Source organism: Flavobacterium algicola (assembly GCF_022399565.1).
In the GTDB taxonomy this organism is placed as follows: domain Bacteria; phylum Bacteroidota; class Bacteroidia; order Flavobacteriales; family Flavobacteriaceae; genus Flavobacterium; species Flavobacterium algicola.
Genome location: NZ_JAJTUT010000002.1, coordinates 1 through 230,686, shown reverse-complemented (window position 1 = coordinate 230,686; position 230,686 = coordinate 1). Strand labels below are relative to the sequence as shown.

The window sequence follows — 230,686 nt, the reverse complement described above, 5'->3', positions numbered from 1 at the left end:
AAAACGAGCTTCAAGTCCGGTATTTACAGCAGTAAAATCAGCTGAAATAGTTGAGGAGAAAGTGAATAGAAATGATTTGAGTGCAGTAAAAAAACCAAATGCTGTCGCTGAAGTAAAGAAAACATCTAAACCTTATTTTACTCCCGTGGGAAAAGTTGAACCAATAGTTGCTGAAATTGAACAATCAAATTATATTGAAGAAATTGAGAGTAATTCCGCAGCTGTGGAAATTGATGAAGCGGCAGAAAAAGCAGCATTGGCTGTTTTGATTTCGAATATTAAAAAAACTGAAGCTGCAAAAGCCGTAAAAACGGGTGAGAAAGTTACCTCTGTCTATGTCAACATTATCGACACATACGAAAGGATTGCGGATAAAGGATATAAGTCAGCTTATGTATTTAGAGTAATTGCGGATTCATTCTACTTTAGTGATAAATTTGATAAAGCAGCTCGCTGGTATACTGAACTATTTAATATGACTACCAAATTGGATCCTGTCTATTTTTATCGCTATGGAGCTTCACTAAAAAAGTCAGGAAACACAAAAAAAGGAGATGCTCTAATAGAAAAATTTAGTAGTCTTTCTGAAGAATAGTAATTTAAAATCACTTATTTATCTCAAACGTAATCCAATAAATATCAATATTTTACTCCATATTACAAAATAATTGTCAGTTGTCGTATTTTTTATACGTTCGTAGATAATTTTATGGCTAATTATTAAATTGAGTTACTTTAGCAAGAAATATTCTAATATATTTCATTGTAATACTAGTTCCTTTACTTATAAAATTACCTTTTTTGTAATGAAAACACCTACTGTACTTTTATTATTCTCATTACATTTTTTCGCAATCCACAGTTATAGTCAGGAAAAAAGAATAGATTTCTATAGAGTTCAAGAGATAATAAATGATCGCTTTGGTGGTTCTAAAACAATTTACTCTGTTTCTGATTTAAGTTTGGTTAGTAAAGTCGATTTAGGACCTAATAACCAAAGAATAATCACACCTGTATATGTAAAAGAACGAATTAAGCCTGACAGATTATATGCTTCTCGTACTAAGAGAACTGTGCCTCCTAAACTATCTGAGTATGATCAAGAGAAAGCGAGTCGAATTAAAAAGCAAATAAACACTAATTCGAACGAAAGAAATTTAACTGGCAATCAAGGAACTAATAGTACAACAGAAAAAGACAGATATGGTCGTACAATACTTAATGACGGTCTTCACACTGACGACAATAATTATAATTCACGAGGGAACAATAACGCACCGCAAGTTATAAATTCTACATTACGAGTATCAATGCCTGCTCAAAAACTTATTGTACCTATGTATAAAGAAGAAGTTAGTGAAAGAGAAATATCTCAATCACTCCTAATAAGTACAACTAATACTCTCGCTGTATCTGAAAATAATATAAACGTTGAGAGCGTAGACGATGCCATGCCGATTATACATTACACTTTCTTAAATCAGAAAAATGAAATTATCGAAGACACCAAAATGGATGAAGATTTGCTCGAAAAAGAAGTAGCCAATTTTAAAAAATATGCAGTATACGAGCAAGCAAGTAGCGACCCAAACAGAGTTAGGCCTCAATACGCTTATGTAAAAGTATATGAGACTTATGAAAGAGTTGCAGAGAAGGGATACAAATCAATTGTTTTATACACCAAATTGAGCGATTATTTCTATTTCGAAAATGAAATGAAAAAGGCTGTAAAGTGGTACGACAAACTTTTTGATGCAAATAAAAAGTTAGATACCGTCTATTATTATCGATATGCTGCTGCTTTAATTAAAACTGGTAAAACAAAAAAAGGCAATGAGATGATGGATAAATACAATAAAATGGTCAATTGATATACTTTCTAAATTTAAAAAACAGGCTCTAATTGTTAGAGGCCTGTTTTTTTTTCTATATATTTATTCAATGTAATCCGCTAAATAAGCAAATCGAGGCATCAGTTTTCCGTTTAAAGTGATTTGCGATCTTTGCAAAATTCCGTCATTATCATTATTAAAAAAAGCTGGTATAACATGCTCTACAAGCATTTCTCCAAAACCTATACTAGCATCTCTAGGTAATTCACTTGGTAAATTACTCACAGCCATTACAACAATTGCTGCAGGGTGAAAGAAATCGACCTCCTTATGTTCAGATGGCAAATAGCCGTAAAAAGGTTCTTCTATAGAGGAGGATCGAAGTGTACAGGCAATAGGACCGTCGATATCACAAGCGATATCTGCAACTACTTTAATATTACACTTTTCTGATTTTAAAATGTCGCGTGACAAAATTTCGGGTGATTCTGGAGCATGGTAATGACCTGAGATATAAATTTCTGAGATTGCTGCAAATTGTTCAAAATTAGACACATAAACTTGTGGATTAACCTTAAAATTCTCAAAATCAAATGGTAAATCGTCTTTTCTTTTATAATAATCAGAAACGCCGAGTTGTGTATAAACAGATTGAGAATATTTTTTGGTCAAATAATTCTCTTGCGTCACTTCTTTAATTTTAATAAGGTCTAAAATTTCTTTCGCTCCCTTACCCACTTTACCCTTTCCGGTAATCACAAATTTCAGAGGCGGTAAAACAATTCTTTTCAATTGACGAATCATCTCCTCTTTCCCGCTCAAAGTATTTACCTTGGGTAATTTAAACAACCCAAATTTCAACCCAAAAGCACGTATGCTATTATACACACCAACATAACCTGCAAAGCGACCAAAGCCAATCAATCTTCGATTATTTTCATCTGCTACCAACTCATAGTCATACAAATTTATATTTTTCTCAATGATTGCCTTTAAAAGAAGTCGATTGTGCGGTTGTTTCTTAATTGTATGAGAAAATAAAAAATAGGACTTATTAGGTATTAAGAACTCTACTGGAATTTCTTTTACACCCAACAAAATAGCACAATCACTAATATCATTAGCAACATCAATTCCAGCAAACTTATATTCTTCATCTTTAAATATTCTATGCTCAGAACTTTCAACAGTAACATCAAAATCAGCATATTGCAATTTTATTTGCGCTAATGCCTCTGGTGAAAATACAGCTCTTTGATCGGGTGGATTTTTTCTTTCTTTTAAAATTGCAAACTTCATATCTCTGTTGTGTCTTATTTTATTAATGTATTACATTTTATACTCGCAAAAAAGCAAAAATATTCTTGGAGCTGCTTTTGTTGCAGCTATAGTTTTTAATTCATAAAAGCCAAATGGAATATAGAAAACTTGTGAAACATTGAATCTCAAAAAGATAGCAAGGTCAACAATTGTTTTCAAAAAAAAATCTTAAATGTAACCCAAAATAACGCTTCAAAAGATATTGATTCTTTATATTTGTTTCTCTAGCACTATTATAATGACTCTTATAAAAAACACAAATATACCACAATTACTGTTGCTCTTATTCCTTTTTACATCTTGCAAAGGAAAGAATGATTCAGATTTAAGTTCGAATGATGATTCGGTTAAAAAAGAATACACTGCAAAAGAGGGCGCAAAGCTTACAACAGAATACATTAATAGCAAAAAAGCACCAATCGATGAATTTTACCTAAAAAACTGGCCTAATGGCAGTATGAATGGAGGTTTTTTGGTAGCTAAAAATGGGCAAATTATTTACGAAAAATATGCTGGTTTAGCTAATAAAAAAGATAAAACTCCTATGACGAGCACAAGTGCCCTTCATATCGCATCGGTATCAAAGGTTATGACCGCAACTGCCGTCTTAAAATTAGTTGATCAGAAAAAATTATTATTAGATCAAAAGGTAACTACTTTAATTAAAGGATTTCCTTATCCTGATGTGACAGTAGAAACATTGCTAAATCATCGTTCTGGAATTAGAAATTACTCTTATTTTACAGATAAAAAAATAATTTGGGATCGTCACAAAATTTTAAAAAATCAAGATATTATCACCTTACTGATAACAAAAAATATCAATTTAGAATTTAAAACGAATACGCGTTTCAGCTATTGCAATACAAACTATGCTATTTTAGCTTTAATTATCGAAAAAGTAACAGGGCAAAATTACAGAGATGCAATGAAAACTATTGTCTTCAAACCGCTTGGAATGAATGATACTTATGTTTTTGATTATGACAAAAACAGACAAACAGCAAACCCTTCTTATAGAGGTGATTTTTCACTTTACTATTGGGATTATTTGGATGCTATTTATGGTGATAAGAATATTTACTCTACTCCTAGAGATTTGTTAAAATTTGACATGGGTAGAAATGATGCTGGATTCTTTAAACCTGAATTACTTAAAAAAGCTTTTGTAGGTTATAGCAACGAGCACAAAGGTAAAAACAATTATGGTTTGGGGATGCGAATGATTAATTGGGAAACTGGCCAAAACTTTTATTTCCATAACGGTTGGTGGCACGGAAATACATCATCATATATTACTTTACCAAATGAGAAAGTAACGATAATAGCATTATCTAATAAATTTACGCGATTGACTTATAAAGTGCGCAATCTTTCTCCTTTATTTGGTGACTATCCTTTTAAACTAGATGATGAGTAAACTACTAAATATTTTTTTTGAGAAATAATAAGATGAAGTAAACTGTAATTCACACAAAAAGAATATCTTTGCACACGCATTTTTTTGCAATAAACATTGGGGTCGACTGGTTTTGACAGCAAGTCGAATTGAGATGTAAGCAGGCCGAGCATTGAGACCTTGCTCGTTAATATAAGATCTCACCATTTTAAACGGCGAAAATAACTACGCTTTAGCTGCATAATCCGAATTATAGTACGATTACGCCACGTTCCTATCAGATAGGAAAGCTGGATTCTCCTTGAAAGCCTTGGTTTGTGGCGTTCTATTCAGGAGAACCGTAAAAATAGACCTAGATTTCCATGAGCTTCGGGTGGATTTCAAAATTAAGAAGATAAGTAATAAGTGGCTGTTTCTGGCCTAGCTTGTTATCGAAAATCTAATCAGGAAATAAGCCTGTAGAAAGCCTTTTAATTGCTTGTTTGGACCCGAGTTCGATTCTCGGCGACTCCACAAAAAACCCTGTAAACCTATTGTTTACGGGGTTCTTTATTTTATTCTAATTTTTATTCCTTCTCCGTTGCTGAGAACTGTTATAATAAGAATTCTAATTTTTCATCCCGCTTATTTTATTATAGTCAAGAACTATAATGTAGCTTCCTTTTTTTTCGATCAAACCTTCGTTTCTAATAACTGTCGATTTCTATTCTTCTTCGATAATATAAACTTCAAAAGCCGATTGGATTTCGCGACTATTGGCAAACTGCATTAACCTTATAATATTATTTCGAACACTTTTATTGAGCATTGCAGACACTTAAAATATGATAAAAACAATAGCTACCTCAATTTTATAATAAATCATTAATATGAATATGTTGTGATAATAATTTGTCATTCACCTCCCCAACCTCTTCGAAATTATTATCGATTATATAATTACTATTTCCATGAGGAAGCGAGAGTTTTTTAGGATAGAAAAGAACACCTATTAAAAAATATACAAGGAAAATTATTCTTTTTTTTGTCTAAATAATTAGTGAATAAATATTTGGAATTTTTTATACCAGCAATTTTTGTAAGTGCTATAGGCAATTCCAAATCAGTTTTATCTATGATCACTAAAGGATAATTATCTGATATTTCTACTAATATCAATTTAAAAAGATTAATAATCTTTTAAATTAAATCAAAAACGAATATTTATCCTAATTTCTCCATTAATAAAAATTATTCATCTATTATTATAAACTTTGCAGGAGAAAAAAACTAAATATTTATATCAAATGACAGCAAACGTAAAAGAGAATTTTAAATTAAACGAAAAGGCAGCTATTGAAAATACGAAGAGTACAATCAAAAATGATTTTGCATTTAAATTAGAGAGTATCTATTTTAACGAAAGCTATATTCCATCAGACAGTACTCGTACAACAACCAACTTTGCCAATTTGGCAAGAGGAGCGAGTCGTCAAGAAAATTTACGCAACACCATTACAATGATTAATAATCGTTTTAATAGTTTGGCAAATTGGGATAATCCTCATAATGATCGTTATTCAGTTGAATTAGAAATTGTTTCTGTTCATTTGGATGTTGATGGTAATGGTAAAACATTCCCTTCAATTGAGATTTTAAAAACACATATTGTTGATCATAAAACTGGTAAACGTATTGAAGGTATTGTTGGAAATAATTTTTCTTCTTACATACGTGATTACGATTTTAGCATATTACTTTCGGAGCATAACAAGGATAAAAATAACTATAGCATTCCTAATAATTTTGGTGAATTACACGGTAACATATTTAAATCTTTTGTGAATTCGAAAACTTACAAAGAGAACTTTATTAAACTGCCTGTTATTTGTTTGAGTGTATCTGACAGCAAAACATACCATCGTACAGGAAACCACCACCCAATATTAGGCTTTGAATACCAAACCAACGAGTCTTCTTTAACGGAACAATACTTCAAAAAAATGGGCTTGCAGGTTCGTTGTTTTATGCCACCAAACACTGTTGCTCCATTGACATTTTATTTCTTTGGCGACTTAGTAAATGATTATTCAAACCTGGAACTAATCAGCACTATTAGTACAATGGAAACGTTCCAAAGGATTTATAGACCTGAAATTTATAATGCCAATTCTGTAGCTGGTCAGCATTATAAACCTAGTTTAAAAAACCAAGACCACTCTTTAACTAAAATAGTATACAACCGAGAAGAGCGTTCTCAGTTGGCAATTGAACAAGGTAAATTTGCAGAAGAACATTTCATTACCCCTCACAAAAGCGTATTAGAACAATGGTCTGCCAATTTCGCTCTTTAATTCCTACATCAACACCTTAAAAATATATTATTATGAAGAAATTAGTGTTACCCACCTCAATTGTTGGAAGTTTACCCAAACCTTCTTGGCTTGCACCACCTGAAAAACTTTGGTCACCTTGGAAATTAGAAGGAAATCAGTTATATGAAGGAAAACAAGATGCTTTGCGTATTTCTTTACAGGAACAACAATTGGCTGGAGTTGATATAATTAGTGATGGTGAGCAAACACGTCAGCATTTTGTTACGACTTTTATCGAACATCTGAGCGGTGTGGATTTTGTAAATCGTAAGGTTGTAAAAATTCGTGACCGTTATGATGCGAGTGTTCCCATTGTTGTAGGTGAGGTTGCACGTCAAAAATCAGTTTTTGTTGATGATGCAAAATTTTTACGAAAACAAACAAATAAGCCTATCAAATGGGCATTGCCTGGCCCCATGACAATGGTGGATACCTTATACGATGACCATTACAAAAGTCGGGAGAAACTGGCGTGGGAATTCGCAAAAGCGCTTAACGAGGAAGCAAGAGAACTTCAAGATGCAGGGGTGGATATTATACAGTTTGATGAACCTGCATTTAATGTGTTTTTTAATGAAGTAAACGATTGGGGAATGGAAGTACTAGAAAGAGCTATTGAAGGCTTAACTTGCGAAACGGCGATACATATTTGTTATGGATATGGAATAAAAGCAAATAATGATTGGAAAAACACATTGGGTTCTGAATGGCGTCAATACGAAGAAATTTTTCCTAAAATTCAAAATTCCGCTATTGATATTGTATCACTAGAATGCCACAATTCAAATGTGCCCTATAATTTAATGGAACTCGTTCGTGGTAAAAAAGTGATGGTAGGTGCAATTGATGTGGCAACCAATACGATTGAAACCCCCGAAGAAGTGGCCGCTACCCTACGTAAGGCGCTTGAGTTTGTAAATATCGAAAATCTTTACCCATCTACTAACTGTGGTATGGCTCCATTATCTCGGGACGTAGCTAGAGGCAAGTTAAATGCATTAAGCGCAGGAGCAAAAATTATACGTAAAGAATTTGGTGTTTAGTCCAATGCGTAATTAGGAAATGGGATCTTTTTTTAGAATCCTCTATCCGTAGCGTTTATGAAACAAGTCTACGAATTAAAAAATAAACCCAATCTATGAATTTAAAGTTCACAGATTGGGTTTTTATGCTAAAAATCTGGACGTGGGAACGCCATAATTAGCCACAGATCAAAAAGAGTAGCACAGATTTTAAGAAAGTGTTTTTGGGACTTTAACGATAGTGTTGCTAACTTGGTGAAGCGACTAGAATATACGATTAACTCAAAAGAGAAGTTAGTTAGAATTAATCCTTTTGAATTTTTATATCTGTGACTAAAATTTTTAGAATTAAAGAGAAATGCTTTAAAACACATTATTTTTGAAACTAATAAATTTAGAAACGCCTTCCTTCAAACTAGGGCATAAACAAAATTTATTCATCTTTTCGTCGAGCCATACGTTGTGCGATGATGCTCGCAGCAATCAATTGCAAAGCATGATAAAGCATGAGTGGTAACAAAAGGATGCCGGTGATGGAACTGTGCTGAAAGAGTACTTTTGACATAACCGTTCCGTGTACCAAAGACTTTTTAGACCCGCAAAATAAGACTGTGATACGATCTTCATCTGAAAAACCAAGCAAACGACTGATTAGTCCAACACAAAAGAATACTACAAAAAACAAGAACATCATTCCTGTGGCGAGTCCGGCAAGTTCCAAGGCAGTGAAACTATCGAAAAGATTTTCGGAGAATGACTTACAAAACGAGGTGTAAATGATGGTAAGGATGATTGCTTGATCAAAATATTTGAGCTGTTTCTTATATTTTTCAGCCATTGCGCCAAAACGAGAGTTTAAGCTGATGCCAATGATTACAGGTAGCAAAACTTGAAAAATTAATTTGATGACAATAGTAATGATATCAAAATTGCCTGTTGCAGAAGCGATAAACAGTCCAACCCAGAGTGGCGTAACAACAACGCCAATCAAACTAGAAATGCTAGCATTGAAAATGGCTGCGGGAATGTTACCCTTCGCAATAGAAACCATGACAACAGAAGAGGAAACTGTAGACGGTAAAGCGGCCAGAAAAAACACACCTAGCCAAAGCAACTCGAAGCCAGCGTTGACAAACAAGGGACGAAGTGCTAAAACAATGAGTGGAAAAAGCAAGAAAGTTGTCAATTGTACAACAATGTGCATTTTCCAGTTGGCAAGCCCAGTTTTTAATTTCTCAACACTCAGTCGTAAACCATAAAACAAAAAAATAAACGACACGCCTACACTGGCAATGTCTTCGAGCGAAACCGGTTCTTTGATCATGCCTGGCTGCGGAAAAAAATAGGCGAGCAGAATCATAGCACCTATCATTAATAGGAAGCCGTCGAATCCTACTTTACTTAAAATTTTTAATAACTTCTTCAATGTGCACTTTTTTTTAGACTTTTATACTGCAAAAGTAAGTTTTACAGGTTGCTAAATCTTAGTTGCGACTTAAATAAGGTTTCTGTATCGATTTTTGTTATATTTGAAGATTATTATTCTTTTTTTAATTTAATTAAACCTCTTTAAAGTAAAATATTCTATGGAGCAGATAGACAACGTTGATCTTCAGTTACTAAATATACTTCACGATAATTCTAAATACACGGTTAAAGAACTAGCTAAGATGGTAAATCTATCAGCATCGCCAGTTTTTGAAAGAATCAAAAGACTGGAAAACAATGGTTATATTAAGAAATATATAGCACTTCTTGATGCCGAAAAATTAAATAGAGGATTCATTGTTTTCTGTAATATCAAATTGAAACAACACGATCGAACTATTGGGAATCAGTTTGTCAGTGATATTATGAAAATAGAAGAAATTGTCGAATGTTACAATATATCAGGGGATTACGATTTTTTAATGAAAGTTTTTGCTAAAGACATGAAGCATTATCAGGATTTTGTGTTTAATAAATTGGGGGCCGTAAAAAGCATAGGGAGTACCCAAAGTACCTTTGTTATGTCGGAGATAAAAAATCTCTACGGATAGGTAACAGAAAGCTTATGGGGCATAAGAATCCTTTTTTACTAATCTTCGACCTCAACACTATTTTTATTGGTTTCGAACAAAATGATTTTCAGCTTCAGATCAGCAGATATTTTTGTTTTAATTATGGAATGAATGACCCAAGCAAAATTTTCGGTAGAAGCTATTTTGTCTTTAAATTCAGGACAGTCCAAGTTGAGGTTTTTATGATCAAAACGATCTTCTATTTCGTCTTTAATAATCGTTCCTAATACTTTCATATCCATTACATAACCCGTTTCTGGATTTATTTCGCCCGTGATTTTTACAATAAGTCTAAAGTTATGTCCGTGGTAATTGACATTATTACATACCCCAAATACGGCTTCATTTTTCTGGTCAGTCCAATTAGGATTGTGCATTCTATGGCAGGCATTAAAATGAGCCTCTCTACAAATGGTCGTTTTCATTTGATTTGGTTTTTAAATCATTTTTAAAAAATCATTTCGAATTTGAGTTTCACCAAATTGTCCGCCATATTCTATGGTAGTTGTTTTGCTTGATTTGTCATTCACGCCACGGGTAGAAACACACAAATGCTCGGCTTCGACTACCACAATCACATCATCAGTTTGAAGAGCCGTTTTCAATTCGTTAAAAATTTGCATCGTCATTCGTTCTTGTACCTGGGGTCTACGCCCATAATATTGCACAATACGATTCATTTTTGACAATCCAATCACTTTTCCTGACGAAATGTAACCAATATGCGCCTTGCCGATTATGGGTAAAAAATGATGTTCGCAAGAGGAATTAAACGTAATGTCGCTTTCAATCAGCATTTTATTATACTCGTATTTATTATCAAAAACTGATATTTTTGGTTTGTTTTTTGGGTCTAAGCCCGAAAAAAGTTCTTTGACGTACATTTTTGCTACGCGATAAGGCGTGCCGCTTAAGCTATCATCATTTAGATCCAATCCCAATTCTTCCATTATTTTTTGATAATGAAAAGCTATGGATTCCATTTTTTGTTCATCGGTTTTAGCGAAAGCATCGCTACGTAAGGGTGTTTCTGTAGATGTTCCTATATGGTTATCCCCTATTTCATCTGCTTTGTCTTGATTCTTACTTATCATCTTATTTCGAATGTGATTTATAGTTTAGTAAATGCCCGATAAACATCCCGATGCCGCCAATTAAAACCAGAGGAGTATCAATTTCAAAAATAGCCTCTAACAAAACGCCTATTAACAGAAAAAGCAGCGAGCTACTTAGTATCATTTTAATCCTTCTTGCTGCTCTACTACTTACTATTTTTGAAACCACAACTATCGATATGAGAACAAAAAACATGTCAATCCACTTATTGTTTAAAAAATATAGAGGTAACATGCTTATAACTGGGAAAAGTACGCAATGTAATAAGCATAACATGGCACTCGATGCCCCGATAATATCTAAATCTAATACTGACTGTTTTTTCATGTAGCAACTCTTAATGCAATTTTGTTGCAAATATAGATATAATTATTAAAATGCAATAATATTGCGTTAGTAAATTTATTATAACTGTAATAAAGACCATAAACTCATAGTTATTTAGAAATGCGATAGTAGTTTAAAATTTTAAAGCATTATTAACTAAGAACGTCATAGTGCTAAATCAACACGGAAGGGCAAAATATAACATTAAGGTTATAGTTTTAAAATAGCGCTGCCTATAGTAAATTGTAGCATTTTAGATTATGAACAGTACTTACTTAAATCAATCATTTACATTCCTGCAAACTCTAAGATACTTTGAGGCAGGCCATAAACAAAAGTAAATTAGCAAAAGCGAAATACAATTGCATCATTAGAAGTGAGTAATAACACGTTCTGAGCAATATTTTGGTCTATTAGAGGAAAGCTTTTTGTAATTGTTTCCATAATTTTGAAATTACCGCTTGTCAAAGAACATACACAAAACAGATCGATGACGCTTTAGAATTTCTATTAAGTTTAAATGTTATCATCTACTTTTTATCAAATAAATTACGGCCCAACTGATAACACATAATTGTCAGTTGAATAAACCCATAAAAACCAATAAATACAATGAAAATCAAAACCAAGATTTTAACTCTATTAATAATAAGCATTCCCTTAATTTCAAAAGCTCAAGTTTCTCAATTAAAAAATAGTCGACCAAATATCATTTTTGTAATGACAGACGACCAAGGGATGGGCGACTTTTCCTGCATGGGAAATCAAGTAGTAAAAACACCAAATATTGATAAATTCTACGAAAAAGCGACACGCTTTACAGAATATCATGTGAGTCCTACATGTGCTCCTACACGCGCGGCTATCATGAGCGGACGTCATGAATTTAGAGCGGGCGTTACACACACCATTTTAGAGCGTGAGAGAATGGCTTTGGATATCTTTACGCTGCCACAAGCTTTAAAAACTGCTGGTTATACGACAGGTATTTTCGGAAAATGGCATCTCGGTGATGCAGACGAATATTTACCTGGCAACCGAGGTTTTGACGAAGTATTAATTCACGGAGGAGGCGGAATTGGACAAACACGTTATGGCGATTTCCCACCCAATGAGGAAAATTTATACTTTGATAATGTATTACTCCACAATGAAACTATTGTTAAAACCAAAGGTTTTTGTACAGACTTATTCTTTGATGCGGCTTTGGCTTGGACCAAAAAGAAAATTGATGCAAAGGAACCTTATTTTACTTACATCGCTCTAAATGCACCACATGCTCCACTTGTCGCGCCAGAATCTTATAAAAAACGTTTCCTAGAAATGGGATACGATGATGGAACAGCAGGAAGGTATGGTATGATTGAAAATATTGATGACAATTTTGCTCTATTAATGAAAAAGTTGACCGAATGGAATTCATTAGATAATACGCTGGTGATCTTTACTACAGATAACGGTGCTACTCATTTATCGGGTACTTTAAATGGAAAAAAAGTATCTCACTTTAATGCCAATTTAAAAGGAGCTAAAAACTCACCACATGAAGGCGGAAACCACGTTCCGTTTTTTTGGTATTGGAAAGGAGTGCTTGCAGAAGGTAAAGATATTAATGAGCTAACAGCTCAAATTGACATTTACCAAACTTTTGCCGAACTGACGGGAGCTAAATTACCAAAAAAAATGCAATCCTTAGAAGGTCGTTCTTTACTTCCTTTATTAGAAAACAAAAAAGAAAATTGGACAGATCGTTTGCTTTTTACACATTGTGGACGCTGGGATACAGGAATGGTCAATGAATCAGAATATAAAACATTTGCGGTACGCAATCAAAAATGGCGATTTGTCAATAATAACGAACTATATGATATTGCTACTGACCCCGGAGAAACTCAAAATGTATTCGAAAAACATCCAGAGGTTGTTGCAACATTTAAAACGCCATACGACAATTGGTGGAAAGCTTCTGTACCATTAATGGTAAATGAAAACCGGGCTAAAGTAGAAGATCAACCATTGCACCTGCGCTACAACAAGCAGTTAAAAGAAAAAGGAATTCCGGAATGGGCTCCTGATACCTACTAAAAGACTTTTTACTTATTTAAATTTAATTGGTTGCAACCACAAACCTCATCATGAGAGCAACCTAACTATAACTAACCACAAATTATGATTGCTATTAAAGAACAAAAAATGAGAAAACCATTGTTACTGACTTTATCGCTATTAGTTTTAGCTATGATGCCAATGTGTATTCTCGCCCAGAAAACCAATGTTATAATTATTATGCCAGATGATTTGAGCTATAGTGATTACAGTTATTATAACCAAAGCGAAAGTTCACCTCAAACGCCACATATTGATCAATTGGTTGGCGAAAGTGTTCGATTGAACGACTTTCATGTTGCTCCAACCTGTTCGCCTAGTCGTTCACAATTAATGACGGGTCGCGATGATAATGAGGTCGGTGTATGGCATACCGTTATGGGACGTTATTTTATGAATAAAGATGAAGTAACCATGGCGGATGTTTTTAAAGCCAATGGCTATCGTACTGCATTATTTGGAAAATGGCATCTTGGGGAAAGCTATCCTTTCCGTCCTAAAGATCGTGGCTTTGAGAGGGTGGATATGATTCAAGGAGGTGGTATCGAACAACAACCAGCGCCATGGGGCATTCGAAACACAGCACCATCAATAGTTTTTAATGATGATAAACCCGTCATGCTTACAGATGAAAATGCGAACCTTCCCGGTGCTGCCAAACATTTTGGTATTCCAGAGGCATTCACCTCCAACTATTTTACAACTCAGGCTATAGATTATATGCAGGCCAAACAAAAAGACAAAGAGCCATTTTTTGTTTATTTACCTTATAATGATGCCCATGAACCAAACGATACTCCGCCAGACGCAAGGAAAGGCGTAAGCCCACATGTAGCAACTATCGAAAATATGGATAAGAACGTTGGGCGAATAATGAAATTTCTTGATGATTCTGGCATGGCTAGTAATACGATGGTGGTTTTCATTCTTGGAGATAATGGAATTGCAAATTTTAGATTGCGAGGGGATAAAGCAACCTCATATGAAGCGGGTCACCGCGTACCTTGTGTAGTCCGTTGGGCAGATGGTGGTTATGGTGGAACCAAAGCTACGTCCCGAGATATTGAGGGTATGATTACTGAAATGGACCTCTTACCTACATTCATGGATGTGTTGAACTTGCATGATGTAACCAATAGACCTGCAAGAGCGGTCTTAGCGGGCCGTAGCGTAAAAATGCTATTGGATACAAAAACTAAAAATAAAGATGTTGCTTTTGGAACAAGAGTATTGATAGTTGACAACCAACGGCTAGATAATTTGGTGAAATATAAGGAAGCTTGTATTATGAAGGACGAATTGGATGCTGCTGGATCGATCAAGCATAAATGGCGACTAATGAGAACATCGGCTACTGCTCCTTGGGAATTATATGACATTAAAGCAGATCTTCAACAAAAGAAAGATCTACTTGCTAACACAGCAACATCTGGTCAATACAGTACAATTATCAAATTACTCCAAAACGCTTACGAAAAATGGTGGACTAAAGTCAGTGCAAATGCATCCGACTACGCACGTCCTATTATAGGATCGCCAGAAGAACCTTCTATATGTCTATTTGGACATGATTGGCACATGGACGCTGGACTTCCACCATGGAATCAAACATTGATCGCAGGCGGATTGAAAGCTAATGGTTTTAATGCGGTAACATTTGCAAAAGCCAATGACTATACTTTTGACCTACGACGTTGGCCCAGTGATATTGCAAATGAAACTACAGTAACTTCTGGACTTCAGAATCCACTTCGTACGACAATTAGCAATGCCCTTACTTATGGAAAACCACTACCTATACGTTCGGCTAGAATTCGCGTTTGGAATGGTAATAAAACCTATAGTGACGAACGTAAGGATGTCGTTCCTGAATCTGATGGTGCTGTCTTTACTATAAAACTGCCGGCAGGACCAGCAATGGTACAAACTTGGTTTTATGATGCCGAAGGACAAGAATTGTGTGGAGCCTATTATAATTATGTTAGTCCAAAAAACACCACTGCTAAGCCATAAAAAATTTTAAAAGTAGCATCAGAATGAAATTTGTAAGCTGCAATTAATAAAATAGAAACTTCTCGATACGTCTTACCCAAACAGTGAAGTGTATCGAGATTTTTTTAATGCTGCTCCGCTGTTCTAACATGGCTAATAAAAATCCTGAAGTTTTCTCAAGGATATAGTATAATAGTACAGGCTTCATGCCATTAACCAAAATAAAATATTAAATAATGAAATCAGTTATAAAAGTGCCGTTTTTGAAACTGCAGTTAAAACTTACAATAATACTCTTTAGCGCTCTGACTATGTGTGGAGCGTATGCTCAGGAGTCAGTTAATAAAAAATCACCCAATATTGTTTATATCTTATGTGATGATCTAGGATATGGCGATGTACAATGCCTAAATCCCGATCGAGGTAAAATTGCAACCCCAAATATGGATCAATTGCGATCTGAAGGAATGTCTTTCACAGATGCGCATTCTTCCTCATCGGTATGCACACCTTCACGTTACAGTGTCCTCACAGGCAGGTATGCATGGCGTACACACCTACAAGCGCGTGTATTATCCGGTAATGGCAAACCGTTAATTGAGTCGGGTAGATTGACTGTAGGTGGCTTGCTTAAACAACATGGATATACCGCTGCAGCAATAGGAAAGTGGCACTTAGGTTTAAATTATGACTCAAATGATTATTCCAAAGTAATCACAGATGGTCCCTTGCAACATGGCTTTGATTATTTTTTCGGGATTGCTGGTTCAGCCGATATGCCGCCTTATGATTTTATCGAAAATGATCATTTTACTCAAATACCAAGCGTTCAGAAGCAGTTCCCATCACTAACTTACGGTTCTGTCAGCAAGCGTGGTCCCGCTCGATTAGGACCAGCCGCACCCGATTATGAAGCAGAAAACGTTTTACCTACGATCACTACAAAAGCTGTCGATTACCTCGATGAGAGAGGAAAAGATAAAAAACCATTCTTTTTGTATCTTGCTTTACCATCGCCACACACCCCGTTAGTACCGTCAAAAGAGTGGCAGAATAAAAGTGGCCTCGGACCTTATGGTGATTTTGTAATGCAAACCGACTGGGCGCTTGGCGAAGTCATGAAAGCTATAGAAAAAGCCGGACTAAATAAAAACACAATGGTAATTTTTACAAGTGACAACGGTGTTGCGCCTTATATCGGGGTACATGAGTTGGAGGCTCTTGGACATTATCCTAGTGCTGAATTTCGAGGGTATAAATTAGACATTTGGGAAGGTGGGCATCGAGTTCCGTTTTTTGTCCGTTGGCCGGGTAAGATTAAGGCTAATAGCCAAAGTAATGAAGTAATTTGTTTATCAAATCTGCTCGCCACTAGTGCAGAACTGGTGGGTGCAAAACTTCCCGACAATGCAGGTGAAGATTCTTTTAGTTTGTTACCAACAATTTTAGAAAAAACCAATAAACAGCAATCTCACGCCATCGTCAATCATTCTTGGACGGGACGCTTTGCCATTCGCCAAGGAAATTGGAAATTGGAATTATGCCCTGGTTCTGGTGGCACAGGAGGAGCAGGAGAACTTACAGGTCCTGATGCTATTGCAGCGGGCTTGCCCCCTATTCAACTTTATAACATACATGAAGATCTTGCTGAAAAAGTTAATTTACAGCATCAAGATCCAAAAATTGTTGCTAGCTTGACAAAATTGCTAGAGCAATACGTTGCCAATGGTCGAAGTACACCGGGAAAGCCGCAGAGGAATGATGTACCGATAGACATTTGGAAAAAGCAACTTAATGAACAGCCATTAACAAAAGCTAAAAATAAAAATGAGGGTGAATAATTGTAATCAACCTATCTAGGAAATTATTAAAGTTTCTAATTGTGAAGTGCTAAAAAAAATGAGGTTTAGTAAAATTTGATTAACCAAGTTATAAGCTCAGATTACTCATTAGAATTGTTTTTAATAATTGACCTTTGTCAAAGTTTTTACTGTAATTTAAAGCTTTGACAGCGGTTTAATTATAATCACCTTTTTGACTAGTATAACTCGTTGCGGAAAGCAATTGACAAATTTTTCTTTTTGTTCAATTCATTCCCAATAATTATTTCATCTCAAAACGAACCAGATAAGCTTGCCCTTTGCTGACGTTCATTGCTATTCCCCAGCCTGGAGTTATTGCATTTCTATTGTTATCTTCTAAATCAGGGCGATACAAACCGGGTGCTTTGGGAATGTTAGTTAAACTATCAACTAAAACAGAAAAATGTTCCCCATCCTCGGCATAATTGATGGATTTGCTTATAGATGCAAGTGCAGCCACTCCCTTGCCCTTTTTCCACACCAAAACTTCGTGGCTTTTATCTAAAAGTGAACCTTTATGTTTAATGAACGGCCCTTCAGGGCGATCTGCATAAGCTACACTCATTTCGGTTAATCCCGGACCTTTATCCCCGTGAATAATAGACCTTCCTTTGTAGTATAAGCCAATAATATTATCTTTAACCAATAGGCTAGCATCGTCTATTCTATAGCTATCAAAATCCGAGGGAGTTTGGCTAATTTCCAGAATAGGATTGTTACTAACTCTCTTGAATGGGCCATTAGGGCTATCCGAAACCGCAAGACCAAATGCTGTTATGTCGGTAGTATAGTTGCCTTCAAAATCTCCTTTTAGATTTCTGGAAGTGGGTTTTACCCCCGTATAGTAGAGATAATATTTGCCTTTATAAGCTAAGATATTAGGCGTAAAAACCGACTGACTGTCGAAAGTTCCCTTTTCACCCAAGTCCAACGCCATACCCTGCTCCTGCCATGTATGACCCTCATCTTTGGAGGTAGCATACCAAATGGTTGCCCAGTATCCAGAAGTTATAGGACTGTCCATTCGAGAATACCAAATGTAATAGGTGTCCCCTACTTTTATAATATCGCTATTATCGCGTCGGTTGTATTTAGTATCTATGCCAATACCCTTAATATCCTCATACGTAAAATGGACCGAGCTACTTTTATTTGCCGTTTCTGTTGTTTTTATTTCTATTTTAGCCTTACAACATACTAAAAATAAAGATGTTATAAAAAATAAAAGAGTTCTTAAATATTGATTTTTACGGATTGCTTTTTTCATAAATTTATATACAATTTTTAATTTTTGATAAATTTCCAATCCTTTTTAGGGATATAAGTGTTTAAAATGGTCTCCATTTTTTCAACAATTTTTGGGTACTTATTGTAAAGGTTGGTAGTCTGGTTTACATCTTTCTCTAAATCATAAAGTTGAGCGGGTGGTGCATCACTTTTTATCTTACCGTTTTCAATATCGCTGTTGGGATGATTGGTAAATGTGATGGCTGCTGGTCCAGCAAAAGTATGCGTTCCTGGTTGGGTGCCAGTCCAACCGCCACCTCCCTGTGCTGGAATATACATCCATTTTCCTTTTCGAATGGATAAATTCCTTTCCTTGTAGGGTGCCAAAAGCAGTTCATCACGAAGCGGAAGTTTGGGGTTACCCAACAAAGCAGGCAAAACATTAATAGCGTTTTTGCCCTGGAGTGTACTTGGATTTTGCCCCGTAAGTGCCATAAAACTGGCCATCATGTCAACGAGACAAATGAGTTGATCGGACTTCGTGTCTGCTTTGATTTTTCCAGGCCATTTTGCGATAAATGGAATTCGTTGTCCTCCTTCCCAAGCTTCAAACTTGAACCCGAGCAGGTCACCATTTTGACGATGCCCCGCTGTATATGCAGCCTGAGCACCCGTATTGAACATACCGCCATTATCGCTGGTAAAAATTACTAGTGTGTTTTCGCTCAATCCATTGTCTTTAAGACTTTTAATTACTTCTCCAACCATCCAATCGAGCTCTTGGATATAGTCTCCATAAGGTCCTATTTCGCTGCTTCCTTGGAAACGTTTTGCGGGCGTGAACGGATGGTGAATTAGCGGTGTGGCCAGATAGAGAAAAAATGGTTTCTGCTTGTTGGTCGTAATCCAGTCAACTGCCTTTTTTGTCAAAACGGCTCCCATGGAATAGGGATTAAACAGCTTGTGCGCTGCTACCGCTCCTTTAAACATGTTTTCTGTGCGTTGACTGGCAGAGTAAGGAATGGGTGTAATGGTTGTTACCTCATCTGGATGATTTTTTCCGATATAAACCAATGGATCTGCAGGATCTTCACCAACAATATGGTCATTCTCTACCCACACATAAGGAGGGGCGCTACTCACCACAGGTAGTCCATAGTAGTAATCAAAACCTAAATCCTGCGGTCCGGGGCGCAACGATCCCTGCCAATCATTGGTACCGGTTTTGAATCCCAGATGCCATTTGCCTATCGCTGCTGTTGCATAATCTTTGTTTTTGAACACGTCGGCAATGGTAAGGCTATTTGTATCGATAATAAGTCCCGAAGTAGTGGGAAGTGGTCCCCAGATTCCTTTTCCATTTTCCGCATACAATGGATATTGTCCTGTGAGCAAAGCATATCGCGATGGGGTGCAAACGGCTGATGCAGAATGTGCATCGGTAAACATTTTACCTTCACTCGCTAATTTATCGATGTTAGGTGTTTTCAGTTTTGTAGCTCCATAACAGCCCAGATCGCCGTAGCCTAAATCATCAACTAAAATAAAAACAACGTTAGGTTTGTCTTGGGCATTTAAGTTCAGACATTTACTGCAACAAATAAGAAGAAAAATAAGGGCCAATTTGAGATGTATTGTAGGTTTATTTTTCATTTTAATATTTTTCTTATTAGTTATAAATAATTCAGGTTTTTTACATTTATTTTCAATTCCATTGATAACTTTCTCCTTTTTTGAGTTTTATATTATCGCCTAATTGTCCATTTGCATAAATTCTAAAAACTGCATCTTTTGTTGAATTAATAGTTGCCTTTTTCAAAACTCCTTTTTCCCATTCTATATCCACTTCAAAACCACCACGCGATCTTAGTCCGTTTACTTTTCCGTTTTGCCAAGCAGATGGCAAAGCCGGTAGTAAATCCAGAATGTACGGTGCATTTGCCAATTTTTCATCAGGTACAACTGGAGAAAATTGTTTGGCGTTTTCCGTGTTCTTTTGGTAGGCTACAAAGGCAGCTTCTTCAACTGTTTTAGCATTGGCATGTAAACTTCGCAAATGGCTTTGCAACAACATCTCGCATACTCCAGCAGTTCCTCCAAAATTCCCATCAATCTGAAAGGGTGGATGAAAATCGAACAGGTTTGGATAAACACGCTTTGAAGTTAAAAACTCATAAAACTGGTGTGATTTGTCTCCATTGTGCAATCTGGCCCAAAAGTTGGTTTTCCAAGCCGTACTCCATCCCGTAGAATTATCTCCACGCTGTTTCATCGTAACCAAGGCTGCATCGCTAATTTCTCTGGTAGTCAGTGGCGAAAAATCTCGACCAGGGTATAAAGCAATCAAATGTGAAATATGACGGTGTTCGTCTGTTGGATTATCCCAATCCTCAGGCCATTCCTGCATTTGTCCGTATTGTCCAATTTTTTGTGGACAAAGTTTCGGAATGATTTCTTGTAGTTTTTTTCGAAAATCTTTATCCTTATCTAATACCGTAGCCGCTTCTATACAATCCGTAAACAAATTTAATACCAACTGCTGATCCCAAGAAGCACCGTAGGCTTGCTTGTTCAATTTACCTTGTTGTTTCTCTAAATACGTGTTTTCTGGCGACCAAGTGGGATAAACTACCAAGGTTCCATCTTTCCAAGGAGCGAGAAACTCCACGTAAAATTCGGCTGCCCCTTTTAAAATTGGGTAAATATCCTCAAGATAGACTTTGTCCTGACTAAAAGCATAATGTTCAAATAAGTTTTGGCATAACCAAGCTCCTGATTGTTGCATACGTCTACCATGCTCGTTGGGTGCTGTGAAACCAAAGGCATTTCCGTTAAGCCCTACACTCCAACCCTTTTCTATACCAAAAGCTTCTTTAGCTACTTGCTTTCCTGATTCTGCATTAATTTTCATCCACTGCAAATAGGGAGAAAAAGAATCGGGAAGGTTTGCTGTTTCTACCATCCAGTAATTCATAGCGACATTTATATCATTATGATAATCACAATTCCATGCTGGATCCAAATGGCCATTCCAAAGCCCCTGCAAATTGGAAGGTAATGGTGAGGTGCGCGAACAACTCAATTGTAGATAACGAGCGTAATTAAAATACAGGTTTTCCAACTCTAGACTAGGTCCCTTTTTTATCAATTGATCGGTGGTTAGTCCTGAAGGCGTGTAATCTAATTGTAATTGACAACGGTTCATTAAACTAGAGACGTCTTTTACATGATTCTGTTTCAGTTTTTCATATCCTAGTTTTACCGCCAATTCTATTGCTTTCTTTGCATCAGATTGAAAATCTCTTCCTTTAAATGAAGGATATACTGGAAGATAATCTGAATATCCCGTCAGATAAATTTTTACATCAGTAGCTCCAATAACTTTCATTGAACCATCGGGTTGGGCCACAAGCTTCCCTTTTCCAGGATCAATGTAGACCAATTCTTGGAAGGCAATATTATCTTCTACCATTGGAGATTCTCCGTTCAAAATTATATAACTCCCTTCTGCTTTAATGCTTTTTACATTTAGCAAGCTACTTACGTTAATAGAAAGGTTCATTGTAGCATTTTGTGCTGTATAACGCACCGCCAAAACATCGTGTGGATGGCTGCAAAAATATTCTCTTGTATAATGAGCATCTCCTATATCATACTTTACTGTGCCCAATCCTGTTTGAGCGTCTAGCGTTCTTGTATAATTGCCTATGGAAGCACTATCATGTCCTGTAATAATAAACAAATCGGACAAAGGAGCATAATTTCCCAGTGGTTGGGTACTGCTTAAATACTTAGTAGATAAGGCTTCCATACTGTTTTCTGAGGAACCGTATTTTCCATTTCGGTAAGCTTCCCTTACTTTTTCAAAATTATCGTGACCACCTATTTTTACACCGGATTGTAAAATTTTATCAAGCCCACGTTTAGCATTCATCCACAAAGTAATATCGTTTATCATCAAATGCTCTTGATCAATTCCACCCGAAAACATAGCACCCAAGCGACCGTTTCCAAGCGGCAGCGCTTCTTGCATGTAACCTAATTTATTGGGATTCTCCCGCTGCTCCACTGTGAATTTGCTGGCAGGCTTGTCATAGCGAAGCACAAACTGAGCATGAGATTGTGTATACATTAAAATCATCAATAAGTAGTAAATAAATTTATGCATCAAACTCTCCATTTTTAATTTCTACTTAATTACTTTGCTAATAGTTTATGCCTTTTCTAACTTCAGGTAAAACTCAATTTCATTTCTACGATACACCGTTAGAGTCCGGTTTTAGTGGATGTTTATCTAAAACAATGCAGTTGACCCTAAGCCATTTAACGCGATAGATTTTGGTATATTTTTATAGCTCTTAACTTCATGTGTAAACTGCGAAAGCCAACAAATAGCAAGGCAGAAAGAAATATAGCGCAACTTTTCATAGGTTTATGGTATATCATTACAACACTATCTTTAACAAAATTCAATGATTAATCCCTTAACTTTTTACTTTTGGTCTTATCCACATGCAATGTCCACCACCTGGTGCGATAACCGCTTTGATTACATCACCTTTTTTAATTATTCCTTTTCGAACCTGATAGGCTTCGGGATTGGTTTTGCAGTTGGTTTCTTTGGTATCTTCGTAATAGGTTACCTCATATTTTTGATTGGGATCTAAGAAATCCAAATTGATATCTAGAGTTCCTCCCTGCTGATTATAAACACTACCAATAAACCATTCTTCGCCATGTCGGCGGGCAGTGGTAATGTAATCTCCCATTTTAGAATTTAGAATGCGGCTTTCATCCCATTTTCCCACTGGTTGTTTTTGAATAAACTCGAATAAATCTGCTTTTGCAGCATACGCTTCGGGTGCGTCGGGAATACAAACTAAACCGCTAAAAATTATTAAGGTTCGGGCCGCTTCTGAAGTTACAGTAGAGAAATAAGAATTTAATTTTTTCGGTCCTTTTTCTCTAATGCCACTATTAATCCCAATCAAGTCAAAATTTCCATTATTCATATCCAAAGGGCCTGTTATGGCATTTATTAAAGCCATTTTGATAAATGCTTCGGGGGTAAAAGCTTTTCTAGAATCTTGCTGACCATGGCAATATTCCCGCGAAATGGCATTGGGATACGTACGATGAACACCTGTCATGGGCACAGGAGAATCATGAAAATCTATCAGTAATTTACTGGCAGCACTTTTACGTATGGCATCTTCAGTAAAAGGAACATTAGGTCCCATAAAGCCATATTTTATTCCCTTCATCCCTAATGATTTGTAATATGGAAATAGCTCATCATCACCATATTCACCCTGTCTCGTATCATAATAAAGTAGTAATTCTACCTTTTTGTCTTTGGCGTATTTGATTACTTTTTGTAAATCGAGTTTCTCTGACATTTCAAAATTACCTTTTGTAACCTTGGTATACCATGCATCATCAATTAAAAAATAGTCTATCCCTTTTTCGGCGGCAAAATCTATAAATCGCATATAACTTTCGGTATTAATCCCGTATTTAAAACCATCCGGAGCTACATATCCATGCACGCGCCAATCCCATAGAGATTTACCTGGTTTAATCCAATCGGTATTTTCAATTTTATTGGGACTGGCCAAATTTTGTGTCAGCGTATTTACGACAAGGTCTCCGGCTGTTTTACCAAATACAATCACACGCCAAGGAGAAATAAGTTCCTCATCTGTTGTGCTTATTTCATTATTAGATACAATTTTATTTTGAGCCATATCTACTCCCAAATTCATATTTTTAAATCCTTTAGCTACGAAAAGATCCGATTCTAGAAGTGCTATAAAAGAATGATTCGGGCTTTCTACAACCAATGGTACTGGAATTGATTTTTTACTTCCATCTTTATTTCCCGTAAGCAGAAAATCATTTAATTCTGAAAGTTGGAGCGGGCCTATGGGTTCGTTTTCTCCATTTGGAGCAAAATAAGTACTCTCTTTTGGTAAGTTATAAGAGCAATAAAAATTGGCTGTTTTAGGTTTATTCCCTTTTTTAAGCACAAAACGAAAAGCTACTCCTTCATCATAAGCTCTTGCGTACAGTTTCCCTTTTACATTATTACAAGCAATATCTAATTCTAATTGCTTATAATGGTCATTTATGCTACTAAATTGCTCCCAAACTGGTTTCCAAGTTTTGTTGACTTCTGTAACTTTTGAATCTGATATTACAATATCTGCCCCAGAGAAAATAGCCAATTCTGATGGATTAATCATCTGCTGACCAGCCCATTTTACTTGGTAATTTAGCTTTTTATTGAGTACGAATATTTTAAGATTCACCTTTCCATCAGGAGAATTTAGGTTAACATTATCCAATTTACTTTTAAAGGAAACCAGGGTTGCAAATAAAATAATTATTAAAAAAATCTTTTTTATCATCTCTAATTTTCGTGTGAATTAAATTTAAATATTAGGTTGTGGCATCTCTGCACCTACTTTATTCTGCCATTTATGAAGCTTCTCTAAGAGCATTTTAGCTTTTTCGGGATATGTTGCACTTAAATTATTTTGTTCGGCAACATCTTTTTTAAGATTAAACAGATATATATTTTTTGTTTCAAACTCCTCTATTAATTTCCAATCGCCAGATCTGATCGCAGCCGACATACATAAGGGTGTATTTTCGCGATGGTGTGGAAAATGCCAATATAAATCCCGCTCTGGGAAATTCTTTTTCTGTTCTAAAAGTGGAATTAAACTTTTCCCTTCTAATTGAGGGTAATTTTTAGAAGAAATATTTGCTAACTCCAATAGAGTAGGAAAAAAATCAACAGTAGAAACAGCAGTGTCGCAAGTTGATCCGGGTTGATAATATTCTGGCCAAGAAACTATTAAAGGTACTCGAATGCCTCCCTCATATAATGAACCTTTATCACCTCGTAAAGGAGGATTTCCCCATACCCCACCATTGTCGGAGTAAAAAATTACAATCGTATTCTTTATTAAATCCAATTCCTTTAATTTACTTATTACTTTTCCCACATTCTGATCTAATTTACTAATCAGGGCAAAGTATTTATTACCATTAATTTTTTTTAATTCCTCTTCTGGAACTTGCAAAGGAGTGTGAACGGCATAAGTCGAGAAATCGAGAAAAAACGGATGATCTTTATTATTTTCGATAAATTTTATGGCTTCTTCTCCAAGCCTGTCGGTCAGGTATTCTCCTATAGGACCGTCTTTAATTGTTCCGTTTCCATAGGGAGAAAAATAGCTTTTGGGTTGTCCGTAAGCGCAGCCTCCGATATTTACGTCAAAGCCTTGTTTGTCGGGATGATAAGCAGCATTAACAATTCCGTCTTTTGTATAAATAGATCCTTCACCAGCCAAATGCCACTTACCAATAAAACCAGTTGCATAGCCTTTTGTTTTTAAAGCTTCAGCAATAGTTACTTCTTCTGTTGGCAAATGATCTAAGAAAAACGCTTCCTTTAATTTTTGACCTTTATTTAATTTTGAAATATAGGTCTCCATGCCTGCACCTGGGATATGGCAGGTAATTTTTAGCGTAGCAGGATATTTGCCCGTTATTAAACTTGCTCTAGTTGGTGAGCAAACCGGACAAGAAGCATAAGCATTGGTAAAAACCATTCCCTGTTGGGCTAAAGCATCGATATTTGGTGTTAAAATATCTTTGCGCTGCTTCATATAACCCACATCAGAATAGCCTAAATCATCGGCCAAAATAAAAACGATGTTTGGTGGATTTTGGCTTTCATTTTGTTTTTGCGCATAAGCAGAAATACACAAAGAATAAATACTTAAACCCAAAATATAACCTAAGATCTTAATCCTCGACTTTTTAAAATGTGACATACTCTACCTATTATTTTGATTTTTTAACATTAAAACTGAAAATTTTCCCTTGTTCAAATAACTTTCCTTTTTTAAACTCCACTTTTCCAAAATCGTGTAAGCTAAATGAATTCAAATTAAAAGTACCGTTGATCACTTTAACCGAAACATTCTTTTCGTTCTCTGTACCACAAATGGTTACTGAGCCATATTGATAGCCATTAGACCAGAAATAATTTCCGTTTTTTGCGTTAAATTTCATGCTATGGTCTACTGCCGAATAATTAAAACCTGTAATTGCCAAAATACCACCCCAAGCCATCATACTACGAGCGTAGTGATTCCCAAATTCGGCTTCATTGTAAGGATTTCTCTTTTTTCCATCATACCTATCTCTCACATCTTGCATGGTATTAAAACCCATATCAAATTGATTTTCGTATAGCATACCTACTGCGGCAGTATATTCAAATCCCGTCATTACCTCTGTAAAATAAGGAAAAGGTTTTTTAGGTCGCTCACCTGGATAGCCTGCCATAACCAAAGCCGCTTCATCACCGAGTGCATAAGAACGCATAAAGTTGGGATGTTTCAACATACTGTCTAAATGGTTGTATTTGATGATGGCATTGTTGGTTTTTGTCATGTTTTCTTTATTAGCCAAATAGCCCAAATCAAGAATATGCGCCATCACCTGTCCTACCAACTGGTCTACTAACACTCCTTTTCCTAGTTGATAATCTGGACTTGTAAGGTCTTTGGCTCCCAAACCCTTTATTAATCCGTTGGCTACGTTTTCTGCTAGCATTGGAGGTACGATTTCCTGCTCATAATATTCTCCGTTGAAGAGTTTTTCATCCAGATAAGAAGATCCATTTTTATAAAGTGAACGGCAGGTTTTTGCAAAACTCTTTTCACCTAAATATTTTGCCATTTCCTCAGTGGCTCTTAAGGCTCCCAAATACCAAAAGCCCATTTGCGGGTTTGGTCCAAAATACTCTACATCCATGGTATTGTGTTGCGCTCCTTCCATTACACCATCTTTATTGGCATCCCAACCTCCTTTTATCCAAGCAAACTCTAATGCTTTTTTTACCTTTGGCCAATGTGATTTTAAAAATTCATCATCACCAGAAAGTTTCCATTCGCGGTAAAATTTCATGATCGATCCCATTTGACCATCGGCGGCGGCTGCTCCCCATTTTTGAGCATCTGTCTTCAGTGGTAAATCGATTCTAAAACTCATCAATCCATTTTCATCTGTAGCAAAACCAAATTCGGTATCACGCATAGTTTTGGCCAATTCTCCAAACAGAAATGGAGTGGTTTGATCGTAATTCCAAACATGGGTACAAGAGCCAATACCACGGCCTGCGTTCGAGCTTGTTCCTTCCCAACCCAACATATATCCTTCTTTAGTTCTAAATGCAAGTTGCGTACGCAAATGGGCAAGGTTGAATAAAGCAGCTTCTTTTACGATAGTAGGAAAATCACTTTTGATGACTGTATTTACAAATTCTACCGTTTTATTTTCTAAAACCGCGAGTTTTGGCACTGTTTGTTCTAATACGTCCCAAGAATCTATATATTTTGTAGCATAATAATTCCCAACATTCGCCTTTGTATTCCTCCATGCAGATCGGTTCGGAAAAGCCCAGGTTATTAAAAATTTTATGTCTTTTTGCTCACCAGATTTCAAGGTGGTTTTTACAGCAACTGATCCCATTGGAGCGTCTTCACCCAATGATTTTCTGTCTTCCAACAAACCATCATCTGTAAAATCATCCCAAAAGTCAAGGGTAGTATCTCCCCATTTTGTTTCTGTCCAGTTGGTACGATACGACATTTGACCTTCACTTATAGTTGCTAAACTAAAAGTTCCCCATTGTTCACTATCTTTATTAACCCCATTTGATGTATAGTTAATACCTCTGATGCCATTTATTTCTTTTATCGAATTGACGTTTTTTATCGCTTTACCTTTGCTACCATCAAAGCCAATAAAATTCTCAATAGTTCCAGCAATAGCTATTGTTATAGGTTTATTCGAAGTGTTTTTTACAGAGTAAATAAGTACTGCCATAGGAATGCTGCTATCATCTACATCTCCCGGAATAAGCGGATTAAAAGCGCCCATACTTACCTCTATAGGTAATGAGTTGTCTTTTAATTGCACTTGTCCGAACGGGTAAGCGGTTTTGAAAACTGCTTCCTCAAAACGAGGAAAACCATGGTTGGTGCCCTTTGCTCCCATGTCTCCTTCGTAATCTAAAGCTGTTGGAGGTCCTTCTAACAAAATGGCCTGGCCTCTTTTGTTCTCTTCTTTGATGTATATGGCAAAAAAGGGCGCTCTATTTACTGGTGGGCCTTTAAGCAACCAGGGGTTAAAGCCTTTTGCCGGACTGCTCATTATTTCCCAGTCTTGCAGTGCTCCATTTCCTTTAAGAGAAATTGTTCCAGTCCCTATTCCGCCAATTGGCATAGCTATTCGTTGTAAAAAATCTTTTTCATAAGTTTTAAGCGTGGGCCAATTACTTTGTTGACCGTAGCTGTTTGTCATACCCATAATCAAATAAGCTAAACTTATTATAATTACCTTAGATTTTATCCAATTTTCTTTCATTTCATTATTAGATTTTATTTCCAATAGCACCATTCTTCCTGTAATTTTTATAAGAATTCTGATTATTTAATTGATATTATACTTCACTTTTAACAATCAGCGAAATTTTTCTGCTTCTGCATCTTTAATTTTATAAGCCCTTAATTCGGCATAAGTGGCAAAAAATCAGCAGTACAAATGAAGGCAGTACGTTTTTATATCCTTTATTAGAATTAAACATCTGTTTCCCAACAATGCCCATTAATTTACAATCAAGCAAACCTCTACGCCGCATACCAGCACCCGTTCCTTCTTAATACATTGAAACATTACTGCATTATAATCCTTTTATATTTTTAAAAAGGTGCATCATTTAGTGCTCTTTTTTTTTCAAATAGATTTCCTATTTTACTTTTATTTAATAAAACTACCTATTAGTAAAGTTTTACTCTAAAAAAATCGACGAATAACTACCTTAGTTAGATATAAAATAGATAATTTATAAATGAAATATTAAATTGTTTATTGATTGATACTTTAGCAAGCGATTAATTTATCGTCAAAATGTATTCTTCTCCATTTGATTAACACTTTACCCTTTTTAAACGCCATAGAATTAGCTAGTATCAACTCCATTTTTTATAAATCCCAATTAGTACTCCTTTAACTTGATTTTATTATCTACAAAATAAGAACAATTAAAAAACCTATAATTATCGTTATCGTTATATAAATATTTCAGTTTAATAACTAAAAACTTTGACTACTATTTATTATTTAGTCAAAAATTGGATAGAAGGTTTAAAAGCATTTTTCACCTTATTTTCAATTGAAAACGAACTAATGAATTCAAGCACTAACTATTAAATTATTGTCAATAAAAACAGAGGAATTTTATATTCCCATAATATCTAAATACTACGATGAGGGCAATGGAAAATATAATTTGAAGTATTCACTTTTCTATTTTGATTGTAATGTTTGTCTCTCTTTAGAAAAAGTGTTAGCTGGCGGCACTTTTGGGTAAAGACTTTTGAAACGCTTCGATTTTTGCAACCAAGGACTTTACGATCTCAGGATGAGCCGCAGCAACGTCTTTTTGTTCCGCCCAATCGGTGCTAATATCAAATAACTCGGTACGATTCATTTTTTTATTGGTTATCAGTTTCCATTTACTTTCCTCAATAGCCGCACTTGGCCAAAAATAGAGGGTATCATTTGAAAAACGCCAATCCCAATAAATAGGTCTTTGTCGGGTGTAATCCCCTCCCTTTATAGCAGTCACAATACTTTCTCCGTCTGGCTCGTATCCCTTAGGGTATTTTGCCCCAGCTAATTCACAAAAAGTGGGCAGCAAATCGGTAGCCGCCAATTCGGTAGTTTTATTCACTACTCCTTTTGGTACAGAACTTGGCCATCGCACAATAAACGGAATGCGTACTCCACCAGCGAACAAAGAGCGTTTGCGCCCATGGAGCCCTTTTGTTTCACCAACAGAATAATATGTACCCAAGCCTGGCCCAGTTGAATTATCGTTTAATTTTTTAAGAGTCCCTGTTATTTCCGGTCCATTGTCTGATGAAAACACTACTAATGTATTTTCATCTAAACCCAGTTCCTTTAATGTTGCAAACAATAATCCTATTCGATCATCGTATTCGGCAACCACAGAAGCATAGACTTGTTGTTGCTCATTTAAATGATCAAATTGCTTCAAGTATTTATCTTTGGGATAAAACGGAGTATGTACGGCATGAATCCACGCATTTATAAAAAAAGGTTTGTTTTTATGACGTTTTATAAAATCTATCGATTTATAAATGGTAGAATCTGCTGACATTTGATGCAATCTACCGGCAATGTTAAAAGCAGCATATTCATCATAACCATATTCCAATGGAGAAGGCGCATCTTGTACATCTGTATTGGTAAGATGCCATTTGCCAAAATGTGCTGTAGCATATCCTGCCTCTTTTAGCATACGTGGCAACATAGGTGCTTTGGGATCCAACCAATCTGGCATGTTGCGATCAATATGAGATTCTACAGTTGCAAAATGGCCGTGTACACTTTGTCGAGATGGATATTGCCCTGTTATTACCCCAACCCTACTTGGGGAACAAACTGGATTAACCACCGAAAAATTTTGAAAATCAATACCTTCTGCAGCCATTTTATCTAAATTAGGAGTTTTGAGAAACGTACTTCCGTGAATTCCCAAATCCCCATATCCCCAATCATCAGCAAAAATAAATATGATGTTGGGTTGTTTATTTATAATGGCTTTTTTGCTGTTTTTTACTGCATTAGCTTGACTTTGACAAGCTTGCGAAGATGCTATTACAATTAAACAGAAGCTAATTAATTTTATAATTTTCATGATATTTTTCTTTTATTCAATTTATCTTTTTTAAGACAATAATATTATTGTCTTACTTTATCATTTATCAAAATTAAATTGAAACTTATCTAATGATATTTCCTTATTATAAAAAGAACTTTTTATTTAAGTTTCAAAGGTTCATCCTTTTTTTATTGACTTGAATAATCTCTTATTTACCTCGAATAGCTTTTCGAACCTCTTCCATAACAGCCGTACATTTGGGATTGAAAAGCGGGTGTTCGTCGGTGACATCTCCAGTCATAATGATATTAATTGTAACCGGAATTTTTGAAGCTTCCATATTATTGAAAAAATCTACATACTCTTGGGTGGAATGAACTGGACCTTCTCCAAAATGCCCATTCATCTGTTTGTTTGGTAGCCAGCCTTCCTTGTCCATAAGAAACCACCAAGCATTAGTTACATCACCCAATTGCTTACCCAGACCAATAAGTTGTGCATCGACTTGACCAATATCACTGGCACTGTCGGTTACTGCTAAATCGCTAAACGGTGAAACGCCAGTTCCTCGATTGGAACTGAATCCTACAACCGCTTTGGTGTTACCTGCTTTAATCGCCTTAGCCCAGCCTTCCCAAGAAGGATTAAGTGGATAATCCCATGACAATGCTCCGTCAATATAACCAAAGCCCATCAATTTCTTTCCGTAGCGCAAGCTACATTCACGTAAAATTCCCTCAATGTTATCACTAAAGCGTTTAGTATCTGGATCATTTGCTCCAACTGCTTCACGCCATTCTTTAGGATCGTATCCATTATAACCAGTATGCAAATAAAACATGGTACGAATACCTCGTTTATCTAGTTCATTAATTATTTCGCCTAATAAATCTCGTTTTGTGGTACGTCCCGGTGCTATTTTATCAATAGCAGCATTTGGCCCTGGCCAATAGAATCCCTGATGGGTCGCGGTGAATATCACCCAAGCAGCTCCAGTTTTTTCTACTTCATCGGCAAAGACTTTGACATTGAACATCGCTACCGACTTTTGAAACCATTCCGCTCTAGGCTTATCCCCTACAAATGCCTGACTCATAGCTGACCAATGCACAAATAGACCATATTTTCCATCAATCATCCAAGAGGTATCCCCTTTCATTGCCTGTGCACGTTCCAATTGTCCTTTACGTTTGGCAGCAGTTCCTAATTCTATGGAAAATAAATGAAATTTCTCCGTCACTCCGCTTCCAAATCGGGGGCCTTCCTTATCTGTAGCCTTGGCTGGTTTTGCATCTGGCAAACGAAGGGTAACTTTATTCTCCCCTTTTTTAAGATGCAAAACACCTGGCATTTCTTGACGCCAAAAATAAGGACGATGCTCCCATGTCGGAATCATGGATGGCGCTGTCAGAACCGAATTATTAGAACTTATTTCAATCGTAGTTTGTTCTCTCTTACTAAAAAGCACACCTACCACATAATCATCTTCCTTTGGAGCAATAACTGTCCAGGTTACTTTATCCTGAGGTGACTCAAAATCGTATACGATATTGGCACTTCTAGAATCTCGTTGCACATTTCCTGACAATGCGCCACTCGAAGCAATAAGTGCTGTTACATCGTTGTTTTCTAAATCGAAGACTTTTACCTTTTGATTAACCTTCCCTTTTACATTTAAATCTGATTTTTGAGAAAATGCAGATAACGTTGAAATTAAAGTCACTGCAGTAATCAAGAGCAGTCTAAAATAAAATTTTCTATTATTTATAAACATTGCTATAATTTTTAAACTAAAATTAAACATGGTGCTATCATCTTTTTTTATCGTAAAGAGTAATAACACCATATTTAGGGTTTTGTAATTAAATTAATTAACGAATAAAAGAATTATTAATTAATGGATCTCAATCCAACCTTTGAAAGGTCTAGAGGAACAATACCCATTTCTATTGCAGAAGAACCTGGTTTCAATCTAAAGTCACCTTTTTCAGGATCTACAAATAATGGGTCTACCGCTCTACTATTCTTATCAACTCCATCTTTTTGATTTTTCTCAAGAAGGTCTTTACCCATGTTTGGATTTACTTTTGAAAAATAGATATTATAATCGGTATCCGCATCCTTGGCACTAGCAATTACACGTCCTCTCCTATCTTCAGAAGAGCCCTCTTTACCTGCGGGTAATTCATCCATAAAATTTCCTACTTCAATTGTACTGTATAAAATATTTCGCTTTATAGTTCCACCTGTCAAAGGCCCTTCACGCAAGGACAAATAATAGCCACGTGGTGGTGCAATAATATTGGCTACGATATTATTTTCTACTCTATTATCCAATTTTGTCAAAATTCCTTGAGAAGTACAGTTGTAAATAAGATTTTCAGCAATTAATGTTCCTGTTTGTCCGCCATCTGTACGAATAGCGGCTTGCATTATCATATCGGAATCCATATCATGGATATAGTTACGACGAATAATATTATCTCTACCCGCTCCACGTATATAAACAGAATTTCCATCTCCTAGTCGTTGCATTGTATGGTGCATTTCATTGTATTCTACAATATTATCGTGGGTGTGCAAATACGGCATAACGTCTGCAAGTTCTACATCTTTCGTAAATGTTGGCACTTCATCACGACGAATAGTACGTGTCAATTCACGTCCGTTTGGTCCTTTTGCAAAGAAATCAGTCATACAACCTGACAGAATAATTGCAGTATAATCGGTGTGGTGGATTAAATTGTTTGCAATTTGATTTTCGCCACTTTGCCACACTAGGATCCCGGCAGAATGCCAATAAATTTCGCCAATATTATGAATGTTGTTATTATAAACGGTATTGTTTCTATTCACATCTTTAGTACCTGGACCGTAACCGCAAAGCACAATTCCAGCTCCACCTAAATGTTCAATATGATTGTTCGAGATCGTATTTTTCATTCCGTATAAGTCAACGCGAACAGCACCACTACCACTATCCAAAAAGTGACATTGGTCAATCACACAATTCTCAGCTCCACGAAAACGGACTAAGGCATTGTCTTTGTCCTGCATATCCCAGTCGTGTTGCAAACCAGCATCATCACTTTTTATCGTGTAACGTTCTCCGTGTTTGAAAGTAAGTCCTTTAAAATTAAGATTACGAACAGGAACATCTGTAGCACCTTCTTTGTCTATTTTTCCTTCTACACGTAACAGTTCAAACAAAGTGGGCGCTAGTACAGTTGACTCATTACGAGGCCAAAGATATACCTTGCCTTCTTTGGTATTTAAAACCCATTCTCCTTTTTTGTCTAATGCTTCTAGCACATTCTCTACCCAGCAATTCTCTGTTTCTGGTAAAAAGTGAAGCCTGTTCATCGCGTAAGTTGCCTCTATTGAAGTGGTTGCCGTGTTCGTTTTTTCATCTATAGAAGCTACCGGAAGTAGGTTTACAATCCAAGCATGATGAGGCCTCACTTTTATTTCGACATCGGTGACATTTGACCAGTTTTTCAACATTCCATCAGGTAAAACCACTCTGTTTTTTCCGTTTCCTTCTTCTTTCAATATTACTCCATTTGATTGTGCACGTGGCAACATTCCTTCGTCATCAAAAAGAGTCAAAAATTTATCCGCAACATCAGCCACATATACATTCCCTTTCGCTTCCTTTGGTAAACCTGGTAGATCTGTCGTTATTTTTTTCCAACCTGTAATTGCTTTCCCAGAGCTAAATATTGGCTTCTCATTAGGGTAAGCAGCGTACGTCACCGTGGATTTCCCTTCACCTGAATCTTCCAATCCAAAAACGACCGTTTTATTCAACTTGTAAACGCCATCACGAATCAGTACAACCACATCTTTCGATTTATTTTTTTTATAAATACGTACTGCATCTCTCGCTTTTTCTAAGGTAGCAAAAGGACCATCTGTACCCTTTGCATTAGGGCTGCTTAAGGTTCCAGTCCATTTGTCAGATCCTTTTATAGACACATAAAAGTCGGCTTTTGCACTCTTTATTGTTTGACCTGTGCTGATAAGACATCCAAAAATTAGTGTCATCAATATGATTAATCGTTTTTTCATCGTAGTTATCTATTTAATATTCAATTGCTTTTCGTTTCTTTTTATAATTTGCTGTTTTAGAACCCAATTTTATGTCTTGCCTATTTTCGGCCTGATTAAATAATTTGTCTAAATTTTTGGTTTATTTATTTTTTTTAATGATGGTGTCCATTCAAACCAATTTAAATTTAAAAGACTATCTCCTTTACCTCTATAACAGAGATAGAGAGTTTGACTTCCCAATATTCTATTCACTTTGGTCGAAAGTGTAGCATAGTTAGTAGCGCTTCCTGTCGCAGGAACTGGAATCGTACCAATTATAGTCCCTGTAGGACTGTTTACTCTTAACACAATTTCACCACCCTCATTTGGAGTTGCAATGCGAACGCGAAACGAAAAAGGTTCATCACCATTTCCAAACTTGATATCATTATAACTTGTCCAATCTCCATTTGAAAGTTGTACAATCTCTGTCCTTTGATCACCATCGTTCTGGTTTTCCAGCTTTATTCCTAGTTGGTTATCAAAAATTTCTGCCTCATAACGTATGACTCCGTCTTCAAGAAGTTTTGTTTCTTTTGCGTCCGAAACCATTTTGTCTTTGTTTTCCTTTGGCACGCGCTTAGCATACGTAGGTACCGTAATTGCTACCTCTTTATCCAAAGTATAGACAACTGGTTCTATTGTTCCATCGGGGCGAAATGTAATTTTATCAAAACAAACCGAACGTTTATAGCGGCTGCCATGATTGACATCTCCACGATGATAAAAGAGGTACCACTCGTTTTTAAATTCAATTACAGAAGTGTGATTTGGCGATTCTGGAGAATTTGGAGCTAGTTCACCTTTAAAAACTGCATATTGAGGCAAAGGTGAATCGGCCATCCAGTATTGAGTCACCGGACCTACTCGTGCACTGAAATAGTAAATTCCATTGCGTTTAAAAACATGAACCGCTTCATTCACAACTTCTTTACTTAATCGCACCCATGGACCGTCTAATTCGATCATATTTTCCTTAAGTTTTGCGCCCATTATATGCGAGCCTGGTTCCCCTATGTCTACCCAGTGATCATTTCCAAAAATGTAGGCCTGACCGTCATCATCCACAAATACTGTTGGATCAAAGATCGTAGTGAACTCATTGGAAACTGCAGATTCCCATGGTCCTACGGGAGTCTTGCTTTTCGCTACACCTACATGCGTTACATCACTAGGAAAATACCAATAATACCAACCCTTTTTATAAGCAGCATCAGGCGCATTCATATTGGACTGCGCATATTCAAACCCTTTATCCAATTGAGGATCTAAGGAAACACCATGATTTGTCCAAGTTTTCATATCAGAAGATTCTAAGATCACATAATCTTTCATCGATTCGTAATTAGTAGCATCAGGCTGATCGTGAGAGCAATACACATAGACTTTGTCCCCAAAAACCTCAGCTGAGGGATCAGCAGCAAACAAGAATCCAGCAGTATTTTCTCTGAGAATTGGATTTTGAGCGGAACTCATTTTTCCCATCAGTAAAAAAAAGACAATTACTATGATTTTGAATTTATTCATCGTTGTACAGGTATTCATAAATAAGATTAGTTTTTAGTCGAAAGGTTTAAGGCAAAAGCTGCTTGATCCCAAGTAAATGAAATGGTATCATTTTTCTGAATTTTGCCCGGTGTGCTTCTACCTTCAACAATTTGTTTTATCAATAATGTCCTTAACTCTTCTACAAGCTTCGGATTTTCAATTGCTACATTTTTAGTTTCCTTACTATCATTTTTCAGATTGTAAAGAATATTTTCGAAAGAAGTACTGTAGCTTTTAGATTTTTTCTTTTTATCTGAATCGGACTTATCCGCAACAGGTTCCACTACTAGTTTCCAATCTCCTTTTCGAATAGCAAACAGACCGGCTTTATCATGGTGAATGGTTTCTTCTCTTTTAAATCCATTTTTCTGATTAAATAATGGAATCAAACTATAACTATCTTCTGCTTCATTATCTTTCAATTTATAGTTTACTAAATCCGCGCAGGTAGCCATAAAATCTGCGGTACAAATTGTTTCGTTAGAAACCGTATTTGCTTTAATTCCTTTTGGCCATTTTACTAAAAAAGGTACACGGTGACCACCTTCCAAAATACTTCCTTTTATTCCGCTATAGATGTAACTTGGGTTGTGTCCTTTTTCTTTGAGTACGCCAATATTTGCATTGGCAGCGCAACCATTGTCGCTCGTAAAAATTATAATTGTATTTTCTGCAATACCACTGTCTTTGATAGTTTTAAATAAATCGCCCATTAAATCATCAATCATGACAACAAAATCTGCATACGGATTAATGTTGCTCCTGCCTGCCCAAGGTGCTATTGGTAAGATAGGATTGTGCGGTGCAGCCAAAGGAAGATAAAGGAAAAAGGGTTTTTCTTCTTTTGCTTTCTCTTGAATATAAGCTTGTGCTTTTTTTACAAAAACAGGCAAAACTTGCTCGTGGTCAAAATCATTTGAAATAGGCCCTTTTATCCAAGTACTGTATCCGTCTTTAGTTCGCTTCTTTTCTGAAACTCCATCGGGCTGCTCTACCACTTTATCATTTTCGATATATACAAATGGAGGCATATTTAAAGAAGCCGAAATCATATACGAATAATCAAAACCTACGTTCAAAGCACCTTTTTTCAAGGGTTTTGAGAAATCGATTTTATCTACATCCAGCCTATCATCCACATCAGAAAAATAATCAAATTCTTTGCTACCATCTTTCATTGACCAATTCAGTCCCAAATGCCATTTACCAATACAAGCTGTTTGGTAACCATTATTTTTTAATAATTGAGCGACAGTTAATCGATTGTCCTTTATCAACATTGGAGAATCTCCCCATAATACAAAACTCTTCAATGGTGTTCTCCAGTTGTAACGACCTGTCATAATACTGTATCGTGTAGGAGTACACACAGAAGAGGATGTATGTGCATCAGTAAATTTCATCCCTTCCGCACCCATTTTATCAATATTGGGCGTGCTGATTTTACTATTTTCATTGTAAAAACTCACATCTCCGATTCCTAAATCATCTGTCAGTATATAGATGATATTGGGTTTTTTATCTTGTAATTTCTTGGACTGCGCAAAAGTTCCTAATGCAACCAATGCCAAATAAACGTGCAAAATAAATTTCATTTCTAGGTCTTTTATAAATTACTTTAATTCTATTTTAAACCCGATAACAATTTGATTGGCAATATCCTTCGGTAATTTTATTGTTACGGCTTCATTACTTTGATTCCATTGCAATTTTTCTGTACTGCCCATCAATATGATATTTGCGATTTTTTTATCTAATATTCCGCCTTTCGCCAAGGTTTTAATCACAATATCTTTGGTTGGAGGTGCTAAAACATAAGCATATAGCACCCCATCTCTCATGGTAAATCGAATATCTTGCTGTGAATAATCTTCGTGGTTTTCTCCTTGACGTCCATCTTTTACCTCCAATGGTCCTTCACCAAAGGTTTTCCAAGCACGGCTTCCATAAATTCCCTCTCCATTTATTTTTAGAAAATCTCCAAACGCTGTTAAATAGGTAATTTGCTTTTCTGGGATAGTTCCGTCTCCTTTTAAGGCAATATTGAGCATTACCACTCCGTTTTTACTAATCGCATCAACCGCATTAGCCACCATTACTGGAACGCTCATTTTATTGACAGAATTTTTGCTATAGAACCAATTTCCCGAAAGATCGGTAGCCCACAACCAAGGTTCTGTCTTAATTTCATCGGCGGCACCTCTTTCTAAATTATAGGTAAAGGCAGCACGATTGACTGTCTTATCTTTTAACGAAAGTACAACGGTTTGCTTGCCATTATTTTCTTTTAAATCTCTGTTTATATAATCTGAGAAAAGTTTAACACCCAAGCCTTTACCTTGGTCTTCATTAGGAAATGGGGCATCATTATTGAACATATCCGGATCGTATTTTTCGATAATTTCCCAACAGCGACTGTACCAATGCTGGTTCCAGCTGTCTTGACTCGCATAATTTACTGGGTCGTAATCCATATTAAAAAGCTTTCACTCCAAAGTGCCTTCTTTTTGGTACTTACGGGCAGGGCGCCACCAACCTGGAGACCAATAGAGATGCGTTGAAATTCCAAATTTTAATCCATATTTCATTGCTGCTTTTTTCCATTCTCCTAAAACATCACGATGTGGCCCCATAGCCACCGAATTCCAAGGATTGGAAGAATCATACATATCAAAATTATCATGATGCGTAGCCACCGGCATAATGAAGCGAGCTCCATTTTCTTTTACAAAAGCAACCAAAGCTTCAGGATCCCATTTTTCACCTTTAAAATCAGGAATTAATTTCTCATAACCGTAAGTTTCAAGTGGACCGTAGCGTTTAATGTGCCATGCTGATAGTACTTCGGCCTGTTTCTTACCCCCGCCGTACATGTTACGACCGTACCAAGAGCCATCGTTCGGACGATCCTCATCAACAGACGATGGAATTCCCCAATGAAACCAAACCCCTAATTTTCCATCCACCAACCATTCAGGAACTTTATAATGGGCAGCCATCGACTCCCAATTGGCCTTAATTTTACCATTCGTCGGTGCTGGATTAATTACTTTTGCAGCCCCTATCTCTTGGCCGCTCGCATGAAGTTGACAAAGGATAACTATGATTGTTAAAGCTCGAGATATATACTTCATTTTTTTTTTGAATAATAGTTTATTGTACTTTTCTAACCAATGCCGCTTGAGCTTCATCATAGCCATGATTTTTTACCCCTTCTTTTTTCCAATGATCCAGCTGTTTATCATACAGTGCTCTCATTTTGATAAGTTGCGACTTAAATTCGGTACTACTGGCTAAGTTTTTCATTTCATAAGGATCATTTATAATATCAAATAATTCTTCGGTGGGATGAATTCCTTTTGCTTCATCTTTAAAGTTCCAATAAATGTATTTGTATTGTTTTTCCATAACGGTCAAGCAATATGTCGCTTTTGGTCCCCAAACTTGAACGATAGGAAGCGATGTTCTTGATTCCAATTGAGTATTGCTTAATATTGGTCTCAAGCTTTTACCGTCATAAACCGTTGGTGCTTTGATTCCAGCAAAGTCAAGAATCGTCGCTGTGATATCTACATTTGCCGATAAAGAACTGGTTTGTTTTCCTTTAAATTTTTTATCCATTCGAGGATCAACAATAATAAGTGGAGCACGAGCACTTTCTTCATAAGGAAGTTCTTTCGATCCTAGTCCATGCGACCCATTAAAATAACCATTGTCTGAGGCAAAAACAATGATGGTGTTGTCATCTATTTTTAGTTTTTTTAACTGGTCCATAATCATACCTATAGCATAATCTACTCCATAAATCAATTGGTTGTATTTGCGTAATTCTTCTTGGTAAGTATCTTCCTTATCATAGCCCCATTCTACAAAGCGGCCATATTGTCTTCCCATTCTAGATTGTTCTGCTAAATGTTTACCAGCTTCTCTACCAAAATTAGGAAGTTTTCTAAATACTGTATTTTTATAAACTGTGTCAAAAACAGGGTCTGGTTCTGCAGGTTTATGAGGGGCTTTAAAGAAAACACTCATGCAAAATGGTTGATCGCCTTTTACAGATTCATTTATAAAATCGATAGTTGCTGCTCCGTACGCTCGTGTCGAATGTGGATATTGTTCCGCATATTTTGCCATAGATTTATTCTCTTTGGTCATATACGAAGTTTGACCTGGACTGCCTACCCAAAAATCAAAGTCTTTTTCTGCTGCTTCGCCCTCTTTCCCAAAATCGTCGCTAGTATCTGAAATAGAAAAACCAAATTTCCCCCCAAAACCCACTCGGTAACCTGCTTCTTTCAATAATAATGGATAAGATGTTGACCATTGCCTCGTTCCCAAAGCGCCTCGATCAAAATTACAGCCCGTCTTGTATTCGTATAAGCCTGTCATTACTTGCGCTCTACTTGCCATACAAATAGCTGTTGTATTATAATGTCTCAAAAATGCGACCCCACTTTCCGCTAGTTTGTCTAGATTAGGTGTTTTGGTATTTGGATTTCCAAAATATTTCATTGAATCATAGGATTGATCATCTGTAAAAAAGAAAATTATATTCGGTTTCTTCTCCACTTTATTTTGCGCATCACAAGAATGAAATAGTAATGAAGTCATACTTACAACTAAACAGATCGTTTTTCTATAATTGGACATATTATTGTATTTAAAATAATTTATTTTTCGTATTCTTTAAATTCTTTTTCGATTACTGCAGCAGAAGGACATTCGACAGTTGGTACATCTAAAACCTTCGCAATTTGTTTTGCCACTTCTATACCAAGTAATCTATAACCCTCTGGCAGATAATGTACGCTTCCTAGTTTATCTTGATATTTCTTTATTATCGGAATCGAAAGATCATGCAAATTATTAACTCTAATCTCTGGATATTCCTTAAGCACTTTGAGAGCTACCTCATTGTATTTCAATTCACCATCTTTAAATCTTCCTGGTTCGCCATCAGGAACTACTGTTGTTGTTGCAAATATGAGTTTCGCATTGGGATAAGTAGTTTTTAAATACTTAATATTTTCACGAAGTTTATTCTCATAAACTGCAAGAGTAGATACCAATTTTCCGTTTACTTTGTCTAGATCAACCTTATTTGCCACATATTTTAAATCGTGTAGCCCAACGTTGAAATGAATAACATCCCATTCAAAATTCCATCCTCCTTTTAAATCAGGTTGGAACATAGCTTTCCTAAACGCTTCCATCTTCAAAAAAAGATCATGACTTGAACCTCCGTTAACATGCAAGCGCATCACATTTGCTTTTCCTTTTAATGATGCCCTTACATATTCTGTATATCCTATTGAGATGGAATCTCCATAAAGAAATACGTTTGGTAAACTTGAAGGTTCTATATATCTAAACTGATATCTCGTTTCATTCATTTTACTCAAGCCGTTCCATGCTTCTTTGCAAACATTGCAGGATCCTAGATTTGTAGCTCCTAATAAATCGATAGGAATGAAAGGGACAAGACCTAGTATGCTTATCGTTTTTATAAATTTTCTTCTATTTGAATGTTCCATAGTACAATACCTATTTTAATTTTTCTGCAAATTCAATTTTAAGGGCATATCCGTTTGAATTGTAATTATTTTGATCTAGAGTCACTTCCAGCCCATTTTCCGTTTGTTTCCACTTCAATTGCGTTTGGTTTTCTAGTTGACTTACCCTTTTTATCTTTCCAGCATTTTCTTTGGTTAAACTTTTAATTAGTATCGGCTCTTTGGCATATTCTAAGGCAATTACAAATAAATTATTGTCCTTTTTTGTAAACCAAAAATCTTCTGGAGTAAATTCAAATTTGATATCTTTTTTATTTACTCGATCATGAGTTCCATTCATTTCCAGATTTGTAGGTCCTTCATGAGTCACTTTCCATTTTCTCGTGTCGTAAATTGCGTCACCATTTATTTTTAACCAATTCCCTACTTCAAGAAGATTATTCACCGATTGTGTCGGAACGTGACCGGTTGCATCTGGTCCTATATTCAGCATATAATTTCCGCCCTTGCTTACAATTTCTGTCAACCAGAATAGTAATTCTTTTACAGATTTCCAGTTATCGTCATAGGAATTATAGCCCCAAGAATTGTTCGTTGTACCTACTGTTTGCCAAGGTTTTGTAATCGACAAATGATCTTGCGGGATCACATTATCTCCCGGAATATCAAAATCACCCAATTCATTACCTACTCTTGAATTTACTAGCATTTTAGGCTGAATATCATAAGCGATTTTATAAAATTTCAAACTCTCATCTGGTGTAACGTAATTCCCAAAGTCATACCATAAAGTGGTCAAGTGGGGGAATTTGGTCAAGATTTCTTTGACTTGTGGGTATGCTTTGTCATTCAAATATTCTGTAAAAGTATTTGGACTTGGATCCCATGTATTGACTCCTGCTTTGCGTTTGGCTTTTTCATTCATTTCAAGTCCAGATGCTACTAGCTCTGCATAACCACTATCGTTACCATCTGCCCAGTCAATGTTATGAGAATAGTACAAGCCAAAATCAATTTTTTGTTCCTCGCATGCGTTATACAATTGTTGTACTACATCTTTTTTATAAGGAGTAGCATCTACAATATCAAATTGGCTCACTTTTGAATCATACATCGCAAAGCCATCGTGATGTTTTGAAGTAACCACCAAGTATTTCATTCCAGCATCTTTTGCCAATTTGGCTATAGCTTCTGCATCAAACTGCGTTGGATTAAATTGCTTTGCTAATTCGGCATACTCTGCTCTTGGAATTTGAGCAGCAAATTGAATCCACTCCGCCACCTTAGGTCCTTTTAATTCTTCCATTTTTTTTCCTTTCCATATTCCACCAGGAATCGCATACAATCCCCAGTGAATAAACATTCCAAATTTAGCATCGTTAAATGCCTCTTCTGATTTTGTTTTCGAAGCATTCATTTGTTCATAAGTTTGCGACTTATTAGAGCTACAACTCAATAATACGGATAGAAAAGCTAGTGAAATTATTTTTTTCATCTTTATGTTATATTTTCATTTTAACCCAGATTTCATTTTAAAATGGGAGTAATTATAGATTGTCTTTATTATAGACAGTACTATTTTTTTTCAGTTGAAGAAAATTTAGAAAAAGATATTAATCCTCGTCATCAACCTTTTTATTTTTTACCTTATTAGCTTTAGCCTTTTTATCTGTAGACTTCACTTTGGTTCTTGCAGATGATAAACAGCTTTCTCTCGGTTTTTCTGGAAGAGTTTTTTTCCATTCCCCTACTAAGTTCAGAAGTTCCTTTGCTTTTTTAGGATCATTAATAGCAAGATTATTTTCTTCTTTCCAATCTTTTTTAACATTATACAGCTCGTATTTATTGCCTGTAACATCGACAACCAATTTATAATCACCGTCTCTAACTCCCAATGTTGGCCATGTATAAAATTGACTGTCGCCACCTCTCCATTCCCAGAAAATTGGCTTATTCCTTTTTAACCCTTTCCCTTTAAATGCCGACATCATACTTTCTCCGTCAGGTTTAAAATCTTTTGGCATTTTTATGCCAGCTGCCTCAAAAAATGTAGGCAATAAATCAACTGCCGTCACAGCAGAATTTTTATCAACAACCCCTTGCGGAATAACCTTTGGCCACTTGGCTACAAAGGGAACACGAATTCCACCTGCAAATAATGATCTTTTTTGACCTTTTAAACCTCCAGTTTCTCCAACAGAATAATATTTACCAAGACCTACTTGCCCATTTTCATCAACATCACCCTTATCCGCTTTGTGAATTTTATCCGCTTCAGTTCCTGCCCATTCTGGTCCATTATCAGTTGAAAAAACAACTAAGGTATTTTCGTCTAGGTTTAACTCTTTCAATAATTTCATTATTCTACCTACTGCTTCATCACCTTCGGCAATTACGGAGGCGTAAACTTGTTGCTTTTCATCTAAATTATGAAACTCATCCATAAACTTTTTTAAAGGATAATGAGCCGTATGTGCTTCATGCAACCACAAATTGATAAAGAAAGGTTTTTCTTTATTCTTTTTTATGAACTGCTCTGCATAATCTACGCCTACCGATCCCGCTTTAGGAATGTCAATGTTCTTTGATCCATTAAAAGTCGCGTACTCATCATAACCATAGGCACTTTCTTTTGGCATATCAGGAGCTGATCCTAAATGCCATTTCCCAAAATGGGCGGTAATGTAACCTGCTTTTTGAAATTCTTTTGGGAACGACATATCATTAGGATCCATCCAATCTGGCATACCTCTACTTTCATGTGCTTTCCATCCTTGAAAATGCTGGTGTACACTTTGCCTAGCTGGAAACTGTCCCGTCATCACCGCTACTCTACTTGGTGAACATACAGGACTATCTACCGTAAAATCGGCAAAATCCATTCCTTCATTAATCATTTGATCAATATTTGGTGTCTTAACCCATGTACTACCATGTGCACTTAAATCGCCATACCCCCAATCATCTGCAAAAATGAAGATGATATTTGGCCTCTTGTCTTTGGATTGCGCCTGTACTTTTGTCCCTATTGAAAAAACAAGGCAAAAAAGAACTAAAATTATATTTAATTTTTTCATTGTGATATTGAATTTTTATTTGCTAATACATTATTTTATTATTGTTTTATTTTTATGAATTTAGAAAAAAACAACTTCCCTTCTTCGTTTTGTACTTTAATTAAATACATGCCCTTGTTCAAACTAGAAATATCTATTGTTTTATTTCCAGAAATATCCGTAAGCAGTGTTTTACCTGTCAAATCAAAAATTTCAGTTTTTTGAGGTGTAATGATAAATGATATATGAGTTGTTACAGGGTTAGGAAATAGTATAAACTCTTGTCTATCAGTTACATTAAAATCTTTATTTGAAAGAGTATTTTCATTGTAAGTTATCGCTACAGAAATACCTTCGACAGCCCATTTATTTGTCGTTTCAGTATTTCCTGTACCAATAGAAAATGCACTTATTTCATCAACACCCGTTGCTTCCTTTAAATTTAATATTGTTATTTGATCTGCTAATTTTCCAGGATTTGAAATAACACCTTCTACCTTCAGAGATACATAATCTTTAGAAGATTGCGCATTTACAATAGTAACAGATTTAAAAAAAGCTGTCATACTTTCTTTAGTTAATGAACCTCCATTGGCATTAAAATCAATAATTTGAATATTATTTATATTCTCTACCCATTCATTATCGCTTCCTGTAAAAATATAATCTGTATTCACATTTGTTCCATCACCTAAACCCCAAGAATATTCCGTTGCCGAACCTCCCGATATACCAGAGATTACTGCTTTATCTGCTGGCGGAGTTACTTGGATAGCCACTTTGAAAGTTGCTTTTCCATCAACTGCTGTTTGAACATCAGACACCATTGTCGCTGTTGTACCAATCCCATAATTGGTTAGTGCTGTCGCTTTAATTTCAACTTCTCCTTCAATTTTTACTGTTGGTATAACCTTTATAATAATTTCAGCGTTTGATGATTTAATACCATCACTTAGATTGAAAGTGAAAGACTGTTCGCCCTCATCTGCAAGAGTTGGAGTTCCACTTAATTCCCAAGTACCTGTAGTAGTTTGCTGTATCGTAAGCCAATTCGCTCCTGCTGTTTTTGTAATCGTAAGCGCATCGCCCTCAAAATCATAAAAATCAATACCGAATTGCAAAATAGAGTTATAGGCAGTTGATACTTCTCCATCAGCTAGATTAAAAGTGGTTGAAGACCAAACCGGTGTACCATCACCCAAGTCTGTAAAATCACCAGCGTGATCGACTGTTATTTTAATTTCTGCCTCTGAGGAATGAACGCCATCGCTAACAGTAAAATTGAATGTGTTTACGCCTGCATCAGTTACAGATGGAATTCCTTTTAAACGCCAATTTCCCTCGGCAACCTCCGTTAAACTGAGCCAACTTGGTCCAGAAATCATATTAATTGTTAATGGATCATTTTCAAAATCATAAAAATGGACACCTAATTCTAATAGGCTACTATACTCTTTTAATGCCACTGCATTTGCAAGTACTGTAGGGTTCAATTTCCATATAGGGGTTCCATCTAAGGGGTTTATAAAATCTGCAGGATGTTCAATAACTTGCAATTTTACTGACCTTGTTGTCGATCCATCAGCATCCTCAATCTTTAATTCAAATGTGTAATCCTGAGGTACAGTTTCTGTTGGATTTCCACTTATAGTCCAAACTCCTTCAGCAGTTAGACTGACATTTAGCCAAGATGGTTTAATTCCTTCAAAAGAAATATTTGTTATACCCAATTCCTCTGAATCCCAAAAGTCGAAACCTTCAACCAAATTATGAGTATAACTTTGCCCAATATATACCGCTGGCAAAATCGTTTCTTGTCTGGCGAAAACCGGAGATCCAGTAAATTGAGATATTTTTAAATGTGCATCTAATAACTTTAATTGCGCTAATGCTAAAGGCTGAAGGGTGAGCACAGGAGAATTATTTAAATTATTTCTTAAAAGAGGTGCACCCCAAAGTATGGAGCCTGCGTCAATTATACCCACACTATTCCATTCTACAAATTGTTCATCTGTTAAACAAGGTGTTGCTCCTGCATTCCAAGAAGTAGTACTTAATTTTGGAAAAAAACGTCCAACAACATTGTCATTCCAATCTCTAGTATCATCTCTAAACGGAAATCCATTTGTAGTATTCATAAGTTGCGGTATTCCAAAATTTCTAGTATACAAACTCTCTGTTTCAACCATATTTCCAGCACCCCCAAAAGGATGTCCAAAGCAATAATCATCAAAATAAGTAGGAGTTGTAAATGGGGCTGCAGCCGTTCCTACACTATTGTTGAATGCAACAGCAGCATTTGAATTTCCAGTATGTAACGCATTGGCAAAAGCCTCATAGATACGCTGATCGTCTAAAAGATCCGATTTAGGCTCATCTCCGCATTCGTCTGCCATAACATTGTCAGCAGAATCGAATCCCCACGCATCAATTAAATCTCCATAACGTTGAGCATACACTTTTAGAACAAATTCAGCATAACAAAACATATAGCGACGTCTGTTGTCACCTTTAATATGATAAGATTGGCTATTGATAAAAGCTTGAGCCTCGGGATTAGTATCACACCACTCCATCCATCTAGTAGATACATCAGGAAAACCATCAGGTATGGATGTTGGGTCACGAGCTAATAAATTATAAGAATTAACATATACCATGGTTTTTAATCCTGCTCCTTTAATTGCTTTAAGCCAGCTTTCAAAAGGATCTACCCCCGAAGAAGCCCGTGGAACTATTAGATTTATTGGATTTCCGCTTTCATCTGTATCTTCTTGCCAAAAACTTTCTAAAAGCGGATGTGGTGCGCTATGTGACGGTGAATAAATATTTGATTCAGATAAATGAACTTGAATATAATCTAATGTTCGAACATCCTTTAATTCTTCAAGATAAGGTGCAATAGATACATCTTCTATGGTACCATTGTAAAAGTTTTCAGGCTTCCAATTTAGTCCCCAAGCTCCACGCAGCCAGCCGGCACGTAATCCTTGTTCGGAATCTGGAACTTGTGCATTTACAGTAGGTATGGATAAAAAAGCACAAGTAATAATTAGTATTAAATTCTTATCTAATTTATACGATATATTTTGTTTACTATTCATAATAACAATATTTGGTTTGGTTATAGTTTATTATGTAATTTATTTAATTCTTAATAAATCTCTTGATAACCGTTTTACCTTCTTCGTTACTACCCTTTAAGATATAGATTCCTGTTGGCAAATTAGAAACATCCAACTTTTTACTTTCAGCCGCATGTACTTTGACAATTTTACCCGTCATATTGATAATTTGTGCAGCATGAATAGCATAATTTAACAATAGGTAATCTGTTGCTGGATTTGGATACACAATTAATGATGTACTATTATCTAAAATAGGATTAGAAGTTGACAAATTGCCTTTAAAATCCACTGCAACAATTATACCCTCCACAGACCACTTATTAGTTTCTGATGTAGTACCAGTTCCTACAGAGAAGTCTGAAATTTTGCTAACGGAAGTAGCAGCTGCTAAATCAATTGTTTCGTACTGATTGGCTGATCTACCAGGATTTGAAATTACTTCTCCAATCTTAAGCGATACAAAATCATTTACAGATTGCGAATTACCGATAGAAATAGATTTAAAATACATAGTAACATCATCGGTAGTAAGAGCCCCTCCATTTTGATTAAAATCGACCATTTTAATGTTATTAATACTTTTGGTCCATTCGTTATCGCTACCCCTAAACAATGTATTTTGAGTGGTTTCTACTCCATCTCCTATTCCCCATGAATTTACAGTGGTAATTCCTCCTGAGGTACCTGAATAAATAGCCTTGTCGGTCGGTGGTGTCACGTCAATAGAAATTCTGTACGTTGCTAGCCCATCTGGTGCAGTTTGCACGGCAGAGTACATAGTTGCAACGGTATTAATTCCATAATTGGTATTAGAAGTTGCTTTAATTTCGACATTACCATCGCTTATTACCGTTTCAATTACGTTAATTCTAATTTCTGCAATTGATGAATTGCTACCATCACTTAACTCGAACTTAAAAGAATTTGTACCCGAATCTGAGTTTATTGGCGTACCACTTAATTTATAACTGCTTGCATTGGTTTGTTGTATACTTAACCAATCTGGTCCTGATAGTTTTGTAATAGTAAGTACATCCCCTTCAAAATCATAATAGTCTGAACCCAGTTGTAAAGTAGCGCTATAACCGAAAGATCCTTTTCCATCTGCAAGGTTTATGATAGCCGATGACCAAACTGGTGTTCCGTCACTTAGATCGGTAAAACCAGCGACATGATCTACGGTAATTTTAATTTCTGTATTTGAAGACAGAACACCATCACTAACTTTAAAAGTAAAAGAATTAAGACCTTCATCGGCAGCTGTTGGAGTTCCGCTTATCGTCCAAGTCCCATCAGCAGCCTTAGTTAAAGTTAGCCATTCAGGCCCTGTTATTTTCGAAAGTGTTAGTGCATCACCTTCAAAATCATAATAATCTACACCTAATTTTAACAGACTTGTAAAATCCTTTAATGCCGTCCCATTATTAAGAGTCATTGAATTTGATAACCACACGGGAGTACCGTCGCCTGAATCAGTAAAACCGTCAGGATGTGCAATAACTTCTAACGCTACCTCTCTACTAGTTGCGCCATCATTATCTGTAGCAACTAGTTTAAAAGTGTATTTAGCAGTTTCAGTAATAGGCGGCGTACCACTTAGTGTCCAATTACCCTCTGCTGTTTTACTGATTGTTAACCATGTTGGTAAAGTCCCAGTCGCAGTGATCGATGTGACTCCTACCTCTTCTGGATCCCAAAAATCGACTCCCTCTACTAAAGTATAGGAATATTCCTGACCTGGAATGACAGTTGGTAATGAAGTATATTGTCTAGACCAATTTGGTTTACCTGGTGATTGATTTTTTTTAAAATAAACATCTGTAAGCGCCCACTGATTAAGTGCGTAAGGCTGTAAGGTTAGTGTAGGCGAATTTTCCAAGTTTGTTCTCACTAATGGCGTTCCCCAAGTTATAGCACCGCCATTTATTACCCCTGTAGCGCACCATTCTGGAAATTGTTCATCTGTCAAGCAAGGCGTATTTCCTGCGTTCCATGAAGTGGCACTTTGTTTTGGGAAAAAATGCCCCACAACATTATCATTCCAACTTCTATCATCATCTCTAAAAGCGTATCCACTGTTGGTTTGCATAAATTCGACCACGTGATGGTTGTAACCATACAACGTTTCGTTTTCGACCATATTACCAGCTCCACCAAAGGGATGTCCAAAGGTATAATCATCAAAATATGTAGCAGTAGTGAATGGATTTGCTAATCTTTCTCCAACACTATTATTAAAAGCTACCGCTGCATTTGGATTACCAGCATGCACTGCATTTGCAAAAGCTTGATAAATTCGTTGGTCATCTATGTCTTCTGAAGCAGGATCATCCCCGCACTCCTCCTCCATAATATTATCTGCAGAATCAAAACACCAAGCATCAATTAAATCGCCATAACGTTCAGAATATTCTTTCAGAATAAAATGCGCATAGCAAAACATATATTTACGTCTCCCAGCACCTTCATGGTATGTTTGACTATTAATAAAGGCTTGTGCCTCAGCATTTGTGTCGCACCACTCCATCCATCTAGCAGATACATCAGGGTAATCTGCTTGTGTATCTTCTGGAATTCTGGCTAATAAATTATATGAATTTACATAAACTTCTGTTTTTAATCCTGCCGCCCTTAATGCTTTTAACCAACTAAGAAAAGGATCATCATTTGCTGCACGTGGGACAACCAAATTAATAGGGTCACCATTTGCATCAGTATCCCCACGCCACAAACTCTCGATTATGGAATGAGGTGCGACGTGCGTAGGAGAAAAAATATTAGGACTTGTTAACGGGATTTGAACGTAATCTACTGTTCGTATGTCTTTTATTTGAGTTAAAAAGTCGTTGATTCTTATTCCTTCAATATTACCATTAAAAGTTCGCTCTGGTAACCAAAGCATACCTAAAGCTCCTCGCATCCAGTCAGCTCTAAGTCCTTGATTTGGATCTGGAACTTGTGCATTTACAGTAGGTATGGATAAAAAAGCACAAGTAATAATTAGTATTAAAGTCTTATCTAGTTTATACGATATATTTTGTTTACTATTCATAATAACAATGTTTGGTTTGGTTATAGTTTATTATGTAATTTATTTAATTCTTAATAAATCTCTTGATAACCGTTTTACCTTCTTCGTTACTACCCTTTAAGATATAGATTCCAGTTGGCAAATTAGAAACATCCAACTTTTTACTTTCAGCCGCATGTACTTTCACAATTTTACCCGTCATGTTGATAATTTGTGCAGCATGAATAGCATAATTTAACAATAGGTAATCTGTTGCTGGATTTGGATACACAATTAATGATGTACTATTATCTAAAATAGGATTAAATGTACCTAGCGTCGCATCTTTAAAACTAACTGTCACAGTAATGCCTTCTACAGACCATTTATTTGTGGCTTCAAGATTTCCTGTTCCTATTGCAAAATTTGTTATATTCTCAACTCCTGTTGCATCCATCAAATTCAAAATAACATTTTGCGCTGCTAATTTTCCCTGAGAGAAGGTAAGTTCTCCTATCTTAAGTGATACATTGTCTCTTGTAGATTGTGCATTTACAATAGCAATGGATTTAAAATAGGTTGAGATATTGTCTGTAGTTAGAGATCCTCCATTAGCGTTAAAATCAATAATCTGAATATTAGTAATACTTTCTACCCATTCATCTTCACTTCCTGTAAAAATCACGTCATTAATCGATTTTGCATCGGCATCTGGTGTATTTCCTATTCCCCATGATGATGCAGTTGCAGTTCCTCCACCTAGGCCAGATCGAACACCTCGTCCTGCTGAAGGAGTAACTTCAATAGAGATTTTGAATGTTGCTAATCCATCAGGTGCCGTCTGAGTATCCGAAATCATTTTGGCAACTTTATCAATACCATAGTCGGTAGTCGGCGTCGCTATGATTTGTACATCTATTAAATGTGCTGTAGTTGGGTCTTGATCGACAGTTATCTTAATTGACGCATTAGAGGATTGGACACCATCACTAAGATTAAATGTAAAAATATTTTCACCAATATCTGATAGTGCTGGGGTACCGCTTAAATAATAAATCCCATCTGAAATTTCTGTTACTGTTAACCAATCTGCTCCCGTAGTTTTTGTGATTGTTAATTTATCACCTTCAAAATCATAAAAATCAACATTTGGCTGTAAATAAATTTCGTAATTATTATCAGCTATGGCGTTGGACAGAATCATTGGATCTGTTTTCCATACGGGAGTTCCATTTGTTGTATTTGTGAAACCCTCAGGATGTTCTAATACTTTTAAATTTACTGCTCTATTGGTTGCTCCATCAGCGTCCTCAGCCTTTAATTCAAAAGCATAATCTGTTGCGACAGTTTCTGTAGGTGTTCCGCTTAAGGTCCAAACTCCTGGTTCTGTTTGAGTAACCGTTAACCAAGAAGGAAAACTTCCTTCAGCAAAAATCTCTGTAACACCTACTGCTTCTGGATCCCAAAAATCTACACCTTCAACTAGCGTATGAGAGTAAGTTTGCCCTATATAAACAGATGGTAAAATAGTGTATTGTCTGGCCCAGTTTGGTGCTCCTGGAAATTGGAATTCACTAAGATTAGTATCCACTAATTGTAATTGGGCTAATGCGTAAGATTGCAATATTAAATTGGGAGAATTCTGTAAATTGGTGTTTATCAACGGAGTACCCCAAGTAATTGAACCAGCATTAATTAACCCAACATTGTTCCATTCTACAAATTCTTCATCAGTTAAACAAGGCGTTCCGCCATCATTCCAAGATGTTGTGCTTTGTTTTGGGAAAAAGTGAGCCACAACATTATCATTCCAGGCAATATCATCATTGGCGTATGGAAGCCCGTTGTTGTCTCTCATATATTCGCAGATACCAAAATTTACTGTATACAAAGGATCTCTAGGCTCCACCATATTTCCTGCTCCTCCAAAAGGGTGTCCAAATTTATAGTCCTCAAAAAGAGAAGGTGTTGCATAAGGTATGAACGGATCGCTATCTCTATCACCAATTCCGTTATTAAATGTTACGGCTGCATTAGGGTTTCCTGCATGAACTGCATCAGCGAAAGCTTGGAATATTCTTTGCGTATTGACATCACCAGAACTGTAATCATCTCCAGCCCCTCCCATATTAACATGCGCCGCATCAAAACACCAAGCGTCAATTAAATCTCCGTAACGAACAGCATAATCTTTAAGGATAAACTCGGCATAACAAAACATATAAGGACGACGGTCATCATGAACACCATCTTTATGATAAGACTTGCTGTTGATGAAGGCTTGCATTGTTGGGTCTGTATCGCAATATTCTTTCCAACGATCAGAAAAGTCAGGGAATGCGTCTGGAGCACTGCCAAAAGCTTCCCATTGTAACAAATTACAAGAGTTCACATAGACTTCAGTTTTTAAACCTGCCGCTTTAATGGCTTTTATCCAACTTAAAAAAGGATCTGGTGCTGAAGCGCGTGGCACAACTAAATTGATGGGATCGCCGTTACCATCAAGATCTCCTTGCCATAAACTTTCAAGAATTGGATGTGGTGCTGTATGTACTGGAGAATAAATATAAGGACTGGCAAGACCAACTTGTACAAAATCGACAGTTTTAAGCGGTTTAATTTGAGTTAAAAATTCATCAATAGATATTCTTTCTATGCTTCCGTTATAATTATTTTCGGGCAACCAGAGTAATCCTAAAGAACCTCGCATCCAGTCAGCTCTAAGTCCTTGATTTGGATCTGGAACTTGGCTTTGAGCATTTACTTTTGTAGTAATCAATAGCATACACACTACTATATAGGGTATGATATTTTTAAAATTTGACACAATAATTTGTACAGTTTTCATCATAATTTGGTTGATTGGTTAGTTATAGTTTATAGTTGGAGTAAAAAACTACTCCATAAAATTTTAAATAGAAAAGTGGTCAACTAATCTATGTCATTTCGGCATTATGAAAATAAGATAGAATGGTCAGTTTCTATTTAACTCTTTATTCTCAATAGTATCATTTCCTTTTTTCTATTTGTATTTAAGAAAAAAGTCGACTGTCTTTTGGGTTATTACTTCGAGAGTTGGTTCAATTTCTCCTCCCGCTTTTCTCCAATTATGTCCAGCATTTTTAACAATAAACATTTCTACATTTGCGCCAATTTCATCTGCTTTCTTCTTCATGTGATATGCATGAATTACCGGGATTGTAGTATCGTTATCAGCAGCCATCATAAACAATGGTGGACTCTTTTTTGTCAAATAAAACACGGGGCTCATCTCCTTGTACAACGTTGCTATTTTTTCTTTATTCGTTTCAGTTTTTGTAATTCTCGAACTAAAACGATCCGCTACTTTTGTCGTATCTGCCGTTTCAAAGAATTTTTTTTCAGTAAAATCTGAAGGACCGTACCATGAAACAGCCGCAATAACTTTATACTGATAGGCTGCTAGATCTTTATCCCCTGCAAATAATTTAGGATCTGCGAGTGTAATCATTTGAGCTAAGTGCCCTCCAGCAGAATCGCCTAAGACAAATACTCGATTAGCATCTAATCCTAAGGATTCACTATTTTTTGACAAATAACGTACTGCATCCATAGCATCTATTACACAATCCCTCATCAAAACCGACTTTTGTTTTGTAAGGCGGTAATTAATCGAAACTACTGCAAAACCTTGTTCCACCAGTTTGAGAAAAGGAGCCTCTACAGGTGCTTTGGTTATGTTTTCCTTACTTCCATTAAACCAACCACCTCCATGGGTGTAAAGCATAATAGGATATTTTTTGTTTGGCAATTTATCAGCTGGATAGTAAATATCTAAGTATAAATCCTCCTCTTTGGTTTTTTTGTACTTTACATTCATTTGAATTTCTCCTTTTGTATGCAGGTACGGAATTTCATATTTTGAAAATTCTTCAAGCGTTAGCTTTCCATTATTATCCGTATCGTAAGATTTAATTTGAGTCCATGTTTGTGACAATTCATCTCTATCTAAAGTTCCATCTCTATTGCTGTCTAATTTTACAAATTCATTTTTGGATACCACTATTTCAGGAGGTGTTTGCGCCTGCGAGAATGCTGCATAACCAATACATAAAAAACATCTTATATACTTCTTCATCGTGGTAATTTTTTATAATTCTTCAATGCTATCTTAAATTATTTCCTAACATTTTTTTGCTGGTAACAAACTCTTGTTAGCAAAACAGAAAATTGAAAATTGTAGGGTACACAAATATCCGACAGCAATACCTCAACAGACTTACTCACGTCGTTCTTTTTTATTGCTGAATTCAATCAGGTTGATTTGAGTAACTCATTTACCCGAATTTAAAGGCTTAACATTGAAGTGTTGCTCTAATTCATCATACGTTTTTTTCTTGCAGTAGTAAGAAAAATATGTAGTATTTAAATAAAATAGTTATAGAGTGAAATAATGATTTTTGTATTAAAAATTTTATTCAACAAGTAGTTATTTGATTATTAAAAACTATAACACAAAAAGGTTATTTTTTTAAATTAAAATTTATCATTATTCCTTGGCAGGGAACTACAATTTGATTACTTTTCTACTGGTCCTTTCAACATAATTTTTATTACAAGATCTACAACATTAGAATCATCCTTACTAACTATTAATTTTACCTTCTTTCCATCCTGCTTAAAAATTACAGTTTTATCACTAGCCAAATAATTTGCAGATTCTACTTCTACGGATAAATCGGGAAGGTTAACTATCCCTGATTTTGGAACTTCTAGAACATGCAAATACAATACATCTCCATTTTTATTTGTCGAAACATCTCCCCAAACTGGTCTACTAGCAAAGGGATTAGGAAGAGTAGCAATTATCGATTCTCCATTCATTTTCATCCAGTCACCAATAACGCCATACAGTCGAATCGCTTCTGGATCTAAGGCCCCGTTACCCATCGGACCATTATTCAAAAGATAATTTCCGCCTGTACAAACGGTGTGAACCATACGATTTATCATTTCTTTTTCGGTATGATAATAAACATTTCCCTTCGTTTTATATCCAAAAGACGAACTGACACAGTCGGGAGATTCTACATAAAGTGGTAATTTTTTTGTAGGTACCTCTTTATCACCAATTGAAACATAGTCAAACAGCGGTAGATTGGCAGCTTCTATTTTGCTTTTACCGTTATGAATGATTCTCGAATTGATTAGGCAATTCGGTCTGTATTTTTGTACCATATCAGAAAACAATTTGGCACGTTCATAAGTCATTTGTGCAGGTGTATCAAACCAAATCAGATCTATATCATAATTTTTAACCAGTTCTTCGACCTGTGGAAGACTTTTTTCTTTAATATATTTATCAAAATCGGCTTTAAAATTCGTCGGCAATTCTGGGTGCAAGTCAAAAATAGAGGCTTTGTTATTTAGCAATGGCGCATTTGGGTTATCCCAATCTTGTGCATGGGAATAGTAGACTCCAAATTTTAGACCATTGCGATGACAGGCCTCACTCAATTCCTTTACGACATCGCGTTTAAAAGGCGTAGCATCAACTATATTATAATTGCTTACATTGGACTTAAACATAGCAAAACCATCGTGATGTTTGGATGTCAGCACTACATAACGCATTCCTGCATTTTTAAACACTTTAACCCATTCTTCGGCATTAAACTCAGATGGATTAAATCGAGAAGCTACTTCATAGTATTCACTGGCAGGAATTTTGGCCGAAACCTGAATCCATTCGCTGTAGCGGTGCTCAGAACCACGGCCTTTGTACTCGCCTTCTAACGTCGAATAGACCCCAAAATGAATAAAAGCTCCAAACTTAGCGTCTTTATACCATTGATTCAATCGCGCTTCCGAATCTGGAGTTTGCTTTAAATCTTGGGCAAAACGATATTCAAAAGTTTGTTCAATTTTCACTTCTTTTGCCGTTTCTTTTTTTGCGTGATCTTGCGCATGCAATATGCTGATTGAAATAAGCAATAGGTTCACAATTATTTTGTTCATCTTTCTTTTTTAAGAGTTAATGCGCATAATATATTGTTACTTTTCAAAAACCAAAGCACATACACTTTGAGCAGGTATTTCTGCTGTGTAAAATTTCCCATCTAATTTAAGTTGTTGTTTTTTCACTAAAGTTTCTTTATTTTCGACAAAAACAACCAAACGATCTGAATTACGAACAGCAATTGCAAAAATACCTTCTGGTGTGTCCACTTTCATGGATTGATCTCCTGGTCGAATGTATTGACCTAATAATGCCACGGGTGCATAATCGGGATTATATGTTATTGATTTGGTATTTCGATCAATCGTTACAAGGCTGTTTTGTTTCCAGTTCCAAGCGCTACTACTAGTTTCATTCAGCACCATATTCCAATAACAATAATTCTCAGAACCACCATTAAACCAGTCTGCCATCTCTGAAAAACGCTTACGTGCTTGATCCATAGAGTTTTTCCCGTTAAAACAAGCGCCTTCGGTATGCATCATATTCAAGTTTGGATAATTTGTTCTAAGCTCTTTCAAAACTTCAGGTTTGCAATATTGTAGCCCTACTCCAACGACATCCTTAGCTCCTTCTAATTTCATAAAATTTTGAGCATCAGATCTTTTTCCTCTAAAAGTACCAGCCCAAATTTCTGTCTTAATGCCATCTTTTTGAAATTGAGGTAAAATATATTTCGAAACTAATTCAGCCATTTGTTTTGGAGACATATCGCATCCTGGATAGGGTGGATTCATATCGGTTTCATTTTGAATGTGCACCCTATTAATTACCACGCCCTGTTTTGCATATTCTTGAATGTATTTCGAAAAATACAAGGCGTAGGCTTTATATATTGCTGGGTTTACCTTCAACACATTTATAGAATCATTTCCTTTTCCACCATCCATTTTCCCTGATACCTTCATCCAAGCCGGAGGACTCCATGGAGATGCAAACATTTTCAAATCTGGATTTTCTACTTTGGCCGCTAGAATAAAAGGAATTACCGTTTTGGTATCTCGTTCGATTGAAAAATGCTTCATTTCAAAATCATCAGCCACTTCACTGTAACTGTAAGCACTTAATCCAAAATCTGAAGAACCTATGGCCGTGCGACAAAAAGTCAATCCAGCTCCATTTTTGGGGTTAAAAAGAGTTGTTGTAAATGCGTTACGATCTGCCTCTGACAATGCCATGAAAGCTTCACCACCTTGCTCATTGAATGCCCCACCAACTCCGCTTAAATTTGCATTGACAACACTTTTCAAATTGATTGTTATGGCAGCATCCACATTTTTAATTTTTTTCAACTTTACATTTTCTGTTTTTATAGGTTGTGCAGTTATTTGTGCACCATCTGATAAATCCACATAACTAAGTTTTGCTTTTTTAAATTTCCATGAAGTCTGCGCAAGGACGACTTGAACCCCTAAAAAAGAGGTTAAAAAGATCGCTAACAATTGTATTTTATTTATTTTCATTTTGTAATAATTTAATTTGTTTATTTCCACTGCCATGGTATATAGCGCAGTTTTTATTCTGTTTTTTTTAAATCTTTAAAAAATTGTTTTTGGAGACTTTACTAAGATCATTTCTTCCTCAATTGTCGGAACCTGGGTGACACAGATAACTTGTTTTAAGTAGATGCAAATCTGGATGTGTATCAGCGAAAATCTACCGAATCTCCATGCTAAATTTTTCACGCAGATTTTCATAGATGTAGCAGCTTAATATTGCTTGAATCGAATATGATATATTCAGATTAATAAAATGCTTCACTTATAAAATTATTATTTCACTTTTAAAACAACATCGTCCCAATAGCAAACTCCTTTAAAATCTGCAGAAGTCATACATCGCAACTGTACTTTGGAGGTATCCCCACTATTGAAAACTCCTTTAAATTCAACCCATTCTCCTGCTTTTGTCGTGGCATCCAATTCAAACGTACAGCTGGTAACAAAACTACCATTGGTATCAAAAACTGACGTACCCGTTGTGCCCGAATCTATTTTCATTTTGACATTAAGTTCGTAATTTGTATTTGGCTTTATTTCGACATTTTGAACCATTTCTTTTTCGCTTTTATTGCTTTCATATCGTAACGAATAATATCCTTGTGCGGAAGAATCTAAGAATTGCTCATACGATTTTGGAGATTTCGTTAACCAAAATTTCAGTTGCTTTTGAGTAGCTAGTTCGAATGATGGATTTTTAACGAGATTCTCCATTTTTAACTTAGAAATTTTCATCGAATGGATTGTGCCATTACAGCCAATCGCTTTCAAATCGATTCGATCTTCCTCAAAAATCCATGATTTCCCTCTAAAATTATCTTTTTCAAAACATTCGACAAGATATCCCTCTGGAATTTGAATTGAAGCAATTTCATCGGGTACGATACCGTATTTTTTTAAATCGGTCTCATTGTAATTTCCCGGTTCCACTGTTCCCATCATTTCATTAAAATTAATGGCTTTATGAAAAGTGGGCAATTGTACCCCTAAAGTTTGCTCGACCCCATTGATCGTTCCATCAGCATTAAACGAAATTGGATCAAAACAAATCGAACGATTAGGACCTATTCCTCCAGATAAATTTCCGTTATGGTAAAAAATGTACCATTGGTCTTTATACGCTACTACCGAACCATGAGTTGTAATTACATCGGTGCTCCCTAAAAAAACACCTTTTGGTTCCCAAGGTCCTAATGGATTATCACTCATAGCGTAACGCATTTTGTTAAACTTTGGAAAATCATCGGGATACATTAAATAATATTTCCCTTTGCGTTTAAAAACAAACGGCCCTTCTCGAAGACCTTCAAGACCAGTCTGCAATTTCATTTCGCCATCCACTTCCATCAAATTTTCTTTGAGCTTAGCCGCATACGTTTTGGCACCTTTAACTGCATATAAATAAGCTTCACCATTTTCGTCAATAAAAACACAGGGATCACAAAATGCATTTCCTCCTTTGATATATCCTTGGACTTTAAAGCCCGAAGCGGGATTTTTACTCGTCGCTACCCCTATCTCCCATACATCTTCTTTGTTTTTGTGTGGAAAAAAGAAGTAGTACATTCCATTTCTATACGCACAGTCAGGCGCCCACATAAAACCGCCCTCTTCACGTCCCCAGTCCACCTGTCTCGAATGTAAAATTTCACCATGATCTTTCCACGTAATCATATCATCTGTAGAAAACACATGATAGCCATCCATAGTAGAGTATCCCTTTGCAGGAGCGACGTCAGTGGATGGATACACATACAAACGGCCGTCTTGCCACACATGCGCTGATGGATCAGCAGTGAACATATGACTAACAATGGGATTCGAACGTCTATTCTGTGCTTTAATGAAAGTGAATGGTGCTACAATTAATACCAATATTATTTTAAGTATATGCATTTACTTTATTTTTAAAACTAATTATAAAGTCATCTTGATTTCCATTTCTTTTTGTTCCCGAACGACTTTGAACTTAACCACACCCGATTTTATTCCGTTCATCACCTTCATGAATAGTGCTTCATTTGCAACTTTAAGTCCATTTACACTTAAAATAAGATCTTCCTCTAAAAAGCCTGATTTTTCTAACTGAGAATCTTTAGTTATTTTTTTCAACACCACACCTCCATCTTCTTTAGCAACTCCATAGGCCGAAAATTCCATTCCTGAAAGACCGCTTATTGTAGCTCCCATCCAAGTTGTTGCCACAGCTTTTTTATTCCTTTTCGATTTACCTTTCTTTTGGAGTTCTTCAGAAACGCCTAATGCAGGGATAACTGGTGTTTTTGCAATGGCTTTAAGCGATGGCTTTTTCACTCCAAACTGATCCATTGGGAAGTTTTTAAAACCTATTTTAAAGGCAGGAGAACCTTCTTTCACTCGGAAATCTCCTTTAGCTGGATCAATAAACATAGGGTCTCCTACGATAGAATGTTCGTCCCAACCAAATTCTTGTGTTAGCTCTCCATCAAAAATAAGATTACTATCCACTCTTTTTCCGTTTTTCTCAGCAGTTGGCGTGTTAGCTCCTAGGTATTTAAACATAAAAATATTAGAGAACACTTCGTCATTACTATTCTCATACCAAACATGGGGATGGAAAGTATTATTCACCGTTATATTATTCCAAGCACGTCTTCTAAAACCTTCTCTTAATTTTAATCCACCTGAAAGCATTAAATTATTATAAATATCATAGTTTGTAGAACCATCATCCAAATCAATGTCCCAACCATGATTACAACGCCAACGGCTGTCACGAATAATGGTAGTTTTCATAGCATCAGCAAAAGGCAATTCAGGATATTTGTCTAAATCTAAACCTTTTACTTTCCAGTATCGATCACGTCCCCATGAATTGAACGAACCATGATCGTGTGTTTCTAATACGGTGTTAAATACATCGCAACGTTCAATCAAATGTCCTCCAAATGCGCCATCTCCAATATTTATTCCAGAACGAGCACAATCATAAATAGAACAATCTCTAACGGTTATTTCCATAGCCATCTCAATCTCAACTCCCGCTGGTTGACGTTCCACAGTTCCTACGTTATGAATCAAACAATCTTCAACAGTTCCATTGGCTGGATAATTTTCGGTTTTCGGTCCTGGAGTACGGTCTAATTTTGCAAATTGATTGGTCTCTCCATATTCAAACAAAGGGTCGCGCAGCGCATTAGGATCCCCAACAAAACAAATTCCACTCGCACCTGTGTGATGAATATAATTCCCTTTTACTAGCGTTCGACGATTATAATTATTTACAAAAATGGCATTTCCTCCCACTTGATCAAACTCACAATCCACAATCTGAACATCTTCAGTACCCGTTAACATAAAAGCACCTCCACGGAAGATCGTCCAATCGGAACGCACCATCGGTTCTTTAGTTTCCATAAAAGTTCGGGCAGCGTGGCGTACCACAAAACCTTGTAAGTTGATAAATTTAACAGGCTCTTTAATTGAACCTTGAAAATCAATCAATTGTTTTAGTCGCACCACCTCCACAGTAGCCTTATCTAAATTGGTTGTTGATTCTGGTTTATAGTACAATAGTTGTGCTTTTTCATCATGAAACCATTCTCCAGGTGCATCGAGTTCTTCAAAGATATTTTCGACCATACGAAAGGTTGTATGCATACCCATTTGGCGATTATTTTGCCATCCACCTTCATAAGTCAGTTCTCCATCTGCTTTTTTACCAGTAATCTTGTAATGGTAACCACCCCAAAGTTTGGCGTGCATAGCATGCATATAGCCTCCTTCAGGATGCTTCCATCCTGCTGCTCTTTCTTTTGAAAAAGCATCGGCAGCATACCCTTGATACGCATCCGTCTTTTTAGTAGCATCATAATTAGGATAACGAGCCATACGCTGATTTAAACCATCAATAAAAACTTGATCGATCACTACTCCTTTGGGCGTTTGCGCCTGAAATATTCCATCGCGATAGGTTTTCCAATTCAGTTTTAGTTTGGTACCTCCACTCAAAATAGCTTTACCTTCATTTTGGGCACGGTAGGTAATTGGATGTGCTTTAGTTCCTCCATCCTTTGGTGTGAAAACAATTGTTTCTGGCAAATAATAAACCCCATCAGCAAAATAAATAATTACAGTTTCCTTACCAGCATAAGTACGTGCTTTTATTTGAGCGGCTACTACTGATGCCAATGGTTGGCTCTTACTACCGCTATTGGAATCAGAACCCGTTGGGCTTACGTAAATATCCAAAGCATAGGATGTTGTTAAGAAACATCCTGTTAAAAGTAAAAATGAAGTTAAAAAGTGTTTTTTCATGCGCTATTTAATTTAATTTTTGGTTTTAGTTTACTATTTCAACGGTTTATTTATTCTTCAAACCGTAATTTTTTTATTCATAAGGTCAAAAATGAATACTATAATTTTTTAATACTTTGATATTTTTTTTCAGTTTCGACCCTAAGCTTTGTTAATACGGCAGCATAGTTTTTATCATTTGCTATATTATTCATCTCATAAGGATCTTTTTCTACCTCATATAATTCTTCAATTACGGGATTATGTTCATAGTAAATTATGTATTTATACTTGTCATCTCTCATTCCCCTAGATCGATACGATTTATTAGCCTTAATTATATCTTGATTTGCTTTCTCAAAATCAGGAATATTTGCTTTGGAATGTAAATTGGTAATAAAAACACTTTCTGAATAAACCGATTTTTGCCAAAGATCTCTGTTTTGCGTTTTATCTAATATTCCTTTAAAACTATTTCCTTGCATCTTGGCTGGAATGGCAATACCTGCAAAAGACAAAATGGTAGGCGCAATATCTACTGATGATACAAATGCATTTTCTCTATAACCCTGATCTTTTTTATTTTTACGACCATCATAAACTATTAATGGCTGTTTTACTGATTCATCATAGAGAATTGATTTATCATATAATCCGTGTGAACCATGAAAACGACCGTTATCACTCGTGTAAATAATTATCGTGTTGTTAAGAATCCCCATTTCTTTTAGTTTGGCAACTAATCTACCTACTTGCAGGTCAACTGTATAACCTTGAGTAGCAAACCGCCTTACTAATTTTTGATATAATTCAGGAGTAGATGTTCTTGCTTTGTGCAGTGGCACTCCTCTCCAATTGTCGAGTAATTCAGGTAGTTTCGTGTTTTTTCCTTGCACCCAATTTTCTGGTACACTAAAGTTATAATTCTCAAAAACCTTTACATGAGGAGGATACATATCTTCATCTTTATCATTTTTTACCGCATAAAAACTAACTGATAAACAAAATGGTTTGTCTTTAGGTTGCGTTTCCAAAAAATGAATCATAGCGTCTCCTGTTTTTAATGTTCTTTCATTGGGCGGTCTAAGCGTATCATAAATCTTTTCCAATGCTGCATCCTTTGGCCACATTTTAAAACCTCCGTTAAAATGCACGCCGTTACCAGCAAAATAATCAAAATATTCTCCGAGATTTTTTTGCATATCATAGCCCGAAACGCCACCTGTGGCACGGTAAGCTTCGTCAGTTACTGGAAAACCAAACTTACCAATAAACCCTGTACGATACCCTGATTGTTTTAATTGAGCGGGATAAGTGTCCTTAAAATCTGCCTTTGAGAAAGTAAGGTTGTTTGGATACGAAAAGTCCACATTGTGATTGGAATCATAACGACCAGACATTATCGTAGCTCGACTAGGCATACAAATTGCGATAGCATAATAGGCTCTGTCAAAAACAACTCCTTCTTTTGCTAGTTGGTCTATGTTATCCGTTTTAAACTCCGTTCTTCCATAGCAACCAAAATTATCCCAACGTTGGTCATCGGTCATTAAATAAACAATATTAGGTTGTTGAGCATGACCTATAAAATCAAACAGTAACCAAATCAACAATACGATTTTTATATTTTTCATCTATTTATTTTTATAAATACTTACCTCTAAAACCTCAACTTTATAATCTTCTAATCTAAAACGTAACATTTTGTTAAAGGTTTAACTAAATATTAAATTAAGTAATCTTTTCAGTTACTGAGTCTTTGTTATGAAACAAATACATAATGTCAATCGAATCCTTTATTCGGCTTATTTGTTGGAATCAGTTGTACATTCCAAATATTAGGCTTTTCATCTCCAAAATCTGTTAATGATTCTAGTGTCAGGGTGTGCATTCCTACTGTATTTATTTTTACCGTTCCCAAAATGGATCTTGAAGACATCACCTCCGTTGCCATTCTTGAATTTTGCCAACGTTCTTGTTCTTTCAATTCATTCTCTACCGATTGCCCAGCGACTGTAGCTCGCATACGTCCCTCAACTTTCCATTTTTCATCTTTAATCGCTTCCGAAATTAACGCTACTTTGTAAGTCCCAGGTTTTACCAATTTAAAATCCCAACTCAATCCTTCGCCTTTTTTATCTAGAGCAACGGTCATTCTGCGAGTTGGCATTATCCCTTTATCATTTTTGATAACTGTGAAGGTTTTTTGATCTACAGGACGAAGTGGTTTATTCGGGACAAATTCCGTATCATGAATAGAAGCCCAATACGCATCTAAAATAACTGTTCCATTAGTTTGTTGTAAAAAATTTTGTTCCATTATAGGGATTCCTTCTATTTTCAAAGCAATAACCGAAACGTAAGGATCTGGCGCTGTTTCAGGTACTTTGATACTAATGATGTTAATCGCTGCCGTTGAATTGTATACTGATTCAGAAGAAAGTGCGGTTCCATTTGCTAGAAGACTGGCTTCAACGATTTTGTTATTCAATCCATACAATTTAAAAACACCGTCTTTTGGCCAATCCACAACATTTAAGTATAAAGTTGTTGTATTACCTTCCGTACGTTGTGTGATGGAACCCCAATTTAAATCATACGGATAAGGGCCTGCTTGTGTACCATAAATCGCTTTTCCGTTTTTGTCCATCCACTCACCAATCACCTTTAAACGTGTTTGAGATTCTTCCGGGATTACACCTTTGCTATTCGGACCAACATTCAGTAAATAATTACCGCCTTTACCGGCTATATCAATAAGTTTTTCTAGCATCAACTTCGCAGATTTCCAATTGGTATCTTTTGGATCAAAATGCCAAGAATCATTCATTGTTTGAGCCGATTCAAAATCCATTCCTATATTGGCAGAAGGAGTCATATTATCTCCCATAGAAAGATAATTTACGTATTTTAGTGCATCATCATCTCCTAAACGACTATTTGAAATAGCGCCATACGAATTGAGCAAATCTACCATTTCTTGCTGCCCCAATAATCGTTTGCGGTTGGGATTTCGAAAACCAGATGATCCATCAAACCAAAATAATTTGGGTTGATAGTTTTCACATAATTCCTTAATTTGTCCGTACATGTATTCCATGTATTTCGTGATATCTGCCTTGGGATTTGGATCAAAGTGAAATCCGCTACGATTACTATAAGCCGCATCATATTCTGGATGATGCCAGTCACCAATGGAATAGTAAAAACCTAATTCAATCCCGGCTTCCTTACAAGCTGTAGCTAATTCTGCAATAATATCTCTTTTGAAAGGCGTTTGATCTACAACATCCCAATCGGTTAGTTTTGAATCCCATTTGCAAAATCCATCATGATGTTTCGAAGTAAATACAATGTATCTCATACCTGCATCTTTGGCGATACGCACCCATTCTTTGGCATCAAAATCAACAGGATTAAAGTTTTTTACAGATGCTTCGTAGATTTCTTTTTTACTTTCGGCGTTTCCTTCTTTTAAAAAATCTTCGGATGTAGAAGCTCCAAAATGAATGAACATGCCAAACCTTCCTTCACGAAACCAACTCATCAAATCCTCATTAGAGAGTTGTTTTGGTTTTGTATTTTGTGCGTATAACAATGACGTTGAAAATAGTACTACCGACAACAATAAATAAAATTTTTTACTTTTCATCACACCTTCTTTTACTAACTTAATTTTTTAGTCTCAACCTATATTTTCTTTAAAATAGGTTCGTATCTCTTATTCTACTTGTTGCATTAATTCGATACGAACCGGCTTAAAAAAGATAAATGCATTGGGTACGACACCCAACACATTTATCAACTAACTACTAAAAAAAACAAACTAAATTCAAATTTTATATTGGTTTACTCCCATAAAGGATTTTGTGTCAAAGCTCCTCCAATGTCCTGACTTTTTTGGATTTCAGCAAGTGGAATTGGATACACTCTAAATTTTCCTAGAGGTGCTGCAGAGATAATATCTGCTTCGTCTTGTGCACGAGTTAAGGCTGTAGTGGTAGCACCTGCAGCTTTTTCTAGAGCTGGTATCCCTATCACTGTAGATTCTAAGATTCCCCAACGAATTAAATCTTTTTTACGTCCCCAATAACCTTCTCCAACCAATTCCCAAGAGCGTTCATTTTGAATATCTTTTAAGGTCATCGTAGTTAAATTTGGTAAATTAGCTCTTGTACGAACTTTATTAATTGCTGCTAGTGCCGCTGTTGAAGAACCACCTATCATGAACTCCGCTTCTGAAAGTAATAAATAAGCATCAGACAACACAAATAAACGAGCAGGAGAACTGGATTGATTACTAGCTTCTGAAACTGACAATAAAGGATCACTTACTGGTACAGCCGCACGAACAAATTTTGGAATATAAATCCAATTAAATTTGGCAACCGTTCCGTTTGTTAAAGTATGTGACTCCCAAACATTATAAATTTTTCTAGTATCTGTGCTAGCAAAAGTGTTGGCAAAACTTTTTCTTAAGGTATAAGGTGCTGATCCATTAGTAATGTCTAATTGCGACATAGCTGTTCTGGTATTTGCATTTTCAGCTGCAGTATTAGCGCGAGCTGTAGAATTTATAATACTACCTTTTACATTGGCAAGGAATTGTTTTCCAAAAATGATTTCATTGTGGTATTCATTACCTCCTCTAAACATATCAGCGTAGGGTCCTAATACCGTTCCATGAGGAGATGTTGTAGTAATTGTTAGTAATTCTGTACGCGCTTTTGCCCACTCACTTGCATCGTACTGTGCAAGCCATACATGACAATACGCTTTTAACATTCTTGCCGCCCATACAGTTGGTCTTCCATCATTTTGATTCCATCTATCAGTAGACATATAACCAGATGAAATAGCTAGATCTAGATCATCAATCATTTCACTTATGATAACCCTACTATCTGTCTTTCCTAGGAGAGAAATTTTTTCGATATCCACCAATTCATCTCTCCAGTAAGGAATGTCACCATACTGAATAACTAATTGTAAATAAGTATTAGCTCTAAAAAAAAGTATTTGACCCAAAATATTACCTTTTACTTGATCCGTTAAAGGTGAATTCTCAATACTTGCCAAAAATAAATTGGCATCTCTAATTACAGTGTAATTAGTTCCCCAAGTATTTATCACCTGGTTCGTATTTGAATCGTATACGTAAGCACCAATATAATGTGCTGCTGCTAATACACTTCTACCCGATACTCCCACATCCGTACCTAAGTGATTGAGAAATCCGGCATCATATACACTCTCTTCATTAAGTTGATTCAAAGCCATAGTGGCCTCTTCTTCGTTTCTGAAAAAAGTTTCTGGTGTTAATAATCCCTTTGGATCTTCGTCTAAAAAATTCTCGCAGCTAATCGTAAAATTACATGCTATAGCAACTAACATTATAACTATATATTTATTTTTCATCTTTTTATTTTTAATAGTTAAACCTGAATTAAAATGTCATATCAACTCCAAAAACAACCGAAGTATTTTTTGGATAAGCAATGGCGTCATATCCTCTCGCTAGTGCCCCTCCTGTACTTACATCGGGATCAAAGCCCCAATAGTCTTTAGATTTTAAAATAAACAAATTGGTTCCTGTAACGTACGTTCTTAATTTACTAAATCCTTTGATTGTCCCTTTTGGCAGAGTGTATCCTAATTGCAACGTTCCAAGTCTTAAGTAACTCGCATCTTGTACGTAAAGACTACTCGATTTGTTATAATTATAAATATCAAAGCCAGGATAAAGCGCGTCTGTTTGATTGTTTACGGTCCACATGTTATTACGAATTGACGCATAACTATTGGTTGTCGTTTCTATCGCACGAAAAGCTTCCTCATTGTAATTCTCATTTCCTAAACTGTAAGTGAAAAATACTTGAAGATTAAAGTTTTTGTATTTAAAGTTAGATTGAAATCCACCGTAGATATCAGGGTTGGCGTTACCAATTATAGTATCGTCATATTCTGCAGAATACACACCATCAGGAACTCCATTCGGCCCGCTTATATCTTTAAATATTGCAGTTCCAGTCGCTGGGTCAAAACCTTCATAAAGAGCTCCTACAAAAATTCCGATTGGTTGTCCAACTCGTATTTCACCACTACGATCATTTGCTGGAGCAGTTAATCTTTTTGTTTCAATATAGGTATTACGTCCTAAGTCTAATACCTTATTTTCATAATGAGAAATATTTAAAGAGGCATCCCATTGAAAATCTTTTGTTCTTACAAGCACAGCATTTAATGTGAAATCAATACCTCTATTTTCAACCGAACCTACATTGGCTAATTGCGTATCATATCCCGTAAAGGACACTTGAGGTTCATTTAGCAATAAATCTTCTGTTTTTTTGTAATACACATCTATTTCTGCTGAAAGTCTAGATTTAAATAACGAAAATTCAAGTCCGGCATCGTATTGATTTGTAATTTCCCAACCCAAATCTGGTTTTGCTAAATTTCCTTGAGTTACCCCTGGAACACGTACACCATTTACAAGAATTGTATTATTGACAATACCTACGTTGGCTATTGTTACATAAGGATTAGCTCCTTGATTCCCCGTTTTACCATAGCTCAATCTTAATTTCAGATTATCAACGAAATTAACATTCTCCATAAAAGGTTCTTCGTTAATCTTCCAACCAATTGCCGCAGATGGAAAGTTTTCATATCTATTATTAAGTCCTAATCGAGAAGAACCATCTCTTCGCACAGATGCAGTAAACAAGTATCTATCTTTTAAAGTATAATTGATTCTTCCTAAGAAACCAACCAAACTGTTGTCTGTATAGGCAGAGGATACATTTACATATTCTGCCGGTGCTAGTTGAAGAGCATTAATACCCACACCATCACTTGGTATATTGCTTGCACTTACATTGGTAGTTTCTCTATTATGAGTTTGAAATGTTGCTGCTGCTAAGATGTTAAAGGAATGATCTCCAAACCTTCTACTATAATCTAATGTGTTCTCATTTAAAAAATCAGAATCATTAAATGTTATTACAGATCCAGACGCTAATTGATTGTTATTATTAATCTTTGATGGGTTTGTCGAAGGTGTAAACTGATTACGCTTACTAAAAAGGAAATCTCCGTTAAAAGTTGACTTGAGCACTAATCCATCAAACAAACTAGCTTGAATGTATGTATTTACAAAAATTTTATTAAGATGTGTATCGTCTTGATTTAATTCGGCATTAGCCAACAAATGATCTGTTCTTGTCCCTAAGATAGGACTATCACCTACATAATAACTGCCATCCTCGTTATAAATTGGCTTTGATGGATCTTCTCTTAATAACTGTTGAAAGGAGACATCATCGTTATCGTTATTAGTTCTTGACAATAAAACATTTGCTCCTACTTTAAAAGTTTTAGATAATTTTACATCAATATTTGTTCTAAAATTAAATCTTTCAAAACTTGAACCTTTTACGATACCGTCCTGATTTAAGTATCCTCCAGAAATATAATATTGAGCATTATCATTTCCACCAGATGCAGATAGTTGATAATCTGATATCACTGCAGGTCGAATCAATACGTCTTGCCAATTTACATCTCCTCCGGGAAGATTATCCAAATCGTATGGCAAATTCGCTTGATCAGTAGTGATATCATTTAGCCATGATGCCAGTTCACTACTATTTTGAACATCTATTCTTTTCGATAAAAATTGTATTCCACTCGAAGTTCTAAAGTTTACAACTGCCTTACCTTTTTTACCTTTTTTGGTAGTAATCAAGATAACACCATTTGTTCCTCTCGCACCATAAATTGCAGTAGAAGAAGCATCTTTTAAAACTTGCATTGATTCAATGTCATTGGGGTCAATCGACGAAAGATTTCCCGCACCGACAAACCCATCGATAACATATAAAGGGTCGTTACCACCTGTTATAGAGTTTCCACCACGAATAATAATTTCTGGGGCTGCTCCTGGACTACCATTGTTAGAGACCACTTGAACACCCGAAGCTCTACCTTGCATTGCATTTTGCACATTTGCTACAGGAGCTACAAAAGCTTCATCGGTATCAATTGTGGAAACCGAACCTGTTAAATCTTTTTTCTTAACCGTTCCGTATCCAATGACCACAACTTCATCTAGCGTCGCTGCATCCTCCTCCATACTTACATTAATAATGGCTTTATTCCCGACTGGTACTGATTTTGTTTTCATACCAATAAAAGTAAATATTAATGCATTCTTACTTTCTGCCATAATAGTATAGTTACCATCAAGGTCTGTTTGTGAACCTATATTGGTGCCTTTTACAATCAGTGAAACACCTGGTAAAGGCATACCAGCCGCATCTTTTACTGTTCCCGTTATTGCTCTTTTTTGAGCAAATACAGATAGCGATATCATTATAATAAATAATGTTAAAATTTTCTTCATAATTTGGTTAGTTTAGTGATTAGTTATCTTCCTTTTTACAGTAACTCTAAAATTTTCTCCTTTTATAATTATTCTTTTTTAGACTTTAATGTTTTATTTTCATTCATTATTGTTATTTAGTTTTATACGTATTAATTCAAATTTTAATATAAGCCTTGCTGCCGTTCAACAAGGTAGGCTATGCTTTTTGTTATTTCAAATTGCATGAGCTAAAAGTGAATTTTTAGTTTAGTAAATTGGTTCAATTATAACCGACTTTAAACTTGAAGTTTCTGAATTACCTTCCACCAATGATACCGTAATAGTATGTTTTCCAGCGGTTTTAAATTCTAATATCCCCATCGGATAGCTATCGTACTTTTCTGTGGCGGCTTGCTGATTTTGAACCATAATTCCCTCGTCGGTAATCGTTTTCCAAACTAGACGATCTTCACCTGAGTAATTTAAATGCAAATAATATTTTCCAGGTTGTAAAACATTTACAGTCCATGTAGCCGTACCATCCTTTTTCCACTGGCTTACCTGCGTTGTTTTCTTCCATTCTCCAAATTTTTCCATCCAACGAATTGACTTTTTCTCCGCTGACTTCACCGCTGCAAATTCAGTTAAAAGATCCGAAGTTATGTTTGGATAAATTGCTTGAGTAGTATCTACCTTGACCGTGCTTTTTAATTTGATTTCGATAACTGAAACAGGAGCATCTGGCACTTTATAAGGTACATTGAATACAGTCCAATTATTTTTTTTATCATATTTTAATTCTTTACTATCGCCTCCACCAATAATCTTAGCCGATGCAATTTCACTTTCTAGACCAGGTAAATATAATTTTCCATCTTGTGGCCAATTAAAAACCGAAAGGAATAAAGAATTTCCTTGCGTCGTGACATCACCCCATGCCTGTGCATGTCCCCATGGTGAACTACCCGCGCCATAGATAACTTGAGGGTACTTTTTTATCCATTTTCCTGCTTCTTCTAAAAATTGTACTCCTGTTTCAGGCACTTTTCCATTTCCATCAGGACCAATATTAAACAAATAGGTTCCGCCACGACCCACTGTAGATATCAATCGACTCAATATTTCTTTTGGACCTTTAAAATTATTGTCGTACCAAGCATAAGACCATGAATCATTGTTTGTATCACAGCTTTCCCATAAAACGTCTAAGTTTTTTAGAGGCACTTCCATATCCCCATGGCTTATATAATCGCCTAGGCCATATCCTACTCGGCTGCATAACATTGCATTGGGTTGCAGCTCTTTTACCAAATCTGCCAATTCTATTACTAAGTTTTTCTTCATTCCTCCTGGAGTGTCAAACCATATAAAGTCGATATCTCCGTAATTTGTGCAAATTTCTTTAATCTGAGGTTTGCATTTTTTATAGAAATAATCTTCAAAAGTTGCCGTACTGCCATTTTCATTCTTTGTAGGGCCACCGCTTCCTCCTGGTGTTGTCCAGTCTTGATTATGAGAATAGTAAAATCCAAATCCCAATCCCAAATCGTGGCAGGCCTTAGAAAGCTCTTTCATTGGATCGCGTTTAAAAGGAGTTGCTTTAACGATATTAAAATCATCAACTTTGGAGTCAAACATCGCAAAGCCTTCATGATGTTTACTTGTAATGATTATGTATTTCATTCCAGCATCCTTTGCCAACTTTGCTATCGCTTTTGCATCAAAATCGGTAGGATTAAAATCATTAGCTATTTCCATATATTCCTTTGCAGGAATGTCGGCTACTCTAGGATTCATAATCCATTCGCCAATACCGTAATACGTTTTTCCTTTCCATTGTCCTCCCAACTTTGAAAATAATCCCCAATGTATAAACATTCCAAAATTACTTTGATCAAATAGTTTTGCTTTACCGTTTTTTAAGGCATCGCCAGACACAGAAGCTTCTCCCCACATTTTATCCATGCTTTGTTGATTGTCTTTTTTCTCTTGAGAAAAGGAGGCAATCGTAAAAAACAGTACTGCGATTACGGATAAAAGTTCATTGCTTTTTTTAAACATATGATTTATTTTTTTTATTTAGAACTAGGAACCAACCACTTTTAAAAGGGTAACTATACTTGCACTAGTTTAATCTCTAGAGCAAATTCCAGTTTAAAAATCAATGTCTTTGTGAATTATAAAACTTATACGAACTATTAAGTCTTATTTACGATATTATAAGTTCTTCTTAGGTAAAGTCCTTTTACGACAACTGTCTTTCTAATATCATAGCAATTAACTGTTTGCGCTATCAGATTGATGAACGACAAACAATATTGCGAAGGGTCAGTTAATAGTTAAAAGTTTTTATAAGAATCACTCAACGTATCGATAATTTAGATACGAAATTGATTTTTAATGGTTAATGCAAATATGCACCCACATGAGCTAAAGAGGCTTCCTCGCGTCATGCTTTTTTATTGCTGAATTCAATCAGGTTGATTAGAGCAATGGCATTACCAGGTTTTAAAGGGCTTCAAAAGGTTATTTGCTCATTTCGTTTTTCGAATTTCTACCCTAAAAAAAAAGACTTTTAGACTTTTGCTTAACAAAAGACATCTTAAAAACTGCAAAAAACTATTTGCTGTAATTTTGATAACGTATAACTATTTTGGCAGCTGAACATAGCTTCAATTATAGCCGTTATTTAATTATAAATACCTCCCTTCAACTTTACAAATCAAAAAATAAGGTTGCTAGAAGTGACGGAGATTAATACTAATTAAATTCAGTTACTGTAAAGTTACAGATTGTACCCATTATGTAGTATGCATAGATTTAGCTAATGATTGCGACTTGAGCGTAAAAACTAATAATTTGAATACAAATCACCAGGTGCCTATTTATCGAATTCTATTCGAATTTTCGTCGATATTTCTTTCTTTATAAGTTGAATCTTTAATCTTTCCAAATTTATAACGTATAGAAAGTGCTATTTCTCTTGTATCAGTATAATATATTCCTTTAGAAGCTATTTCATTTATGATAAAATTTTCATTAAAATTCATATTTCTAAAAATATCATTAAGTCTTAAAGTACAGTCAAAATTTTTAAACAATGTTTTGGACAATGCTAAATCCATTATGAATAAAGAATTTCTTTTAAAAACTCCTTCTTCTCGTTCTGTAAAACCCCAACCTGTCACAGAAAAGTCTAGTTGTTTTGATAATTCAAAAATATGATTCGAATAATAATATAAATACGGCTTCGACCCATTAACAACAGCAGCATTATCCTCAACTTTATTTAAAACAAAATTAAAACTGTTTGAAGAACTCCAAAAATGATGTTTAAACGGAAGTGAAAATTCTAAATTCACTCCAGATTCTTTAGCATAGTTAATAGAATTAAATGAAATCAATTTAATAACTTTATCATACTCAAATGCAAAATACACTGGATTTTTACTTCGAGAAAAATTTAGTTTAACAGATTTGTTTTTAAACTGAAAAGTTCCTGAAATTTCATCTGTTATTGTTGGGTTTAAATTGATGTTTCTTGAAAAAATCAAAAAGGGATTAGTGTAAATTGAAATTTGACTTGTTGCTGAATAATTGGGTCTTGAAATACTTTTTGCGTAGTTAAAACTGATCGTTTTTGTGCTGTCTACTGTAAAATCAAGTTGAATTTTTGGAAAAAAATTGGTGTAGTTTCTATCTATCAATAAAAAATTATCTACTGCGTATTTTCCTTTAATTTCTGTGTTTTCAGCTCTTATACCAAATAAATATTCTATTTTTTTATTTTTACCAGACAACTGGGTATAACCTGCTATATTTTGTTCTTTAAGACGATAATTTGAATCTTCATTATTATTTGAAATAAAATCTAAAACCTCAAAATTAGTATTTGCATGTGCAGCTAAATATAAAGCACCAAATTCCCATTTTACCTCATTTTTTATTAATTTTTCCAAATCGGCTCTTCCTGAAAGTACATTCACATTAAATTTTTGATTTCTGTTTTGTGTTAGGTCAAACTGAGTGTCGTCATAATTGTTTAAGATCACACTCTTTGAGTTTTGATAAAAATTAGAAAATTGAAAACCAGTAAATAACGCTGCGTCCAAACTCTTTATTTTTTTATTGTAGTTGATAAATGAATTTATAAAATTTCTGTTTTCATCATTGTTATTTAATGTTTCTATAAAATTTGAAAGATTATTTTGGCTTATAAAAGAATTAGTTGTGTTTCTATCATAGTCTTTTTGAATTTTACCACTTAAATTAAATGATAAATAATCATCTTCATTGATCTGATAAAAAATGCCATTTCCAAAAATAATTTGACGTCTTTTAGTGTACGATTCAGCTATAAAATTTGAGTTAATAGTATTGTTTAATATTTCAAAATCATTTCCAATACTTTCCCACGGATTAAGTTGATTGATGCCAAAGTTTGCTTTTATTTCTGTATTATTCTTTTTAAAACTTGAATTTATTCCCCAATAATTATTAAACCTTTTTTTCAAAGATATTACTTCAGATATCTTAGTTTCAAACCCTTCGTTCTTGCTTAACTTTCTCAATATTAATACAACTGCTCTACCTTCAGCTTCGTATTTCGACGAAGGATTTTTAATTATTTCTATAGATTTTATATCCTCGACCGATAAAGCATTCAAATCATTCATTCCAACTTTTTGATTGTCAATGTATATCAACGGATTTCCCTTTCCAATAATTGACATACCTTCTTTGTCTCCACTTATTTGCACACCTGGAAGTTTTGATAGCAATTCTACTGTATTCGGTATCGCCTTAAAAATAGAATTAGCGATATCTACTTTTACATTTCCTTTTAAATAAGAGAACGTCTTATTTTTACTTTTTAAAACAATTTCATTCAATTTTGTAAAGCCAATTTTGGATAAAATTAATTTTAGATTTAAATTTTTATTCAGGCTAAACTTTTGATCAAGATTTTCATATTCTTCGCTATAAATTTGAATATTATAGTTTCCTTCCTTCAAAGAAGTAAAAAACAATTGTTCATTTGCAATAGATATTGTTTTAATAATTTGATTTGTTTCTGCATCTAGAAGATATACAATGCCCTCTTTGATGTTTTCATTTCTCAAATCTGTAAGCTCTATTTTTAAAGTGAAATTATTTTGTGAAAACCCAACCAAACAGAAGAAGAACAATGCGAACGAGTAATGTTTTTGTAGCATCTTATTTAAATAGCATTTTTGATTAATACTATTGCAAAGAAAAAAAAAACACTTATAAAAGTGTTTTTTCATCGTATGATTTAAGTACTAGTACTGGTACTATTTTTGAAATTTCGTAACTAATTCTCTTCTACTAGAAACATTCAACTTACTGTAAATGTTACTTATATGAGTTTTGACAGTATTTAAACTAATAAAGAGTTCTTCTGCAATTTCTTTATTGCTTTTACCGTCTATTATCTGTTGTTTGATCTTTAATTCTTGATTACTCAGCGCTTCACTTGCATTTAATCCTTTATGAGACTTGATTGTATAAATTATATAGGTAAGAACTACTATAATTATTCCAAATATGATATTTAGGACGATGCTTAACGTTTGTTTTTTCTTTAAATCAATTAGATAATAGCTATTCAATTCTTTTTCTAAAAAAATATATTCAAGATTATTGATTTCACTAGATTTCAGTTCTTCTAGTAAGCGGATATAGTACTCTGAGTTTAGAATAATATCTTTCCGAAGCAATTTTTTTTCATTTAATTCTTTTACGCTCAGCAGTTTTATCGCTAGCGTTTTTAATGAATCTTTTGAGTAAGCTCTAATCTTTTCTAAATAATCTTCTGTTGATACCGCTATTATTTGCTTTTTGAATTTTTTGAATTTCAATTTTTCTTCGCCAATAAATTTATATTCCTTATTATGAATACTGGAAGGCGATATTTGTTCTGTTGGTATAGATTTACTATTATTTTGCCCAAAAAGCGTATAGGTAAGAATCAATAATAAGAAAATATATTTTTTCATTTTTATCGTCAAATGGTTAATTTAAAAAAATGCTGCAACGTCAATGTTATATTGCATGTAGTCACAAATGTATTAAATTAAAAAATATATCTGTTTCAAGAAAATTAATTGCCAAAAGTACTTTACTGCAGAAAGTATCGTCATCAAACCAAATTGCAAGCAATAACTTTACAACATTTATTTGTATTCGCTTTGACAAAGTAATCACTGCTTCAATATTCGTTTTGTCTAGATGTTATTTATCTAGACAATATTCAATTTTATCATTTTGAACAAGCACACTACAAATTCGCTAAATTAGGTTGTAAAATACAATTCCGATATGAAAATAACTCTCTACAGTTTATTTTTTATTCTTGTTACTACCTCTTAATAAATTCTGAAGGAGAAACCCCGTGAATTTTTTTGAATGCAGATGAAAAATAAGATTTTGATTCAATACCAATTTCAAACATAATCTCAGATGCAGTTAATTTTTTATTTTCGGTTAAGAGTTCGGCTGCTTTTTGAATACGGAAATTTCTAAGGTACACATTGGGAGCCTGACCTGTGAGTTCCTTCAACCTTCGATAAAAATGAGAAGTACTCATACAAATGTCAGATGCCAGCTCTTCTACACCGAAAGAAGAATTAGACATGTTTTTTTCTATCGAAATATTAATTTTTTTCAAGAATTCTTGATCTTTCGTAGAAGCAATTAAAGACTCTTTTGGCATAAAACTGTTTCTAGAAAAATATTCTAGAACACGTTGTTTATTTTCTAATAATTTTTTAACTCGAAGTTCTAAGTATTTAATCGAAAAAGGTTTTATAATATAATCGTCTGCACCAAGTTCCAACCCCTCTAATTTTTTCATATCTTCCCCAATAGCCGTTAATAAAATAACCGGTATATGGCAGTATTCGAGATTAGATTTAATTTTTTCGCATAGTTCATACCCATCGACTTTGGGCATCATGACATCGCTTATCACTATCTGTGGCGTGTTCTCGGATAATTTTCTTAACCCGTCTTCACCATCTGTAGCCAAGATTACATTATAGCTATCTTTGAAAGCTTCGTACAAAAATGTTCGTACATCTTGCTCATCGTCTACGATTAATAATGTAGCACGTGCACTGTCTACCGTACATACGGTATTTTCCTGAACGTCATCAAATTCAACTGGCATCCAATCTGTTACAATTTTATGATATTTGTTTAATTCTTCTTTTTCAATGTATTCTCCTTTTTCAATAACTGGAAGTGTTACTCTAAAAATAGTTTTTTTATTCAAATCACTATCCACCGTTATTGTTCCGTCCATTAACTCTGTTAATGATTTACATAGCGCCAAACCAATCCCAGTACCATGCCAATCATTTTTATCATCTCCGGCGCGGTAAAAACGATCAAATATTTTTTCTATTTTTTCAGGTGGAATTCCAGAACTAGTATTGGTAACTTGAATAAAGAAAGATTCCTCATCATTCTGATTCGGGTTTTTAAAAAATCCTGCTTCAATACTTACTTCTCTGTTAGCATCTGAATATTTAACCGCATTAGAAAATAAATTTAAAATAATACGTTCTGCTTTATCGATATCAAGCGAAATAACCCTATTTGGATCTTCTATTTTATAATAAAAATTAAGTAGCGTTTTTTGTCCATACTCTTCGAAAGATTCAATTAAAGGATAAATAAAATCCCCTAATGTTGTTTTTGAATAATTTAATTCCAAATGCCCTGTTTCGGCTTTTCTGTAAGATATAAGCTGATCTATTAATCGTTGTAATCTTGAAATATTATTTTGAATAATCGAAAAATATTTCTGATTTTCTGCTCCTTTATCATGTTCCGCAATTTTTTCTAAAGGCCCAATAATCAATGAAAGAGGCGTTTTGAAATCATGTGAAATATTAGTAAAAAATCGCAACCTTGCTTGGTTCATTTCTTGAACTCTTTCCTTATCTAACTGTTCAAATTTGAGTTCTTGATTTAATTTTTCTAATTGAACCAAATATTTCAATACAGCATGAATAGTGCATGCGGCCAGTACAAGCCATATCACAATACTCCACCATCTTAAGTACCAAGGCGCTAAGACTTTTATAGTAAAATTTTCAATATTTGAGGTCCACACGCCATCACCATTCGTTCCTTTATATAGAAACTTATAGGTTCCAGAACTCAAATTTGTGTATGTTGCCGTTGTTTTCCCTCCTTCTACTTCGATCCAATCTTTGTTGACACCTTCTAACTTATACGCTATCTTATTTTTATTGGGAGTTGCACTGTGCTGTACAATAATGTCTAGTGATATATTTCTATTGTTGTGGCCTATTGTCAATTTTTTTGTATCTGAAATAGAGCGTTCTAGAATAAGCTCTCCATCAATTTTTTTACCTGCTAGAACCGACTGATTATTAATTTTTAATCTTGATATTAATATTTTGGGTGCAAATTCATTCTTTTTGATCTGTGCTGGATCAAAAATGGTTAAACCGTCCACACCACCCATCAGCATAGTACCCTTTTTAGTTTTTAAAAATGCAGACTGTCTAAAATTATTGCTTAAGATTCCATTGTTGACATCGTAAAAATGAAATGTTTCTTTTGAGGGGTCAAAACAGCATATTCCCATATCTGTACTCAACCATAATAGACCTTGATTGTCCTCCAGTATACCATAAACGGCTTCATCTCGCAGTCCATCTTCTTTATGGTAGCTTTTTATATTTTGCGGTTCTCCGAATGAGTTCATGTCAATTTTCATAAGTCCACCACCAAAAGTACCCAACCACACCTTTTTATTTGAACTCACATAAATTGAAAAAACATCATTGTGACTTAGCTTTAATTTACTGTTTTTTGACTTTGTAGTCAGATGATCTTTTAATATCCACTGCCCATTTCTATAAACAATTCTATAAACACCGTTGGTAGTAACAAACCAGTAATTCCCATAAGCATCTTTAACATAATCATTGATTTGACTGCCTTTGACCACATTGTACATAGCAGCGTCGACCTCGACTGGACTGTTATTTAAAATAGTACTCCAAGGGTTATCTAATAACAGGATATGAGATCCTCCCAAAATAATATGATTACTATCAATTTGTGAAATCACTCTGTTAAAAAGATTTTCAACCGTTTTCCCTTTAACTGTTAAACGTATTAAAACGAGCCTATCTGATGCTTCATCATACAAATAAAGGCTTTCATTAGTGCTTATCCACCAATATCCTTTTAAGTCTTGAAAAAGGCGTAAAACCCACTGATTTTGTAATTTACTCAACTGATTTTGTAGGCGATCAAAACGTATTTGGTTCCCAGAATTAAGATTTAATTTTTCTTGTGTTCTACAAATACCACTTTCAAAAAAAGAAAACCAAATTCTTCCTTTATTGTCCTCAGTTATATCTGTTATTAAATTGCTTGATAATGATTGATTATCATATGGATTATGAGCAAAATTTTGAAATGGTTTTTGATTCTTGTCAAATTTATTTAGTCCTCCCTGCGCGGTACCAATCCATATTACTCCAAAAGAATCTTCATAAAAGCAGTTGATTCGATTGCTTGTTAGTCCATTTTTATATTTTGAATCATGTCTAAAGGAAACAAAACTTGCTTTTTTGGTATCGTATTTGAAAACTCCATTTTGTTTTGTACCTATCCAGAGGTTTTTATCCTTATCAAAGTAAAGTGATAAAATTTCACATAACTTATTTGTATTGGATGTATCAGCATCCAAAAACTTTTTTAAAATAATTAGACTATTATTTTCATAAAAAGTTTGATATAATCCTGCTGTAGTTCCTATCCACAATGAATTATCAACTTTTTTTAAGTTTTTTATTGTACCCGAACTTAAATCAAATTTTAATTCTGAAACTTTCACAGCATACTTAGCCTTTTCGTCAAAAATTACTTTGTAAATTTTTGATGCAGTCGCCACGATTAATTCTGACTTTGAAAGAAATTCGATGTCTATTATTCGATTGCCCCTAAGAATTTTGTCCAAATTTATTTCTGCAAGTCGCTCAATATTCTCAATATCTTTTAATCCTGAATTATAAATTGTAAGCCTAGAATCATTTCCAACCCAAATACGCTTTTCACCATCTTCTTTTATAAAAGTTTCTTTTTTAATCGTATTTTTTATGGATACAAAATGCTCTTTATCTGTCAGATAAACACATAAACCTTCTCTGGTTCCTACCCATAAACGCCCGCTGGAATCGTTTAAAAGATGTGATATATAATTATTGGGTAAAGATTCTTTATCCTGATGATTGTGATAATAATAGTCAAAAGAATATCCGTCATATTTTACCAACCCATTTGGTGTTGCAATCCACAAATAGCCCTTGTTGTCAGATACTATACTGTTTACCGTATTTTGATAAAATCCTTGTAAGCTATTAAATGACTCAATACGCTGATTACTTTGATAGATACTTTTTTCCTGCGCATAAACAAGATTTAAAATTAAAAAAAGAAATAAATATGTTATTCTTAATTTCATACATTAATATGTTTTAAACTATTTAATTTTATAAAAATTATTACCATATATCGTAAATTTTAGGAAATTTTGGCAAATCAATTTACAAAATATTTTCTTCATTTTAGGCGAATCTAACTAATTATATTGAAATTGTTCTTATCTATAAAAAAAGCATGTGCGAAAATAAATTCTCGACACACGCTCAAAATAATATTATTTAGAAAACAAGTTCTACAATACTGCGATTTACCTATAATTTAAATACTTCTTCATAAGAATTGCTGCTCCTAAAGCACTTGCATTTTCACCTTTTGGAAACAGAATTTGTTGATTTGGCATCATTTGTCGCAGGTATTCTACAAACATATCATTTCGTTTAAATCCACCTGAAATATACACTTCTTTTAAGCTATTATTTTTGTCTAGAATGCGTAGAATACCTTGATATACACGTTCTGCAATTTCATAAATTAATTGATAATAAGCATGCTCATAATCATCAAAACAATCAAAGTTTTTTAATTCACTAATAAAATTTTCTGGAATGTCATCAGGAAAAAATTTGTGCTCTTTTTTTGCCAATATTGTAGTACAGCGGCCAGCATCAAGTGTAAAATCTAGAAAATGACTTTTGGTAACTCCATAATGGTTACTTAGTTCGATCGCATTAACTTCATGAACACATCCCAAAAACTGCATGGATGATTTAATTTGCTGCTTATCCGGAGTCATAAAACACAAACAGTCATTATTTAACTGTTCTTGTGTCAACGACTCTTTGCTATAGGGATTCATGCAGATAATCCAAGTCCCTGTAGACAATAATACAAATTCATTACCCGAATTTTCATTACTCTCTAAAAGTGGAATTATGGAAGAGGAACTATCATGTAACCCCATACCTATCGCAATTTCTTGACCATTGACCATGGATATGCGAGCTTGTTTCCCCTTCTTAGGTTCTGGTAACGAAATGTTTTCACTTTCCAACCACTTATGGTATTTCATTTTATCGAAATTCCAAATCGCAGTATGCGCTCCAAGAGAAGTATAATCGGCTCTAATAGTTTTTGAAAACAAATAACTTAGATATTGCGGGTAATGTAATATGTTTTCAACTTGCGCCCAGTATTGAGGTTTCTGGTTTTTTAACCAATACATTTGCAAACCGGAGTTTAACATCCCGTAAGCAGGCGAAGCGGTTTTTCTAGAAAATTCTTCGATACCTCCGTACTTCTGATAAAATTTTGAAAAATCCATATCCAAAGGTTTTAAATAGTTATAAAGAGGGGTGATGCGTTTCCCCTCTTTGTCTAAGTAAACCAATGAGGCGCCATGTGTCGAAAAGTTGATAGCCTTTATTGTGAATTTATTTTCTTGCTGAACCGTTTCTATTTCCTTCATGATCCATTTCTCAATAGACTCAATATCATCACAAGGATCGTTATCGTCATCCATTACTTCCTCAAAGCGAATGGAGTCCGTTTGTACAACTTTAAAGTCCTTATCAAATAAAAACATCTTCTTATTGGTTTTACCAATGTCAAATACAGCAATAACGTTTTTCACAATATATAATTTTAAATCAAAAATTAATTCTTGAACCCATAAATTGGTCCGTAATTAGTACAAGCTCTGTAATCTGCACCTTCTAAATCTTCTCCAAAAGCAGACCAAGCACTCGGACGGAAAACATCTTCATCAGCCACATTGTGCATGTTTACAGGAATTCTCAACATAGCAGCCAATGAAATTAGATCAGCTCCAATATGTCCGTGAGAAATAGCACCGTGATTGGCACCCCATTTTGCCATGACACTATACACATCTTTAAAAGATCCTTTTCCTGTCAATCTTGGTACAAACCAAGTTGTAGGCCATGTTGGATTCGTTCTTTCATCTAAAACGGAATGAACATCTTCTGGTAATTCAATACTCCACCCTTCAGCAATTTGCAATACTGGTCCAATTCCTTTTACAAGATTGATTCGACACATTGTCATTGGCATACTTCCTTTGGTTTTAAATTGAGAAGAGAATCCTCCACCTCTAAAATATTCCCAGATAGCTGCGGGCCATTTAGTATTGTCTAAACATTTTTGAACTTCTTCTTCGGTAATATCCCAGAAAGGCTTCATAGTAGGATTTCCATCAGCATCTGATTGTTGTGCTGTAGCATCCAATGTAGTAGAACCTGAATTGATTAAGTGAATGATTCCGTTTTCAGCAATTCCAGATAATTTTTTACCCGTTACTCTCTCTACTGATTCTGGACTCCAGTACGTACGTACATCAGAGAATAATTGTGCTTTGTTTGTCAATAAGTGACCAAACAACATCGATACTGCGTTTAAACAATCATTTTCTGTTGCAAAAGTATAGGCTTGACGTATACCGTTCCAGTCGAATGAAGAGTTCAAAATCGACTCTGTAAAATCAGCATTTGGTTGGTAATCTGTCCATTGACGTTGTCCTTGAAAACCTCCCATAATGGCATTTCTACCTTTTGCTTCTTCTCCAAACCCTAATTCTTTCAATTTAGGATTTCCGTTCATTAAATCTTTACAAATAAGGGTCATTTTAATCACCTTTTCCCATTCTTGATCTTTAACTTCAGCTGATTTTTGAGCTTCTTCGCTATTGTAATCTTTTCCTTCAACACAGTTTTTCTTAGTCCAAGCTAGTGCTTTCTTAAATTCGTCTTTATCATAAATTCCTTCGTCCATACGACGCAGCAATTCCACAGACTCCACAAATTCCGCTCTCAGTCCGAAATAATCTTGCAAGAAATTCACATCAACCATTGATCCTGCAATTCCCATAGAACTGTAACCAATAGACAAATATGATTTTCCTTTCATTTGAGCTACTGCCATTCCCGCTTTTGCAAAACGCAATAACTTCTCTTCAACGTCTTTAGGAATACTCATATCTCCAGAATCTTGTACTTCTTTACCGTAGATTCCAAAAGCAGGCAGTCCTTTTTGAGAATATCCAGCCAGAGCAGCTGCCAAATAAACAGCACCTGGTCTTTCCGTTCCGTTGAATCCCCAAACTGCTTTCGGCATCAAAGGATCTGTATCCATCACTTCTGTACCATAACACCAACATGGAGTTACTGTTATCGAAACTTCAACTCCTTCTCTGCTAAATTTGTCTGCACAAGCAGCAGCATCAGCTACACCTCCAATAGTAGTATCAGCAATAACACATTCAACTTGCTCTCCACTAGGGAAACGTAAGTTTTCTGAAATTAATTTTGCAGCAGCTTTTGCCATATCCATACATTGTACTTCTAATGACTCTCTTACACCACGCTCACGCCCGTCAATTACGGGACGAATTCCTATTTTGGGAAGTCTTCCTATTAATCTACTCATCTCTTTTATAATTAACTATTATGTAAATTGTTCTAATTCTGTCAATTGCTCGTTAGAAAGTCCTGCTGGCTTAAAGCCTGCTGCCCAACACATCATTAACATTTTTGCTCCTTTATTTGCTACATCCAAAAAGTCCCAAGCTTTCTCAACATCTGGCGCTGTTGCAGTTGCCCCATGCTTTTCCCAAAGAGAAACGTTTCTAGTTTTAAAGGCATCCATTGTAACCTTTGCTAAAGATGCAGTACTTGACAAGGCATAAGGTGTACAGTGAATTCCTTTAGGAACAAAAACTTTAACCTCAGGACACATCATCCAAATTTGTCTGTTCAGTTCCTCCTCATTATCAAATAACTCATGATGACTCATGCAAATCAACTCTAAAGGATGTGTGTGTACCACTGCTAAATTTTCTGGATGATGCTTAGAGTTAAACAAGTGAATACTAGCATGAGAAATTAATTCACAAGTTGGTCCAAAATTGGGTCTGTTTCCACCCCAAATTATCGTGTAGCCATTCGCCTCTTCATTAATATAAAGGATACATGAAACTTCTTCCAACATATCTACCAAGTCTCTTAAGTAACATCCTGTTCCTGTAATATAAATCACAAAACCAGCACAGTCTTTAGGAAAATCAAAAGCAACAAATTCATCACCTTTTGTTTTTTCAATAATTTCATTTTTATCAAAAAACGAACTAAGGTTCATAGAAATATTTCCTGCATTTCTCTCTGCCCATTCTCTCTGCCATAAATACCCAGCCACTTTAGATACTTTCTTCAATTCTATTTCTACCTCAACTGGAAGTTTTATATCGCTCATATTGATATGATTTTAAATTTAATTTGTTAGTTTCTTTCAATTATGTAAATTTAAGACAGCGGTGCCTTACATAAGATATTCAAAATGGGTATATTTGTGTACAATTTAAACATGACCTTGAAATATGGAATTTGTAAAAAACATAGAATTAGGAGATCCTTCTACAAACAAACAGAACTTTATAGATATCAAATTGAAGCTTTCGTGTTGTCGGTATTGGTATTTAGATTTATGGGATTGCCATGATATGGTTTTTCCATTTTGGAGAATATATTGGAATAAAAATGAAGGGGGAACTCTAAATTTTCAAGAGGAGAGCTACATAATGAATCCTAACTATCTCTACATTATTTCTCCTTTTACCTCTTTTTCGACCCGTTTTTCAAAAAACCATCAATATGACACAGGCATTCATGTATCGGGAAATAACCTATCCGAAAGAGACAATGAATCCTATTATGAAGAAAAATCATTAATCCACTTTTTCACCCATTTCAATCTGGGCACACCTTTTGACAATGTGGTTCCTGGTATTTTCAAAATAGAACTAACAGATCACCTCAAGGAACGATTGATCTATTTAACAGAACGATTAAAGTCTAATAATCATAATTTTAAACTTACATTTAATCTGAAACTACAATCCTTTATTAAAGAAGCCATTTCTAATATTGGTCCAAAATTGTGGAAAACAATCACTATTGACAGCAGGGTATTAACGGTTCACCGCTACATAGAAGCCAATATTGATAAAAAGTTAAGCAACTCAGAATTAGCCGATATTATAAATATGGCTCCTAACTCCTTTGCCCGATTATTCAAAGACGAAATGAAAATTACTTTACACAATTTCATTCAAAATCGAAAAATTGCTAAAGCTTGCGAGCTGTTCGAACATTCTAATGAAACGATTGAAAACGTATCAGATATCCTAGGATTTGCAGATCGCTATCATTTTTCTCGTGTTTTTAAATCCGTTACTGGAATTTCTCCTGCAGTCTATAAATCTGGAAAATACACTTAAAAATATAGCTTAAAACTACGCAATCGATACCTTAATTTTTTACTAGCTGTATATCAAACAATTAACTAACGCCAAACGATAAAAAGTCCTTAAATGTTTAAATTGTACATAAACTAGATTAATATGGATAAATATAAAAAGTAGCTCTAGCTGTAAATTTGTATCTCACTGTTATTTCATGAGCAACACTATTTGACTTCTTAAATAATGTTGTAGTTCGTGACACCAACCAAAACAGTTTTATCATAGCAGTACAATGACAATATTTGTCTATCTATTAATGAACTAAAAAATTAACCTATATATTATGAAAGAATTTAATCAATACATTAACGGGAAATTTGTCAAATCTACTTCAACAGAAGTTACAGAGGTGTTAAACCCATGTACTGAAGAAGTATTATCTACTATTCCACAAGGATCTATAGCAGACGCAAACAATGCTTTGGATGCAGCACAAGCAGCACAACATGGATGGAATGCTCTTACCGCTATTGAACGAGCGGGATATTTGCATAAAATGGCAAATATTATTCGTGAAAACAGAGTTTTTCTAGCAGAAACATTAGCAAGCGAACAAGCAAAAGTGATTGGATTGGCACAAGTTGAAATTGACGTAACAGCGGACTATTTTGATTATAATGCGGGCTGGGCGAGAAGAATTGAAGGAGAAATTATTCAAAGCGATCGCAGAAAAGAGCACATCTTCTTGCACAAAGCACCTATTGGTGTGGCGGTTGGAATCTGTCCATGGAACTTTCCATTTTTTGTAATGGCTCGTAAAGTAGCTCCATCATTGATAACGGGTAACACTTGTGTTATTAAGCCTAGTTGTATCGCCCCTAATACAATAATGGAATTTATTAAATTAATTGAAAAAGTTGACTTACCAGCTGGTGTACTGAATGTCGTATGCGGAACAGGACCTGTGGTAGGAAATGCACTGTGTAAAAGTCCGATTACAGGTATCATAAGTTTGACTGGAAGTGTTTATGCTGGTCAGCGAGTTATGGAAGCTGCAGCACCTAATATCACCAAAGTATCACTCGAATTAGGAGGGAAAGCCCCTGCCATTGTATGTGCAGATGCAAACTTAGAACTGGCGGTAAATGCAGTTGTTAATTCAAAAATAATCTTTAGTGGTCAGGTATGTAACTGTGCTGAAAGGCTTTATGTAGAAGATTCCATTTATGATCAATTCTTAGAAATGGTCACTAAAAAAATGCAGTCTATAAAAGTAGAAGATGCTTTTTCGACAAATAATCCAGACATGAGTAGTATGGTTTCTAAAGATCAAGTTGATAAAGTAGCTGCAATGGTAGAATTTGCAAAAAGTGAAGGTGCAGAAGTTATCGTAGGAGGAAATCGTTCAGATCAATTTGACCGTGGGTACTTCTACCAACCAACTTTATTGACTAATGTAACACAGAATATGCAAATCATCCAAGAAGAAGTTTTTGGACCAGTATTGCCTGTAATGAAATTCAGCACATTAGACGAAGCAATCACTTTAGCTAACGACTGTGAATATGGATTAACATCTTCTATCTTCTCTGAAAACTTCAATAAAGTAATGCACGCTTCAAACGAATTGCAATTTGGAGAAACATATATTAATAGAGAACATTTTGAAGCGATTCAAGGTTTTCACGCTGGTTGGAAAAAATCAGGTTTAGGTGGTGCAGACGGAAAACATGGGATGGAAGAGTATTTACAAACCAAAGTTGTATACGCCCAATTTAGATAGATAAATTATTGAGACAATTGTCGTAAATAAAAGTATGTTGTAATTTAAAGTATTCGTTTAGAATGTAATTATAGCATGCTTTTATTTTTTAATAATTTTATTACAAATGTTTTCCAATAAATGTTACAAACTGGCAAAACAGTATTCCTTAAATACGATTCTTTGTCTTTGTAACATTTAATATAATTACGGAAAACCACCTTTGTAGAGCACGATACTTTAACAATACCATAACCCTAAAAGCAAATGAATAACACGGAAAAAATTCCAGTAGTAACCAAGCAAAACCTAATTCCTTTTATTTTAATCACTTCTTTATTTGCCTTATGGGGATTTGCAAATGATATCACTAATCCCATGGTTGCAGCTTTTGGTACCGTAATGGAAATCTCTACGGCAAAAGCTGCTTTAGTTCAATTTGCCTTTTATGGCGGTTATGCTACTATGGCAATTCCTGCGGCATTATTTGTTCGTAAGTACAGCTATAAAAAAGGAATTATCTTAGGACTTGTCTTATATGCCATTGGTGCTTTATTATTTTTTCCAGCTGCCAAATATGAGATCTTTGAATTCTTTTTAGTTTCTCTTTATATCTTAACTTTTGGTTTGGCTTTTTTAGAAACTACTGCCAATCCTTATATCTTATCTATGGGTGACGAGCGTACGTCAACACAAAGGCTGAATCTAGCACAAGCTTTCAACCCGATTGGCTCGCTTATGGGAATGTTTGTTGCTTCAAAGTTTATCTTAGTTGCCTTAGATTCTGATAGAAGAAACGAAATGGGTGATTTGATATTCACTAATTTAGCCGAAGCACAAAAAGCAATTATTAGAACCCATGATCTAGAAATTATACGCAACCCCTATGTAATTTTAGGTGGTGTTGTTATATTTATGTTGGTGCTTATTTCACTAATGAAAATGCCCAAAAGAGTTCATGATCCAAATCAAGGTTCAGCAATGAATTCATTTAAACGCTTAGTTAAAAATGGAAAATACCGCGAAGGAGTTTTTGCGCAGTTGTTTTATGTGGCAGCTCAAATTATGGTATGGACTTTTATCATTCAATATGCGGATAACATTGGAATTGCAAAAGCAACAGCACAAAATTACAATATTGTAGCTATGGCAATCTTCTTAACCAGTCGCTTTATATGTACGTTCTTAATGAAATATATTAATGCTAAAACGCTATTAATGATTTTCGCTATAGGAGCTATGATTACTACCTCAGGAGCAATATTAATCGAAGGACAATTTGGTTTATATTCACTAGTAGCAGTCTCATTCTTCATGTCATTAATGTTCCCAACTATATATGGAATCGCGCTTAATGGTTTAAGTTCAGAAGACACAACTCTTGGAGCAGCTGGACTAGTAATGGCTATTGTAGGAGGAGCAATTATGCCTGTATTACAAGGATCTATTATTGATATGGGAACTATAGGTAGTTTTTCAGCAGTCAACTTTTCGTTTGTACTGCCACTAATTTGCTTCTTCTTTATCGCTGTGTACGCATACCGTACTCTCAAAATACACACCTCTTAATCAAAAAATAAAATGGAAATCAACGGCAAAAGAATTGAAGAACTGGGATTTGAAGCTTCAAAAATGGGGTTTTTTCAAGAATGGAGATCTTTAACTAATTTATTAATAAATGAAAATAGAATCTCTTTAAATGAAGCTTCAGAACAAGCATTTAAAAAACTCTTATCAAAATTAGACAAAAGTTTTCACAATGCAATATTGTAATATCAAACAAATGTAGCTTCAATACATTATAATATAGAGCTATAAAAGTTTAAATTGCAGGATTAGATTTGTATATTTTGATCCTGTAATTTAAACACAAACTCATAGTTAGAATAAAATTGATATTAAAAATTACATTCTTGATTGTGTGATCGACCCTTAAATTAAAAATATACTTAACTACAAGAAAGTCTATAGTACTGGTCAAAAAATTATTTGTTACAACATATTAAGGCCACAAAAAAACTATTTTCGTGAGCAAATCGATTCTACAGCTATGCACTTTGCGAATTTATTACTTTTCTTGTGTGATCGGTGAATTCAATATATTTTAGTAGTGTATAAGCAATTTTTAGGTTTATTTTGTCAAAATAATCATTTTACACAAAAATTCGGTTACTTTAATTATTTCATTAAGTGCTTTTTTAAATTTTATTAAATGGTAAATTAGTAATTCATTCCTCTAATTAAAATTCTCCTACTTTAATCCGCTAGTTTTATTAAGCATTTTTTTAGCCTGACCAAAAAACATAAGCGACGATTTCCAAAATAGTTGCCATCTCAATTATGAGTTTCTGCTTAAGGTTTAACGATCTTGGCACCCAAACCATTTTCCCAATTAGAATCACAGGCTTTAAACAGCAACTTTTTCAGTTCATCCATTTTATTCGAATTTTCAGTAGATAACTCATTTTCTTCTTTGTAATCATTGGGTAGATAATAAAGTTGAAACACATCCCTTTTAAGGAAATTGCATATTTTCCAACCTTCTTTAGTAACCAAAGCAGGTCCCATCGTAGAGGAACAAACCGTATACGCTCTTTTTTTGCTTTTTCGTCCAAACAGTGTTTTGGCATATGAAACGCGATCTTTCTTCTTCATTGCCTTACCACTTATAATTTCGGCAAGTGTATTTAGAAAATCATAATTACTAACCATTTGGTTCGAAATTGTTTCAGGTTTGATTTTTTCTTTCCAATGCCACAGCAAAGGTACTCGCACCCCACCTTCCCAATTAGAGCGTTTTAAACCCGCCATTCCATTGTTCCCATCAAAAACATCACCTCCCAATGGACTGTAAAATTTTGTATTGATATTATCGTAAGATTGTCCCGTTTCTAAATTATGTGTTTTATCAGTATGATCGGTTTCATGGTAGTACAGTTCGTGACCATGATCGCCTGAAAAAACTAAAATAGCATTCTCAAAAATCCCTAGTTCTTGTAACTTGGCATAAATCCGACCTACATCAGTATCGAGCATTTTGACCATTGAGGCATATTCTTTTTCAAGTTCCGTCAGGTTAGGATTGTTCTTAAATTCAGGAGCCACTTCAGGAATAGTAATTGGTCCGTGAGGCAGTTGCTAAGGGAAGAAAATAAAAAATGGTTGTTTGATTTCCTTGTGCTACTGTACTAATTGTTGATAGTACAGTCACTACTAGCAATAGTTTTTTAACTTGATTTTCATTGATTAAAATAAATTAAATTTTCATTCCATTAAAATAAACTTGCACAATTCCTCCAGATTGTATGACGGGACAATGTACTCTCATATAATTACATTTTCCTCTTGAAATTTAGAAACACCATATCATATATGCCTAAGGACTTTAATTGATGACATAGTTTTCTCATAGCACATAGGCACAATAAATTTAAAAGTTTATAGGTTATAAGTCTAACTTTTTCGCTTTTAGTATATTTTAATGGTTTCATATAACCTATAAGTACACATTAATGGATTAGAGTAACATTTCGATTTGGCATGATGACAAATTATGACCCTATCTGAAACTAAGTCATTTAATTATGTTCATCATTTATGTAGAGAAGTAAAATACAAGTTAAATTAACTTGAACAACCCGTCCATATTCTTTTAGTCGGGGCGCTTGCTAACCTGTATTTACTTTGCATAAAGAAATCCTACAGTATTTTAAAATATATACAAATAAATAGATCACATCCGCTTAAAACATTGAATATAAAGCCAATATGTAACAAATGAACCCCTAAACCGCTACAAAATCATACCAGATCTTACCTTAATTTAGATAATTTAGCTCATAACTATTTAATTAAACTTAATCAATAAAATTTTTTATTATGAAGAAAAAATTACTCTTAATTATGATGTTGCTGTCAGTGACATTAACAAGCGCACAGCTATCAGCAGGCACAACATTCAACGATGGTTTACTTAATTATTCGGTAACAACACTTGCAGATCCTGGTTCGCCAAATACAGTAACAGTTACGGGGTTTTTATCTGGAGCCACTATTCCTGCAGCTTTAATAATACCAGCTACAGTAACCGAAGGAGGAATAATTTATGATGTTACCTTAATAGGTATAAATGCTTTTAAAGGCAAAACAACAATCACATCCCTTGTTGTTGATGGAGATACTACAATTGATTCGCAATCTTTCGCAAACTGTTCTGGACTTACCACCGTAAACTTGCCAAATGTAACTAAAATTGGTCCATCCCCATCTGTGGGTCTTTCCTTTTGGAACTGCAGTAATCTTCAATCAATAAATATTCCTGTTATACAGTCAATTAGTACCGGTGCCTTTAATGGATGTTCAGCGCTTAGCTCAATAACCTTTCCTGCCTCTTTAACTTCCCTTTCAGAAATTAATTATAACATGTTTAAAGGATGTAGTAATTTGACAAATATTACGGTACAGTATGACACATTTATAGCTCTTGGATATAATCCTGTAACTTCTGTCAATACATCAATTTTTGCAGACGTCGTCTCAAACGCTAGTGTAGTGCTAACCGTTCCGTTTGGTAAAAAAACGCCTGATTACACAACAGGTGATGTGTGGAAAGATTTTTCTACGATTGTTGAAGCGCCTGCACTAAGTATTAAAACGCATGGAGCAAAAACTTTCGAAGCCTACCCTAATCCTGTTACTAATAATTTGTACTTCTCATCAAACGATGTTGATTCTGTAGAAATTTATAACATTTTAGGATCTAAAGTAAGTTCTCAAAAGGTCAATAATGGTGTTAATACCAGTTCTTTATCAAAAGGTGTTTACGTCGTTAAATGTCAAAACGATAAAGGAGTAGCTATTGGTATCCTAAAAATGGTGAAAGAATAAGTGCTTTTTAAGTTCTATCAAAAAATAAAGGAGTGATTCATTTAATTGAGTCACTCCTTTTTATATATCCAATTGTTTGAATTTTAAATATGGTTCAACCAAAGCAATAAAATAATGATTTATATAAAACTAGTCTTTTGAATTTATTGGTCACTTTAGGGTTTAACGATTTTAGCACCCAAACCATTTTCCCAATTAGAATCACAGGCTTTAAACAACAGCTTTTTCAACTCAGCCATTTTATTCGGATTTTCATGAGATATCTCATTTTCTTCTTTGTAATCATTGGGTAGATAATAAAGTTGAAACACATCCTTTTTAAGTAGATAGCGTATTTTCCAACCTTCTTTAGTAACCAAAGCAGGTCCCATCGTAGAGGAATAAACCGTATACGCTCTTTCTTTGCTTTTTCCTCCAAACAGCGTTTTGGCATACGAAACGCCATCCTTCTTTTTTATTGTCTTCGTACCTACAATTTCGGCAAGTGTATTTAGAAAATCATAATTACTAACCATTTGGTCCGAAATTGTTCCAGGTTTGATTTTTCCTTTCCAGTACCATAGCAAAGGTACTCGAACCCCGCCTTCCCAATTAGAGCGTTTTAATCCCGCCATTCCATTGTTCCCGTCAAAAACATCTCCTCCCAATGGACTATAAAATTTTGTACTGATATTATTATAAGATTGCCCCGTTTCTAAATTATGTGTTTTATCAGTATGATCGGTTTTATGGTAGTACAATTCGTGACCATTATCGCCTGAAAAAACTAAAATAGTATTCTCTAAAATCCCTAGTTCTTCTAACTTGGCATAAATCCGACCTACATCAGTATCGAGCATTTTGACCATTGAGGCATATTCTTTTTCAAGTTCCGTTAGGTTTGGATTGTTCTTAAATTCAGGGGCTACTTCAGGAATAGCTATTGGTCCGTGGGGCAGTTGCGAAGGGAAGAAAATAAAAAATGGCTGTTTGGTTTCCTTTTGGTTTTGTACATCCAAGTAATGCAACAGTTTATCCATAATGATATTTTCTGAATACACTTTCTTTCCTGTCATATCCCAACGCGCTTTATAGTTCTCTGGCGATTCTCCTTCTGGATTTTTGCCACAATCAACTAATGTGTTCCCAGGAATAGTGACTTTCAATCCGTTTTCGAACAAGAAAGGAGGATAAAAACCATGACATCTTTGATGATCATAATAGCCAAAATGATAGTCCCAACCATGACGAGCAAGACGTTCAGGAGTAGTGGCAAAACCCCATTCTAACTTACCAAACTCGGCGGTAGCATACCCAGCATTTTTAGCAACTTGCGCTAAAAAAACATCGTTCTTTTTGGCAGGCATCGCTACTGCATTCACTCTATCTTTTATCTGATCGAAAGTGAGTCCGTTATCCAATTTCTGATAAATACCTGCTTGCGTTATATTGAACTCATTGGTTCTACAATCATGCATCCCAGTTAATAAACTAGCTCTAGCAGGCGAACAATAATGCGAGCCGTAAGCATTGTCAAAACGCATTCCTTCGGCTGCTAACTTATCAATATTAGGCGTTGCAATTATCTTTTGACCATAAGTACCTAGCAATCCTCTACCTAAATCATCGGCATAAATAAAAATGACATTTGGCTGTTTTTGTTGTGCTGATAATAGGTTACTTAGCAACAAAATAAGCCCCAAAATGAATTGCAATCCTTTATTTTTCATCTGAAATAGTTTTTAGATTGATGCATTAGTATGCAGTATACGTTTTTTGATTAATCCCCCCTAGGTTGTAATTATTAAAAACGTTAGTTCGAGTGTTTTTTTGTGCAGTAAAACCAAACAAAAAATGTATCGAGAACCGTTTTTAATGAAATTTCACTTGTTCTCGATACGATTCGCAAGGGCGAATCACTACCATTGACATTTTTATTTAAAAGGGGCTTCGACAAGCTCAGCCTGACAAAGAAAACGTCATTTTATATTGCTTTTTTTTGAAAAAAAATTACACCATGAACTGACGAAAAATTATCATCAAAAACTAACTACAGGGAACGGCTTGATTAATTCATTCTTTTTAATTCACTATCAAAAATCATAACCTCTCCTTTTTTAGTTTCAATGCTTTTAACGGCATCATTATAACGCAGCTTTAAAGTATTCCCTAGTCTAGATTTAATGACTACCTTTTTTAGTTTTCCTTCTTTCCATTCTATATCCATTTCATATCCTTTTTTGGCAACAATTCCTTGAATGCTACCCGAAGCCCAAGCTGCAGGCAAAGCAGGAAGTAAATGAACTTCATCATTATGACTTTGCATCAACATTTCGGTAATTCCAGAGACTACTCCAAAATTCCCGTCAATTTGAAAAGGAGGATGTACATCCAAAAGGTTTGACAAGGTTGATTTACGCTGTAACGCCAAAATATTTTCATACGCTTTTTCACCTTCCAACAAACGAGCATAAAAGTTGATAATCCAAGCACGACTCCATCCTGTGTGACCGCCACCATGAGATAATCTTCCTTCGAGTGTTTTTTTGGCTGCTTCAAAAAGCTCTGGAGTTTTTGATTTCGAAATTTGATTGGATGGATGCAATGCGTACAAATGTGAAATATGTCGGTGTCCAGGCTCAGCTTCTTTTAACTCTTCTACCCATTCCAACAAACGGCCATCACTTCCTATTTGAAGTGGAGGCATTTGTTTTATTTTACTTTTTAAAGTATCACTAAAGTCTTTATCAATATTTAAAATTTCTGCTGCTTTTATGCAATTATTAAACAATTCAAAAATAATTTCGCGATCCATAGTAGGCCCCATATTTAGGGTTCCCTTTTTACCGTCTTCGGTCATAAAATTATTCTCTGGTGAAACAGAAGGCCCCGAAACTAAAAATCCAGTTTTAGGATCAATAACCATAAAATCAACAAAAAACAATGCAGCTTCTTTCATTATTGGATAGGCCTCGTTTTTAAGATATTCTTTATCCCCCGTATACTCGTAGTGAGTAAACAAATGCTCGCAACACCAAGCCGCACCCATAGGCCACATAGCATGTCTTGATTTCCCAAAAGCAGCCGTCGAGTGCCACGCATCACTGGTATGATGTGCCACAAAACCACGAGCGCCGTATACGCGTTGCGCTGTTAAACGTCCCATTTCTCTTAAATCACCTAAGTAATCCAAAAATGGGATATGACATTCCGAAAGGTTGGTCATCTCAGCCATCCAATAATTCATTTGAATGTTGATATTGATGTGGTAATCTGAATTCCAAGGCGGTGTAAATCCATCAGCCCAGATTCCTTGTAAATTAGCCGGCAAGTTACCCGGATGTGAGCTACTAATCAACAAATACCTACCGAAATTATATTGCAATTGTGTTAGGTAGTTGTCTGTTGCTCCTTTTTTTACTTTATCTAAACGAACGTCTGTTGGTAATTCGTCACCTTTATCATCTGATATTTTAAACGCCACTCGATTGAATAACGTTTGGTAATCAGCAACATGTCTTGCAGCGAGATTATCGAAAGATGCTTTTTGTATTTTATTTAAAGTCAAATCACAATCTTTCTTTGGATCTGTTCCTCGGTAATTACTAGCGGCAACAATCTTGATAACCACCTCATCGGCATTCGAAATCACTAACTTTCCATTCTCTACTTTGGAATTCCCACCTTTAGTTTCAAAAGAAACAACGGAATAAAACTGTACACCATGCCCTTTCCCAACGTGTTCAGAAAAAGTAATGCGGTCTTTGGTTACTACAATTTTAGTTTCCTCTGAACGCGCTACCCAAGTGGAGATATTAATTTTCCCTTTCTTATTAGCCTCAAATTTATAAACCATTGCTTTGTCTGGAAAGCTAGAGAAATACGTTCTTTTAAAACGGATTCCTTCATTTTCAAATGTAGTAGTGGCAATTGCTCTAGTGATATCCAATTCTCTTTTATAATTGGTTGCCGTATTCAATTCGGGACTTTCTATAAAGAGATTACCTAACATCTGGTAGGTATTCGTTCCTGATGCCGCGGCCTTGTTTAAGATCTTATCCTCTACTACCGTTTCTGCTTCAATATATTTTCCAGCAAATAGCATTTTTTGAATGGTATCCATATACTTTCCAGCATCTTTTTTATCGCGGTCGTAATCTTTCGCTCCAGTCCAAATAGTTTCTTCGTTTAGGCAAATAATTTCTTTTGTAGGTGTACCGTAAATCATGGCACCTAAATTTCCGTTACCAATAGGAAGCCCTTCGTGCCATTTGGTTGTTGGTTGGTTGAACCAAATTTTTAATGGTGTGGTTTCTTTGGAAATAACAGTTTGTGCGTTACACCAAAGACCAAATAACAGAATTACTATATATTTCATATCAAATTGTATTTTTATTTCATTTCAAATCGAACCAAATAAGCTTTTCCTTTTTCTACTTTCATAGAAATACCCCAAAATGCTGTTGCTGCACCTTTATAACCTTCTTCCAACTCTGGACGGTACAAGCCTGGTGCTTTTGGAATATTAACTAAATTTTCTTGAATGGGAGTAAAATGTTCTCCGTCCTTAGCAAAATTTATAGTGGCATTGATGGATGCCAATGCTGCAACACCACCATTTTGTTCCCAAATAAGCACTTCATGACTTTTGTCTAACAAAGGACCGTCATGCTTTTTAAAAGGTCCTTCTGGACGATCAGCATAGGCTACACTCATTTTTGTCTTCTTTGGACCTTCTTTTCCATCAATAATAGATCTTCCTTTATAGTACAAAGCGATTTTGTTGTCTTTTTTAAACAAACTAGCATCATCTATTCTAAAACTATCAAAGTCCGTAGCCACAGTACTAACTTCTAATACGGGATTATTTTTTACTCTTACAAATGGTCCATCAGGACTATTAGCAACCGCAAGGCCCAAAGCTGTTATATCTGTTGTCGAATTGGCTTCAAATTCGTTATTTACATTTCCAAGTGTAGGTTTCACTCCCGTATAGTACATATAATATTTACCATTGTGAACCAAAATATTAGGTGTAAAAACAGAATGGTTATCAAATTCGCCTGTTGCTCCCAAACCCAATGCCATACCTTGTTCTTTCCAAGTAAACCCTTCATCTTCTGATGTAGCGTACCAAATAGTTCCCCAGTATCCTGAAGTTTGCGGACTATCCATACGGGTGTACCAGACATAATATTTTTTGCCTACCTTGATAATATCGCTATTATCACGTCGGTTAAAAGAGGAATCAAGTCCAATACCCGAAATGTTTTGATAAGTAAATTGCGTAGCCTGCATTGTAACTGATTTGCTAGCCACTGTTTTACTTGAAGATACTGATTTACAAGACATAACCAATAAAGTAAGTCCCATTACAAATCCAAAATTCTTTATTATTTTCATTCTTAGCTTCTTAATTTTTTAATAGTATCTCTTTCATTTTTTTAGGATCTTTATACAAGACATCCTTATTTTCCATCAATCTTTGATGTATATGATAAGTCACATCCATCCAATCTCGATCTTCAACCCATAGTGGCTTCATTAATTGGCTTTCCCATGCTTCTAATTCATTTATAGTAGTAGTGAATTTTCGTTTTTCTTTCGATGACAAATCAATGGTTTCTCCTATATCATTTTCGAGATTATAAAAAGTATAGCCATATCTTTCTAATCGAATTAATTTATACTGTCCAATTCGTGCTGCTGACTCTTCTAGTTTCCTCCAAAATAATTTATCATGTGGATTCCCTTTTTTTTCCCCTTTTAAATAGGGTAATAAATTCACACCATCTAAAACTAAGCCATCTCCTTTATCAATATTAGCCGCAGCTATTGATGTGGTAAAAATATCTAATGAAGAACTTAGGCCCGAAAATGTTTGTCCCGATTTGATTACTGATGGCCAACTGAATACAAATGGTACTCGATGTCCACCTTCAAATTCATTTCCTTTCCAACCTTTTAAAACCCCGCCACTAGAATCGTTATTGGCTGCGCCGCCATTGTCGCTCAAAAAATAGATTAACGTGTTTTCCTCTAATTTTAATTCTTTTAATTTCGCTTGCAACTTCCCAATATTCTCATCCAAAGACCAAGTCATGGAGGCTAATTTTTGCCTAGGATGGTTTTTATATTTCTCCAAATGTACAAGCTTTGCTTCCATAGGTGTATGCACCGCATTATAAGCTAGATACATAAAAAACGGAGCCTCTTTGTTTTCTTCAATATATTTAACTGATTGATCTCCCAATACATCGGTCATATAGCCTTCAAAAACAACTTGCTCTCCATTGTGCTGTAACATTTGTTTTTTGTTTGGATTTTTTATTGGAAAATAAGATCGGCTTCCTGTTTCAAAACCATAAAACTCATCAAACCCTCTTTTATTAGGATGATCAGACACACTATATCCCAAATGCCATTTTCCTAAGGCGATAGTTTTGTATCCATTTTTTTTGAACACATCTGCCATAGTCACTACATCATCTGATAGTCCAATATCACCCACGCTTTCATCACCAGTGTCATTCGCTTCAAAACCAAAGCGTTGTTGGTATTTACCGGTTATTAATCCTGCTCTTGAGGGCGCACAAACTGTGGCACTTACATGTGCATCTGTCAATACAACTCCACTCTTAGCTAATTTGTCAATATTGGGAGTTTCAAGATCTTTGCACCCCATAAAGCCAAAATCGGCATAGCCCGCATCATCTATTAAAATGATTATAATGTTTGGTTTTGTTGCCTTTTTATTAATAGCCAAAGTGTCTTTTGATGCTGCTATACTATTTGGAACAAAAGCTATCATAAAAATTAACCATCCTATAAATCTGAATTTCATCTTAGTCTCTGTTTTAAAATCTTTCTAAAGGCACAACCCTACTTTATTATATACAAAAGCGCTATTTTTTGTTATTGGTTATAATTGATTGTGAAACCAAAAACGAATAGCTTTTTTCTAAAATTTCTTTAAACACAATGGTGTCTGCTTTTTTAGTATTATAGAAACTCCCTCTAAAAAAACCATGCCCTTTCTCTTTGTAAGTTTCTAATTCACAATAATTACCAGCATCATTCATTAATTTACAAAATCGTTCTGAATTTTCAATTGGCACGGTCTTATCAGCTGTACCATGAAAAACAATCGTTGGGAGAATTCCTTTTTTTATATTATGATTAGGCGAAATATCCGTTTGATGTTCTTTCTCAAAATTTTTCGCTCCATATCCCTTATCTGTCGTATCTAAAACAGGATAATAAAGAATTAAAGCATTCGGTTTTGAACTGATTGCACCATTTTCGTTTGTCTCATTATAACCGTCTATAATTGAAGTACAAGCCGCTACATGCCCACCCGCAGAACCTCCAGATGCCACTATTTTATTGGGATCAATTCCTAATTCAGTCGCATGCAGTCTCACCCATCTCACCGCTGATTTTCCATCATTAACACATTCAAAAGGAGTGGTTTTGTGAATAGATTTGATACGATATTCTGCAGCGATTGCTACTATTCCTTTTTCGGCAAAATAACGAGCATGTTCATAAAATAATTTAGGATTTCCAAATACCCAACCGCCTCCAAAGAAAAAAATAATAACGGGTGTTTTATCCGAAGATTTGTGCCCTAAAGGATTGAATACATGCAACTTTAAAGCAACCGCATCTATGGTTTTATAGACAAGTTTATGATCTGGAATGATTTCCTGATCTTCAGTGTTTGTAGCAGATTGTGAAAATACATTTGATGCTACCAAAAATAATAGCATCGTGTAGAATCCTATCCAATTGTATTTATGACGACTATAATTTACTGATATACTATTCAAAATATTTATTTTTCAAAACGAATCTTAAATACATGCGAACTACTACCAAAACCTGGTTTTACCTGAACACCTGTAGCCAGGTATAAATAAGCTGGTTTTCCATCAATAAAAAGCATTTGAGCACGCTCAAGGTGACCGTCTTTTTTTCCTCTGTAAGCAACAGCATCTTTTAAATACTCTTCGCCTACATAATGTTGTAGGTCTTCGTAAGCACGAACTGTTTTTTCCGCAGGAAAAGAAAAACCATCTCCCGATTTCCATAACAAACCACCGCCACTATTTCCTAATGAAGCTCTAAAATCACGACTTATCATGTATACGGAATCCTTCATTGTAAAGGCAAATGCATCCTCAAGTGGCATTGCTTCTTCGGTTACTCTTGTCGGTTGATGTATATACGGTCCTTCAACACTATCAGCAACTACAACTCCATAGGAATAAACATATCCCTTAGGTTCTTTTCGAACCACCGATTTATGATATAGAAGGTATTTTCCTTTGTATTTTATTAAGGATGGATTAGAAACTCCTAATCTGGCTGTGTAATTCCACACATTAGGATCTTGAGATTGACGTAAAATGGTTCCATCTGCTTCTCCACCTTTTGCGGGTCTCCAAGTATCATTAAGGTCATCAGCAACATACATTACAATACGTTGTGTTTTTAAATCGCTGTTTTCATTTACAATAAAACAAAGTTGGTATTGCCCATCTAAATTACTAATGGTAGGATTGTGTGGAGAGTTAAAAAGACCATCTTTGTCTGGTACTGCTACACCAACATATTCAAACGGACCTTCAGGTTTATCACTCACATAATGCCCTATTTCACAATCTTTATACCAACCGTTAAAATCAGGTTGCGTTGCTGTAGGCCATTGTGCTGCAAAAAGATGTGTCTTGCCATCCTTCCCAATAACTGGAGAAGAACCCCAAACATGCATTCCTTTTTGTTGCGCTGCATCACCTATGTATTCAAATTTCATTTTCTGAGCTTGGGTTTTACATCCTAGGCAAATAAACAGTAGCATCAATAATGTTAAATGTTGTAATCTCATTTGATTTTTATTAGTTCGTTTCTATAATTATTCAGTCACAGATTTTTTGATTTATCCTTACTGAATCAAATAGATTTTAAATACTATTTTAATTTATAAAATTACTTTTTCTTATCTCAAAACATGGGGTACTTTTGACTATAAATAGGGTTAATTATGTATATTCTATAAATAAAACATTTCTAATCAAGCTTTCTACAACAAAGAATGGATTTGGAATTATTTTGCAAGGAGAAACGGAACTAGTGTCATAAAACAGTCAAAGTCAAATACATTAAGTGATTTAAAATAAAAAAAGAGGCCCAAAAAAACTATCTCAGATTCCGTTATTTGCAATTTATAACGTTTTCAACTTCTTCTCCCCTTTTACTTATAATCAAACCATGCAGTGGCTTTACAAGATTTGCTAGATTTTAGTTGTGCCCAATGTGCACTAAATCCTTTTGGGAATTTATAAGTTAATTTTTCACCTGCTTTTATCTGAAAGGTTTTAAATAAAACAGGCTCGTCTGAATAATGATTTATATGAATGTATAACTGAAACTGTGTATCAACATCAGATTCAAAAACTACTGTTTTTTCGTCATAACCGGTCATCAAATACATATCAGACAATTGGTTTGCTTTTACTTGAGTGTTTTTCCAAGGGCCACCTTCTCCTACCGGCTTTCCAAAACTCCACAAATCATCAATACCTCCAAACCAAAGAGCCACGTTACCATCATCAGATTTATAAACGTGGTCTGACTCTTTTGCGTCTTTCTTTACTCCACTTAAAACCAACAAACCATTCCAAGTATTAAACTCAGTAATTTGTTTATTGTGTGTTGCAACAGGTCGCATCATTTTATATAAAGGCTCTTTACCTACTTTATATAGCGGTAGCTCATAAAATGTACCCGAAATATTTGCCAACTCTCTTTCGGATTCAACTTCTCTGGTTACTCGTGCTGTTTTTGCTGAAAATTGTTTTGAGTAATTGAAATGTCCTTTTGGCAACCTTAATTGATACTCTTTTGCATGTACTATGAAAGATGCATCATCCTCTGTCCAAATCTCTTTTTCATTTTCTTTATCTTTTGAAGTATCTGCTACATTTTTATTATAAAAATCAACTTCTTCTCCAACTTTTTTATTTTTTAATGTGTTTATTGATAAACTATCTTTTATACCCTCTACATACCTAAAATCATACTTTAAAAACTCATATGATTTTGTAGTTTTAAAGGTGTTATTATCTATTTCTCCTGCATAAATGCTTAAGTTATAATTGGTTTTATTACTAAATAGTTTTGCATGGGATACTTTGCTGGTTTCATCTATGTTGGCAAGACTTTTAAACAACTCTTTTCCATCAATACTACTTTTAAGTTTACGATCTGTAAAATGAAAAGCAGCAGTTAATTTACTGGTTTTATCAGCAACCAATCGTACCCATTCCGCTTTTAAATCCTCCTTAAAAATATAATAATTATAGCCTTCTTTTTCCAATGCGATTGTTTGTAATTCTCTCCAGTTTCCTGTTCCATTTTCATCAACTTGAATGCTAATTGTAACTGGCATTTTATCGAAATTATTTAAATGTAAAATTCTGTTATCAAAACCAGCAATTAAAAAAGGAAGTGAAGGTTGATTCGCAATAACCTCATCATCGATCCAAATTGCTCCATAAGCGGATTTTGGACCCCAGTTCGCCAATTCTTCACGTTTACCAAACCAAAGATTAGATTGTGGCTGACCTGCTAAAGGATTTCCTTGTATACTTGTTTCATCTGTGGCTAAAACTACCTTATTGTTCCAGCTTAAAAAATCGGGTATATAGCGTAAATGGGAGCCTATTGGTTTAATTCCAGCTGTATTCGTGTGAGAAAACGTTGAAGGAAAATCATAAAACATACCATGCATGTCCATCATCATTTTACCGTTACCAATTTCTCTAATTCTTGGCCATTCTGTAAACCAACCGTGAGAAGGATCATTATTATAAGTAGCTTTAGGTAATAAAAAAGTTTTCCACTCTCCTTTTTCCAGTACCTTTAATCGTACAGCTCTTTTATCCCAACCCATTGTCCATAGTGGAGCTTGTTCATTTGGCACTGCATTTATTCCATTTTTGGTGGTAACATCTGTAAACTGTCTTCTTTCTACAACTTTAAAATTCTCACCATCAAACTCAGCTAAAATTCCATTATCTTCTTTGTTGTTTTTATTTTCTAAAGTTACTTTCCACTCCGCTGCACCTTCGTTTCCATGTTCTCCATTATTTGCCAATATTAATTTATTTTGACTTGTATAGGCACCTTTTCCATGCCAACCTGGCAACGGATTATTGTATAGCTTTTTTACATTCAGAGTATGTACATTTACTTCATACAACATGCCTTCCATATCATAATAGTAAACCATATTTTCTGGGTCTTTTAAATGCCTTGCGATAGCAGTTAATCGTCCTTTCATATCTTTAATTGGAATAACTCTTATGTCTCCAGAACTACTAATAACATAAGGACCAATAAGTAATTGATTAGATTCTTGGTGAATCATTCTAGCAGCTGGCGTTCCACCAATACTACCTTGAAAAACCTTCATATTATTATCTTTATCGATAATATACAGTTTGTGCTCACTTCCTTTTGGCTCATGTGCTGCATAATTAATCATATACAGTTTTTCATTCCAAACAGCCAAGGCTCCAATTCCGCATTCATTTCCAAAACTATAGCTGCCGTTTGCTCTTGCATGTGCATACGTTGTTAAATGTGGGTAAACACCGCTTATATTTCTTGTTCCAGAAACTGAAGTTATTTCTCCTTTATCAGTCTTAACAGTCGTGTCTATATCAACCTTTTTTTCTATTAAAGATTTACAACTTAAACAAAATAAAACTAGTGACAATAAGCTGATTTGTGATAATCTGTTTTTCATTTAATTGTCTTTATTTAAGTTGTTTTATTTTTTAAGGTTGTAAATAATTAGTTTACAATAAGAAGCAAAGCGTATTGAAGTTGATTTCACAAAAAAACAATCATTCACTTTTTAACGCTTCTGTCCACTCACTCGCAAATCCCCATTGTTTAATAACTCTCATTTTATAATAAACAGGGATTCCTTTTTTAAGATTGGGAATATTAAGTACTCCTTGTACTTTGGAAGTTATTATATGATCTAATTTATTAGGAGTAAAACCATAAGCTACTTCATATAAATAATCGTAGGGAGATACACTATAGGCTATAAAAAGATTCGTTTCAAGACGTTTTGAGCCCCATACTACAGGTGGTAATTCGTCTTCGTCTTTGATCAATTTAACTGGTTCAGAAGGGGTACTCTCTCCTTTACTATTAATGGCTATTATTTGATACGTCCAGGTTTCTCCAAGCTTTACTTTTTTATCTTCGATTTCGATAAAGCTGTTAATTGTTTTATCAGACTTAAAAATGGAATCTCCTTTTTTATATTGAACATAGTACTCCTCTGCATCTTTACTTTTTTCGAAATAAAGACGCACTGCATCGTTCGCCGTATTGGTAAATTCAATAACTGGCTGTTCTGGCACATTAAAGTTGAGAACCTCTTCATACACCTTATAGCCTTGCGGATCTAGAAAAGCGATTTCCATCATACTCAGATTAGCATCTGCCTTCCAGTTTAAAGGTATTTCAAATGCAGCATCACCAGGGAAAATAGTTTTAACAGAGTGGTTTTTAGTTTCAACAGCTTTAAAATTATTATCAAAAAGAGTCCATTCTAATTGATAGCCCCTCAATACATTGGCAGGAATATCTAATTTATTTCTAGGTTGAATAGCAACTTTCGCATTTCCATTTTTAGCATCAATAGTTGAAATAGTTAAGTCTCTAATAGGCGAAAACTCATTTTGAACACTCTTAAATCCTCTTTTCTTTTCTCGAAAAGAAGTTACAATTCCCCATGCTCTATTTTGTGAGGGAGGTGTTGCCCATCCTGTCTTCCCATAATAGGTGCTTCTATAATCATTAAAAGTCCATAACGAGGCACCTAAAACATAGGGTTTGTTTCGTAATTGATTCAGTATTTTTTCGGCAGGAATATCGCCGAGGTTGGGGTCTTCAGAATTTAGTTCTTCGCCAAACTCCGACATGAAAATTGGTTTCTGATGATTTTTCCAAGTACCCTCGGCTTTTTTGCCCCAATTACCATAACCGTTAAGCATTGCTAAATCGGAATACATGGTCGCTTCTTTAGGTGAATTATTTGCCGAATTTGACACAGATACTGCTATTCTATTAGGATCTAATTCTTCTGCCAATTCAATTGCTCCTTTTATATATTCATTCACCTTAGGATTTTTAGACGACATTCCTAGCTCATTGCCTACGCTCCAACCTACAATTGAGGGATGGTTATAGCTATTTTCAATAATTCTTTGCAACCATTCTTTTGGTTTTGGATGGTCAGGATCAACTAATACATCTTTCCCCCATAAACCCACTTCTTCAAAAATCATAATCCCTTTTTCATCTAAATAGTCTAGGTATTCTGTGGGTAAGTTTACATGGCTAAGTCTTGCCATATTAGCGCCAAGACTCTTCATTAAATCTACATCTTCTTTAATACGTTCTATGGGAAGCGTGTTTCCTGTAAAGCGATCTTCGGGCACCACATTAAATCCAACAGGACGAATACTTTCGCCATTTAAAAGCAATTGCAACCCCACTATTTCTATCTTTCGAATACCAAATCGATCAGTATTTGAATGTAAAACAGCTATGCCATCAGACAGACTAATATGAGATTCGTATAAATTAGGAAAATCAAAATGCCATAAGTCTACTTTAGATTTTGGTAAGTTGTACGACCAGTTGATAATATGGTTGACGGTATTGGCTGGAATGGTAGTTTTTACTGTTCCTGAAGCAATAACACTTCCTTTTCTCTTAATGTCAATATTAAATCTTACCGCTTTTGGACTAGAACCAGAATTGCTACTTACGACTTTTACATTGAGTTGAGCCGTACCATTTTTCAAGTTAGGAACAGCGTCTATATGTTGCAATTCGATACGTGTTTCAGGTGTTATTTCTAACCAAACTGGTCTCCTAATACCTCCCCAATTCCACATAGCGCCACTTTTGAAAACGTTATTAACCAATACGGTTACTCTGTTTTCTCCACCTTTATTAATGTATTTGGTGATATCTAAATGAAAAGGTAAAAATCCAAAATGATTTTCTCCTATAGAATGCCCATTTACCCAAACTTTAGAGTCGTTATAAACGGATTGAAATACTAAGCGAAGTTGTGCCGTATTTGAGGTTTCATCAATACTAAAGGTTCTTGTGTACCAAGCATCGCCTACATATTCTGAGTACTCATTTACCAAATCCCAGTTTCCAGGAACTGCCATAGTATCCCAAGAAGCCGTATTTACATCCTTTGCAAACCAATTAGAGGATTCTCCTTTAGCGTAAGGATCGGTTTTAAAAGACCATTCGCCATTTAATGCTATTTTCTGACTATTTTGTGCGTAACAAAAGTTTACTACCACAAAACAGAAAAACAATTTAAAAAAATGGGTTCTAAAAAGCACTAAACTATTTCTCATCTTTCTATTTTTCTTCTTTTAAATCAAATCTTTCAAGGTATTCAATTCCTTTTTTACCCACGCGCTGAAGTCCCCATTCTATTATTTTTCCATTGCCATTATCTGTATAGGCATCGGGACGATACGCACCAGGAGCGCGAGGCACATTGGGATTGGTATAACTGTGGGTCTTTTTAAAATTAAATCCATCCTCGGCATACATAATCGATTTGATAATATCTTTAGGACCAACGGTGCCAATCATTGCTACCACGCCTTTTCCTTGTGGCCAAACCAACACTTCATGATTTCCTTCTACAACTGGATTATTTTCATATTTGATGTAAGGTCCTTCTGGATGATCCGCAATGGCAACTCCCATTTTAGTTTCAGAAGCTCCTTTGCCCCATTGACGGCCTTTGTAGTATAGCCAATATTTTCCATTACGAACGATAACACTAGCGTCATCTATACGATGACTGTCAAAAGCAGTGGTATCTTTACTAGGAAGCATGATGGGATTAGTCGTAAGTTTTGTCCATGGACCATCAGGCGAATCAGCAGTTGCAATTCCTATTCTGGTTTTTGATTTTTCTAAATCAGGTTCACGATACGGATTGTTTACTCCCGAATAAAAAAGATAATATTTATTTTTAGCTACTAAAATTCCAGGTGTAAAACATCCTTCGTCATCCCAACTTCCTTCTTTTCCTGGAGGTAGTACTTCTCCTTTTTCGCTCCAATTATACCCATCTGGCGAAGTGGCGTACCATGTTGCCCATCTTACATTAAGGCCTACTTTCCAATACCACACATAATATAACGAACCCACTTTTATAATATCACTGGGATCCCCTCGTTTGATATTTTCTTCAGGACCAAGACCCATTGCAGGAGTGTAGGTTGAAGTAACCCATTTTAAATTTTCTTGAGAGAACGAAATTCCCGTTCCCAAAAAGAGCATGCTTAAAATTAGAAGAATCGTTTTCATGGGTATAACTTATTACGTTTTTAATAATCAATAACATGTACACACATTATAAAGTTTTCATATAATGCAAATAAGAAATAGTAATTATTACAGTACTACTTTTTCTTAATTGGAATAGCAATATTGCCACTTACTCCTTTGTCTTTTATAGCTACAAATAACATGATGGGTTGCCCTTTTTTATCTGTTAAAACAAAGGGACGCTCCATACGTTCCGGTTTCCAAATCTCACCATTGTCAAGCAAAATTTCTTTTTTGGTAAACACAGAACTCTCTTCTGATTTCCATTGATAACTGTCTTTTGATGATAATAGCAGTAAATTGGGTTTTCCAATGACATGACAAACCATAAAATACTGTTTCAATTTTTGATCGTACCAAAGAGTTGCATCTTCAGTTTGCGCTTTATCATAAACTGGTTTTTTTTCAAATTCAAATGGGCCTTCTCCACTTTTAGAATGACCAGCCAACTGGATTCTAAAATCTTTTTCATGTCCGATATCATCACCTTTCATGATCATAGTGAACTTTCCTTTCGAAAATATAACCGCAGGATTAACCGCTATGTTCTTAAACACGCCTTCTTGCGGAACTACTATTGGTTTTAATGTTCTGGTAAAAGTATCATCAGGATTTGATGCCGTAGCAAGGCCTATGCGCTGGCGGTTTCTGGCAATGCTCCAATTACTGGCTATCCATTTTGAAACCGATTGCCCTTCTCTATCACCATCATAAACCCCTTCTAAGTCAGTTGAGATGTAATATAAATACAACTTTCCGTTAGCAACACAAACATTAGGGTTATGTGCTGTTGCAAATTCCCACCCTGCTTTATTTCTACTTTCGAGCACTACATTTTTAAAAACATAAGGCCCTTCTGGTGTATCAGAAACGGCATGGGCTATTTCACAATCAGTCAACCATGCATTAAATCCAAATTCATATTTCCAACGCGAGTAATAGGCGTGGTATTTCCCATCAGTCCATTGGACAACAGATAATCCCCAAGTCCAATATCCTGGATCAACAAGTGCATTTGATGACAATTTTTTGTTTAAAAAATTGGTTTGCACTTCTTTTGATAAAGGCATAAATTCAAATACTGGATGCTCGGATAAAAATTCTTCCTTTTGATTGGTTCTGCTTGATTTACAAGCATTCGAAATAAAAAAAAGCAACATCAGAGGGAAAACTACTAAATATTTTTTCATTTAAAATTTATTTAGAAATGTCACTTCCCCACCAATTTTTATTTGGTTCCCAACCTGGAGTCAAAATTTCTTTACGATCTTTCTCCAATCTCGGCATTAATTTGGTTTTGTTGTCTTCTAACTTTTTATTCCATGCTGCTTGATTCCACAAAGGATCAACTTCAGCGTAATGCGTATTCATACTTTTTAACCAAGTTAAAAGTTTGTTCTTCATTTGAAGCGTCAATTTGGGTTCAGTTTTCGAAATGTCTTTTGTTTCGCCTACATCCGTTTTAAGGTTATACAACTCTACTCTTTCATCTTCCCAGTAGTATATCAATTTGTGGTTTCCTTCTCTAATAATTGAACTTGGTTCTCCCCCTTGATTTCCATAATGAGGATAATGCCAGTACAAAGGTCTTTGAGCAATGCTGCCTTTTTCTAAAAGTGGTTTTAAACTTACACCATCTACTATATGTTTACTGTTTTGAGGAACATTTACTAGATCAAGTAACGTTGGGTATAAATCGACTCCTGATACTGCTTCTTCAATTTTATTTCCACCTTGTTGCATCCATGGTACATAAATGAAATACGGCACTTTAACTCCACCTTCCCATTGGTATCCTTTTCCTCCTCTTAAATCTAAAGCATTAGTCGAAAAATTATCTCCAGAAGTTACCCCACCATTATCCGATGTGAAAACAACAATGGTATTTTTATCCAGATTCAAAGTTTTCAAAGTTTTCATTACAACACCTATAGCATCATCCACTTGTTCTATCAAACCAGCATATACTGGATTATCTTGGTGTTTTCTAGCAGGCAAAACACGTTCCATGGCAAAACCATTTTCATGAATTCCCATTTTCTCGGCTTTGTTACGGTACTTTGTCCATTTTTCTTTAGTCGTTTGAATAGGAGCATGCACTTCGTAAAAAGACAAATAGGCAAAGAATCTACCGTCTTTATTATTGGTAATAAATTTTGACGTTTCCTTAGCTAACTTCATAGCCAACGGCATTCCTTTTTCATCTTCAAAATTAGTCAGATTTGGATTTTTGAAAGGAGAGAAATACCCCCCATTAGGACCTCCACTTTCATTACCTCCTATATTAATATCAAATCCATGATCGGTAGGCATTGAATGTTGTTCTTCGCCTCCTAAATGCCATTTTCCAGCAAAAAAAGTACTATATCCATTATCTTTTAAAATCTCTGGCAAGGTGATATCATCAGGATTTAAAAAATGTCTGTATTCAGGTGGTAAAAGTTTAGTGTGTCTGTTGAGATTTTTCCAAGTTTGACCTGTTTTCCCTCCTTCGTATTGTGTCATTCCATGTCTAGCCGTAAACTGACCATTCATCAAACTAGCTCTTGATGGGCTACATACTGTACACGCTGCATAGCCATTGACAAAAATTGTCCCTGACATGGCAATAACATCAATATTTGGTGTTTCATAATATTCGCTTCCCATCACACTTAAATCCGCATACCCTAAATCATCCACTAAGATGAAAAGAATGTTCGGTTTCTGGGTCGCTTGCTCTGTTAGTTTGTCCGTTTGAGCAACTGCTTTTTTTTCTCCACATGCCGTTGCTAAAGCAGCAACTAACATTATTGATAGTATTTTATTCATAGCTAATTTATTCTGGTTTAATCCACATACAATGTCCACCGCTAGGCGCCATTATGGCTTTTATAATCGTTCCTTTATTCACTTTCCCTTTTCTTATTTGATAAGTTTCAGGATTTTTAAGTCCGTGTGTGTCTTTTGCATCTTCATAGTAGGTTACATCATAGGTTTTTCCTTCTTCTAGAAAATCCAATTTGATATCTAATGTCTTTCCTTCTTGATTAGCTACTGAACCTACGAACCATTCTTTTCCATGTCTACGGGCAGTAGAAATGTATTGATCCATTTCCGCATGCAGAACCTTGCTTTCATCCCATTTTCCAACTGGTAGTTTTTCAATAAATTCAAAAAGATCTGCTTTTTTCTCATAAGCTTCAGGAGCATCTGGAATACAAACTAATCCACTGTAAATTATCAAAGTACGAGCCGACTCTGAAACTACTGTTGAGAAATACGAATTCAGTTGTTTAGGACCTCTTTGTCTCTCCCCTTTGTTGATTCCTACAATGTCAAAATTCCCATTGTTCATGTCCAAAGGTCCTTGAATCGCATTTATCAGTGCCATTCTAATGAAAGATTCTGGCGTAAAAGCTTTTCTAGAGTCTTGTTGCGCGTGACAATATTCTTTCGTAATCGCATTTGGCAAAGTGCGCTCTATACCTGTAAAAGGAACTGGGCTATCATGAAAATCGACTACCAAATGATTGTTGGCACTTTGAGAAATAGCATCCAATGTAAAGGAGACATTACTCCCCATGAAGCCATATTTTATACCACTCATTCCTAGTGATTCAAAGTAAGAGAATAATGTTTCATCTCCATAATCTCCTTTATGTCGGTCATAATATAGAATTAATTTCACTCCTTTGTCACTGGCGTATTTTGAAACTTTTTCAAGATCAAGACCTGATGTTACTTCAAAATGACCTTTGCTCACTTTATCATACCAATTGGCATCAATTAAAAAATATTCGATTCCTTTTTTAGCAGCGAAGTCAATAAAACGCTCGTAACTTTCGGTATTGTTTCCATACGTAAAACCATCAACCGTTTTGTAATCATGTACTCTCCAATCCCACAATGTTTTTCCTGGTTTGATCCACGAAGTATCTTTTATTTGGTTCTCTGTCGCTAAATTTAGCGGAACGGTATTGGTTACCAAATCTCCAACATTGTCATTGACTAAAATAACACGCCATGGAGTTGTTAATTTTTTATCGGTAAGCTTGATCGTAGTAATGGCAACGATTCGTTTTTTATCTTTATCGTAACTAAATTTAATCACACCAAAATCTGGAGCCACAAACAAATCCGACTCTAATAAGGATAAAAAGGATTTTTCAGAATGTTCTACCACCAACGGCATCATTAATTTAGGAAGTACTTTCTTTGTCTCAAAATCAGGGAAAGACAATGGTCCCAAAGGAACATTTTCTCCCGCCGGACAATACAAAACATCGTTAGTATTCAAATTGTATTCACAATAAAAACGAGCTTCGGTACCTTTTTGAATTCCTTCTAATTCATATCGAAAGCCAAATCCGTTATTATAAGCACGAACATATAATTTAGCTTTCCCTTCAGATAGTTTTATCGAAAGAACCAATTCGTTGTACTTGTTTTTTATCTCACTAAATTGTCCCCAAACCGGTTTCCAATCTTTGTTTTCTGAATTATTTTTACAGCCTGTTATTTTTGCCGTGACACCATTAGCCAAAATAGAAATCTCAGACGAACCTATTAATTCTTGTCCGTTTTTCAACAGCTTATAGCTTACAACATCATTCTCATTATTGATTACGACCGTTAGTTCCCCTTCTGGAGATTTTACGGTATAATTTTTCTTTTTAGTAGCAAAAGCAGTCGCCGCAACTAATAGCATCAGTAGCAAGAGAGTGAATTTTGAACTTAATAATTGGGTCTTTTTTTGGTTTGTCATCATTTTGGTTATAGGTAAAAAAGATTTGTAGTATGTTTTAATAGTAATTTTTAAAACTAAACCATTTAAATAAAAAACAATTACTCAAATCAATCATGGTCTTGCTGATTTTGATACAATTTATAAATGCAATAATATAAACTACTTGAGTATAATTATTAAAAAGGGCTTCGACAAGCTCAGCCTGACAAAGAAATCGTCATTATATATTTCTTTTTTTAAGCATAAAAATTAACCTTCGAACTGACGAAAATTATCATCAAAAACTAATTGCAGCCAACGGGTTACTATAAATTACATTCTACTCTGTCCTTGCGCTTTATATTTTTCTAAAAGTTGCGTCAATTCTTTCACTACTTCTGGATGTTGTTTATACAAATTATTTTCTTCTTGTGGATCCTTAGCCATATCATATAAAGTTCCAGGAGCTTCACCGTTTTTTGCTTCTAATGTTTTAGGTTTCGTAAAACCTCCAGAACCTAATTGAGGTGTGAATTTCCAGTTTCCTTTTCGAATTGAAAACATTCCATCATAAGAGTGATGAACAATCGCTTCTCTTATAGGTGTTTTAACGTTTGAAGTATAAGCCGACCAAAGGTTGTAACTATCCGGTCCTTCATTCTTTGTGATAGGTTTGTGCAATACTCCTGCTACGGTAGCATATAAATCTGTAGTACACATGATTTCATTAGATTGCGTTCCCGCTGGAATTACCCCTTTCCATTGTGCAATGTAAGGAACTCGGTGTCCTCCTTCATAGATATCTGCTTTTTGACCTTTGAAGATATAATTGGCACGATGTGCATAGGCTTTTTTATCTTCTGGTTTCCAGTTTGATCCGTTATCAGATGTAACAATAATTAAAGTATTCTCTAACTTTCCTGCTTTTTCTAAGGCTTCGACAACTGCACCTACTGCATCATCAACCATCGTTACAAAATCACCGTAGCGACCTGCTTTCGATTTACCATTGGCATTTCCTGTTGGCAACCAAGGTGTGTGAGGAGCTGTTAATGGGAAATAGATAAAGAAAGGCGTATCGTCTTTCTTTTGATCACCAATATAAGAAACTGTTTTCTGAGTAAAATTGTCTAATACTTTTTCGAAAACAAAACTCGGAGCTGCTTCTCCTGGTCTCCAAAAAACACCGCGACCATCTACATTTTCTTTTTTTCCATTTGTATAAGTCGAAGGAATTTCAACTGCCTTACCGTTTTCAATATACACATAAGGAGGCATATCTAATGATGCTGGAATGATATACGAATAATCAAATCCTAGTAAATTAGGAGATCCTATTGTTTTAGTAAAATCAACATTACTTAGTCCGTTCTCATCTTTTACAGGCGAATTGTCTTTCGATTGAAAACCTAATCCCATGTGCCATTTTCCAATACAAGCCGTTTTATATCCATTGACTTTTAGAAATGATGCAACTGTAGGTCTATCCTCTTCAATTAAAGCTTCGTCATATCCATGAAGTACGCCACTTTTCAAACGACTTCTCCAAGCATAACGTCCGGTAAGTATCCCATATCGTGTAGGTGTACAAACAGATGAATTGGTATGCGTATCTGAAAAATGTACTCCATTTTGAAGCATCTTATCCATGTTAGGCGTTTGAATTCCCGAAGCAGCATTCAAAGCAGAAACATCACCATATCCCATATCATCGGCTAGAATATAGACAATATTTGGCTTTTGAACTTTATCCCTTGCATTCTCTTGATTGACTATTTTTTTAGTCTGGCAAGAAGATACAACAATCAATGCTAGAAAAATTTTGAATGCATTCATGGTTATGCTATTTATTTTATTTTAATCTGTTTGGATACTTTTATTGGGCAACTTACTAAAAAGACTTTTCCCATTGGTATTAATAAAGGCTTTTATTGCATATTTAGACTTTTTGGCTAATTCGTCATTGGATACAAAAACCTCAAATGTTTTAGAATTTTGAGACAAGTTCGTTCCTTTTATCAATTGTTCTTCAACGGTTAAATAGGATATATTTTCTACTTTCAAGCCATAAGTAAATTCGCCATCTAACAAAATATTTTTAAAGGCAACTTTAAATAAAAATCCGTCTTCTTGCTTTTCAACGTTTTGTATTTCTATCGAATACTCTTGATCAGTACTTAATAAAGAGGCTGTGTTAGGATAAAAATTACTTTCTCCTGCAGACGTTTCCGCTTTTACTGTATAAAAATACATTTTATCTTTTTCAACCGAAGCATCTGTATAGGATACCGTTTTGACACCAGTCGCTATTTTTTGATACTGATGTAATTCTTCTCCTCTATATACATTATAAGTAGTTTCTGGAAGAATCGAATCTTGTGCAATCCATTTTACAGCTACGTTTCCATTCGCTTCTTTTATGGCAGAAACATTCAGCGGACTTAAAGGCACTTTTTTAGATAAAACAATTGTGGTAGGTTTGGAGAATGAACTTAAACCTACTCCATTATATGCCGCCACTGAAATTTGGTACGGTAGATCGTATTCTAAATCTTCTAATCTAAAACCAAAAACATTATTGGTTTCAACCAAAGTTTCTTTGCCCGTTTTACTGTTTGTATATTTTAATTTATATCCAGCGGCATTGGTTACACTTTTCCAAAAAATAGTGGCCGTGTTATCTCGTCTGGCTGTTTTAAAAATTTCAGGGGTATCAGGAACAGCATTTTTCAAACTGATTTGGTTCGAAAAATCACTTACACCTGAATTGTTTTCAGTATTGATTTTAAAATAATAAGTAGCCTTATTATCTAAATTCTTAACTTCTATAGAATGTACTGAATTTCCTTTAACCGTAATTTTTTCGTTTAAATTGTTTTCCTCTTTTCCGTAAAGAATCGTATAATTGGATACGTTTTCAATAGCACCCCAAGTTAACTTCATACTTTCAGCCAATACTTCTCCTTTATAAATCGTAGGAACAGCAGGTTTGGTTACTAATTTGGAAGGCCATTTAGCCACCGACACACTGAAAGGCGGAATGTTTATTTTTCCTGAATTGAAAGTCGTTTTCTGAATATCTGTGTTTTCAACCGTTAATGCATTGGCAGAAATAAAATTCACTTCTATTTTTTTATCCAAAGGAACGCCATCAATCACGATATCAAAATCTTTGGACTCCGCTGATCTATTGGTAAAAACCAAATAATCATAGCCATTAATTCCGCGATACGCTTGTGTATAAAAGGCCGTTTCAATTGCTTTCTTCAATCCCGGAGCTTTAAATCCTGAACTCACATTAGAATCAAAAATAAAATCACCATGATTGGTAACTTCATGATAAATTTCAAAAGCTTTTCCTTCCAAGGTTTTATCGATTCCTGTTAAGATGGCATCTGTGTCTAGTTTTGTTCCGTTTTTATACGCTTCTTCAATTTGTTTGTTGATGTTCTTCTTAGGACCGTATTTACTACTAACTTCATGAGCACCTACGTACCAAGTGTTTGTATGTTGCAACTGACGCATCACGTATTCAATATTATAAATACTCGAATAGATTCCGTTTAAAGGTGCATTCCAAACTCCAAATTCGGTTATTACCATCGGTACATCTTTCCAAGAATAGTCTTCGATTTCCTTCATGGCCGCTGGCGAAGTCGCTTCCAATAGTTTTGTATTGGCTCTTTTATAAGCGTCTTCAACAGATTCCTTTTTACCCGTATGTGGTGCGTAAGAGTGTTTTGAAAACACATTCCAATAAGCACCTTTCTCCTTTTGGTAACTATTGATTTCTTTCATGAATCCCCAAATTCCATCCCAAGTATTATTCAGCGCTAAGAATGCATCAGGAAAAACGGTTTTAATAGCATCCGCATGAGGCTTCATTTTTGCAGCATAATCATATCCGCTGTTCCACCAGTAGCGCTCTCTGTGAGGCACATAAAAGTACGGCTCATTACAAAATTGCCAAGTGGCTACTTGAATATTATTGTTTTTACAAAAGCGTGCTAGCTCAAGTGTCATTTCGGGTGTTTCAGTAAACCCATTGATTGTGATTACTAATTTTCCGTTTATTTCACTCAACAAATCATATAAGTCAATTACACGGTGTGGTCCTTTTACTTTTGTAAATCGGTATCCTTTTAGATATTGCTCAGGATGATCAAACATCATCGCATAATCAATATCATACTGACCTGTTGCGCTGTTAAAGGCATCTCCCATTGTTCCTGAGAAATAACGAAGCCAACCTGGTTTTAACTCATGTACAGCCTGTCTAAAATCGGGATGTAAATAACTCCAGCTTTTATCGGCTATACGAACGTTAAATCCGCTAGAACCTATTTTTATGGCATGCCCGTTTTGTGTATCAATATTGATGATTGCTTTTTCTTGGGAAAAAGAAAAATTACAAAAAGCATTTATAAAAGCTACTAAAACTAGTTTTTTTAAATTCATTATATTTCTATTAGTCTTCCGCTAAAAATGTTTTTTGACTAAAAGTAAATACTGAAGATTGTGTTCTTGCACTCTTCAAAAGACCTTCCATTTTCTTTACAATCTGAGGGTTTTGGGCAGCTACATTCTTTTTCTCACCAATATCATTTGATAGATTGTACAATTCAATTGGAGCATTTGGTTTTTTAAACACATTGTATTTAACCGCTTTCCAATCTCCCATTCTTACTGCTTGACGTCCTCCTTTTTCGTGGAATTCCCAGTATAGGTATTCGTGTTGTTTTTGGTTCTCCTTATTTCCTAATAATTCAGGTAAAATAGAAATACCATCCAATCCTTTAGGTGTTTTTAATCCTAACATTTCAGAAACAGTTGGAAATACATCCCATGCCGCACTTATCAATTCTGATTTACTACCTTCTTTAATTTTTCCAGGCCACTTTACTATCATTGGAACTCTGATTCCACCTTCGTATAAGTCACGTTTAAATCCTTTTAATGGACCGTTACTATTAAAATAATCAGGATCTGCACCACCTTCTGTATGAGGTCCATTATCTGATGTAAATACAATAATAGTATTATCAGCAATACCCAACTCATTTACTTTATTCATGATCTCCCCTACTTGCTTATCTAATAAGTCGACCATGGCAGCAAAAGCAGCATGTGATTCTTTTTGAGGCTCATACCCACCGTTTCTATATTCGTCATTGGTAAAGTTACCATCATATGCTTTTTCAGGTAAAAATTTATTTCTGTATTTTTCCATTTGCTCTTCTGGAGCAGCTAGTTCCGCATGAGGAATGATAGACGCAACATAAGCGAAGAAAGGTTTGTCTTTATTCTGCTCGATAAATTGCAATGTTTTCTCATGAATTAGAGTTGGCGCATATACTTTATTAGCAAAATTTCTATTTTCCGGTATTACAATAGAGTCCCTGTTCGACCACAAATGATCTGGATAATATTTATGACCTAAACGTTGGCAATTGTATCCATAAAAAACATCAAAACCTTGATTTACTGGATCACCTTCAGAACCTGGAAAACCTAGTCCCCATTTTCCAAAAGCGCCCGTCACATATCCAGCTTCCTTCAATAGTTCAGCTAAAGTATTTGTGTTATCTGGAATTGGAAACTGACCCTCTGGCTGAATTTCTTTATTTCCTCTAATAAAAGTATGACCTGTGTGCATTCCCGTTAAAAAAGCAGATCTCGATGGCGCACATACTGTACTACCTGAATAATATTGCGTAAATAACATTCCTTGAGAAGCTAGCTTATCAATATTAGGTGTACTAAATTTTTCTTGACCGTACGAACTTAAATCTCCATAACCTAAATCATCAGCAAGAATGTAAATAATGTTGGGTTTGTTCATATTCTCGGCATTACGGCCTGATGCTGTGACTTGATCCTGTTCATTCTTCATAAAAAAATTACAAGATGAAATGAATAGTGCAAAAAATAAAATCGAAAAATGCATTGAAATTTTGATCATGCTTATTTATATTAAATTATGGGGCGTTCCCTCAAAATGAGTTCTGCTCTACTGAATACATACAGCAGTTATTTATAAATTCAAATGTAGCATCAATGATAGTATTATAATTCTCAGATTTAGCCCGCAAATGTTGCAGGAACTCAAAGTTGTAGGTATTTTATATATTGCAACATTTTTACACCTACTTATTGACATATTTACCCCTTACTCTTTGTCTATAACAAAAAAAAAGTGGGAACTTGCTATAAGTTTCTTTACCAGTAAGATTAGATATGTCTATTGACTTTAAGTAAGTACACAGTAATTAAACAACTTTTCAAAACAAAATAAAAAAATAATGTCAGTATCAAAATCCAGTATTTTACTTCTATTTTTTCTAAATTTCTGTCTGTGTTTCTCACAATCAAATGAGGTGTTTTTCTACGAACTTAATGTTCAAGGGGCACCATTTAATAAGAAAGTAAATACCTTGTTCGAAGATAGTATAGGTTATTTGTGGATAGGAACTGATACTGGATTATATCGTTATGATGGAAATAATATTTTAGAATATCGAAATAATGTGTTCGATTCTAATTCTCTTCCTAATAATAGCATTAATTCAATTGTCGAAGACAATAATCAAAACTTATGGATTGGAAGCGAAAGTTTCCTTATATTCTTCGACCGAAAATTAAATAAATTTAAGGGGTATTATAAGAATGTGACCACGGTAGTATTAGAAAAAACGTCCAAAGGGGATATCTGGGCAAATCCGAGAAATACTGGATTGGTACTTATTAAACCTAATCAACAATCTGATAAGATAAATTTAGAATCCTACTTCAATTATAACAGTAAACAGAATTTAATTAAATTTGATAAAGTAATTGATGCCTTTATTGAAGATGATTTTAATCGTTACTGGGTCGGAACCAACAAGGGAATTTTTATTTTAAACAAGAAACACGAATATATTAGTACCAGCTTTACAAAGGAAATTATTGCACTAAAAAAAGTTGAAAATAACAAAATACTAGCGCTAACTAAACAAGGTTTATACCTTCTTGAATATAATAAATCAGACTATAACCTAGAAGCATTGGAATCTTACCCCAATATCGTCAAATCACAGGGAACCGGAGACCAACTCAGCTCTATAGCAATTAACCCAAGTAGTAATAGCGTATGGATAGGAACGACAAATGGACTAATTAAAGCTGTTAGAGGAAATAACAGTTATGAATTTATTTATGACTCGAATAACAGTTTAGCAAATACGCAAATTAATTCCTTGATATTTGATTCCTACAGTAACTTATGGGTAGGTTCTCATAATGGTATTGACAAACATATTAGTAGAACTTCTCTTTTTGATTTTCACAATATGAGTACATCTGCTAAACTAAAACATTCTAAGACGTTAAGTCTTCATTTTAGCTCAGAAAACAACTTACTTATAGGTACAAATAAAGGTTTATATAATTACAACGCAAAGAGTAAAGAATATTGGGAAATAGATATTGCTAATGTTGACAATGTCAATAGTATATCTAAAATAGTAGATGATTATGATAAAAATGAAATATTAATTAGTAGTGAAAATATTCTCTACAAATCAGTAAAATTCAGTAACAGTTCAAATACTCTTTCGCTTGAAAAAATTAAAACATTTAATAAACGAATAACAGATATCATTCCTATTAACAAAAATGAAATCTGGACAGGCTTATGGGATGGAGGGATTGACATTATCAATACTGCGATGCCGATCTCAAAGTTTAAAAGTCGGATAATTAGAAAAATGTCTAATACTCACACTTCCGTTTTTCTACTCACAAGCGATAATCAGTTATGGATTGGAACACGCGGTGAAGGACTTTTTAAAATAGATTTTAACAACGAAACTTTCAGTGAGTACTTACCTACTAAAGACGGTTTGTCATCTAATGCAATTTTAAGTTTAAAAGAGGATAGTAAAAAAAATATTTGGGTAGGAACTCGTGGAGGAGGTTTAAACTTATATTTAAAGAAAAAAAACAGCTTTAAAAATTTTAATAACTCCAAAGGTCTCACTCCTAATACAATAGTAGCTATTGAAGAGGATAATAACGGATACATCTGGATGAGTACGCAAGATGGTATTACGCGCTTTGATGTTAGCACCCAAAAATTCATTCCGTTTGGTATCGAAGATGGTATTAAAGAAAATCATTTTGTCTTCAATTGTGGAGCTACTAATAAAGCAAAAAACCACTTGTTTTTTGGTAATAGCGGCGGGTTCTACTCTGTTTATCCTAATAAATTTCTAAAAAAGGATAAAATTCCGTCGACTGTAATAACAAATTTTACCATTCTTGAAGAATCTAAAAACAGTAGTGCAATTTCAAATTTAAAAAATGTAAGTACAATAAATGTCAATTTAGCCACACCAATATCTTTAACGTATAATCAAAATAACATTGTGGTGAATTTTTCATCATTGGACTTAACCACGCCTCATAAAAACGAATATGCATATAAGCTTGAGGGATTAAGTGAATACTGGGTATTTACAACAGCATCAAATAGAAATGCAAATTACAATAACTTACCTCCTGGATCCTACACTTTTAAGGTAAAGAGTTCTAATAGCGACGGCGTGTGGAATGAGGAACCTACAGTATTAAAATTTACTATTTCGCCCCCGTTCTGGAAAAGTAATTTGGCATATCTGATTTACTGGATTTTTGCTGCAATTTTGATTTTCATTGGTTATCAACTTATAAAAAGATGGTATAAATTAAAAAAGACTTTAGTTACCGAAAGTATAAGTCGAGAAAAGGACAATGAGCATAACAGAATGAAAATGGTTTTCTTTACTGATATTTCCCACGAACTACGAACGCCCCTTTCTTTAATTCTTGGTACAATAGAAAAAGTGGTAAAAGAGAAAAATCTCCATCTGAGTCCAAATACAGCACAACGTATTTACAATAATACTTTGCGAATGCACCGACTCATTGACCAAATTATGGATATACGCAAACATGACGTAGGGAAATATAATTTAAGTATCTCCAAAAATAACATTGTCAACGATGTAAGTATCATAAAAGATAGCTTTAATGACTTTGCCCGAATTTACGAAATAAAGTATGAATTGTTTTGCGATGACGACAAGATAAAAGGTTGGTATGACGTCGATATTTTGGAAAAGACGTTATTCAATCTACTTTCAAATGCATTCAAATATACCAAGGAAAAAGGTACAATTAGTGTCTTTTTAGAAGTCGCCACTATTGATGATCCAAGAATAGATGCATTAGATTTAGATAAAAATACTTATATTAAATGTGTTGTCAGAGACAACGGAATGGGAATACCAAAGACCGATTTGGAATTTATTTTTGACCGCTATTATCAAGCAACAAAGTCGTATAGCAATCAGATTCCTGGTACAGGTATAGGGATGGAATTGGTGCACAAACTAATTGAGAGACATCATGGCTTTATTTTGGTCGAAAGTGAAGAAAATGTATTTACCGAATTTACATTTTATCTACCTATAAATAAAAATAGATATCACAAAAAAGAACGTATCAAAACAGGAATGCCTTTAAAAAAGAACTTTATACAAAACTCTGAATTTCAAATTATTGAAGAAGTTTCTTCTGAATTTGATGAAAAAAATAAATCTAATAACGGTACAAAACCTAAAATTTTACTTGTCGAAGATAATGATGATCTAAGGAGCATGGTACGTGATGAGTTGAAAAAGGATTTCTGTGTAGTAGAAGCCTCCAATGGTCAAATGGGATATGATATGGTTATAAAAGAAAATCCAAAATTAATTATAAGCGACATTCTTATGCCTATTGAAGATGGAATTTCAATGTTAGAACGTTTGAAGTCGAATAAGGAAACTAACAATATTCCAATATTTATGTTAACTGCTAAGAATTCTGAAGAAACTAAGATTCAGTGTCTAAGTCTTGGTGCGGATGATTACATTGAAAAGCCATTTAGTTTGGAATTTGTAAAGTGGAAAGTGAAAAATGCACTTGAATCTAGAAAAGAGTTAAAAGATCGCTATAGTAAAGTAATTACATCAGAGCCGTCAGAAATTGTAACAGATTCTAATGATGAAAAGTTTATAAAAAAATTAATTAAGATTATCGAAGATTCCATGAACGATAATTTGCTTAGCGTAGAATATTTAGCTTCAGAAGTAGGTATGAGTAGAGCTAATCTATATCGAAAATTACAAGCCATTGTTGATGATACACCTGTAAACTTTATTAAAACAATACGTCTAAAGCGGGCTGCACAACTGCTAAAGAAGAACGATTTATATATTTCTGAAATAGCTTATATGACAGGTTTTAGCAATCAAAAATACTTTGGGAAATGTTTTCAAAAAGAGTATAAAATGAGTCCAACAGAGTTCATTAAAACTTATGCTGAAAATTCAGCACCTCTAGATCTAGATAATTTATAGTAATTGTTAGGATGAGAAATTAAAATTGACCAGCAAAATTATTAAGTAGTTTAATTGTAAATAATACTCAAAGCACGCAACTCTGTCCCATCATACAGTTGTAATCGCTATTCGAATGTTAGCGTACCGTTTTGCAGTAAAAGATAAATGACAGGACAAAAAATTAACCTTGATACTATCAAAGTATGTCTGCTATTTATTAAACTCTAATGCTTTGAAAATATTATTTCTTCAACAAAATATATATCCGTTCCGTAATAATAATAGTTAGAGATAAAAAAGGGGCTACTTTCATTGAAAGCAACCCCTAATCAAACAAACAAGTAACCTAACTTAAATTATTATGTTTCTTTATTAATTAAAATTAATTCTTAATTACTTTAGTCGTTTTTACTCCATTAGAACCTTGTAACTTCAACATATATACTCCTTTTAAGAGTTTACTGAAATCAATTGTAAACTCTTGTGCCGAATTGGCTATTTTGCCTTTCAATACTTGTTGTCCACTTCCAAGACTATAAACTTTATATTCATTAAAATCTTCTACTGATGAAATTACTTTTAACTTATCGTTTACAGGATTTGGATACATGTTTACTTCAGCATTTTTATATTCTTTAACAGATAGAGTGCCGGTATAAGAGAAAATCTGAACTTCAGCCAATGTTAATGCACTCTCTACATTTAACTGAATCTTTACAATTTTTCCCTGTACACCTCCAGCATCAATTAGTACGTATGGATCTGGATAAGTAGTATATGATTTTGTAAAAACAGTTGTACCACTACTATTAATCACTGTCACTGTAAAGTCAGACATTCTCGCCTTGCAACAGCCATCCGTTCTATTATACACTTTAATTTCGCCTATTGCTTTATCAGTTCCTAAATCAACTTGCCACCAAGGATTAGTTTCGCTATTGGTAACAGTTACTGACCCACTTCCATAATTGCCATTCGTATTATCATCAATTGCTAATTCTGGGCCTTTATTAAAAGTTGGATTTGTTGATGACTGTGTAGCTGTACCATTCAGTGCATAGTTGACAGCAACAACAGCTTCTGGTTTTAAGTACAGATCCATCATTTCTTCTGCACCGGAATTTAAATATCCAGTAGCTAAGCTGATTGTATTCCAAGAATTATACAGAACTAGCCCATCCACTTTATTTGCTATTGCAGCTTCTAAACGAGTTCCGGTATCGTTTTTATCATTGTGATTAACTTCAGAATCCCAAACGGGTAGATTACTAGCCTTTGCTTTACTTATAAATGTTGACCATTGTCCATGATTAAAACCTAAATTATGACTAGCTGCAACAGTAATATAATTTTTTATTAATGTATTGTCTAGCATGTCTATACCCGCCGGAAGCCCCCATGTACAGGGTCCTATTAACTCAGCACCATTTACATTATTGTATAATGCAGCATAAATTGTATTTATCTGGCTGACGCTCCAAGTACTATTGGTAGCTCTTCCGTCTTCATTGAAAGGATTTAACCATTTGCAGTCTGGGTATTCTGCAGAAAATTCTAATACTCTAGCAATAAGTTCATCAGTAGCCGCTTGAACATCTTTTACAGAAGCAACTTCACCATTTAACATATTGTTTGCTACCCTTGCACCTCCTCCACCTTGCGCTGGATTGGCAAAAATTTCAAAACCCTGTAATAGTGCCTCTCTATAAAAATAATCAAACATTGGTTTATTAGGATTTAGATCTACTCCATAAATATCCCTACCAAAGAGCGGAATTCGAATTCCGTTCACCTTCATAGCCTTAAATCCTTTCAAGAGATTATCTGCCTCTTCTTCGGTTGTTATTGCATTTGTAATAAAAGCTTGTTTGGTATCTCCTAATATATAGGACATATCATTGGTATAAATAGTGGTTTGCCCCCATAAATTGGATACACCAAAATTCATTAATACTATTACAATGAATAACTTAATAACTTTAACGTAGTTTTTTCTCATCATTTTTTAAAGTTTAGTTGGTTAGTTTTTCAAAAGGATTTGAAAATGATAGCAAATTGTTTTTTTAATAATACTATCATGTTTCACCCCCTTTTGCTTGTTACAAAATAACTTACTTTTATACTTTTAAAATTCTCAATTAAGGGTTCAAATTGTTGCTCTTTACTTTTAATAGATACCTAAACAACTCTTAAGTAGTCACTTACACAGTATCGCAACAAATATTTCATTGACTTTTCTAATTTATGCTACATTAAGGCATCTCTGTTGCGACATTAGAACCCCATTTTATGATCAAACTTTGAATACTTTAGCTGATGAACTTGATTTTGCTAATTCTAGTATTGCGATTTATCTGGAATTGACATTTTCTATAAAACCAAAAAAAATCTCTTATGAAAATTATAAAGAATGTAATTCTAATAGTAACAGCCCTATATCTATTACCTATTAACTGTCAAGGAATTAAAACCAGAACAGTTGAAAGAATGAATATTAAAAACACAAATAAAGTCCCTACGAGCATGTCTGATCGCTGGAAATTTGTAGGCCAGGCAGTAAATGAACCGGGTTATGACATATGGGGTAGCTCCCCAATTAGAGACGAAGAAGGAAATATTCATCTCTTCTGTGCAAGATGGCCCTCAGATACACCCTTCAAAACAGCTTGGCGTTACAAGAGTGAAATTGCTCATTATACAGCCAATAATCCAGAAGGTCCATTTCAATTTAAAGATGTAATCGGAAAAGGAAAAAACAATCAAAAATGGAACGCTGCAGGATTTCATAATCCAAGTGTAAAAAAGATTGATAATCAATATGTGATTGTATACATTGCCAATGATGGCGATCAGAATCATGGACCTAGTCAGCGAATTGGAATGCTTATTAGCGATAACCTTAATGGTCCTTGGAGTGAAATACCAAATGAAAATACACCTCTACTTAGCCCACCAGCCGATGCTACAATATGGTGTTATGAGAGTGCTTTGGGTGTCAATAATCCAAGCTTAATTAAGCATCCAAATGGGAGCTATCTTTTATATTTCAAAGCAAAAGAAGGTGCAAAAGGGAAAGTAAGCATGGGAGTTGCGGTGTCTTCTAATTTAAAAGGTCCCTATATCATTCAGCCTAATCCTATTACGACAAACAATGTACGAATAGAAGATGGCAATGCTTTTTTATGGCGAAATAAAATTTGTCTCATGACAACTGATAATCATGGTATATTAGAAGAAGGTGGAGGATTACTTTGGGTATCTGAGGATGGTTTAACATTTAATTCCGAGCCACTTTCTGGATTTCACAATTTTCAAAATTATTACCTAAAGGGTAGCATTCCGAAAGTAGCAAATCCGCGTTATGGTGTGAAAGTTAAATTTGAAAGACCTCAACTTTTAATGGATGCCAATAATGAACCTGAATATCTTTATTGCCCTAGCGGAGTAGCTTTGGATGGTAGTGATGGTACAAACAGCTACGTGCTTAAATATCAAAAAAATTAATTATTTATGTAGAAGTGCAGTTAAAAAAAGTTGAAAAATAAAGCGCTAGTTATAAAAATTTTGTTTTTATAACTAGCGCTTTATTTTTGTTATATTTTAGACTTTATCTTATTCGAAAAGCAAAATCTTGCTTTAAATAAATTAAACGAAATAAATTAAATAGTTTTATCCTAATTCAAAATCACCTCAATTACTGGAATTGCAACATTTGGTTTAACGATTGGAATAGAAAGGTTCACATCATTTTCTTGTATCCCTTCTCCCGCACCTGCACCAAAACCTTGACGTTTGGTGATTTTTATCTCCGAATTGTCATGTAGAAACTGTACGTATTTAATTTTCCCTTTCATCCCTTTCAATGTGAAATTTTCTAAAGGATAATCAATCAAATGAATATAAAGTCTGTTAGTTGTTGGATTATAAGTTAATAAAGAATTTTCAGGCACTTCAAATTCTGCTGGAGCTTGTGTACAGCCATAAATTGATTTTCCGTTGTACTTCATCCAATCCCCTATTTTCCCTAAAGCAGATTGCGCTCTATAATCAATTTCGCCTCTTCCTGTAGGTCCTACATTCAATAAAACGTTCCCTCCTTTACTTACTGATTCTATCAATAAAACCAAGAGTTGCTTGTTGTCTTTCCACGTTAATTCATCTCTGTAATACCCCCATGAACCACTAAAAGTTTGACAAGTTTCCCAAGGGATTTTTTTGCCATTATCGGTAGGCCATTCTGTTACTTTAAATTGTTCTGGAGTAGTAAAATCCCATCCACCAGCATAGTCTTTAATATCCAACCGGTCATTGACAATAATACCCGGTTGTAATTTTCGAACCAACTTCATTAGCCCTACTGAATCCCAGTCTTCACTGCCTTTCCCATTTTTTCCCGGAAAAGAAAAATCCAGCCACAGCATGTCCACCTTACCGTATTTCGTTAAAAGTTCGGTCATTTGGTCTTTCATGAATTTCCGATACACATTCATGTCGCGACCTTTATTAAGTGCTTCATAGTCCGCATCATTTTTGGGTGCACGAGGATGCACTCTGTCAATCGTATAATCTGGATGATGCCAGTCTATAACCGAATAATAAAACCCGATTTTGAGACCTTCTGCACGAAAAGCCTCTACCCATTCCTTTAAAGCATCTTTACCATAAGGAGTTTTGGTTATTTTGTATTCCGTATGTTTAGAATCGAATAAAGAAAATCCTTCATGATGTTTGGTTGTGATAACCGCATACTTCATACCGGCCGCTTTAGCCATTTTTGCCCATTCTGATGGGTTGTACAAATCGGGATTGAAATTATCAAAATATCTTTTATAGTATTCATCAGACATTTTTTCGTTTTTAATCACTTTTTCATGTCTGGCAGCCATAGAATAAGTACCCCAGTGAATAAACATTCCAAAACGATCATTGGTCCACCAAGCTAATCGTTCTTGTTTTTCCTTCTCTGTTTCGTTCCAGATTTTTTTCTCCTGTGCATTCGAATAGAGGAACACAAGACAGAATGCTAAAAGAATACTATTTTTCTTCATTGACTTTAATTATTGAATGATAAATTTGACTGTTTGTATATTTTGATTTGAACCTATTTTTAAAATGTAATTTCCTTTTTCTAAAGCATTAGTGTTTACTAAAATAGTATTGGATTCTGGATAAAGTGCTTCACTAAATACAACCTGACCTAAATAATTGATTATTTGGACTTGTAGTTTTTCATTGTCTGAATTCAAGTTTAATTCCACTTTAAGAATCCCTCCTTTTTTAACTGGATTAGGGTAAGCTGTCAATCTATTTTCTTTTTTTTTATCGAAATTAGTAACGCTTAGATTTTCTCCTAGTACATCTTTCAAAAAAGTCACCATCTCATATAACACATCTTCATACGCAGGTTGACCTGGGTTAAAAAAAGCATGTACTTCTCCTGGATAAATCACCGCTCTTGCAGTTCCTCCCTTAGCATTAATAGCATCAGCAAACTTTGTGCTTTGCTTGTAAGATATCGTAGTATCGGCGTCACCATGCATCATTATAGTTGCTGCTGGATTGGTTCTCAATTGAAAAATAGCTGAATTTAAGGTTTCACTTGGAACATTTTGTTTGTACCAATTACTATTTCCAAAATCACCAGCATCATTTACAAAATCATAGATTCCATTAAATCCTATAAACCCTATAACAGCTGGATATCTTTGTGAGGCCAAGGCAGCTAAAGGCGTACCAGCTGATCCTCCACTAAAAAACACTTTGGTCATGTCAAAATTATAGGCATCTGCATTGGCCAAAGCCCACTGATAAGCAGTATCAACGTCATCCATTGCCAAAGAAAAAGTTCCACTAGAACCAGAACATCTATATGAAATAGACAAAGTAGCCACTCCTAAGTTTTCAGCAAGATAGTCTGCATGAGGAGAAATAGCGGCATTTGAAGTTGCTGCTGATCCTCCTGACCAACCACCACCATGAACCCAAATGTGTACTGGCATCTTTTTAGTACTAGTTGTAGGTAGCGTTAATTTTAATGGTAACGTATGACCTGCTTGCAGGAAATCTACTGTAGCGATTGCCGCTAACTCACTATTTTGGGCAGCTCCATAGGTACTTTCGGTTTCAACTATAAAATCATATTTAGATCTTTTACTAATATCAACAGCACCACCATCCGTAGACAGAAGTCCTTCTTGAATTTGTAAGGTTACCAAGGCACCAAGCGGCCAATTTTGACCAGGCGTAAAAGTTATTGTTTTAGGAGCGGTAAGATTCCAAGTTCCCGCCACTGCTGTAGTACCTTTATTAAGATAAATTTTAGGCAATACAGAGTTTATATCTATATTCTGATTGCACGTTAATGCAAGTGTACCCGTTTTTGAGATATTCAAACGTTGTGAAGGAGATACACTGTCAACTTTTAAATAAGGAGCAACAGAGGTTACTAGTTCAGAGTATTCACTTGTCAATCTATCAAATTGGGCTTGAAAATCAGCTGTATTTAGCTTACCATCATACATATTAAACTCAACTACTTCTGTATGGTTGTAGGTATGTGGCCCATCTTTTTCTTCAAAAAGATTAAATTTTAATTCCTCAGAGTTAGAAACCATCGTTGTTGTAATCTTACCTGTTTTAACTGCTGATGAATTACTATCAAAATAACTGTAATTTCCAGAAGCATCCATTGAAAATCCAAAAAAGAAATAACCTCCACCCGGTATCGTTCCTAAGGGGGTACGAACATAATTTGGTTTCGCATAATCAAAATTAATACTACCATCTTCGAGTATTACAAATCTAATTCCTGAGCAATTTGAAAAATTCCCTGGAATATCGTAGTTACCCAATAGTGATGCTGGTTTCCCCACTGGATTGGCTTTCCCAACATAAAAAAAGCTATACGCATTATCAGAAATTAATATACTTGATCCTTGAAGTTCCAAAAAGGAACCGTCTTTGCTAAATCCTATATTTACTTTTCCGGGATAGGTTTCTTGCAGTTGATTACCGCCTAGAGCAGAAATACTTTGAGTTGCATCACCATAGCTTGTAGTTTGATTTTCCCAACGAATTACCGACCCTAAATTGTCTTCTATAATTCCAGTGGCATTTTTTAATGACACCACTTTCGTCTGACTAAATCCAGCTGAGGTTAATAATAAATTTATGCAAATAAAATATAATTTTCTCTTTATGTTCTTCATCTTTTATTATTAATTATCCTTCTTTGTTCGTTTATTTTCGTTCCTTAACTGATCAAAAATCGTAGTCAACTCCTTTAATTTCTGAGGATTTTGGGTTGCTAAATTTTTCTTTTGGCCCATATCATTGCTTACATTATACAATTGATATTCTAATGAAATTCCTGTTTCTGTATTCACTTTTGTATTCATTGGATTTCCTTTATATGGCGGAATCATCATCCAATCACCGGAGCGCAAAGCGGTATGAGAATTGGCTTCAATAATCAAATGATCTCTACCTACTTTTGATTCTCCAAGAAAGCTCGATAATAAATTCTGGCTATCTGTTGTATTTTCGTCCACACCTACCAATTTACCTAGAGAAGCCATCAAATCCATCTGGCAAACAATAGCATCAGATACATTCGGTTGAATGCGTCCTTTCCAATAAGCAATAAAAGGCACACGAGTTCCAGCTTCAAAAAGACTGTACTTCCCTCCTCTTAAACCACCTTTAGGATCGTGTTTTCCTAGTTTTTCAACTGCATCATCATAATAACCATCGTTTAATACTGGTCCATTGTCACTGGAGAAAATTACAAGCGTATTTTCGAGAACGCCTTCTTCTTTTAATGTTTTCATAAATTCACCCACACACCAATCGGCTTCTAGAATAACATCACCCCTAGGTCCCATTCCAGATTTACCTGCAAATCTAGGATGTGGTGTTCTTGGTACATGAGGTTGTTGCATCGCATAGTACAGGAAAAATGGTTTTTCTTTATGTGTCCTTACATAGCTTTGGGCTTTTACCAAGAAATGATCGGCCATCTCGGTATCACTCCAAATTGCAGCTTTTCCACCTTTAACAAACCCAATTCTAGGAATCCCGTTGACAATACTATTGTTGTGACCATGATGCCATGTCATTGTTAGCATTTCGGGATTCGAAATTGCTGTAGGTTCTCCCGCAAAATTCTTTTTATAATTTACTTCAATAGGATCTTTTTTATCTAAATTGACCACATTCCCGTTTTCAATATAAACCGCAGGAACACGATCTTGTGTAGCAGCCATAATATAAGATTCGTCAAAACCAACTTCATTTGGCCCTGGTTTAATGGTTTCGTTCCAATTTACAAATCCATCGCCCAAACCTAAATGCCATTTTCCAATAATCGCTGTTTGATAGCCCGCTTGTAGAAGCATTTTAGGTAATGTTCGTTGATTGGTATCAATTAGCAAAGGGGCATCACCTGCTAAAATTCGAGCATCCTTGTTTCGCCATGGATACACTCCTGTCAGCAGACCATAACGACTTGGTGTACACGTAGCAGAAGTGGCGTAACCGCTAGTAAATTTAATTCCCCCGGATGCCAAAGCATCAATATTTGGTGTTTTAAGTTCGGTTGCTCCATAACAACTCAAATCGCCATATCCTAAATCATCTAGGTAAATGATGACAACATTTGTTTTTTTATTCTGATTTTTAGTATTTAGATCAATTAAATGATTTTGCGAGTAAGTATTTAAGCTCACACTAAAGGTTAATACTGCAAATACAAAAATGGGAATAGAAATTTTATTTTTTTTCATAATTAATCAAAAAGATTGTTCTTCTTTTCAGAAGAAGATTCGATAACCTAAAACAAATTTAGGTGGAATACTAGTATAAAATTTCTCAATTAAGGGTTCAATATGTAACTTTTTAGTATTTATATCCAAAAATTTTAATCCGTTTCAATGTTTCACAAACAGTAATTGCTACGAATTGCCAGATTGTTTCTATTATACTAAATGCAAATAATTTGACATAAAATATATAAAAACTTCTACTACAACTGTGATTAAAGCAATTCTAATATGAATTTGCAACATTTTTGTACTGTATTTGACAATTAAAGAAATGTTAAAGTTTATATATTTGAAATCTATTGGAGGTGGACCAGTGATTAATATTTAGCGTAGCTTCAATTATAGAAATGGCACTCGAACAATTGTGCCACTCAAATCTTTATACGAGTTATTAGTAGAAATAAAAAAAATAGTAAAATATAGTAAAATGAATAAATACTTAAACATGGAACTTGCAATAATTGCCTTTTTATGTTCTGTAAAAAGGACCTGCATGAACAACATTAAAATTGGACAAGCATCATTTTCAATGCTTCTTCTTAGCCTCGGTTTATTACTATCAGGACCTGAAGTACACAGTCAATCTTCAACCAAAAACGGTGAGCGTATTAGTTTTGATGCCAACTGGAAATTCATCCAAGAAGATGTTTCTGGTGCGCAACAAATTAATTTTAAAGATGCTTCTTGGAGAACTTTAAACCTTCCTCACGATTGGAGCATTGAAGGAGAATACAATGAGAACAATCCCATGGGTGCGCAATGTGGGTATTTGCCCGCAGGATTTGGATGGTACCGAAAAACAATTACAGTTCCACAAGACTGGAAAGGAAAGCATATCGAAATTGCCTTCGATGGCGTCTTTATGAATAGTACTGTTTGGGCTAATGGAAAAGAATTAGGTACAAGGCCGTACGGCTGGATTTCATTTGCTTATGACATTAGCGAAATCGTTCAAGAATCAAATACGATCACTTTTGCCGTTCGTATTGACAATGACAAACAACCCTCAGCGCGCTGGTACACCGGAAGCGGTATCTACGCACATACATGGATAGACATAAAAAACAAGGATCGCATTGCTAGAGATGGGATTTTTGTTAGAACTGAAGGAGATAAAGTTTTAGTGGCGACCGAATTTATCAAAGGTTCCAAAAACAAAAATGCAAAACTACTAACCTCAATCATTGATGAGAAAGGAAAAGTTGTCGCTTCTACTTTTAGTAAAATAAAAAAAGACAGTGAAGCTACTGTAAACTCCCAATTGAGTATCAATAATCCAAATCGTTGGTCTGTAGAAACACCTTATTTATATACATTAAAAACAGAATTGCTATTAAAGAATAAAGTAGTCGATGTGGTTGCAACCAAATTTGGTGTACGTGACGTAGCATGGAAAGCGGAAACAGGAATGTGGATCAACGGTAAAAATGTAAAACTTCAAGGTGTTTGTAATCATCAAGATGCTGGTGCCTTGGGAGCAGCTGTTCCTTATAAAATACTTCGTTTCAGAATTCAGCAATTGAAAGATATGGGTGTAAATGCCATCAGAACATCACACAACCCACAAACTCCTGAGTTTTATGACATCTGTAATGAATTAGGAATGTTAGTAATGGATGAAATATTTGACGGTTGGTCTAAGAAAGCGGCCAATGACTATGGTGCACATCATTTTGACCAATGGTGGAAACAAGATTTGACGGATTGGATTAAACGTGATAGAAACCACCCTTCGATTGTTATCTACAGTGTGGGTAATGAAACCAATGGCGCTATTGGGGAAGATTTAGTTGCCGCTTGTAACGCATTGGACCCTACCCGACCTGTGACTTCTGGACATTCAGGTTCAGAATACATGAATGTTTTAGGTGTAAATGGAAGCAGTGAAAAGAAAGGTTATTTAGAAAATCTAGAAGCCAACCAAAAAGGAAAAGCTTTTATTGGAACTGAAAATACACATACTTGGCAAGTAAGAGGTTATTACAGAACAAAAAGTTGGTTTAGAGATGGTTTCCCCAACAAAAACCAAAAACCGTATGCTATTGCCAACTTAACAGATGATGAAGTTTTTACACACGATTGGACAGAGGATTCTAACAGAAAAAACAGAAAACAAATTTTCAATTCCAGTTATGACAATGCTACTGTACGTGTATCTTCCCGTCTAAATATTGCACAATTGAGAGACATTCCAGCTTATGCAGGTTCGTTTCGTTGGACAGGTCATGACTATATTGGTGAAGCAGGTTATGTACATGGAGGTTGGCCTTTTAGAGCTTTTATGGGTGGAGCTATCGATTTGGCTAATTTTGAAAAAGACTTATTTTATTTATACCAAAGTCAATGGACAACCGCTCCTATGGTGCACATATTGCCACATTGGACACACCCAAAAGTAGCTTTGGGAACTGAAATTCCTGTTTGGGTATATTCTAACTGCGATGAAGTAGAGTTGTTTTACAACAATACTTCATTAGGGAAACAAAAACCGGGTAAAGATTGGGAATCCATGCAATGCCAGTGGTTGGTAAAATGGCAACCGGGAACTCTAAAAGCTATTGGATACAAAAACGGAAAACAAGTTTCAGAAGAAATCATACAATCAGCTACTGCTCCTGCAAAAATAAAATTATCAATAGACGGAGAACCACTTGAAAATAAAACAGATGACATTGTACAAGTGCGTGTAACTACAACTGATGATAAAGGAACATTTTATCCTTATGGAGAAAACAGAACCTACTTTAATCTTATAGGTGCTGGTAAAATAAAAGCTTTAGACAACGGAAGCCCAGTTGACGTAGAACAACATGTAGGCCCTAATCACCGTATAGCATTCTACGGATTGACAAGAGCTTATATTACTACTACTGCTCCTACTGGAGATATCAATTTAATTGCAAGCTGTATCTTAGGGGAAAAGAAGTCGATAACTTCAAACCTAGTGAGTATCGATACACAAATTATGAATTTGAGAGGTGCTCCAATCACTCCTGAAATAAAAGTTTACTATACAACTGACGGAGACACCCCTACTGAACAATCATTAAGATATAACGGTTCTTTTAAAATAAAACCTGAAACTACTGTAAAAGCATTAATAGTAGTTGATGGGAAACCACTTCAAGTTCTGGATGAAACCTTTGGACAAAGTGAAGGATTCACATGGAATAAACCATTAGCAGATAACGGACCAATAGGAGATCAAGCCGAAGACGCCACTATCAAAAATGCAAAAGTGCAATCTAACGGAGAAAACTTCAACGGTAATGGTTATGTGAGTATGGATGAAAAAGGAGCGACTATCTCTTGGTACCGAGAAAATGATGGTGCTGCTGGTAATGCCGATCTGAACATTCGATACAGTTCTAAAATAGCAGATGCAGCAGGTACACATATTCAAATTACAGTAAATGGAAAAGTGATTCAGAATGAACTGTTTTTACCCAACACCAATACCAAAGGAAACTCTTGGAACAATGTTAAAATTCCAATCAAAATAGATCGGGGAGCAAATACAATAAGTATAGAAACATTAAATAATAAAGGCCTGTTTATAGATGAAATTACAATCAATTAAGATAATAATAGCGTCAATTTTTATTATATTTTTTTTTCTGGTAAAATTAACAGTTCGCAATTCTCCAAAAACTAGAACAAGCTTTTAATAAGACATTAAATAATTGTATATCAAATATTTATATTTTTAACTTTTAAGTTCGATTGAAAGAGTAAAATATGCGTTTAACGTTTACCTAACAGAAAAAAGCGCTTTTAGCAACATTTGAACCCCCTATTTGAGAAAGCAAAAACGTTCAAACGATTTAAATTTGTAAAACAAGGAAGTCTTAAATGTGCATATTAAGATCGATATAACTAAACCTAAAAATAAAACTAAAAACTAATTAAATTATGAAATTATGAAGTTAAAAATAATTACAATTTTTCTATGTTGTTTTAGTCTCGCTTCAGCATGGTCACAAACCACTGTGTCAGGTACTGTCAAGGATGAGACATCATTGCCCATTATAGGTGCAAACGTTATCATCAAGGGCACCAATCAAGGAGTAGTGACTGATTTTGACGGAAACTATAGTATCACTGTTCAAAAGGGAGCCGTATTAAGCTTCTCATATATTGGATTTAAAGATCAAGACTTTACGATTAATTCTCAAAGTAAATTAAATGTAATATTACAGGAAAACTCTTCTGAACTTAATGAAATTATTGTTGTAGGGTATGGAAAACAAAAGAAGGAAAGCGTTTTGGGAGCTATTAACTCCATTAAAGGAACTGAAATTCTAGAATCTGGATCTCCTAATTTAACAAATGCATTGAGTGCTTTATCTCCGGGACTTAATATTGTACAATCTTCTGGTAGACCTGGTGCTGATGCTGGAGAAATTTTCATTCGTGGTAATGCAAATCCATTAATATTAGTAGATGGGGTTGAAATTGTTGGTGGTTTTTCGAACATTGATACTCGTGATGTAGAGAGTATAAGTACACTAAAAGATGGTGCTGCTACTGCCGTATATGGTATTAGAGGTGCAAATGGTGTTATTATAATTACAACTAAAAGAGGTAAAATAGGAAAACCAAAAATAAGTATTACGAGCGAATTTGCAATTAAATCGATGGCAAGTGAAGCAGATACTATGGATGCCTTTACTGCACAAAGCGCGCTAAATGTGGGTATTTTAAATGACCAAAATTATTTAGCTGGCTATTCTACTCCAACTGACTTAGCACATTGGAGAGATGGAGACTTACCTTATATTTATCCCAACACTAACTGGGTAGATGCCGCCACAAATAAATTTACGACAAGTACAAATCAAAATTTATCAGTACAAGGTGGTAACGAATTTGTAAAATATTTTGCATCAGCTGGTTATTTACATGAAGGTGACATTACTAAAACGGAACAACTCAATAATTATGACCCTACAAATAAATTTGATAGGTATTCCTTTAGAGCAAATTTAGATTTCACATTGACTAAAAGTACTCGATTAAAAACAAGTGTTAGTAGTCGATTAGAAAACACACAAGCATCAGGTAACAATGCTAATATTAATGGTAATGGTATCGACTTTATAGGATTGTATACAACAGCTCCTGGTAGTGTAGTTCCTTATTATCCAGCTGAAGTTATGGAGCAATATCCAGATGCGCTCTACCCTGGATTAGCTGAGGTAAGATTTGGAACAGGTCCCAACGTTTATTCGGCTTTAAATAATACTGGTAAATCAAATTTTACAAATACTGTTTTTTCAATTGACTTTGAATTAGAGCAAGATTTAGATTTTATTACAAAGGGTTTGGTATTTACAGGAAAATACAATTACATAAGTAATTATGAAACAGCAAAAAGAGTAAGTTTTGACACTACTATTCAAGCAAGATTAGACACTTATACTTTATTAAGAAATGGAACATGGTTTGCTGCAGAAGGGAGAGATTACGAGCGTCCTTTTGAATACATTTATGGAGATGAAAGTATTTTAAGTAACCAAGAAATTGCATATCAAAGAGCGCAGTTATTTTATGATCGCAGTTTCGGAAAGCATTCTGTAACAGGTTTGGCTCTTTTTAGTCGAAATAAAAAAATTACGAATGTTGCTTATCCATTTTATAATGAAGACTGGGTAGGTCGTGCAACCTATAATTATGATTCTCGTTACTTCCTAGAATTAAGTGGCGCCTATAATGGTGATGAAACTTTTGCTAAAGGATATCGTTTTAAATTTTTCCCTTCTTTTGCGGTAGGTGTCAATTTAGCACAGGAAAAATTTATTTCTGAAAATTTTCCAGCTGTAAATAACTTCAAAATTAGATACTCACTTGGGCAAACGGGTGACAAAACAGGTTTGGGTTCAAATCGTTGGCAATATCTAAGTTATTACGACTATTATACCACTACTGCAGATAAGAGACCTGGAACTAGATTCTGGTTTGGAGAAGATATTGACTCTCCAATCGTTGCACTTGCTGAATCTCAAATTGGGAACGAACAATTAACATGGGCTACGGTAACCAAACAGAATATTGGTATTGATTTTGGTTTTTTACAAAATAAATTTTCTGGTACAGTTGATTTCTTTAAGGACAACAGAGACGATTTAATTAGTAGACCTTCTGCAACTATTCCTGCCTACTTCGGTTCAAGTGTACAGTTACCTTATGCCAATTTAGGAGCATCAGAAAGTCATGGTTATGAGCTTTCGTTAACCTACAAAAACAGAACAGGGGGTGGTTTTAACTATTCTGCAACTGCCTTCTACGGGTTTAATGAAAACCGTATTACCAAAAGTGCTGCTGATGGACCTGGAACACCAGGATATACCACAGTAGCTGGTAAACCTAGTGGCTCAACTGCACTGCTTCAAACTGATGGCTATTTCCAAAATATTGATGAGGTAGTTAATTATCCAACATTTGCTGGTAACCCAGGTTTAGGTGATTACAGATACATTGATTATAATGCCAACGGTACAGTAATAGGTAATAGCCTAGAAGATCAAATACGATTTGACTTACCAGCATCTCCTAAACATAGTTATAGTTTAAGATTGAGTGGTTCATATAAAAGCTGGTCGATTAGTGCTTTATTGAGTGGAATTGAAGGGCATCAAGGTCTTATTGATTCAAGTATTGCATATGCCTTACCTAGCGGAACAGCATCTGGAATTGTAGACCAGTTAGATTACTGGACACCAACGAATACAAACGCCGCTTACCCAGCTTTGCATACCCTAAATAATCCTAATCTAGTTTCTGGCACAACTGCAAGAATAGTAGATCTGGATTACATTAAGCTTCGAAGTGCAAATATTGGTTATGACTTTAATATGGCTAACAATAAAAACATCAGTGGTTTCAAACTTTATTTGAGCGGAAATAACCTCCTTACATTTTCAAAAGTGAATTTTGGTGACCCTGAAGGAAATAATCCTGGTGCTTATCCAATTTTAAGAAGAATTAATTTAGGCCTAAACATGAGCTTCTAAAAACTAACAATTATGAAAACAATAAAATATACATTTATACTAATCTTAACGATGCTTTTATGTAGTTGTGAAGATTATTTAGAAAAAGTACAAGATTTTGAGGGACTAGATCAAGAAAATGTTTTTACTGATGTCCGTTTAGCCAAAGACTTTTTAGATGGTGCCTATACACATTTAATTTACGAAGTAAGTTCTGTTGATCAAGGTACAGACTGGCTTCCTGCGATGACTATGGCCGGAGAAGGACATCCCGGTAGACTAGCAAATGAGGTACCAGAAACTTACAATTTATATGCGCAAGGTGATTACTTGAGTTTGATGAATAAAAATGCTTACAATGGTACTACTCCTAATTTTGTAACACGTTATTACGCTGCTTGGAAAGGAATTAGAGTAGTAAATAGTTTTCTTGAAAATGCTACGAAAATAGCAAATGCTACCCCTGAAGAAATCAATTTATTAAAAGGACAAGCTTATTTTTTAAGAGCTAGCTTTTATGAATTGATGACCAAACGCCACGGAGGTTTAGTTTATCTAAAGAAAAATTTAGAATTGAACGAGCCATTAGATAAGGAAAGAGAAAGCTATCAAAGTAATTTGACAAATATGCTTGAAGATATTGATCTTTCTATTGAATTGTTGCCGATATCATGGCCAACAGAAAATGTTGGAAGGCCAACAAAAGGAGCTGCAATGGCTTTAAAATCAAGATTAACTTTATTTGCTGCAAGTCCGTTAATAAATACGTCAAATAGTTCTCAAGCTTGGGAAGACGCTGCAAAAGCAGCTACAGAATTAATAAGTTTTGCTAACTCTAATGGCTTGTACAGTTTAGTTGATGCTAGTGCAGCTAATTCGATTGATGTAGGGCACAATGGTACTGATTTATTTACTGCTGAACCGGCTGCGTTAAAACCATATAGAAATATTTTCGTAGGACCTGGGATAACAAAAGTTATTCCATCAGAAGTGATTTTTATGGAAGTAAATCAAAAGTTTTTTGGATACGGCGGAATTCTTAACCCAACTCCAAGACTTGCTTTAACAACAGGATTTGATATTATGAAAGGTAATAACTCTCCGATGAATATTGGAGCACTTGCTAACTTTGTAGAAAAATTTGAAACAAAAAATGGTTTAGCCATTAAAGATGATCCTACTTACAATTCTCAAGAACCCTTCATTAATAGAGATCCTAGATTTTATAATGCCATTTTATTTGACGGAGTTTCTTGGATTCATACTTCTTCTGGAGCAATCAATTCAACCGGTTTTGTTGATTTGGCTGTTGTAAATGAGCAAGGTATATATGGGAAAGATTTGAATAATCCTGCCACACCGGCTAATCTATTATGGAGAGTTCAAAACAGTACGGGTTATCGCATCAGAAAATGGATTCCAAACGGTGCTTACTGGATAAGTGGGAGTAATGGTTCTTGGGATTTTCATGTCAATAACAACCTATTTAGAATGTCGGAAGTTTATTTGAACTATGCTGAAGCCGCTAACGAAGCTTACGGTCCTACAGGTAGTGCACCGGGGTCAAGCTTGACCGCAATTGAGGCTATTAACATTATTCGAAATAGAGTTGGAATGCCAAATATTGATTCTAGATATACGAGTTCTAAAGATATTTTTAGAGAAAGAATTAGAAATGAGCGAGCTATTGAGTTGTGTTTTGAAGGTTTTAGATACGATGACTTGAGAAGATGGAAAGTGGCTCATTTAGAGGAAAATCAAAAAGTTGATTTCTTAGAGATGCGCTGGCAAGGTGCACCTTCTGCTACTTACCCTACTGGTTTCAACTATCAAGTTGTAGAGCAATCTAATTTAAAAAAGAATTTTACGGATAGAAATTACTGGTGGCCAGTTCCTAGTTCTGAAATTGAAGCCGTACCATCGTTTGGACAAACACCAGGTTGGTAATTCACCTTATAAATAGACAACACAATTATGAAGAACTTAAAAATATAAAAATAAACAGATGAAACTAACCATAACAAAATTCAATCTTTTTGTTTTCTGCTTACTAAATGCCATAGCTATAGATACGGGGATTGCACAAAATACTCTTACAAATGGACTGACTGTGTCAGACTCTATTACAGTAGGAAGCAACGATGAGATTCTAAGAACTCCATTTGGTGTATTCAATCTAAGTCAGACAACAGGTGCAATATTTAGAGTATCAGGTAATGAACTTCGTAAAACTGCAGGTGACAATTTATCTGAAGCTTTAAGAGGAAGAGTACCCGGCTTAAAAATAGTTAGAAGTACCAATACTCCTGGAACAGATGGTGATTACTCCTATATCTTAAATGGAGGAACTCCCTATATTTTAATAGATGGACAACCTAGAGGATTGCAAGTAGATTTACGAGAAGTAGAAGAAGTAATTATACTTAACGATGCTACTTTTAACTCACTACTAGGAAACCTAGGAAACAATGGACTTATTTACATTATCACTAAAAGTGGTAAAACTGCAAAACCAGTTGTAGAAGTTAATTACCAAAGAGGAATTAATGTCCCAACCATGTTACCAAAATTACTATCGGCAGCGGAATATGCGACCGTAATTAACCAGGCATCAAACAATGATGGCTTTGGAACAGTCTACAGTCCAGAAGCGATTGAGGCCTATAAAAATGGCTCAGACCCAATACGTTTTCCTAACGTAAATTCGCAAGATACTTTTTTAAAGAAGTCAGCACCTTCCAATTTTGCCTCAATCAATGTATATGGTGGTCAGGAAAATGTTAATTATAGTGCATTCATCGGTTACTCAGATTGGGAAGGTTTGGAGAAAATTGGAGATCCGATAGAAGGAAGAAATATCACTTTTAGAACTAAAATTGATACTCGTATTAATGATATGGTGAGAACTCATGCTAGTGTCTATGGTAAATTTGGAGAGAACAATCGACCTATTATTGGTGCAGATGAAATGTTCCTTTGGATGTCAGCAACACCTGCAAATGCTTTTCCTCTTAAAGTGGGAGATTCAGCTTATGTTGTAAGTAATCAATTTGACACTAATTTACTATCAGAATTAGAAGCTGGTGGAACTAGAACTGATTACACTGCTAATTTAGTTTTTGATTTAGGACTAGATTTCGATTTTAAAAAATATGTAAAAGGTCTTACGTATGATACCTATATAATGATGCGTACTTATAATGCCCAATCGCTTATTGCCAATAATACTCCAAAACTTTACACATTAGAAACGATAGAAGGACAAGATCCTACTTTAAAATTGTATAGAAACGAGGTGTTACAACTTAATGTGAGTAGAACTGGAGCAGGAATACAGCGCAATTTTACGTATGGTGGAAATGTGAATTATTCAAAATACATGAATGAATCTTCACTTAACTTAAATTTTAGCCATCTTTTATACTATCAACCTAATATTGATGCTTCATCGCCTGATCAACGCAACCTTACACTAAACTTGAATGGTTCTTTTGCTTTGAAAAATAAATATATAGTTTATGCAAATATAAATTCGAGTAGTAGTTCAAAATTTCTTGATAATAGAAAAACAAAATTCTTTCCTACGATTGGTGCTGCCTGGGTAGCATCAAATGAAAACTTTCTAAAAGATAGTAAATTTATTGATCATCTAAAATTTAGAACTTCTTACGGAGTCATAGGTACAGAATACACAGCATCTTCTTTTTTATATCTAGATACTTGGGCTGGTGGTAAAAATAATAATACAATGTATTTGGGTACTGGAACATCAACTCAAAATAATTACGGATACAGACTCAACACGACGGGTAACGAAGCCATTGATTGGGTAGTGTACAACCAAATGTTTGCTGGTGTTGAATTACAAATGTTTAAAAAATTCAATTTTGAAGTGAATTATTTTAATATAGAAATCAATAATCAAATCACTCAGGCAAGTGCTCTGTATGCAACTGCTTTGGGAAATAATGTTTATCTACCGCAATTAAATTTTACAGATCGAAGAAATAAAGGTTTTAATACTAACATAACTTTTAGTGATGAGATAGGCTCATTTAAATATTATGTGAGTGCAAATGCCGGTTACAATAAAATCACTGGAGAAAAAATTGCTGAAATTGCTTATCCAGATCAGTATAGATTACAACAAGGTCAAGCAGAAGATAATATAATGGGATATGTAAGTGACGGCCTTTTTACTGCCGAAAATATTGGTAGTGCACTACCCCAATTTGGAAACGTGCAAATTGGAGATATCAAGTATGTAGATCAAAATGGCGATAATGTTATTGACTCTAGAGATCAAAGAGCTATAGGTAACAGTACTCCTCGAGTTAATTATGGAATTAACGTTGGGGTAGCTTTCAAAGGATTCAACTTAGATGTTGTAGGAATGGGAGTTACAGGATACGATCTTAATCTTAATAGTTATGCTTACTATACTGCTACTGGCTTGAAAAATTACTATGGAAGTATTTTAAATGATCTTCCAAATGGAAATGCCAATCCTAGACTTAGTAGTTTAGGAAGCGTAAACAATTACAAAGATTCAGACTATTGGTTAGTAGATGGTAGCTACTTTAGAATATCTAATTTAGAATTGGGCTATACTCTTCCACAGTCTATAGTCACTGATGGACCATTTACAAATGTCAAACTATTTTTAAGAGGAAGTAACTTAGCTCTTTTTAGCAAAATGAAAGATTTGGATCCAGAAGATCCAAGATCAGGATTTTTTGAATATCCAATGATGAGGAGTTTTATTCTAGGTGCTTCTATAAGCTTTTAATAACTAAATGGTAAAAAAAAATAATATGAAATTAAATTATAAAATAATAACCGTTTTTACCGTAATGCTTAGCATTACAGGTTGCAGTGAATTCCTAGAAGACGAAATCCAATATACAAAAGAAGAGGTTGTTACTGAGTCTGGATTGCGTTCAAGAGGTATTATTGATGATATATACACAGACTACTCTTTTCAGTATTTTAATGATTTTTCAGCTGAATATTTGACAGATAATGCTGTTTTAAATTCAGGTGAAACAGAATTAGCAACTGGTTATTGGGGTCCTACTAGCAATCCTTATAATTATGTTTGGCAACAATCGTATAATAATATTAGACAGGTATACCAATACATAGAATTGGTTCATAATACTGGTCTTCCTTATTTGCCTTCTGAGGAGAATGCTTCACAAAGCGAAAGAATTGTTAGTCGCTATTATGGAGAAGCTCATTTCTTAAAAGCTTGGGCTGAATGGGAATTACTAAAAGTTTTTGGAGGTCAATCTAAAAGTGGGGAAATGCTTGGATTTCCTATTGTGAATGGCATATTAAAAAATGAAGAATATGCTAAACTGAGTAGAAATACGTATGCAGAATGTGTAACGCAAATCTTAAAAGATCTTGATGTTGCAATTGCTTACCTTCCTCTTAAATATACAGGTTCTGGTAATAGTAATCTTGGAATTAGTGAAGTCGAAACAGGAAGAGCTAGTGGATTGGCAGCTTATGCATTAAAAGCAAAAGTAGCTTTATATGCCGCAAGTCCCGCTTTTAATCTAACTAATGATTTAGATAAATGGAAACTTGCTGCAACTTTGGCTAAAGAACTAATTGATAAAAATGGTGGATTAAAATCACTACAAGCTTTTAACATTAGTAATGAAAACAACGCAGATCACTTATGGAGAATGCGTAATGCAAGAAGTGATAACTCATTAGAAAAAAGATTATACCCTCCAACTTTATATGGTCAAGGGGAAATCAATCCATCGCAAAATTTAATTGACGCATTCCCTGATTCAAAAGGCTATCCGATTTCATCTGCCACTAGCACCTATAATCCTGCAATGCCATATGAATTAAGAGATAGTAGATTTTATAAATTTATCTTTTATAATGGAGATAAAAGTTTTACATCTTCGAATGGTACTGATTTTAATGCACTACAAATTTATCAAGGCGGTTTGGATAATTTTGGTGGATTTATCGCTAATGAAGGAACAAGAACAGGTTATTATTTGAAAAAATTTCTGAATAAATTAAATTTTGATCCTGCTGCGATTGATGCTACTACTACCCTACCTAAGGTTTACGTACAACTTGACCTATCTGATATTTACTTGGGTTATGCTGAAGCTTTAAACGAAGCTTTTGGACAGCCAAGTGCTATTCCTGCTGGGTATACTTATTCGGCAAAAGATGTATTAGCAAAAGTAAGATTAAGAGCTGGTTACACTACTGATCCTTATCTAACTACAGCTGCTCTCAACCAAACTAACTTTAGAACGTTGCTCAAAAATGAAAGACGAATTGAGTTGTGTTTTTCTGGAGAACGTTTTCATGATTTAAGGAGATGGAAAGATATTGTAAATACGCCAACTGTAAAAGGTGTTAAAATCACAAAAAACACCGATAATAGTTTTACGTATCAAAATATCGATGTCGAAAGAAGAAACTATGAAGCTAAAAACTATTATTTACCTTTACCGTATAGTGAGGTACTATTGAACTCAAATTTACAACAAAACCAAGGTTGGTAATCAATCTAAATACTATGATTATGAAAAGAAATAAATTGAAATCTATAGCTATATTATTAGCCCTTGCCGTTGGAATAATGACAACATCTTGTTCTTATGATGATTTTGTAGAAAATGAATTTGAATATACTTCAGTATACTTACCCAAGGCAGATATTGATCGTACATTTATTATCGATGAAAGTTTGCAAATTGGGGTAGGTGTTGTACTAGGTGGAAGATTGACAAATAACGAAAATGTAGAAGTTACTTTCTCCTTAAATGATGCTCTAGTAACTGGTTCTGGTCAAACTGTATTGCCTGCAACCTACTATACACTTGTAGATAGTGAAGGGAATCCAGCAAACAATAAAATCACCATTCCTGCGGGCAAAGTACAAGGCTTTGTTTATGTTAAGGTAAATGCTAATTACCTTGCAGATCCTTTAGCACTTGGTAACAATTATGCTTTAGGATTTAAATTAGAAAATGTGGTGAAAGCTGATTCAATTTTGGCAGACTTTAGTACAACTGTAATCAGATTCTCTTACATCAATAGATTATTTGGAAATTATATTCAAAATGGAAAGTACACAAAAACTACTGGAGGTGTAACTGAAAATATTACTTATCCTGGTGGTATCACAGATGAATTGCAATTTGCTACCACTTCTGCAACTACAGCTACCTACAATGGCCTTGCAAATTTAAGAGGTGTAGATAAAAAATTGCAGGTGACTATTGGTGCCGATAATAAAATTACTATCCAAACTGCAACTGGAGGAGTAGCTGTTACCGATGATGGAGGATCTACTTACGACCCTGCTAAACGTGAGGTAACGTTAAACTATTCTTTTACATTCAATGGTACTTCATATAAATGTAATGATATTTTAAATTTTAGAAACAGAGTTGTTGATGGTGTCAACCAAATCAGCTACTAATTACTTATTCTAAAAAAGTAAAAGTCTCTCATCAGTTTTCTAAACCAGATGAGAGACTTTTTTTTATCTGTTACTTTATTATATTTACAATAGCTCTTCAATTTTCTACTTTCCACCCTATGACAAATTGTGAATCAATAATTTTTTCTGTTTCTAAGTTTAACAGCAAGAAAAAGTAGTAACTCAAGTAAATTACTTTTATACTTATTAATTAACCTGTAAAATAATTGCTAGCAAGATTCATAAATGCGCATTGCTAGTTTTAGATTAAACTAAGCTATTATTATTCTTTTATTACGTTGAAAAACTTTAGATCAGTCATTTTCTTTTTTATTCAACTTTTCATGAAACTTCAACGGGAAATTTAAATTCTCAGTTCTACCATTTTTCAATATATCTAACATTTCTTTTACGACTAATGGATTAGCATCGGCTACACTAGTCGTTTCTCTAATATCATTTAATAAATTATAAAGCTCTAATGGTTTATTTAGATATTTAACGGCTTTCCACTCCCCTTTTCTAATGGCTTGAATGGGGCCTTTGTTCTCATTAAATTCCCAATACAAGTATTCGTGCTTTTGTTGTTTTTTATCATTACTTAATAGAGTTGGTAAATATGAAATACCATCAATAGTCGCATCGGTGGGTTTGATTCCTGCTATCTCACAAACCGTTGGTAGAAAATCCCAGAATGCTGAAATATGTTCCGTTTTTGTACTAGGTTTAATATGTCCGGGCCATCTTGCGATAAAAGGAATACGAATACCTCCCTCGTACAAATCTCTTTTTCGTCCTTTCAAATCTCCATTACTGTTGAAAAAATTAGTATCATATTCTGGACCATTATCACTTGTAAAAATGATTATTGTGTTATCATCTAAATTTAGTGATTTCAATAATTTTAGTAAATCGCCTATATCTCTGTCCAATCTAGAGATCATTCCGGCATAAGTGGCGTTTCCATCAGCGTCATGTTGGTAACCTTCATTGGGTTTCACTTTCAAAGTCCTTTCATCCCAATTCAGATGCTTATACTGCTCTTTTGAATCTTCAGGTACTGTCAACTCATAGTGCGGAATTGTAAAGGCTAAATACAAGAAAAATGGTTTGGATTTATTGGTGTTAACAAACTCTTTGGCCTTACCGACAAAGGTATCGTGGGAATAAGTTCCTTTTTTCTCCATAGTACTATTACCCGTTTTAAACGAACGATTATTTTCCCAAAGTACTTCAGGATAATAGTGATGCGCGGTACCATGATCTCTATATCCATAAAAATAATCAAATCCTTGATTCAATGGCATACTTTCGTCGCTTGCCTCTGCTAATCCCCATTTACCAATTACACCGGTCCTGTATCCCGCTCTTTTTAGCTCCTCCGCAACGGTTATCTCCTCAGATTTGATATCAATTGGGTTTCCTGTAGCCGTCCATTTAGGATTGCCTCTTACCGAACTATGTCCCATGTGTTTTCCAGTCATTAAGGAAACTCTTGAAGGTCCGCATACTGTAGAACCTGCATAATGTTGGGTAAATTGAATTCCTTCGGATGCCATTTGATCTAAAATAGGTGTTTTAATTTTTTGTTGTCCATACACCCCTAAATCGCCATAGCCCATATCATCGGCTACGATATAAATAATATTGGGCTTCTCTTGTTCAATTTTCTGACCGTATGAACTTAGAATAAAAAAAATAGCGGGTACTAAACATTGTTTTTTCATAATTCTGTTTATTGTGAATATTTATAAAAACATTTTGGGCAATACATAATCAATTGCTATTGCGAAAAGACTGCGTATTGCCCAAAAAAATTGAAACCAATTGTAGTAAACAGAAAAATTACTTTTTCAAACTATCTATTTCTTTCTCTAGAAACTGAGTAATTAATTTCCCTAATGCAACATAACCTTTTACGGTATAATGAACATCATCATCACCTAGACCAAACTTTTCATGAATCGGAATTGACGCTGCATAAATATCATTCACCAACACATTATTCTCTTTCATAATACGCTTGGCTACGTCGTTATATCGAATAACATCTTCAGGAAAACGACCTGCTTCATTTCCAGGAACAACTGTTGTTGTTACAAAAATGATTTTGGCATTCGACTTTTTCTTTATCAATTGAATAAGCGCCTCTAGATTAGCAGCATAATCATCAATAGGCGTTCTTACTTTCCCATTTATTTTATCTCTATTCCCCTGTGATTTTGAATCCGGATTAATATAACACAAATCCCATAGTCCCCAATTCACCTGAATAATATCCCATTTTCCTTGACCAATCCATTCTTCTAGTTTTTCTAATCCATTCCCAGTAAATTGACCATTACCCGGATTGTGCCACACATTTGCTTTTTCTACTAAACTTTGCTCTACAGATGGCGTATATCCAATTGAAATAGAATCTCCTATAATTAAGATCCTTGTTTTTTTATGAACAGTACTTGTTAATGTAAAAAGTAAAATAATAGCAAATAAACAGCTGCCTTTAATTTTTTTCATACTAATATTTAATTTTCAAGATGCACGAGTCAAATATCTTGATATCATTTCTTTTTAAAATTACATTTTAATAGTCATAGAAAGAGTTCCTCTTTTAGGGAGGAACTCTTATTAAAGTGGTATTACTTCAAAGGACTAATTTTATATGAATATTTTAAATTTTTAGGTTGAATTCTAAATTCATCATGAGCCAATGCTTTTTCGCTCCAGCTATTGTCTCCTCCTACCCCTGTTTGTCCGTAGTCAACATTGATGTTTACAAAATCTCTCTTTTTAATATCTGTTGTATGGCGTTGTTGCTTTGTTTTACCTGCATCAAAATCATCGTTGTATTGGTGGTGTGCGCTAAAACCTAACAACTGTGAACCTTCTATCTTGATTCCTTTTCCTGAATTATCAGTAAAAGTGACCCAACGAACATCTGTTTTATATCCATTTTCTTGTGGACGAATATAAGGAAAGTACAAGTCTTCTACTTTTGCTTTATAATCACCAACTAAGGAAGCCGTATTTCTATCATTGTAGTTTTCGAATGGTCCTCTACCAAACCATTCTACATTTTGATATTGATTTTTAATAATGAAATTGTTTCCAAATCTTGGTAAGTGTGGTAATGTAGTTGCTACATCACTTAAAGTATTTGTAATTGTGATAGCACCAGATGGATCAATGTTGTACGAAACTGTTATTTTCCCGTTAACAGAAGCCAATCCAAAAACTGTTTGAATTTGAATATTCCCTTTTACTTTTTTAGATTTTGAAAGCGAAAGCTCTTTTGAATTATTTAAAATGGTAATACTAACTAATTCTTGTTCTTTAGTTGCCGTTTTCCAAGCTTCCAATTTTTCTGGAGACTTTGCACCAAAATCGTTATCCGTCACAGCACGCCAGAAATTTGGCGTTACACTTTCAATCATAATGTTTCCGTTACCATAATCTAAGCTTGTAATTTTTCCAGTTGTATCGTCTATTTTTAATTCAAAATTATCATTTGAAACAATTGTTGAATTCCCCGCTGCTGTAATATTTATTTTTTCCTTAGAATCAGATGAACTAGCAACTAGATTTTCTTTTGTTAACTGAAATTGTTCAAAAGCAACTTCGTGGTTAAGAGGCATTAAATCTGTGACATTTTGATTCAAAGCATACACATTTAGATGGTATTCAGCTGTAGAATTTTCGAATTTTGGTAAATCAAAAGTCACTATAGAAGATTGGTAAGGTGCTACATCTAGTTTTGGCAAATTTCCTTTTGCAATCTCTTTTCCATTCTCTAATAAAGTCCATGCAAATTTAAACTCACTTAAATTAGTAAAATCATAAATGTTCTTGATTTCAATTTTACCTTCTTTTAAATCTAAGGCTTTGAATTTAATATACTGATATACTTTTTTTACTTCATATAATGCCGGATGTGCAGTCCTGTCTGGATTTACAACTCCGTTCAAACAAAAGTTTACATCGTTTTGTAAATTCTCACCACCTAAATCTCCACCATAGGCCCAAAAAGACTCCCCTTTTTTATTCTTAGTCAACATTCCTTGGTCAACCCAATCCCAGATAAAACCACCTTGCATGATGTCGTATTTCTCAATAACATCCCAATACTTCTGGAAGTTCCCTGTACTATTCCCCATCGCATGTGCATATTCACACTGAATCAAAGGACGAGTAGGATTATTTTCAGCATATTGAATCATCTTTTCAATAGTCCAATACATTGGTGCTTGAATATCGGTGTTAGCATAATTTGTTGCCCCTTCATATTGTGTAGGTCTTGTATTGTCATTTTCTTTCATCCATTTATAAGTTGCAAAAAAGTTTTCACCGTTTCCTGCTTCATTCCCCAATGACCAAGTTACAATACATGGAAAGTTTTTGTCGCGTTCAAACATTCTTATCGTTCTATCCATGTGCATTTCTTTCCATTGTGGCAGGTAAGCAGGATGTTTTGCTTGGTCTTTTTTATTTTTATCCAAACCTTGATTAGTCGTTCCCATTCCGTGCGTTTCGATATTGGCTTCATCTACTACATAAAAACCATAATTATCACACAGTCTGTAGAAATGTGGGTCTTTAGGATAATGACTGCAGCGAATCGCATTCAGGTTGTTTTGCTTCATTACTTCTAAATCTTTCATAGTCAAAGCTTCTGAAATAGTATGTCCTTCTGTTTCGCTATGATCGTGAAGATTTGCTCCTTTTAATAAAACTGGCATTCCGTTTACTAAAAACTGATTGTTTACAATTTTTACATTTCTAAAACCAACTTTTATTGCCGTAGCTTCTAACGTTGCATTTTTTTCATCTTTAAAATCAATAAGCAAAGTGTACAAATTTGGGTGCTCTGCATTCCAGGTTTTTACATTTTTCAATTGCGTAGAAAAGTCAACGTTATTTCTCCCTTTATTAAGCTTAAGAGTTTTCGTATCTGAATATACTTCACTTGCTCCATCCAGTAATTTGACGGTAACTATTCTTGTTGCCATTTTACTGGTATTGTTATCCACTTTAATTGCCGTTTTTAATAGACCATCAGTATAGTTATTTTCTAAATCCGCAATAACTCTAAAGTCTCTAACTGTAACTGTGTTAGCAGCATAAATATATACATCACGCTCAATACCGCTCAATCTCCAGAAATCTTGATCTTCCATATAGCTAGCATCAGACCAACGCAATACTTGTACCGAAACCGTGTTTTTCCCTTTACGAGCAAAATTTGTAATATTGAATTCAGCTGGTGTCTTGCTTCCTTCGTTATATCCAACTTTCAGACCGTTTACCCATACATACATCGCACCACTTACCCCTGCAAAATGAAGGTAGATGTCTTTACCATTCCAGTTTTCAGGAACATCAAAATCTCTTTTGTAGCTTCCTACATTATTTATATCGTGAGGTATAAAAGGTGGATTTGCAGGAAACATATATGTTCTATTAGTATAAACTGGAATACCAAAACCTTTCATCTCCCAGTTTGAAGGAACAGAAATAGTACTCCACCCTTTCAAGCTAAAATCATCTTTATAAAAATTAGTTGGTCGCAATGAAACATTTTCAGCATAGTAAAAACTCCAATCTCCATTTAGAGATTGATACAAAGAGGAATTGTTCCAACTTTCATTTTTTAAAGCATCTTTTTCATTTGTGTATCTAAAAAATGAAGCTGTTGGATCTTCTCTATTAATTTGAAAAATCTCTGGATTTTCCCATTCTGGATTTTCCCATTTAGGAGCGCTATAAATAGGTTTTTCCTGGGCTGATCCACTAAATAAACCGAAACTAGAAACGATTAGTAAATAAAAATATTTAGTCATTTTATTAAATTTATTGATATTATTAAGATTTCATATTAATTGCAACATGATATAATGTTACATCTTACTAGTTGTAAATTATAGTGACAAAAATAGAGTTATTACAAGCGACATATTTATCAATTAGGGGGTGTAAATGTTGCAGCGTGCACCTTTGTTACTACTAAAAGAAAAGACTACTACATTTTACATAAAAAAAATATGAAATGCAGTAGTCTCATACAGATTACTTTAAAGCTACTTATGACTTAAGTCAGTAGTAAAACTATTGCTAATGCTACTTCATTCTATTAAAAATGCTGAAATTTTATTCTTTAAAAAGTTTTATCTTAGAAAGAAATTCGAACGATTTTTGCATCATTTCGTAAAAGATAACATCATCGCTACCGCTTCTAAAAAAAGAACCATTAAAGAAACCATGATCTTGTCCTTCATATGAAATAAGCTCGCACTTGTTACCGGCTTGTTGCATAAGTTTTGTAAAGCGTTCCGCATTTTCAAATGGCACTGTCTTGTCTGCAGTTCCATGAAAAATCAACGTAGGAGGAATTCCTTTCTCTATATGATGTACTGGCGATATTTCTGTTTCTCTGTCAACCACTTTTTTGGCGCCGTATCCTTTATCAGTTGTGTCTACTACAGGGTTAAAAAGAATCATCGCGTTGGGAACAGAACTGATTTTCAGGTTTTCATTTATCTCGTCAAATCCCTCAATAACTCCCGTACACACTGCTACGTGTCCTCCTGCCGAACCTCCAGAAGCTATTACCTGCTCAGGATCAATACCTAATTCCGCAGCATGTTCTCTCACATAACGAATCGCTGATTTACCATCAGTCACAGATTCAAAAGGAGATGTTTTATGTTTACCCGAAATTCTATATTCAGCAGAAATAGCTATCATACCTTTATCGGCAAAGAATCTCGCTTGCTGGTAAAACTGATTAGCACTTCCTCCTGTCCAACCTCCACCAAAAAAGAAAACAATAACTGGCAGTTCCTTGTTACACCCTGAAACTTGAGGCTTAAAAACATTCATTTTAAGTTCTCCTTGAGTTGTGTTTTTATACACAAATACAGAATCCGGTTCATACTTAGTTTGCGCTACACTAATTATTGAAAATAGCAATACCGCTGTCGTTATCATTAAACTTATACTTTTCATCTTTACTCTTTTATTTTATGATTAAAATTCAGTTCCACTTTGTTCTTTGGACTCTCCTAACCTCCTAAGGTTTAAACTCATCAGTTCTAAAAGGGTATGCAGGCAGGTTTTCTTCATTCACTAAATTTACATCTGGCTTACCCGTAAATGCATAACGTATATATACAGGTTTAGCTATTTCTGAAGAAGAAATCTCTATAGTCTTCCCCTTAATTATAGCTTGTCCCTGTACCCATTTATTGGATTCATCAGACAACCAAAATTCTCTCGGTGCTTTACCATCAATCGTTTTAAGCTGATTTACATGGTCAAAGTGCACGACTAGAGTGTTGCCCTCGTTTTTAACTTTTCTATAAACTGGACCGTAAGCTTCTATTTTTTCTTTTAGAACATTTGCTCGAGCAAGTAGCGCTAGGCGTTCGCCTATAGGTAATTTATCTGTGGGATGAATATTTTTCGCATCACCTAAGTCGATTGTATTAACGACAGATGTATGGGGTAAATCAAGTACTTCTAACTGTGATTCCCGCATCCATGCCCAAGAATGTGCATTTGGATTATTACTATTTTTACTAGGTCCCGAATCTAAAACTCCTTCATATCCAGGAAGCATTACAATTTGAAATTGCATATTCTCTCTATCCCACAAATTTCGATACATTTTTACCCATTCTTTTAGCGTATTCCCATAAGCCAAAATCCCAGAATTCCTTGAATACCAAGGTTCTTTAACCATACCATGCATTGATTGTGCATTCCGTTCTCCCTGATACCATGCAAGACCACTACATGCATACGGAATCAATGGATTCATCATCGCATTAAATAAAATATTAGTTTGCCTGCGCAAGAAAATATCATCCTCTTTTGTCCAAGGTTTAGAAGCTGCTAGTATCTTCTTAATTTTACTTTGTGTCACCTTATCATCATCAAATTCTTCCATCATCACTTTAAAATGAGGTACTGATGCAGTCAGCTCTCTTGGCATCCAAGCTTCTAAAGACGAACTTCCCCATGATGCCATTATAATCCCAATAGGAACATTAACTTCTTTTTCGAGAAAGTAAGCAAAAGCAAAGGCAACAGCACTATTAGGTTGTTCACTTATCCACTCACCATCGCAAGAGTCTTGAGGTTCAAAAGCAACCGTATTTTGAACAGTAAAACTTCTAATATTTTTGGCTGATGGAAACAAGGCTTTTACTTCAGGTGCACCATTAATACCAAACTGCATATTTGATTGACCCGAGCAGATCCAGACATCACCAATTACAATATCCGCGATCACAATTTCATTTTGATTTTTAGAAGAGGTTATTGTCATTACTTTAGGTTCGAAACTAGCCGAAAGCGAATTTAATTTTAAAGACCACTTTCCATCTGTGCCTACTACCTTTTTAAATTTCAAATCTGCAAAATCTATTGTAACAATCGCTCCAGCAGCCGCATTGCCCCATACAGGAACAGGCATACCTCTCTGCAAAACCATATGATCTTTGAAAAGTGATGCTACTCGAAAGTCTTCTTGACTATTTAAATTACCTTCCACTTTAGAAATACGATCTGCAGCAGAAATTATATTAAAACTAACAAAGCAGCAGGCAATAAGTATGCTTAATTTTCTCATGATGATTTTAGTTAAATACTGCACGAATTACTTCCATTTAAAAAATTTTACTATCTACTGAACTATTTAATCTGAATCAGTAGAGTTTCTTCTTTCTATCTCCTCTTAAATTTTGTGACTTCTCATTCAAAGCATTTGGAGTCCTAAGATAAAAACGATGAACCTACCATTTACAGTCTCAGCTATTAGAGAGTGTTAGAGCAAGTTCATCGTTTTATTTTAAAATATTCTAATTTAAAATCTAGTTACTTCTATAGTTTTAGTCCGATAGTTAGATTCTTTTACGCCCTACGCCAATACTTATGATTTTTAGCAATAAATCAAATATTTCATTTTTTCAATCTTTATTATTTCCAGAAAATCGCGTACACCACTACCAAAATAATCATTATCGCAAAAGAGCAGATATTAAAAAGTGGCGAAGTTTTAAAGAAATCGTTTGTTAATGTAATTCCCTTTTGATCATCTTTTCCTTTGTTTTGCATAAGACTCAATACTGCGATCACAATCATGGTTAATACAGTAGTGTACCCCATTTGATCCATCCATGGTAATGTTGGGAACATGTCTCCTTCAATCCAACCTTTTGGTCCAATTTTAAAGAATAAAGCGATAGGAATAGAAACTAAGGCTCCCCAAATAGCAGCTTTGTTTGTCGTTTTCTTCCAAAATAACCCTAATAAAAACACTCCCAATATACCTGGACTGACAATACCTGTATATTCTTGTATAAATTGGAATGCTTGATCTATTCCTCCTAAAAGTGGCGCCATAATTACAGCAATAAGCAATGCAGCAGCACCCGAAAGACGTCCGGCATTTACAGTCGCTTTATCATTTGCAGTTGGGTTAATATATTGTTTGTAGATATCCATTGTAAAAATCGTTGAAGTTGAATTCAACATCGATGCCAATGAAGATACGATGGCAGCCGCCAATGCAGCAAAGGCTAAACCTTTCATACCTGCAGGCAAGAAATGTAACAACCATGGATAAGCTCTGTCAGCAGTTCCTAAACCTGGCAAGTTTTCCATTGCTGATGCTCCCAATCTAGCCATAATTTCAGGGTCATTTACCATAACGTAAGCGGCAATTCCAGGTATAACAACAATAAATGGAATCAACAATTTTAAAAACGCAGCCAGTATGATTCCTTTCTGTGCTTCTTTTAAAGATTTAGCAGCTAGCGTTCTTTGTATGATATATTGGTTAAAACCCCAGTAATAAATATTGGCCACCCAAAGACCACCAATTAAAACTCCAATTCCTGGTAAGTTCATGTACTCAGGATTTGATTCGTCTAGTATCATAACAAAACGGTCTGGCGCAGCATCATAAACAGTTTTCAATCCTTCCCACATTCCTGCACCATCCGATACAGTATTCAATGCCAAATAAGTAGTTACCAATCCTCCTAGTACAAGAAATACAACCTGAATAACATCTGTCCATGCTACAGCTGAAAGTCCACCGTATAAAGAATAGGCGGCTGAAAAAAGTGCCAAACCTATTATGGCATACATCATATCAACCCCTAGAATGGTCTCGATAGCCAGTCCTCCCAAATAGAGTACAGTTGTTAAATTCACAAAAACATATAAAGCAATCCAAAAAATTGCTAAAATTGTCTTCAAGTTTGTCGAAAAGCGCTTTTCTACAAATTCAGGAATCGTATAGATACCTTTTTCTATAAAAATTGGTAAAAAATATTTACCTACAATTATCAAGGTAAATGCAGCCATCCACTCATAGGAAGCAATTGCCAATCCTAGTGCAAAACCAGATCCAGACATCCCTATAAATTGTTCAGCCGAAATATTGGCCGCAATCAATGAAGAACCAATAGCCCACCATGGCAATGACTTACTTGCGAGGAAATAATCCTCTGCATTTTTTTGTTGCCCGTCCTTTTCACGAGAAACCCATAATCCAACACCTAAAATAAGTACTGCATAGGCAGCAAATACGATATAGTCTATTAATCCAAATTCTGTTGTCATACTTCTATTATTTATCTTTTTATAAAATTCTTCTTTATTTTCGAAAATGAAAATGCTAACCAACAAAAAGTTCGTAAAACAATTTATAACGCTCTAACTTTCTGTTCCCATTTCCACGCACTATCAATCGCTTCCTCTAAATTTAATGCTGCTTTCCAACCTAGAATTGTGTTGGCCTTGTCAGTATTAGCATAAGCAGAAGTGATGTCTCCTTCTCTGCTAGCTACAATTTTATAGGGCAACTTTTTCCCACTCATTTTTTCAAATGCGTGAATTACTTCTAATACTGAGCTTCCTACTCCTGTACCTAAATTAAAAACTTCTACCTTTTCTACATTATTTTTATTTATCAATCTTTGTAAAGCTATTACATGTGCTTTTGCTAGATCAACAACGTGAATGTAATCTCGTATACATGTACCATCTGGCGTAGGATAATCGTCCCCGTAGACCATCAATTCCTGTCTTAGTCCAATTGCAGTTTGTGTAATAAAAGGCACTAAATTCTGTGGTACACCTGTTGGTAATTCTCCAATATTTATCGAATGATGAGCCCCTATCGGATTGAAGTAGCGTAACAATATCGCATTGATAGCACTTACTTTTGAGATATCTGTAATGATTTCTTCTCCAATTTGTTTTGTATTTCCATAAGGAGACATCGCCTCTTGTACAGCTGAATTTTCATTTATTGGCATTGTTTCGGCTTGACCGTAAACAGTGCAAGAAGAGCTAAAAATAAAGTTAGCCACCTCTTTCTTTTCTAGCTCTTGAAGTACGTAGATAAGTGTATTAAGGTTATTTTCATAATACGACAAAGGATTGCCTACACTTTCTCCTACGGCCTTTGAGGCAGCAAAATGAATAACTCCATGTACGTCATTATGCCTTTTAAAAAAATCTTGAACTGCAGATTTCTCTCTTAAATCTAATTTTTCAAAAATAGGTTTTACACCTGTAATGGCAACTATTCCGTCCAAGACTTCTGCTGTAGAATTAGATAAATTATCTATAATGACAACTTCAAAACCTTCATTTTGTAACTCCACTACAGTATGCGAACCTATAAACCCGAGACCACCTGTTACTACTACTTTCATAAGCTACTTGTTTTATAATGAACATCGGATAGATCTCGTAACATTTGAGCACTTTTTTCTGCTGTAATATCTCTTTGCGACTCTCCCATCATTTCATAACCAACCATGAACTTTTTCACAGTAGCAGATCGCAACAATGGAGGGTAAAAATGCATGTGAAATTGCCATTCTGGATGCTCTTCTCCGTCTGTTGGAGCTTGGTGTATTCCTGATGAATAGGGAAAAGAGGTCTCAAACAAATTATCATATTTAATCGTCAATTGCTTCAGAACTGTAGCAAATGCAGCTACTTCTTCATCAGTGAAGTCAGTGATTTTGGTGATGTGACGTTTACTGATTATCATGGTTTCAAAAGGCCAAACAGCCCAAAAAGGGACCAATGCAGCAAAATGGTCATTCTCAACAACAATACGCTCCTTTACTTTTAATTCTTCTTGCAGGTAATCATGCAATAAATTGGTACCGTGCGTATCAAAGTAAGCTTTCAAGTTCTCTTGTGTCTTCGCTACCTCGGTTGGTAAAGAGGACTGTGCCCAAATTTGTCCGTGCGGATGCGGATTACTACATCCCATAACGCTTCCTTTATTTTCGAAAATTTGAACATAATTGATATAATCAACACTTCCTAAAGTGGTAAATTCTTTTTGCCAAGTGTGAATAATATCTACAATGCCTTCTGTCTGCATTTCTGGCAAAGTCAAATTATGCTTTGGCGAAAAACAAACCACACGAGAAATACCTCTTTCTGGCTGGGCATTAAAAAAACTATTTTCATTAGGTTTTTCAAAATCGATTGGTTCTTGCTTTAATGCTGCAAAATCATTTTCAAAAACATAACTATTTTCATAATCAGGATTTACTTCGCCATTGGCACGCACATTTCCTGCACACAGATAGCAATTGGGATCGTACTCAGGAAGCACTGTCGTTGATACCGTTTCCTTTTGTCCTTGCCATGGTCGTTTGGCGCGATGTGGTGAAACCAAAACCCATTCATTAATTAAAGGATTATATCGTCTATGCGGATCTTCGTTTATATCAAACTTTTTCATAACTATCTATATTGATGTACAGATGTTCCGTTTCCTATCGTAACATCGTAAATTTTTAATTCGATTCCAAAGGTGTCAAAATACGATTTAGTAAATTTGCTTTTCACTTCTTCTTCAAAACCTTTCTTTACTAGATTGATTGTGCAGCCTCCAAAACCGCCACCCATTAATCTGGATCCAATTACTGATTCTTCTTTCTGAGCCAAATCAACTAGTTCATCCAACTCAGCACAACTCACTTCGTAATTTTGTGATAATCCCTCGTGTGTCGCAAACATCAAAGCACCCAAGGCTTCAATATTTCCGTTATCCAAAGCATCACAAGCTTGAATAACACGATTGATTTCCTTTACTACAAAAAGTGAACGTCTGTAGACGTCATGGCTCATTTTATCTTTGAGACTTATAATCGTTTCTTCGTTGCAGTCTCTAAAACTTTGTATTTCAGGATTATGTTGTTTCACTATCGCAATTCCTTCATCACATTGTTGCCTTCTTTCGTTATAAGCCGACGTCATTAAGGAATGCTTGACATTCGAATCAAATAAAATCAAAGAATAGTTACTAAAATTAGCATCATGATAAGTATACTCTAATGTCCTACAATCAATTTTAATTACTTTATCCTTTTTCCCCACTACACTAGAGAACTGGTCCATGATACCACAATTAATACCAACCCAATGTTCTGCTTTTTGGCCTAATAATGCAATGTCGATCGGCTTAATATTCAAATTAAATATCTCGTTCATTCCGAATAAAAAGCCACATTCTAATGCTGCAGACGATGACAAACCAGAACCTACTGGAATATCGCTACTAAAGACACAATTTACACCTTCTAATTCAAATCCTTTACTTTTTAATTGATGTATTACACCTCTAATATAATTTGTCCAAACTTTATCATCGTGTTCAACCTCAGCTGAAAGATCTATTTCAAACTCATCATCGAGATCGATAGCAATTATTCTCGATTTATTAGAGTTATTTTTTTCGAAAGCAAAGCAGATAATTTTATCAATTGCAGCTGGTAATACATAACCATCATTGTAATCAATGTGCTCACCTATAATATTAATTCTTCCTGGAGACAGTATTACTTTACTTGGTTCTGTTCCGAAAGTGTCTGTAAAATAGCTCGTTGTTTTATTTATTAAAATGTCATTCATCATCATTTTCGACTTAAATAGATTGAAATTTGTAAATTGTTTTATGTTGGTAAATAGCTTCCTTTTTCAAGATAGGGGTTGGAAAGTTTTTATGATTTGGAGCATCAGGAAAATTTTGGGTCTCAAAGCATATTCCGCTTAACGCATGATAGTTGACGTTGTCTTTACCCTTTAAATTATCTCCACAATTACCTCCAACATAAATATGAACTGCAGGCTGATCTGTATAAACAGTCATTTTTAAATTGTTTTTGTTGCTAGATAGGCACGCTGCAAATTCTTCATTTTGTTCTAGAACGAAAGTATTATCTATACTAGTAGGACACTTTTTAGGCATATTAAAATCAAACAAGCCTCCTTTTACATCTGTAATAGAACCTGTCGGAATATTGTCGGCTCTTGTCTCTAGCATCCTGCGTGAGTTTATCACCAATTCTTGATCAGTAGTTGACGATTTGTGACCGTCAAGATTAAAATAACTGTGATGTGTAAGGTTAATTATGGTATCTTCAGTAGTTGTTGCTTTGTATTCAATAATTAATTCATTTTCTTCAGATAATGTGTACTTCACTTCTACTGTTAAGGCACCTGGAAAGTTTTCGTCATTATCCGGACTTAACAATTTCAAAGTAACAGATGGGTTATCACCTTGCGTCGTAGCTATGATTTCCCATACTTTTTGGCTAAAGCCTTGTAAACCTCCATGCAGTGCATTCTCTCCATTGTTTTTTGCCAACTGTATTTTTTTTTCGTTTAAGGTAAAAACACCTTTAGCAATTCTACCAGCATACCTACCTACAGTTGCGCCAAAATAAGGTGCCCCATCTAAATCAAAAGAACTTAGGTAATCGGCCAGTGTATCAAAACCCAAAACAACATCCGCATTTCCTCCCTTTTCTAATGGTATTTTTAGCGACGCTAGAGCTGCTCCAAAAGTGATCACTTGCAATTCTATACCATTTTTATTTTGCAACTTACAACTCTGTACAACATCCCCGTCAGGCAGCAAACCAAAGAATTCTGTTGAATTATTTGATATAAAATGTGATATGTGTTTTGTTTCCATTCTTTTTTTATTAAATACTGAAATTCAAAAGTAAAAGAAAAGTATACAATTACACACCAGTACCTACCAGTTTTTGTATATTGCCGAAAACTTGAGCATTATGAAAACTATTTTAATTCAGAATAATCTTGGAATTCCAAAATACAAGCAAATTATTCAATCAATCGAAAAGACAATTGAAGAAGGCGGTTTAAAAAAAAATGAAAAGTTACCATCGATAAATAAGGTTTGTTTGGAGTTCACTTTATCTAGAGACACTGTCTTACAGGCATATGACGAATTAAAAAAAAGAGGAATCATCTACGCCATACCAGGCAAAGGCTATTACGTCAAGAGCACAGAAATAACCATTAAACAAAAGGTGTTCCTGCTGTTTGATGAACTAAATATCTTTAAAGAAGACATTTACAATTCATTCCTTAAACACATCGGTAAAGGAGTTCAGGTTGATATTTTTTTTCATCATTTTAATGCCCAAGTTTTTAAAAAGCTAATCGATGATGCAAACGGAAATTATACAACTTATATCATCATGCCAACAAATTTATCAGAAGCTCCAGAAATTATAAAAACCCTACCAGTTAATGAAGTTTATATTTTAGACCAGACCAACCCTGATCTTAAATCATATCCTGCTGTTTACCAAAATCACCGAAAAGATATTTATGACTCATTACTAAAGGGTAAGAGTCAATTAAAGAAATACAAGAAATTAATTATGATTTTCCCTGGCTTCAGGGAACCATTAGGAATGAGAGAAGGTTTTGAAAAGTTCTGCAATGATCATCAAATGGCATACGAAGTAATTACAAAATTATCAAATCGAGCTATCATTGCATCCGAGGCTTACATAATCCCCAATGATAGAGATTTAGTGCACGTTATTGAAACTGCAAAAATTCAGAAGTTGCAACTGGGCGTAGATTACGGAATCATATCCTACAACGACACTCCTTTGAAAAAAGTAGTCGAAAACGGAATCACCACCATTTCAACTAATTTTGAGGCTATGGGCAAATTACTAGCTCAAATGATTCTGAAAAATAAAGAGGAACAAATTGAAAATAAATGTGCACTCATCGTCCGCAATTCTTTGTAAAATGATCACTATGAGAATTGAACTTGCTATACCCCTTGCATCAAAAATAATTATCCACACGTTGCTTGCGTGCTTAGCACCAATAAGTAAAAGAAAAACACAAACTGAATCGCAATAAATTCAGTATTTTTGAAATGACATACAATTAACTGGTAGAAAACTAGAAGCTAAACCTGTCTATTTAAAATTAAAATATGAAAATCTTAGTTGTAGAAGATGAAATAGAAGTTCAAAATATGATTCAGCATTATTTTGAGCTTGAGAAAAACATTGTCGAAATCGCATCTGACTTTGATAACGCTTTTGAAAAAATTCATATGTACGAGTACGACTGTATATTGCTAGATATCACATTGCCTAAAGGCGACGGTTTGGACTTGATAAAATATATCAAAACAACTTCTCCCAAGACAGGAATCATCATTGTATCTGCTAAAAACTCCTTTGATGACAAAATTGATGCTTTGAACCTTGGTGCAGATGATTACTTACCCAAACCTTTTTATATGCCAGAACTTAATGCGAGGATAAAAGCACTTATTAGGCGGAATCATTTTGGCGGTATAGATCTCATCTCCCTTAACGAAATAACAATTAATACAGAGGAAAGACGAGTTACTATTGGTGACACTACTATCAATTTAACAACCAAGGAGTATAACTTATTAATCTACTTCATAGCCAATAAAAATAGAGTGTTACAAAAAAATGCCCTTATTGAACATTTATGGGGAGATAATGCAGACCAGTTTGATAATTATGACTTAATATACAGTCATGTAAAAAACCTTCGAAAAAAGATGCTGGCCGTCAATTGCACTGACTACATTCAATCGGTATACGGAATAGGATATACCTTTAAAACAGAATAATGAAACTACTATCAAAAACGAATCGCTACTATATTCTTAGCACAATTCCGATACTACTGATTTCGTCTGTGTTTATCTATTTTTTCCTTTTGCACGAAATAGGAGAAAGCAATGAATCGATTCTTTTAATGAGAGTCAAAGTAATCGAGAAGCACATTCAAAAAGAAAACAATTTACTCTTAAACGTTTTTGATGTCAATAATGAGGTTTACGTAAAGAAGATAAAAAATATCCAAACAAGACCGCAAATAATTAAAGATACACTGATCTACTCTGAGATTAATGACGAACTGATTGCACATAAAATGATCATCGTTAACTCTGAAATCAATGGGCAGCATTATGAGATTAAAGTACTTAAAAGCACGATTGAGAACGAAGAACTATTAGAAGTTGTATTTGTAGTATTTTCATCATTCTTAATTTTACTTCTTCTAGTTAACACCTTCATCAATATTAAAATTTCCCAATCTATTTGGAAACCATTTACTGAAACCCTTCATTATATCAAAAATTTCAATGTAAGTAACCCTAATCATGAAGTATTAGAATCGAATGATATTGAGGAGTTTAACGAGCTAAACAATTCTATAAACCTCATGACATCAAAGATGATAAGCGATTACAAAAATCAAAAAAGATTTTCTGAAAACGCTTCTCATGAATTCCAAACTCCTCTAGCTATCATAAAAGGAAAGATTGATTTATTACTCCAAGAAAATACGTTAAATAAGCAAACGATGGAGACCTTAATTTCGATAGAAGAGGCTAGTAATCGTTTGAGTCGAATTAACAAATCTTTACTCTTACTTTCAAAAATCGAAAACCAACAGTTTGATAAAAGGGAAGTTGTAGCGGTACGACCGCTAATTGAAAAAATAGTGTCGGTTAATGAAGACTTTGTTATAGATAAACAGTTACTATTCGAATCTAATATACATGAAAATCTTAGCTTTCTAATCAATTCAGAACTGGCTTTTATTCTTCTGAACAATTTGATTCAAAATGCTATACGCCACAATATTGTAGGTGGAGAGATTTCTATTTGGTCAACTAGTGATGCTATTACCATTAGCAATACAGGGGATTTACACCCCCTACATGAATCGCTAATTTTTGAGCGGTTTGAAAAGAAATCTTCGAACAGCAATTCGATCGGACTAGGCTTAGCAATAGTCAAAGAAATCGCCGAGGCCAATTCAATCAAAATTTCATATTTCTACACCAATAACCAACACCACTTTGTCTTGTCTCAGTTAAGAAAGCTTTGACAAATCTATCTTCACATCTTCTTAATTATCAAAACAACTAGTTCAAGTCGATATGTAAAGAGCTAGCCAGATATGATGTAGACTAACGAGCTTGTCTTAATCTAAAAATCAACCTGTTACATCAGCTGAAATGCAAAGCAAAATTTAGGATTGTAGGTAATTCTGTAATTTTATGATTTCGTTACCAGCCGCATCTTCGGTATTATCTACAATGGCCGAAGAGTGATAAAAGGAGGTACTTGTATGTGTATGTACCAATTTTATGTTTGACGATCTTAAACCGCCTCCTGGCATGATTACAATCTTATCATTTGCCTTTTTTACTAATTCAGTTATCACATCAAGCCCTTCGATTACATCACTCCCCTGTCCTGCTGTAAGCAAAGTTGTAAATCCGCAGTTTATAATATCATTCAAAGCTTGGTCGATGTCGTCTACAATATCAAAAGCCTTATGAAAAGTACACGGCAAAGGATGTGCGAGTTTTACTAACGCTGCATTTTGAAATGTATTGATACGGTTATTTTTATCTAAAATTCCGAACACAAAACCGTCAACATCTAGCCTTTTAAACTTAGTAATGGATTTTTTCATCTCTTCAAACTCCTCAGAACTATAAACGAAATCTCCCCCTCGGGGACGAATCATAACGTTCAATCTAATCGAAAGCTGCTTTCTAGCCTCCTCCACGATATCGTACTCAGGAGTTGTTCCGCCAGCTTTCATATTAGCACATAACTCAACTCGATCCGCTCCATACGCTTGTGCGGTACGTGCTGATTCTAAATTAAAGCAAGCAATTTCCAATTGAAATTTATTCATGAAATAGTTTCTAATTTATTTTTAAAAAGTAGCATTATCTGAATGGCAGAGACTGAAAATCTAAATAAATCTCACCTAATCAACCTCATCTATTTCATGAAATAATCAGCGTCAATTAACTGGTTACCTGTACCATCATATACAGCGTAATTAAATCCTCCTTGAACACAGTAAGATCCATATTCCCCTTGCTTATTCAAAGCAATAAAACCAACCTGTATGTCTTTTAAAATTTTATTTCTGTTTTTTGTCAGTTTCACAATCCGCTCAACGGCCTCTTCACAAGCTTGCTGTGGTGTTTTTCCTTGACGCATTAATTCGACTACTAAGTGACAACCCGAAATCCTTATTACTTCTTCTCCGTGACCCGTTGCGGTAGCTGCGCCGATTTCGTTATCAACATACAAACCTGCACCAATAATTGGAGAATCACCTACACGTCCATGCATTTTATACGCCATTCCGCTTGTGGTGCATGCACCCGATAGATTACCATGAGCATCCAAAGCGATCATACCAATTGTATCATGATTTTCAATATTAGCGATGGGTTTATATTGACTAGTTTTAAGCCAATTTTGCCAATCTTTTTTAGATTCTTCCAGTAATAAATTCTCTTTCTTGAAACCTTGCGACAAAGCAAACTGCAAGGCACCATCTCCCACTAGCATTACATGAGGCGTTTTTTCCATCACAGCACGAGCTACCATGATTGGGTGTTTAATGTATTCTAAACAAGCGACAGCACCAATATTAGACTGTTCATCCATTATGCAAGAGTCAAGAGTTACACGCCCGTCTCTATCCGGTCGTCCGCCATAGCCAACGCTTCTTTCTTTTGGATCTCCTTCAGGTACTTTTACACCAGCCTCAACAGCATCTAGTGCACGCCCATTGGCATTTAAAACTTCCCATGCCGCTTCATTGGCTTTTAAACCAAATCTCCAAGTAGACAGTACTATCGGTTTTTTACCTTTTTTTACTGCTTCTGGTTTCTTCTCTTCTGGTTTTACTCCAAAAGAATTTAATGCTACTGCAACTGAAGCCACTGCAGCCGTTCTTAAAAAATTCCTACGATTACTCATTTTATCTCTTTTAAACTCTATATTATTTTTAATAAATAGTTGAAATCTACGTTCTATTACTGTTTTGATCGAACTTAATTTCTACTTCTTAATTCTTTTGAGCTGAATATGAATACGGGTAAGCAGCACTAGAATTACCTCGTTCTTCATTGGGTTTTTCGACCATTTTAAAGTCTAAGATTGCTCCCTTTTGAATATCAAAATGGTTGATATAGTTCTTACTAAAAACTTCATTATTCCATTTCAACTCTTCTACATATTTATTTTCAACTGAATTATGCGGAGCATTAATAATTAATTGCTTGCCGTTTTCTAAATGTAAGGTAACTTTTTTGAATAAAGGCGCCCCTAATACATATTCATCTGTCGCAGGACAAACAGGATAGAATCCCATCGATGAGAAGACATACCATGCCGATGTTTGCCCATTGTCCTCATCTCCACAATAACCATCAGCCTCTGGTTTGTAAAGACGGTTCATCACCTCTCTTGCCCAATATTGAGTTTTCCAAGGTTGACCCGCGTAATTGTATAAGTAAATCATATGCTGAATTGGTTGATTTCCGTGTGCATATTGCCCCATATTCATTATTTGCATCTCTCGAATTTCATGAATTACAGAACCATAATAACTCTCATCAAAAACAGGCGGCAGGCTAAATACAGCATCTAATTTCTCTGTAAACTTATCTTCTCCACCCATTAGATCAATAAGCCCATTAATATCGTGAAAAACACTCCAACTGTAATGCCAGCTGTTACCCTCTGTAAATGCATCACCCCATTTAAAAGGGTTAAAATCAGCGGGGAAGCTTCCGTCTTTATTTCGACCACTCATTAATCCAAAAGATGGATTAAAAACATTTTTGTAATTCATCATCCTCTTTTCAAAAATCTTAATTTCTTTCTTAGGACGATCTAGTTTTTTGGCCAACTTCCAGATTGCAAAATCATCATAGGCATATTCCAACGTTCGAGCTGCGTTTTCATTAATTTTTACATCATAAGGAACATAACCTAAGCTATTGTAATAGGATACTCCTTTTCTACCTACTGCATCCATTGGTCCTTCGTTATTAGCACCATTTAATAATGCATCATAAAGAGTCTCAATATCATACCCACGAAGTCCTTTTATGTACGCATCTGAAACCACCGATGCAGAATTATTACCTACCATAACATTTCTAAATCCAGGACTTGACCACTCGGGCAGAAAACCGCCTTCTTTATAATCATTTATTAAGCCTTCCTGCATTTCTTTGTTGATCGAAGGATATACCAGATTTAGTAAAGGATATAAAGCGCGGAACGTATCCCAAAAACCCGTTCCGGCATACATGTACCCAGATACTACTTTTCCGTTGTATGGACTATAATGAATGGTGCTTCCATTCGCATCAATTTCATACTGCTTCTGCGGAAAACAAACGGTACGGTACAAACAGGAATAGAACGTCTTAAGTTGTTCGTCACTGCCTCCTTCAACTGCTATTTTACCCAAAACACTGTTCCAATCTTGTTTTGAAGCTTCGACTGATGCTTCAAAAGTAGTATCACCCAATTCGACTTTCAAATTCAATTCGGCCTGATCAAAACTGATAAATGACGATGCAATTCTCGCACTGATTTTCTCCCCTTTTTTAGTTTTAAAACTTATAACTGCTCCAACGTGATTGTCTTTTAATTCCAATTTACTTGGCTGTAAAATAGAATCTTTCCAGGTATGATTGCTTTCAAATTTTTTATCGAAAACAATGACAAAATAGTTTTTAAAATTAGATGGTACACCTCCACTATTACGAGTAGTATAACCAATTACTTTTTGTTGCTCTGGAATAATTTTAATATAGGAACCTTTATCGAATGCATCTACCACTATTGAAGATTGATCATTCTCTGGAAAGGTAAACTGAAAATGAGCTGCACGCTCCGTTGTTGTCATTTCCGTAACTATATCATAATCGGCAAGATAAACACTATAGTAGTAAGGTGTAACGGTTTCTGATTTGTGACTGAACCAGCTGGCTCTTTCATCTTCTGTAAAAGTTAACTTTCCCGTAATTGGCATAATTGAAAACTGACCATAATCATTCATCCACGGTGATGGTTGGTGTGTTTGTTTAAACCCCCTAATTTTTTCTGCGGTATAGGTGTATATCCAGCCGTCTCCCATCTTCCCGGTTTGAGGTGTCCAAAAATTCATCCCCCAAGGTCTCGCAATGGCAGGATAGGTATTACCATTTGATAGATTGTGCGCTGATTGTGTCCCCATTAGAGGATTCACATACCGCACCGGATCTGCAATTGTTTGAGAATTTGATTCGAAAATCAAAACTAACAATGCAACTATAACTAATATCCTTTTCATCTTTTTATTTTTTTTTAAAAAATTTGATAGACTAAAATCTGCATCTATTTATTCTCCTGTTAATTCTACTTTTAGATTAAACATAGTAAAAAAGGGAGGGTAAAACCACTCCCTTTTTAAGAAAAATAAAAAAACAAACCAAACTAACTTATAACTTATCCCACCACACTCTTGTGGTAAGAATATCTGGACCTTGAGCAGCAATAGCTGCAGCATAATTTATCGGATTCACAACTTGTTCACTTGTTGCGTATGTTAATCTTCTAGGAATAGTACCATTCGTCTCATTACCTGGATAATTTACCGGAACTAAAGCAGGGAAACCAGTTCTTCTCCAATTTGCAAATGTCTCATATTCATTAAGAAAAGTCGCAGCCCAATATTGGTTCCCAATCATTTGCAACGCATTTGCGGCAACAAAAGGCTTCGTTGTTAAATACAATTGAATCTGTGCATCAGAAATGGTAGCTGCAGTTCCATAGATCGAAAGATATTTCATAGCTGCAGTAACTCCTGCATTGTAATGTGCTTCTACATTTCCGCCTGCTAAACCCCATCTAAAAGCAGATTCTGCTAACATAAATTCAACTTCTGCATAGGTCTGAAAAAACATTGGTGCATCTTCTCCTGTAATGATGGCGCGATTTGGCTCTGCATAAGCATCTGTATTAAGTTCTCCTGTTGCGGCTTTAAGTAAATCTGAATCTAGCCCATTAGGCAATCCTTTTAAATTAGCTACTACAGTACTTTTATCACTTCTTCTAGCTCCGAGAATAGGCAATCTTGGATCATCGCTTAAAAAATCAACGAATGTTTTACTTAATCTGGGATTACTATCTGCCGAAAACGCTTCTCCATTTCCATTTTTATTAATTCCTTCTGGGCCAGCTGAATGTTGAATATAAGCAATATCGCTGTTTGAAGTCATAACTCCCCCCTCAATAGCTTTGGTAGCCCAAGCTTGTGATGCCGCCGCATCTACTTTTATCATTCGCAAAGCAAGTCGCAACATCATCGAATTTGCATATCTTTTCCATTTGGCTTGATCACCTTTAAAAAGTAAATCAGCATCTCCCCATTCTGATGTTCCAGTACTCAATACAGCTGCTGACTCTTCTAATTCTTTTAATAAATCAGCATATATATCACTTTGTAAATCATATTTAGGTGTAAGATTTCCATCCAAATATCCTTTACCTGCTTCACTATAAGGAATATCTCCATACACATCTGTCAATCTTTGAAACATTACAACTCTCTGAATTCTTGCAATAGCAATCATTTCTGTAGGTTGCTCTTCCTCTTCTAATTGTACCAAAATATCTTCAATTGCTTTTATCGGCCCCGTGTAATAACGATCCCACAAAGATGAAGCATAATCCTTGTTCCAAAAATACTTATCACCCGACCAGTAACTAGCAGTTGTTGCAATATGCTGCATCATTGTAGATTGATAAATCAAGTTTGCTCTCCAGGCTTCGTAGCGTTCACCAGACATCCTGAGTTGCGCCGCTGTAAACTTACTTTTTGCATCTATTTGAGAAGATTTTGTTGGATCAACATTCAATTCTTCGTAACCATTATCACATGACGTCAAGACTAGTAATAATAGCATTATTTTAAAAATTACTTTTTTCATAACTATATCTTCTAAAATTTAACATTTAAACTTACTCCATAACTTCTTGTAGATGGCAATCCATAATATTCAAGACCCTGAGCATTACCATTGCTATAAGCCGATTCTGGATCAATATTATCTACAGATCTGTTGATATAGAATAAGTTTCTACCTATTAATGATACGTTTGCACTTGTCAAAAAGGTTTTATTTAAAGCCTTTATCGGAATATCATAACCAATACTTATTTGTCTGAATTTAATATAGTCTGCATCTTCTACAAACTCTTCTGCAATACCTGAAATTCGTCCCCAGTAGGTTGCTAAATTTTGAGGTGCAACTGTAGCAGTAAACGGTAAACCAGTAGCATCGTCAATACCATTGACAACCAATCCATCTTCACGACCTTCCAAAGTTACCTTATGCTGACCTCGCCCTACAGCTCCGGCATTAGTCCCAGAATAAATTTGTCCACCAAATTTTGCATCAATAAGGAATGAAGCACTAAAGTTTTTATAGCTAAACGAATTTGTTAAACCCATAGAATAAGGAGGAACTCCCTGACCTAATTGTTTGTTCCCGCCGTCTTTTGCTCTAGGAACACCATCAGAATCAATCTCATAAATGATCTCCCCATCAGCAGTTCTAGCATAAGAGGTACCGTAGATAACACCATAAGGTTGACCAACAATATGGCTAATTTGTACATTTTGAGTACGAGCTTGACCCAAATTAATATCTGAATTGGTAGCATTTGTCGCTACTACTTTCCCGATGTTATACGCGAAGTTGAAACTTGGAGTCCATCTGAAATTTTGTGTTCGAACTAAATCTCCAGAAATAAGCATTTCGAAACCTTTATTTGTGATTTCCCCTAAATTTGCGATAGAGCTTGAATAACCTGATGCTTGTGAAGCACTCACTGACACAATATCTTTGGTCGTCTTTTTGGCATAGTAAGCTAAATCAAGTGATAATTTACCTCCAAATAATCTTGTATCTAGTCCAAATTCAACCTCATCAACGTTATAAGGTACAAGATTAGCATTAGGAATCGTTCCATTTGAAATTCCACTCAACGATTGCCCTAAATGTCCTTGCCCTACAATACCGTAGGATAAACTAAGGGAATAAGGATCTGGAGCTCCTCCTGCTAGTTCGGAATATCCTGCTCTCAATTTTGCAAAGTCAATCCACTCTGGTAATTTAAAAGCCTCATTAAGTATAATACTTGTGTTAATTGATGTATACAAATCATTATTAGGAGTTGTTTTATTTGCCGCAGACAAAGTAGAAAACCAATCATTTCTTGCTGTGAAGGTCAAATAAATAAATTGTTTATAGTCAAATTCGAATGAACCATAGATTGAACTCATTTTTTGTTTGCTATACTGATATCCTGTGCTCTGATTTTCTGTGTTTTTGACAGTTTGCAAATCTGGTACTATAAAGTTGGAGCCGCTTAATGTCAATGTTTCTCTTACCTGAGTATTATTTGATGCTCCAATAAGTGAATTTGTAGAGAAGTTATTTGAAATTTTTCTATTCACTCCTATCATGATGTCAGAATCAATTTGAGAATACTTTGTTTCTTGCTCATACATACTTCCGAGTAATTGGTACGCTGTACCCCATGGTGCAATAAATGTGGTGTTTATAGAATATTCATCGATACCCGATCTTGCTGAAACATACAACCAGTCAAGGATATCATATTTTAATGAAGCCGATCCTATAATTCTATTCTTTTGATCTTCGTTCTTAAAATTGTAAGCAGCCCAATACGGGTTTGTTGCGTAGATATTGGTAGATGTAGCTCTTTCAGACCCATCTTCATTTGCACCTGGGTCCATAGTTGTAACATCTATATTTGCAGGTAAGACTGCCACAGAATAATTAGCATTTCCTGGAGAATCTGATAGTCTTGGTCTGTTTTGAGTATTCTCTCTTATATACTTAATGTTTGTGCTCAATGTTAATTTATCTGCTAAAACAGATCCTAAATTTAAGGAGAACGTCTTTCTATTAAGACCCGAATTTGGCACAATGTCAGCATTAGACAAATCAGATATTGAGAATCTATAATTAGATTTCTCATTAGAATTTGAAATCGAAATTGTATTTATGTAAGTTGCTGCAGTATCGTAAAACTTATCTAAATTGTTTCCTACATAAGAGTATGGCCTAACTACACCATCCCAGTTTACAACGTCTGAGCCGTCTAACTTTGCACCCCATGACGAATTAGGATTATCAAAAGCCATCGCTTGTGTTGTAGGTGCAACCCCTAGAGTTCCTTGTCCATACTCAGTTTGAAAATCTTGCATTGATGAATTCACCTTATCAAATAAAAGTGAAGAACTAAATTCAACACCAAAACCTTTTTGATTTTTCCCTGATTTGGTTGTAATCATAATTACACCATTTGCAGCTCTAGAGCCATAAAGAGCAGCGGCAGCACCACCTTTTAATACACTAATAGATGCAATTTCATCTGGATTGATACTAGAAATACCGTCTCCACCATCGCTACCACCATATGTTCCTGCAGAACCATTGGTATCATTACCCATTGGCATACCATCAATAATATATAATGGCTGATTATTCCCTGTTAAGGAAGTATTTCCACGAATGATAACTCTACTTGAACCTGCAGCTCCTGTAGAATTCCCCGTGATATTAACACCGGCAATTTTACCTTGTAATCCATTAATAGCATTTGTCTGTTTTACTTGTGAAACAGCATCACCTTTAACTTCTGTAATCGAATAACCTAGCGATTTTGCATCTCTCTTTATTCCCAGTGCAGTAACGACTACCTCTGTCAATGATTCTGCACTTTGATTTAAGGAAATATTGATTACCGATTTTCCTTTAACTGCAATTTCACTAGATTCATATCCCATAAATGAAAATTGTAAAACCGCATTATCACTTTGCACCTGTATGTTGTATTTACCATCCATATCGGTCGATGCACCGATCTTGGTTCCTTTCACAAGAATAGTTGCACCTGGTAAAGTCATACCGGTTACACCATCTTTAATTGTCCCTGATACTGTTGCTTGTGCTTTTATATTCTGGAAACCCAGAATGCAAAAAATAAGCAGAACTTTTGCTAATTGTTTAATCATAATGTAAATTTTAGATTAATTTTAAAGTTGTAATACTTGGTTAATAGTAAGTTAAACTTATAGATTAATTTCGATACCGATACATTATTTCGACCAACAACAAAGTGCAATAGTTATTAGTAGCTTGTGCAACGACTTCAGTAAATAAAATTTAGACTTTTAATAAAAAATTATCAAAATAAAAATTTAAAATTTTGCTATTTTGTGATATTAATCTATCAATTATTCCGCTTTATAAACTATATCGAAGCGTCTTTCAAATTAGCTCTTATGTAAGTCATGCAATACTCTTTAAGTAGTATTAGCGATACATTTATAAAAGATACATTTAACTGCGGTGATACTAGAATAAAAAATACGATGTCTTGAATTACAGAATTACCATTATTAAGCAGATTTAATGATAATTCATCAACAGGAAATAATCAAAAGCTAAATACATATAGTTATATTCAATGCGTTTTAGTATAGCAGTATAATTCTCTAAAGAATTTTACCTTTTTGTGTATAAATAATCTACTTTTAATAAATCAAGAATCGAAGCAAAGGACCTTCGATGGAGAATAATCGGAATATATTATGCTGTAAATTAAGTATTGATTCTAGACAAAAAGATTTATATACTAAAAAATAGTAAAAGTTAAATATTGTAATATAAAAAGTTAACTAAAATCAGTTATCGTTTTTAATTAATCAGTTTAATATAGTAATAAAACCCATACTTGTAATCTTCACAATAGAAACTGCATTTGAAGAGAAATATTTAATTGAACTCTATTTATTGAAATATTATAATGGATATTTAATCGCTACTAAGTAGTCAGTAATTAGAAAACTAGATCAAACTGCTCATACATTAGAACTAATCACTTGTACTTTCTACAATTCGATTAATTAATTTCTAACAGCATCAAAAAGGGCATTAAGTAGCTTTTGATTATTATCTAGGCTGTATTCCCAAAACATTGCACCACCAAGTCCCTTGCTCTTAATAAAATCTGATTTTAATTCTATTTCTTGAGTTGTATCATATGAGATAAATATATGATCCTCTGCATTCCACAAATACGAAGCTTTAGCCTTATCATCATACAGTTTTAAGTACTTTCCAGACTGTAACTCTTCTTCTATTTTCCAGTAAGGAATAATATCATTTGCAGCTTTTGATGGTTGGTACAGTCCATTATTATTTGGTGTAACTTGAACCCATTTTCTACCATAAAAAGGTAAACCAAGAATCAACTTATTTGCAGGTATTCCTATATCTAACATTCTATTAATGGCGTCAAAGCCACTATTTCCTTTAAAGCTTTCATCATCTGAAGTATACAAGTTAGCATGATGTCCCGTTTGATAATTTGGACCACTATAAAAATCATAGCACATAACATTTATAAAATCCAGATATTGATGCGCTTTGTTTAGGTCAGTATGTGTTATGTACTTTTGATCGGCACCCGTTGCGATAGTAAGCAAATGATGCGTTTTATAGTTTATATCCTGCTTGTTCAATTGCTTGCGTATTTCTGCTAGCAGTAATGTGAAATTCTCTTTGTCGTCAGCTCTAAAGATATTATCTTCCCCTAGTTGTCCTGGATACTCCCAGTCAATGTCAATGCCATCAAAATCATAAGAATTCATCAACTCAACGGCACTTACGGCAAATTTTTCTCTCGACTCGGGATAAGCAGCGATATCCGAAAATTGATCAGACCACACCCAGCCACCAATTGAAAATAATATCTTCAAATTAGAATTATACTTTTTTAGCTTCATCAAGTTTAGAATCTTTAAACTATCTGTAGCTAGCTCAAATTGAACACCTCCATCTACAATATTTGCAAATGCATAATTAATATGCGTCAACTTTTTTGAATCTACTTTTGCGACATCAAATTCTTCATATCCTGCCACATAACCTATTATTTTTAAATCGCCACCTTTTGACTTTTGATTTTTATCTAATGATGAACAGCCATAAAAGTTGGTCATTATCAGAAATAGAAAACTCAACTTAATATATGATTTATATGATTTAAAAATATTTTTCATAATAGTTTCTTTAAAATAGGTTTCTTCATCAATTGCTGTTCGTACTAATTTAATGCAGTTGTGCTATGTTGTAAAAGTGATGATTTAAAGTTCGCAATCTGCAACTAATATCCTGCCACAAAAATGCAATTTTAAGAAATAATTTTATTCATCAACTTATCTATTTATTTTAATATCTTACTATTAATCTTCGATTTTTCGAACTTTATCCAGCCATGTATATTTTAAAATAGCCGAAGTTATTAAAAATACAACAAGCGATACTACCATTTTCGGATAGTCTCTTATTAATAAAAATATGGGTAGCACTATCATGCTCGACTGCCATACAATCCCTATCGCACAATTGATCATATCGAGCAAAAATTCTTTATTTTTTTCGAAAGATGTATCCTCGATCTGAAGTTCTTTGTACACAGGTTTCCACCAACCCCATGGCTTTACATTTTTATAAAAGGATTTTAAAACTTCTATGTCCGTAGGTCTTGTTAGAAAAGTCCCCAACAAACAACCTAAAGTAGAAAAGCTAAAGATTATAGGAAACATATAAATATCTTTTAGCTCAGATAATTCATAAAGTAACGTTCCATCAGTAAATTGTCCTTTGCTCTGTCCTAAAACAAACTGCAGTGAAGCTACAACAAGTCCAGCAAACATTCCCCAAAAATATCCCCAACCATTAAATCGCCACCAAACCCATTTTAAAAAATTGGCTGCTACATAACCACCAAATAAAGCACTAGTTATCCACAATGTCAGCGAATTGATAGAGTCTGCAAAGAAGCCCATAAAAACACCTAGTCCAACAATAACAAATGAAGCAACATGACTTACTTTAATATAATGCTCACTTGTCGCAGTAGGCTTAAAATATTTTTTATAAATATCATTAACAATATAAGCAGGTCCAGCATTCACAAATGCCGAAAAAGTAGACATAAAAGCGGCCAATAAACCTGCAAGTAATAATCCTTTAATACCAACTGGGACATGAAAATTGATAACAGTTGGCAATAGTATTTCTAAATCACTCCCACTTAGCGCAGGATTATTTATCATTTGCGGTGCTAGTGTCATTAGAGCAATAACAACAATACCACCAATCAATAAATACCTTGGAATAAATAAAATTAGGTTGGTAAATCCGCTCATATAAGCGGCTTCCTTTACTGACTTTGTAGATAAAATTCGTTGTAGATCATAACTAGGTGTCGGACCAGCAATGCTGGCAAAAAAACCTTTGAATAATGACATTCCTATTAGTGCTCCAAACATTTTATATCCTTCAGTATTGATCAAGTTATCAAAAGCTTGGTATTTATTTGACCAATGACTACCTAATTCCATATCAAAAAAGACATTTTTCCATTCTTCAGTTATAACTGCATTAACCTGTAGGTCACTATAATGTATCAACGTATAGCCAGCCACTAGTAATCCCGACAGAACCATAATTCCATATTGCAATACTTCAGTCGCTACGACCGAGAACATTCCACCCTTAATGGTGTATAATGTGGTCAAGATGATAATTATTAGAGCATAGGAGTGTTCGGAACTTAAAAATTCCGTTCCGTTAAAAATTACTGCCATATCCCATGGTAGAATTACGGTAAGAAACTTTCCTATACCTTCAAAAAAGTAGGCTATGAAACCAATTGTCGAAATTATTGCAAATACAGCGACAATAATATGCGAAGCTTTACCTGCTTTATCGTTACCAAATCGGGTCAGTATCCATTCAGAACCTGTCATTATATTAGACCTTCTTATCCAAACCGCTAAGAACATCATTACAAAAATCTGGTTCCATATTGGCCATAGCCACATTAACATAAAACTTTTTACACCATACAAAAACAAGATTCCAACCATCCATGCGGTACCCGAAACATCAAACATTCCTGATCCATTACTCAAACCTAAATAATACCACTTGATTGATCGTCCTCCGAGAAAATAGTCGTCAAGACCGTTTGAAGATTTTCTAGAAATCCAGATACCTATACCAATAGTTATAAGGACGTAAATTACAATTATACTTAAATCGATTATATCCATTATTTTTTATTATTAGTTATTGCTACTCCCCATGCTTTATTTGGTTTTGACCCCATCTTAAAATGCAATACTCCACCATCAAGTATTTGTTTGTGCGATAAAGTTGTTTGATTAAATGCATCACCATTTAAAGTGGCAGATTGAATATAAAAATTGGTGCTCGATACATTTTCTGCTTCAATTACAAAAGTTTTACCGCCCGTTAATGTTATAGTTGATTTTTCGAAAATCGGACTTCCAATCTCATAATTTCCAGAAGCTGGATTCATAGGATAGATACCAATAGAACTAAAAATATACCAAGCCGACATTTGGCCACAATCTTCATTACCGCTCAAGCCGTTGGGAGTAGTGTTGTATTGTGTTTCCATAATATGATGGGCCCAATATTGCGTTCTCCATGGTTGTCCTGCACTATTAAATAAATAAGAAATATGATGACTTGGTTCGTTACCATGTGCATACTGCCCTATTAAACCAGATATATCTGCAGATACATTGCTTCCTGTGATTTCTGAACTTTCTGTAAATAATTTTTCCAATCGGCTAGCAAAAATTTCATTGCTTCCGTGCAGCGAAATAAAGTCAGGGACATCTTGCGGCACAAACCAGCTATGTTGCCATGCATTTCCCTCTGTATAATCTGTCTGTTCTCTGTGGTTAGAATGTTTAGGATCAAAAGGTTCGTTCCAAGATATACCATCTTTGGATTTACCTCTCATAAAGCCTGTTTGAGGATCCATTAAATGATGATACGCTTTCGATCTTTCTAAAAAGTACTTATAATCTGCTTCTTTACCCATGGACTTAGCCATTTGTGCAACACACCAATCATCGTATGCATACTCTAATGTAATAGTTACAGATTCATCAAGTAAATCATAGGGTATAAAACCATATTGCTTGTACAAATCAAGACCACGTTGGTTCTGCATCATGGTAGTTTTCACAGCTTCGTAAGCTTTATCAGCATCAAAACCAGTTATCCCTTTTTGATAAGCATCCACGATTACAGGAATTGAATGATAACCTGTCATAGTATTTGTTTCATTGGCATAGAGTGTCCAAACAGGTAGTATTTTTTTGGTATCATAATAGGATAACATCGAATTGATAATATCCGATACTTTATCAGGAGCTATTAATGTTAATAATGGATTCTCTGCTCTAAAAGTATCCCAAAGTGATAAAGTGGAATAAGCAGTAAAATCTTTTGCAATAATAATACTATCGTTCTCCAAACGATACTCACCATTTTTGTCACTATACGTCACGGGCGCAATTTGGGCATGATACATTGCAGTGTAGAAAATGGTTTTTAGCGAATCTACAGATGATTCAACTTTTATTTTAGACAGAGATGTATTCCAAACATTTTCTGCAGCAATTTTTGCTTCACTAAAAGTTTCTGCATCTAAATTTTCTTTTGCGTTTTTGATGCTTACAGATGAAACTGCGACCTTGACTAGTAATTCAGTACTACTTTGAGTCTCAAAAAACAATTGAGCCGATGTTTTTTCTCCCTCGCTCTTAGTCCCTTTAATAATTTTACTGTTGGCTGTAAGTAAATGGTTTTTTAATGGTTTAGAAAATTTCGCAACAAAAAATACTTTTTGATTTTTCGCCCATCCAGTACTGTAACGATATCCTGTAATGGTATTTTTATCTTCGACATTTATACTTGTTTCCAAAGCTTTGTCCCAATTAATAGCATATCCTAGGTCAATAACCACTGCTTGCTCATCACCGTTGGCAAAAGTATACTTCTGGTATGCTGTACGTTGTGTAGCTGTAAGCTCTACATTGATTTTGGGATCTTGTAAAAATACTTGGTAGTAACCAGGGCTAGCATGTTCATTAGCATGAGAATAAAAGGACTTAAAAGGTAATTCATCTCTATTGGTAGTTTCTTTGGTCAAATCTACCTTTTTATTAATTGGCATAAGTAAGATATCAGCTAGGTCACCGATACCTGTACCACTTAAATGTAGATTACTAAAACCGACAATTATATTATCTGAATAATGGTAACCCGAACACCAATCCCAATCAGATTTTCCGTTATCGGGACTCACTTGCACCATACCAAAAGGTACCGTTGCACCAGGGTAAGTGTGACCGTGACCACCTGTTCCTATAAAGGGATCTACATAAGTAGATACGTTTTCTTGAAGCTCTTTTGTTGCTGAATTATCTTTACAACTAGAAATAACAACCGACACTAAAATAAGTAAAATCTTGCTCTTCATTTGTTAAATATCTTAATTTTACTTTAAATTTTCATTAATTATTCGACTCTGAAAATAATTTTAGACGGATAACATCTAAACGATGCTAAACATCAAAAAAGAAGTAAAATTCTCTATTTGAATCACCCAAATTTGCAGAAGTCGAAGTTTTTACTGTAGGGTTATAATTTGAAGTATTTATAGCGTCTATTTTACACTTAATAGCAGATTGGAAGAATTCATTCTTAAATCGTATTTATTATTCCTGTCAGTACCATAACCCTTTTCGTTGATTTGAATTTTAGCAGGTTGACTTCAGTTACTTCGTAAGGAGAAGGAACTCATCACCATATTCTACATCCCTGCTAAAAAAATTTAAATTTTTTGGTCTATAATACTATTTTGATTCGAAAATGAACAAGTTATTAGTATTAAATTTATCAGACTTAATAGGAAAAAGATTTGTTAAAGTAGTAAAGCATATAGGGTGATTTCGATCGAAATGGATAGCTTCGTTATGATACTATAATGCATAAAAAAAGGGATGACACATTAGTCACCCCAGATCACAGATAAAATATTTAATGAAAAACATCCGACCTAAATCAATTAAGTATTACTTTATTTTTTGTTCGAAATTTCATGAATAGTACTAATCCTGAAAAGGCAATGGTTAAGATAATAGGAATGATCATCGTCACTTTTAATACTTGTGGACCAGCAGCATTTTTGGCTAATTCCATCAGGTTTGATATATCAACAGAAGCATTTATTTCTAAAGTTGATTCTTGTGGCAAATAATTCATGATTAATTGGTCATAAAAGTTCCCCATAAAAATAGTGTAGATTGACACTGCAAACATACCTGCTCCTCCCATTAAATTTAGTCCTAATGCACCAGAATTTGGAATATTCTCTGACACGAATCCTAACATGGTTGGCCAAAAATAACAAACTCCCAAGCCAAAAACAAAAGCCCCTATAAAAATAGCATTTCCACTCAAGGTAGCTAATAAGTACAACCCGATTGCTGCAAAAATAGAAGATAAAAGTAATACCCCTTGCGGAGAAAAGCGATGTACAACAGGCTCTGCTACTCCTCTACCAATAATCATCACACCTGTAGTTAATGTCAAAATTAAAATAGAATTATCTGTTACATTTTTAAGTAACATCTCTATCCACTGACCCGTAAATAGTTCTGTGATAGCAGTACCAAACATACAGACAAACATAAAAATGAATAGCGGTGAGGTAACCGACTTATACATTGTACCTACAGATACGCCTGATGAAACTCTTTCTGTAACAGGAAATTTAAGTTTGGAGAAAAGAAATCCGTATGCAAAAGTTGGTAGCAACATTATCGCCACCTGAACTTGCCAATTGAGATTTAAGTAGTTGAATAAAAGAACGATTAAAGTTCCTATAAAAATACCACTTGGAAACCACAGATGAAAATGGTTTAATTTTGTTGTTTTATTATCTGGATAAAGTGATGCTACTAAGGGATTGCATGCTGCTTCTACAGTTCCGTTTGCAATACCAATTAAAAGTGTCGAAACAAAAAGTGTCCAGTATCCTTGTGCAAATATTGTCAAAATGATGCCTAGTAAATGAAAGATAAATGCCGTGACGAGCAATTTTTTCATTCCAACGAGATCGACAATAAAACCACCAATAACAATGGCCAAAGGAAATCCCCAAAATGCAGTAGCAATTATAGTTCCTAACTCACCTGCAGTAAGCTGGAAATCGGCTCCAAGTTTGCTCATTATTCCTGCCCTAATCCCAAAAGAAAGTGAGGTTACTAATAGTGCTAGACAGCTAGCCCAAAAGAGTTTATTCTTTTCGATTGATTCCATATTTTTGTATAGGTTTTGGTTGGTTAATAGTGCAAATTACTACAATGGTTAGTGTAGTATTAGTAATTTTATTTTATATTCACTTTTAATTTGCTTAGTGTCGAAAGTCAATTATATTCTAGAATTTCACAATCTATAATCCTAAAATTTTTCTATTAAGCTCCTTATTGATTCCGGTTGCTGCAAAATCATCAAAAGCTTTATCAGTTACTTTTATTATGTGTTCACTGATAAATTTCGCTCCCTCTTTGGCACCGCATTCAGGATGCTTAATGGCACATTCCCACTCCATCACAGCCCAGCCGTCAAAACCGTAGGTAGCTAGTTTACTAAATATTTGTTTAAAATCAACTTGTCCATCTCCCAAGGATCTGAACCTTCCTGCACGATCAACCCAATTTTCATAGCCGCCGTAAACACCTTGCTTACCCGTTGGGTTAAATTCGGCATCTTTTACATGAAACATTTTTATACGTTCGTGATAATGATCGATATAACTTATATAATCTAAACATTGCAGTAAAAAATGAGACGGATCATAAAGCAGACAAGCTCTTGGATGTTGATCTACTTTGTCCAAAAAACGTTCATAAGAAACACCGTCATGCAAGTCTTCTCCTGGATGAATTTCATAGCATACATCGACACCTGCCTCATCAAAAGCATTTAAAATAGGTAGCCAACGGTTTGCTAGTTCGGTAAATCCATCATCAACCAATCCAGGAGGTCGTTGTGGCCATGGATAAATAGTGTGCCATAGTAAAGAACCACTAAAAGTTGCGTGTGCAGTAATTCCTAAATTTTGAGATGCTTTTGCAGCATACTTTAATTGCTGCACTGCCCATTTTGTTCGTTCTTTAGGATTGTTATGGTATTCTTTGGGAGCAAATCCATCAAATAATTGATCGTATGCTGGGTTTACAGCAACAAGTTGTCCTTGCAAATGGGTCGAAAGCTCGGTTATTTCTAATCCTGCCTCATTGACTTTCCCCTTAATCTCATCTGCATATGTTTTGCTTTCAGCCGCTTTTTGTAAATCAAAATAATTACTGTCCCATGTTGGAATTTGCACTCCCTTGAAACCTAAACTTTTTGCCCATTGGCAAATAGATTCTAAATTGTTAAATGGAGCCTCTGAACCTAAAAATTGTGCTAGAAATATAGCTGGACCTTTAATATTTGTCATACTACTTTGTTTTTATTTAATAATTTATGAAGAATCATTTATCTTTTAGACTACAAAGTTCATCCACTTCTCAGTAGAATTACCTGAAGCTATTGATTGTTCTATAAAAGCCATTCCTCTTACTCCATCATCGATCCCTGTAAAATCAAGCATCTCTTCAGTTGGTGCTTCATGGTTCAATTCCGCTTTTATAGTGAGAGCAAAATTGCGGTACAAATTAGCAAAAGCTTCTAAATAACCTTCGGGATGTCCTCCTGGAGTACGGGTATTGTGCTTTGCAAATTTACCGAGATAGGCACCTCCCGTTTTCAAAATTTGGCACGGTTGATCTGCCCATTTAAGAAGGAGTACATTTGCATTTTCTTGCTGCCACTCTAGACCTCCTTTCTCACCGTACACTCTAATTTTAATATTGTTTTCTTCACCTGCTGCCACTTGGGTAGCAAATAAAATACCCGAAGCACCATTATTAAATTTCAATAAAACGGTTGCATCATCATCTAACTTCCGACCTGCTACTACTGTATTAATATCGGCGTTTATTTGAGTTACTTTTAAGCCCGTAATATATTCTGCAAGGTTAAAGGCATGAGTTCCAATATCGCCAAGAGCACCACCCATTCCGCTTTTACTAGGATCAGTGCGCCAAGCAGCTTGTTTGTTATCACCACTCTCTTCATATTTACTCAACCACCCCTGCGGATATTCGACATAAATCTTTTTGATAATTCCTAGTTTATTTTGTGCAATTTGTTGCCTGGCCTCCTTTACCATGGGATAGCCTGTATATGTATGTGTCAAGCAAAAACGCTGTTTTGTTGCTTCTGCAAAGGCTTTTAATTCTTTCGCTTCTGCCAAGGAGAAAGCCATTGGTTTATCTAGAATAACGTGAAAACCATTTTGCAGTGCTAATTTTGCAGGGGCAAAGTGTACATGGTTTGGAGTTACAATACTTACCACTTGCATGCGCTCATTTTTTGATAAGAGCTGTTCCTTCTCAAAAAGTTCTGCATAAGATCCATAGCACCTTGCTGGATCTAGACCCAAATCTTCTCCACTTTCAATTGATAAATCCGGATTAGAACTAAATGCACCGCAAACCAATTCGTATTCGCTATCAATTTGGGCTGCTATACGGTGAACTGCACCTATAAAGGCTCCTTTACCGCCACCTATCATTCCGAGTCTAAGTTTGTTGGACATAATAGTTTTTGTTTGGTTGTTAAAATGCAACGACACCAATATTATTAATTACTATCGTTGCTATTATTTACTACTTATTTCTTTTTTTCTAGCTCTTCCATGGTGTAAGGCATAGTTCTATTGGCAGTCGCTTTTCTAATTTTCGCCACTTCTTCAGGAGTTACAACTCTAGCTTTGTTTCCAAAATCACTTCGAACATAACTCAAAACAGCAGCTATATACGCATCATCATTATCAACAAGTGAGGGCATCAAATTGGCAGTATAACTTTTACCGTCGATCGGACCTGTAAGTCCTCGCAGCAAAATTTTGATTGCTTTTTGAGGATCTTTTTCATTAATAGTTTTATTATTTGCTAAAATTGGAGCCAAAAATTCTTTCTCTCCCAAAGCGATACCTTTAGCATCCATACCGTGACAAGCAGCGCAAAAAGTTTTATAAATAGACGATCCTTCACTTATAATTTTTTGCTCAGTTATACTCATTAGCTTCTCTGCAGCCAAACGTTTTTCTGCAGCTATCTTAGCATTCTCAAAAGTTTTTACTGAAGTAGTCAACACTTCGTTATCTGGATATTTTTCTAACATAAAGTCAATGATCCCTTTTGCTTTTTCACTTTCGTTAAAACGTAGCGACAATCCAAGTTGTAACCTTACATCTGCACTACTATCTATTTTTAATGCATCAAGTTTTTCTAAGATGTAAGCATTACTTTTGTTGTCCATAAAATTTTCACTTGCCCAAACGGCAGTTTTTCGAACTTGAGCATTATCATCTTTAAATGTTGCTGCCAATAATTCTTTTGACAAAGAATGCATACCATTTAAAGCCCACAAGGCATGAATTCTACTTAAGTGATTGTTTGATGTTTTCAGCATCATTTCTAGCTCTGGAACTACTGATTTATCATTACGAAGTACTAATAATTTTTGAGCATTCTCTCTCCACCACCCGTTTGGATGATTTAAATAGGTTACTATTTTTGAACTGCTAGCATCAAGTAAATCTGGTTTTGTTTTATTAGGTTTTATTTTATCATGTACTACTCGATAAATACGACCGCGTCCTACATTTTTCTCCAATCCCTTTTTTAAAATTTCTGGTCTTAGAAAACTTCCCTCTTTTGTCCAGTTACTTTCTTGAATTATTCCGTGGTACATATCAACAATATACAAACAACCGTCTGGTCCCGTTGCCATGTTTACAGGTCTAAAGTTCATATCGGCAGAAGCAATAAATTCTTGTTGCTGGTACGCATTTTCTAATGTGATTTTACCATCTGTGTTTTTTACAATAGCTCTTCTTATCAAACGTCCCACAGGTTCACAAACCATATAATTACCTTTTAAGTCTTCTGGTAAAGCATCCCCTCTATAAATCGTTTGCCCAGTAGATGCTGTAAAGTGATTTAAAGTTCCGTCTTCCCTTAACCTTTTCAAACCCCCTTGCACATCTGGTGTCGCTATAATTGGCCAGGGTTCTATGAAGTCACCAACTAACTGGTTCTTAAATTCCAAATTTCCGTAAAAGTTATTTTGCTGAAATCCTAGGGCTGGATTTTCTCCTCCGGCAGATGAAAAGAACAAACGACCATAATCATCTAAACCAAGTCCCCATTGCCCTATCGGGTTACCGTGTAACTCCTCTGGTATTAATTTTCCGTTTTCAAAAGAATAACGAATTTTGTTTACAGTAACATAAATTTTATTATCTAGATTCCACATCAAACCGCTTTTTTGGTGTTCAAGATTTTTACTATCACCATCATTGTTTTCATATACAATTACCTTCTCATCGGCATGTCCGTCATTATTAGTGTCTCTGTAGCTGTATATGTTATTTGTAAATGTTTCATTAACTAATAGGCGATCATCTAAACATAACATCATACGCGGCAGTACCAAACTGTCAAGATAGACAGTTGCTTTGTCCATTGCGCCATCTCCATTGGTATCTTCCAACAGTTTAATTTTGCAAGTATTCATTTTCTGACCAGTACCATCGATATCTTGCATGTAGGTATTCATTTCAGCTACAAACATTCTACCGTTTCCATCCCAAACAATTGCTACAGGTTCGCTTACCATAGGCTCACTAGCTACCAATTCCAAATGATATCCCTTTTGCATAGCCATCAATTTCATACTTTCTTCTGCCGAGACTGGTTCTGGTGATGGGTTTGGATTAACTACAATTTTACCTGTACTGTCTCGCTCAAAACTGTCTTTGTAAGCCTTACAAGTAACTATTAAGGTTAATAAGATGAAGAAACCGAAAATATAATTGATTCTTTTTTTCATGATTTGCTTTTATAATTATTTCTTTTTCCCCATAGCATATTTAATGCCTCCTAATAAATGCTGTAAGAACAAAGGTTCTTGATATGATTCGTCTGTATGCCCCAAAGCAGTATAAAACGATCTACCTCCGTCATAGTCGTGGTACCAAGCCATCGGATGATTTGCTCCCATCTTTCCTTTTCCAGCGTCATAAGAATTTTCATCTATCGTTATCAACACTTTTAAATCTGCTGCCATCCATTTGTAATTATACCATTCATCTTTTCTTTTCCATTCAGCAGGTAAATGTTTTGTAGCGATATGTTTTTTATTCGAAACTTTTAAAATAGCATCTTGCTGTTTAGGATGACTGCTAAAATAAGCCCCTACCAAATTACCATACCAAGCCCAATCGTATTCGCAATCTGTCGCAGCATGTACGCCAACAAAACCACCTCCCGATTGAATATAATTTTCGAATGCTAATTGTTGCTCTTCATTTAAAACGTCACCTGTTGTACTCAAAAAAATTACAGCAGTATATTGTTTTAAATTTTCTTTCGTAAAACTCTTGCTATTGGTCGTTGTATCGGCCACAAATCCGTTAGCTTCTCCTAGCTTTATAATAGCAGCTATTCCTGCTGGTATCGATTGGTGATGAAACTTTGCCGTTTTACTAAAGATCAAAATTTTATTCGTTTTCATGGCAAAAGAACTTTCGACACTAAACAAAAGAAATAGAACCATCAAAATAGAAATTGATTGGCCTTGCTTTATTTTTTTAAAATTCATAATAGTATTTTTTAAAAGTTAGTTCTAAAAAGTATTCCGTAGGTACGAGGCGTGCCCAAATGTGCAGCACCAAAACTGTATGCATAATCTACATAATTTTTATCGGTCAAATTCTCTGCCCATAGAACGAATTCTACATTTTTATAAGTAATACCTGCTCTCACATTTAATAAATGATAAGAACTTTGGGTAAATTGATTCGGCAAATCAAAATATTGCTTACCAAGGTAACGCCACTCTAACCTTGCAAAACCTTTGGTGTTTGTTGTAATCGATTTTCCGTATTGTGCAGCCAGCATGGAAGTTACATTAGGTGTAAACAACTGCTTGTTATAATCGAAAATTTCTGAAGCACCGTTATTTGCTATAATTAACTCCTTATACTTGGCATCTGTAAATCCTAAATTATAATTCAGTTCGAAATTTTTAAACGGAATAAATTCTGTTTGCAATTCTACTCCCTTACTATGAAGTTTTCCAGCATTTTGTGTCACGGTAATAGCATCGGGCAAAAGTAAGGTAGGTATCTGAGCGTTATTAACGCTTGTGTAAAAAGCAGTCAAGTTGACTCTTAAATGATTGTCTAAAAATGTATTCTTTGTCCCTATCTCAAAATTATCACTTAGCTCTGGCTCATAAGTCAATAAAGCTTCTCTAGGATCACCTGATAATTGACTTATTCCTCCTGTTCTAAAACCTCTATTATAGGTCACAAACAAATTTGAGTTTTGATTTATTTTGTACTGCAAACCTGCTTTTGGGCTAAAGGAATTAAAACTGGCAGATGCCGAAGTTTCAGGAAATATCGTTCCAATTTGTTCTCCATCAGCCTGACGCTCTCCTTGGGCAGATAGCTTTTTACTCTCTAAATCATATCGTAAACCAAAAATAAAATCCAGTTTATCAGATATGGAAAAGGTACCTTGACCAAACAAAGCCAAACCATTACCTTGACCAGTATTAGTATTGATATAAGTAACATTACTTTCGGGAGCACCCAGCAAATCACCATCATCACCAATGTGAGTACCTTGTTTTACTGGATTGTATTGATGAAATAAATAGGTTCCCGCAAGCCACTGTAATTTGGAGTCCGAATTGGCTTTTGAGCTGAATCGCAGTTCTTGACTTACCACATTGATGTTATTCCAATCTTTACCATAATTATTTACAATCGAATAACCATCTAATGGAGAAAAATCGCCGTCTATAGGTGTTTTGTAATATCTGTAATTACTTTGGTAGGCTGTTTGCGAAACGAAATCAAATGTTCTTGCATTATAATTAATTGACAAACTTGTATTAAAAGTTTTGTCTACCATTTCGGCTATATTGTTTTGATTTAAAACAAAAGGATTGCTCAATGCTTCCGCTATACTTGACGCCAGAGGAAAAGCACCATCATTTGAATTTTGAATGTGTTTTGCATTTAGCGTAATAGCTAACTTAGAAATTGGTTTGTATTTTAAGTAATAATTACCCATCACACTATTTTGCTTGTCGAAATTAGAGCCGTCAAAATCGTTTGTATAATACCCATCTCTTTTAGAGTAAAATCCGCTAGCTCCAAAAAATAACTTATCTTTTACAATTGGTAATCTGATACCTGCACTAATACGCATCTGATTATAATTACCAAATCCTAGCTCTGCAAAACCACTTGTGGCATTAGTAGGTTGTTTAGTGATAATATTTACTACTCCCCCCATTGCATTTCTACCATACAATGTTCCTTGAGGACCACGCAATACTTCAATTCGCTCGATATCTTGTAATTGAGATATGTAGGTATCTAAGCCAAATTGATTTACACCATCTATATATGTAGCGACTGCGGGATCATATGATGTAGACGTGATACCACGTATTGATGTAATATTACGATTGTCACCCGGGTTGGCAGCATTGAAGTTGGAAACAATAGCAGTAACATCTTTGATATCCCAAATTTTATACTCTCTCACTTCCTTGTCCGTAAGAGTCGAAATGCTAATAGGCAGGTTCTGCTGATTCTCATCTCTCTTTTGAGCACTTACAATTACCTCATCAAGTTCATTACCAGATAAGTTCAATGTAAATACCAAAGCTCTATTTGCTCCACTTTCTATTTTTATAGCTTGACTAAAGACCGAATACCCTTCTGCTTTTACTTTTGCGAAATAATTTCCCTCGGCCAAACCTTCAATAGTAAAACTTCCGTCTTTTCTTGATATTGCATATATATTAGTATTTAAAATCGCTATCCTAGCATTTGCAATTTCCTGCGATCCGCTATTAATTACCTTACCCTCTATTACTTGTGATTGCTGTGCCATAATAGGCAAACTGCATATCAGCATGAAACATAATAATATGATTTTTTTCATTTTTCGAAAGAAATTCTATTTTATCGATAATATATACTTGATCATTTTTTTTGCTTCTTCAGGTTTAAGGCTAGCATGAGGAGCCATTGGAATGCTTCCCCAAACTCCCGATCCACCTTTTATCACTTTTTGGCTTAATAAATTGTAGTTTGCCTCGATCGCTGCATATTTTTTGGCAACATCTTTATAACTTGGTCCTAATAATTTGGCATCCGTTTTATGGCAAGCCAAACAATCCGACTTAGATATAAGAACTTTACCCTCTGCTATTTCAGCTGCAGTTGCTTTTTTAGCAGTTTGAGCAGTTATAGAAGTTGACGAAAGAGTCAAGTAAAAAATAGCTCCCGCTACTGATAGAAAAAATTTGTAAATGGAATTCATATTAATTTATAGTTTTTTGATTGGTTTTGGTTAATAGTATTTTTTGAAAATATACTTCTTAAATTAGAAGCTAATTTTCAACTTGTCTTTTACAATTTTTTCACGCTCTTCACTTAAGTGTGCAAACCATTGCTCACTATTTGTAATTTCACCAGCTTTGTCCCATGCAGCACCAGAGTAATAGGTAAATGATTCTCCTTTTGGTATAGTTACGGTTGCTAAATATTGTCCGTTTCGAATTTGCATATTGTCTACCTTTGTCGGAATTATAACTCCTACTCCTGTAGTACCATCTTCTCCATGTTGTGGCTCCCAGTACCCTAGAATTCCTTTCTTCCTGTTAAGTAAATCAGCACCAGCTTCAGGTCTTTTAATAATACCAATAACAACAGGTAGTTGCTTCATGTCATCATTGTATTTATAATGAACGTCAATTTTACTAAGTTGTGATCCAGCATCCAAACTTATCGTTTTTACTAAAGTTAGTTTTACTCCCGCAGCATCCCAAGAGTCATATTCTAATTCAAATTTTGTTCGTAACGGTCCGTTTTCTAACATTTTCCATTTTGAATAATTTTTAGAATAGTAAATGCTATCATTTATAAAAGGAGCAATTCCACCAGCTCCTAGAGTATAGCCAACATGGTAGTAATCCATACCATCCCCGTGATCCTTGTGGTATTCATTTCTGCCATAACGTTCATTTAATATCATTCGATCTGTACGCTTTACCCAAACATCTGTACCAAAGGCATTATCTTTTGGCGTACTTTCTAATGCTTTTCCATACATTCTAAAAGCAATTTTATCATTTTCCCATGCAAAATCGTCTAATCTTTCTGGTACATACCTACCAAAAGTTTTCACGACAAAATCACCATGTTTAGCTGCCATAAAAACTAATTTTAATTTTTGTCCAGACATTAAACTTACTTGTACCAAAAGATTTTGAATTTGCTTACTAGTAGTATATTCAAACTGATAAGTAATTTCGTTTTGAGACTGTGCATCTACAATTTTTAAATTTTCACTATCGATCGAAGGATTTTTTTCTTTTATCTTCTCCCACGAAATAGACACAACTTTGTCTACATAATTGAATTTACTTTTATTCTGAATAGAAACAGTTTGCTCCTTAATCGAAGTATTTGCTTGTAAAACGCAAATCATGCTGAAGAAACAGCAGAGCGAGGTGAAAAATTTTAATTTCGCAATTTTTAACATAATAAATTGAAATAAAGATTATTTATATAATTGTAAATATAAAGGATAGTAATATATCTGAAGTTAAATTATCGACCAATGGCTATAAAATATGATTCGTTTGTGCTAATTATAATTGATTACAGTGTAAAAAACCTACAGAATATCTAATAGTTCACCTTTACCACCACTTTTGTGTTTTTAAACCGTTATCAAGCAAATGATTTAATTTAGTACTCATATCCACTGACAAACTAAATCTATATTTATCAAAATTACTTGCGGCTTCAGAAAAAAAGCAAAAAAAAAGGGGATGGCTTCATAACCATCCCCTTTTTTCAAGTTGAATATTTTTGTCTAAAATAATTTTTAATGTGAAACTACCAGTTCCATAAAGTACCATCTTCCAATCTGCTCACAGGTAAATATGATCTTTTATAAGGATACTTTTTAGCTGCCTCTTCGTCGAAGTCTACTCCCAAACCTGGCTTATCTTGCATGTACAAAAGTCCCTCTTTTAATTCTACATCATATTTAAATACATCATTAAGTTCAGGAGTTCCAAAACCAATAAATTCCTGAATACCAAAATTAGGTGCCCAAAGATTAAAATGCATATGTGCCATAAAACAAATCGGAGAAAGATCTGGTGCCCCATGAGGTGCAGTGCGTATATGATACATAGCAGCAAAGTCTGCCAATTTCTTTAAAGGCGTAATTCCACCACCGTGCGTTATTGCAGTACGTATGTAGTCAATCCACTGTTTTTCGATCAAGACTTTAGCATCCCAAACAGTTGTAAAGATTTCACCTACAGCCAAAGGCACTACTGTATGCTCTCGAACAATTTGATAGCCTTCTGGGTTTTCAGAAGTTACTGCATCTTCTAGAAAAAGAAGATTATAAGGTTCTAGAAGTTTCCCTAGCCTTGCCGCTTCTATAGGCGTAAGGCGGCTGTGCACATCATGGCACAAACCTATATCAAATCCAAATCGTTCCCTTGCTTGCTTAAACAGCTCGGGTACAAAGTTCATATATTTTGAAGTAGACCATTCTTGCTCTGGTGGAAGTGGCCTGTTGCCTTGAAGTTCATAATAATTTTTCTTCCCCTCCATCGTGCCATAAGTACCTTTTACATTCGGAATAGAGCATTGTAGCCTTACAGCTTTGTATCCCTCGTCAATCATTGTACCCAAATTAGTAAGTACCTCCTCTATTGTTTCTCCATTTGCATGACCGTAAACGGTAACTCCGGACCTGCTCCTACCGCCAAGAAGTTGATAAACTGGTAAATTGGCTTGCTTCCCTTTTATATCCCAAAGCGCTGTATCAATAGCTCCAATTGCAGCCATAGTTACAGGTCCTTTTCGCCAATAAGCACCTTTATAGAGATACTGCCAAATATCTTCAATTTGTTGTGCATCTTTCCCTATCAGACAAGGAGCAATATGTTCCTGCAAGTAAGCAACTACAGCCATTTCTCGTCCATTTAGAGTCGCATCACCAATTCCGTACGTACCATTTTCTGTAATAATTTTGACAGTAACAAAATTACGTCCAGGGCTACAAATAAAAACTTTGATATCTTTAATTTTCATAGGTACTATATAGTATTAAGTTTAGTTTTTTATTATTTTTAAGCACATACTGCTATCATTCGGCACAATTAGTTATTTCAAAAATTAAAAATAAGTTATAGTTTTAATTTTAAAAAATTTCACTCTAAAAGTAAATGCTAAAGTCCTTCGATGCAATCGTATAAAGAAAGTAGTAGCAGTAAAAATTTAATTTTTCTAATTCCTGTACAACGCCGAATATAATTGGCGCGCCAAATTGATGCGCCAAATGTATTCATATTATTTGATTTAACAAAATAATTAGAAAAATAACTAAAAGTGATACAGTAGCCTATTACTTTATAGAGAAAGGACAATAATTTGATTTTGGTAGCAATTGCAAACAATAAAATTAAGCAATGATAATCAGTGATTTAAAAACGATCTGGAAATGTTACTCTTAAAAATAGTAATGTAATAGCAGTAAGATTTTTAGATCTACAAATCACTGCATAGTTTAACAAACGATCTTTATTTGAAGGAGTCTGACCTACTGTAGAAAAAGATTTAATTATTTAAAGTCGTTACAAAATTCAATAAGTAAATTGAAGTGAAATTCCATTCTTTTAACTGCTTCCTCAGGGTTTTTATCTCTAATAGCATTGAGAATTGCTTCGTGTTTAGCCACTTCAAAATTAAAACCTTCCTCATTGGACACTCTTGTTTTTCGAAAAACTGAAATTATCTTAGGAGTTATTTGCAGCATTAGATCATTTATAGAACTGTTCTTACTCGCTTTGACAATTGCTAGGTGAAATAACAAATCTTCTTGTAATGCATCTTCACCACTTAAAATTTTAGTTTTATAACGATTGAAGGCAGCTTCTATTTTCTTTAAATCTTCGTCCGTTCTTCTTGTTGCAGCCAAATAAACAGATTTAGCTTCAAGCATTAATCGCGTTTCTACAAGCGAAAGAAAATCTTTTTTCTCCAAGGTGATAATATCTTCTATTATACCTATTAGTGCTATATGACCAATTTCGGCAAGAAATGTTCCCGATTGAGGCATCGAGTTTACCAATCCGTAAAATTCTAATTTCTCGATTGCTTCTACTACAAATCGTCTACTTACATCAAAATTATCAGACAATTCACGTTCTGAGGGAAGCTTATCCCCTGGACCTAAATTCTTCGATATAATATAATCTCTAATTTTAGAGAAAATCATATTTTGGACCTCGATATTGTCTTTTATTCGTACTGTTTTTGATTTCATCTAGTAATTGTTATTAAATAGACTTGTTTACTGACCGCTATTAAAAGTGCTAAATTAATTAAAAAAAGACAGTAATTCAATTTAAAACTAAAACTGCCGGCTTACATGATCCTAAATACCGTAATTTTAGATTAGTCTCGAAGTCAATTAGTAGATGCTTTGATAAATTTAAAATTAGATTAAAGCTATAATTTCGAATAAAATTTTTACTTCGTTTAGCGTTGTTCATTTTACGATCAGGAAAGTTCAATTCGATAAAAATAAAAATATAGATTAATCAAAATAGTAACATTTCGTACTCTGATGTAATTTTACATCCTGCTATCAACCATCACATAATCAGTACATAAAAATAGCTTTATGATAAAAAAATAAAATTTAAAGCCCTTGGTAATGGAATCTCATAAAAATTTCTATCTTTGGCGCGCCAGTTTGACGCACCAGTTATAGGGCCCTATTAACCAAATAGAGAAATTATCTAACTAAAATATAAAACGATGAATACGAAATTAAAAGTACTGATATCTGGAACCGGATTTGCTGGTCAAGGTCATGCAGATGCCTTTCGAGCTGCAGGAGCTGATGTTGTAGGTATTGTGGGGAGAACGGCCAGCCTTGTAAGTGAGGTTGCAAAAAAAATGGGCATACCCTACTCTGGAACTGATTGGCAACAAGCGTTGATTGATTGTCAGCCTGATATTGTTTCTATAGCAACTCCAGGTGGTGCACATTATGATACTATCACACAAGCTATCGAATTTGGATGCCACGTATTTAGCGACAAACCGCTCACGCACAGTGGAGAATCGGCAATTACTTTATACAAACTTGCTGAAGAAAAGAAAGTTAAAACAGCGTTTGCCTCAAGCTTTAGATACATGCCCTACATTCTACAGGCAAAGCAGCTCATCGCAAGTGGTGCTATTGGTGAGCCACTAGAAGTGGAATGCATTTCACACTTTAATCTAGAACGCGACATTCCTTTTGGTTGGTCGCACCGCAAGGAAGATGGTGGTGGTCGACTTAACAATAACTTCACCCATATGATCTCTATAGTAACTTCTGTTATTGGAGAAAAAATTCTATCAATAATCGGCGAAGTTAGAGACGATTTGGTCAGAGCTCCTATTGTTGAAGGTGTTCATAATTTTAAAACAAGAAGAGATTTTATTCCCAAAGATATAAATGACCCCTCACTTAAATGGGGAGAAAGTAATGTTGAATGGTCTTACACGGTTTTGGCAAGATTAGAAAGCCCGATTGCAACCAAACCAGTATCAGTACTTTTTAAACATGGTTCACTTAACCCTGCTTTTGATGATAATCACATCGTTTTCTATGGTTCGACCGGAGCAATCTATATAAAAGGTCATTATGGTATGGGACCATTATACATTTATGATGAAAACAAAGAGTGGAAAGAACTTCCATTACCTCAAGACATAGCCGATAATCTTCCTAAAATTGATGGCGACACAGAGCGAAACTGGCATTATTTAGCATCGGAATTTGTTAAAGACATCAATGGCGAAAAAGTGGCTCCCTATCAATCTTTTAAAGATGGTAGTTTATACCAACAACTCATTGACCTTATTAGAAAAAATGATAACTGGACAGATGTAAGTCATCTGCAATAAAAAGGAAAAGCTATGTTTTATGATTATCTCGTAATTGGATTTTACTTTGTATTGATGCTTCTTATTGGTTTTGCGTTTTCACGAATGGCCAGTAAATCTACAAGTGATTATTTTCGTGGTGGCGGAAGAATGTTATGGTGGATGGTTGGTTCCACGGCTTTCATGTCCCAATTTTCGGCCATTACTTTTACTGGTGCAGCTGGTAAAGCTTACATGGACGGTTTTGCTATAGTAGGCGTTTACATTGGTAATACTTTTGCCTTTTTATGTGGATGGGCCTATTTTGCCCATCGCTTTAGACAAATGAGAGTAGATACACCTACAGAAGCGATAAAAGGCCGTTTTGGACCGAAAAACGAAATGTTTTTTTCATGGGCTTTAATTGTTTTCTCTTTTGCAAATGCAGGAGTTTGGTTAAATGCTCTGGGAGTTTTTACCAGTGCTGTATTTGATGCCGATATTGACTATACCATTATCGCAATTGGTTTAACGGTACTTTTTGTATCTGCTTTATCTGGCGCATGGGGTGTAGCTGCCTCCGATTTTGTTCAAACATTAGTTGTAGCAGTCGTTTCTATTGCCTGTGCAGTGGTAGCGTTGGTAAAAGTAGGAGGACCAGTCAATATGGTAGACAATTTCCCTGGTGGTTTTTTAATCGGCCCTAATATGAATTTCCCATTAATATTATTCGGAACTTTCATTTGCTTCTTACCCAAACAAATAATTACCGTAATGAATCTTCACGATTCTTTTCGATTTCTAAATGCTAAAGATTCGTTTAACGCGCGTAAAGCATCGCTTTTGGCAATGATTTTAATGGGATTTGGAACAATTATTTGGTTTATTCCACCGTGGGTAGCCGCATCTTTATATCCAGACGCGACCGCAGGCTATACACAGTTAGGTAGTAAAGCAGTTGACGCCATCTATCTAGAATTTGTTCGTAACGCTATGCCTATCGGAACTGTAGGATTGCTCATCGCTGCTTTATTTGCAGCATCTATGTCATCTATGGACTCGGCGCTAAATAAAAATGCTGGAATCTTTGTTCGTAGTATCTACCAACCCTTTCTTGCTAAAAAACAAATACAAAAAAGTGATAAGCAATTATTGCGTGTTAGTAAAATTGTTAGTGTCCTAAGTGGTTTATTAATAATTGCCACAGCTTTGTATTTCTCTTCTCTAAAAAAGCTCAGCTTATTTGAACTTATGATGTCTGTTTCAACAATAATACAAGTCCCTATGATGGTACCATTAGCTGTTGGGATTTTTGTTAAAAAGACACCCAATTGGGCACCTTGGGCAACTATTGCAGTTGGTTTCTTTGTTTCTTGGTTCGTTACAAATATATTTACTGCAGATGTCTTTGCAGAGATGCTCGGTATTGCGCAATTGACCAAAAGAGAGTCTATTGATATGGACATCATTTTGACGGTTGCTGGACACGTATTTATTACATCTGGTTTTTTCTGGGCTACTTCTCTGTTTTACAAAGAAGCTAACGAAGAAAACAAGGTAGAAAGAGAACAATTTTTCAAAAACCTCGAAACTCCTTACTATGCCGATGACCAACAAAGTGAATTTGACCGTCAACAACGAGATAAATTAGGTAAAATGGTTCTTATTATGGGGCTGGCTGTCCTACTTATGGTATTGATTCCCAACCCGCTTTGGGGTAAAATCACATTTGTATGTTGCTCTATAATTATTCTAATAATTGGTTTTCTATTAAAGAAAAGTGCCAAGACCAATAGCACAAAAGTATAATTACCACATTCTATTAAAAATTTGAATAAAATTAGTTCATTTGAATTTTATATGAAAAGCCTTGTAATTCGGTTACAAGGCTTTCTTATTTTATATAAGTAAACAAATTGATCTACTCTACTTCTTCACTACTACAGTTAGGATTATGAGCAATAGGGAAATTGCAAGAATTAGCGATAAAACATAATTCATTCGCTTTTACATGTAACTCATTGGCTAGCTTAATTTTTTCTTTCTGTCGAATGATAACTTGCGGAAACAAGCGGATCTCTATAAAACGGCCCGATCCATTTTCATGTACTTCCAATGTAGCTTCCGCATCATCGGAATAGGATACAACATCAATGTTATTTTGTGCACATACGTATAAGTACGACATCATGTGACAAGAAGCGACGCTACTCAGCAACAAATCTTCTGGATTGTACAAATTTGCATCTCCCTTAAATGCTTTTGCAGCAGAAACGGCCAAAGCAGTTTTCCCATCAATTGAAATTGTATGATTTTTGACAAATCGGGTACTTTCTTTCTTATTCGAAAACCAATTTAATCGAACTTTAAACAAATGTTTGAATGTCATAATAGATACATTTTTTATTTTATTCAAATTTAGTATTTTACAATTGTTATATGTGTAGAAATTTAAAATACAAATCGACGCAATTATTCAATTTATTGATAAAATAACTAAATAGTACAGAGTCACTTTCTGTAAAATAACACTAATTTAAAATCAAAATTTATTGGAAAACAGTTTAATAAATAATAATAAAAACGGGTATTTATTTACTAAATTGCTATCATCAAGTCAGGTTTTCATTTTTTTTTCGTCAATTACTACTATAAATCAACTTACTATGCGTTTACTTTTTTATTACATACTCTTAAGCATTGGTGTCACAACTATGGCACAAAAAAAAGTGGGTCCGATTTTAAACCTATTAAATTCAGAATCCGTGCCTTATATAACGACAGAAGATTTGAAAAAATCTAAGTTCGTATTGCTTGATAGTCGGGAACCTGAAGAATATAAGGTCAGTCATATTCCAAATGCTGTTTTTGTAGGATATGGCGATTTCAAATCTGAGACGGTTACACAATTAATTAAAAACCGAAACACCCCTATTGTCGTATATTGTTCTATAGGGGTTCGATCAGAGAATATTGGAGAGAAATTATTGAAATTAGGTTATACGAATGTTCAGAATCTCTATGGCGGTATTTTTGAATATAAAAACAAAGGTGGTATCGTTGTAAACAAATACAATAAAAAGACAGATAGTGTGCATACTTATAATAAAAAGTGGGGTGCTTATTTAAACAATGGAATCAAAATATATGAAAACTAACGCCTTACTAATTTTTACCAGAAATCCTCAACTAGGGAAAGTAAAAACCAGATTAGCAAAGTCAATTGGTGATGAAAAAGCCCTTCAAGTTTATAAAGACTTATTAAAGCATACAATGGAACAAACGCAATTTTTAGATTGTGATAAATATGTGTTTTACGATACAACAATTATAGAAAATGATATTTGGAACAATATAAATTATCATAAAAAGATACAAGCTCAAGGTGATTTAGGGCAACGCATGCAAGCCGCATTTGAGGAATTATTTGCAATGGGTCACAAAAAATGCATAATAGTAGGTAGCGATTTATTTGATTTGAATAGCATGGATATTAAGCATGCCTTTCATGCTATGGACTATAATGAAGTAGTGATTGGACCAGCAGTAGATGGAGGGTATTATTTGATGGGACTCAAGAAAATAAATCCTCTTCTTTTTGCAAATAAAGAATGGGGAACGGAAACCGTTTTGGCAGCTACTTTAAACGATATTCCTATGCATCATGTTTACCTATTAAAAACTTTGAATGACATTGACACAATTGAAGATTTAGAAAAAAGCAATTACATTTTACAATAAATGGAGAAATACTTCAATATATTATTTGAATCGTATCAAGGGTATTTCAATTATCTTATGAATGAGATTCGTGTGCCTAATTGGGATAATTATTTTTATGGATTGATTGTAATTTCGTTAACGGTCTGGATTCTAGAATTAATGTTTCCGTGGCGTAAGGATCAGCCCATACTTCGTAAAGATTTCTGGCTAGATTTATTCTATCTTTTTTTTAACTTTTTCCTACTCAATTTAATCTTATTGATTGCTTTATCCAATTTCACGGCGCAACTCGTTAATGATATCCTCCATGTATTTGGATTAGAGTTGGCTTCGATTCAATTGTTTTCGATTTCGGAAATGCCAAAGGGATGGTCACTATTGATATTCTTTTTGATAACCGATTTTATACAGTGGAATGTGCATCGTCTTTTACACTCAGTACCCTTTCTTTGGAAAATTCATCAAACGCATCATAGTATTAAAGAGATGGGGTTTGCTGCCCATTTCAGATACAACTGGATGGAGCCTATAGTTTACAAATCTATTTTATACATACCTATTATCATCGTTGGTGGTGTAGCAATTCAAGATGTATTTATTGTGCATTTTATCAGTATTGCGATCGGTCATTTAAACCATGCCAACATCGGCTGGGATTACGGATATCTCAAATACATATTCAACAACCCAAAAATGCACATTTGGCACCATAGTAAAAAAATGCCTAATAAGTATGGGGTTAATTTTGGAATCTCATTAAGCCTTTGGGACTATTTATTTGGAACTAATTATATTCCTCGCGATGGAAAAAATATAGAATTGGGGTTTGTAAATGACAATGATTTTCCAGATAATTTCTTGAAGCAAGAACTTTATCCATTAAAAAAATAAAAATAATGTCAGGAATTATAAAGCCTGTCGACTGTTCAATTATAAATATTAAATTACATTTCTTATGAAAAAAATACTTTTATCCCTATTCTTTATGCCGCTAGTTATTTTGGGAAATACTTCTTGCCAAAATAAGCATGCAGAACAACCAGCTCAAGAAGCGGTTAAACAAGAATCGTCAAGCGCAGCTGTAGCAAATAATGTTGATCATTCAAAATGGGATGCATTATTGAAAAAAAATGTATCAAGTACAGGAAAGGTAAATTACAAAGGCTTTGTCAAAGATAAAGCAGCCTTAGAATCCTATTTAAAAACACTTGATGCTGGTGTTCCAGCTTCGGCATGGAGTCGCAACGCTACTCTATCTTACTGGATTAATGCTTATAATGCCTACACTGTGAAGTTAATCGTAGATAATTACCCAGTAAAAAGTATCAAAGAAATAAGCGATCCTTGGGGAAAAAAGTTTTTTACTCTTGGAGGAAAAAAATATAGCTTAGAGCAAATAGAGCATCAAATTTTAAGAAAAATGGGAGAACCTAGAATCCATTTTGCAATCAACTGCGCATCTTATTCTTGCCCAGATTTATTGAATGAAGCCTATACTGAAGAAAAATTAAGCAAACAACTGGCTGCTGTAGCAAAAGATTTTATCAACGATAAAACTAAAAATACAATTACAGCATCAAGCGTCGAAATTTCAGAGATATTCAATTGGTTTGGTGCTGATTTTAAAACAAAAGGATCTATCATTGATTATTTAAATCAATACAGTACTGTAAAAATCAATTCAAAAGCTAAAATCTCTTTTAAATATTATAACTGGAGTTTGAATGAATAAGATTTCTATCATCATACCAATATACAATGAAGTTGAAAATATCAAAAAAACTTTGTTGTATATTGAAAGTGTGATTTCGAAAAGTATGGCTTACGAAATTATCGTTGTAGATGGTGGAAGTACTGATGGCTCTGCAAATCAAGTACAATCTACAAAAACAGTTCGATTGATAAGTTCTCCAAAAGGAAGAGCTAAACAGCTGAATTGTGGAGCAAAAAATGCAACAGGAACTATTTTTTATTTCTTGCATTGTGATAGCTTACCACCAAAGAATTTTGATATTGCAATTGTGCAACAAATGGAAAAGGGCAGAGATGCAGGATGTTTCCGAATGAAATTTGATTTGAAACACCCAATATTAGTCGTTTCACAGTGGTTTACACGTTTTAATCACATAAGCTGTAGAGGTGGCGATCAATCACTATTTGTTAGCAAACTATTATTTGAAGATATTGGAGGATTTAACGAAGCGTATTCCATATATGAAGACAACGAAATTATTGAAAGATTATATGCTAAAAAGCAATTTGTAGTTGTACCAAAATATGTAATTACATCTGCTAGAAAATATAAACAAAATGGAGTTTGGAGATTGCAATTTCATTTCAGCATGATCCATCTCAAAAGAAAAATGGGGTTTCCCATAAATGATTTACAAACATATTACCAAAAGAACATTATTTAAAATACAAAAAAAATGAATTTACTAAGAAAAACAAGTCTGTCTGTAACCGCTCTAACATTTGCTTTCATGGGATGTAAATCTCCTCAAAAAGCAGAATCATTTGTAGAAAAGGCAGAGATAGCACACCAAAAAGAAGCTTTTAAAAACCAAGAAGCAATCCAATTTGATATTGCAATCCAATTTGGCGGTAAAGATATTATGGATGGTACGATGACCTTGTTGACCAATTCTAGTAAAGGTGCTATCGCACTAAAAGATGGTACAAAAATTATATATGACAATGAAAAAGTATATTACTCACCAGATATAGCATCAGAAAAATCAGTTCGATTTAATGCTTACACTTGGTCTTACTTTTTTATGTTTCCTTACAAGATGAGTGATGAAGGTACTATCTGGTCTCCTTATGATAACAACGTAACAAATAAAGAGCAATTCGAAACGCAAAAGCTTACATTTAAATCCGGTACAGGAGATGCCCCAGATGACTGGTATGTTGTTTACAGCAATAAAGAGACTAATTTAATTGAGCAACTAGCGTATATCGTTACTATTAAATCAAAAAAGGAAGAAGCAGAAAAAGAACCACACGGAATTCAATATAAGAAATTCGAAACTGTAAACGGAGTTCCGATTGCAACAGAATGGCAATTTGGAAGTTGGAATGAAAAAGAGGAATTTGGTGCTACTATAGGAAACGCTAGTTTGTCAAATATTAAATTCATAACCGTAGAAGAGGGGATTTTTACTCCAGGAAAAGATTTTAAAACTATATAAATTGTATTTCAGTCGGTAGCAACTTCTACGAAGTTGGTACCGCTGAATAACTTTTAGACTTACTGAGACTAGAAAGGACTTGAACTGAATACTAAAAACTAAAAAAATGGAACATATTGTCATCATCGGAAATGGAATTTCCGGAGTTACATTAGCCAGACACATTCGAAAAAGATCTGATGCTAAAATCTCCATAATATCCGCAGAAACAAATTATTTTTTTTCGAGAACTGCATTGATGTATGTATTCATGGGGCACATGAAGTTTGAGCATACGCAACCTTACGAAAATGACTTTTGGAAAAAAAACAACATTAACCTGATTCATAAAAAGGTTTCTGAAGTTTTTCCAAAAGAAAAATCACTTCTGTTAGATGGCAATACTGTTATCACTTTTGATAAATTAGTAATAGCTACAGGCTCAAAACCTAACAAATTTGGCTGGCCAGGTCAAGATCTAGAAGGTGTTACTGGTCTGTACTTTAAGCAAGATCTCGAAAATCTTGAAAAATGGGCACCAACTACCAAAAGAGCTGTTATAGTAGGAGGAGGTTTAATCGGAATTGAACTTGCCGAAATGATGCGCGCTCGCAATATTGAAGTGACCTTTTTAGTTCGTGAAGATAGCTTCTGGAATGGTGTTTTACCAAAAGGAGAAAGCCAAATGATTAATCGTCATATAAAAGAGCATCATATTGATTTACGTTTGAGCACAGGTCTTAAAGAAATAATTGCTGATGAAAACGGACGTACTAAGGCAATCATTACAGACAAAGACGAAACTATTGAATGCCAAATTGTAGGCTTAACAGCAGGGGTTTCACCAAATATTGATTTTTTGAAAACCTCTGGAATAGAGCTCGGACGCGGTGTCAAAGTCAATCGCTTTCTCGAAACTAATTTTAAGGATATATATGCTATTGGTGACTGTGCAGAGCAACATGAAGGAATTGGCGAACGCCGACCTATTGAAGCTGTCTGGTATACCGGAAGAATGATGGGAGAATCCCTAGCGCAAACTTTAACTGGTAACCCAATGGAATATAAACCGGGACACTGGTTTAATTCAGCTAAATTTTTGGATATCGAATACCAAACTTATGGTTGGGTTTGGGCGAAGGAAAAGGAAAATGAAACCCATTTCTACTGGGAACATAAAGGAGGTAAGAAAGCAATCCGTATTGCGTTTGATACTGAAAGCAGACGTTTCTTAGGAATTAATACTTTTGGTATTCGCATGCGTCATGAATTTTTTGATAAAGTTTTGACAGACCAACAATCTGTAGATTATGTTATTGAAAATTTGGCAGCAGCCAATTTTGATCCAGAATTTTATACATCACACAAAAAAGAGATACAAATTGAATTCACAAAGCAATGTGTGGGTCTTAAAAATGAATCATTATGAGCAAAACAGTAAAAAATATATCAATAGCTTCTCAGGAGCATAATGATTTAAATGGGACACAGAGAGCAGGAATTGCTCTCGGTCTTATCGGACTATTTATAATGACATTGGCTTTATTGAACGTAGAATTTCCGAATAAAGGGTATTGGTTAGCGGGTTCTATTACTGCAATCTTTTCTGGTATTGTACTCTACTCTAATAGTTTCTATTTGAACCGAGTTGAAGGAATTAGTAATAATCATGTTTGGACTTCTAGCTTGACAAGTAGAGGAACTGTTGCATACGCAATTGGTCTAATTCTAACTTCATTTTATGTTGTACTCTACTGGTTTCCTCAGTATCTCGGTCTTAGTAGCGAAGAAGGTGCTGCAAATACAGGTATAGTTAGCTTTTTTGATCCATTAAGTTTGCTCTTAAATGGCAAACCAGCTTCTCAATGGTTCGTTTATGGTACGCTTTATACTATTGCCATAGTTGGACTTGGATATAAATTTATTTTAAAATACCGTCACAACAAATACCAACTGGTACGTACAATTTCAATAATGTTTTTTCAGTTGGGTTTTGCTTTTTTAATCCCCGAGATTCTAGAAAAATTAAATCCTGAAAAAGCTTATTTTGCGAAGGATATCAAAAATATGTGGCCATTGAATTATTATTTCTTTGACGAATGGCATTTGAAAAATATGATTAATGGCGGGAACTTAGGACTCTTCATGCTAATTTTTGGAGTTGCTTTAATTTTTATAATCTCACCAATATTGACTTATTTCTACGGGAAACGTTGGTATTGCTCATGGGTATGCGGTTGCGGTGGTTTGGCCGAAACAGCAGGGGATTCTTTCCGTCAGTTAAGTGATAAGTCAGAGAAAGCATGGAAAATTGAGCGTTGGATGATTCATACTGTTCTAGTACTTGCATTCGTTAGTACCATCGCCGTTATTTTTACATTTTTAACCAACAATCCCGACATGAGCTTTATCACAAAAGATCAATTTGTTTGGGGTATCGTCATATTTCTTGGCGTTTTTACAACTGCTTTGTATGTTTTTAAAAGAAAAGATATGGATGCAGATGCTATTTACACAATGTTATCGTTGGTAGCTATTATGGTTATCGCTATTTTGATGAATTACTTTTCGGGTAATCAGAATATTTTCTTCGTAGATAGTTATAAACTTAGAGAATGGTACGGGTTTGCAATTGGGGCTGCCTTCAGTGGTGTAATTGGTGTTGGCTTCTACCCTATTCTAGGAAATCGTGTTTGGTGTCGTTTTGGTTGTCCTATGGCTGCCATATTGGGACTACAACAACGATTGTTTTCAAAATTTAGAATTACTACCAATGGAGGTCAATGTATCTCATGTGGAAACTGCTCTACTTACTGCGAAATGGGAATTGATGTACGTAGCTATGCGCAAAAAGGAGAGAATATTGTAAGATCTTCTTGTGTAGGTTGCGGTATTTGTTCTGCAGTTTGTCCTCGTGGTGTATTGAAGTTAGAGAATGATACACCTGCTGGTCGTATTAATTCTAATGAAATCCTACTTGGAAACGATGTAGATTTAATGGACTTGATCAACCAAAAATAAATCATATTCATTCATTAATTAGCACTAGGTTAAAGTGTTTTATCAAAATATTATTAATGATCGAATACCTTTTTGTGTGAAGGATAGTAGTGAAAATCCTTGTGGGGGCTGGCCTAATGCCCCCACAAGATTGTAACGAATAGCCTGACCCGCTCCCGAAGCTTCGGGATTTGGCGGGGTACACCCAAATTACTATAAGATCTATTATTACAATCGAAAATTCAACCGCTTCACAATTTATAAAATGGCAAAAGGATTATTATTTCTTGTTTTTATGACTATTTTCGCCACTTCTGCCCAAAAGAAGTATGCAAAGAGCTATTATCCGACTGGAACTATTCAGGCGGAAGGGTGGATGTCACATAATGATAAAGTTGACTACTGGTACTTTTATTATGATAATGGTAATAAAAAGCAGGAAGGGCATTTTGAAGATAACAAAAAGTGTAAATGGTGGTTGTTCTATGATTCAAATGAAGTAATTACTAGAAAGACAGAATATCAAAATGATTTGCAAAACGGTATTTCAATTCTTTATAAAGATGGAAACATTGTAAAAGCAGAAAAATATAAAATGGGTGTTAAAACGAACGAATGGACTAGCCTATCGGCTTACCGAAACGATAAAAATAAATGAAAACTATTGTTGTAATTATACCCGCCTATAATGAAGAGAATGCGATAGCACACGTAATTAACGAAATTCCCAAAATAGTAAGTGAGGTAATTGTCGTGAGCAACAACTCTACTGACAACACTATAGCGGTAGCTAGTAAAGCAGGTGCAACAGTCTTGACAGAAAATAAAAAGGGATATGGTAATGCTTGTTTGAAAGGATTGGAATATCTGTCGCAAAGAGAAATAAAGCCTGATATTGTTGTTTTCTTGGATGGTGATTTCTCAGATTATCCTGAGGAGTTGATAAAACTTATAGCACCTATTGAGGAGAATGACATTGACTTTGTTATTGGAGCGCGTGTAGCACAATTGCGAGAAAAACATTCGATGACCCCTCAACAAGTCTTTGGGAATTGGCTGGCAACCTTTTTAATGAAACTATTTTTTAAAGCTTCATTTACAGATTTAGGTCCGTTTCGCGCTATAAAATACCAGAAATTGCTAGATTTGAAAATGGAAGACAAAACCTACGGCTGGACGGTTGAAATGCAACTGAAAATCTTAAAGCAAAATATGACATATGTTGAGATTCCCGTACGCTATAAAAATCGCATTGGCGTTTCAAAGGTTTCTGGAACTGTTAAAGGGACCATTATGGCTGGAGTCAAAATCATAGGTTGGATTTTTAAATATACCTTCAAATAATTCTATGTTATCACTTTCTTATATCATTCTATTTTTTTATTGTCTGTCTATACTATTGATATTTTTCTATGGTTTAGCACAATTTAATTTGTTATTAAATTATTTAAAGAGTAAAAAACAAGTAGACAACAGTCCTCAATATAATTTTGAAAAAGGAGACCCTTTTCCCTTTGTTACAATTCAATTGCCATTATACAATGAAAAGTATGTAGTCGAACGATTATTACATACCGTAGCAGCATTGGAGTATCCAAAACATCTATTAGAAATTCAGGTCCTCGACGATAGCACTGATGATAGTATCCCAATGACCAAAAATTTAATTGCAGAAATAGCTCAAACTGGGCTTGACATTAAGCATATCTTTAGATCTAATAGAACCGGATTTAAGGCTGGAGCTTTGAAAGAAGGACTTGCGATTGCTAAAGGAGAATTTATTGTGATTTTTGATGCTGATTTCGTTCCTCAGAAGAATTGGTTACTACAAACAATGCCTTATTTTAAAGATCCAAAAATTGGAGTGGTGCAAACACGTTGGGGACATTTGAATCGTAATTATTCTACTTTGACCAAAATTCAGGCCTTTGCTCTTGATGCACATTTTACACTAGAACAAGTAGGACGCAACTCTCAATCGCATTTTATTAATTTTAATGGGACAGCGGGAGTTTGGCGTAAGGAATGTATTCTAGATGCTGGAAATTGGGAAAGCGATACGTTGACGGAAGATTTGGATTTAAGCTACCGCGCCCAATTGAAAAACTGGAAGTTTAAATACCTTGAAAAAGTTGAAACGCCTGCAGAATTGCCTGCCATAATTAGTGCAGCGCGCTCACAACAATTTCGTTGGAACAAAGGAGGTGCAGAAAATTTTAGTAAAAATGCTAAACGAGTTTTGAAGTCGGATACTATAAGTTTTAAAACTAAAGCTCACGGAATATTACATCTATTAAATAGCTCTATGTTTTTAGCCCTATTTGTTATGGCTATCTTAAGTATTCCTGTGTTGTATATAAAACATTCGCTTCCTGAAATTCATAGATTATTTGACATCTTAATGTTCTTCATCATTACCTCCCTCCTATTTTTTATTAGTTATTGGGTCACTTATAAAAGTATTCATGGCGGAGGATTCAAATCATTTTTAAGTTACACGAGACTCTTCTTTGTTTTTTACACTATTGCAATGGGATTCTCTTTTCACAATACAATTGCGGTACTAGAAGGTTTATGGGGAAAGAAAAGTGAATTTGTACGTACGCCCAAATTGAACATTGAAAGTTTGAAAGAACAGTGGAAGCAAAATATCTACTTAAATAAGAAAATATCCAAAAATGTTATTTTTGAAGGTCTTTTGATGAGCTATTTTGTATTTGGAATTTATAGTTCTTTTTACCTTCATGATTTTAGTATTCTATTCTTACATCTTATGTTAAGCATAGGATTTGCTTACGTTTTTATTCAATCAATTGTTGCTCCCAAATGAAATCGATAGCTGCCAATAACATTAAAACATTTGTTTATCTAATTATAAGCATTTTCTGTTATGGATATATGGGTTACGAATTGGAACGACAAGAATTTATAGCCTTAATAATCAATTTTGGAATTCTTTTTTTCTGTAGCTATCACATTATCAATTTACAAAAGGATAATTTTAATTTTTTAGTTGGTATTGCTATTGTCTTTCGATTGATCTTGTGGAGTGTAATTCCCAATTTATCACAAGATTATTTCCGATTCATTTGGGATGGTAGATTACTGTTACAAGGAATGAACCCTTATTTGTATCTGCCTAACAATTTAATTACACAAGCTGAATTCTCGATTGCTAATGCTCAAGCCTTATATGATGGCATGGGTAGTTTAAGTGCAAGTCACTACTCTAATTATCCACCGGTTAACCAAGTCTTATTTGCTATTGGAGCTTATATAAGTGGCAATACAATTTACGGTGCCGTTATTGGGATGAGGATTATTATTATACTCGCCGATTTGGGTACCTTATATTTTGGGACGAAATTGTTAAAACGATTGGAATTAGATAAATACCGTATTTTTTGGTATCTCTTAAATCCTCTTGTTATTATAGAATTGACCGCAAATTTACATTATGAAGGGGTGATGCTTTTCTTCTTTGTTTGGAGTATGTATTTACTATCAAAACGGAATTGGAAAACTGCTGCTGTCATTTTGGCTTTGTCTATTTCAACAAAATTACTACCACTACTACTATTACCTTTGTATTTACAGCGATTGGGATGGAAAAAAATTATACCATTTTATGGCATTGTGATAGGAGTTAATATTATTTTATTTCTTCCGTTTTTGTCTGCAGAATTAATTGAAAATTATACTAAAACAATTGGGCTTTGGTTTACAAATTTTGAGTTTAATGCCAGTATTTATTACCTCATTAGGGAAATTGGGTTTTATGTAAAAGGGTATAATATCATTCAGTCTACAGGTAAAATAATTCCTGTATTAATTGTTTTATTTATTATCTACCGTAGTTTTATGGGAGAAAATAAAAACAGCAAACAGCTTTTTATAAGTTTTTTATTGGTATTGACCGTTTACTTATTTTCATCTACCACAGTACATCCATGGTACATTATTAATCTAGTTTTAATTGGTGTTTTTACTCGCTTTAAATTCCCTATAATTTGGAGTTTTACAGCAGTACTAAGTTATAGTGCATATAGTAATGTGGTGTTTAAAGAAAATTTCTGGTTGATAGGGATTGAATATAGTATTGTTTTTTTATACATCATTTATGAACTACAGAATAAATTTGACATTAAAAAATATGTATATTTGAAAAAATCAACTTTTAGGATATAAAATATATGAGTGCTTCCGTAGAAAATTCAAAATTAACTTTAGAGAATTGGGTCAATCAATTTAGTGATGAACTCTACTCATGGGCTTTATATAAAACTTCATCCAAAGAGACTGCTGAAGATTTGGTTCAAGAGACATTCTTAGCTGCATTTAATAAAATACAGAGTTTTCAAGGAAAGAGTCAACCTAAAACTTGGTTGTTTGCTATATTAAACAATAAGGTTGTTGATTACTACCGCCTTTCAGCACGTACCACAAAAAATAACTTTAGCCTAACTGAAGAGAGTGGTTACGAACTATCTGACGGATTATTTAATACTACTGAAAATTGGGTCGAAAATAAACTTAATTCTATTTGGGAGCAGGAAGGTGAATTATTTGATAATGCAGATTTTAATATGATTTTTCAATATTGTATTGATGATTTACCAAAAAAATGGAAACTAGCAATAACCTCTAAGTATTTAACTGATAATAAAGCAGATATAATATGTAAGGAACTCGAAATAACATCGTCTAATTATTGGCAGATCATTCATAGATCAAAGTTACTATTGAAAAAATGCCTTGAAACTAAATGGAAATAATACATTTTAACCAATAATGAACAAGACCATGCAAATATTAGTAAAATCCTGTAAAATCACAAGTGAATTAATTGATAAACAACAATTGACCACTTTAACTCTAAAAGAGAAATTGCAATTGCAAGCCCATAAGGCCATGTGTAAAACTTGTAGTGCTTATGAAAATCAATCGAAGATGATTGATAGCTTCATCACCAAATGGTTTGGAAATGCCGATGCGGCCCCTGCAGAAAAGTTAAGTAAAGAGAAAAAGACTGCTATTATTGACAAAATCAATAACAATCACTTATAAAAGCATAAAAAATGAGAGCATTAATTATTTCAGGAGGAGGTAGCAAAGGAGCATTCGCTGGTGGTATCGCCGAATATTTAATTAATGATTGCTGCAACCAATATGAATTATACGTAGGTTGCTCAACAGGTTGCTTGCTTTTACCCCATTTGGCGCTTGGAAAAATTGATAAAATAAAAAATATTTATACATCTGTTACACAAGAAGATATTTTCAGCATATCGCCTTTTATTATCACTAAAAACGATGAGGGATATGAGACCAAAATCAATCACTTCAATTCTGTATTATCTTTTATCAAAGGCTCTCCTACTTTTGGCGAAAGCCTAAATCTGAAAAAGCTCATTAAAAAAAACATTACTGTAGATGAATACGACCGTCTACAAGAAGAAAATAAACAGGTAATTGTCACCGTTTCGAATTTAACTTTAAATCAAGTAGAATACCATAATTCTAAAGACTGCACACGAGAGGATTTTTGTGAATGGGCTTGGGCATCTTGCAATTATGTCCCGTTTATGAGTTTGGTCAATAAAAATGGACATCAATATGCAGATGGTGGCTTTGGAAATTTTGTACCAATTTCTTGTGCTATAGAAAATGGAGCTACCGAAATTGATGTTATTATATTGGAAAATGAAGATCAAAGTTTGCATCTACCCGAAATTACAAACGCTTTTTCTTTATTATTCCGCACTTTTGAATATATGAAAAACACCAATAATTCTAAAGATATCATCATTGGAAAATTAATTGGTATGAATAAAAATGTAAAAATCAATTTTTACTTCACGCCTGATCACCTTACAGATAACCCTTTGATTTTTGATGCAGCAGAGATGACGCAATGGTGGAAAGATGGATACGAGTACGCGAAGTCTAGACAACCAGATAGCTTTTGTCATGTTTCAAAGCCAGAAGAAAAAGAGTTAAAGGTAGATAAAAATTTTATTGAAGACTGATAAGTAGTCTCTGCTTTATCATTACCTAATTACCTCATTTTGCAACACTTAAAAAATTAATTTGTTTTCCCCTGAGAATTAAATCATGATCTAATTGTCAATAAATTATAATTGTAGTAATCTACAAATTACGATTAAAACGTTAAAAATCATTTAATTATAATCAATTTAAGGTTGTAGTTATTGTATATACTTAAATTTGCATTCATGAATAAAAAAATGTTAATACTACTCATAGCTGTGGTCTCAATCCTTGGTGTTGTTGGCTATTGCTCAGCCAATAAAAATACAGCCGTAGAATTCAAAAGTGCAATTGAATATAAAGGAATGAACTTGGTTGCCCCTAAAAAGGGTATCACTGCAAACACCTTCGAAGCATTGGTGAAAAATAATGTAAATTCAATTTCATTAATTCCATATGCATTTGTTAATATTGATGAAGCTACTGTTTCCTATAACCACAAAAGACAATGGTGGGGAGAAAGCAGTAATGGAATTAAAGAATGCATACGTCAAGCCCATAAATACAATATGAAAGTTATGATTAAACCTCATTTGTGGGTAAATCACGATTTTTATACGGGTGATCTTAATTTTGAAACTGTTACTGAATGGGAAAGCTGGGAAAGCGAATATGAAAAATACATACTTGACTACGCTCAGATTGCACAAGATGGAAAAGTGGATCTTTTTTGCTTTGGTACCGAATTACGTAATCCTATCGCCAAACGCCCACAATACTGGTTGCAACTTGTAAGTAAAATAAAGAAAATTTACACTGGAAAATTAACGTATGCATCTAATTGGGATGACTTTGACAGCGTACCTTTTTGGAACCAAATGGACTACATTGGTATTGATGGTTACTTCCCTATTTCGGATAAAGTAAATCCCTCGGTAGCTGAAATGGAAAAAGGATGGAAACAACACCTTGCAAAAATGGAATTGACTCATAAAAAGTGGAAAAAAAATATTCTTTTTACCGAATTTGGTTATCGAAATTCTGATTACACAGGACTCGAACCATGGAAAGAAAATCAAAACACTATTAATAATACTGCACAAGCAAATGCTTATGAAGCTTTATTTAAAAGTTTAAATAAACAAAAGTGGTATCTTGGTGGCTTTGCCTGGAAATGGTATGCTGATGATTATCATAAAAACAAAGCAATAGATTTTACGCCTCAAGATAAACCAGCACTATCTGTAATTTCAAAATGGTACGAATAAGTACATAATCTTTAATGAATCATAGAGGGTAAAATATAGTCCACAAAAAATGAGCTTGTATATTCCTTTATTAAAAGGTTTTCACAAGCTCATTTTTTTTGCAATTATTTAATATTGAGAAGCCAAATACTATTTGCTTTCTTGAAACAACATTGCACCAGAATTCATGCAGTAACGTAATCCTGTTGGACTTGGACCATCGTCAAATAAATGTCCAAGATGTCCTTCACAACGTGCGCAAACAATTTCTCCTCTTACCATTCCTAAACTTTTATCTACTACTTCTTCGACACGATTTTTGTTTAGAACATCATAGAAGCTAGGCCATCCTGTACCAGACTCAAATTTAGTTTCAGAAGAAAATAGAGGTAATTTACAAGCTACGCAAAAATAATGACCTTTTTTGTGGTTATCGTAAAGCGCATTGTTAAAGGGGCGTTCTGTTCCTTTTTCTCGTAGAATATAATACTGATCAGCAGTGAGGACTTTCTTCCATTCTGCATTTGATTTTACTACCTTTTTTAATGATGTGTCAGTTAAAGAAAGTTTCTCCTGCGGTGGGGTAGCAACATTTTGCATTTTTGATGCTCCACTTTTTGCTTGCATACAAGCCATAAAAGTCAAAGCCAAAACTGGGATTGATAATAGATATAGATAACGTTTCATAATTTTATTTTTTAAATATTTAGATAACTCAATCTGGAAAATTTATTTCCTTTTAATTATTTCAATTTTCCTTTAAAGGTCTTTTTAAATTTGTTGAACCTAGGCAGTGAAACACCCTGTACGTATCCTTGGTTAGGATTGTGCTTCACATAATCTTGATGGTAGTCCTCTGCCTCATAAAAAGCGGTTACGGGTTTCACCTCTGTAACAATTGGATTGGCATAGATCTTAGCAGCTGTTAAAGAAGCAATTTTATCTTGGATAATTTTCTTCTCATTCTGATTACTGTAAAAAGCAATAGAGCGATAAGACGATCCTATGTCGGGACCTTGTTGATTTGGTGTTGTAGGGTCTTGTGAAGCAAAAAATGCGTCTACTAATTGAGAATAAGAAACTTTTTTAGGATCATAGAAAACAGCTACAGCTTCGGCATGACCTGTTGTATTGGTTCCAACTTGATGGTAACTAGGGTTTTTAGCCGCTCCTCCACTATATCCAGACACAGCTTCATCAACTCCGTAAACAGCTTCAAAAACATGCTCACTGCACCAGAAACATCCTTCTGCAAATACAGCTACAGCTTTTCCTGGTTTTGGTTTCAATGATAATTCCTTTGTCTGAGATTGACAACTAAAAACTGAAAGTAATAGTATTAAAAATGGGATTGTTTTCATTTTATTTTCTTTTAAAGTATATAAACTAATATACGGTTGTTAATTGGCTTTGGATTTACAACGATTGCTAAAGTTATGTTAGAAATTTGGTTCAATCTAAATTGAAAATAATAAAGTGACCATATATGATCTTAAAAATCGGTTAAGGTAAAAATAGTATAGAGTTAAAATCAATTTCTGTATACCCAAATAATTTATCGTTCCGCAATTCTTTCTGCTTATTTAGTTAAGACGAAGAGTATTGGGATACCTGACAAAACAATTTAATTTATAACTGATATATCAAAATTCCAATAAAAAATTAATTAATCAAATAAAGTTACACCCCTACTTTAATTAGGGGTAAAGAAATTAATTGCGCAAAATACATGCAAATGATGCCGAAAAACATATAATAAAACAATTTGAGTTAAAAATTAAAGGGTAAGAGTTAAAAATAATGATTATTAATATGTTATTAAATCCAACTAATAATAATAATTAACAATAATAAGGGACTTGATTTTACAATATTAATAATTCGACCATTTTATTGTCAAAAATTCAGCGTTTCCCTATTTGTCTTTGAAAAAAGTTAATAAATTCGCTTCAATCATAAGAGAAAATTACAATAAGGCAAGCCTAAAAAAATTGCATTATTACTAAAATCAAAATAGCATTAACCTTTATTTCAAAACAAATTAAACATGAAAAAAATTGAAGCAACGATTAGAAAATCCAAATTTTCTGATGTAAAAAAAGCATTACATGAAGTAGGCGTAAGTTTCTTTACTTATTGGGATGTAACTGGATTAGGAAATGAAAAACAAGGTCACGTTTATCGTGGAGTTACATATAGTACTTCTGACATCCAAAGAAGACAGCTTTCAATCGTGGTGAACGATGATTTTGAAGAAGTAACAATAAAAGCCATTCTAGACGCAGCATCAACAGGTCATGTTGGAGATGGTAAAATATTCGTTTCTGATGTTTTAGAAGCATACAGAATTCGTACAGGAGCAAAAGGTGGAGAAACATTAAAATAATAAAATTATACACATGGATACAGGATTATTAACAACAAACAACGTATGGATGATGCTATGTACAGCATTAGTATTCTTCATGCACTTAGGATTTTCATTTTTAGAAATCGGACTAACAAGACAAAAAAATACCATAAATATCTTGTTTAAAAATTTATTTATCATTTGTATTGGACTATTACTTTACTGCCTAGTTGGTTTCAATTTAATGTACCCTGGAGATTTTAATGGATTTTTAGGATTTGCAGGTTTTGGAATTGAAGCACCAATGAAAGACGGTGTTTTAGACTTAGCTTACAACGAAGGATATACATATTGGACAGACTTCTTGTTTCAAGGTATGTTTGCCGCTACCGCTGCTACTATTGTTTCTGGAGCTGTTGCTGAGAGAATCAAAATTAATTCATTCATGATTTTTGCTATTATATATGTAGGATTGATTTATCCTATCGCAGGTTCATGGAAATGGGGTGGTGGATTCCTTGACGAAATGGGATTCTATGACTTCGCTGGTTCTACTCTAGTTCACTCTGTAGGTGGATGGGCAGCTTTAGTTGCTATCTGGTTATTAGGAGCACGTATCGGGAAATTTGACGAAAACGGAAAACCAAAAGTTATTCCAGGTCACAATTTACCTTTGGCTACAGGTGGTGTACTGATATTATGGTTGGGATGGTTCGGATTTAATGGAGGTTCAGTTCTTTCTGCTGATCCAGGATTAACTTCTCTAACATTAGTTACAACATGTTTGGCTGCAGCAGCAGGTGGTATTGCCGCTGTAATGTTCACTCAATTTCTATATAAAAATTTAGATTTATCTATGTTCCTGAATGGTGTACTTGCTGGATTAGTTGGTATTACAGCAGGAGCTGATCAAATGGGACCAACAGATGCTATTTTAATCGGTCTTATTGCAGGTATCCTTGTTGTTGCAGCAGTTGCATTAATTGATAAATTAAAATTAGATGATCCAGTTGGAGCAGTTGCAGTGCACTTAGTATGCGGAATCTGGGGAACTCTTGCAGTTGGTATCTTTGGAGCAATGGCAAGTGTAGATCAATTCTTAATACAATTAACGGGTGTTGCCGTAATCGGTGCATTCTGCGTAATATCTTCATTTATTATCTTAATTGTAATCAAGAAAACAATTGGATTAAGAGTTTCAAAAGAAGAAGAGATTGAAGGATTAGATGAGCATGAACACGGAATGAGCGCTTATCCAGATTATAGAATGAACGATAACTAATTATAGAGTTCATATTTAAATTTTTTTAAAGACCTGTTCAATAGAACAGGTCTTTTTTTTTACTATTATTTATTAAATAATACAACTGCAGCGCGCATCTCCAGTCTAAATGGCGGAAGTTTAATAATTAACAAAATAGTAAGATTTAATTTAGAATAGAATAACTAAAAATTTAATTTAACTTAACCATTAATTGATTAATTTTAAAATAGTAATAAATTTTGACTAATCATTAAAAAAAATTAACCTATGTGTCTACTCTCAAACAACGTAATTCCTGGTACACGCGGCACGGCTTTTGGCACAGATGCCAAAGAGGAAATGGACTTAAAAAAAGTTCAAAATAGCATTTTAAGTATCGAAGGAATTATTGAAGTTCTAATCAACTTCAGCGTGTTCCCTCGAGAATTCACTGTGTTTTCAAACAAAATGATTCCTGTACATGTTATAGAATCAAAAGCTAAATCAGTTGGCTTTCATGCTATCACAAAAGATCCTTTTCATATTTAAACAAATTCCGAATTAAAAATTCAAAAAACATTCTTTATCTCATAGCAGACAAAGAATGTTTTTTTATTGCATACATAAAACAAATGCTGTACTCAAGTTGTAAATACAATTAGTTATATTTAAGAGTACTAAATAAAGACAGAATTATTAAAATAAAAACAAAATCATTATGAGCTTAATATCAAACAATATAATCCCGGGAAGCCATGGCCGAATTTTCGGAACAAACGCAAAAGAAACTAGCGATCTAAATACTATAAAAAAAAGTATCTTAACTATAGAGGGAATTCAGGAAGTGACTATAAACGAAGCCATCTTTCCAAGAGAAATTACAGTCTATTCTTCAAAATTGATTACAGTCGCAGAAGTAGAAGACAAAGTTAAGACAACAGGCTTTCATGCTATACCCAAGGAAAACTTAGAACTGTAAATAGTAATCAATTTTATATAAAAAAGCTTCAAAAACTTTTTTTACGCTTTATTATATCGTAATATTGCAATATAGAAATAAAACAATGGGCACAACAAAAACAGAACATTTTACAGCAGAACAAAACGAACTAGCGACTTTGACTAAGGCAATTGCACATCCTGCTCGAATTGCCATAATTCAGCATCTTATTAAAGTAAATAGCTGTATTTGTGGAGATATCGTAAATGAATTACCACTCTCCCAACCTACTGTTTCTCAGCATTTGAAAGAATTAAAAAATGCAGGTCTAATAAAGGGCAGTTTAGAAGGTAACACCATTTGCTATTGTCTTGACGAACTTGGTTTTTCTAAAATAAAGGAATTTTTTACCACCGTAGATTCATATCTAGCAAACAAAAACAATCAGTGTTGTTAAAAGTTGAATTAAAATTATGCCGCAAAAGTTGAAAAGTCAATTTTTCTTAAAATAGCTAAAGCAATAATTAATTAAAAATACATATTATGAAATTATCAGAAATTAAACCAATCTTAAGCACGCTAGAAAATGTTGCTTTTATTTTACCAAATGGATCTTTCGTTCCAGAACACTTTCATGTAACGGAAGTTGGACTTATTACCAAAAACTTTATCGATTGTGGTGGAATAATACGCAACGAGAGTGTCGTTAATTTTCAATTATGGAATGCTAATGATTTTGATCACCGACTTAAACCAGCAAAATTACTTAACATAATTGCATTATCTGAAAGACTACTAGGTATAAAAGATTTTGAAATCGAAGTAGAATACCAATCAGAAACAATTGGTAAATATGATTTGGGATTCAATGGATCGGTATTTACATTACTTAACAAAAAAACAGCTTGTCTAGCCGAAGATGCTTGTGGTATACCTCCTTCGAAACAAAAAGTAGAAGCAGCAAAGGACAAAGAGGAGTCTTGCTGTTCTCCTGACGGTAATTGTTGTTAAGTTGCAATTTTTCTTTTTTATGCCTGCATCAAAATAATTTAAATAAATTATATAAAAGTAGAATATATGTTATTCGAAACCATACAAAAATTAGCTGCAACTTTCGATTTTAATACAATATCGTCAGATCGAAAAGTAATTTTACAACCATTGATTGACTTTATTCAAATCAGTAAACATGAAAAGAATGATATCCGTCTCAATTTTATTTGTACACACAATTCACGTCGTAGCCATTTAAGTCAGATATGGGCGCAAGCTGCCGCAACACACTACAAAGTCAAAAATGTATACTGTTATTCTGGAGGTACAGAGGCAACGGCCCTGTTCCCAAAAGTGGCCGAGACTTTACAAAATTCTGGATTTGAGATTGAACTTTTGTCTGAAGGTATTAATCCGGTCTATGCTATAAAATATAGCGCTAATGATTGCCCCATAATAGGCTTTTCAAAAACTTTCGATAATAATTTTAACCCGCAATCGCAATTTGCAGCAATTTTAACGTGTTCAAGTGCAGATCAGGGTTGTCCCTTTATCGTAGGAGCTTCAAAAAGAATTCCGATCACTTTTGAAGATCCTAAAGCTTTTGATAATACTCCATTACAATCTGAAAAATACCACGAAAGAAGTTTGCAAATAGCAACCGAGATGTTTTATGTTTTCTCGACAATTGTGTAAATATTTAAGTACGACCAATTATTAATAAACTCCAATCTAATAAATTGGAATAACGGACACAAAGTAAAAATTATGTCAGCAAATGTATGCGCTCCTGCAGCCAACCGAAAAAAATTAGGTTTCCTTGATCGTTTTCTTACCCTATGGATATTTCTTGCGATGGCAATCGGAATTTCGATCGGTTATTTTATTCCCTCAAGTAGTGGGTTTATTAATTCCTTTTCCTCAGGAACAACAAATATTCCACTTGCGATTGGTCTAATTTTAATGATGTATCCACCCCTTGCCAAAGTCAATTATGCACAGATGGGTGCTGTCTTTAAAAACACCAAAATACTTGGGGCCTCCCTATTACTTAATTGGCTAATTGGACCAGTTTTAATGTTTATCTTAGCTCTTATTTTCCTAAATGGATATCCAGAATACATGATTGGCGTTATTCTTATAGGTCTTGCCCGTTGCATTGCTATGGTAGTGGTATGGAATGACCTTGCAGAAGGTAATCGAGAATATGCAGCAGGATTAATTGCTCTTAACTCTATTTTTCAAGTACTTTTATACAGTATTTATGCCTACGTATTCATCACCATTTTACCACCTTATTTTGGTTATACAGGCTTTGAAGTCAACATCAGTATTGCACAAATTGCAGAAAGTGTGGGTATATATCTTGGACTTCCTTTCGCATTGGGTATTATCAGCCGCTATGGTTTAATTGCTCTAAAAGGGGAAGATTGGTTCCAAAATAAATACATTCCGTTTATATCTCCAATTACATTAATTGCTTTACTATTCACAATAGTAATTATGTTTAGCCTCAAAGGAGAATTAATTGTACAAATCCCCATGGATGTTGTCCGTATCGCAATACCGTTAGTAATCTATTTTACATTAATGTTCATTTGTAGTTTCTTCGCCGGAAAATATTTTGGCGCCGATTATTCCAAAGCCACTGCAATCGCATTCACTGCTACTGGAAATAATTTTGAGCTTGCAATCGCAGTAGCTATAGGCGTTTTTGGTATCAATAGTGGTCAAGCATTTGCCGGTGTCATTGGTCCCCTTGTTGAAGTTCCGGCTTTAATAGCATTGGTTAATTTAGCCTTTTGGTTTCAGAAAAAATATTACGCCAAAACGTAATCTATTATAAAGTTTATGGGCGTGACCCTATTATTAAAAATGGGCCTACTCTTGATGGTGAATAGGCCCATTTTCAATAATACGGTCGAGCTTTCGGCTATATCTCTCCGTTTCACTTCGAGGATACCGCCTCTATCTCTCACGCAGACACACACTATCAAATATTTGCATCTTATCAAACATAAATAGACAGTTTTTGCTATTAGATTATTTTTTTTTTACGTCGACAGTTGTTATTAAAGATCAATAATGAATGATGGCTTTAAATTAGATTCGAACTAATTCTAATTTTAAGTTTTATATTTGCTCGATATATTTTTGAATAAATAGCATTTACTTTACAACACAGTATTTTTATTTAGAAACTGTCATTAAAGTTAAATAGGGTCCTGAACTCTTTCGAAATCCATTCCACAAGGTCAAACGAGTTCATTTTCAAGGAAAATCATATAGAAGAATCAGCAATATAAAAAAGGTGAAAGAGGTAGCAGATAAAATTAATGATTGGACGATCTGTACAGAATGTCAAGGTCAAGGTAAAAAGAGTCGAAGGATCAATAAAAAGGTCCGACTACAGTACCAGAAAGACATGCAGTTATTTGAATTGTCCGATAGTGAAGTAGTAGAACCCATTCGCCCAAAAGCGCATTTAGATAGTTGTTCCTATTGTTCAGGATCAGGTTTGCTTACGTCTAGCGCTCCCACTCTCATAGATGTCGTAAATTTTCCACACATTTCAATAATTGGTGGTGGTATTGGTGGTACTGCATTAGCAGTTGCTTTACTTCATCGCGGAATACCATTTACTCTTTACGAACGCGACAGCGGTTTTGAAGCACGTTCGCAAGGCTACGGCCTTACCTTACAACAAGCCAGTAAAGCGATAGAAGGTTTTGGTATATTCAAACTCAAGCAAGGTGTAGTATCTACCAAACATTTGGTACATACAACCGATGGAAAAGTAATTGGGGAATGGGGAATGAGAAAATGGTTGCAATCAGCAGATAAAAAAACAGTAAAACGTACAAATATTCACATTGCAAGACAGTCTCTACGTTTAGCACTATTCGAGCAATTGCCAGATTCTAATAACGTCCAATGGAATCATCAATTTATCGATTTTAAACAGATCGAAAATGGTAAAGTTGAAATAAATTTTAAAGTTGAAGGAAAATTAAAAACTGCGACAACAGATTTAATCGTCGGCGCGGACGGAATTCGTAGTTCCGTTCGCAATAAGCTGATTGATCCTAAAAGCACTCCCTTACGGTACCTAGATTGTATTGTTATCCTGGGTATTTGTCCTTTGTCAAATCTTGATATTGGAGAACATGAATTACTAGATTCAGCTACCGTTTTTCAAACAGCAAACGGTAATGAACGAATTTATGTAATGCCATACGATTCAAAATCAGTTATGTGGCAGCTGAGTTTTCCAATGAGTGAAGAAGATGCTATAACATTAAGCAAAGAAGGTCCAAAAGCTTTAAAACAAGAAGCCTGCAGAAGAACGCAGTGGCACAAACCTATTCCACAAATCTTAGAAGCAACATTAGAATCGCAAATCTCTGGATATCCCGTTTATGACAGAGAATTATTAACGCCTAATCTTCTAAGCAAAAATGAAAATGCAACACTTATTGGCGATGCCGCACACCCTATGAGTCCTTTTAAAGGCCAGGGAGCTAATCAAGCGTTATTAGACGCATTAACCCTTGCAAGATTGATAACAAAAGAATGCAGACCCAAGTCAAATTGGAGAGAGCGTGGCATAAGAGCAACTTTCCTTTCCAGTTTTGAATCAGATATGCTGGAAAGAACTGCAGTGAAAGTCAAACATTCTGCAGAAGCTGCTCAATTTTTACATTCCCAAATCGTTTTACACGAAGGCGATGAACCTAGGGGAAGAAGTGTAACCAGAAATAAAGAGTAATACACCAATACTTCTAATTGAGCCACAGTATTACATGCCACTTGTTTTTAGTTACAGCTATTAAGTTATTTTACTCTCAGGCATCAACTATAAATTTGCAATTCTGAGTAATATAAAATAATAAATGTACCAACATCTGTTACTGTCACAATTATGCATTTAGAAAATAATGATTACTCATTAAGTTGTGAAACAACGAATCATTTGTTATATTAGACTTTTAAAAATTAAATCACAATAGATACTACTAAATATGAACATGGATATCAATAAAATAACACTACTAATAACAGAAAAATTATCAGACTGGGCAGAAGCATTAGTCAAGTTACTTCCCAATATAGTAATGGCAGCGATAGTTTTAGTTATTGGCCTTTACATTGCAAAATTTGTTCGCAGGATAACTATAAAACTAACAGGGAAAATATCGCGCAATATTACTCTCAATAACCTATTTAGTTCCGTAGTTTACTTTGTATTTATTGGTATTATTATATTCACAGTTTTAACTATTTTAAAATTAGACAAAGCAGTAACTTCAATATTAGCTGGTGCTGGTATCTTAGGACTTGCTCTAGCCTTTGCTTTTCAAGATATTGCCTCCAATTTTATGTCTGGTATATTTATCTCGTTTAGAAAACCTCTAAAAGTTGGTGATATTGTACAAATCAAAGATTACATGGGAAAAGTCAAATCTGTAAATCTTAGAGATACTGTAGTGGAGACTTTTCAAGGTAAAACAGTTATTATTCCGAATAAGGAAGTATTCCAAAATCCAATTGAAAACTACACAATCCTTCAAAAAAGAAGATTTGATCTAAGTGTTGGAGTATCATATGGAGATGATTTAGAGAAGGTAAGAGAGATTACTTTAAATGCAGTAAGCGATATTGCCGAACTATCAAAAGAGGATAAAATAAATGTATTTTTTAATGAGTTTGGAGATAGCTCTATAAATTTATCGGTTCGTATGTGGATCAATACCCCTGAGCAATCAGTTTACAATAAAGTTGGTAGTGAAGCAATTATTAAAATTAAGAAAGCATATGACGCCAATGATATTATGATCCCATTCCCTATAAGAACGTTAGATTTCGGCATCAAAGGCGGAACTACATTAAACGAAATGCCGATAAATATTGCAAAGGAAGTAGAATAAAGCTACAAAGCACACAGTCATAAATTTTCGATAAATCTCAAGAATTATGATCATATGGAAATAAGTAATTAAATTTTATAAAATGAAATCCGCATTATCTACACTGATTATGCGGATTTTTTTATAACACTTAGTTAAAATAATTTGATACAGAGAAATTCAAAAATTACGATTCTTTGAAAAATATTTCTGTATAAAACTCTAAAACTACAGTCTAAAATCAGAAGGAGTAACACCTACATTCTTTTTAAAAAATCTTGAAAAACTACTATTTGAATCAAAACCCAATTTAAAGGCTAACTCCTTAGTTGAAATCTCGCTTTTAACTAATTGACGTTTGGCTTCCGTAATTTGACGCTGTTGTATAATTTGCTTGGCAGTTAGTTTTAATTTTTCTTGTAAAATTTGATTTAAACGTTTTACACTAATTCCTATAATAGAGGCATAGAAATTAGCACTAGTTTCGTTTATAAAATTAGTTTCCATTAATTCTAAAAATTGAAAAATTCGTTTTTGATTTAAATCTTGTTTTAAAAACACCTCATTCTGTACTCTGATTAAATGCAACAACAATACTTTTAAAAGTGTTTTAATCATTATATAAGAAGCGTTGCTACTACTAAACTCAGTCTTTAGTAAATGTAAAACCTGCATGATTTGGATTATTTCAGTAAAATCACCGATGGTGATTTTGGAATTCTTATTGAATAAGGACATTATATCAAGCGCATATTCAATATCATCCTCATCAATTAAATCTCTTCTAAAATTAATTAAATCTCCTTCATGGTTATCATTTGCTATAGCACCAAAATTCTCATTTAATGGTTTTAAATGAAAAACGATTTTTGTATCAGCATTATATAGTATAAAGATTCCAATTGAATCGTCAGAGAGAATCGGTGATGTAATAGAGACATTTTCTAGTAACTGAAATTTATCATTCCATGACTTACACACTTCCATAATATTCTTTTACTCAAATATAAGAAGATTTAAATATATTTTTTTTATACAACTTTATTAAATAAATAAAAGAGGATACCGCCAAAAAGTACCGATAATAAAGCTACAACCTTATAAACTAAGGTATAATCATGCGAAATATATTCTATAAAAGTGGACAAAAATTGTCCTCCAAATACTCCCATGGAAAATAGACCTAGATTCGTTCCCTGATTTTCTATTGTACTAGCCTCAATCATCATATGATTTAGGAGCGGAATTGTAAAACCAAACCCAATTCCTATGAAAATAGCTGCAATTATCAATAATAGAATACTATTAGCATAAGCCAAAAACAAATACCCTAACATAAAAAAGATAAATCCAAGAACGACTGTCTTTCCATCCCCTATATTTTTGACCATTTTTGGCATCTGACTTGCAGTTACTATCGCGACTAGAGAAATAAAGGCCATATAATATCCAGTATCAGATTCACTAAAACTAAAAGTTTCAGGCAGATAAAATGGCATCGTTACGTAACCTAAAAAGAATATTATCATTGAGAATAAAGATGAATAAAAAATCACTTTTACCTTTAACTTATTCCCAACAGATGATTTATCTGTAGATTGTTGGTCAGTATTTATAGGTAGATGTTTAGGTAAAAACTTTATTACAAGTCCCAAACAAATAATTCCTAAAAGATAAATATAGAATGGAAATTGCCAACTCATTTCGCCTAAAAATCCTCCTATAGCCAAAAATACAACTCCACCAAATTCGACTGCCATTCCTTGCCAAGCAATCATCTTCATTCTATTTTCACCTGTAAACATCGCAGCTATATAGGCAGTAATTGAGACCTGAACTATTACTGTAGCACCTCCAAGCAAAAACCGATCTGCAATTAATATAAAATCATTGGTAATATAAGCACCTGCGACACCAAGTAGTGCATAAGGAATTAGTCCATAACAAAGAAGTTTAAACTTGCCAAATCGTTTAAGTAGTGGTCCTACAAAAGAAGCAAAAACTACCACTCCTAGCGATGGCAATGTAATCAACCAACTTGCAGAGTACTTAAAATTTAAATTGCTGACAATGGCGGAAAGGGAAGGCGCGATAACTGCACCAACCATTATAGTAAGGCTACTGACAAAAAGCAAAGTAAATATGCTAAAATTAGATATGTTTTTCATACAGCAAATATCGCCTATACTTAGGAGAATGACTTGACGCTATATCTAAAAATGTATACCAAAATGGAAACTAATAGCTAAGTATAAAATGCAAATTCACAACAATAACAAACTACTTTATTTAGAAATATCCTTAAAAATAGCAGTTAAATGTAATAACAATAATAGACCAAAACCTATAAATACAACTATCGCATTGATCAGTAAATTCAAATTTTAAATTTAAAGAAATTTTGCAATACCATTATAAAATTCAGCAGGTACAAATGGTTTTGTAATAACATCATTCATACCATAAGACATTAAATCTTCTTTATTTTCATTAAGTGAAATGGCTGTAAGAGCAATTATGGGTGTTAACAAGTCGAATTCCCTAATTCGTTGAGTAGCAATAGTTCCATTTATTCCTGGTAAGTGGACATCCATCAATACCATATCAAATTTGTTGTTTTTTAAACTAAGTATTGCATCTTCACCATTGTCAATAATTTGACAAATTACACCTTTACTTTCAAGCATCTTTCTCGATACCAACTGATTGATTTTATTATCTTCAACAATCAATATTCTTTTATCCTTAAGTATGGAATCATCGTAAATTCTTGAATTTTCTGAAGATTCAATGGGGTCGGTATCAACATCAAATTGTAACTGAAAAAGGAATGTTGTCCCCTTTCCAATTACGCTATTAACTTTGATCTTACTACCTAGAAGGTTAACTAACTTTTTGACAATTGTCAATCCTAATCCTGTTCCACCAAATTTTCTATTGATTTCAACGGAGCCTTGCGCAAAACTATCAAAAACAGTCTCCAATTTATCTTCGTTAATACCTATTCCTGTATCAGTAATCTCAAAATACAACGTAACTTTGTCATCTATCGATTCTATCAACTTCGCAATAATTATAACCTCTCCATTCTGAGTAAATTTCAGAGCGTTATTAATTAAGTTTAAAAAGATCTGCGATAGTTTGGTGGGATCACCTATTAAATCTTCCGGAATAGTAGAATCTATTTCGAAAATAAATTTATTATTGTTCTTCTTAGCTAATTCTATCAAAGAATTTTGAATGTTTTTTAATAGCTGCTTTAAGTTAAAGCTAATTCTCTCTATTTCAATTTTTTTAGATTCGATCTTATTAATTTCTAGGATGTCATTAATGAACGTAGTTAAGTATTCACCAGAGAACTTTAATGATTCCAAATAATGAAGTTGAGCACGTTTCGGATCCTCTTGCAACAAGAGATGGGCAATTCCATTAATAGCATTCAAAGGAGTCCGGAGTTCATGGCTTACAGTAGACAAAAATTCACTTCTTGCTCTAGATGCCTTTTCCGCTTTATCTTTTGCTTTTATTAATTCTTTATTTTTTTCCTCCAATAATTCATTTGAGCGCGTTCTTATAATATTATTTTTATACAACGATATACTTAATAGTGAAAGAATTAAAATCAATGCGACAGCCAAAATATTTATAAGCTTAGTAAATCTAGCAGTTTTCTCTTGCGATAATTTCTCTTTATTTAATTGCGCGATTTCCTTTAAACGTTCATTCTCCTTAAAATTCTCATAATCATCTACACCCAACTTTTCGTTATCTGAGATTGAAATACTTTCCTTTAAATTTGTATGCTGCTTTAGATAATTATAAGCATTATTTTTATCCAACATTTTCTCATAAACCTTACTAAGAGCAAGCAAAATTTTTGATTTTTGTTCTAAATTTTTATTTTTCTCATTTAAATTAAGTGACTTGATAAAATAGGTCAATGCTAAATTATTTCGATCCTGTAGCATTTCAATAATCCCTATTTGATAAAGTGATCCAGCTTTTGTAGTATCAAGTAAATCGTTGCTGTCAGCTTTGACAATAATTGTGTTAAAAATCGTAGAAGCTAGATCAAACTTACCTTCTAGCTTGTAAATAACCGCTTTTTGAAAATTTAATAAATCATTATTTTCAGTAATTTTCAATATATTATAAAGTGACTGCGATTTACTAAAACTTACTTTAGCATTTGTTAACTTTTTCTTTCGCATGTAGCAAAGGCCCTGATAGTAATAAGCAGAAGCTAATGTTTCGGATAACTTTTGAGATTGAAATAATGAAATACTATTATTGAAGGATTTTAAGGCATCTTCGTATTTTTTAACATCATAATAAATTGTCCCTAGCTTATAATGCTGTACTGCTTCATCATATGTACTTCCGCTTTTCTTACTGTAGTTAATTGCCTTTTGAGTATAGCTTAATGCTTCTTTATAATTATCCTTTTCAAAATTAATATTCCCTAAATTGCTATAGTAACTTATACTATCTTTCTTTCCATCTGAATTATTATTTTGAGAATAAATATAAGGACTAAGTAAAATAAAGAATATAAGTAATTGCTTCATTAAATTTTATATTACTTGTTATTAATTTTTAAAGATAGAAAATATAACGGTGCTATAATAATGAAATTTAGGATTTCAGAATATTAACAATTAATTTGCAAAACAATTAACACAATTTAAAGATTTCGTAACAATCTATGAATGAACTTATTGGTATTACTTTTCTAATTATAAAATTTTAATTTAGATATACAACAATTTAGGTAATCTGATCCAAATATTGTCATTTTATAGAGATCCAATTAAGATATAGTGATCAAATCAAAGGCACTAGAATACACTTGACTTAGCAAAATACTTTAAAGCAGAAAAGTACTAATAAGATCGCAATTTAGAGGTGTCAGAAAATTAAGTTATCTCTGTTAAAACTAACAGATATTTATGCCTAAAAATTTTCACGCTATAGGTGTCGGGATTAATCCCTAATACATCGGAAAAATATTTCAATTCTAAAATAAAAGTTTTTAGAAGTCAATTTAGAGGCGTTAGAAATGTCGAGTTTTTCATTTTTAGGCTTAACTAATATTTATTCTTAAATTTTGTCTACTCACAGGTTTTAGGATTGATCCAAAGCTTTTATGATCCGGTTTCTCGATAAAAATACTTTTGTGTATCGTCATTTCAGACCGGGACAATTAAACAAAAAAAATTCCTCATCAAATAAATGATGAGGAATTGAAAGAAAGGCGACGAACCGACCCGCGGTGGTGGGAACACGGCATTTCTGTAAAACAAAAAACCCTTATCCGATTAGGATAAGGGTTTTTAAAAGAAAGGCGACGACATACTCTCCCACATAACTGCAGTACCATCTGCGCAGGCGGGCTTAACTACTCTGTTCGGGATGGGAAGAGGTGAGCCCCGCCGCAATAACCACCTTAAGGTCGTTTTGCAATGGGTAAATTAGCTTGTGCTAATCAACATTACATAATATCTTAACATACTGAGATAAAGAAAAAAGTATTCATTAGAAAGTTTCCCCAGTGCGCCTTAGCGCACTGGAAAGGGTGTACATAAGCTTACGGATTATTAGTACTACTCGACTATGACATTACTGCCTTTACATCTATAGCCTATCAACGTGGTCATCTCCCACGATCCTTAAAAGAAATCTCATCTTATGGTGGGTTTCGCGCT

At 34.6% G+C, this 230,686-nt stretch carries 147 protein-coding genes, 2 rRNA genes, 1 other RNA gene and 1 pseudogene (1 of these 151 cut by a window edge); 54 read left to right on the top strand and 97 right to left on the bottom strand.

Going from position 1 to position 230,686, the window contains the following annotated elements; translation table 11 throughout:
• Both LXH21_RS07795 and LXH21_RS07790 read left to right on the top strand, forming a co-directional pair.
• Positions 1 to 595: the 3' portion of a hypothetical protein gene (locus LXH21_RS07795; RefSeq protein WP_239864287.1), read on the top strand. It extends 545 nt beyond the left edge of the window; the window shows 595 of its 1,140 coding nt (coding positions 546–1,140); its start codon lies beyond the left edge, outside the window; it ends in the stop codon at positions 593 to 595.
• A gap of 211 nt (positions 596 to 806) precedes the next feature.
• On the top strand, positions 807 to 1,871 hold the full coding sequence (locus tag LXH21_RS07790; RefSeq protein ID WP_239864285.1) for a tetratricopeptide repeat protein: 1,065 nt from the start codon (positions 807 to 809) through the stop codon (positions 1,869 to 1,871).
• Positions 1,872 to 1,934: 63 nt separating this feature from the next.
• Here LXH21_RS07790 and LXH21_RS07785 read toward each other — a convergent pair whose 3' ends face one another.
• Positions 1,935 to 3,131 (bottom strand): NAD(P)-dependent oxidoreductase, encoded by a 1,197-nt coding sequence (locus LXH21_RS07785; protein ID WP_239864283.1) that lies wholly within the window; start codon positions 3,129 to 3,131, stop codon positions 1,935 to 1,937.
• A 259-nt stretch (positions 3,132 to 3,390) separates the two neighbouring features.
• Between LXH21_RS07785 and LXH21_RS07780 the strand changes: the two genes are divergently transcribed.
• The 4 genes from LXH21_RS07780 to LXH21_RS07765 all read left to right on the top strand — a co-directional run bounded on the left by LXH21_RS07780 (position 3,391) and on the right by LXH21_RS07765 (position 7,948).
• Positions 3,391 to 4,572 (top strand): serine hydrolase domain-containing protein, encoded by a 1,182-nt coding sequence (locus LXH21_RS07780; protein ID WP_239864281.1) that lies wholly within the window; start codon positions 3,391 to 3,393, stop codon positions 4,570 to 4,572.
• 98 nt (positions 4,573 to 4,670) lie between these two features.
• Positions 4,671 to 5,067, top strand: a transfer-messenger RNA (tmRNA) gene (gene ssrA / locus LXH21_RS07775).
• Between the two features lie 770 nt (positions 5,068 to 5,837).
• Positions 5,838 to 6,884, top strand: coding sequence for a DUF1852 domain-containing protein (locus LXH21_RS07770; RefSeq protein WP_239864279.1), 1,047 nt, complete (start codon positions 5,838 to 5,840; stop codon positions 6,882 to 6,884).
• A gap of 32 nt (positions 6,885 to 6,916) precedes the next feature.
• A complete protein-coding gene (locus tag LXH21_RS07765; RefSeq protein ID WP_239864277.1) occupies positions 6,917 to 7,948 on the top strand; it encodes a methionine synthase in 1,032 nt (343 codons plus the stop codon).
• A gap of 412 nt (positions 7,949 to 8,360) precedes the next feature.
• Here the strand turns inward: LXH21_RS07765 and LXH21_RS07760 are convergent, their stop codons facing one another.
• Complete coding sequence (locus tag LXH21_RS07760; protein ID WP_239864266.1) at positions 8,361 to 9,353, bottom strand: bile acid:sodium symporter family protein; 993 nt, start codon at positions 9,351 to 9,353, stop codon at positions 8,361 to 8,363.
• A gap of 160 nt (positions 9,354 to 9,513) precedes the next feature.
• Here LXH21_RS07760 and LXH21_RS07755 point away from each other — a divergent pair, with 160 nt between their 5' ends.
• Positions 9,514 to 9,966 (top strand): Lrp/AsnC family transcriptional regulator, encoded by a 453-nt coding sequence (locus LXH21_RS07755; protein ID WP_239864264.1) that lies wholly within the window; start codon positions 9,514 to 9,516, stop codon positions 9,964 to 9,966.
• A 38-nt stretch (positions 9,967 to 10,004) separates the two neighbouring features.
• Here the strand turns inward: LXH21_RS07755 and LXH21_RS07750 are convergent, their stop codons facing one another.
• The 3 genes from LXH21_RS07750 to LXH21_RS07740 are packed head-to-tail and all read right to left on the bottom strand — an operon-like array spanning position 10,005 to position 11,430.
• Complete coding sequence (locus LXH21_RS07750; RefSeq protein ID WP_239864262.1) at positions 10,005 to 10,412, bottom strand: 6-pyruvoyl trahydropterin synthase family protein; 408 nt, start codon at positions 10,410 to 10,412, stop codon at positions 10,005 to 10,007.
• Positions 10,413 to 10,424: 12 nt separating this feature from the next.
• Entirely contained in the window at positions 10,425 to 11,081 is a 657-nt protein-coding gene (folE, locus tag LXH21_RS07745; RefSeq protein WP_239864260.1) for a GTP cyclohydrolase I FolE, read from the bottom strand.
• Between the two features lies 1 nt (position 11,082).
• Entirely contained in the window at positions 11,083 to 11,430 is a 348-nt protein-coding gene (locus LXH21_RS07740) for a MerC domain-containing protein (RefSeq protein WP_239864258.1), read from the bottom strand.
• A 612-nt stretch (positions 11,431 to 12,042) separates the two neighbouring features.
• On the opposite strand from LXH21_RS07740, the gene LXH21_RS07735 reads away from it, so the two are divergent.
• From LXH21_RS07735 to LXH21_RS07725, 3 genes are all read left to right on the top strand, one after another.
• A complete protein-coding gene (locus tag LXH21_RS07735; RefSeq protein ID WP_239864256.1) occupies positions 12,043 to 13,515 on the top strand; it encodes an arylsulfatase in 1,473 nt (490 codons plus the stop codon).
• Positions 13,516 to 13,623: 108 nt separating this feature from the next.
• Positions 13,624 to 15,549, top strand: coding sequence for a sulfatase-like hydrolase/transferase (locus tag LXH21_RS07730; protein ID WP_239864254.1), 1,926 nt, complete (start codon positions 13,624 to 13,626; stop codon positions 15,547 to 15,549).
• Between the two features lie 215 nt (positions 15,550 to 15,764).
• Positions 15,765 to 17,369, top strand: a complete 1,605-nt coding sequence (locus tag LXH21_RS07725; protein ID WP_239864251.1) for a sulfatase family protein — start codon at positions 15,765 to 15,767, stop codon at positions 17,367 to 17,369.
• Positions 17,370 to 17,631: 262 nt separating this feature from the next.
• Here the strand turns inward: LXH21_RS07725 and LXH21_RS07720 are convergent, their stop codons facing one another.
• The 36 genes and pseudogenes from LXH21_RS07720 to rhaD all read right to left on the bottom strand — a co-directional run bounded on the left by LXH21_RS07720 (position 17,632) and on the right by rhaD (position 86,594).
• Positions 17,632 to 18,657 carry a family 43 glycosylhydrolase gene (locus tag LXH21_RS07720; RefSeq protein WP_239864249.1) on the bottom strand — a complete coding sequence of 342 codons (1,026 nt, stop codon included), beginning with the start codon at positions 18,655 to 18,657 and terminating at the stop codon, positions 17,632 to 17,634.
• A 17-nt stretch (positions 18,658 to 18,674) separates the two neighbouring features.
• Positions 18,675 to 20,270, bottom strand: coding sequence for a sulfatase family protein (locus LXH21_RS07715; RefSeq protein WP_239864247.1), 1,596 nt, complete (start codon positions 20,268 to 20,270; stop codon positions 18,675 to 18,677).
• A 52-nt stretch (positions 20,271 to 20,322) separates the two neighbouring features.
• On the bottom strand, positions 20,323 to 22,785 hold the full coding sequence (locus LXH21_RS07710) for a glycoside hydrolase family 95 protein (protein ID WP_239864245.1): 2,463 nt from the start codon (positions 22,783 to 22,785) through the stop codon (positions 20,323 to 20,325).
• 316 nt (positions 22,786 to 23,101) lie between these two features.
• Positions 23,102 to 25,027 carry a glycoside hydrolase family 97 protein gene (locus tag LXH21_RS07705; protein ID WP_239864243.1) on the bottom strand — a complete coding sequence of 642 codons (1,926 nt, stop codon included), beginning with the start codon at positions 25,025 to 25,027 and terminating at the stop codon, positions 23,102 to 23,104.
• A gap of 24 nt (positions 25,028 to 25,051) precedes the next feature.
• Positions 25,052 to 26,464, bottom strand: coding sequence for a sulfatase (locus LXH21_RS07700; RefSeq protein WP_239864240.1), 1,413 nt, complete (start codon positions 26,462 to 26,464; stop codon positions 25,052 to 25,054).
• A gap of 10 nt (positions 26,465 to 26,474) precedes the next feature.
• Positions 26,475 to 29,066, bottom strand: a complete 2,592-nt coding sequence (locus LXH21_RS07695; protein WP_239864239.1) for a GH116 family glycosyl-hydrolase — start codon at positions 29,064 to 29,066, stop codon at positions 26,475 to 26,477.
• A 982-nt stretch (positions 29,067 to 30,048) separates the two neighbouring features.
• The gene (locus tag LXH21_RS07690) at positions 30,049 to 31,425 is read right to left on the bottom strand and encodes a sulfatase family protein (RefSeq protein WP_239864237.1); all 1,377 of its coding nucleotides are present in this window, start codon (positions 31,423 to 31,425) and stop codon (positions 30,049 to 30,051) included.
• A 172-nt stretch (positions 31,426 to 31,597) separates the two neighbouring features.
• A complete protein-coding gene (locus tag LXH21_RS07685) occupies positions 31,598 to 33,163 on the bottom strand; it encodes an alpha-L-fucosidase (protein ID WP_239864235.1) in 1,566 nt (521 codons plus the stop codon).
• Positions 33,164 to 33,279: 116 nt separating this feature from the next.
• Positions 33,280 to 35,460 carry a right-handed parallel beta-helix repeat-containing protein gene (locus tag LXH21_RS07680; RefSeq protein WP_239864233.1) on the bottom strand — a complete coding sequence of 727 codons (2,181 nt, stop codon included), beginning with the start codon at positions 35,458 to 35,460 and terminating at the stop codon, positions 33,280 to 33,282.
• A 108-nt stretch (positions 35,461 to 35,568) separates the two neighbouring features.
• Positions 35,569 to 37,026 carry a family 43 glycosylhydrolase gene (locus tag LXH21_RS07675; RefSeq protein ID WP_239864231.1) on the bottom strand — a complete coding sequence of 486 codons (1,458 nt, stop codon included), beginning with the start codon at positions 37,024 to 37,026 and terminating at the stop codon, positions 35,569 to 35,571.
• Between the two features lie 8 nt (positions 37,027 to 37,034).
• Complete coding sequence (locus LXH21_RS07670; protein ID WP_239864229.1) at positions 37,035 to 38,624, bottom strand: sulfatase family protein; 1,590 nt, start codon at positions 38,622 to 38,624, stop codon at positions 37,035 to 37,037.
• Positions 38,625 to 38,642: 18 nt separating this feature from the next.
• A complete protein-coding gene (locus tag LXH21_RS07665) occupies positions 38,643 to 38,939 on the bottom strand; it encodes an alpha-L-fucosidase C-terminal domain-containing protein (RefSeq protein ID WP_262916202.1) in 297 nt (98 codons plus the stop codon).
• Positions 38,940 to 38,996: 57 nt separating this feature from the next.
• Positions 38,997 to 40,163 (bottom strand): annotated as a pseudogene (locus LXH21_RS07660) (alpha-L-fucosidase); the annotation flags it as partial.
• Positions 40,164 to 40,182: 19 nt separating this feature from the next.
• Complete coding sequence (locus LXH21_RS07655) at positions 40,183 to 41,679, bottom strand: sulfatase family protein (protein WP_239864221.1); 1,497 nt, start codon at positions 41,677 to 41,679, stop codon at positions 40,183 to 40,185.
• Positions 41,680 to 41,699: 20 nt separating this feature from the next.
• Positions 41,700 to 42,563 (bottom strand): SGNH/GDSL hydrolase family protein, encoded by an 864-nt coding sequence (locus LXH21_RS07650; protein ID WP_239864220.1) that lies wholly within the window; start codon positions 42,561 to 42,563, stop codon positions 41,700 to 41,702.
• A 10-nt stretch (positions 42,564 to 42,573) separates the two neighbouring features.
• A complete protein-coding gene (locus LXH21_RS07645) occupies positions 42,574 to 44,037 on the bottom strand; it encodes an alpha-L-fucosidase (protein ID WP_239864218.1) in 1,464 nt (487 codons plus the stop codon).
• Between the two features lie 118 nt (positions 44,038 to 44,155).
• Positions 44,156 to 45,619: a sulfatase family protein gene (locus LXH21_RS07640; protein ID WP_239864216.1), complete on the bottom strand. Its 1,464-nt coding sequence runs from the start codon at positions 45,617 to 45,619 to the stop codon at positions 44,156 to 44,158.
• Positions 45,620 to 45,657: 38 nt separating this feature from the next.
• Positions 45,658 to 48,702: a T9SS type A sorting domain-containing protein gene (locus tag LXH21_RS07635; protein WP_239864207.1), complete on the bottom strand. Its 3,045-nt coding sequence runs from the start codon at positions 48,700 to 48,702 to the stop codon at positions 45,658 to 45,660.
• Between the two features lie 43 nt (positions 48,703 to 48,745).
• Complete coding sequence (locus tag LXH21_RS07630) at positions 48,746 to 51,778, bottom strand: putative Ig domain-containing protein (protein ID WP_239864205.1); 3,033 nt, start codon at positions 51,776 to 51,778, stop codon at positions 48,746 to 48,748.
• A gap of 43 nt (positions 51,779 to 51,821) precedes the next feature.
• Positions 51,822 to 54,587, bottom strand: a complete 2,766-nt coding sequence (locus tag LXH21_RS07625; protein ID WP_239864203.1) for a T9SS type A sorting domain-containing protein — start codon at positions 54,585 to 54,587, stop codon at positions 51,822 to 51,824.
• 171 nt (positions 54,588 to 54,758) lie between these two features.
• On the bottom strand, positions 54,759 to 55,853 hold the full coding sequence (locus LXH21_RS07620) for an alpha/beta hydrolase fold domain-containing protein (protein WP_239864201.1): 1,095 nt from the start codon (positions 55,851 to 55,853) through the stop codon (positions 54,759 to 54,761).
• 440 nt (positions 55,854 to 56,293) lie between these two features.
• A complete protein-coding gene (locus LXH21_RS07615; protein ID WP_239864199.1) occupies positions 56,294 to 57,733 on the bottom strand; it encodes an alpha-L-fucosidase in 1,440 nt (479 codons plus the stop codon).
• 36 nt (positions 57,734 to 57,769) lie between these two features.
• Positions 57,770 to 59,197 (bottom strand): glycoside hydrolase family 30 protein, encoded by a 1,428-nt coding sequence (locus LXH21_RS07610; RefSeq protein WP_239864197.1) that lies wholly within the window; start codon positions 59,195 to 59,197, stop codon positions 57,770 to 57,772.
• Between the two features lie 309 nt (positions 59,198 to 59,506).
• A complete protein-coding gene (locus LXH21_RS07605) occupies positions 59,507 to 61,129 on the bottom strand; it encodes a family 43 glycosylhydrolase (RefSeq protein WP_239864195.1) in 1,623 nt (540 codons plus the stop codon).
• 21 nt (positions 61,130 to 61,150) lie between these two features.
• Positions 61,151 to 63,529: a PDZ domain-containing protein gene (locus LXH21_RS07600; RefSeq protein WP_239864193.1), complete on the bottom strand. Its 2,379-nt coding sequence runs from the start codon at positions 63,527 to 63,529 to the stop codon at positions 61,151 to 61,153.
• A gap of 98 nt (positions 63,530 to 63,627) precedes the next feature.
• A complete protein-coding gene (locus LXH21_RS07595) occupies positions 63,628 to 65,142 on the bottom strand; it encodes a sulfatase-like hydrolase/transferase (protein WP_239864191.1) in 1,515 nt (504 codons plus the stop codon).
• A gap of 149 nt (positions 65,143 to 65,291) precedes the next feature.
• On the bottom strand, positions 65,292 to 67,160 hold the full coding sequence (locus LXH21_RS07590) for an alpha-L-fucosidase (protein WP_239864189.1): 1,869 nt from the start codon (positions 67,158 to 67,160) through the stop codon (positions 65,292 to 65,294).
• Positions 67,161 to 67,357: 197 nt separating this feature from the next.
• Complete coding sequence (locus tag LXH21_RS07585; protein ID WP_239864187.1) at positions 67,358 to 68,926, bottom strand: RagB/SusD family nutrient uptake outer membrane protein; 1,569 nt, start codon at positions 68,924 to 68,926, stop codon at positions 67,358 to 67,360.
• Positions 68,927 to 68,954: 28 nt separating this feature from the next.
• Positions 68,955 to 71,915, bottom strand: a complete 2,961-nt coding sequence (locus LXH21_RS07580; RefSeq protein WP_239864178.1) for a SusC/RagA family TonB-linked outer membrane protein — start codon at positions 71,913 to 71,915, stop codon at positions 68,955 to 68,957.
• Between the two features lie 228 nt (positions 71,916 to 72,143).
• Positions 72,144 to 73,937 (bottom strand): alpha-L-fucosidase, encoded by a 1,794-nt coding sequence (locus tag LXH21_RS07575; RefSeq protein WP_239864177.1) that lies wholly within the window; start codon positions 73,935 to 73,937, stop codon positions 72,144 to 72,146.
• Positions 73,938 to 74,761: 824 nt separating this feature from the next.
• Positions 74,762 to 77,092 (bottom strand): outer membrane beta-barrel family protein, encoded by a 2,331-nt coding sequence (locus LXH21_RS07570; protein ID WP_239864175.1) that lies wholly within the window; start codon positions 77,090 to 77,092, stop codon positions 74,762 to 74,764.
• Between the two features lie 99 nt (positions 77,093 to 77,191).
• On the bottom strand, positions 77,192 to 77,896 hold the full coding sequence (locus tag LXH21_RS07565) for a response regulator transcription factor (protein WP_239864173.1): 705 nt from the start codon (positions 77,894 to 77,896) through the stop codon (positions 77,192 to 77,194).
• Positions 77,897 to 78,258: 362 nt separating this feature from the next.
• Complete coding sequence (locus LXH21_RS07560) at positions 78,259 to 82,410, bottom strand: hybrid sensor histidine kinase/response regulator transcription factor (protein WP_239864170.1); 4,152 nt, start codon at positions 82,408 to 82,410, stop codon at positions 78,259 to 78,261.
• A 228-nt stretch (positions 82,411 to 82,638) separates the two neighbouring features.
• Positions 82,639 to 83,961, bottom strand: coding sequence for an FGGY family carbohydrate kinase (locus LXH21_RS07555; RefSeq protein ID WP_239864168.1), 1,323 nt, complete (start codon positions 83,959 to 83,961; stop codon positions 82,639 to 82,641).
• A 23-nt stretch (positions 83,962 to 83,984) separates the two neighbouring features.
• Complete coding sequence (locus LXH21_RS07550) at positions 83,985 to 85,772, bottom strand: L-fucose isomerase (protein WP_239864165.1); 1,788 nt, start codon at positions 85,770 to 85,772, stop codon at positions 83,985 to 83,987.
• Between the two features lie 18 nt (positions 85,773 to 85,790).
• Positions 85,791 to 86,594 carry a rhamnulose-1-phosphate aldolase gene (gene rhaD, locus LXH21_RS07545; RefSeq protein WP_239864163.1) on the bottom strand — a complete coding sequence of 268 codons (804 nt, stop codon included), beginning with the start codon at positions 86,592 to 86,594 and terminating at the stop codon, positions 85,791 to 85,793.
• A 124-nt stretch (positions 86,595 to 86,718) separates the two neighbouring features.
• Here rhaD and LXH21_RS07540 point away from each other — a divergent pair, with 124 nt between their 5' ends.
• From LXH21_RS07540 to LXH21_RS07525, 4 genes are all read left to right on the top strand, one after another.
• The gene (locus tag LXH21_RS07540) at positions 86,719 to 87,618 is read left to right on the top strand and encodes an AraC family transcriptional regulator (protein ID WP_239864161.1); all 900 of its coding nucleotides are present in this window, start codon (positions 86,719 to 86,721) and stop codon (positions 87,616 to 87,618) included.
• 307 nt (positions 87,619 to 87,925) lie between these two features.
• Positions 87,926 to 89,365 carry an aldehyde dehydrogenase gene (gene aldA, locus LXH21_RS07535; protein WP_239864159.1) on the top strand — a complete coding sequence of 480 codons (1,440 nt, stop codon included), beginning with the start codon at positions 87,926 to 87,928 and terminating at the stop codon, positions 89,363 to 89,365.
• Positions 89,366 to 89,611: 246 nt separating this feature from the next.
• Positions 89,612 to 90,913, top strand: coding sequence for an L-fucose:H+ symporter permease (fucP, locus tag LXH21_RS07530; RefSeq protein ID WP_239864143.1), 1,302 nt, complete (start codon positions 89,612 to 89,614; stop codon positions 90,911 to 90,913).
• 12 nt (positions 90,914 to 90,925) lie between these two features.
• Positions 90,926 to 91,117, top strand: coding sequence for a Fe(2+)-trafficking protein (locus tag LXH21_RS07525; RefSeq protein ID WP_239864141.1), 192 nt, complete (start codon positions 90,926 to 90,928; stop codon positions 91,115 to 91,117).
• Between the two features lie 579 nt (positions 91,118 to 91,696).
• On the opposite strand, the gene LXH21_RS07520 is transcribed toward LXH21_RS07525, so the two are convergent.
• Complete coding sequence (locus LXH21_RS07520) at positions 91,697 to 92,449, bottom strand: sulfatase-like hydrolase/transferase (protein ID WP_239864132.1); 753 nt, start codon at positions 92,447 to 92,449, stop codon at positions 91,697 to 91,699.
• A gap of 774 nt (positions 92,450 to 93,223) precedes the next feature.
• On the opposite strand from LXH21_RS07520, the gene LXH21_RS07515 reads away from it, so the two are divergent.
• On the top strand, positions 93,224 to 94,231 hold the full coding sequence (locus LXH21_RS07515; RefSeq protein ID WP_239864130.1) for a leucine-rich repeat protein: 1,008 nt from the start codon (positions 93,224 to 93,226) through the stop codon (positions 94,229 to 94,231).
• Between the two features lie 155 nt (positions 94,232 to 94,386).
• Here LXH21_RS07515 and LXH21_RS07510 read toward each other — a convergent pair whose 3' ends face one another.
• The 15 genes from LXH21_RS07510 to LXH21_RS07440 all read right to left on the bottom strand — a co-directional run bounded on the left by LXH21_RS07510 (position 94,387) and on the right by LXH21_RS07440 (position 120,276).
• Positions 94,387 to 95,940 carry a sulfatase-like hydrolase/transferase gene (locus tag LXH21_RS07510; protein ID WP_239864128.1) on the bottom strand — a complete coding sequence of 518 codons (1,554 nt, stop codon included), beginning with the start codon at positions 95,938 to 95,940 and terminating at the stop codon, positions 94,387 to 94,389.
• Positions 95,941 to 96,278: 338 nt separating this feature from the next.
• Positions 96,279 to 98,588: a glycoside hydrolase family 95 protein gene (locus LXH21_RS07505; RefSeq protein WP_239864126.1), complete on the bottom strand. Its 2,310-nt coding sequence runs from the start codon at positions 98,586 to 98,588 to the stop codon at positions 96,279 to 96,281.
• 14 nt (positions 98,589 to 98,602) lie between these two features.
• The gene (locus LXH21_RS07500; RefSeq protein WP_239864124.1) at positions 98,603 to 99,613 is read right to left on the bottom strand and encodes a family 43 glycosylhydrolase; all 1,011 of its coding nucleotides are present in this window, start codon (positions 99,611 to 99,613) and stop codon (positions 98,603 to 98,605) included.
• A 10-nt stretch (positions 99,614 to 99,623) separates the two neighbouring features.
• Positions 99,624 to 101,054 carry a sulfatase-like hydrolase/transferase gene (locus LXH21_RS07495; protein ID WP_239864121.1) on the bottom strand — a complete coding sequence of 477 codons (1,431 nt, stop codon included), beginning with the start codon at positions 101,052 to 101,054 and terminating at the stop codon, positions 99,624 to 99,626.
• 61 nt (positions 101,055 to 101,115) lie between these two features.
• Complete coding sequence (locus LXH21_RS07490) at positions 101,116 to 102,042, bottom strand: alpha/beta hydrolase (RefSeq protein ID WP_239864119.1); 927 nt, start codon at positions 102,040 to 102,042, stop codon at positions 101,116 to 101,118.
• Between the two features lie 5 nt (positions 102,043 to 102,047).
• Positions 102,048 to 103,100 carry a glycoside hydrolase family protein gene (locus LXH21_RS07485; protein WP_239864115.1) on the bottom strand — a complete coding sequence of 351 codons (1,053 nt, stop codon included), beginning with the start codon at positions 103,098 to 103,100 and terminating at the stop codon, positions 102,048 to 102,050.
• A 366-nt stretch (positions 103,101 to 103,466) separates the two neighbouring features.
• A complete protein-coding gene (locus tag LXH21_RS07480; RefSeq protein ID WP_239864113.1) occupies positions 103,467 to 106,025 on the bottom strand; it encodes a hypothetical protein in 2,559 nt (852 codons plus the stop codon).
• Between the two features lie 100 nt (positions 106,026 to 106,125).
• Entirely contained in the window at positions 106,126 to 108,684 is a 2,559-nt protein-coding gene (locus tag LXH21_RS07475) for a glycoside hydrolase family 2 protein (protein ID WP_239864111.1), read from the bottom strand.
• Positions 108,685 to 108,688: 4 nt separating this feature from the next.
• Positions 108,689 to 109,654 carry a family 43 glycosylhydrolase gene (locus LXH21_RS07470; protein WP_239864109.1) on the bottom strand — a complete coding sequence of 322 codons (966 nt, stop codon included), beginning with the start codon at positions 109,652 to 109,654 and terminating at the stop codon, positions 108,689 to 108,691.
• 95 nt (positions 109,655 to 109,749) lie between these two features.
• A complete protein-coding gene (locus LXH21_RS07465) occupies positions 109,750 to 110,865 on the bottom strand; it encodes a glycoside hydrolase family protein (protein ID WP_239864107.1) in 1,116 nt (371 codons plus the stop codon).
• A gap of 7 nt (positions 110,866 to 110,872) precedes the next feature.
• Positions 110,873 to 112,486 carry a sulfatase gene (locus tag LXH21_RS07460; protein ID WP_239864105.1) on the bottom strand — a complete coding sequence of 538 codons (1,614 nt, stop codon included), beginning with the start codon at positions 112,484 to 112,486 and terminating at the stop codon, positions 110,873 to 110,875.
• A gap of 7 nt (positions 112,487 to 112,493) precedes the next feature.
• Complete coding sequence (locus LXH21_RS07455; RefSeq protein WP_239864103.1) at positions 112,494 to 114,425, bottom strand: glycoside hydrolase family 97 protein; 1,932 nt, start codon at positions 114,423 to 114,425, stop codon at positions 112,494 to 112,496.
• Between the two features lie 291 nt (positions 114,426 to 114,716).
• Positions 114,717 to 116,219, bottom strand: a complete 1,503-nt coding sequence (locus LXH21_RS07450; RefSeq protein ID WP_239864101.1) for a sulfatase-like hydrolase/transferase — start codon at positions 116,217 to 116,219, stop codon at positions 114,717 to 114,719.
• A 21-nt stretch (positions 116,220 to 116,240) separates the two neighbouring features.
• The gene (locus LXH21_RS07445) at positions 116,241 to 118,841 is read right to left on the bottom strand and encodes a fibronectin type III domain-containing protein (RefSeq protein ID WP_239864099.1); all 2,601 of its coding nucleotides are present in this window, start codon (positions 118,839 to 118,841) and stop codon (positions 116,241 to 116,243) included.
• Between the two features lie 10 nt (positions 118,842 to 118,851).
• Positions 118,852 to 120,276: an arylsulfatase gene (locus tag LXH21_RS07440; RefSeq protein WP_239864084.1), complete on the bottom strand. Its 1,425-nt coding sequence runs from the start codon at positions 120,274 to 120,276 to the stop codon at positions 118,852 to 118,854.
• A gap of 409 nt (positions 120,277 to 120,685) precedes the next feature.
• On the opposite strand from LXH21_RS07440, the gene LXH21_RS07435 reads away from it, so the two are divergent.
• Entirely contained in the window at positions 120,686 to 124,807 is a 4,122-nt protein-coding gene (locus LXH21_RS07435) for a hybrid sensor histidine kinase/response regulator transcription factor (protein WP_239864082.1), read from the top strand.
• 364 nt (positions 124,808 to 125,171) lie between these two features.
• Here LXH21_RS07435 and LXH21_RS07430 read toward each other — a convergent pair whose 3' ends face one another.
• The gene (locus LXH21_RS07430) at positions 125,172 to 126,791 is read right to left on the bottom strand and encodes a galactose-binding domain-containing protein (RefSeq protein WP_239864074.1); all 1,620 of its coding nucleotides are present in this window, start codon (positions 126,789 to 126,791) and stop codon (positions 125,172 to 125,174) included.
• A 392-nt stretch (positions 126,792 to 127,183) separates the two neighbouring features.
• Between LXH21_RS07430 and LXH21_RS07425 the strand changes: the two genes are divergently transcribed.
• Positions 127,184 to 128,293, top strand: a complete 1,110-nt coding sequence (locus LXH21_RS07425; protein ID WP_239864072.1) for a glycoside hydrolase family protein — start codon at positions 127,184 to 127,186, stop codon at positions 128,291 to 128,293.
• A 170-nt stretch (positions 128,294 to 128,463) separates the two neighbouring features.
• Here the strand turns inward: LXH21_RS07425 and LXH21_RS07420 are convergent, their stop codons facing one another.
• The 3 genes from LXH21_RS07420 to LXH21_RS07410 are packed head-to-tail and all read right to left on the bottom strand — an operon-like array spanning position 128,464 to position 133,572.
• Positions 128,464 to 129,837 carry an alpha-L-fucosidase gene (locus LXH21_RS07420; protein ID WP_239864070.1) on the bottom strand — a complete coding sequence of 458 codons (1,374 nt, stop codon included), beginning with the start codon at positions 129,835 to 129,837 and terminating at the stop codon, positions 128,464 to 128,466.
• 9 nt (positions 129,838 to 129,846) lie between these two features.
• Positions 129,847 to 131,997 carry an alpha/beta hydrolase fold domain-containing protein gene (locus LXH21_RS07415; protein WP_239864068.1) on the bottom strand — a complete coding sequence of 717 codons (2,151 nt, stop codon included), beginning with the start codon at positions 131,995 to 131,997 and terminating at the stop codon, positions 129,847 to 129,849.
• Between the two features lie 9 nt (positions 131,998 to 132,006).
• The gene (locus tag LXH21_RS07410) at positions 132,007 to 133,572 is read right to left on the bottom strand and encodes a sulfatase family protein (protein WP_239864065.1); all 1,566 of its coding nucleotides are present in this window, start codon (positions 133,570 to 133,572) and stop codon (positions 132,007 to 132,009) included.
• A gap of 466 nt (positions 133,573 to 134,038) precedes the next feature.
• On the opposite strand from LXH21_RS07410, the gene LXH21_RS07405 reads away from it, so the two are divergent.
• From LXH21_RS07405 to LXH21_RS07380, 6 genes are all read left to right on the top strand, one after another.
• Positions 134,039 to 137,191 carry a glycoside hydrolase family 2 TIM barrel-domain containing protein gene (locus LXH21_RS07405; protein WP_239864063.1) on the top strand — a complete coding sequence of 1,051 codons (3,153 nt, stop codon included), beginning with the start codon at positions 134,039 to 134,041 and terminating at the stop codon, positions 137,189 to 137,191.
• A gap of 340 nt (positions 137,192 to 137,531) precedes the next feature.
• Entirely contained in the window at positions 137,532 to 140,624 is a 3,093-nt protein-coding gene (locus LXH21_RS07400) for a SusC/RagA family TonB-linked outer membrane protein (protein WP_239864061.1), read from the top strand.
• Between the two features lie 12 nt (positions 140,625 to 140,636).
• Entirely contained in the window at positions 140,637 to 142,550 is a 1,914-nt protein-coding gene (locus tag LXH21_RS07395; RefSeq protein WP_239864059.1) for a RagB/SusD family nutrient uptake outer membrane protein, read from the top strand.
• Positions 142,551 to 142,608: 58 nt separating this feature from the next.
• Entirely contained in the window at positions 142,609 to 145,392 is a 2,784-nt protein-coding gene (locus LXH21_RS07390; protein WP_239864057.1) for a SusC/RagA family TonB-linked outer membrane protein, read from the top strand.
• 25 nt (positions 145,393 to 145,417) lie between these two features.
• Positions 145,418 to 147,151, top strand: coding sequence for a RagB/SusD family nutrient uptake outer membrane protein (locus tag LXH21_RS07385; RefSeq protein WP_239864055.1), 1,734 nt, complete (start codon positions 145,418 to 145,420; stop codon positions 147,149 to 147,151).
• Between the two features lie 20 nt (positions 147,152 to 147,171).
• Entirely contained in the window at positions 147,172 to 148,074 is a 903-nt protein-coding gene (locus tag LXH21_RS07380; RefSeq protein ID WP_239864053.1) for a BT_3987 domain-containing protein, read from the top strand.
• Between the two features lie 314 nt (positions 148,075 to 148,388).
• Here LXH21_RS07380 and LXH21_RS07375 read toward each other — a convergent pair whose 3' ends face one another.
• The 10 genes from LXH21_RS07375 to LXH21_RS07330 form a co-directional block, all read right to left on the bottom strand.
• Entirely contained in the window at positions 148,389 to 149,801 is a 1,413-nt protein-coding gene (locus tag LXH21_RS07375) for an arylsulfatase (RefSeq protein WP_239864044.1), read from the bottom strand.
• Between the two features lie 118 nt (positions 149,802 to 149,919).
• Positions 149,920 to 150,591 (bottom strand): SGNH/GDSL hydrolase family protein, encoded by a 672-nt coding sequence (locus LXH21_RS07370; protein ID WP_239864042.1) that lies wholly within the window; start codon positions 150,589 to 150,591, stop codon positions 149,920 to 149,922.
• Positions 150,592 to 150,713: 122 nt separating this feature from the next.
• Positions 150,714 to 153,911: a glycoside hydrolase family 2 TIM barrel-domain containing protein gene (locus LXH21_RS07365; RefSeq protein WP_239864040.1), complete on the bottom strand. Its 3,198-nt coding sequence runs from the start codon at positions 153,909 to 153,911 to the stop codon at positions 150,714 to 150,716.
• Between the two features lie 307 nt (positions 153,912 to 154,218).
• Positions 154,219 to 155,076, bottom strand: a complete 858-nt coding sequence (locus LXH21_RS07360; protein ID WP_239864031.1) for an alpha/beta hydrolase — start codon at positions 155,074 to 155,076, stop codon at positions 154,219 to 154,221.
• Between the two features lie 64 nt (positions 155,077 to 155,140).
• Complete coding sequence (locus LXH21_RS07355) at positions 155,141 to 156,703, bottom strand: sialate O-acetylesterase (RefSeq protein WP_239864029.1); 1,563 nt, start codon at positions 156,701 to 156,703, stop codon at positions 155,141 to 155,143.
• A gap of 347 nt (positions 156,704 to 157,050) precedes the next feature.
• On the bottom strand, positions 157,051 to 158,703 hold the full coding sequence (locus LXH21_RS07350; RefSeq protein ID WP_239864027.1) for a sodium/sugar symporter: 1,653 nt from the start codon (positions 158,701 to 158,703) through the stop codon (positions 157,051 to 157,053).
• Between the two features lie 83 nt (positions 158,704 to 158,786).
• Complete coding sequence (gene galE, locus LXH21_RS07345; protein ID WP_239864025.1) at positions 158,787 to 159,803, bottom strand: UDP-glucose 4-epimerase GalE; 1,017 nt, start codon at positions 159,801 to 159,803, stop codon at positions 158,787 to 158,789.
• Positions 159,800 to 160,855 carry a galactose-1-phosphate uridylyltransferase gene (gene galT, locus LXH21_RS07340; protein ID WP_239864022.1) on the bottom strand — a complete coding sequence of 352 codons (1,056 nt, stop codon included), beginning with the start codon at positions 160,853 to 160,855 and terminating at the stop codon, positions 159,800 to 159,802. The genes galE and galT overlap by 4 nt, the downstream gene beginning before the upstream one ends.
• Positions 160,856 to 160,857: 2 nt before the next feature.
• On the bottom strand, positions 160,858 to 162,027 hold the full coding sequence (galK, locus tag LXH21_RS07335; RefSeq protein ID WP_239865753.1) for a galactokinase: 1,170 nt from the start codon (positions 162,025 to 162,027) through the stop codon (positions 160,858 to 160,860).
• 13 nt (positions 162,028 to 162,040) lie between these two features.
• Positions 162,041 to 163,093: an aldose epimerase family protein gene (locus LXH21_RS07330; protein ID WP_239864020.1), complete on the bottom strand. Its 1,053-nt coding sequence runs from the start codon at positions 163,091 to 163,093 to the stop codon at positions 162,041 to 162,043.
• A 100-nt stretch (positions 163,094 to 163,193) separates the two neighbouring features.
• Here LXH21_RS07330 and LXH21_RS07325 point away from each other — a divergent pair, with 100 nt between their 5' ends.
• From LXH21_RS07325 to LXH21_RS07315, 3 genes are all read left to right on the top strand, one after another.
• Complete coding sequence (locus tag LXH21_RS07325; RefSeq protein WP_239864017.1) at positions 163,194 to 164,192, top strand: GntR family transcriptional regulator; 999 nt, start codon at positions 163,194 to 163,196, stop codon at positions 164,190 to 164,192.
• A 194-nt stretch (positions 164,193 to 164,386) separates the two neighbouring features.
• Entirely contained in the window at positions 164,387 to 165,064 is a 678-nt protein-coding gene (locus LXH21_RS07320) for a response regulator transcription factor (protein ID WP_239864009.1), read from the top strand.
• Positions 165,064 to 166,335 (top strand): sensor histidine kinase, encoded by a 1,272-nt coding sequence (locus tag LXH21_RS07315; RefSeq protein ID WP_239864000.1) that lies wholly within the window; start codon positions 165,064 to 165,066, stop codon positions 166,333 to 166,335. Before LXH21_RS07320 ends, LXH21_RS07315 begins: the two co-directional genes overlap by 1 nt.
• Before the next feature lie 144 nt (positions 166,336 to 166,479).
• Here LXH21_RS07315 and LXH21_RS07310 read toward each other — a convergent pair whose 3' ends face one another.
• From LXH21_RS07310 to LXH21_RS07225, 18 genes are all read right to left on the bottom strand, one after another.
• On the bottom strand, positions 166,480 to 167,157 hold the full coding sequence (locus tag LXH21_RS07310) for a copper homeostasis protein CutC (protein WP_239863998.1): 678 nt from the start codon (positions 167,155 to 167,157) through the stop codon (positions 166,480 to 166,482).
• Positions 167,158 to 167,246: 89 nt separating this feature from the next.
• Entirely contained in the window at positions 167,247 to 168,242 is a 996-nt protein-coding gene (locus LXH21_RS07305) for an isoaspartyl peptidase/L-asparaginase family protein (RefSeq protein ID WP_239863991.1), read from the bottom strand.
• A gap of 88 nt (positions 168,243 to 168,330) precedes the next feature.
• The gene (locus LXH21_RS07300) at positions 168,331 to 170,613 is read right to left on the bottom strand and encodes a GH92 family glycosyl hydrolase (RefSeq protein WP_239863982.1); all 2,283 of its coding nucleotides are present in this window, start codon (positions 170,611 to 170,613) and stop codon (positions 168,331 to 168,333) included.
• A gap of 148 nt (positions 170,614 to 170,761) precedes the next feature.
• Positions 170,762 to 172,252, bottom strand: a complete 1,491-nt coding sequence (locus LXH21_RS07295; protein ID WP_239863968.1) for a SusD/RagB family nutrient-binding outer membrane lipoprotein — start codon at positions 172,250 to 172,252, stop codon at positions 170,762 to 170,764.
• Between the two features lie 11 nt (positions 172,253 to 172,263).
• Positions 172,264 to 175,371, bottom strand: coding sequence for a SusC/RagA family TonB-linked outer membrane protein (locus tag LXH21_RS07290; protein WP_239863959.1), 3,108 nt, complete (start codon positions 175,369 to 175,371; stop codon positions 172,264 to 172,266).
• Positions 175,372 to 176,265: 894 nt separating this feature from the next.
• On the bottom strand, positions 176,266 to 177,423 hold the full coding sequence (locus tag LXH21_RS07285) for a glycoside hydrolase family 18 protein (protein WP_239863949.1): 1,158 nt from the start codon (positions 177,421 to 177,423) through the stop codon (positions 176,266 to 176,268).
• 183 nt (positions 177,424 to 177,606) lie between these two features.
• A complete protein-coding gene (locus LXH21_RS07280) occupies positions 177,607 to 179,484 on the bottom strand; it encodes a sodium:solute symporter family protein (protein WP_239863947.1) in 1,878 nt (625 codons plus the stop codon).
• Positions 179,484 to 181,733 (bottom strand): GH92 family glycosyl hydrolase, encoded by a 2,250-nt coding sequence (locus LXH21_RS07275; RefSeq protein WP_239863946.1) that lies wholly within the window; start codon positions 181,731 to 181,733, stop codon positions 179,484 to 179,486. Before LXH21_RS07275 ends, LXH21_RS07280 begins: the two co-directional genes overlap by 1 nt.
• A 584-nt stretch (positions 181,734 to 182,317) precedes the next feature.
• Positions 182,318 to 183,577, bottom strand: coding sequence for an MFS transporter (locus LXH21_RS07270; RefSeq protein WP_239863938.1), 1,260 nt, complete (start codon positions 183,575 to 183,577; stop codon positions 182,318 to 182,320).
• Between the two features lie 133 nt (positions 183,578 to 183,710).
• Entirely contained in the window at positions 183,711 to 184,763 is a 1,053-nt protein-coding gene (locus LXH21_RS07265; RefSeq protein WP_239863936.1) for a sugar phosphate isomerase/epimerase family protein, read from the bottom strand.
• 45 nt (positions 184,764 to 184,808) lie between these two features.
• The gene (locus tag LXH21_RS07260) at positions 184,809 to 185,966 is read right to left on the bottom strand and encodes a Gfo/Idh/MocA family protein (RefSeq protein ID WP_239863933.1); all 1,158 of its coding nucleotides are present in this window, start codon (positions 185,964 to 185,966) and stop codon (positions 184,809 to 184,811) included.
• A 74-nt stretch (positions 185,967 to 186,040) separates the two neighbouring features.
• Positions 186,041 to 188,266: a DUF7133 domain-containing protein gene (locus LXH21_RS07255; RefSeq protein ID WP_239863931.1), complete on the bottom strand. Its 2,226-nt coding sequence runs from the start codon at positions 188,264 to 188,266 to the stop codon at positions 186,041 to 186,043.
• Between the two features lie 15 nt (positions 188,267 to 188,281).
• Positions 188,282 to 189,037: a ThuA domain-containing protein gene (locus LXH21_RS07250; protein ID WP_239863929.1), complete on the bottom strand. Its 756-nt coding sequence runs from the start codon at positions 189,035 to 189,037 to the stop codon at positions 188,282 to 188,284.
• A gap of 11 nt (positions 189,038 to 189,048) precedes the next feature.
• Positions 189,049 to 191,403, bottom strand: a complete 2,355-nt coding sequence (locus LXH21_RS07245) for a TonB-dependent receptor (RefSeq protein WP_317208786.1) — start codon at positions 191,401 to 191,403, stop codon at positions 189,049 to 189,051.
• A gap of 15 nt (positions 191,404 to 191,418) precedes the next feature.
• Positions 191,419 to 191,784 (bottom strand): c-type cytochrome, encoded by a 366-nt coding sequence (locus tag LXH21_RS07240; protein ID WP_239863921.1) that lies wholly within the window; start codon positions 191,782 to 191,784, stop codon positions 191,419 to 191,421.
• 63 nt (positions 191,785 to 191,847) lie between these two features.
• Positions 191,848 to 193,008, bottom strand: a complete 1,161-nt coding sequence (locus LXH21_RS07235) for a DUF4861 family protein (protein WP_239863918.1) — start codon at positions 193,006 to 193,008, stop codon at positions 191,848 to 191,850.
• A gap of 359 nt (positions 193,009 to 193,367) precedes the next feature.
• Positions 193,368 to 194,585 (bottom strand): D-mannonate dehydratase ManD, encoded by a 1,218-nt coding sequence (gene manD / locus LXH21_RS07230; protein WP_239863916.1) that lies wholly within the window; start codon positions 194,583 to 194,585, stop codon positions 193,368 to 193,370.
• A 529-nt stretch (positions 194,586 to 195,114) separates the two neighbouring features.
• A complete protein-coding gene (locus LXH21_RS07225; protein WP_239863908.1) occupies positions 195,115 to 195,819 on the bottom strand; it encodes a FadR/GntR family transcriptional regulator in 705 nt (234 codons plus the stop codon).
• Positions 195,820 to 196,316: 497 nt separating this feature from the next.
• Here LXH21_RS07225 and LXH21_RS07220 point away from each other — a divergent pair, with 497 nt between their 5' ends.
• On the top strand, positions 196,317 to 197,456 hold the full coding sequence (locus LXH21_RS07220; protein ID WP_239863899.1) for a Gfo/Idh/MocA family protein: 1,140 nt from the start codon (positions 196,317 to 196,319) through the stop codon (positions 197,454 to 197,456).
• 12 nt (positions 197,457 to 197,468) lie between these two features.
• Complete coding sequence (locus tag LXH21_RS07215; RefSeq protein WP_239863897.1) at positions 197,469 to 199,223, top strand: sodium:solute symporter family transporter; 1,755 nt, start codon at positions 197,469 to 197,471, stop codon at positions 199,221 to 199,223.
• A 112-nt stretch (positions 199,224 to 199,335) separates the two neighbouring features.
• Here LXH21_RS07215 and LXH21_RS07210 read toward each other — a convergent pair whose 3' ends face one another.
• Entirely contained in the window at positions 199,336 to 199,803 is a 468-nt protein-coding gene (locus LXH21_RS07210; protein WP_239863895.1) for an OsmC family protein, read from the bottom strand.
• Between the two features lie 277 nt (positions 199,804 to 200,080).
• Between LXH21_RS07210 and LXH21_RS07205 the strand changes: the two genes are divergently transcribed.
• The 16 genes from LXH21_RS07205 to LXH21_RS07130 all read left to right on the top strand — a co-directional run bounded on the left by LXH21_RS07205 (position 200,081) and on the right by LXH21_RS07130 (position 214,569).
• Entirely contained in the window at positions 200,081 to 200,572 is a 492-nt protein-coding gene (locus LXH21_RS07205; protein WP_239863893.1) for a rhodanese-like domain-containing protein, read from the top strand.
• The gene (locus LXH21_RS07200; RefSeq protein ID WP_239863891.1) at positions 200,562 to 201,155 is read left to right on the top strand and encodes a TIGR04282 family arsenosugar biosynthesis glycosyltransferase; all 594 of its coding nucleotides are present in this window, start codon (positions 200,562 to 200,564) and stop codon (positions 201,153 to 201,155) included. Before LXH21_RS07205 ends, LXH21_RS07200 begins: the two co-directional genes overlap by 11 nt.
• On the top strand, positions 201,156 to 202,028 hold the full coding sequence (locus tag LXH21_RS07195; protein ID WP_239863886.1) for a sterol desaturase family protein: 873 nt from the start codon (positions 201,156 to 201,158) through the stop codon (positions 202,026 to 202,028).
• Positions 202,029 to 202,092: 64 nt separating this feature from the next.
• Positions 202,093 to 202,869 carry a DUF547 domain-containing protein gene (locus tag LXH21_RS07190; protein ID WP_239863878.1) on the top strand — a complete coding sequence of 259 codons (777 nt, stop codon included), beginning with the start codon at positions 202,093 to 202,095 and terminating at the stop codon, positions 202,867 to 202,869.
• Positions 202,862 to 203,554 carry a TIGR04283 family arsenosugar biosynthesis glycosyltransferase gene (locus tag LXH21_RS07185; RefSeq protein WP_239863876.1) on the top strand — a complete coding sequence of 231 codons (693 nt, stop codon included), beginning with the start codon at positions 202,862 to 202,864 and terminating at the stop codon, positions 203,552 to 203,554. Before LXH21_RS07190 ends, LXH21_RS07185 begins: the two co-directional genes overlap by 8 nt.
• A gap of 12 nt (positions 203,555 to 203,566) precedes the next feature.
• A complete protein-coding gene (locus tag LXH21_RS07180) occupies positions 203,567 to 204,331 on the top strand; it encodes a hypothetical protein (protein WP_239863874.1) in 765 nt (254 codons plus the stop codon).
• 106 nt (positions 204,332 to 204,437) lie between these two features.
• Positions 204,438 to 205,739, top strand: a complete 1,302-nt coding sequence (locus LXH21_RS07175; RefSeq protein ID WP_239863873.1) for an NAD(P)/FAD-dependent oxidoreductase — start codon at positions 204,438 to 204,440, stop codon at positions 205,737 to 205,739.
• On the top strand, positions 205,736 to 207,331 hold the full coding sequence (locus LXH21_RS07170; RefSeq protein WP_239863871.1) for a 4Fe-4S binding protein: 1,596 nt from the start codon (positions 205,736 to 205,738) through the stop codon (positions 207,329 to 207,331). Before LXH21_RS07175 ends, LXH21_RS07170 begins: the two co-directional genes overlap by 4 nt.
• A 244-nt stretch (positions 207,332 to 207,575) precedes the next feature.
• A complete protein-coding gene (locus LXH21_RS07165) occupies positions 207,576 to 207,968 on the top strand; it encodes a toxin-antitoxin system YwqK family antitoxin (protein ID WP_239863868.1) in 393 nt (130 codons plus the stop codon).
• Positions 207,965 to 208,654, top strand: coding sequence for a glycosyltransferase family 2 protein (locus LXH21_RS07160; protein ID WP_239863861.1), 690 nt, complete (start codon positions 207,965 to 207,967; stop codon positions 208,652 to 208,654). The genes LXH21_RS07165 and LXH21_RS07160 overlap by 4 nt, the downstream gene beginning before the upstream one ends.
• A 4-nt stretch (positions 208,655 to 208,658) precedes the next feature.
• A complete protein-coding gene (locus LXH21_RS07155) occupies positions 208,659 to 210,140 on the top strand; it encodes a cellulose synthase family protein (protein WP_239863854.1) in 1,482 nt (493 codons plus the stop codon).
• A complete protein-coding gene (locus LXH21_RS07150) occupies positions 210,137 to 211,498 on the top strand; it encodes a glycosyltransferase 87 family protein (protein WP_239863840.1) in 1,362 nt (453 codons plus the stop codon). The genes LXH21_RS07155 and LXH21_RS07150 overlap by 4 nt, the downstream gene beginning before the upstream one ends.
• Positions 211,499 to 211,503: 5 nt before the next feature.
• Positions 211,504 to 212,085, top strand: a complete 582-nt coding sequence (locus LXH21_RS07145) for a sigma-70 family RNA polymerase sigma factor (protein WP_239863831.1) — start codon at positions 211,504 to 211,506, stop codon at positions 212,083 to 212,085.
• 28 nt (positions 212,086 to 212,113) lie between these two features.
• Positions 212,114 to 212,377 carry a hypothetical protein gene (locus tag LXH21_RS07140; protein ID WP_239863829.1) on the top strand — a complete coding sequence of 88 codons (264 nt, stop codon included), beginning with the start codon at positions 212,114 to 212,116 and terminating at the stop codon, positions 212,375 to 212,377.
• Between the two features lie 11 nt (positions 212,378 to 212,388).
• Positions 212,389 to 213,339 (top strand): patatin-like phospholipase family protein, encoded by a 951-nt coding sequence (locus LXH21_RS07135; RefSeq protein WP_239863826.1) that lies wholly within the window; start codon positions 212,389 to 212,391, stop codon positions 213,337 to 213,339.
• 207 nt (positions 213,340 to 213,546) lie between these two features.
• The gene (locus LXH21_RS07130; protein ID WP_239863824.1) at positions 213,547 to 214,569 is read left to right on the top strand and encodes a glycoside hydrolase family 113; all 1,023 of its coding nucleotides are present in this window, start codon (positions 213,547 to 213,549) and stop codon (positions 214,567 to 214,569) included.
• A gap of 129 nt (positions 214,570 to 214,698) precedes the next feature.
• On the opposite strand, the gene msrB is transcribed toward LXH21_RS07130, so the two are convergent.
• Together msrB and msrA are read right to left on the bottom strand one after the other, a co-directional pair.
• Positions 214,699 to 215,235: a peptide-methionine (R)-S-oxide reductase MsrB gene (msrB, locus tag LXH21_RS07125; RefSeq protein WP_239863821.1), complete on the bottom strand. Its 537-nt coding sequence runs from the start codon at positions 215,233 to 215,235 to the stop codon at positions 214,699 to 214,701.
• 56 nt (positions 215,236 to 215,291) lie between these two features.
• Positions 215,292 to 215,909, bottom strand: coding sequence for a peptide-methionine (S)-S-oxide reductase MsrA (gene msrA, locus LXH21_RS07120; protein WP_239863819.1), 618 nt, complete (start codon positions 215,907 to 215,909; stop codon positions 215,292 to 215,294).
• A gap of 686 nt (positions 215,910 to 216,595) precedes the next feature.
• Here msrA and LXH21_RS07115 point away from each other — a divergent pair.
• From LXH21_RS07115 to LXH21_RS07070, 10 genes are all read left to right on the top strand, one after another.
• Positions 216,596 to 216,934, top strand: coding sequence for a P-II family nitrogen regulator (locus LXH21_RS07115; RefSeq protein ID WP_239863817.1), 339 nt, complete (start codon positions 216,596 to 216,598; stop codon positions 216,932 to 216,934).
• Between the two features lie 13 nt (positions 216,935 to 216,947).
• Positions 216,948 to 218,180, top strand: coding sequence for an ammonium transporter (locus LXH21_RS07110; RefSeq protein ID WP_239863815.1), 1,233 nt, complete (start codon positions 216,948 to 216,950; stop codon positions 218,178 to 218,180).
• A 249-nt stretch (positions 218,181 to 218,429) separates the two neighbouring features.
• On the top strand, positions 218,430 to 218,690 hold the full coding sequence (locus tag LXH21_RS07105; RefSeq protein WP_239863806.1) for a heavy-metal-associated domain-containing protein: 261 nt from the start codon (positions 218,430 to 218,432) through the stop codon (positions 218,688 to 218,690).
• Positions 218,691 to 218,859: 169 nt separating this feature from the next.
• A complete protein-coding gene (locus LXH21_RS07100) occupies positions 218,860 to 219,120 on the top strand; it encodes a heavy-metal-associated domain-containing protein (RefSeq protein ID WP_239863804.1) in 261 nt (86 codons plus the stop codon).
• Between the two features lie 85 nt (positions 219,121 to 219,205).
• Positions 219,206 to 219,538, top strand: a complete 333-nt coding sequence (locus LXH21_RS07095; protein ID WP_239863802.1) for an ArsR/SmtB family transcription factor — start codon at positions 219,206 to 219,208, stop codon at positions 219,536 to 219,538.
• 86 nt (positions 219,539 to 219,624) lie between these two features.
• Positions 219,625 to 220,092, top strand: a complete 468-nt coding sequence (locus tag LXH21_RS07090; RefSeq protein ID WP_239863799.1) for a DUF6428 family protein — start codon at positions 219,625 to 219,627, stop codon at positions 220,090 to 220,092.
• Positions 220,093 to 220,158: 66 nt separating this feature from the next.
• On the top strand, positions 220,159 to 220,770 hold the full coding sequence (locus LXH21_RS07085; protein WP_239863797.1) for a low molecular weight phosphatase family protein: 612 nt from the start codon (positions 220,159 to 220,161) through the stop codon (positions 220,768 to 220,770).
• A gap of 72 nt (positions 220,771 to 220,842) precedes the next feature.
• Entirely contained in the window at positions 220,843 to 221,910 is a 1,068-nt protein-coding gene (gene arsB, locus LXH21_RS07080; RefSeq protein WP_239863795.1) for an ACR3 family arsenite efflux transporter, read from the top strand.
• A 475-nt stretch (positions 221,911 to 222,385) separates the two neighbouring features.
• Positions 222,386 to 223,843, top strand: a complete 1,458-nt coding sequence (locus tag LXH21_RS07075; RefSeq protein ID WP_239863793.1) for an FAD-dependent oxidoreductase — start codon at positions 222,386 to 222,388, stop codon at positions 223,841 to 223,843.
• Between the two features lie 259 nt (positions 223,844 to 224,102).
• Entirely contained in the window at positions 224,103 to 225,002 is a 900-nt protein-coding gene (locus tag LXH21_RS07070) for a mechanosensitive ion channel family protein (protein WP_239863791.1), read from the top strand.
• A gap of 207 nt (positions 225,003 to 225,209) precedes the next feature.
• On the opposite strand, the gene LXH21_RS07065 is transcribed toward LXH21_RS07070, so the two are convergent.
• The 5 genes from LXH21_RS07065 to LXH21_RS07045 form a co-directional block, all read right to left on the bottom strand.
• Positions 225,210 to 225,968, bottom strand: a complete 759-nt coding sequence (locus LXH21_RS07065; RefSeq protein WP_239863789.1) for a helix-turn-helix domain-containing protein — start codon at positions 225,966 to 225,968, stop codon at positions 225,210 to 225,212.
• A gap of 44 nt (positions 225,969 to 226,012) precedes the next feature.
• Positions 226,013 to 227,149, bottom strand: a complete 1,137-nt coding sequence (locus tag LXH21_RS07060) for an MFS transporter (RefSeq protein WP_239863788.1) — start codon at positions 227,147 to 227,149, stop codon at positions 226,013 to 226,015.
• A gap of 222 nt (positions 227,150 to 227,371) precedes the next feature.
• On the bottom strand, positions 227,372 to 229,549 hold the full coding sequence (locus LXH21_RS07055) for a tetratricopeptide repeat-containing hybrid sensor histidine kinase/response regulator (protein WP_239863785.1): 2,178 nt from the start codon (positions 229,547 to 229,549) through the stop codon (positions 227,372 to 227,374).
• A gap of 771 nt (positions 229,550 to 230,320) precedes the next feature.
• Positions 230,321 to 230,430, bottom strand: a 5S ribosomal RNA gene (rrf, locus tag LXH21_RS07050).
• 128 nt (positions 230,431 to 230,558) lie between these two features.
• Positions 230,559 to 230,686 (bottom strand): 23S ribosomal RNA (locus tag LXH21_RS07045); the annotation flags it as partial.

Bases quoted from the DNA above. Each gene is read 5' to 3' on its own strand.
- LXH21_RS07790 (WP_239864285.1), top strand. From the start codon at position 807: ATGAAAACACCTACTGTACTTTTATTATTCTCATTACATTTTTTCGCA.
- LXH21_RS07785 (WP_239864283.1), bottom strand. From the start codon at position 3,131: ATGAAGTTTGCAATTTTAAAAGAAAGAAAAAATCCACCCGATCAAAGA.
- LXH21_RS07780 (WP_239864281.1), top strand. From the start codon at position 3,391: ATGACTCTTATAAAAAACACAAATATACCACAATTACTGTTGCTCTTA.
- LXH21_RS07770 (WP_239864279.1), top strand. From the start codon at position 5,838: ATGACAGCAAACGTAAAAGAGAATTTTAAATTAAACGAAAAGGCAGCT.
- LXH21_RS07765 (WP_239864277.1), top strand. From the start codon at position 6,917: ATGAAGAAATTAGTGTTACCCACCTCAATTGTTGGAAGTTTACCCAAA.
- LXH21_RS07755 (WP_239864264.1), top strand. From the start codon at position 9,514: ATGGAGCAGATAGACAACGTTGATCTTCAGTTACTAAATATACTTCAC.
- LXH21_RS07750 (WP_239864262.1), bottom strand. From the start codon at position 10,412: ATGAAAACGACCATTTGTAGAGAGGCTCATTTTAATGCCTGCCATAGA.
- folE (WP_239864260.1), bottom strand. From the start codon at position 11,081: ATGATAAGTAAGAATCAAGACAAAGCAGATGAAATAGGGGATAACCAT.
- LXH21_RS07740 (WP_239864258.1), bottom strand. From the start codon at position 11,430: ATGAAAAAACAGTCAGTATTAGATTTAGATATTATCGGGGCATCGAGT.
- LXH21_RS07735 (WP_239864256.1), top strand. From the start codon at position 12,043: ATGAAAATCAAAACCAAGATTTTAACTCTATTAATAATAAGCATTCCC.
- LXH21_RS07730 (WP_239864254.1), top strand. From the start codon at position 13,624: ATGAGAAAACCATTGTTACTGACTTTATCGCTATTAGTTTTAGCTATG.
- LXH21_RS07725 (WP_239864251.1), top strand. From the start codon at position 15,765: ATGAAATCAGTTATAAAAGTGCCGTTTTTGAAACTGCAGTTAAAACTT.
- LXH21_RS07720 (WP_239864249.1), bottom strand. From the start codon at position 18,657: ATGAAAAAAGCAATCCGTAAAAATCAATATTTAAGAACTCTTTTATTT.
- LXH21_RS07715 (WP_239864247.1), bottom strand. From the start codon at position 20,270: ATGAAAAATAAACCTACAATACATCTCAAATTGGCCCTTATTTTTCTT.
- LXH21_RS07710 (WP_239864245.1), bottom strand. From the start codon at position 22,785: ATGCATAAATTTATTTACTACTTATTGATGATTTTAATGTATACACAA.
- LXH21_RS07705 (WP_239864243.1), bottom strand. From the start codon at position 25,027: ATGATAAAAAAGATTTTTTTAATAATTATTTTATTTGCAACCCTGGTT.
- LXH21_RS07700 (WP_239864240.1), bottom strand. From the start codon at position 26,464: ATGTCACATTTTAAAAAGTCGAGGATTAAGATCTTAGGTTATATTTTG.
- LXH21_RS07695 (WP_239864239.1), bottom strand. From the start codon at position 29,066: ATGAAAGAAAATTGGATAAAATCTAAGGTAATTATAATAAGTTTAGCT.
- LXH21_RS07690 (WP_239864237.1), bottom strand. From the start codon at position 31,425: ATGAAAATTATAAAATTAATTAGCTTCTGTTTAATTGTAATAGCATCT.
- LXH21_RS07685 (WP_239864235.1), bottom strand. From the start codon at position 33,163: ATGTTTATAAATAATAGAAAATTTTATTTTAGACTGCTCTTGATTACT.
- LXH21_RS07680 (WP_239864233.1), bottom strand. From the start codon at position 35,460: ATGAAAAAACGATTAATCATATTGATGACACTAATTTTTGGATGTCTT.
- LXH21_RS07675 (WP_239864231.1), bottom strand. From the start codon at position 37,026: ATGAATACCTGTACAACGATGAATAAATTCAAAATCATAGTAATTGTC.
- LXH21_RS07670 (WP_239864229.1), bottom strand. From the start codon at position 38,624: ATGAAATTTATTTTGCACGTTTATTTGGCATTGGTTGCATTAGGAACT.
- LXH21_RS07655 (WP_239864221.1), bottom strand. From the start codon at position 41,679: ATGTCCAATTATAGAAAAACGATCTGTTTAGTTGTAAGTATGACTTCA.
- LXH21_RS07650 (WP_239864220.1), bottom strand. From the start codon at position 42,563: ATGGAACATTCAAATAGAAGAAAATTTATAAAAACGATAAGCATACTA.
- LXH21_RS07645 (WP_239864218.1), bottom strand. From the start codon at position 44,037: ATGAAAAAAATAATTTCACTAGCTTTTCTATCCGTATTATTGAGTTGT.
- LXH21_RS07640 (WP_239864216.1), bottom strand. From the start codon at position 45,619: ATGAAAAAATTAAATATAATTTTAGTTCTTTTTTGCCTTGTTTTTTCA.
- LXH21_RS07635 (WP_239864207.1), bottom strand. From the start codon at position 48,702: ATGAATAGTAAACAAAATATATCGTATAAATTAGATAAGAATTTAATA.
- LXH21_RS07630 (WP_239864205.1), bottom strand. From the start codon at position 51,778: ATGAATAGTAAACAAAATATATCGTATAAACTAGATAAGACTTTAATA.
- LXH21_RS07625 (WP_239864203.1), bottom strand. From the start codon at position 54,587: ATGATGAAAACTGTACAAATTATTGTGTCAAATTTTAAAAATATCATA.
- LXH21_RS07620 (WP_239864201.1), bottom strand. From the start codon at position 55,853: ATGAAGAAGTATATAAGATGTTTTTTATGTATTGGTTATGCAGCATTC.
- LXH21_RS07615 (WP_239864199.1), bottom strand. From the start codon at position 57,733: ATGAACAAAATAATTGTGAACCTATTGCTTATTTCAATCAGCATATTG.
- LXH21_RS07610 (WP_239864197.1), bottom strand. From the start codon at position 59,197: ATGAAAATAAATAAAATACAATTGTTAGCGATCTTTTTAACCTCTTTT.
- LXH21_RS07605 (WP_239864195.1), bottom strand. From the start codon at position 61,129: ATGCATATACTTAAAATAATATTGGTATTAATTGTAGCACCATTCACT.
- LXH21_RS07600 (WP_239864193.1), bottom strand. From the start codon at position 63,529: ATGAAAAAACACTTTTTAACTTCATTTTTACTTTTAACAGGATGTTTC.
- LXH21_RS07595 (WP_239864191.1), bottom strand. From the start codon at position 65,142: ATGAAAAATATAAAAATCGTATTGTTGATTTGGTTACTGTTTGATTTT.
- LXH21_RS07590 (WP_239864189.1), bottom strand. From the start codon at position 67,160: ATGAAAAGTAAAAAATTTTATTTATTGTTGTCGGTAGTACTATTTTCA.
- LXH21_RS07585 (WP_239864187.1), bottom strand. From the start codon at position 68,926: ATGAAAAATAAATATATAGTTATAATGTTAGTTGCTATAGCATGTAAT.
- LXH21_RS07580 (WP_239864178.1), bottom strand. From the start codon at position 71,915: ATGAAGAAAATTTTAACATTATTTATTATAATGATATCGCTATCTGTA.
- LXH21_RS07575 (WP_239864177.1), bottom strand. From the start codon at position 73,937: ATGTTTAAAAAAAGCAATGAACTTTTATCCGTAATCGCAGTACTGTTT.
- LXH21_RS07570 (WP_239864175.1), bottom strand. From the start codon at position 77,092: ATGCTACAAAAACATTACTCGTTCGCATTGTTCTTCTTCTGTTTGGTT.
- LXH21_RS07565 (WP_239864173.1), bottom strand. From the start codon at position 77,896: ATGAAAAAATATATTTTCTTATTATTGATTCTTACCTATACGCTTTTT.
- LXH21_RS07560 (WP_239864170.1), bottom strand. From the start codon at position 82,410: ATGAAATTAAGAATAACATATTTATTTCTTTTTTTAATTTTAAATCTT.
- LXH21_RS07550 (WP_239864165.1), bottom strand. From the start codon at position 85,772: ATGAGTAGATTAATAGGAAGACTTCCCAAAATAGGAATTCGTCCCGTA.
- rhaD (WP_239864163.1), bottom strand. From the start codon at position 86,594: ATGAGCGATATAAAACTTCCAGTTGAGGTAGAAATAGAATTGAAGAAA.
- LXH21_RS07540 (WP_239864161.1), top strand. From the start codon at position 86,719: ATGGAATTTGTAAAAAACATAGAATTAGGAGATCCTTCTACAAACAAA.
- aldA (WP_239864159.1), top strand. From the start codon at position 87,926: ATGAAAGAATTTAATCAATACATTAACGGGAAATTTGTCAAATCTACT.
- fucP (WP_239864143.1), top strand. From the start codon at position 89,612: ATGAATAACACGGAAAAAATTCCAGTAGTAACCAAGCAAAACCTAATT.
- LXH21_RS07525 (WP_239864141.1), top strand. From the start codon at position 90,926: ATGGAAATCAACGGCAAAAGAATTGAAGAACTGGGATTTGAAGCTTCA.
- LXH21_RS07515 (WP_239864130.1), top strand. From the start codon at position 93,224: ATGAAGAAAAAATTACTCTTAATTATGATGTTGCTGTCAGTGACATTA.
- LXH21_RS07510 (WP_239864128.1), bottom strand. From the start codon at position 95,940: ATGAAAAATAAAGGATTGCAATTCATTTTGGGGCTTATTTTGTTGCTA.
- LXH21_RS07505 (WP_239864126.1), bottom strand. From the start codon at position 98,588: ATGAAATATATAGTAATTCTGTTATTTGGTCTTTGGTGTAACGCACAA.
- LXH21_RS07500 (WP_239864124.1), bottom strand. From the start codon at position 99,613: ATGAAAATAATAAAGAATTTTGGATTTGTAATGGGACTTACTTTATTG.
- LXH21_RS07495 (WP_239864121.1), bottom strand. From the start codon at position 101,054: ATGAAATTCAGATTTATAGGATGGTTAATTTTTATGATAGCTTTTGTT.
- LXH21_RS07485 (WP_239864115.1), bottom strand. From the start codon at position 103,100: ATGAGATTACAACATTTAACATTATTGATGCTACTGTTTATTTGCCTA.
- LXH21_RS07480 (WP_239864113.1), bottom strand. From the start codon at position 106,025: ATGAAAAACAGATTATCACAAATCAGCTTATTGTCACTAGTTTTATTT.
- LXH21_RS07475 (WP_239864111.1), bottom strand. From the start codon at position 108,684: ATGAGAAATAGTTTAGTGCTTTTTAGAACCCATTTTTTTAAATTGTTT.
- LXH21_RS07470 (WP_239864109.1), bottom strand. From the start codon at position 109,654: ATGAAAACGATTCTTCTAATTTTAAGCATGCTCTTTTTGGGAACGGGA.
- LXH21_RS07465 (WP_239864107.1), bottom strand. From the start codon at position 110,865: ATGAAAAAATATTTAGTAGTTTTCCCTCTGATGTTGCTTTTTTTTATT.
- LXH21_RS07460 (WP_239864105.1), bottom strand. From the start codon at position 112,486: ATGAATAAAATACTATCAATAATGTTAGTTGCTGCTTTAGCAACGGCA.
- LXH21_RS07455 (WP_239864103.1), bottom strand. From the start codon at position 114,425: ATGATGACAAACCAAAAAAAGACCCAATTATTAAGTTCAAAATTCACT.
- LXH21_RS07450 (WP_239864101.1), bottom strand. From the start codon at position 116,219: ATGAATGCATTCAAAATTTTTCTAGCATTGATTGTTGTATCTTCTTGC.
- LXH21_RS07445 (WP_239864099.1), bottom strand. From the start codon at position 118,841: ATGAATTTAAAAAAACTAGTTTTAGTAGCTTTTATAAATGCTTTTTGT.
- LXH21_RS07440 (WP_239864084.1), bottom strand. From the start codon at position 120,276: ATGAAGAATGAACAGGATCAAGTCACAGCATCAGGCCGTAATGCCGAG.
- LXH21_RS07435 (WP_239864082.1), top strand. From the start codon at position 120,686: ATGTCAGTATCAAAATCCAGTATTTTACTTCTATTTTTTCTAAATTTC.
- LXH21_RS07430 (WP_239864074.1), bottom strand. From the start codon at position 126,791: ATGATGAGAAAAAACTACGTTAAAGTTATTAAGTTATTCATTGTAATA.
- LXH21_RS07425 (WP_239864072.1), top strand. From the start codon at position 127,184: ATGAAAATTATAAAGAATGTAATTCTAATAGTAACAGCCCTATATCTA.
- LXH21_RS07420 (WP_239864070.1), bottom strand. From the start codon at position 129,837: ATGAAGAAAAATAGTATTCTTTTAGCATTCTGTCTTGTGTTCCTCTAT.
- LXH21_RS07415 (WP_239864068.1), bottom strand. From the start codon at position 131,997: ATGAAGAACATAAAGAGAAAATTATATTTTATTTGCATAAATTTATTA.
- LXH21_RS07410 (WP_239864065.1), bottom strand. From the start codon at position 133,572: ATGAAAAAAAATAAAATTTCTATTCCCATTTTTGTATTTGCAGTATTA.
- LXH21_RS07405 (WP_239864063.1), top strand. From the start codon at position 134,039: ATGAATAAATACTTAAACATGGAACTTGCAATAATTGCCTTTTTATGT.
- LXH21_RS07400 (WP_239864061.1), top strand. From the start codon at position 137,532: ATGAAGTTAAAAATAATTACAATTTTTCTATGTTGTTTTAGTCTCGCT.
- LXH21_RS07395 (WP_239864059.1), top strand. From the start codon at position 140,637: ATGAAAACAATAAAATATACATTTATACTAATCTTAACGATGCTTTTA.
- LXH21_RS07390 (WP_239864057.1), top strand. From the start codon at position 142,609: ATGAAACTAACCATAACAAAATTCAATCTTTTTGTTTTCTGCTTACTA.
- LXH21_RS07385 (WP_239864055.1), top strand. From the start codon at position 145,418: ATGAAATTAAATTATAAAATAATAACCGTTTTTACCGTAATGCTTAGC.
- LXH21_RS07380 (WP_239864053.1), top strand. From the start codon at position 147,172: ATGAAAAGAAATAAATTGAAATCTATAGCTATATTATTAGCCCTTGCC.
- LXH21_RS07375 (WP_239864044.1), bottom strand. From the start codon at position 149,801: ATGAAAAAACAATGTTTAGTACCCGCTATTTTTTTTATTCTAAGTTCA.
- LXH21_RS07370 (WP_239864042.1), bottom strand. From the start codon at position 150,591: ATGAAAAAAATTAAAGGCAGCTGTTTATTTGCTATTATTTTACTTTTT.
- LXH21_RS07365 (WP_239864040.1), bottom strand. From the start codon at position 153,911: ATGACTAAATATTTTTATTTACTAATCGTTTCTAGTTTCGGTTTATTT.
- LXH21_RS07360 (WP_239864031.1), bottom strand. From the start codon at position 155,076: ATGAAAAGTATAAGTTTAATGATAACGACAGCGGTATTGCTATTTTCA.
- LXH21_RS07355 (WP_239864029.1), bottom strand. From the start codon at position 156,703: ATGAGAAAATTAAGCATACTTATTGCCTGCTGCTTTGTTAGTTTTAAT.
- LXH21_RS07350 (WP_239864027.1), bottom strand. From the start codon at position 158,703: ATGACAACAGAATTTGGATTAATAGACTATATCGTATTTGCTGCCTAT.
- galE (WP_239864025.1), bottom strand. From the start codon at position 159,803: ATGAAAGTAGTAGTAACAGGTGGTCTCGGGTTTATAGGTTCGCATACT.
- galT (WP_239864022.1), bottom strand. From the start codon at position 160,855: ATGAAAAAGTTTGATATAAACGAAGATCCGCATAGACGATATAATCCT.
- galK (WP_239865753.1), bottom strand. From the start codon at position 162,027: ATGAATGACATTTTAATAAATAAAACAACGAGCTATTTTACAGACACT.
- LXH21_RS07330 (WP_239864020.1), bottom strand. From the start codon at position 163,093: ATGGAAACAAAACACATATCACATTTTATATCAAATAATTCAACAGAA.
- LXH21_RS07325 (WP_239864017.1), top strand. From the start codon at position 163,194: ATGAAAACTATTTTAATTCAGAATAATCTTGGAATTCCAAAATACAAG.
- LXH21_RS07320 (WP_239864009.1), top strand. From the start codon at position 164,387: ATGAAAATCTTAGTTGTAGAAGATGAAATAGAAGTTCAAAATATGATT.
- LXH21_RS07315 (WP_239864000.1), top strand. From the start codon at position 165,064: ATGAAACTACTATCAAAAACGAATCGCTACTATATTCTTAGCACAATT.
- LXH21_RS07310 (WP_239863998.1), bottom strand. From the start codon at position 167,157: ATGAATAAATTTCAATTGGAAATTGCTTGCTTTAATTTAGAATCAGCA.
- LXH21_RS07305 (WP_239863991.1), bottom strand. From the start codon at position 168,242: ATGAGTAATCGTAGGAATTTTTTAAGAACGGCTGCAGTGGCTTCAGTT.
- LXH21_RS07300 (WP_239863982.1), bottom strand. From the start codon at position 170,613: ATGAAAAGGATATTAGTTATAGTTGCATTGTTAGTTTTGATTTTCGAA.
- LXH21_RS07295 (WP_239863968.1), bottom strand. From the start codon at position 172,252: ATGAAAAAAGTAATTTTTAAAATAATGCTATTATTACTAGTCTTGACG.
- LXH21_RS07290 (WP_239863959.1), bottom strand. From the start codon at position 175,371: ATGATTAAACAATTAGCAAAAGTTCTGCTTATTTTTTGCATTCTGGGT.
- LXH21_RS07285 (WP_239863949.1), bottom strand. From the start codon at position 177,423: ATGAAAAATATTTTTAAATCATATAAATCATATATTAAGTTGAGTTTT.
- LXH21_RS07280 (WP_239863947.1), bottom strand. From the start codon at position 179,484: ATGGATATAATCGATTTAAGTATAATTGTAATTTACGTCCTTATAACT.
- LXH21_RS07275 (WP_239863946.1), bottom strand. From the start codon at position 181,733: ATGAAGAGCAAGATTTTACTTATTTTAGTGTCGGTTGTTATTTCTAGT.
- LXH21_RS07270 (WP_239863938.1), bottom strand. From the start codon at position 183,577: ATGGAATCAATCGAAAAGAATAAACTCTTTTGGGCTAGCTGTCTAGCA.
- LXH21_RS07265 (WP_239863936.1), bottom strand. From the start codon at position 184,763: ATGACAAATATTAAAGGTCCAGCTATATTTCTAGCACAATTTTTAGGT.
- LXH21_RS07260 (WP_239863933.1), bottom strand. From the start codon at position 185,966: ATGTCCAACAAACTTAGACTCGGAATGATAGGTGGCGGTAAAGGAGCC.
- LXH21_RS07255 (WP_239863931.1), bottom strand. From the start codon at position 188,266: ATGAAAAAAAGAATCAATTATATTTTCGGTTTCTTCATCTTATTAACC.
- LXH21_RS07250 (WP_239863929.1), bottom strand. From the start codon at position 189,037: ATGAATTTTAAAAAAATAAAGCAAGGCCAATCAATTTCTATTTTGATG.
- LXH21_RS07245 (WP_317208786.1), bottom strand. From the start codon at position 191,403: ATGAAAAAAATCATATTATTATGTTTCATGCTGATATGCAGTTTGCCT.
- LXH21_RS07240 (WP_239863921.1), bottom strand. From the start codon at position 191,784: ATGAATTCCATTTACAAATTTTTTCTATCAGTAGCGGGAGCTATTTTT.
- LXH21_RS07235 (WP_239863918.1), bottom strand. From the start codon at position 193,008: ATGTTAAAAATTGCGAAATTAAAATTTTTCACCTCGCTCTGCTGTTTC.
- manD (WP_239863916.1), bottom strand. From the start codon at position 194,585: ATGAAAATTAAAGATATCAAAGTTTTTATTTGTAGCCCTGGACGTAAT.
- LXH21_RS07225 (WP_239863908.1), bottom strand. From the start codon at position 195,819: ATGAAATCAAAAACAGTACGAATAAAAGACAATATCGAGGTCCAAAAT.
- LXH21_RS07220 (WP_239863899.1), top strand. From the start codon at position 196,317: ATGAATACGAAATTAAAAGTACTGATATCTGGAACCGGATTTGCTGGT.
- LXH21_RS07215 (WP_239863897.1), top strand. From the start codon at position 197,469: ATGTTTTATGATTATCTCGTAATTGGATTTTACTTTGTATTGATGCTT.
- LXH21_RS07210 (WP_239863895.1), bottom strand. From the start codon at position 199,803: ATGACATTCAAACATTTGTTTAAAGTTCGATTAAATTGGTTTTCGAAT.
- LXH21_RS07205 (WP_239863893.1), top strand. From the start codon at position 200,081: ATGCGTTTACTTTTTTATTACATACTCTTAAGCATTGGTGTCACAACT.
- LXH21_RS07200 (WP_239863891.1), top strand. From the start codon at position 200,562: ATGAAAACTAACGCCTTACTAATTTTTACCAGAAATCCTCAACTAGGG.
- LXH21_RS07195 (WP_239863886.1), top strand. From the start codon at position 201,156: ATGGAGAAATACTTCAATATATTATTTGAATCGTATCAAGGGTATTTC.
- LXH21_RS07190 (WP_239863878.1), top strand. From the start codon at position 202,093: ATGAAAAAAATACTTTTATCCCTATTCTTTATGCCGCTAGTTATTTTG.
- LXH21_RS07185 (WP_239863876.1), top strand. From the start codon at position 202,862: ATGAATAAGATTTCTATCATCATACCAATATACAATGAAGTTGAAAAT.
- LXH21_RS07180 (WP_239863874.1), top strand. From the start codon at position 203,567: ATGAATTTACTAAGAAAAACAAGTCTGTCTGTAACCGCTCTAACATTT.
- LXH21_RS07175 (WP_239863873.1), top strand. From the start codon at position 204,438: ATGGAACATATTGTCATCATCGGAAATGGAATTTCCGGAGTTACATTA.
- LXH21_RS07170 (WP_239863871.1), top strand. From the start codon at position 205,736: ATGAGCAAAACAGTAAAAAATATATCAATAGCTTCTCAGGAGCATAAT.
- LXH21_RS07165 (WP_239863868.1), top strand. From the start codon at position 207,576: ATGGCAAAAGGATTATTATTTCTTGTTTTTATGACTATTTTCGCCACT.
- LXH21_RS07160 (WP_239863861.1), top strand. From the start codon at position 207,965: ATGAAAACTATTGTTGTAATTATACCCGCCTATAATGAAGAGAATGCG.
- LXH21_RS07155 (WP_239863854.1), top strand. From the start codon at position 208,659: ATGTTATCACTTTCTTATATCATTCTATTTTTTTATTGTCTGTCTATA.
- LXH21_RS07150 (WP_239863840.1), top strand. From the start codon at position 210,137: ATGAAATCGATAGCTGCCAATAACATTAAAACATTTGTTTATCTAATT.
- LXH21_RS07145 (WP_239863831.1), top strand. From the start codon at position 211,504: ATGAGTGCTTCCGTAGAAAATTCAAAATTAACTTTAGAGAATTGGGTC.
- LXH21_RS07140 (WP_239863829.1), top strand. From the start codon at position 212,114: ATGCAAATATTAGTAAAATCCTGTAAAATCACAAGTGAATTAATTGAT.
- LXH21_RS07135 (WP_239863826.1), top strand. From the start codon at position 212,389: ATGAGAGCATTAATTATTTCAGGAGGAGGTAGCAAAGGAGCATTCGCT.
- LXH21_RS07130 (WP_239863824.1), top strand. From the start codon at position 213,547: ATGAATAAAAAAATGTTAATACTACTCATAGCTGTGGTCTCAATCCTT.
- msrB (WP_239863821.1), bottom strand. From the start codon at position 215,235: ATGAAACGTTATCTATATCTATTATCAATCCCAGTTTTGGCTTTGACT.
- msrA (WP_239863819.1), bottom strand. From the start codon at position 215,909: ATGAAAACAATCCCATTTTTAATACTATTACTTTCAGTTTTTAGTTGT.
- LXH21_RS07115 (WP_239863817.1), top strand. From the start codon at position 216,596: ATGAAAAAAATTGAAGCAACGATTAGAAAATCCAAATTTTCTGATGTA.
- LXH21_RS07110 (WP_239863815.1), top strand. From the start codon at position 216,948: ATGGATACAGGATTATTAACAACAAACAACGTATGGATGATGCTATGT.
- LXH21_RS07105 (WP_239863806.1), top strand. From the start codon at position 218,430: ATGTGTCTACTCTCAAACAACGTAATTCCTGGTACACGCGGCACGGCT.
- LXH21_RS07100 (WP_239863804.1), top strand. From the start codon at position 218,860: ATGAGCTTAATATCAAACAATATAATCCCGGGAAGCCATGGCCGAATT.
- LXH21_RS07095 (WP_239863802.1), top strand. From the start codon at position 219,206: ATGGGCACAACAAAAACAGAACATTTTACAGCAGAACAAAACGAACTA.
- LXH21_RS07090 (WP_239863799.1), top strand. From the start codon at position 219,625: ATGAAATTATCAGAAATTAAACCAATCTTAAGCACGCTAGAAAATGTT.
- LXH21_RS07085 (WP_239863797.1), top strand. From the start codon at position 220,159: ATGTTATTCGAAACCATACAAAAATTAGCTGCAACTTTCGATTTTAAT.
- arsB (WP_239863795.1), top strand. From the start codon at position 220,843: ATGTCAGCAAATGTATGCGCTCCTGCAGCCAACCGAAAAAAATTAGGT.
- LXH21_RS07070 (WP_239863791.1), top strand. From the start codon at position 224,103: ATGGATATCAATAAAATAACACTACTAATAACAGAAAAATTATCAGAC.
- LXH21_RS07065 (WP_239863789.1), bottom strand. From the start codon at position 225,968: ATGGAAGTGTGTAAGTCATGGAATGATAAATTTCAGTTACTAGAAAAT.
- LXH21_RS07060 (WP_239863788.1), bottom strand. From the start codon at position 227,149: ATGAAAAACATATCTAATTTTAGCATATTTACTTTGCTTTTTGTCAGT.
- LXH21_RS07055 (WP_239863785.1), bottom strand. From the start codon at position 229,549: ATGAAGCAATTACTTATATTCTTTATTTTACTTAGTCCTTATATTTAT.